Annotated in this window: 221 protein-coding genes, 5 tRNA genes, 8 pseudogenes and 2 other annotated features (2 of these 236 running past the window's edge); of the genes and pseudogenes, 153 read left to right on the plus strand and 81 right to left on the minus strand. The window is 61.9% G+C overall.

Translation table 11 applies throughout. The features are described 5' to 3' along the window. From VDQ28_RS12415 to VDQ28_RS12610, 40 genes are all read left to right on the plus strand, one after another. A protein-coding gene (locus tag VDQ28_RS12415; protein ID WP_323036233.1) for a hypothetical protein crosses the window boundary here: on the plus strand, positions 1-115 show its end. It extends 401 nt beyond the left edge of the window; only the last 115 of its 516 coding nucleotides appear in the window; its start codon lies beyond the left edge, outside the window; its stop codon occupies positions 113-115. Then, positions 112-456 (plus strand): DUF2730 family protein, encoded by a 345-nt coding sequence (locus VDQ28_RS12420; RefSeq protein WP_323036234.1) that lies wholly within the window; start codon positions 112-114, stop codon positions 454-456. The genes VDQ28_RS12415 and VDQ28_RS12420 overlap by 4 nt, the downstream gene beginning before the upstream one ends. 3 nt (positions 457-459) lie before the next feature. Next, positions 460-759, plus strand: a complete 300-nt coding sequence (locus tag VDQ28_RS12425; protein ID WP_323036235.1) for a hypothetical protein — start codon at positions 460-462, stop codon at positions 757-759. Between the two features lies 1 nt (position 760). Then, positions 761-1,357, plus strand: a complete 597-nt coding sequence (locus VDQ28_RS12430; protein ID WP_323036236.1) for a DUF3486 family protein — start codon at positions 761-763, stop codon at positions 1,355-1,357. Continuing rightward, complete coding sequence (locus VDQ28_RS12435) at positions 1,354-1,602, plus strand: cyclic nucleotide-binding protein (protein WP_323036237.1); 249 nt, start codon at positions 1,354-1,356, stop codon at positions 1,600-1,602. Before VDQ28_RS12430 ends, VDQ28_RS12435 begins: the two co-directional genes overlap by 4 nt. Next, complete coding sequence (locus VDQ28_RS12440; RefSeq protein ID WP_323036238.1) at positions 1,599-1,787, plus strand: hypothetical protein; 189 nt, start codon at positions 1,599-1,601, stop codon at positions 1,785-1,787. The genes VDQ28_RS12435 and VDQ28_RS12440 overlap by 4 nt, the downstream gene beginning before the upstream one ends. Continuing rightward, the gene (locus tag VDQ28_RS12445) at positions 1,787-2,062 is read left to right on the plus strand and encodes a hypothetical protein (protein WP_323036239.1); all 276 of its coding nucleotides are present in this window, start codon (positions 1,787-1,789) and stop codon (positions 2,060-2,062) included. The genes VDQ28_RS12440 and VDQ28_RS12445 overlap by 1 nt, the downstream gene beginning before the upstream one ends. 150 nt (positions 2,063-2,212) lie before the next feature. Then, entirely contained in the window at positions 2,213-3,892 is a 1,680-nt protein-coding gene (locus VDQ28_RS12450; protein WP_323036240.1) for a terminase large subunit domain-containing protein, read from the plus strand. Then, a complete protein-coding gene (locus VDQ28_RS12455) occupies positions 3,892-5,466 on the plus strand; it encodes a DUF935 domain-containing protein (protein ID WP_323036241.1) in 1,575 nt (524 codons plus the stop codon). Before VDQ28_RS12450 ends, VDQ28_RS12455 begins: the two co-directional genes overlap by 1 nt. Continuing rightward, positions 5,459-6,868: an ADP-ribosyltransferase domain-containing protein gene (locus VDQ28_RS12460; protein ID WP_323036242.1), complete on the plus strand. Its 1,410-nt coding sequence runs from the start codon at positions 5,459-5,461 to the stop codon at positions 6,866-6,868. The genes VDQ28_RS12455 and VDQ28_RS12460 overlap by 8 nt, the downstream gene beginning before the upstream one ends. After that, positions 6,865-7,122 (plus strand): hypothetical protein, encoded by a 258-nt coding sequence (locus tag VDQ28_RS12465; protein WP_323036243.1) that lies wholly within the window; start codon positions 6,865-6,867, stop codon positions 7,120-7,122. The genes VDQ28_RS12460 and VDQ28_RS12465 overlap by 4 nt, the downstream gene beginning before the upstream one ends. Then, entirely contained in the window at positions 7,119-7,655 is a 537-nt protein-coding gene (locus VDQ28_RS12470) for a phage virion morphogenesis protein (protein WP_323036244.1), read from the plus strand. Before VDQ28_RS12465 ends, VDQ28_RS12470 begins: the two co-directional genes overlap by 4 nt. A 175-nt stretch (positions 7,656-7,830) precedes the next feature. Further along, the gene (locus VDQ28_RS12475) at positions 7,831-8,922 is read left to right on the plus strand and encodes a phage protease (RefSeq protein ID WP_323036245.1); all 1,092 of its coding nucleotides are present in this window, start codon (positions 7,831-7,833) and stop codon (positions 8,920-8,922) included. Further along, complete coding sequence (locus tag VDQ28_RS12480; protein ID WP_323036246.1) at positions 8,922-9,359, plus strand: hypothetical protein; 438 nt, start codon at positions 8,922-8,924, stop codon at positions 9,357-9,359. The genes VDQ28_RS12475 and VDQ28_RS12480 overlap by 1 nt, the downstream gene beginning before the upstream one ends. A gap of 21 nt (positions 9,360-9,380) precedes the next feature. Beyond that, complete coding sequence (locus VDQ28_RS12485; RefSeq protein WP_323036247.1) at positions 9,381-10,280, plus strand: Mu-like prophage major head subunit gpT family protein; 900 nt, start codon at positions 9,381-9,383, stop codon at positions 10,278-10,280. 3 nt (positions 10,281-10,283) lie between these two features. Beyond that, positions 10,284-10,661, plus strand: a complete 378-nt coding sequence (locus tag VDQ28_RS12490) for a hypothetical protein (protein WP_323036248.1) — start codon at positions 10,284-10,286, stop codon at positions 10,659-10,661. Positions 10,662-10,792: 131 nt separating this feature from the next. Beyond that, complete coding sequence (locus VDQ28_RS12495) at positions 10,793-11,221, plus strand: DUF1320 domain-containing protein (RefSeq protein WP_323036249.1); 429 nt, start codon at positions 10,793-10,795, stop codon at positions 11,219-11,221. Further along, the gene (locus tag VDQ28_RS12500; RefSeq protein WP_323036250.1) at positions 11,221-11,655 is read left to right on the plus strand and encodes a hypothetical protein; all 435 of its coding nucleotides are present in this window, start codon (positions 11,221-11,223) and stop codon (positions 11,653-11,655) included. The genes VDQ28_RS12495 and VDQ28_RS12500 overlap by 1 nt, the downstream gene beginning before the upstream one ends. Beyond that, entirely contained in the window at positions 11,652-11,801 is a 150-nt protein-coding gene (locus VDQ28_RS12505) for a hypothetical protein (protein ID WP_323036251.1), read from the plus strand. The genes VDQ28_RS12500 and VDQ28_RS12505 overlap by 4 nt, the downstream gene beginning before the upstream one ends. Beyond that, on the plus strand, positions 11,802-12,737 hold the full coding sequence (locus tag VDQ28_RS12510; protein WP_323036252.1) for a phage tail tube protein: 936 nt from the start codon (positions 11,802-11,804) through the stop codon (positions 12,735-12,737). A gap of 12 nt (positions 12,738-12,749) precedes the next feature. Then, positions 12,750-13,067: a hypothetical protein gene (locus VDQ28_RS12515; RefSeq protein WP_323036253.1), complete on the plus strand. Its 318-nt coding sequence runs from the start codon at positions 12,750-12,752 to the stop codon at positions 13,065-13,067. After that, positions 13,016-13,414 carry a DUF1799 domain-containing protein gene (locus VDQ28_RS12520; protein ID WP_323036254.1) on the plus strand — a complete coding sequence of 133 codons (399 nt, stop codon included), beginning with the start codon at positions 13,016-13,018 and terminating at the stop codon, positions 13,412-13,414. The genes VDQ28_RS12515 and VDQ28_RS12520 overlap by 52 nt, the downstream gene beginning before the upstream one ends. 191 nt (positions 13,415-13,605) lie before the next feature. Beyond that, on the plus strand, positions 13,606-14,127 hold the full coding sequence (locus VDQ28_RS12525; RefSeq protein WP_323036255.1) for a phage tail length tape measure family protein: 522 nt from the start codon (positions 13,606-13,608) through the stop codon (positions 14,125-14,127). Between the two features lie 70 nt (positions 14,128-14,197). After that, a complete protein-coding gene (locus VDQ28_RS12530) occupies positions 14,198-15,949 on the plus strand; it encodes a hypothetical protein (RefSeq protein WP_323036256.1) in 1,752 nt (583 codons plus the stop codon). Continuing rightward, positions 15,946-16,452: a hypothetical protein gene (locus VDQ28_RS12535; RefSeq protein ID WP_323036257.1), complete on the plus strand. Its 507-nt coding sequence runs from the start codon at positions 15,946-15,948 to the stop codon at positions 16,450-16,452. The genes VDQ28_RS12530 and VDQ28_RS12535 overlap by 4 nt, the downstream gene beginning before the upstream one ends. Continuing rightward, positions 16,335-17,578, plus strand: a protein-coding gene (locus tag VDQ28_RS12540) for an IS3 family transposase (RefSeq protein WP_416349375.1) whose coding sequence is annotated in 2 segments (ribosomal slippage) — positions 16,335-16,638 and positions 16,638-17,578 — 1,245 coding nt in all. Because the reading frame shifts where the segments join, the coding sequence is not laid out codon by codon here. Before VDQ28_RS12535 ends, VDQ28_RS12540 begins: the two co-directional genes overlap by 118 nt. Beyond that, positions 16,631-16,747 (plus strand) — a sequence feature (AL1L pseudoknot). It overlaps the preceding gene by 117 nt. A gap of 187 nt (positions 17,579-17,765) precedes the next feature. Next, positions 17,766-18,227, plus strand: a complete 462-nt coding sequence (locus tag VDQ28_RS12545) for a hypothetical protein (RefSeq protein ID WP_323036259.1) — start codon at positions 17,766-17,768, stop codon at positions 18,225-18,227. After that, entirely contained in the window at positions 18,224-18,670 is a 447-nt protein-coding gene (locus VDQ28_RS12550; protein ID WP_323036260.1) for an NlpC/P60 family protein, read from the plus strand. The genes VDQ28_RS12545 and VDQ28_RS12550 overlap by 4 nt, the downstream gene beginning before the upstream one ends. Then, a complete protein-coding gene (locus VDQ28_RS12555; protein ID WP_323036261.1) occupies positions 18,667-20,247 on the plus strand; it encodes a hypothetical protein in 1,581 nt (526 codons plus the stop codon). The genes VDQ28_RS12550 and VDQ28_RS12555 overlap by 4 nt, the downstream gene beginning before the upstream one ends. After that, positions 20,216-20,977 carry a hypothetical protein gene (locus VDQ28_RS12560; RefSeq protein WP_323036262.1) on the plus strand — a complete coding sequence of 254 codons (762 nt, stop codon included), beginning with the start codon at positions 20,216-20,218 and terminating at the stop codon, positions 20,975-20,977. The genes VDQ28_RS12555 and VDQ28_RS12560 overlap by 32 nt, the downstream gene beginning before the upstream one ends. Positions 20,978-21,096: 119 nt before the next feature. Then, positions 21,097-21,984 (plus strand): hypothetical protein, encoded by an 888-nt coding sequence (locus tag VDQ28_RS12565; protein ID WP_323036263.1) that lies wholly within the window; start codon positions 21,097-21,099, stop codon positions 21,982-21,984. Positions 21,985-22,000: 16 nt separating this feature from the next. Next, a complete protein-coding gene (locus tag VDQ28_RS12570; RefSeq protein ID WP_323036264.1) occupies positions 22,001-23,419 on the plus strand; it encodes a glycerophosphodiester phosphodiesterase in 1,419 nt (472 codons plus the stop codon). Next, positions 23,416-24,216: a hypothetical protein gene (locus tag VDQ28_RS12575; protein ID WP_323036265.1), complete on the plus strand. Its 801-nt coding sequence runs from the start codon at positions 23,416-23,418 to the stop codon at positions 24,214-24,216. Before VDQ28_RS12570 ends, VDQ28_RS12575 begins: the two co-directional genes overlap by 4 nt. A 207-nt stretch (positions 24,217-24,423) precedes the next feature. After that, complete coding sequence (locus VDQ28_RS12580) at positions 24,424-26,514, plus strand: ATP-binding protein (RefSeq protein ID WP_323036266.1); 2,091 nt, start codon at positions 24,424-24,426, stop codon at positions 26,512-26,514. A gap of 261 nt (positions 26,515-26,775) precedes the next feature. Beyond that, positions 26,776-27,279, plus strand: a complete 504-nt coding sequence (locus tag VDQ28_RS12585) for a YbjN domain-containing protein (RefSeq protein WP_323036267.1) — start codon at positions 26,776-26,778, stop codon at positions 27,277-27,279. Between the two features lie 30 nt (positions 27,280-27,309). Beyond that, positions 27,310-28,122 (plus strand): pyrroline-5-carboxylate reductase, encoded by an 813-nt coding sequence (gene proC, locus VDQ28_RS12590; protein ID WP_323036268.1) that lies wholly within the window; start codon positions 27,310-27,312, stop codon positions 28,120-28,122. After that, positions 28,119-28,454, plus strand: coding sequence for a tRNA-binding protein (locus VDQ28_RS12595; protein ID WP_323036269.1), 336 nt, complete (start codon positions 28,119-28,121; stop codon positions 28,452-28,454). The genes proC and VDQ28_RS12595 overlap by 4 nt, the downstream gene beginning before the upstream one ends. Continuing rightward, positions 28,454-29,410, plus strand: a complete 957-nt coding sequence (locus VDQ28_RS12600; RefSeq protein ID WP_323036270.1) for a D-glycerate dehydrogenase — start codon at positions 28,454-28,456, stop codon at positions 29,408-29,410. Before VDQ28_RS12595 ends, VDQ28_RS12600 begins: the two co-directional genes overlap by 1 nt. 80 nt (positions 29,411-29,490) lie before the next feature. Continuing rightward, positions 29,491-29,844, plus strand: a complete 354-nt coding sequence (locus VDQ28_RS12605) for a hypothetical protein (protein WP_323036271.1) — start codon at positions 29,491-29,493, stop codon at positions 29,842-29,844. A 367-nt stretch (positions 29,845-30,211) separates the two neighbouring features. Continuing rightward, positions 30,212-30,649: an MmcB family DNA repair protein gene (locus tag VDQ28_RS12610; protein ID WP_323036272.1), complete on the plus strand. Its 438-nt coding sequence runs from the start codon at positions 30,212-30,214 to the stop codon at positions 30,647-30,649. A 56-nt stretch (positions 30,650-30,705) separates the two neighbouring features. Here the strand turns inward: VDQ28_RS12610 and VDQ28_RS12615 are convergent, their stop codons facing one another. Next, the gene (locus tag VDQ28_RS12615) at positions 30,706-31,134 is read right to left on the minus strand and encodes a cytochrome C (protein ID WP_323036273.1); all 429 of its coding nucleotides are present in this window, start codon (positions 31,132-31,134) and stop codon (positions 30,706-30,708) included. Between the two features lie 124 nt (positions 31,135-31,258). Further along, the gene (locus VDQ28_RS12620; RefSeq protein WP_323038119.1) at positions 31,259-32,044 is read right to left on the minus strand and encodes an ABC transporter permease; all 786 of its coding nucleotides are present in this window, start codon (positions 32,042-32,044) and stop codon (positions 31,259-31,261) included. Between the two features lie 196 nt (positions 32,045-32,240). On the opposite strand from VDQ28_RS12620, the gene VDQ28_RS12625 reads away from it, so the two are divergent. Then, positions 32,241-32,900: a GcrA family cell cycle regulator gene (locus tag VDQ28_RS12625; protein ID WP_323036274.1), complete on the plus strand. Its 660-nt coding sequence runs from the start codon at positions 32,241-32,243 to the stop codon at positions 32,898-32,900. A 146-nt stretch (positions 32,901-33,046) separates the two neighbouring features. On the opposite strand, the gene VDQ28_RS12630 is transcribed toward VDQ28_RS12625, so the two are convergent. From VDQ28_RS12630 to fabI, 3 genes are read right to left on the minus strand one after another with little or no spacing between them, the layout of a single operon-like run. Continuing rightward, on the minus strand, positions 33,047-34,666 hold the full coding sequence (locus VDQ28_RS12630) for an MBL fold metallo-hydrolase (RefSeq protein WP_323036275.1): 1,620 nt from the start codon (positions 34,664-34,666) through the stop codon (positions 33,047-33,049). A gap of 5 nt (positions 34,667-34,671) precedes the next feature. Continuing rightward, a complete protein-coding gene (gene gpt, locus VDQ28_RS12635; protein WP_323036276.1) occupies positions 34,672-35,178 on the minus strand; it encodes a xanthine phosphoribosyltransferase in 507 nt (168 codons plus the stop codon). Between the two features lie 3 nt (positions 35,179-35,181). Beyond that, positions 35,182-36,012, minus strand: coding sequence for an enoyl-ACP reductase FabI (gene fabI, locus VDQ28_RS12640; protein ID WP_323036277.1), 831 nt, complete (start codon positions 36,010-36,012; stop codon positions 35,182-35,184). 130 nt (positions 36,013-36,142) lie between these two features. Between fabI and pdxH the strand changes: the two genes are divergently transcribed. From pdxH to VDQ28_RS12660, 4 genes are all read left to right on the plus strand, one after another. After that, entirely contained in the window at positions 36,143-36,766 is a 624-nt protein-coding gene (gene pdxH, locus VDQ28_RS12645; RefSeq protein ID WP_323036278.1) for a pyridoxamine 5'-phosphate oxidase, read from the plus strand. A 96-nt stretch (positions 36,767-36,862) separates the two neighbouring features. Next, a complete protein-coding gene (locus VDQ28_RS12650; protein WP_323036279.1) occupies positions 36,863-37,393 on the plus strand; it encodes a cold shock domain-containing protein in 531 nt (176 codons plus the stop codon). A 21-nt stretch (positions 37,394-37,414) separates the two neighbouring features. After that, the gene (locus VDQ28_RS12655) at positions 37,415-37,909 is read left to right on the plus strand and encodes a DUF192 domain-containing protein (RefSeq protein ID WP_323036280.1); all 495 of its coding nucleotides are present in this window, start codon (positions 37,415-37,417) and stop codon (positions 37,907-37,909) included. Between the two features lie 51 nt (positions 37,910-37,960). Then, positions 37,961-38,037: transfer RNA gene (locus VDQ28_RS12660), tRNA-Pro, on the plus strand. 60 nt (positions 38,038-38,097) lie between these two features. Here VDQ28_RS12660 and VDQ28_RS12665 read toward each other — a convergent pair. Then, positions 38,098-38,916: a DMT family transporter gene (locus VDQ28_RS12665; RefSeq protein ID WP_323036281.1), complete on the minus strand. Its 819-nt coding sequence runs from the start codon at positions 38,914-38,916 to the stop codon at positions 38,098-38,100. Position 38,917: 1 nt separating this feature from the next. Next, positions 38,918-40,042: an aminotransferase class V-fold PLP-dependent enzyme gene (locus tag VDQ28_RS12670; RefSeq protein WP_323036282.1), complete on the minus strand. Its 1,125-nt coding sequence runs from the start codon at positions 40,040-40,042 to the stop codon at positions 38,918-38,920. 279 nt (positions 40,043-40,321) lie between these two features. Here VDQ28_RS12670 and VDQ28_RS12675 point away from each other — a divergent pair. Then, positions 40,322-40,395, plus strand: a tRNA-Gly gene (locus tag VDQ28_RS12675). Between the two features lie 38 nt (positions 40,396-40,433). Here VDQ28_RS12675 and VDQ28_RS12680 read toward each other — a convergent pair. From VDQ28_RS12680 to VDQ28_RS12690, 3 genes are read right to left on the minus strand one after another with little or no spacing between them, the layout of a single operon-like run. Next, entirely contained in the window at positions 40,434-41,639 is a 1,206-nt protein-coding gene (locus VDQ28_RS12680; RefSeq protein WP_323036283.1) for an NnrS family protein, read from the minus strand. 20 nt (positions 41,640-41,659) lie between these two features. Further along, on the minus strand, positions 41,660-41,941 hold the full coding sequence (locus tag VDQ28_RS12685) for a DUF6522 family protein (protein WP_323036284.1): 282 nt from the start codon (positions 41,939-41,941) through the stop codon (positions 41,660-41,662). Further along, positions 41,938-42,174 (minus strand): hexameric tyrosine-coordinated heme protein, encoded by a 237-nt coding sequence (locus tag VDQ28_RS12690; protein ID WP_323036285.1) that lies wholly within the window; start codon positions 42,172-42,174, stop codon positions 41,938-41,940. The genes VDQ28_RS12685 and VDQ28_RS12690 overlap by 4 nt, the downstream gene beginning before the upstream one ends. A gap of 656 nt (positions 42,175-42,830) precedes the next feature. Between VDQ28_RS12690 and VDQ28_RS12700 the strand changes: the two genes are divergently transcribed. From VDQ28_RS12700 to VDQ28_RS12740, 9 genes are all read left to right on the plus strand, one after another. Continuing rightward, complete coding sequence (locus VDQ28_RS12700) at positions 42,831-43,265, plus strand: hypothetical protein (protein ID WP_323036286.1); 435 nt, start codon at positions 42,831-42,833, stop codon at positions 43,263-43,265. Further along, positions 43,265-44,431, plus strand: coding sequence for a hypothetical protein (locus VDQ28_RS12705; protein ID WP_323036287.1), 1,167 nt, complete (start codon positions 43,265-43,267; stop codon positions 44,429-44,431). The genes VDQ28_RS12700 and VDQ28_RS12705 overlap by 1 nt, the downstream gene beginning before the upstream one ends. Before the next feature lie 216 nt (positions 44,432-44,647). Further along, a complete protein-coding gene (gene recA, locus VDQ28_RS12710) occupies positions 44,648-45,718 on the plus strand; it encodes a recombinase RecA (RefSeq protein WP_323036288.1) in 1,071 nt (356 codons plus the stop codon). Beyond that, the gene (locus tag VDQ28_RS12715) at positions 45,708-46,283 is read left to right on the plus strand and encodes a hypothetical protein (protein WP_416349376.1); all 576 of its coding nucleotides are present in this window, start codon (positions 45,708-45,710) and stop codon (positions 46,281-46,283) included. Before recA ends, VDQ28_RS12715 begins: the two co-directional genes overlap by 11 nt. Positions 46,284-46,397: 114 nt before the next feature. After that, entirely contained in the window at positions 46,398-49,049 is a 2,652-nt protein-coding gene (gene alaS / locus VDQ28_RS12720) for an alanine--tRNA ligase (RefSeq protein ID WP_323036289.1), read from the plus strand. 2 nt (positions 49,050-49,051) lie between these two features. Continuing rightward, on the plus strand, positions 49,052-49,354 hold the full coding sequence (locus tag VDQ28_RS12725) for a DUF1330 domain-containing protein (protein ID WP_323036290.1): 303 nt from the start codon (positions 49,052-49,054) through the stop codon (positions 49,352-49,354). 245 nt (positions 49,355-49,599) lie between these two features. Continuing rightward, complete coding sequence (locus VDQ28_RS12730; protein ID WP_323036291.1) at positions 49,600-50,394, plus strand: class II glutamine amidotransferase; 795 nt, start codon at positions 49,600-49,602, stop codon at positions 50,392-50,394. After that, the gene (locus VDQ28_RS12735; RefSeq protein ID WP_323036292.1) at positions 50,391-51,311 is read left to right on the plus strand and encodes a fatty acid desaturase; all 921 of its coding nucleotides are present in this window, start codon (positions 50,391-50,393) and stop codon (positions 51,309-51,311) included. The genes VDQ28_RS12730 and VDQ28_RS12735 overlap by 4 nt, the downstream gene beginning before the upstream one ends. Positions 51,312-51,383: 72 nt before the next feature. Beyond that, positions 51,384-53,747, plus strand: coding sequence for an ATP-dependent helicase (locus tag VDQ28_RS12740; protein ID WP_416349377.1), 2,364 nt, complete (start codon positions 51,384-51,386; stop codon positions 53,745-53,747). Positions 53,748-54,158: 411 nt separating this feature from the next. Here VDQ28_RS12740 and VDQ28_RS12745 read toward each other — a convergent pair whose 3' ends face one another. After that, positions 54,159-54,383, minus strand: a complete 225-nt coding sequence (locus tag VDQ28_RS12745) for a DUF1127 domain-containing protein (RefSeq protein WP_323036293.1) — start codon at positions 54,381-54,383, stop codon at positions 54,159-54,161. A 309-nt stretch (positions 54,384-54,692) separates the two neighbouring features. Between VDQ28_RS12745 and VDQ28_RS12750 the strand changes: the two genes are divergently transcribed. From VDQ28_RS12750 to mraY, 8 genes and pseudogenes are all read left to right on the plus strand, one after another. Then, positions 54,693-55,802 (plus strand): Mrp/NBP35 family ATP-binding protein, encoded by a 1,110-nt coding sequence (locus tag VDQ28_RS12750; RefSeq protein ID WP_323036294.1) that lies wholly within the window; start codon positions 54,693-54,695, stop codon positions 55,800-55,802. Between the two features lie 717 nt (positions 55,803-56,519). Beyond that, the gene (gene mraZ / locus VDQ28_RS12755; protein WP_323036295.1) at positions 56,520-57,023 is read left to right on the plus strand and encodes a division/cell wall cluster transcriptional repressor MraZ; all 504 of its coding nucleotides are present in this window, start codon (positions 56,520-56,522) and stop codon (positions 57,021-57,023) included. Positions 57,024-57,034: 11 nt separating this feature from the next. Then, a complete protein-coding gene (gene rsmH, locus VDQ28_RS12760; RefSeq protein WP_323036296.1) occupies positions 57,035-58,027 on the plus strand; it encodes a 16S rRNA (cytosine(1402)-N(4))-methyltransferase RsmH in 993 nt (330 codons plus the stop codon). After that, the gene (ftsL, locus tag VDQ28_RS12765) at positions 58,027-58,341 is read left to right on the plus strand and encodes a cell division protein FtsL (protein ID WP_323036297.1); all 315 of its coding nucleotides are present in this window, start codon (positions 58,027-58,029) and stop codon (positions 58,339-58,341) included. The genes rsmH and ftsL overlap by 1 nt, the downstream gene beginning before the upstream one ends. Continuing rightward, positions 58,338-60,112, plus strand: a pseudogene (locus tag VDQ28_RS12770) (peptidoglycan D,D-transpeptidase FtsI family protein). The gene ftsL and the pseudogene VDQ28_RS12770 overlap by 4 nt, the downstream one beginning before the upstream one ends. Positions 60,113-60,144: 32 nt before the next feature. Continuing rightward, positions 60,145-61,620, plus strand: coding sequence for a UDP-N-acetylmuramoyl-L-alanyl-D-glutamate--2,6-diaminopimelate ligase (locus tag VDQ28_RS12775; RefSeq protein WP_323036298.1), 1,476 nt, complete (start codon positions 60,145-60,147; stop codon positions 61,618-61,620). Position 61,621: 1 nt separating this feature from the next. Beyond that, positions 61,622-63,025, plus strand: coding sequence for a UDP-N-acetylmuramoyl-tripeptide--D-alanyl-D-alanine ligase (locus VDQ28_RS12780; RefSeq protein ID WP_323036299.1), 1,404 nt, complete (start codon positions 61,622-61,624; stop codon positions 63,023-63,025). A gap of 3 nt (positions 63,026-63,028) precedes the next feature. Continuing rightward, the gene (mraY, locus tag VDQ28_RS12785) at positions 63,029-64,114 is read left to right on the plus strand and encodes a phospho-N-acetylmuramoyl-pentapeptide-transferase (protein WP_323036300.1); all 1,086 of its coding nucleotides are present in this window, start codon (positions 63,029-63,031) and stop codon (positions 64,112-64,114) included. 25 nt (positions 64,115-64,139) lie between these two features. On the opposite strand, the gene VDQ28_RS12790 is transcribed toward mraY, so the two are convergent. The 3 genes from VDQ28_RS12790 to mnmA all read right to left on the minus strand — a co-directional run bounded on the left by VDQ28_RS12790 (position 64,140) and on the right by mnmA (position 67,624). Next, a complete protein-coding gene (locus tag VDQ28_RS12790) occupies positions 64,140-65,492 on the minus strand; it encodes a PAS domain S-box protein (RefSeq protein ID WP_323036301.1) in 1,353 nt (450 codons plus the stop codon). Continuing rightward, the gene (locus VDQ28_RS12795; protein WP_323036302.1) at positions 65,489-66,295 is read right to left on the minus strand and encodes an alpha/beta hydrolase; all 807 of its coding nucleotides are present in this window, start codon (positions 66,293-66,295) and stop codon (positions 65,489-65,491) included. The genes VDQ28_RS12790 and VDQ28_RS12795 overlap by 4 nt, the downstream gene beginning before the upstream one ends. 189 nt (positions 66,296-66,484) lie before the next feature. Further along, positions 66,485-67,624: a tRNA 2-thiouridine(34) synthase MnmA gene (gene mnmA / locus VDQ28_RS12800; RefSeq protein WP_323036303.1), complete on the minus strand. Its 1,140-nt coding sequence runs from the start codon at positions 67,622-67,624 to the stop codon at positions 66,485-66,487. A gap of 151 nt (positions 67,625-67,775) precedes the next feature. Between mnmA and VDQ28_RS12805 the strand changes: the two genes are divergently transcribed. The 5 genes from VDQ28_RS12805 to VDQ28_RS12825 all read left to right on the plus strand — a co-directional run bounded on the left by VDQ28_RS12805 (position 67,776) and on the right by VDQ28_RS12825 (position 73,465). Continuing rightward, a complete protein-coding gene (locus VDQ28_RS12805) occupies positions 67,776-68,054 on the plus strand; it encodes a DUF1153 domain-containing protein (RefSeq protein ID WP_323036304.1) in 279 nt (92 codons plus the stop codon). A 93-nt stretch (positions 68,055-68,147) separates the two neighbouring features. Then, positions 68,148-68,861, plus strand: coding sequence for a response regulator transcription factor CtrA (ctrA, locus tag VDQ28_RS12810; RefSeq protein WP_323036305.1), 714 nt, complete (start codon positions 68,148-68,150; stop codon positions 68,859-68,861). A gap of 60 nt (positions 68,862-68,921) precedes the next feature. After that, positions 68,922-71,162, plus strand: coding sequence for an NAD-dependent DNA ligase LigA (gene ligA, locus VDQ28_RS12815; RefSeq protein WP_323036306.1), 2,241 nt, complete (start codon positions 68,922-68,924; stop codon positions 71,160-71,162). Next, positions 71,159-73,249 (plus strand): ATP-dependent DNA helicase RecG, encoded by a 2,091-nt coding sequence (gene recG, locus VDQ28_RS12820; RefSeq protein ID WP_323038122.1) that lies wholly within the window; start codon positions 71,159-71,161, stop codon positions 73,247-73,249. Before ligA ends, recG begins: the two co-directional genes overlap by 4 nt. 87 nt (positions 73,250-73,336) lie before the next feature. Continuing rightward, the gene (locus VDQ28_RS12825) at positions 73,337-73,465 is read left to right on the plus strand and encodes a hypothetical protein (RefSeq protein ID WP_323036307.1); all 129 of its coding nucleotides are present in this window, start codon (positions 73,337-73,339) and stop codon (positions 73,463-73,465) included. Positions 73,466-73,613: 148 nt separating this feature from the next. Here the strand turns inward: VDQ28_RS12825 and VDQ28_RS12830 are convergent, their stop codons facing one another. After that, complete coding sequence (locus VDQ28_RS12830; protein ID WP_323036308.1) at positions 73,614-74,054, minus strand: iron-sulfur cluster assembly scaffold protein; 441 nt, start codon at positions 74,052-74,054, stop codon at positions 73,614-73,616. Between the two features lie 35 nt (positions 74,055-74,089). On the opposite strand from VDQ28_RS12830, the gene hisI reads away from it, so the two are divergent. Continuing rightward, a complete protein-coding gene (hisI, locus tag VDQ28_RS12835) occupies positions 74,090-74,452 on the plus strand; it encodes a phosphoribosyl-AMP cyclohydrolase (protein WP_323036309.1) in 363 nt (120 codons plus the stop codon). Between the two features lie 13 nt (positions 74,453-74,465). Here hisI and gluQRS read toward each other — a convergent pair whose 3' ends face one another. The 3 genes and pseudogenes from gluQRS to gyrA form a co-directional block, all read right to left on the minus strand. Beyond that, the gene (gene gluQRS, locus VDQ28_RS12840; protein ID WP_323036310.1) at positions 74,466-75,308 is read right to left on the minus strand and encodes a tRNA glutamyl-Q(34) synthetase GluQRS; all 843 of its coding nucleotides are present in this window, start codon (positions 75,306-75,308) and stop codon (positions 74,466-74,468) included. Beyond that, positions 75,296-76,627: a methylenetetrahydrofolate--tRNA-(uracil(54)-C(5))-methyltransferase (FADH(2)-oxidizing) TrmFO gene (gene trmFO / locus VDQ28_RS12845; RefSeq protein WP_323036311.1), complete on the minus strand. Its 1,332-nt coding sequence runs from the start codon at positions 76,625-76,627 to the stop codon at positions 75,296-75,298. Before trmFO ends, gluQRS begins: the two co-directional genes overlap by 13 nt. 81 nt (positions 76,628-76,708) lie before the next feature. Continuing rightward, positions 76,709-79,484 (minus strand): annotated as a pseudogene (gene gyrA / locus VDQ28_RS12850) (DNA gyrase subunit A). Positions 79,485-79,690: 206 nt separating this feature from the next. On the opposite strand from gyrA, the gene VDQ28_RS12855 reads away from it, so the two are divergent. The 3 genes from VDQ28_RS12855 (at position 79,691) to VDQ28_RS12865 (ending at position 81,286) form a co-directional block, all read left to right on the plus strand. Then, positions 79,691-80,296: a rhodanese-like domain-containing protein gene (locus VDQ28_RS12855; protein ID WP_323036312.1), complete on the plus strand. Its 606-nt coding sequence runs from the start codon at positions 79,691-79,693 to the stop codon at positions 80,294-80,296. A gap of 168 nt (positions 80,297-80,464) precedes the next feature. Further along, positions 80,465-80,866 (plus strand): universal stress protein, encoded by a 402-nt coding sequence (locus VDQ28_RS12860; RefSeq protein ID WP_323036313.1) that lies wholly within the window; start codon positions 80,465-80,467, stop codon positions 80,864-80,866. 33 nt (positions 80,867-80,899) lie between these two features. Beyond that, positions 80,900-81,286 (plus strand): hypothetical protein, encoded by a 387-nt coding sequence (locus tag VDQ28_RS12865; protein ID WP_323036314.1) that lies wholly within the window; start codon positions 80,900-80,902, stop codon positions 81,284-81,286. Here the strand turns inward: VDQ28_RS12865 and VDQ28_RS12870 are convergent. Together VDQ28_RS12870 and uvrB are read right to left on the minus strand one after the other, a co-directional pair. Next, positions 81,283-81,777, minus strand: coding sequence for a YdcF family protein (locus VDQ28_RS12870; RefSeq protein ID WP_323036315.1), 495 nt, complete (start codon positions 81,775-81,777; stop codon positions 81,283-81,285). The genes VDQ28_RS12865 and VDQ28_RS12870 overlap by 4 nt on opposite strands. Positions 81,778-81,925: 148 nt before the next feature. Then, positions 81,926-84,109 (minus strand): excinuclease ABC subunit UvrB, encoded by a 2,184-nt coding sequence (gene uvrB / locus VDQ28_RS12875; RefSeq protein WP_416349378.1) that lies wholly within the window; start codon positions 84,107-84,109, stop codon positions 81,926-81,928. A gap of 197 nt (positions 84,110-84,306) precedes the next feature. Between uvrB and VDQ28_RS12880 the strand changes: the two genes are divergently transcribed. After that, positions 84,307-84,618, plus strand: coding sequence for an ETC complex I subunit (locus VDQ28_RS12880; protein WP_323036317.1), 312 nt, complete (start codon positions 84,307-84,309; stop codon positions 84,616-84,618). 185 nt (positions 84,619-84,803) lie between these two features. Here the strand turns inward: VDQ28_RS12880 and VDQ28_RS12885 are convergent. Beyond that, positions 84,804-84,878, minus strand: a tRNA-Gly gene (locus tag VDQ28_RS12885). A 177-nt stretch (positions 84,879-85,055) separates the two neighbouring features. After that, positions 85,056-85,130, minus strand: a tRNA-Gly gene (locus VDQ28_RS12890). A 275-nt stretch (positions 85,131-85,405) separates the two neighbouring features. Here VDQ28_RS12890 and VDQ28_RS12895 point away from each other — a divergent pair. Both VDQ28_RS12895 and VDQ28_RS12900 read left to right on the plus strand, forming a co-directional pair. Then, the gene (locus VDQ28_RS12895; protein ID WP_323036318.1) at positions 85,406-85,642 is read left to right on the plus strand and encodes a hypothetical protein; all 237 of its coding nucleotides are present in this window, start codon (positions 85,406-85,408) and stop codon (positions 85,640-85,642) included. A gap of 133 nt (positions 85,643-85,775) precedes the next feature. Further along, positions 85,776-86,300, plus strand: coding sequence for a PhnA domain-containing protein (locus tag VDQ28_RS12900; RefSeq protein WP_323036319.1), 525 nt, complete (start codon positions 85,776-85,778; stop codon positions 86,298-86,300). Positions 86,301-86,409: 109 nt separating this feature from the next. Here VDQ28_RS12900 and VDQ28_RS12905 read toward each other — a convergent pair whose 3' ends face one another. From VDQ28_RS12905 to VDQ28_RS12920, 4 genes are all read right to left on the minus strand, one after another. Continuing rightward, entirely contained in the window at positions 86,410-89,853 is a 3,444-nt protein-coding gene (locus VDQ28_RS12905; protein ID WP_323036320.1) for a pyruvate carboxylase, read from the minus strand. Positions 89,854-89,956: 103 nt separating this feature from the next. Beyond that, positions 89,957-90,367 carry a hypothetical protein gene (locus tag VDQ28_RS12910; RefSeq protein WP_323036321.1) on the minus strand — a complete coding sequence of 137 codons (411 nt, stop codon included), beginning with the start codon at positions 90,365-90,367 and terminating at the stop codon, positions 89,957-89,959. 200 nt (positions 90,368-90,567) lie between these two features. After that, positions 90,568-92,388: a translational GTPase TypA gene (gene typA / locus VDQ28_RS12915; RefSeq protein ID WP_323036322.1), complete on the minus strand. Its 1,821-nt coding sequence runs from the start codon at positions 92,386-92,388 to the stop codon at positions 90,568-90,570. A 110-nt stretch (positions 92,389-92,498) separates the two neighbouring features. Beyond that, positions 92,499-92,828 (minus strand): SMR family transporter, encoded by a 330-nt coding sequence (locus VDQ28_RS12920; RefSeq protein ID WP_323036323.1) that lies wholly within the window; start codon positions 92,826-92,828, stop codon positions 92,499-92,501. 415 nt (positions 92,829-93,243) lie between these two features. Between VDQ28_RS12920 and VDQ28_RS12925 the strand changes: the two are divergent. From VDQ28_RS12925 to VDQ28_RS12945, 5 genes and pseudogenes are all read left to right on the plus strand, one after another. Then, positions 93,244-95,446: pseudogene (locus VDQ28_RS12925) on the plus strand (NADP-dependent isocitrate dehydrogenase). 95 nt (positions 95,447-95,541) lie between these two features. Next, positions 95,542-96,027: a hypothetical protein gene (locus VDQ28_RS12930; RefSeq protein WP_323036324.1), complete on the plus strand. Its 486-nt coding sequence runs from the start codon at positions 95,542-95,544 to the stop codon at positions 96,025-96,027. A gap of 113 nt (positions 96,028-96,140) precedes the next feature. Further along, positions 96,141-97,220, plus strand: a complete 1,080-nt coding sequence (gene rsgA, locus VDQ28_RS12935) for a ribosome small subunit-dependent GTPase A (RefSeq protein ID WP_323036325.1) — start codon at positions 96,141-96,143, stop codon at positions 97,218-97,220. Positions 97,221-97,388: 168 nt separating this feature from the next. Further along, positions 97,389-98,840 carry an IMP dehydrogenase gene (gene guaB / locus VDQ28_RS12940; protein ID WP_323036326.1) on the plus strand — a complete coding sequence of 484 codons (1,452 nt, stop codon included), beginning with the start codon at positions 97,389-97,391 and terminating at the stop codon, positions 98,838-98,840. 80 nt (positions 98,841-98,920) lie between these two features. Continuing rightward, complete coding sequence (locus VDQ28_RS12945) at positions 98,921-99,208, plus strand: DUF4389 domain-containing protein (RefSeq protein WP_323036327.1); 288 nt, start codon at positions 98,921-98,923, stop codon at positions 99,206-99,208. A gap of 11 nt (positions 99,209-99,219) precedes the next feature. Here the strand turns inward: VDQ28_RS12945 and VDQ28_RS12950 are convergent, their stop codons facing one another. The 5 genes from VDQ28_RS12950 to VDQ28_RS12970 form a co-directional block, all read right to left on the minus strand. Further along, entirely contained in the window at positions 99,220-99,954 is a 735-nt protein-coding gene (locus VDQ28_RS12950; protein ID WP_323036328.1) for a sulfotransferase, read from the minus strand. A 17-nt stretch (positions 99,955-99,971) separates the two neighbouring features. Beyond that, positions 99,972-101,807 (minus strand): M3 family oligoendopeptidase, encoded by a 1,836-nt coding sequence (locus tag VDQ28_RS12955; protein ID WP_323036329.1) that lies wholly within the window; start codon positions 101,805-101,807, stop codon positions 99,972-99,974. Between the two features lie 165 nt (positions 101,808-101,972). Continuing rightward, positions 101,973-102,929 carry a hypothetical protein gene (locus VDQ28_RS12960; RefSeq protein WP_323036330.1) on the minus strand — a complete coding sequence of 319 codons (957 nt, stop codon included), beginning with the start codon at positions 102,927-102,929 and terminating at the stop codon, positions 101,973-101,975. Positions 102,930-103,049: 120 nt separating this feature from the next. Further along, entirely contained in the window at positions 103,050-104,090 is a 1,041-nt protein-coding gene (gene bmt / locus VDQ28_RS12965) for a betaine--homocysteine S-methyltransferase (protein ID WP_323036331.1), read from the minus strand. Between the two features lie 141 nt (positions 104,091-104,231). Further along, positions 104,232-104,546: a DUF1476 domain-containing protein gene (locus tag VDQ28_RS12970; protein ID WP_323036332.1), complete on the minus strand. Its 315-nt coding sequence runs from the start codon at positions 104,544-104,546 to the stop codon at positions 104,232-104,234. Between the two features lie 224 nt (positions 104,547-104,770). On the opposite strand from VDQ28_RS12970, the gene purC reads away from it, so the two are divergent. From purC to ppsA, 5 genes are all read left to right on the plus strand, one after another. Continuing rightward, complete coding sequence (gene purC / locus VDQ28_RS12975; RefSeq protein ID WP_323036333.1) at positions 104,771-105,532, plus strand: phosphoribosylaminoimidazolesuccinocarboxamide synthase; 762 nt, start codon at positions 104,771-104,773, stop codon at positions 105,530-105,532. Between the two features lie 10 nt (positions 105,533-105,542). After that, positions 105,543-105,785 (plus strand): phosphoribosylformylglycinamidine synthase subunit PurS, encoded by a 243-nt coding sequence (purS, locus tag VDQ28_RS12980; protein ID WP_323036334.1) that lies wholly within the window; start codon positions 105,543-105,545, stop codon positions 105,783-105,785. A gap of 209 nt (positions 105,786-105,994) precedes the next feature. After that, a complete protein-coding gene (locus tag VDQ28_RS12985) occupies positions 105,995-106,423 on the plus strand; it encodes a peptidylprolyl isomerase (RefSeq protein ID WP_323036335.1) in 429 nt (142 codons plus the stop codon). Between the two features lie 97 nt (positions 106,424-106,520). Then, positions 106,521-107,108 (plus strand): thymidine kinase, encoded by a 588-nt coding sequence (locus tag VDQ28_RS12990; RefSeq protein ID WP_323036336.1) that lies wholly within the window; start codon positions 106,521-106,523, stop codon positions 107,106-107,108. A gap of 99 nt (positions 107,109-107,207) precedes the next feature. Further along, entirely contained in the window at positions 107,208-109,610 is a 2,403-nt protein-coding gene (ppsA, locus tag VDQ28_RS12995; protein ID WP_323036337.1) for a phosphoenolpyruvate synthase, read from the plus strand. Positions 109,611-109,691: 81 nt separating this feature from the next. Here the strand turns inward: ppsA and VDQ28_RS13000 are convergent, their stop codons facing one another. Continuing rightward, on the minus strand, positions 109,692-111,155 hold the full coding sequence (locus VDQ28_RS13000) for a replicative DNA helicase (RefSeq protein WP_416349426.1): 1,464 nt from the start codon (positions 111,153-111,155) through the stop codon (positions 109,692-109,694). 158 nt (positions 111,156-111,313) lie between these two features. Beyond that, positions 111,314-111,988, minus strand: coding sequence for an orotate phosphoribosyltransferase (locus VDQ28_RS13005; protein ID WP_323036339.1), 675 nt, complete (start codon positions 111,986-111,988; stop codon positions 111,314-111,316). Between the two features lie 158 nt (positions 111,989-112,146). On the opposite strand from VDQ28_RS13005, the gene VDQ28_RS13010 reads away from it, so the two are divergent. Both VDQ28_RS13010 and VDQ28_RS13015 read left to right on the plus strand, forming a co-directional pair. Beyond that, positions 112,147-112,353: a heavy-metal-associated domain-containing protein gene (locus tag VDQ28_RS13010; protein WP_323036340.1), complete on the plus strand. Its 207-nt coding sequence runs from the start codon at positions 112,147-112,149 to the stop codon at positions 112,351-112,353. A gap of 5 nt (positions 112,354-112,358) precedes the next feature. Further along, positions 112,359-113,570, plus strand: coding sequence for a DUF2254 domain-containing protein (locus tag VDQ28_RS13015; RefSeq protein WP_323036341.1), 1,212 nt, complete (start codon positions 112,359-112,361; stop codon positions 113,568-113,570). A gap of 15 nt (positions 113,571-113,585) precedes the next feature. Here the strand turns inward: VDQ28_RS13015 and VDQ28_RS13020 are convergent, their stop codons facing one another. Further along, positions 113,586-114,365, minus strand: a complete 780-nt coding sequence (locus VDQ28_RS13020) for a DUF1194 domain-containing protein (RefSeq protein ID WP_323036342.1) — start codon at positions 114,363-114,365, stop codon at positions 113,586-113,588. Next, positions 114,362-114,766, minus strand: a complete 405-nt coding sequence (locus tag VDQ28_RS13025) for a VOC family protein (RefSeq protein ID WP_323038123.1) — start codon at positions 114,764-114,766, stop codon at positions 114,362-114,364. Before VDQ28_RS13025 ends, VDQ28_RS13020 begins: the two co-directional genes overlap by 4 nt. 105 nt (positions 114,767-114,871) lie before the next feature. Between VDQ28_RS13025 and thyX the strand changes: the two genes are divergently transcribed. Together thyX and VDQ28_RS13035 are read left to right on the plus strand one after the other, a co-directional pair. After that, positions 114,872-115,777 carry an FAD-dependent thymidylate synthase gene (gene thyX, locus VDQ28_RS13030; protein WP_323036343.1) on the plus strand — a complete coding sequence of 302 codons (906 nt, stop codon included), beginning with the start codon at positions 114,872-114,874 and terminating at the stop codon, positions 115,775-115,777. Positions 115,778-116,014: 237 nt separating this feature from the next. After that, positions 116,015-117,214 carry a hypothetical protein gene (locus tag VDQ28_RS13035; RefSeq protein ID WP_323036344.1) on the plus strand — a complete coding sequence of 400 codons (1,200 nt, stop codon included), beginning with the start codon at positions 116,015-116,017 and terminating at the stop codon, positions 117,212-117,214. A gap of 239 nt (positions 117,215-117,453) precedes the next feature. Here VDQ28_RS13035 and VDQ28_RS13040 read toward each other — a convergent pair whose 3' ends face one another. After that, complete coding sequence (locus tag VDQ28_RS13040; RefSeq protein WP_323036345.1) at positions 117,454-117,765, minus strand: hypothetical protein; 312 nt, start codon at positions 117,763-117,765, stop codon at positions 117,454-117,456. A 776-nt stretch (positions 117,766-118,541) separates the two neighbouring features. On the opposite strand from VDQ28_RS13040, the gene VDQ28_RS13045 reads away from it, so the two are divergent. The 7 genes and pseudogenes from VDQ28_RS13045 to VDQ28_RS13070 all read left to right on the plus strand — a co-directional run bounded on the left by VDQ28_RS13045 (position 118,542) and on the right by VDQ28_RS13070 (position 122,700). Next, positions 118,542-118,631: transfer RNA gene (locus VDQ28_RS13045), tRNA-Ser, on the plus strand. A 146-nt stretch (positions 118,632-118,777) separates the two neighbouring features. Beyond that, positions 118,778-119,044, plus strand: a pseudogene (locus VDQ28_RS22600) (integrase arm-type DNA-binding domain-containing protein); the annotation flags it as partial. Further along, the gene (locus tag VDQ28_RS22605) at positions 119,024-119,275 is read left to right on the plus strand and encodes a phage integrase central domain-containing protein (protein WP_416349427.1); all 252 of its coding nucleotides are present in this window, start codon (positions 119,024-119,026) and stop codon (positions 119,273-119,275) included. The pseudogene VDQ28_RS22600 and the gene VDQ28_RS22605, both read left to right, overlap by 21 nt. Before the next feature lie 48 nt (positions 119,276-119,323). Further along, positions 119,324-119,500: pseudogene (locus VDQ28_RS13055) on the plus strand (IS3 family transposase); the annotation flags it as partial. Positions 119,501-119,879: 379 nt separating this feature from the next. Next, a complete protein-coding gene (dctP, locus tag VDQ28_RS13060) occupies positions 119,880-120,770 on the plus strand; it encodes a TRAP transporter substrate-binding protein DctP (protein WP_323036347.1) in 891 nt (296 codons plus the stop codon). Between the two features lie 102 nt (positions 120,771-120,872). Next, complete coding sequence (locus tag VDQ28_RS13065; protein WP_323036348.1) at positions 120,873-121,394, plus strand: TRAP transporter small permease; 522 nt, start codon at positions 120,873-120,875, stop codon at positions 121,392-121,394. A 133-nt stretch (positions 121,395-121,527) separates the two neighbouring features. Beyond that, positions 121,528-122,700 (plus strand): TRAP transporter large permease, encoded by a 1,173-nt coding sequence (locus tag VDQ28_RS13070; RefSeq protein WP_323036349.1) that lies wholly within the window; start codon positions 121,528-121,530, stop codon positions 122,698-122,700. An 86-nt stretch (positions 122,701-122,786) separates the two neighbouring features. Here VDQ28_RS13070 and VDQ28_RS13075 read toward each other — a convergent pair whose 3' ends face one another. Together VDQ28_RS13075 and VDQ28_RS13080 are read right to left on the minus strand one after the other, a co-directional pair. After that, positions 122,787-123,461: a nitroreductase gene (locus tag VDQ28_RS13075; protein WP_323036350.1), complete on the minus strand. Its 675-nt coding sequence runs from the start codon at positions 123,459-123,461 to the stop codon at positions 122,787-122,789. A gap of 252 nt (positions 123,462-123,713) precedes the next feature. After that, entirely contained in the window at positions 123,714-124,223 is a 510-nt protein-coding gene (locus VDQ28_RS13080) for a MarR family winged helix-turn-helix transcriptional regulator (RefSeq protein WP_323036351.1), read from the minus strand. Positions 124,224-124,413: 190 nt separating this feature from the next. Here VDQ28_RS13080 and VDQ28_RS13085 point away from each other — a divergent pair, with 190 nt between their 5' ends. The 11 genes from VDQ28_RS13085 to VDQ28_RS13135 all read left to right on the plus strand — a co-directional run bounded on the left by VDQ28_RS13085 (position 124,414) and on the right by VDQ28_RS13135 (position 137,936). After that, positions 124,414-126,486, plus strand: coding sequence for a hydantoinase/oxoprolinase family protein (locus VDQ28_RS13085; RefSeq protein WP_323036352.1), 2,073 nt, complete (start codon positions 124,414-124,416; stop codon positions 126,484-126,486). Continuing rightward, positions 126,483-128,177: a hydantoinase B/oxoprolinase family protein gene (locus tag VDQ28_RS13090; protein ID WP_323036353.1), complete on the plus strand. Its 1,695-nt coding sequence runs from the start codon at positions 126,483-126,485 to the stop codon at positions 128,175-128,177. The genes VDQ28_RS13085 and VDQ28_RS13090 overlap by 4 nt, the downstream gene beginning before the upstream one ends. A gap of 2 nt (positions 128,178-128,179) precedes the next feature. Next, entirely contained in the window at positions 128,180-129,217 is a 1,038-nt protein-coding gene (locus tag VDQ28_RS13095) for a TIGR03617 family F420-dependent LLM class oxidoreductase (RefSeq protein ID WP_323036354.1), read from the plus strand. Next, the gene (locus tag VDQ28_RS13100; protein ID WP_323036355.1) at positions 129,210-130,715 is read left to right on the plus strand and encodes a class I adenylate-forming enzyme family protein; all 1,506 of its coding nucleotides are present in this window, start codon (positions 129,210-129,212) and stop codon (positions 130,713-130,715) included. Before VDQ28_RS13095 ends, VDQ28_RS13100 begins: the two co-directional genes overlap by 8 nt. A gap of 1 nt (position 130,716) precedes the next feature. After that, entirely contained in the window at positions 130,717-131,157 is a 441-nt protein-coding gene (locus VDQ28_RS13105; protein ID WP_323036356.1) for a PaaI family thioesterase, read from the plus strand. Positions 131,158-131,174: 17 nt separating this feature from the next. Next, on the plus strand, positions 131,175-131,864 hold the full coding sequence (gene npdG / locus VDQ28_RS13110) for an NADPH-dependent F420 reductase (RefSeq protein ID WP_323036357.1): 690 nt from the start codon (positions 131,175-131,177) through the stop codon (positions 131,862-131,864). Between the two features lie 12 nt (positions 131,865-131,876). Further along, a complete protein-coding gene (gene cofE / locus VDQ28_RS13115; RefSeq protein WP_323036358.1) occupies positions 131,877-132,656 on the plus strand; it encodes a coenzyme F420-0:L-glutamate ligase in 780 nt (259 codons plus the stop codon). Then, a complete protein-coding gene (gene cofD / locus VDQ28_RS13120; protein WP_323036359.1) occupies positions 132,653-133,600 on the plus strand; it encodes a 2-phospho-L-lactate transferase in 948 nt (315 codons plus the stop codon). The genes cofE and cofD overlap by 4 nt, the downstream gene beginning before the upstream one ends. Next, complete coding sequence (gene cofC / locus VDQ28_RS13125; RefSeq protein WP_323036360.1) at positions 133,597-134,265, plus strand: 2-phospho-L-lactate guanylyltransferase; 669 nt, start codon at positions 133,597-133,599, stop codon at positions 134,263-134,265. Before cofD ends, cofC begins: the two co-directional genes overlap by 4 nt. Further along, the gene (cofH, locus tag VDQ28_RS13130) at positions 134,262-136,616 is read left to right on the plus strand and encodes a 5-amino-6-(D-ribitylamino)uracil--L-tyrosine 4-hydroxyphenyl transferase CofH (RefSeq protein WP_323036361.1); all 2,355 of its coding nucleotides are present in this window, start codon (positions 134,262-134,264) and stop codon (positions 136,614-136,616) included. Before cofC ends, cofH begins: the two co-directional genes overlap by 4 nt. Before the next feature lie 111 nt (positions 136,617-136,727). Beyond that, positions 136,728-137,936, plus strand: coding sequence for an acetyl-CoA C-acetyltransferase (locus VDQ28_RS13135; RefSeq protein ID WP_323036362.1), 1,209 nt, complete (start codon positions 136,728-136,730; stop codon positions 137,934-137,936). Positions 137,937-137,996: 60 nt separating this feature from the next. On the opposite strand, the gene VDQ28_RS13140 is transcribed toward VDQ28_RS13135, so the two are convergent. Next, entirely contained in the window at positions 137,997-138,929 is a 933-nt protein-coding gene (locus VDQ28_RS13140) for a GlxA family transcriptional regulator (protein WP_323036363.1), read from the minus strand. Positions 138,930-139,041: 112 nt separating this feature from the next. On the opposite strand from VDQ28_RS13140, the gene VDQ28_RS13145 reads away from it, so the two are divergent. The 4 genes from VDQ28_RS13145 to VDQ28_RS13160 are packed head-to-tail and all read left to right on the plus strand — an operon-like array spanning position 139,042 to position 144,045. After that, complete coding sequence (locus VDQ28_RS13145; protein WP_323036364.1) at positions 139,042-140,292, plus strand: sarcosine oxidase subunit beta family protein; 1,251 nt, start codon at positions 139,042-139,044, stop codon at positions 140,290-140,292. Between the two features lie 15 nt (positions 140,293-140,307). Further along, the gene (locus VDQ28_RS13150) at positions 140,308-140,592 is read left to right on the plus strand and encodes a sarcosine oxidase subunit delta (protein ID WP_323036365.1); all 285 of its coding nucleotides are present in this window, start codon (positions 140,308-140,310) and stop codon (positions 140,590-140,592) included. Further along, complete coding sequence (locus VDQ28_RS13155; protein ID WP_323036366.1) at positions 140,589-143,492, plus strand: sarcosine oxidase subunit alpha family protein; 2,904 nt, start codon at positions 140,589-140,591, stop codon at positions 143,490-143,492. The genes VDQ28_RS13150 and VDQ28_RS13155 overlap by 4 nt, the downstream gene beginning before the upstream one ends. Continuing rightward, positions 143,485-144,045, plus strand: a complete 561-nt coding sequence (locus VDQ28_RS13160) for a sarcosine oxidase subunit gamma (protein ID WP_323036367.1) — start codon at positions 143,485-143,487, stop codon at positions 144,043-144,045. The genes VDQ28_RS13155 and VDQ28_RS13160 overlap by 8 nt, the downstream gene beginning before the upstream one ends. Here the strand turns inward: VDQ28_RS13160 and VDQ28_RS13165 are convergent. Further along, entirely contained in the window at positions 144,038-144,502 is a 465-nt protein-coding gene (locus VDQ28_RS13165; protein WP_323036368.1) for a hypothetical protein, read from the minus strand. The two genes, VDQ28_RS13160 and VDQ28_RS13165, sit on opposite strands and share 8 nt — an antisense overlap. Before the next feature lie 48 nt (positions 144,503-144,550). Then, positions 144,551-144,853, minus strand: coding sequence for a hypothetical protein (locus VDQ28_RS13170; protein WP_323036369.1), 303 nt, complete (start codon positions 144,851-144,853; stop codon positions 144,551-144,553). Between VDQ28_RS13170 and VDQ28_RS22610 the strand changes: the two are divergent. After that, positions 144,782-144,997 (plus strand): annotated as a pseudogene (locus VDQ28_RS22610) (helix-turn-helix domain-containing protein); the annotation flags it as partial. The gene VDQ28_RS13170 and the pseudogene VDQ28_RS22610 overlap by 72 nt on opposite strands. A 90-nt stretch (positions 144,998-145,087) precedes the next feature. On the opposite strand, the gene VDQ28_RS13175 reads toward VDQ28_RS22610, so the two are convergent. Next, entirely contained in the window at positions 145,088-145,996 is a 909-nt protein-coding gene (locus VDQ28_RS13175) for a LysR substrate-binding domain-containing protein (protein ID WP_323036370.1), read from the minus strand. Between the two features lie 205 nt (positions 145,997-146,201). Between VDQ28_RS13175 and VDQ28_RS13180 the strand changes: the two genes are divergently transcribed. The 7 genes and pseudogenes from VDQ28_RS13180 (at position 146,202) to VDQ28_RS13210 (ending at position 152,754) form a co-directional block, all read left to right on the plus strand. Further along, complete coding sequence (locus VDQ28_RS13180; RefSeq protein ID WP_323036371.1) at positions 146,202-147,632, plus strand: hypothetical protein; 1,431 nt, start codon at positions 146,202-146,204, stop codon at positions 147,630-147,632. Between the two features lie 57 nt (positions 147,633-147,689). Continuing rightward, positions 147,690-148,028 (plus strand): ferredoxin FdxA, encoded by a 339-nt coding sequence (fdxA, locus tag VDQ28_RS13185; protein WP_323036372.1) that lies wholly within the window; start codon positions 147,690-147,692, stop codon positions 148,026-148,028. A gap of 1 nt (position 148,029) precedes the next feature. Beyond that, positions 148,030-149,343 carry an aspartate aminotransferase family protein gene (locus VDQ28_RS13190; RefSeq protein ID WP_323036373.1) on the plus strand — a complete coding sequence of 438 codons (1,314 nt, stop codon included), beginning with the start codon at positions 148,030-148,032 and terminating at the stop codon, positions 149,341-149,343. 21 nt (positions 149,344-149,364) lie between these two features. Continuing rightward, entirely contained in the window at positions 149,365-150,087 is a 723-nt protein-coding gene (locus VDQ28_RS13195) for a 3-oxoacid CoA-transferase subunit A (RefSeq protein WP_323036374.1), read from the plus strand. Then, positions 150,084-150,761 carry a 3-oxoacid CoA-transferase subunit B gene (locus tag VDQ28_RS13200; RefSeq protein ID WP_323036375.1) on the plus strand — a complete coding sequence of 226 codons (678 nt, stop codon included), beginning with the start codon at positions 150,084-150,086 and terminating at the stop codon, positions 150,759-150,761. The genes VDQ28_RS13195 and VDQ28_RS13200 overlap by 4 nt, the downstream gene beginning before the upstream one ends. 190 nt (positions 150,762-150,951) lie before the next feature. Then, a complete protein-coding gene (locus VDQ28_RS13205; protein WP_323036376.1) occupies positions 150,952-151,596 on the plus strand; it encodes a transposase in 645 nt (214 codons plus the stop codon). A 421-nt stretch (positions 151,597-152,017) separates the two neighbouring features. After that, positions 152,018-152,754, plus strand: a pseudogene (locus VDQ28_RS13210) (IS5 family transposase). 301 nt (positions 152,755-153,055) lie between these two features. On the opposite strand, the pseudogene VDQ28_RS13215 reads toward VDQ28_RS13210, so the two are convergent. The 5 genes and pseudogenes from VDQ28_RS13215 to VDQ28_RS13235 all read right to left on the minus strand — a co-directional run. Further along, a pseudogene (locus tag VDQ28_RS13215) lies at positions 153,056-153,760 on the minus strand (IS3 family transposase); the annotation flags it as partial. A 105-nt stretch (positions 153,761-153,865) separates the two neighbouring features. Next, positions 153,866-155,109, minus strand: a protein-coding gene (locus VDQ28_RS13220; RefSeq protein ID WP_416349379.1) for an IS3 family transposase whose coding sequence is annotated in 2 segments (ribosomal slippage) — positions 153,866-154,806 and positions 154,806-155,109 — 1,245 coding nt in all. Because the reading frame shifts where the segments join, the coding sequence is not laid out codon by codon here. Next, positions 154,697-154,813: a sequence feature (AL1L pseudoknot), on the minus strand. It overlaps the preceding gene by 117 nt. Next, positions 154,992-155,408, minus strand: a complete 417-nt coding sequence (locus VDQ28_RS22615; protein ID WP_416349380.1) for a transposase — start codon at positions 155,406-155,408, stop codon at positions 154,992-154,994. Before VDQ28_RS22615 ends, VDQ28_RS13220 begins: the two co-directional genes overlap by 118 nt. Positions 155,409-155,833: 425 nt before the next feature. Then, positions 155,834-157,471, minus strand: coding sequence for a sulfatase-like hydrolase/transferase (locus VDQ28_RS13230; protein WP_323036378.1), 1,638 nt, complete (start codon positions 157,469-157,471; stop codon positions 155,834-155,836). A gap of 159 nt (positions 157,472-157,630) precedes the next feature. Then, positions 157,631-157,891 (minus strand): hypothetical protein, encoded by a 261-nt coding sequence (locus VDQ28_RS13235; RefSeq protein WP_323036379.1) that lies wholly within the window; start codon positions 157,889-157,891, stop codon positions 157,631-157,633. Positions 157,892-158,073: 182 nt separating this feature from the next. Between VDQ28_RS13235 and VDQ28_RS13240 the strand changes: the two genes are divergently transcribed. Both VDQ28_RS13240 and VDQ28_RS13245 read left to right on the plus strand, forming a co-directional pair. Then, complete coding sequence (locus VDQ28_RS13240; protein WP_323036380.1) at positions 158,074-159,042, plus strand: GSCFA domain-containing protein; 969 nt, start codon at positions 158,074-158,076, stop codon at positions 159,040-159,042. Further along, on the plus strand, positions 159,042-159,731 hold the full coding sequence (locus tag VDQ28_RS13245) for a hypothetical protein (protein ID WP_323036381.1): 690 nt from the start codon (positions 159,042-159,044) through the stop codon (positions 159,729-159,731). Before VDQ28_RS13240 ends, VDQ28_RS13245 begins: the two co-directional genes overlap by 1 nt. A gap of 395 nt (positions 159,732-160,126) precedes the next feature. Here VDQ28_RS13245 and VDQ28_RS13250 read toward each other — a convergent pair whose 3' ends face one another. Next, positions 160,127-160,705 carry a cupin domain-containing protein gene (locus VDQ28_RS13250; RefSeq protein ID WP_323036382.1) on the minus strand — a complete coding sequence of 193 codons (579 nt, stop codon included), beginning with the start codon at positions 160,703-160,705 and terminating at the stop codon, positions 160,127-160,129. Between the two features lie 126 nt (positions 160,706-160,831). Here VDQ28_RS13250 and gabT point away from each other — a divergent pair, with 126 nt between their 5' ends. After that, entirely contained in the window at positions 160,832-162,127 is a 1,296-nt protein-coding gene (gene gabT, locus VDQ28_RS13255) for a 4-aminobutyrate--2-oxoglutarate transaminase (RefSeq protein WP_323036383.1), read from the plus strand. A 118-nt stretch (positions 162,128-162,245) separates the two neighbouring features. Next, the gene (locus VDQ28_RS13260) at positions 162,246-163,682 is read left to right on the plus strand and encodes an aldehyde dehydrogenase family protein (RefSeq protein WP_323036384.1); all 1,437 of its coding nucleotides are present in this window, start codon (positions 162,246-162,248) and stop codon (positions 163,680-163,682) included. A gap of 120 nt (positions 163,683-163,802) precedes the next feature. Here the strand turns inward: VDQ28_RS13260 and VDQ28_RS13265 are convergent, their stop codons facing one another. Then, a complete protein-coding gene (locus VDQ28_RS13265) occupies positions 163,803-164,780 on the minus strand; it encodes a helix-turn-helix domain-containing protein (RefSeq protein WP_323036385.1) in 978 nt (325 codons plus the stop codon). 250 nt (positions 164,781-165,030) lie between these two features. Here VDQ28_RS13265 and VDQ28_RS13270 point away from each other — a divergent pair, with 250 nt between their 5' ends. Next, on the plus strand, positions 165,031-166,782 hold the full coding sequence (locus tag VDQ28_RS13270; RefSeq protein ID WP_323036386.1) for a hydantoinase B/oxoprolinase family protein: 1,752 nt from the start codon (positions 165,031-165,033) through the stop codon (positions 166,780-166,782). Between the two features lie 23 nt (positions 166,783-166,805). Then, the gene (locus VDQ28_RS13275; RefSeq protein ID WP_323036387.1) at positions 166,806-168,887 is read left to right on the plus strand and encodes a hydantoinase/oxoprolinase family protein; all 2,082 of its coding nucleotides are present in this window, start codon (positions 166,806-166,808) and stop codon (positions 168,885-168,887) included. Positions 168,888-168,999: 112 nt separating this feature from the next. Here the strand turns inward: VDQ28_RS13275 and VDQ28_RS13280 are convergent, their stop codons facing one another. From VDQ28_RS13280 to buk, 3 genes are read right to left on the minus strand one after another with little or no spacing between them, the layout of a single operon-like run. Beyond that, on the minus strand, positions 169,000-169,875 hold the full coding sequence (locus VDQ28_RS13280; protein WP_323036388.1) for a 3-hydroxybutyryl-CoA dehydrogenase: 876 nt from the start codon (positions 169,873-169,875) through the stop codon (positions 169,000-169,002). After that, positions 169,872-170,798: a phosphate acyltransferase gene (locus VDQ28_RS13285; protein ID WP_323036389.1), complete on the minus strand. Its 927-nt coding sequence runs from the start codon at positions 170,796-170,798 to the stop codon at positions 169,872-169,874. Before VDQ28_RS13285 ends, VDQ28_RS13280 begins: the two co-directional genes overlap by 4 nt. After that, the gene (buk, locus tag VDQ28_RS13290) at positions 170,798-171,661 is read right to left on the minus strand and encodes a butyrate kinase (protein ID WP_323036390.1); all 864 of its coding nucleotides are present in this window, start codon (positions 171,659-171,661) and stop codon (positions 170,798-170,800) included. Before buk ends, VDQ28_RS13285 begins: the two co-directional genes overlap by 1 nt. Between buk and VDQ28_RS13295 the strand changes: the two genes are divergently transcribed. Further along, positions 171,633-171,968 carry a hypothetical protein gene (locus VDQ28_RS13295; protein ID WP_323036391.1) on the plus strand — a complete coding sequence of 112 codons (336 nt, stop codon included), beginning with the start codon at positions 171,633-171,635 and terminating at the stop codon, positions 171,966-171,968. The two genes, buk and VDQ28_RS13295, sit on opposite strands and share 29 nt — an antisense overlap. Before the next feature lie 31 nt (positions 171,969-171,999). Here the strand turns inward: VDQ28_RS13295 and VDQ28_RS13300 are convergent, their stop codons facing one another. Beyond that, positions 172,000-173,208: an acyl-CoA dehydrogenase gene (locus tag VDQ28_RS13300; protein WP_323036392.1), complete on the minus strand. Its 1,209-nt coding sequence runs from the start codon at positions 173,206-173,208 to the stop codon at positions 172,000-172,002. Positions 173,209-173,300: 92 nt separating this feature from the next. Between VDQ28_RS13300 and VDQ28_RS13305 the strand changes: the two genes are divergently transcribed. From VDQ28_RS13305 to VDQ28_RS13365, 13 genes are all read left to right on the plus strand, one after another. Further along, positions 173,301-174,218 carry a LysR family transcriptional regulator gene (locus VDQ28_RS13305; protein WP_323036393.1) on the plus strand — a complete coding sequence of 306 codons (918 nt, stop codon included), beginning with the start codon at positions 173,301-173,303 and terminating at the stop codon, positions 174,216-174,218. A gap of 632 nt (positions 174,219-174,850) precedes the next feature. Next, complete coding sequence (locus tag VDQ28_RS13310; RefSeq protein WP_323038124.1) at positions 174,851-175,543, plus strand: ABC transporter ATP-binding protein; 693 nt, start codon at positions 174,851-174,853, stop codon at positions 175,541-175,543. Further along, entirely contained in the window at positions 175,543-176,268 is a 726-nt protein-coding gene (locus tag VDQ28_RS13315; RefSeq protein WP_323036394.1) for an ABC transporter ATP-binding protein, read from the plus strand. Before VDQ28_RS13310 ends, VDQ28_RS13315 begins: the two co-directional genes overlap by 1 nt. Then, positions 176,265-176,612, plus strand: coding sequence for an ABC transporter permease subunit (locus VDQ28_RS13320; RefSeq protein WP_323036395.1), 348 nt, complete (start codon positions 176,265-176,267; stop codon positions 176,610-176,612). Before VDQ28_RS13315 ends, VDQ28_RS13320 begins: the two co-directional genes overlap by 4 nt. Beyond that, positions 176,612-177,172, plus strand: coding sequence for a branched-chain amino acid ABC transporter permease (locus VDQ28_RS13325; RefSeq protein ID WP_323036396.1), 561 nt, complete (start codon positions 176,612-176,614; stop codon positions 177,170-177,172). Before VDQ28_RS13320 ends, VDQ28_RS13325 begins: the two co-directional genes overlap by 1 nt. Before the next feature lie 4 nt (positions 177,173-177,176). After that, positions 177,177-178,226, plus strand: coding sequence for a branched-chain amino acid ABC transporter permease (locus VDQ28_RS13330; RefSeq protein ID WP_323036397.1), 1,050 nt, complete (start codon positions 177,177-177,179; stop codon positions 178,224-178,226). A 35-nt stretch (positions 178,227-178,261) separates the two neighbouring features. Beyond that, a complete protein-coding gene (locus VDQ28_RS13335; RefSeq protein WP_323036398.1) occupies positions 178,262-179,446 on the plus strand; it encodes an ABC transporter substrate-binding protein in 1,185 nt (394 codons plus the stop codon). Between the two features lie 155 nt (positions 179,447-179,601). Next, the gene (locus VDQ28_RS13340; RefSeq protein ID WP_323036399.1) at positions 179,602-180,966 is read left to right on the plus strand and encodes an amidase family protein; all 1,365 of its coding nucleotides are present in this window, start codon (positions 179,602-179,604) and stop codon (positions 180,964-180,966) included. Between the two features lie 12 nt (positions 180,967-180,978). Then, a complete protein-coding gene (locus VDQ28_RS13345) occupies positions 180,979-181,881 on the plus strand; it encodes a polysaccharide deacetylase (protein WP_323036400.1) in 903 nt (300 codons plus the stop codon). Between the two features lie 53 nt (positions 181,882-181,934). Further along, positions 181,935-182,228, plus strand: a complete 294-nt coding sequence (locus VDQ28_RS13350; protein ID WP_323036401.1) for a hypothetical protein — start codon at positions 181,935-181,937, stop codon at positions 182,226-182,228. Beyond that, complete coding sequence (locus VDQ28_RS13355) at positions 182,228-183,178, plus strand: CobW family GTP-binding protein (RefSeq protein WP_323036402.1); 951 nt, start codon at positions 182,228-182,230, stop codon at positions 183,176-183,178. The genes VDQ28_RS13350 and VDQ28_RS13355 overlap by 1 nt, the downstream gene beginning before the upstream one ends. A 95-nt stretch (positions 183,179-183,273) precedes the next feature. Continuing rightward, positions 183,274-184,467, plus strand: a complete 1,194-nt coding sequence (locus tag VDQ28_RS13360) for an ABC transporter substrate-binding protein (protein WP_323036403.1) — start codon at positions 183,274-183,276, stop codon at positions 184,465-184,467. Between the two features lie 44 nt (positions 184,468-184,511). Further along, positions 184,512-185,462 (plus strand): GntR family transcriptional regulator, encoded by a 951-nt coding sequence (locus VDQ28_RS13365; RefSeq protein ID WP_323036404.1) that lies wholly within the window; start codon positions 184,512-184,514, stop codon positions 185,460-185,462. A 129-nt stretch (positions 185,463-185,591) separates the two neighbouring features. On the opposite strand, the gene VDQ28_RS13370 is transcribed toward VDQ28_RS13365, so the two are convergent. The 3 genes from VDQ28_RS13370 to VDQ28_RS13380 form a co-directional block, all read right to left on the minus strand. Continuing rightward, positions 185,592-186,344: an SDR family NAD(P)-dependent oxidoreductase gene (locus VDQ28_RS13370; protein WP_323036405.1), complete on the minus strand. Its 753-nt coding sequence runs from the start codon at positions 186,342-186,344 to the stop codon at positions 185,592-185,594. 12 nt (positions 186,345-186,356) lie between these two features. Beyond that, on the minus strand, positions 186,357-187,103 hold the full coding sequence (fabG, locus tag VDQ28_RS13375; RefSeq protein ID WP_323036406.1) for a 3-oxoacyl-ACP reductase FabG: 747 nt from the start codon (positions 187,101-187,103) through the stop codon (positions 186,357-186,359). A 342-nt stretch (positions 187,104-187,445) separates the two neighbouring features. Continuing rightward, on the minus strand, positions 187,446-188,135 hold the full coding sequence (locus VDQ28_RS13380; RefSeq protein ID WP_323036407.1) for a GntR family transcriptional regulator: 690 nt from the start codon (positions 188,133-188,135) through the stop codon (positions 187,446-187,448). Positions 188,136-188,328: 193 nt separating this feature from the next. On the opposite strand from VDQ28_RS13380, the gene VDQ28_RS13385 reads away from it, so the two are divergent. Continuing rightward, a complete protein-coding gene (locus tag VDQ28_RS13385) occupies positions 188,329-189,753 on the plus strand; it encodes an NCS1 family nucleobase:cation symporter-1 (protein ID WP_323036408.1) in 1,425 nt (474 codons plus the stop codon). A 174-nt stretch (positions 189,754-189,927) separates the two neighbouring features. Here the strand turns inward: VDQ28_RS13385 and VDQ28_RS13390 are convergent, their stop codons facing one another. After that, positions 189,928-190,440, minus strand: coding sequence for a GNAT family N-acetyltransferase (locus VDQ28_RS13390; RefSeq protein WP_323036409.1), 513 nt, complete (start codon positions 190,438-190,440; stop codon positions 189,928-189,930). A 95-nt stretch (positions 190,441-190,535) separates the two neighbouring features. On the opposite strand from VDQ28_RS13390, the gene VDQ28_RS13395 reads away from it, so the two are divergent. From VDQ28_RS13395 to VDQ28_RS13410, 4 genes are all read left to right on the plus strand, one after another. Then, complete coding sequence (locus tag VDQ28_RS13395; protein WP_323036410.1) at positions 190,536-190,877, plus strand: hypothetical protein; 342 nt, start codon at positions 190,536-190,538, stop codon at positions 190,875-190,877. A gap of 247 nt (positions 190,878-191,124) precedes the next feature. Beyond that, entirely contained in the window at positions 191,125-192,420 is a 1,296-nt protein-coding gene (locus VDQ28_RS13400) for an SDR family oxidoreductase (RefSeq protein WP_323036411.1), read from the plus strand. Continuing rightward, positions 192,417-192,884 (plus strand): DUF2269 domain-containing protein, encoded by a 468-nt coding sequence (locus VDQ28_RS13405; protein WP_323036412.1) that lies wholly within the window; start codon positions 192,417-192,419, stop codon positions 192,882-192,884. The genes VDQ28_RS13400 and VDQ28_RS13405 overlap by 4 nt, the downstream gene beginning before the upstream one ends. 207 nt (positions 192,885-193,091) lie before the next feature. Next, positions 193,092-193,616: a hypothetical protein gene (locus VDQ28_RS13410; RefSeq protein ID WP_323036413.1), complete on the plus strand. Its 525-nt coding sequence runs from the start codon at positions 193,092-193,094 to the stop codon at positions 193,614-193,616. A 631-nt stretch (positions 193,617-194,247) separates the two neighbouring features. Here VDQ28_RS13410 and VDQ28_RS13415 read toward each other — a convergent pair. From VDQ28_RS13415 to VDQ28_RS13450, 8 genes are all read right to left on the minus strand, one after another. Further along, a complete protein-coding gene (locus VDQ28_RS13415; RefSeq protein ID WP_323036414.1) occupies positions 194,248-194,676 on the minus strand; it encodes a hypothetical protein in 429 nt (142 codons plus the stop codon). Between the two features lie 377 nt (positions 194,677-195,053). Next, a complete protein-coding gene (gene tehB / locus VDQ28_RS13420) occupies positions 195,054-195,617 on the minus strand; it encodes a tellurite resistance methyltransferase TehB (protein ID WP_323036415.1) in 564 nt (187 codons plus the stop codon). A 269-nt stretch (positions 195,618-195,886) separates the two neighbouring features. Continuing rightward, positions 195,887-196,498, minus strand: a complete 612-nt coding sequence (locus tag VDQ28_RS13425) for a hypothetical protein (RefSeq protein ID WP_323036416.1) — start codon at positions 196,496-196,498, stop codon at positions 195,887-195,889. 4 nt (positions 196,499-196,502) lie between these two features. Beyond that, a complete protein-coding gene (locus VDQ28_RS13430) occupies positions 196,503-196,823 on the minus strand; it encodes a DUF202 domain-containing protein (protein ID WP_323036417.1) in 321 nt (106 codons plus the stop codon). A 10-nt stretch (positions 196,824-196,833) separates the two neighbouring features. Continuing rightward, complete coding sequence (gene mprF / locus VDQ28_RS13435) at positions 196,834-198,885, minus strand: bifunctional lysylphosphatidylglycerol flippase/synthetase MprF (RefSeq protein ID WP_323038125.1); 2,052 nt, start codon at positions 198,883-198,885, stop codon at positions 196,834-196,836. Positions 198,886-198,903: 18 nt separating this feature from the next. Then, positions 198,904-199,422 carry a hypothetical protein gene (locus tag VDQ28_RS13440; RefSeq protein WP_323036418.1) on the minus strand — a complete coding sequence of 173 codons (519 nt, stop codon included), beginning with the start codon at positions 199,420-199,422 and terminating at the stop codon, positions 198,904-198,906. Next, positions 199,409-200,110, minus strand: coding sequence for a DUF1003 domain-containing protein (locus VDQ28_RS13445; RefSeq protein WP_323036419.1), 702 nt, complete (start codon positions 200,108-200,110; stop codon positions 199,409-199,411). The genes VDQ28_RS13440 and VDQ28_RS13445 overlap by 14 nt, the downstream gene beginning before the upstream one ends. Then, the gene (locus VDQ28_RS13450; RefSeq protein ID WP_323036420.1) at positions 200,107-200,667 is read right to left on the minus strand and encodes an HdeD family acid-resistance protein; all 561 of its coding nucleotides are present in this window, start codon (positions 200,665-200,667) and stop codon (positions 200,107-200,109) included. The genes VDQ28_RS13445 and VDQ28_RS13450 overlap by 4 nt, the downstream gene beginning before the upstream one ends. A gap of 224 nt (positions 200,668-200,891) precedes the next feature. Between VDQ28_RS13450 and VDQ28_RS13455 the strand changes: the two genes are divergently transcribed. From VDQ28_RS13455 to VDQ28_RS13465, 3 genes are all read left to right on the plus strand, one after another. Further along, entirely contained in the window at positions 200,892-201,569 is a 678-nt protein-coding gene (locus VDQ28_RS13455) for a response regulator transcription factor (RefSeq protein WP_323036421.1), read from the plus strand. Next, the gene (locus VDQ28_RS13460; protein WP_323036422.1) at positions 201,556-202,917 is read left to right on the plus strand and encodes a HAMP domain-containing sensor histidine kinase; all 1,362 of its coding nucleotides are present in this window, start codon (positions 201,556-201,558) and stop codon (positions 202,915-202,917) included. The genes VDQ28_RS13455 and VDQ28_RS13460 overlap by 14 nt, the downstream gene beginning before the upstream one ends. A 124-nt stretch (positions 202,918-203,041) precedes the next feature. After that, complete coding sequence (locus VDQ28_RS13465; RefSeq protein ID WP_323036423.1) at positions 203,042-203,683, plus strand: YfdX family protein; 642 nt, start codon at positions 203,042-203,044, stop codon at positions 203,681-203,683. A 69-nt stretch (positions 203,684-203,752) separates the two neighbouring features. Here VDQ28_RS13465 and VDQ28_RS13470 read toward each other — a convergent pair whose 3' ends face one another. From VDQ28_RS13470 to VDQ28_RS13545, 16 genes are all read right to left on the minus strand, one after another. Beyond that, entirely contained in the window at positions 203,753-205,288 is a 1,536-nt protein-coding gene (locus VDQ28_RS13470) for a DHA2 family efflux MFS transporter permease subunit (RefSeq protein ID WP_323036424.1), read from the minus strand. Beyond that, positions 205,285-206,289 carry an HlyD family secretion protein gene (locus tag VDQ28_RS13475; RefSeq protein ID WP_323036425.1) on the minus strand — a complete coding sequence of 335 codons (1,005 nt, stop codon included), beginning with the start codon at positions 206,287-206,289 and terminating at the stop codon, positions 205,285-205,287. Before VDQ28_RS13475 ends, VDQ28_RS13470 begins: the two co-directional genes overlap by 4 nt. Before the next feature lie 24 nt (positions 206,290-206,313). Next, positions 206,314-206,832, minus strand: coding sequence for a DUF1269 domain-containing protein (locus tag VDQ28_RS13480; protein WP_323036426.1), 519 nt, complete (start codon positions 206,830-206,832; stop codon positions 206,314-206,316). A gap of 66 nt (positions 206,833-206,898) precedes the next feature. Next, complete coding sequence (locus tag VDQ28_RS13485) at positions 206,899-207,681, minus strand: 3-hydroxybutyrate dehydrogenase (protein ID WP_323036427.1); 783 nt, start codon at positions 207,679-207,681, stop codon at positions 206,899-206,901. A gap of 34 nt (positions 207,682-207,715) precedes the next feature. Next, positions 207,716-208,078, minus strand: coding sequence for an STAS/SEC14 domain-containing protein (locus VDQ28_RS13490; RefSeq protein WP_323036428.1), 363 nt, complete (start codon positions 208,076-208,078; stop codon positions 207,716-207,718). A gap of 34 nt (positions 208,079-208,112) precedes the next feature. Further along, complete coding sequence (locus VDQ28_RS13495) at positions 208,113-208,850, minus strand: acetoacetate decarboxylase (RefSeq protein WP_323036429.1); 738 nt, start codon at positions 208,848-208,850, stop codon at positions 208,113-208,115. Continuing rightward, entirely contained in the window at positions 208,847-209,962 is a 1,116-nt protein-coding gene (locus VDQ28_RS13500; protein WP_323036430.1) for a DUF3734 domain-containing protein, read from the minus strand. Before VDQ28_RS13500 ends, VDQ28_RS13495 begins: the two co-directional genes overlap by 4 nt. Before the next feature lie 162 nt (positions 209,963-210,124). Next, on the minus strand, positions 210,125-211,486 hold the full coding sequence (locus VDQ28_RS13505; protein WP_323036431.1) for a HAMP domain-containing sensor histidine kinase: 1,362 nt from the start codon (positions 211,484-211,486) through the stop codon (positions 210,125-210,127). After that, positions 211,486-212,160 (minus strand): response regulator transcription factor, encoded by a 675-nt coding sequence (locus VDQ28_RS13510; protein WP_323036432.1) that lies wholly within the window; start codon positions 212,158-212,160, stop codon positions 211,486-211,488. Before VDQ28_RS13510 ends, VDQ28_RS13505 begins: the two co-directional genes overlap by 1 nt. A 67-nt stretch (positions 212,161-212,227) precedes the next feature. Beyond that, positions 212,228-212,584 carry a hypothetical protein gene (locus VDQ28_RS13515; RefSeq protein ID WP_323036433.1) on the minus strand — a complete coding sequence of 119 codons (357 nt, stop codon included), beginning with the start codon at positions 212,582-212,584 and terminating at the stop codon, positions 212,228-212,230. A gap of 208 nt (positions 212,585-212,792) precedes the next feature. After that, on the minus strand, positions 212,793-212,993 hold the full coding sequence (locus VDQ28_RS13520; protein ID WP_323036434.1) for a hypothetical protein: 201 nt from the start codon (positions 212,991-212,993) through the stop codon (positions 212,793-212,795). A gap of 139 nt (positions 212,994-213,132) precedes the next feature. Then, positions 213,133-213,885: a hypothetical protein gene (locus VDQ28_RS13525; protein ID WP_323036435.1), complete on the minus strand. Its 753-nt coding sequence runs from the start codon at positions 213,883-213,885 to the stop codon at positions 213,133-213,135. A gap of 106 nt (positions 213,886-213,991) precedes the next feature. After that, positions 213,992-214,768 carry a hypothetical protein gene (locus VDQ28_RS13530; RefSeq protein WP_323036436.1) on the minus strand — a complete coding sequence of 259 codons (777 nt, stop codon included), beginning with the start codon at positions 214,766-214,768 and terminating at the stop codon, positions 213,992-213,994. Positions 214,769-214,772: 4 nt separating this feature from the next. Beyond that, positions 214,773-215,432: a hypothetical protein gene (locus tag VDQ28_RS13535; protein ID WP_323036437.1), complete on the minus strand. Its 660-nt coding sequence runs from the start codon at positions 215,430-215,432 to the stop codon at positions 214,773-214,775. Positions 215,433-215,566: 134 nt separating this feature from the next. Next, on the minus strand, positions 215,567-217,423 hold the full coding sequence (locus VDQ28_RS13540) for a phosphatase PAP2 family protein (RefSeq protein ID WP_416349428.1): 1,857 nt from the start codon (positions 217,421-217,423) through the stop codon (positions 215,567-215,569). Then, entirely contained in the window at positions 217,306-219,180 is a 1,875-nt protein-coding gene (locus tag VDQ28_RS13545; protein WP_323036438.1) for a lysylphosphatidylglycerol synthase domain-containing protein, read from the minus strand. The genes VDQ28_RS13540 and VDQ28_RS13545 overlap by 118 nt, the downstream gene beginning before the upstream one ends. A 458-nt stretch (positions 219,181-219,638) precedes the next feature. Here VDQ28_RS13545 and VDQ28_RS13550 point away from each other — a divergent pair, with 458 nt between their 5' ends. The 6 genes from VDQ28_RS13550 to VDQ28_RS13575 all read left to right on the plus strand — a co-directional run. Further along, complete coding sequence (locus VDQ28_RS13550; RefSeq protein ID WP_323036439.1) at positions 219,639-220,940, plus strand: amidohydrolase family protein; 1,302 nt, start codon at positions 219,639-219,641, stop codon at positions 220,938-220,940. 88 nt (positions 220,941-221,028) lie between these two features. Continuing rightward, the gene (locus tag VDQ28_RS13555; protein WP_323036440.1) at positions 221,029-221,961 is read left to right on the plus strand and encodes a BMP family protein; all 933 of its coding nucleotides are present in this window, start codon (positions 221,029-221,031) and stop codon (positions 221,959-221,961) included. 12 nt (positions 221,962-221,973) lie between these two features. Further along, complete coding sequence (locus tag VDQ28_RS13560) at positions 221,974-223,332, plus strand: amidase (protein ID WP_323036441.1); 1,359 nt, start codon at positions 221,974-221,976, stop codon at positions 223,330-223,332. Next, entirely contained in the window at positions 223,329-224,849 is a 1,521-nt protein-coding gene (locus tag VDQ28_RS13565; RefSeq protein ID WP_323036442.1) for an ABC transporter ATP-binding protein, read from the plus strand. Before VDQ28_RS13560 ends, VDQ28_RS13565 begins: the two co-directional genes overlap by 4 nt. Then, positions 224,839-225,882, plus strand: a complete 1,044-nt coding sequence (locus VDQ28_RS13570) for an ABC transporter permease (RefSeq protein ID WP_323036443.1) — start codon at positions 224,839-224,841, stop codon at positions 225,880-225,882. Before VDQ28_RS13565 ends, VDQ28_RS13570 begins: the two co-directional genes overlap by 11 nt. Beyond that, positions 225,882-226,729 carry the 5' portion of an ABC transporter permease gene (locus VDQ28_RS13575; protein ID WP_416349429.1) on the plus strand. The gene runs 91 nt beyond the window's last position, so the window shows 848 of its 939 coding nt (coding positions 1-848); its start codon is at positions 225,882-225,884; the stop codon falls past the right edge of the window. Before VDQ28_RS13570 ends, VDQ28_RS13575 begins: the two co-directional genes overlap by 1 nt.

Here is a 226,729-nt window from a genome sequence, read left to right on the forward strand (position 1 = left end):
GCCGCAACCCGATCTGGCCATGCTGTTCTCGCTGACCGGCGTGTATATGGCGCTGTATATGGGTGGGCACACGATCAAGGAGTGGGCACGGTTGCGCACGGGCGGTGCCCATTGACCGAGACCCTGACACTTTCTCCGCTCATCGCCTGGATTGGCGCGCTGTCGTTGCTCCTGAATTTTGGGCTGTCGGTCTACAGTCTGCTGGTTTCCGGTTCGCGGGCTAACAAGACCCGGCTCGATGGTCACGAAGAGCGCATCGTCGAACATGATGCGCGTCTGGGTGGCATCGAGCAGTCGTTGAGGTTTACGCCTGGCAAGGATGACATCCACGGATTGCAACTCGCGCTCGCCCGCATGGAGGGCCAGATCGGTGTGCTCGGGCAGCGTCTGGCCCCTGTCGCCGCCATCGCCGAGCGCATGCAGGAACTGATGATCGAGCAATCGAAGAGGCAATAATTCATGGACATGGACCAACTGATCCGCGAACAAGCGCGGCTGATCATTCTCAAAACGCTCGCTGCGCAAATCGACGAGACCTTGAACAGCGACATGATGATCCCCGAATTGCGCCGGTTCGGTATCCGCAAGGATCGTGCCTGGGTGCATGACGAACTGGCGTGGCTGCGCGAGATGGCCGCGGTCACCACGGTGCACGCCGGATCCATTCTGGTCGCGACCCTGACCGAAAAAGGTGGCCGCCACCTTGCGCGAGAAATCGCCATTGAGGGCGTGCAGCGCCCGTCGCGGCCGGGGGCCTGAGATGGCAAGCCCTCTTCGCGGTCGCGGTCGCCTGTCATCCATCGAACTGATGCCGTCCGAGTGTGACGGCATCATCGCTTGGGCCGCGCAAGAGCTGTCCGATCGGGACCGCACCCAGACCGACATCTATGCCGAGTTTGTCGAACGCTGCGAAGCGATCATGGCGGAATACCGCGGCGAGTTGGAGTTCACGATCCCGGCGTTCTCGTCGTTCAACCGTTATGCCGTGCGCATGGCCAAGCTCACGCGCCGCCTCGATCAGACCCGCACCATCGTCGCCACGCTGGCCGAGAAGTTCGATCCCGCCGATGCCGATAATCTGACGATCATGGCCGCTGAAACGGTCAAGGCCTTGGTCCTCAACATGCTGGCCGAGGCGGATGAAGACACGATTGACGCCAAGAGCGTGATGCAACTGGCCGCCGCCTTTAAGCAGGCGGTGCAGGCGCAGAGCATCTCGTCGGACCGTCGCCGCAAGGTCGAGGCCGATTTCGCGTCGAAGGTTGAGGACGCTGTCCAAACCGTCGCCCGCGCCAAAGGCATCACGGCTGAAACAGCTGAAGCCATCAAAGAGCAAATTCTGGGAGTGAGCGCATGACCAAGAAAATCGACGGATTGCCCGTACATGGGTATCAGCCACAGAATCCAAAGAACGTCGCTCTGGTGAACGCGATGAAAGAACACGAGGAGTCTTTACTTCGGGTTCTAGACAGCCTTGCCGCCGATGGTGCGGATCCGCGCTGGCTTGCGATTGGCCGGACCCAAATCGAGCAAGGGTTTATGGCCGTGAACCGCTCGATCTTCAAACCGTCCCGCGTTGGCCTTCCGGGAGATGGGACATGAACGACGCAGCCAGCGGTGCACTGATCTTAGTCGGCAACGCCCATTTCCAAGACGCCCGGTGGTGGACCCTTGTCGCCGCATGGTTGTTTGGAAAGCACCAGCGTTTGCAACACCTCGGCTACAATGCACGGATCTCGTTCTGGCGTGGCACGCCATACTTGCTGACGTTCAACGAGGTAGAGTGATGGCCAGCCCGGCACAAGTCGCCAATGATATGCAACTGCGCGCGACGTTCTGGACGAAGCACGACAAGGATGTTGCCCACGCCTGCCAAGATGCCGCCCATGTGATCCGGGCGTATCTCGACGGACCGGCGCCAGATGGGCGCACAGTTGGCGGTGTACTGACGCGGCTGTATCGGCTGGAGGGGGGAGCTTATAACCCTGAACTGGCAAACAGCCTCGCCCGAGCAGCGGGCACGATCACCGCCTTGAGAAAGGAGGTCAACGATGCCCCGTAAGAATGCGCGCCCCGCTGCACGGAAGCTTCAGCGGAAACTCTCGGCGCGGTTGGCAAAAAAAGCGGTGTCCAAACGCCGACTACAGCCCTATTTAGCCCAGCCTCGCTTTGGCGATGCCGCGATCGTGGGCGCGATCTTGGGTTGCACAAAATGACCACCGCCACGGGAATGCCCGTCACCGAGGCGGATTGGGTGCGCCAGCGGCGCGAAGCGACCGAAGCAATGCCCAAGGTGCTGGCCGCCGTGGGCCTGCCCAAGGTCCTGCTGCCCTATCAGGCACGCGCTGTGTCGATGCTCGACAGCGTGCGCGATTGCTCGGCCCTGTTCATCGAGAAAAGCCGCCGCATAGGCCTGACGTGGGGGCTGGCCGCCTATGCCGTGCTGCGCGCTGGTCGCCAGCGCACCGCGGGCGGCATGGACGTGATGTATATCTCGTATTCGCGCGAGATGACCCGAGAGTTCATTGACGCCTGCGCGATGTGGGCGCGCGCCTTCTCGATTGCCGCCGGAGCTGCGGAAGAATGCCTGTTCGACCAGGGCGACGAAGAAGGCGACAAGTCCATCCAGGCGTTTCGCATCCGGTTCGCATCCGGCTTTGAGGTGCTGGCGCTATCGTCTGCCCCGCGTGGGTTGCGCGGCAAGCAAGGCGTGGTGATTGTTGACGAGGCCGCATTCGTGGACAATCTGGCCGAGCTGATTAAAGCGGCGATGGCGTTCTTGATGTGGGGCGGACAGGTGGTCATTTGCTCGACGCATGACGGCGTCGATAATCCGTTCAACGAGACCATTCAGGACATCTTGGCCGGGCGCGTGCCATACCGGCACATGCGGATCGATTTTGATCAGGCGCTGCAAGAAGGCCTCTATCAGCGGATCAGTTTGGTCAAAGGCGAAGAGTGGACGCCAGAGGGCGAAGCCGAATGGCGCCAGAAAATCGTCTCGTTCTACGGTGACGGCGCGGACGAGGAATTGTTCTGCGTGCCCTCTGCGAGCTCGGGTGCTTGGTTGCCGGGCCCGCTGATCGAAGCCCGGATGACCGCCGATGCCCCGTTGCTGAGACTGGAGCTGCCATCTGACTATATGCAACGCCCTGAGGCTGATCAAAAAGCCTTGCTGGACCCGTTCATGGAAGAGCTTGCCGAGGCCATTGCCGGTCTGGATATGGCACCGCAGTTTGCCTTCGGGTTCGACTTTGGCCGCGTGGCCGACCTTTCAGTGGTGTCCTTGCTGGCAATTGAAGCGCGCCTGAAACGCCGTGAGGCACTCGCACTCGAGATGCGCAATGTTCCGGGCAAAGAGCAAAAGCGGATCGTTGGCGACATTCTCGAGCATGTTCAGCAAAGCCTCGTCGGCGCGGCCTTCGACGCTACCGGCATGGGCTGGACCGTGGCGGAGGACATGGGCCGCAAATTTGGGCTGCGTGAAGAGGATGACGGTGCGGGCCTCGTCTGGGCGATCAAGTTTTCCGAGGAATGGTATCGGCTGCAAATGCCACCACTTAAAACGGCATTCGAAGATGATCTGATCGCACTGATCCCCGATGCCGAGCACCTGTCGGACCTGCGCATGATGCGGCTGATCCGCGGCATCCCGCGCGTTCCGCCACATCGCGAGGGAGGAAAGGGAAAACGCCGCCACGGCGACTACGCCATTGCCTTGGCGCTCGCGCATTTTGCCAGCCGCATGCGATGGGCGGAATTCGGATATCGCCCAGTGCAGGCCTCACATGAGTCCGCTCACGGTGAGATGACCATGACGGCAGAAGAAGACACGGTGCGGGGCTGGTGGAAGCCGCCCCTTGGCACCGGATTGCGAGGAGGCATAGTCTGATGGACCGCGAACCCGTTTTACTCGACCGATGGGGTCGCCCCATGGTCCGTGCCCAGCTGACCACCGAAGTTGCAGCCGCTACGGTGGGCGGAGTGCGCTCGCCGCTTTCCGGCTATCCGGCCGATGGGCTCAACCCGCTGCGCCTGGCGCATATCCTGCGCGAAGCGGATCAGGGCGATCCGGTGCGGTATCTGGAATTGGCAGAGACGATCGAAGAGCGCGATCCGCATTATCTGGGGGTCTTGTCGACCCGAAAGCGCTCGGTCAGTCAGATCGACATCACCGTTGAAGCCGCCAGCGACGACCCCAAGGATACGGCCATTGCCGACATGATCCGCGATTGGCTCAAGCGTGACGAATTGGCTGAGGAGTTGTTCGACATTCTCGATGCGATCGGCAAGGGATACTCGTTCACCGAGATCCTGTGGGACACTTCAGAAGGGCAATGGTCGCCCAAGCAGCTGGAATGGCGCGACCCGCGTTGGTTCCGCTTTGCGCAAAAAGACTTGGCAACGCCGATGATGCTGGATGACCAAGGCCAGCCAGTGCCGCTGCCGGGTGGCAAGTTCATCATGTCCGTGATGCGCGCCAAATCCGGCTTGGCCTTGCGGTCCGGCCTTGCCCGTGTCGCGGCTTGGGGCTGGATGTTCAAAGCCTTTACGCAGCGCGATTGGGCGATCTTTGCGCAGACCTACGGCCAACCCCTACGGCTTGGAAAGTGGGGACAAGGAGCGTCCGAAGAGGACAAATCAACCTTGTTCAACGCGGTTGCCAATATTGCTGGCGATTGCGCGGCGATCATCCCCGAGAGCATGTCGATCGAGTTTGTGGAAACCAAATCGGTGGGCGCATCCTCGGATCTCTATGAGCGCCGCGCGGAGTGGCTGGACCGCCAGATCTCGAAGGCCGTTCTGGGGCAGACCACGACCACCGACGCGATCTCTGGCGGGCATGCGGTATCAAAAGAGCATCGCGAGGTGCAGGCCGACATCGAGCGCGCCGACGCCATCGCCCTGACCGCGATCCTCAACCGTGATCTGATCCGGCCATGGGTGCAGCTCGAATTCGGGCCACAAAAGCGCTACCCGCGCCTCGTGATCGCGCGGCCTGAAGCCGAAGATTTGCAACTGTTGTCCGACAGTCTTCAGAAGCTGGTTCCATTGGGTCTGCAGGTCGAGGAAAGCGAAGTGCGCGATCGCTTCGGCTTTGCCGATCCAAAACCCGGCGCGCGCATCCTCGGTCAGACAAGTTTGCCTGCCGCGGGTTACAATCCGGCACGTGAGAAGCCTATCAGCCTCAATGCCGAACAGGCCAAAGCTCAGAATGATCCCGAACCTGTCGCGCAGCTTCTGGCGCAATCCTTGGCGGCAGCAGCGCAGCCCGCGGTGGCTGGCATGATCGACACGATCGAGGCGATGCTCGATGCCGCCGGATCGCTTGAAGAATTCCGAGAGTTGCTCAACGCGGCTTGGCCGCAGATTGACGCCAGTGGCCTGTCCGAGAGGCTGGCCGAGGGGTTGATTGCCGCCGATCTCGCAGGCCGCGTTGCCGTGCTGGATGAGACCGATGACTGACGCCGCCTTGCGCGCAATCCTGCGGCGTCCCTTTGCCGAACAGGTTGCGGCGTTTCGCCTTCGGCTGGGCAATCTGGTGCCAACAAGCCGTTGGGATGATCTGTGGCAGGTGCAGCATGACCGGGCTTTCATGGTTGCCGGTGCCACCAAAGCCGACCTGCTGGCGGATCTGGGGCGTGCTGTGGATCGCGCAATTTCCGAGGGTACGGGGCTCGATGCCTTTCGCCACGATTTCCGCGAGATTGTCACGCGGCATGGCTGGCACGGCTGGACCGGTGAGGGCACTGAGGCGGGTGAGGCCTGGCGCACAAAGGTCATCTACCGCACCAACATGCGCACCAGCTACATGGCCGGCCGGCACGCACAGCTCGTCGCGGGGAATTTCAAATATTGGGTTTACCTGCACTCAGGGGCCGAGCATCCGCGCCTGCAGCACCTGGCGTGGAATGGCATCGCCCTGCCGCCGGAACACTCGTTCTGGCAAGTGGCATATCCGCCGAATGGCTGGGGCTGCGGTTGCGAAGTTTTCGGCACCAATTCAGAAGCCGGGGTGCGCCGTCTGGGTGGTGACCCTGACAAGGTGCTGCCCGATGGCTGGGACCGGATCGACCCAAAGACCGGCACGCCGCAAGGCATCGACAAGGGCTGGGCCTATGCGCCGGGTGCGAGTGCCACCGCGAACATCAGGCGGGCGATTGACGCCAAGCTCGACAGATTGCCGCCCGCCATAGCCAGTGACTTGCGCGCCACGACTGCGCGCCGCGCGGCGGCCAGATCCGATGGCGACGCCGAGATACTCAAGGCAATCGAGCACCTGAACGAATATGCCACGGTTTACCCCATTGCCGATCTGCGCCTCGCCGTGCGCGCCGACAGGATCGCGGCGCTCACCGAAGTCGAGCAATTGGCCTTGCGGGCGTATTCCTCGCCGGGCCTCTATCAGCCGCTCAATGCCCGGATGCGCGGCGGCGACGATCCATTCGGCGAGAGCCTGGACGTGTTCGGCAGAGCGGTGTCGCAGGCCCTGAGCAAACTGCCCGCCCATCGCGGGCGGGTCTATCGCGGGATTGAAGACAGTGCAGACCTTCAGCGAAAGTTCGAGGCGATGCGACCTGGGGAGGTTGTGAAGTTCCGTGCGTTCACCAGTGCCAGCGAGACGATTGAGACAACCCTCGCTGGGGATATCCTGCTGGAAATCGAAAGCCTGTCAGGGCGCACCATCAGTCGCGCTTCGGTCATGCCGCAAGAGCTGGAGGTCTTGTTTGATCGCGGGCGGGTGTTCGAAGTTGTTTCGATTGGCGAGACCCGACACTGGGGCTATGCTGCGCTGAAGGTTGTCTTGCGCGAAATCATCAGTGCGGGCAGCCGTGCCGTCGTATTGATGTCGGAGGTCGCGCGATGAAACCACCGCTTTACTTTGGGTCCCACATCACCCGTTGGGCGAATCTCGGGTTTGACTCGGAGGCCGCGCAGATCCGGCATCAACAGTTTCGATCCGCGTTGGATGCCGCTGAAACCGGGACGCAGGCGATGGGGGTGATCCGCCGCTATGTGCAAACCGAGCGTGAGTCGATCCTTGCCTCGGGCGTGCCCGACACCGACCCGGATATCTGGCGCGTCGATGTCATGCCCAAATATATCGAGTGGCAGCAATGATCACGCTCGATATCAAGGACGCGGACGTCACGGCCGCCCTCGACCGATTGGCGCGGGCGATTACTGATATGACGCCGACTATGGGCGAGATCGAGCAATATTGGTTGAAATCCACCAAGCAACGCATGCGTGAGGGCAAGAGCCCGGATGGATCCAGCTTTGCGCCACGCTCCGAGGCAACACTGGCCAACTATGCCCGCAAAGGGCTGACCCCCGGCGCACACCCGCTCTGGCTCAGCGGCGACATGCGTGAGAACCAGATCCATTCCGCGTCCGGGTCCGACTATGTCGAGATCGGTTCCTCGGCGATCCAGGCGGCGGTGATGCAGTTCGGGGCGGAAGCGGGGGCTTTCGGTGCGCGGATGGGCAAGACAAAACCATCTGAAAAGCGCAAGTCGAGCCAAGCCTATTTCTTCTCAATCCCGTGGGGCAACATTCCGGCACGTCCGTTCCTTGGCATGGCCGAAGCGGACAAAACGGCCATCGAAGAGATCGTTGGCGAGTGGCTGACGCGGGTTGCAGGGTCGCCATGAGACGGAATACCCGCAAAGAGCGCCGTTAAAGGGTCTTTTAAAGGCCTTGCTTGGCTTTGATGGCCCGTTTACCGTGAAAGGGTGCCAAGCCGCCCAGTGGGCTGATTTGGCGGAGTGCACTGCCCGCAAGCCGTTGTGACTATTTGGCACGGGGCGCCTGCGCGATTGTCGGGCCATGACAAACGCTCCTCATATTGCCCTGATGCAGGCCATGACGCTTCCCGCCACGGATGTTGCGGCCGAGTGGGTGCATCTCTTGCCCGCCGGTCAGATCACCACCAAGGACGGCCGTGGTCCGTACCGCGTGGCGGACGCGGCGGCGTTGATCGCCACCAGCCTGCACCAGAACCCCAAGCTGCCCATCGACGAAAACCATGCCATCGACACGGCGGCAAAGCGCGGCGAACCATCGCCCGCTTGCGGCCATATTGTCGAGCTGCAGACACGCGACACCGGCATCTGGGGCCGCGTTGAATGGAACAGCAAAGGCAAGTCGCTGATTGCCGAGCGCGCCTACCTTGGGATTTCGCCAGCCATTGTCCATGACGACTCGGGCCGCGTGCTTTCGCTTTTGAGCGCCTCTTTGACGAACCGTCCCAATCTTCGCGGCCTGACCGCACTTCACCAGGAGAACGACATGACCCTGCTGCAACGGCTGGCCGAATTGCTCGGCCTTGATGCCAACACCACCGATGATGCGCTGGTTGCCCGCGTGACCGCGATGTCCAGGCAAGCCGCGTCCAAGGATGTGGGTAAGGATGGGGGCGACACCGACAAGGCGGTCGCCCTGCAATCGCAGATCGCGCAAATCGGCACCGCATTGGGTCTTGCCGATGGCGGAACGGCAGACGCTGTTCTGGCCGCCGCGCGCGCGAAAGCGGCCGGCGGCAATGACACCATCGTCGCGTTGCAGGCTGAGTTGAGCCAAGTCACCACCCAACTCAACGCGCTCACCGACGGGGCTGCGCGCGGGCGCGCCGAGCAATTTGTTGACGGCGAAGTCCGCAAGGGTCGCGTCGGCGTCCGTCCTTTGCGCGACCATTACATCTCGATGCACATGGTCGACCCGGCCCGCGTGGAAAAAGAAATCGCCGCGCTGCCTATCCTTGGTACATCGGGTGCACTGAGTGCACCGCCCGCGACCGCGCCCGATGGGCAAGTTGCCCTGCAATCCGAACAGCGCGAGGCCATGCGGCTGAGCGGGTTTGATCCCAAGGCCTATGCCGCCGTGCTGGCCGATGAACGCAACCAAGGGGAGGCCCTCTGATGGCCGCACTATCGTCTGACCGCAATACGCCGCTGTCGTCCGGGGACCTGCGCTCTGGCGCCGTCGCCGCATCGCAGCTGATTTACGCCGGGGCCATCGTGATGCGCAACGCCGCCGGTTTCCTGGTCAAAGGATCCACCGCGACGGGCTTGATCGGGGTCTGCTGCGCCGAGCACCGTGCCGACAATGCCTCCGGCTCCGCTGGCGACATGCAACTCCGCTATCGTCCCGGGGTCTATCAGTTCGCAAACTCCGCCTCGACCGACGAAATCACTGCCGCCGATATCGGCGCTCTTTGCTACGTCGTCGATGATCAAACCGTCGCCAAGACTGCGGCCACCGCAACGCGTTCGCCTGCGGGGTTCGTCGAGGACGTCGATGAGCAAGGCGTTTGGGTGCGCTTCGACGCTGCGCTGACCCGCACCGCCATCCTGTGACGCCAACAAGGAATCTGATCAATGCTCGTTAATGCCGCAAATCTTGACGCCTTGCGCGTCGGCTACAAAGCCACCTTTCAAGGTGCGCTCGACCAAGCCCCTTCTCAACACGCGCGTGTCGCAACAGTCGTCTCTGCTTCGACCAAAGAGCAGAAATACGGCTGGCTTGGGAAGATCCCCAATGTGCGCGAATGGCTGGGGCCCCGTGCCATCCAGAACCTGTCGCAGCACGACTATTCGATCAAAGAAAAGGCGTGGGAACTGACCATCGCGGTCGACAAGGATGATATCGAAACCGATAACCTCGGGATCTATACGCCGCTGTTCGCCGAAATGGGCTTGTCGGCGGGGTCGAAGTGGGACCAGCTTTCCTTTGGTCTTCTGAAGAACGGCTTCTCGACTGAATGCTACGATGGGCAGAACTTCTTCGACACCGATCACCCGGTTCTCGATGAAGACGGCAAACCGCAATCCGTGTCGAACTCCGGCGGCGGCTCAGGCACGTCGTGGTTCTTGATGGACACGTCGCGTGCCCTCAAGCCGATCATCTTGCAAAAGCGGCGCGACTTTACCTTTTCGTCGATGACTGACCTGACCAGCCCGAACGTGTTCATGAACAAGGAATTCATCTACGGCACGGACGCACGCGCCAATGTGGGGTTTGGCTTCTGGCAGTTCGCCTATGGCTCGAAGCAGACCTTCGACGCGGCGGCCTATGGTACGGCGCGCAGTGCGCTGTCGGGGATGAAGGGCGACTTTGGCCGCCCGCTCGGCCTGATGCCCAACCTGCTGGTCGTGCCGCCCGCACTGGAAAGCGCCGCACGCAAGGTCCTCAACAGCGAGTTTGGCAGCGGTGGTGAGACCAACGAATGGAAAGGCACGGCGAGTTGCTGGTTGTGCCTTGGTTGGCGTGAGGGTTGATCCATGGATGACCTGACACTCATCAAGGGCATCGGCGCAACCAGCGCCAAGCTGCTGGCCGGAGATGGCCTGGCAAGCTTCGCTGCATTGGCCGCGCTCGATCCCGCCGATCCGCCACAAGTCGACGGGCTGCGCAGCCCTGACTGGGCGGCATGGATCGCCGACGCTGCACTGCGTGTTGCGCCGACGACCGAGGCGGAGAACGCGCCTGGTGGGTTGATTGTCGTCACCGGGCCCAAGCGTGGCCGCTGGCGCGCGGGGTACCATTTTGGGCCCGAGCCGGTAACGCTCAAGCTTGACGAGCTCACCGAGGATGAGTGCGCCGCCATCGGCAAAGACCCCATGCTGACAACCTCGATCCAGTCGCCCCCCGACAGATGATCGAGCCGGTGCGGCGGCTGGATGGCAGCCCGGCCGCCGTATCACCTTATCCCCAGTCGGGAGACTGGCGGGCAAGCCGCACCTTAAGGCAAGCAGTTGAGCGAATAAGTCCCCAGATTTTCGAGGTAGCCGTGACCTATGCCACGCTTCAGGGATTAACCGACCGTTACGGCGCCGAGATGATCGAGCGCCTGACGGATCGCGCGGATCCCCCCGCCGAGGCCATCGACACCAGCGTCGTCGATCGCGCTTTGCTCGACACTGATGGCGTGATCGACGGCTATCTGCGCGCACGGTATCTGACGCCTCTGCCCGAAGTGCCGGCACAGGTTGCGGATGTCGCCTTGTCGATTGCGATCTGGAAACTGCACCGCTGGTCGCCAGATGAGAAAATCGCCGAGGATTACCGTGATGCTCTGCGGACCCTGCGCGAGATTGCCGCCGGCACCATCATCCTGACGGTGGCGACATCGGCACCATCGGCCACCGGAGGCACCGGCGCGCGGCTGACCGATCGCGAACGCCCGCTGACCGCGGCGAACCTCAAGGGGTTCATCTGATGTTGGACGCCGCCATCGCCCGGATCGGTGCCCGCGTCAGCGCGCTGACAGGTCGGCTTCACGGCGCTGCCGACTTCGCGCGGCTGATGGCATCAAATGACATCCGCAGCATGCAAAGCGGGGCCTATGTCCTGTCGATGTCTCTGCGCGGCGGGCAAGCGCGCGCCGCAACCGGGGCCTTTATCCAGGACGTCGAAGAGGGTCTGTCCGTGGTTCTGGTCCAGCGCAGTGAGGATCCGCGCGCGCTGCGGGCTCTGGATACGATTGACGCACAGCGTGACGCCGTGATCGCGGCGCTGCTCGGCTGGGTTCCCGCCGGCGCACCGGGCCCGATGCGTCTGGTGCAGGGCCGGATGCTGAATGTCGGCGCGGGCCTTTTGGTGTTCCAGATCGATTTCGCCGTTTCAACACAACTGAGGATCAACCCGTCATGACCCGCAAATCCAAACCAACGCCAAGCTTACTTCTCGTCACCTCGCCAACTAAAGGCGGCAGCTACCTGCGTCAACCCGACGGCACGCTCGTTCCTGTGGCCACGCCGGAACCGATGCCCGCATCCCCGACTGAAAAGGAGGCTTGAATGCCCATTTACTGGTCCGAAAAAGTCCTGCTTGTCGCTCTGGAAAGCACCTATGGCACTGCGCCGACCTTGTTGGCGGCAGATGCAATCCTGGCCTCGGACATCCGGTTGACGCCGATGGAAGGTCAGGACCTGAGCCGCAATCTCGAGCGCCCGTTCATGGGCGCACAATCGACGATCCCGGTCGATGTTCATGCCAAGCTTGCCTTCAAGACCGAGCTGCTCGCCTCTGGCACGGCCGGCACGCCGCCGGTGATTGGCAAGCTGATGCGGGCTTGTGGGTGTGCAGAGGTCGTCACCGCAAACACGTCGGTTGCCTACAATCCGGTCAGCCGTGGGCATGAGAGCGCGGCCCTGCACTTGTGGATCGGCGATACCCGCTACGCGCTGACCGGCATTCGCGGCACTGCCACAATTCGTGTCAACGCCAGCGGCATTCCAATGGTCGAATTCGAATTGACCGGATTGTTTGTCATGCCGACCGAGGCTACGCCTGTTGTGCCCGATCTGGATGCTCAACTTGATGCCGAGGTCCTGGCCGCCACGACCGCAAACACGCCGACCTTCACCATCAATTCGGTGGCAATGGTGATGCGCAGTTTTGCGCTGGCGATGGGCAACCAGGTCGAGCCTCGATTTCTGGTGGGGTCGGATAGCGTCATGATCACCGGGCGGACCGATACGATTGAAACAACCGTTGAAGCAAAGTCGCTTAGCGCCTTCAACCCCTTCGCCCTTGCCAAAGCGTCGACACCGCTTCCAGTGAGCCTGGTCCACGGGACCGCCGCCGGAAAGATCATCACCCTGTCCGTGCCCACCGCACAAATGCAGCGTCTTTCAGGCCTTGAGGAACAGCAGGGCATCAAGGAGTGGCCGCTCAAGCTCGCACCGTTGCCCAATGCTGGGAACGACCAGTGGACCCTGACCTTTACCTGATGGAGTGAGCCGATGCTCAAGATTACCCAAAACCCCGAATTCACCCAAAAGGTGAAAGTCCGCGTTCCCGTCGATGGCGGTTTTTCCGAGCAGGAGTTCAGCGCGCGATTCCGTGTTGTGCCCTGGTCCGAGTTGACCGCCATCGAAACTGACCCCGCCGAGCAGCTGCGTCGTGTCTGGGTGGGCTGGGACGGCATTGTCGACGACGACAACTCTCCGATCGAGTTTTCTGACGCTGCCCGCGACAGACTGATCGAAATCTTGTTCATCCGCACGCCGTGCCTGCGCACCTATGTCGACGCGGTGGCCGGTGCCAAACGGGGAAACTGACCGAGGCAGGGCGGCGTTGGGCGCGCGGCGACCTTGCCGAGGGACACCGTGATGAAGTCGCCGAGGATGCAAGACGCTGGGGGCTAAGCCACGTTCCCGGTCGCCATGCCACCCAAGCCGACGGGCTCTGGCCGGATCACATCGAGGCCATGCAGGCGTTTCTGGCGGTCGCCGGGCAATGGCGCAGCGTCGCCTTTCCCAACGGGGCCTTGCTCTGGTCTGGCCTCGACTACGCCGCCGCTGCCGCCGCCTTTGCGCTGTCTGGTCTCAATCCGTCACCCAGCGTTTGGGAACAAGTCCGGCAAATCGAGTCCGGCGCCATAGAGGAGCTAAATCGTGTCCGCTGACTTACGTGTGAGTATGCTTCTGACCGCGCAAGGCGAACAGGCCCGGCGCGAGTTGGAGGCAACAAAAAAAGCAGCGAAGGATCTTGGCACGGCGGGTGGCGCGGTTGGAACCCAGTGGTCGAACGCAGGCACGCAGATTTCTCGAACTGGCGCGGCCTGCCGCTGCCAGTGTTGTTCCAATGACGGCAGGTATGAACCGTCTCGCGACGGCGACTGGTGCCAATGTCATGCAAACCGCCAACCTCGCGGCCCAATTCAATGACATTGGCGTCATGATGGCGGCGGGGCAGAACCCGCTGCAATTGGCTTTGCAGCAAGGCACCCAGATCAACCAGGTTTTTGCCCGCATGGGCAGCGTCAGGCAGGTTGTCGGGAGCATCGGCGCGGCGTTTGCACAGATCATCAACCCGATGTCCCTGGCAACCATCGGCATTATTGCTTTTGGGGCGATGGGCGTTCAATGGCTTTTGTCGCTGCGCGAAGAGGTCGTTTCGGTTGAAGATGCTCTGGCCGATCTGAAGAGCGCCGTTGACGAGTTGGAAGCCGCTTCGCGTTTGGCTTCTCCCCGTGGCCTCGTAGAACTCGAGCGGCAATACGGAAATGTAACAGCCTCTGTCCTACGACTTGCCGCCGCAGAAGAGCGTGCGGCTCGTAGCCGCGCCGATGGCCCAGCTTCGAGCTTTTCAATCCTCCCAATCCGCGCTGGCAGGTGACCCTGTCAGCGACGGTTTCGGAGGCACCGATAGTTCGGGTGCGATCCTTGAGTTGAGGGGCAGCCTTGGGTTGCTTCGCGAAGATGCGGCAGGGGCATATCGCGAGCTCAGACGTATTGGTGATATTCAAGACCCGGCAGAACTGGCCGATGTTTACGAACAACTGATCGGGTCGATCGAACGCGCGGTCGCCGAAAACGGCGCGCTGAACGAAACACAGGAAGCCTACCGCCAAGGACTAATAGAAGCACAAAAGCTCGCACTCCGCCTTGTTGCGATTGATGAAAATCGGGGCCAATGGGATAACGCCCGCGCGCAAGACATGTTGGCCGAGTTGGGGATCCAACAGGCGATCAACGAGCACGGCGAAGACAGCCGCCAGGTGACTGTGCTGCGCGCCGCCGCAGAGCGCGACGCGTTTGACGAGACCCTGCGCACCCTCGATATTTCCGACGAGTTGAGGGACGAGTTGAGCGCGGCGTGGGATGCCGCCAAAGGGCTTGGGGCCACCGACATGGCCAGCGCGGTGGCCCGCGCAAGAACCGAAGCCACGGCGATGGCCGATGAGATCACGCGCGCTCTGGGCGCGGTACAGGCCCTGGCGCAATCGAGCGTGACGTCGCTTGATGACGCTCGGATCCGCTCGCAATACACGGACCCGGTCGATCAGGCCTATCAGTTGAGCCTCGCTCGTGTCCGGCGTGCCCAGGCACCCGTGCGCGAGAATGCAGCCATGGACCCGATCGTCCTTGCCGGACTCGATGCACAGGCCGAGGCCATCGCGCGCAACGAAGCCGAGGCCGTGCGCCTGACCGAAGCGCAGCGCGCGCTGGCTAGCGGCAGTCGCAATGCTGGCCGGGCATCCGATCAGCATCGAGACGCGGTCTCTGACCTCATCGCCGAGTTGAACGACGAGATCGCAATCCTGCGCGAGGCCGACCCGGTCCAACAGGAAATGCTGCGCCACCGTGAGGTCCTGGCGAGTGCCACCGCCGCCGAGCGGGCGCAAGTCGAAGAACTGATCCGCACGCGTATCGACGAAAACGCCGTGCTCGAGGAAAACCAACGCCAGATGGAAGCCGCGCGCGATCTGGGAAATGATGTATTGCGCGGCATTATCAGCGATCTGCGCGAGGGTGCGTCGGCTGGAGATATCCTGGCCAACGCGCTCGACAAAATTCTCGACAAGCTGCTGGACATGAGCACGACCAGCCTCACGGACGCACTGTTTGGCAACAGCACAGGCGGCGGTGGCGGGTTCTTGAGCAGTCTGCTGAACTCGCTGTTCGGGATCAAGCCACACGCGATGGGCGACGTGGTTGGTTCTCCCACGCTCTTTGCGTACGGCGACAAACCCGGCCAATTGGGCGTCATGGGCGAGGCTGGACCTGAGGCAATCATGCCGCTGACCCATGCTGGCGGGTCTGGTGTCGGGGCGATGCTGGATGGGCGCGAGGTCACACTCGGCTTGACCCGGCTTTCCTCGGGCAAGTTGGGGGTTTCAATCCCATCGAACCTGACGGCCACGCCGTTTGCCCAGGGCGGGTCGTTTGGTTTCGTGCCGTCTGCACCGGCCGGTTCCGGCGGGCAACCTGCAAACATCTCATCCCCCGTCATCCAGCTGCAACCGGTGTTGGTGAACAACACCAGTCGCCAGGTCGACCTTGATGTCGAGGAAACCACCGATGCTCGCGGCCAGCGTCAGCAGCGGTTCATCATCTCGGATCTGGTCGGTGACGGGCTCGCAACACCGGGTGGCAAGGCGGCGAGGACCATGCAAAGCCGCTACAACACCCGTCCTTCTGCACGGAGGCGGTCATGATCGGGACCTGGCCAGACACCTTGCCGAGGCCAGACCGCGATAGCTGGCAGATGACCTCGCAGGATGCACGCCGCAAGTCGCAGCCGGATGCTGGCCCGCCGCGCTATCGCCGCCGGTTTTCTTCGGCAGCGCGGTTGGTGACTCTGTCGGTGATTTTGACCCGCGACGGCAAGGCAATCTTTGACACCTTCTTCCATGATGACTGCGCCGACGGGTCGCTGCTGTTCACGATGCCGGATCCCACCACTGAGGGTTGGCCCCTGCTGGCCTCCGACGGCACACCGATCCTGACCGATGATGGCCAGCCGATCCTGCTGGGTGGTCAATGGCTGTGTGAACCGCCCCGGGTTTACCGGAGGGCAAAACTCTCGGAGAATTGCCCGTTATGGAACATGCACAAAAGAAGAAGACTTCGAAGCCGTATTCACCCGAGTTCCGCGAACGCGCGGTGCGGCTGGCGATGGAACACCGCGATGATTATCAAAGCGAAGCTGCAGCGCTGACAGCGATCGCGGGCAAATTGGGCTGTTCGCCGGACAGTCTTCGCGTTTGGATGCGACAGGTCCAGCGCGATGGCGGCGAGCGGCCGGGACCTACCGGCGTCGAGATTGCGCGGATCAAAGAGCTTGAACGCGAGAACCGGGAATTGCGGCAGGCGAACGAGATCCTGCGCAAAGCTTCAGCGTATTTTGCCCAGGCGGAGCTCGACCGCCCGTTTCGCAAATAATTGATTTCATTGAGGAAAGCCGAGAGGCATTCGGGGTCGAGCCGATCTGCAGGGCGCTGCAGTTTGCCCCATCCACCTATTATGACCGACGTGCCATTGCACGTGATCCTGACCGGGCTTCAGCCCGGGCCAAGTCTGATGCCGCCTTGAGCCTCAAGATCGATGCGGCCTGGGATGCGAACCGCAAACTCTATGGCGCGCGGAAAGTCTGGCATGTCTTGCGACGGCAGGGTGAATACGCTGCCAGATGCACGGTGGAGCGGCTGATGCGCCGTCTGGGCCTCAGGGGCGTGGTTCGCGGCAAAAAGGTCATCACAACCAACCCTGACGCATCGCTGCCATGCCCCGATGACAAGGTGAACCGTCTCTTCATGGCAGATCGGCCGAACAAGCTGTGGGTTTCAGACTTCACTTACGTGCCCACATGGTCGGGGACGGTCTATGTTGCCTTCGTGATTGATGTATTTGCCCGACGGATCGTGGGGTGGCGCACCTCAACTTCGATGAAGACGCAGTTCGTGCTCGATGCGCTGGATCAAGCAATCTGGCAAAGAAAGACTCCAGATAACAAGAGCTTGGTGCATCACTCGGATCGAGGATCCCAATATCTGTCGATCAAATACACCGAACGCCTAGCCGAGGCGGAGATCGATCTCTCTGTCGGGACAGTCGGTGACGCCTATGACAACGCACTGGCCGAGTGCGTCATCGGCCTCTTCAAAACGGAGGTAATCAACCAGATCGGGCCTTGGAAATCAATGCGCGAGGTTGAATGGGAAACCCTGAAATGGGTCGATTGGTATAACAACCGCCGCCTACTCGGCCCTATCGGATACATCCCGCCCGCAGAAGCAGAGGAGGCGTTCTATGCAAACCTGAACACACTCGATATGGTCGCCTAGTCGTTGAACAAATCACCCTCCGGTAAACCCGGGGCGGTTCAGTGTGCGTGGGGTGATCAAGTGCCGATTGAGACAATCTTCGGCCAGGTCGAATTCAAGAAAACCTTCAGCATTGTGGTGATGCCATGAGACGCCTGTCACTCAACGCCCGCCTTGCCCAAGACGCCCCGCATTCGCCGCGATCGAGATGGCGCTGATCCTGATCGAACACCCTGAGCTTGAGGCCCCGATCCGGCTGTCGACCGACAACACCGAACGCCTATCCACGGATCCGCTGATGTATGGCACGCGGTCAAGCTGGCGCGGCAGCAACCCGGTGACAGAGCCGTTCCTTTGGATCATCGCCTCGGCTGTACTGCCTGGTGACGCCGAAGATGCGCCGGCCAGCGCCCAGATCGCGTTGGAGAACCTTGACGCCGAGATGGTGCAACTGGTGCGCTCGTTTACCGATCCGGCCACTATCAGCCTTGCCGTGGTCCTGGCCGAAACGCCCGACCTGATCGAAGCAGAGTGGACCGGTCTGCAGCTGGTGTCTGCGGACATCACGGCGGGCGAGATCGTCCTATCGATCAGCCGCGACGAGGTCGAGCTTGAGCCTTTTCCGCCGGGCCGCATGACGCGGCTCAATTTTCCGGGGTTGCACGCATGAGCTGGTCAAATCGTTACGTCGGTCTTCCTTTTGCCGAATTCGGCCGCGACCGTGCGGGCTGCGATTGCTGGGGGCTGGCCTGCATCATTTACCGCGAAGAGATGAACATCGCGCTGCCGGAGTATGTGGGCGCGTATTCCTCGGCTGACGAGCACAGTGAGATCGCTGCGCTGATTTCCGGGGCCGCGACCTCGCCCCTCTGGGTGCCGGTCGCGGGAACCGCGATGGCCTTTGACATCGCCGTATTCCGGCGCGGGAGGTTCTCGACGCATCTGGGGATCGTGATCCACCACGGCATCATGATCCACATGGCAGGTGAGGATCAGTCCAAGGTCCAAGGCTATACGGATGGCCCCTACAAGCACCGGTTTGCCGGTCATTTTCGGCATGCTTCAAAAGCCCTTGAACGCCCCGTTCAACTGATTTCCGAGGCGGCGCGATGACCGGTATCCCAGTCCTCGCGGCTCCAGCCATTGATCCGGGCAGTGCTCGCATTGAAATGACCTTGCCCGAAGGTCTGACGGTGGCCGAGATCGTCGCCGCCACACTTCCCGGGGCGACACCCGCGGACCTCTCTCTCGTGCGCATTACACTGATCAGCGCGCAAGGGTCTGCCGTGATCCTGCCCGAGCACTGGCATGCCGTGAAGCCGCGGCCCGGCATCCGGGTGGTGATCCGTCTGATCCCAGGCAAGGACGCTCTGCGCTCGATCCTGCAGATCGTAGTTGCGATTGCGGCGATTGTCTTCGCGCCATATCTGGCCGGCCTGTTCAGCATAACCAGTGCGACAGGCATCGCACTGGTTGGCACAGGCCTCAACCTGCTTGGCAATCTGTTGATCAATGCCCTGATCCCGCCAGCCAGACCTGACGATGAGCGGCGTAACAGCTACAGCATCAGTGGTTGGCGTAATCGCCTCGATCCGGATGGTGCCGTACCGGTGGTTTTGGGCCAGATCCGCTATGCCCCGCCGTTTGCGGCACGCACTTACACCGAGGTGGTCGGTGATTTGCAATATATCCGCACGATTTTCACCTTTGGTGAAGGTCCGGTCGATCTGACGGATTTCCGCATCGGGGATACCTCGATTGCCGAGTATGACGAGATCGAGCTTGAAGTGCGGCAAGGCGTGGTTGGTGATCCACCGGTCAGCCTCTATCCGCGCCAGATTGTCGAAGAAAACATCGGCCTTGAACTCACCAGGCCTTTGCCTCGTGATGATTCTGGAGAGGTTATCAAGAACGATCCAGCCGAGGAAATACCGGTGGTGCGGACAACCGGCACCGATGCATCAGGCACCTCTGTCATTCTGGCCTTTCCCGCCGGGCTGATCCGTTTTGATGACAAGGGTCGCGAAAAGCAGACTACGGTTTCGATCCGCATCGAGCAGCGGCTTGTGCAAGCTGATGAATGGCAGTTTGTCACCACGCTTGATATTTCTGCCAAGAAAATCGAGGGCTTCTTTCGCCAGCATTCATGGTCGTTTCCGTCGCGCTGCCGCTGGCAGGTGCGCTTGACCATGATGACTGACGAGGTCGACGACAGCAAGACCCAGAACCGCACGGTCTGGGCTGGTCTGCAGACACTGCTGGCGGAGTATCCATTGGCGTATCACCGGTCGCTGGCACTCGTTGCTCTACGGATCAAAGCTACACACCAGCTTTCGGGCGCACTCGACAATTTCAGCGCGCTCGCCAAGCGCATTTGTCTCGATTGGGATTATACCTCCGAAACGTGGATTGAACGGGCCACCTCGAACCCGGCCTCGTTGTACCGATTTGTGCTGCAATGCCCGGCCAATCCGAAACCGGCGGGTGCGGACGAGATCGACCTCGCGCAACTGGCCGACTGGCATGATTTCTGTCGCGTGAAAGGGCTGCACTACAACCGGGTACAGGATCAGGCGGGCACGACATTGCGCGAGGTTTTGACCGAAGTGGCCGCCGCCAGGCGCGTCACCCCGCCACGACGGCCTGAAATGGGGTGTGGTGATAGATCGCCCGGCGGCGCTGATCGTTGATCACGTCAATCCGCGCAACAGCTGGAATTTTTCCGTGCGGCGCGCTTATGTCGAACGCCCGCATGCGTGGATTTGCAAGTTCCAGGACGAGGACAACGACTTCAAAGAGGCGCAGCGCGTCATCCGTCGGCCCGGTTATGCCGGAGAAATCACGCTGACTGAAACCCTCGAGCAGCCAGGCCTGACCAACGCCGCGGTTGTCTACCGCGAGGGCCTGCGTCGGTTTCTGGAGGCCAGCCATCGCCCGGACGTTTATGAGGCCACCCAAGAGGGGGCGGTCCGGGTTGCGACGCGTGGCGATACCGTCATGCTGAGCCACGATGTGCTGTCGCAGACCCAATGGGCTGGTCGCGTGACGTCGGTATCCGGCAATCTGGTCGAGCTGGACGAGACCGTTTCGATGCAAGCGGGCGGATCCTATGCGCTGCGGTTTCGTCACTTTGCCGATGCCGAAGATACGATTGGCACCTCGATCATTCGCCCGGTGCAAACGACGCCCGGTGACACCAACCTGTTGACCCTGACCGGCACCGGATCGCTGCCGGTCGCCGGGGAGATCGCACATTTTGGTGATTTGGAAACGGATAGCTTCCAGGTGGTTGTCAGCCATATCGAGGCCACCGACGACCAGTGCCAGATCATTCGCGCCGTGGATGCGGCCCCGATGATCGACATATTGACGGATGCCGCGAAATCCCGGAATGGTCCAGCCGGGTTGGTGAGGAAATAGACGAAACCCTGCTTCAGCCGCCGACCCCCCGATTTGGCTCGGTGACATCCGGGCCCTCTGCGACCCTATTGGGCGGGTATCAGATTGACTATACACTCGAACCGGGCCGCAGCTCCATTGTGACTGCATCTTTCCGTATTGGTCATCGGCTGGGCACTTCGGGCGATTGGACCGAAGTTCTGATCCCCGCCGCCAATGGGGGCGGATCGATCCAGGGATATGTCAACGCCGACACCGTGCATCTGCGCGCTCAAGCCGTGTCCTTTGCCGGTGTGGCCGGACCCTGGACTGATCCGGTGACAATTGTTGTGGGGGCGGATGATGCACCGATCCCAGAGGCCCTCGACCCGGAAACAATCATCATCACAACGCTGCTGGGCGGTGCGCTGATCCAACTCGCAACCGGATCGGACCCGAACACAACGCAGATCCAGATTTATCGCTCGACCTCGGCAACTCTCGATCGAGAAACCGATGCGACAGGGTCGCCGTATGCAGTCTCGCCTATGCAGAGTTTCAGTGCCGTGCTGGGCGACGCCACCCGCACCAACCTGGTTGACGGCGGCGCGATGGAGACGCCGGCCACCTGGACGCTTGACACGGGCTGGGCCATTGCGGTCGGCACAGCCACCCACACCCCTGGCACGGCAGACGAGATTTCCCAGCAATTCTCGACAGAGGTCGGCAAGTGGTATCGCTTGGGATTTGACGTCTCGGGGCGCAGTGCTGGTTCTGTCACGCCGCGCTTGACTGGGGGTTCGGACCGGCCTGGCACCGCCATTTCAGCGGATGGCATCTATAACGATCGCATTCAGGCAGTCACCGGCAATGACACGTTCGGCTTCTTTGCCGCCACGGACTTCGACGGATCGATCGATAACGTTGTCGCCTATCTCGAAACCACGGCCTGCCTTGCGCAGGGCACACATCACATCTGGATCGAGCCACAAAATGCCGACGGCGTGCCCGGTCCGCTTGTGGGGCCAATAGAAATCACCATAGTTTAATGGAAGGAAGGTCGCGATGACCGCAGGAGTCACAACCCTTAACATCAACTCCTCGTTTATGCTCGACGAGGTTCTTGGCAACCGCGCCGGGAATACTGTCAAAGTTCCAACAACCCAGTTGGCAGCTCAGCTCGGGCTCGAGATCACGCAGATTAATTACGAGACGCTCGCCCTTTTGTCTGCCGACCTCTCGGACGAGGGCACGCGCGCGGCGGTTTGGGGCGATCCCGTCGAGGCCAATCGTGGGCTCTACAAAAAGACCTCCGAAGGTTGGGTGTGGTATGGTGATCTACCGATCAGCGCTATTGCGACGGCGCGGCTCGACGCCCTGAACGGGCGCGTTGTCAGCGAGGCGTCACGCGCGATGGCCGCCGAGGGTGAACTTTCCAACATCACAGCGGACTTACAATCGCAACTCGACGCGTTGTCAGCAGGCTCGCGGCAACGTGGCCTCTGGGACGCCTCTGCGGGTTCGTTTCCATCATCCTCGGTTCAGGCGGGCGACCGCTGGGACGTGTCGGTTCCAGGCACTGTGGACGGTCAGGTGTTTGTAATTGGCGACCAATTGTTGGCGCTGATCAACACGCCCAGCACCTCGACATTTGCCGCAAATTGGGCGCATGTGCCCACGGCAAGCGTGGTCGCGCCGATCATCGCAGAGAGTGCTGCGAACGCGGTCAGCCGCGCGGTCACAAGCTTCATTAAGGCGGCACCGGAACTTGAGGTGATTGCACATCGCGGTTTCGCCTATGACGCGCCTGAGAACACGCTGCTGGCGATTGAATACGCCATTGCCCGTGGCGCTCGGAGCATCGAATTCGATATTTCGATGAGTGCTGACGGCACACCTTGGCTGCACCATGACAGCACGGTTGACCGCGTGACGGATGGCACGGGTACGTTTACCGCGATAGATGATGAAGAACTCGGCGCGCTGCGGATTGATAGCAGCATGAACCCGCCGTGGGACATGGGCCTGACACCGCTTATCGACGTGCTGCCGGTTCTGGCCCGCGCGGGCGTGCGGGTCTACCCAGAGCTCAAAAACCTGCGCAACATCGACGATGTGGACACCATTGTCGCGCTGTTTCAGTCGGCGGGTCTTTCGGCGCAGGTCCACTACGGCAAAACAGGCGCAACCGCTGATCTGGTGCGTGTGCGGAGCTTGGATGAAGCCTGCGCTCTGACATATTTCGCGACCACTGCGGACGCAACGTTCTGGTCGAATATCAGCATTGTGTCCGCACTCGGTCGAGCCGAGGCGGGGGTCTATTTCCCAAATATAACAAACAGCGTGGTGTCCGATCTCGCCAATATTGGCGTGGGCATTCTGGGCTGGACGCCGAACAAGCCTGACCAAGTGGCGGCGCTGCGCGCGGCGGGATGCCATCGCGTGATGGCCGATTATTTTCTCAAGACGGAGCAAACCCAATGACACAAATCGCACTGGGCAGCGGCTGGGCCAATTGGGTCGCAATAGGATCAGCGAGCGTACTTGACGGCGTCATGACAGCCACATCGACTGTTGGTGTTTCATCGCGTCAGTCATTTGAGGTCGCCGCACATCCCGGCGAAACATATGAATTCCGCTGCTGGGCGCGGATCACAGACGGATTATTGATCGGCAACGGCGCACTGGCAATCGACCACTACGATGCGATACCAGGCAACGACCCGCTTGTTAGGAGTGTGACAGAGCCAATCGTGTCGGATGCGTGGCGTGAATATGTGCTGCGCTACACCGTGCCTCTGGGTGCAACGCCCGATGCCTACATTCGGTTCTCGGCGGGGGTTTTTACGGGCGGGGCTGGTACGTGTCAGTTTACCTGGCCATCAGTGCAGTGTATCGGCGGACATCGCGGCACCCTGCGCGTGGTGGCTGCGGGGCTCATCGGATGCAGCAATGGATCGTGGAGTATTGTCGGCTCCTACATTGCTTCGGGCATCCGTTCACTGTCCTATGCGAATTCGGCACTCACGCTAACGGTCGACCGCGTCCCTCTGGGTGTGGACGGTGCCTATCCCCTAGGTCATGTCACCAAAACCCGTAACGGCAATGCCGCCTGGCGCAGACTGATCCCGACAATCGGCAGCTACGCTGCTCCAGTCGGCGCGCGAGACGGCACAGTTGTGGTCGAATTTACCGACCCATCTACCGGCCTCAAGGCAGACGCCGTCGCCGCAATTGGCACGGGCGACGGGTTTTTCAATCTGACATTATGGACGCTCTGAGGAACACGCCTGCTTGTGTTCGCACAACGAACCTGAGGCCATCGATGACAACAAAAACCCTTGCCCAGGCGGCGCGCGCGACAATGCGCGTCGAGCTGGCGAAGCTGCCCGCTCGCGGGTTGGTATGGGCTGTTGTCGACGGGCTCATAGTTTGCCGGTCCTTACGTCCTGTCAGACCGTGGTCGTACAGCTAGGGAGTGACTCTCGATGCGATTTCAGCAAACTGCACCATTGACCAGAGAGGGGAGTGGTGTTTTGCCTAATTTGATTCCAGACATCGAAAATCGGGTGCGAAAGCTGCCCAAACCCGCAACTTACTCTCAAGCACTGCAGCCGTTGTTTGAGGCTGTCAGCAATGCACTCTATGCCATCGAGGATCGTGAAGCCGTTGAGGCAGGTCACAGCGGACAGGTCAAAATTGATATCTATCACCTGTCCGACCCCTCAAAATTTCGCGTCGAAATCGCGGATAACGGGATCGGACTGGACAGCGATCGATACAAGGCTTTCCAAACCATCGACACGGACTTTAAAAGAAAGCGGGGCGGAAAGGGTGTTGGGCGCCTCTTTTGGCTAGACGCATTCGAGCACATACGCGTGGAAAGCGCCTACCTCGAAGGTGATGAGTTGAAGCAGCGATGCTTCTCTTTTGCTTTGTGCAACGAAGAGCAAATCGTAGAGCTTGAGCTCGTCGACGGTTACGATGGTCGAAAGGAAGTGGGTACCACGATTGTCTGCGAAGGCCTTCGAGGCGCGAGCTACCAAAAAGCCTTTCCGAAGCAGAGGGATACATTCCTACGCTATTTCAGCGCACATTTCATCGCTGATTTTCTGGTAGGTGGTGGCGCAAGCGTCCATGTGAATTTGGATGGAGATTTTACGAGCTACCCTGAGGCTGTTGCTGACCTTGTAGTTGACGGGGACCTGAAAACCGGCGCGTTCGAGATAGAAGACTACGGCACGTTTTCCATCGATGGGTTCGCGTGCGAGAAAGAGGCGAGCACAGGGCTCGACGGTAATCATCAGCTCCATTTGCTTGCAAACGGTCGCACCGTCGAGACGCGGAAGGTAGACGGCCTAATGGGCTTGGCCACTGTGTCTGCAAACGGTCGAGATGATCTTTTGTTCCACGGCTGCGTTTCGAGCGAATATTTAGACGAACGGGTGAACGAGGGTCGCACTGCTTTTAACCTTCCTGAAAGCATCCTAAAAGAAATATCTCGCAAGTGCGTCGAGCATATTCGGGTGACAGTCTTGGCTGACCAGATGGAAGGTTACATCGCGAAACGGCGCAGCAATTATGACGAGTTTGTCTCCCGTCATCCCATCTATGGTTTCGAGGACCCTGAAGTGCAACTTGATCGGGTTCCCTTCAATGCTCAAACGCCCGAGCAGTTTGCTACGGGGCTGGTGAAATACCAGATTCGGCGCGATGAAGACCGGCAAAATGCTATTGAAGATGTCATTACCCTGTTGAACAGCGGCGACGACGTGACCGAAAGCTTTGCAACACAGCTCCAGGCCGCCGTCGAAGGAGTTCAGTCCTCCGAGCAACTGGCTCTCGCGCAGCATGTTGTTCGCAGAAAGCTCGTCTTGGACCTCATGGGGAAGCTCCTTAACCGAGTGCGCATTCGTGATGGTAAGCACGACGATTTCCATCTGGAGAAAACGCTGCACTCCTTTATCGTACCAATGTACGTCATGGGAAATGATGCCGCGGAAAAACGCCCCCGCGCGCACGATCTCTGGATCTTAGACGAGCGGCTGGCGTTCACTAGAGCGTTCTCATCAGACAAACGATTCGATGCACTTATGAAGAGCTCGGACAATCACGATCGCTCTGACTTGGTCGTGTGGGATTTTGCCAGCGGTCTCGGGGTAATTGACCCTTACAGGAATGACGCCGCCGTTGATACGAGCCAACCGCTCGACAAGGTGATGATTGTCGAATTCAAAAAACCGGGTCGAACACACTATGGACCCGAAGACCAGATCCACTTCCAGATCACAAAGTACATTGATGAACTGCGCGGTGGCGAGATCGAAGGCTTCGAGCGTCAGCGGATTCGCATCTCTCCAGACTGCGTTTTCTACTGCTATGTGGTCGCAGACATTGAGGGGGATTTGAAGCGGCAACTTTCAACCTGGTCGAAATCCGCAAATGGCCAAGGTCGCTTTATGCCCCTTCAAGGGGATGTTAACGGCTCCATTGAAGTTATTCAGTGGCAGGACCTTGTGAACGATGCATGGGCACGCAACGAGGCTACGCTGTACGCAGCGAGGCTACAGAGAGGGTAGTCCATGGGCATGGGTCAAGGATAGGCGGAAGAATGCTCTCGCTGCAACTATCGCTGTCAAACTCTGCAGTATTCGCTGGCGAGCTACAAAGGGGCGGCCAGAATAGACGGGTTGTCCACAGGAAATTCCTCTTTACAGGGTTTCTGTTTTACCCCACCATATCTAGTAAGAGCGGTGAGTATACACCGCCGGACCTTGCTAGCACCCGCAGCCTATTGTGGGATCGGCAAATGTTGAGGCTAAAGCAGAAAGTGCCAGGACATGACCCTGTCCCAGGACTATACCCTGACCGATGAGATCCACCCGATCGACATCGTCGAAACGCTGGCCGAACATCACGCGTGGGAGTTCGACCGCGTGGGCGACGATCAGATTGCCATGGCGGTCGAAGGCCAATGGCGCAGCTATTCCCTGACGCTGGCGTGGTCCGGCTCGGATGAAACGCTTCGGCTGATTTGCACCTTCGAGATGGAACCGCCCGAGGCCCGCCTGGGCGAGCTCTATGAAACGCTCAATCTGAGCAACGATATGGTGTGGGGTGGCGGCTTTACCTATTGGGCGCAGCAGCGTCTGATGGTCTGGCGCTATGGCTTGTTGCTTTCGGGCGGACAGATGGCCGCGCCCGAGCAGATCGACCAGATGATCCAATCCGCCGTCGCCGCCTGTGAGCGCTTTTACCCGGCGTTTCAACTGGTGGCCTGGGCGGATCATGCGCCCGAGGACGCGATGAAACTCGCCATTGCACAGGCCTACGGGCGCGCCTAACCTGCCCCCCGGTTTGACAGGGGGGCGATCATGGATCTGAGCGAATTGAACAATGCCGGGCTGGTGCTTTTGGGCTGCGGCAAGATGGGGTCCGCCCTGTTGCAAGGCTGGCTCCAGAACGGGCTTGAGGCGGCTTCGGTCACGGTGTTGGAGCCCAACCCCTCGGATTGGTTGCGCGGTACCGGGGTCCATCTGAACACCGCCTTGCCCGCGCGTCCGGCGATGGCGGTGCTGGCGGTGAAGCCGCAAATGATGGGCGACGCGCTGCCCGCATTGCAGGCGCTGGGCGGCGGCGCGACGGTGTTTGTTTCGATCGCAGCGGGGACGTCTTTGGCGACAATCGAGCGCGTTCTGGGCGCGGGCACGCCCGTCGTGCGCGCCATGCCCAACACGCCCGCCGCCGTGGGTCGCGGCATTACTGCCTTGATCGGCAATGATTTTGTGCCCGTCGCGGCGTTGGATCTGGCCCGGGCCTTGATGGCCGCCGTGGGCCAGACGGTCATGCTCACCTCCGAGGCGCAAATGGACGCGGTGACGGCGGTGTCCGGCTCTGGCCCGGCCTATGTGTTCCACCTGATCGAAACCATGACCGCGGCGGGCGTCGCCCAAGGCTTGCCCGAGGAGATGGCCTTGCAACTGGCCAAGGCGACGGTGGCCGGAGCAGGGGCGCTGGCCGAGGCGGCCGCGGAAAGCCCCGCGCAACTGCGGGTCAACGTCACCTCCCCCAACGGCACCACCGCGGCGGCGCTGGGCGTGTTGATGAACCCCGAGACCGGATTCCCGGCCTTGCTGCCGCGTGCGATCAAGGCCGCGGCAGAGCGCTCACGGGAGTTGGGCCAATGACGATTTCCTTTGACGACTTCCTGAAGGTCGATATCCGCGTCGGCACCGTCACCGCCGTCGAGGATTTCCCCGAGGCGCGCAAGCCCGCCTGGAAACTGACCGTCGATTTCGGGCCGGAAATCGGCGTGAAGCGCTCCAGCGCGCAGATCACCACCCATTACCGCGCCAAGGATTTGCTGGGGCGGCAGGTGCTGGGCGTGGTGAATTTCCCGCCCCGCCAGATCGGGCCGTTCATGTCCGAAGTTCTCATTCTGGGTCTGCATGACGCGGGCGAGGCGGTCGTGGTCATCGGCCCGGAGCGCAAAGTGCCCAACGGCCAGAGGATGTGCTGATGAAGCTGTTCATCTCGCGGCCCTTGCCCGAGCCCGTGCTTGTTGCCGCGCGGGCCGCGTTCGACGTGACGGTGCGCGCCTCGAACGCGCCGTTGACCGCGGCCGAGATGCACGAGGCGCTGATGGGGTATGATGTGGTGCTGCCGACCCTGGGCGATCTGTTCAAAGCGCCGGTCTTTGCCGCGTGCCCGGCCCCGCGCGCCAAAATGCTGGCGAATTTCGGTGTCGGCTACAACCATATTGATGTCGCCGCGGCCAAGGCGGCCGGATTGCAGGTGTCGAACACGCCCGGCGCGGTGACCGATGCGACCGCCGATATCGCCATGACGCTGATCTTGATGAGCGCGCGCCGGGCCTCGGAGGGCGAGCGGATGCTGCGCGCCGGGCAGTGGCAGGGCTGGCATCCGACGCAGATGCTGGGGATGCATCTGGGCGGCAAGACGCTGGGCATTGTCGGCATGGGGCGGATCGGGCAGGCGATTGCGAGACGCGCACATTTCGGCTTTGGCATGGCGATCCGCTATCATGCCCGCACCGAACGCACGATCGACGGCCTGCCGGATGCATGCGGCACGACCGATCTTCATACGCTTCTGGCGCAATCGGATGTGGTGGTGATCGCCGTGCCTGCGACGCCGGAAACCCATCATCTGATCGACGCCGCCGCGCTGCGCGCGATGCAACCCCACGCGCATCTGATCAACATTGCGCGCGGTGATATCGTGGCCGAGAAGGCCATGATCGCGGCGCTTGAGCAGGGGCAGATCGCCGGGGCGGGCCTTGATGTCTACGAATTTGAACCCAAGGTGCCGCCCGCGCTGATCGCGCTGGAAAACGTGGTCTTGCTGCCGCATCTGGGCACTGCCGCCTTGGAGGTGCGCACCCAGATGGGCCTGATGGCGGTCGAGAATGCGGTGGCGTTCAAGCTTGGCAAAACCCCGCCAAACCGTGTCTGAGGCGCGGCGGCTGCGGCGATGTCGCCTCTGGAAATTCCGCCCGGCTGCCGCTATCTTGATCTTAACCCAAGGAGCGCCCCATGACCCATGATGCCCCCGATCATTTCGAGCCCACGCCAGAGGGTCTGCCAAAGCTGGTCAAGCTGTACTTTGTGCAGGTGGCGATTGGCTTTGCGCTGTCGGCGGTGTTCGTGGCCCTCTTGCTGGGCTTCAACGTCGCCAACCTGCGCGGCCTGATGATGTCCACGCAAGGCGGCTATATCGCGGCGGGGCTGTTGTTCTTCTTTAACGGTCTGGTCTTTGCCGGCGTGCAATTCGCGATCACCATCATGCGGATGGCCGCGCCCGAGGACAAAGGTCCGCGCGGTGGACGCCGCGCGCCACAGGCCACAAACACACCCGTGCGGGTGCGTGCGGCCGCTGGGCGGCACTGAGAAGAAAAGTGGCGGGCCCGCAGCAGCCGTTTCGGGCGTGAATTTCCCGAGAGCCTGTTTTAACAGGTGGGCGCCAGATACCAAGGCCAGGACCCTGGAAGAGCCAGCTCCCTCGGAAGTGCTTATCGGCCACTGGAAAAGGGCCGTCCACGAGAAGAGCAGAACCCGCCACCGCTCAAGATAGGCCCGCCGCGCGCGCCATTCAAGAGGTGTTCCGAGGATGAGATCGCATCGGGCCAAATTCGGCCTTGCGCGGGCGTTTGTTCCCTGTTTATTCTCATGGGGCGGCATCGGGGTGATGCCCCGTGCCGGCGTTTGATTGCGGGCATGGTTTGTCAGCAGGCACGATATCGAACACGAGGCGCGTTTGGATACCCAAGGCACATTGCAAGCCGGTCAGCGACTGGCGCGCGGCGTTTGCCGCCTGCTGCGCAGCCATGATTTCGCGACACTCGACGAGGTCACACCCATCGCCGGCCTGCGTGTCGACGTGATGGGCCTGGGACCAAAGGGCGAGATCTGGGTGGTTGAATGCAAGTCGTGCCGGGCGGATTTCACCTCGGACCACAAATGGCAGGGCTATCTCGACTGGTGCGACCGCTTCTTTTGGGCCGTTCCTGCCGAGTTCCCAACCGAAATCCTGCCAGCGGAAACCGGATTGATTGTTGCCGATGACTATTTTGGCGATGTCATCACCATGGCACCCCTGCAGCCGCTCGCCGCGGCGCGCCGCAAGGTGCTGACGGTGAAATTCGCGCGCATGGCGGCCCTGCGCCATCATGCCATGCGCGACCCGCGGCCTTGAACAAAGGCAAACGCCCCACCAGAATGGCGGGGCGGATGTTGTCGAGGCGATCGGCCTTATTCAGCGGGCGCAAGGCTTTCCAGATAGGCGTACATATCTTCAGCCCCCGAACGCAGACGGAAGTTCATGGCCGAGCGCACGCTATCGTCGTCCAAATGGTGGCGCAGGAATTCGGTCGTATCTGTCATGTATTCGACAAACAGTTCTTCGGTCCAAACCGCACCGGTCGCACCATAGCGGGCCAACGGTTCGCTGTAGTTGAAGTCTTCGACCGACGCCACGGCGCGGCCAGCAACGCCATACAGATTCGGGCCGGTGCGTCCGCCACGCTGGATGACAGTACCATCATCAGCGGTAATCCCGTGGCAGCTGCGGCATCCACGCCAATCCCGCTCACCGGCGGCAGCGTCACCGGCGAAGGCGGTGGTTGCCGAAAAGCCCATCGTCAAGGCGGTCAATGCGGAAAGAGCGACTGTTTTCATCATGTTGCAAACTCTCTGTTTATGCGGGAATGCTGCGTCCCACGGATAGATATATCCAGCATGTCAGATCATTTTATGTTGTTTTCGAGGGATGGTCCAGAGAATGCAGCGATTTGTCACAGGCTGTTCAGGGTTTCAGGCGATATCCGCGCTTCAACCAGACCCAGGACAGAAGGCACAACGCCAGCGTAGTCCCCAGAGTGACGGTCAGCCCCAGCACCGGATCGCTGTCGGACCGGCCAAGATAGCCATAACGCGCGCCGTCGATCAGATAGAAGATCGGGTTGGCGTGGCTGATGGCGCGCATCAACGGGGGCAGGGCCTCGAGTGTGTAGAACGTGCCCGACAGAAAGGACAGCGGCGTCACCACGAAATTGGTGATGGCGGCAATCTGGTCGAATTTTTGCGACAGGATGCCCGCGGCAATGCCCAGAGCGCCCAACATGCAGGATCCGATCAGCAAGATCACAAAAAGCCAGAGCGGGTTCGCGGGCCAAAGGCCAAGCGCCAGACCGGTGCCAAGAATGATCACCACGGCCACCAGCAGGCCACGCGCCACGCCACCGGCCAGAAAACCCACCACCAGTTCCGCAGGGGACAGCGGTGGCATCAGCGTATCGACGATATTGCCCATCACCTTGGCCCCGACAATCGACGAGGCGGTATTGGCAAAGGCATTCTGGATGACCGACATCATCATGATGCCCGGCGCGAGAAAGGCAATGAAGGGCACGCCCATCACCGGACCGCGGGTGGCGCCCAAGGCCAGCGTGAACACCGCCAGAAACAAACCGGCAGTGACCAGGGGGGCGGCCACGGTTTGCTGCCAGACGGCCATGAAACGGCGGGTCTCGCGCGCGGCGAGGGTCCACAGACCCAACCAGTTGACCCGGCCAAATCGGCGCGCCCCCATCGCCTGATGCGGCGCGCCGACCTGCCGCAGAGAGGTGCCGTCGGGGGCGGGTTGATGGGTCACGGTCATGCGGACTTCTCCATGCTGGGCATTGCCTTCGGTGCGCACCGCTTGTATCTCAGCGTGTCCCCGATACAATAGGGGGAAATGACACACAGGGTCCGATTGGCGGACCCCTTCTTGCGGAGCACCAAGCATGTCCTGGACCGACGATCGGGTCGAATTGCTCAAAACCATGTGGGCCGAAGGCAAATCGGCCTCGCAGATCGCCAAGGAATTGGGGTCTGTCACGCGCAATGCCGTGATCGGCAAAGTACACCGGCTTGGTTTGTCGAGCCGAGGAACCGACAGTTCCGGCAAGGCCGAGGTGAAAGCCGCCGCCGAGGCTCCGGCGGCTGCCGCCCCTGCCAAGGCCGAAGCCCCCGCGCCAAAGCCTGCGCCGAAAGCACCCGAGGCAGAACCGGCCGCGCCCGAGCCCGCGCCCGCGCCGCAGGCCGCAGCGCCCGTGTCGACCCGAGAGCCAGCCCCCGCCGCACCGACGCCGCCGCCCGCGAATGTCACAGTGATTACCGGGCGTCGCCCGATCGTTCCGGCAGGGCAACCCCTGCCGCCTCAACCCTCGGCCAATGAGATTTCCGCGGAAACACTGGCCAGCGTGCGCGAAGTCGAGAAGACCGCGAAAAAGCTGCATCTGATGGAATTGACCGAGCGCACCTGCAAATGGCCGATCGGCGACCCGGCGACGGAAGAATTCTGGTTCTGTGGATTGCCGTCGGTTGCGGGAAAGCCCTATTGCGAGGCGCATGTCTCGGTGGCATTCCAGCCGATGCAAAGCCGCCGCGACCGTCGCCGTTGAGCCTTGTGTTGTTAAACTGAGCCGCGATGCGCGGCAGGTTTCCTGAGCGCCGCCTTCGGGCGGCGCGTGTGTTGAGGGCTCTGCCCTCGCCGCCGTTGGCGGCTCACCCGGGATATTTGGAGAACGAAGACGTGCCGGGTGGTGTGTCAGCCGCCGTGAGTTTCCGACCAGTCATCAAGCGCGCGGCGCACGGCGCGGATCAGCACGTTGCGCGATTTTTCGTCGGTTGTGGTGCTGAGTGATTCGTTCAGGTCGAGGAACAGTTTCGACACGTCATTGTGCCAATCCAGCCGGCCAACCTGTTCCGGGCGGATGCGGGGCTCTGCGGCTTGGGTATTGGCGCGCGGCCCGGCAGGGGTAAGGTCGAAGCCTTCGTCCAGAACCGGGCGCAGCACCGGGGTCTCGGCGAGGCGTGGCGCGATGCGGGCGGCGAGGGCTTCCATCGGGGGTTCTTCGCCATGGGTGAGAAACAAGGCGCCGGAGATCGGGCCTCGGGCGGCGATCCAGGCGTCGAGTTCGGGACCGTCGGCATGGCCCGAGTAAAGGTCAATGCTGCGCAAGCGGGCCCGGACATCGTAGGTATCCCCCTGAATCCGCACGATTCTTGCGCCATCTTGCAAGATGCGACCCAGCGTGCCGTTGGCCTGATAGCCGACGAACAGCACCGTCGCGGCATCCTGCCAGAGCCAGCGTTTCAGTCGATGCCGGATGCGACCCGCTTCGCACATGCCTGACGCGGCGATGATGATGTGGAAGCCGGTCACATAGTCCAGCGCCTTGCTGTCCTCGACGTCATGCGTGAAGTTGAGTTGCGGCGCGTGGAGGGCGCGGTCGAAGGCGGGGCCGTTCTCAAGCGACCTGCTGTGACGGTGAAACACCTCGGTGGCGCGCGAGGCCATCGGGCTGTCCACATAGATCGGAATTTCGGGCAGGTCGCCGTCCGCCATCAGGCGGGTCAGGTCGGAGATCAGCTCTTGGGCGCGCTCGACCGCAAAGGAGGGGATCAGCAGGACTCCATCGGGGCGCATGGCGGCCTTGACCTCGTCGCGCAAGAGGAGGCGGCGCATGTCAACCGAGGCGGACGGGCGGTCGGTGCCGCCATAGGTGCTTTCGCAGATCAGATAATCGACACCCGAGGGTCCCTCGGGGTCTGGATGCAGCAGCTTGTAGGCGGGGCCGATATCGCCGGAAAACAGCACGCGCATCGGTGTGTGATGGCCGGGGATCATCACCTCGAGTTCGACCGAGGCCGAGCCCAGCATATGCCCCGCATTCCACAGCCGGGCCTGAACGCCGGGCAGGACGGTGAACCAGTCGCCATATCCGTGCCCGCGCATCTGGTTCAGGCAGCGTTTGACGTCGTTGTCATCATAGATCGGCGTGATATCTTGGTCTTGCCAGCGCGCACGGCGTCGGTTGAGATGCCTGACCTCCATCGCCTGGATATGGGCGCTGTCGGGCAGCATCACGCCCGCCAGATCCGCGGTTGCGGCGGTGGCGTGAATCACGCCGTCAAAACCGTCATGCACCAGTTTGGGCAACAGGCCCGAATGGTCGATATGGGCGTGGGTCAGGAGCACGGCGTCAATGGCGGAAGGTTTGAACGGAAAGGGCCGGTAATTCAGTTCTTTCTCGGTCTTCGAACCCTGGAACATGCCGCAGTCAATCAAGATGGTTCCGCTGGCTGTCTCAAGCCTGTGGCAAGATCCCGTCACCGCGCGCGCCGCGCCGTGAAAGGTCAGGCGTGGGAAAACCGGTTCGGCCATCCGGATCAATCCGTTCCGCGGAAGGGCTCAACGTATTGCAGCGCCATGTCCCATGGAAAGAAGATCCAGGTGTCCTGGCTGACCTCGGTGATATAGGTTTCCACCAGTGGCTTGCCTTTGGGCTTGGCGTAGACCGTCGCGAAATGCGCTTTGGGATAGAGCGACCGGACCAGTTCCAGGGTTTTTCCGGTGTCCACCAGATCATCGACGATCAACACGCCTTCGCCGCCATTTTCGATGATGTCAGGGTTCGGTGCCTTGAGCACATGCGCCTCGCGCTGCGTCTGTTTGTCGTAGCTTTTCACCGAGACAGTATCGACCACCCGGATATCCAACTCGCGCGCCACGATCATCGCCGGCGCCATGCCGCCGCGGGTAATGGCGACAACGGCGCGCCAGTTGCCATCATCGGGCCCGCGACCCTGCAAGCGCCACGCCAGGGCGCGCGCATCGCGGTGCAGTTGGTCCCAGCTGACATGAAAGCCGCGTTCATGGGGAAGGCGATCGGTCATGGGTTACTCCTTGGCGCCGGGTTGATGAGTGACGGTGGCGATATCCGGCGCGTCGACGGCCTTCATGCCGACGACATGATAGCCTGCGTCAACGTGCAGGTTTTCGCCCGTGGTGCCGCTGCCAAGGTCGGACAGCAGATAGACGGCGGCCTTGCCGACTTCCTCTTGCGTCACGTTGCGGCGCAGCGGCGAGTTCAACTCGTTCCACTTCATGATGTAGCGGAAATCGCCAATGCCGCTGGCGGCCAGCGTCTTGATCGGCCCGGCGGAAATGGCATTCACGCGAATGCCGTCCTTGCCCAGATCCTCGGCGATGTATTTCACCGAGGCCTCCAGCGCGGCTTTGGCCACGCCCATCACGTTGTAATGCGGCATCACCTGCTCGGCACCGTAATAGGTCATCGTCAGCATGCTGCCACCCTTCGGCATCATGGCGGCGGCGCGCTGGGCGACGGCGGTGAAGGAATAGACCGAAATGTCCATCGTCATCATGAAATTGGCGTGCGAGGTGTCGACATAGCGACCGCGCAGCTCGTTTTTGTCCGAGAAGCCAATGGCGTGGACGATAAAGTCGATCTCGCTCCACAGGTCCTTGAGGCCCGCGAACAGGCTGTCGACCGAGGCCATGTCGGCCACGTCACATTCGAACAGGTGCGGTGTGCCAAGGCGCTCGGCCAGGGGCAGCACGCGCTTTTTCAACGCCTCGCCCTGATAGCTGAACGCCAGTTCCGCGCCATGCGACGCCAGCGCCTGCGCAATGCCCCAGGCGATGGACTTGTCGTTGGCGAGTCCCATGATCAGGCCTCGTTTGCCCTCCATTAGTCCTGCTGACATCGTGCTCTCCGGAATTCATGAAATCTGTCTCAAGCATTAGGCCAAAGGTTACAGCGCATCAAGGGTGTGCGCTCTTGCAAGATACCGGGAAAACTTGCGAGGGTGTGGCGTGACAGTTGAGGGGGACCCCATGACCAGTTCCGCAGACGCGCAGCAGCGCACCGGGATTTTTGCCGGCGACGATCCGTTTGCCATTGCCCGCTCTTGGCTTGCCGAAGCGGACGCGAGTGAACCCAACGACCCGAATGCCATAGCGCTGGCGACGGTGGATGCCGACGGCCTGCCCAATGTGCGCATGGTGTTGTTGAAAGAGATCGAAGACGCCGCGTTCGTTTTCTACACGAATTACAACAGCGCCAAGGGGCAGGAGATCGCGCAGTCGGGCAAGGCGGCGTTTGTGATGCACTGGAAATCGCTGCGTCGGCAGGTTCGGGTGCGCGGCGTGGTCACCCGCGAGGACGGCCCGCAAGCCGATGCCTATTATGCCTCGAGGTCGCTGCAATCCCGGCTTGGCGCATGGGCGTCGGACCAGTCAAAACCATTGACGTCGCGTGGATCGCTCATGGCGGAGGTCGCGAAACTGGGTCTGAAACATGGAACAAATCCGCCAAGACCGCCATTTTGGGGCGGTTTTCGGATTGTACCACTGGAAATCGAGTTTTGGGCCGATGGCGCGTTCCGATTGCATGACCGTTTCCGCTTTCAGCGACGCGGAACCGGTGACCCGTGGCAAATAGCCCGCCTGAACCCGTGAAATTGGCGCTTCGTGAATTGTAACCGGGTGGGAAATGGTGCAAAATGCAACGAAGCAAACCGCCAAGGTTGATTTCGAATTGGGTTGGGACAGTCAATGGTCGAGATGGAACGGTGCATGCCACGCATTCGTGGAAGTATTAAATGGTTTGATCCTGCAAAGGGATTTGGCTTCATTGTCTCTGACTCTGGCGGCCCGGACATTTTGCTTCACGTCAATGCATTGCGCAACTTCGGGCAGAGTTCTGTCTGTGATCGGGCGGGGATCGTCGTATCGGTTCAGGAGACCCAGCGCGGCCTGCAGGCGGTGGAGGTGTTCGAGGTCACGCCACCCGCCGGCGAGAACGACAGCGATCCGATGGGGCTGGCTCTCTATTCCGCGGATGCGTCGCACCTGCCGCTGGAACCGGCCCGGGTGAAATGGTTCGACAAGGTCAAGGGCTTTGGCTTTGCCAACATCTTCGGTCGGCCGGAAGATGTGTTCATTCACATGGAAGTGTTGCGCAAATCCGGCTTTGCAGAGCTACAACCGGGTGAAGCCGTGGGCTTGCGAATCAGCGATGGTGAGCGGGGCCGCATGGCTGTGGCCATCGCGTCGTGGGAAGCGGCGCTGAACAAGAACACCTAAGTCCTGAGGGAAAACACCGCTATGATGCGCAAGATCTGGGCCAGCGGCGTGTTGGTATTCGGGCTGTTGTTGTCGGGGGCTTCGGGGGTTTCGGGGGCGGCGGCTGAATCCTGCGCCGAAAACCGGGTCACCCTGCGCGGCCCCAGTGGGCAGGCGTCCTTCGCGGTCGAAATCGCCGATACGGATGCAGAACGCGCAACCGGCTTGATGCACCGCGCGGCGATGCCGCGCTTCTCGGGGATGTTGTTTGTCTTCGAGGCGCCGCAGCGCGCTGTTTTCTGGATGGAAAACACGCTGATTCCGCTCGATATGCTGTTTCTCGATGACGCGGGCGTCGTGCAAAGGCTTCATCGCAACGCGATTCCCCTGGATCGCACGGGTATCGATGGCGGTGACGGAATTCGCTATGTGCTGGAAATCAATGGCGGAATGTCGGATGTTTTGGGTCTCGATGTGGGCGCAGAGCTGCGTCATCCAGTGATTGATCAGGAAACGGCAGCCTGGCCCTGCAACTAAGTGATAGTTTGCCCTTTTCAGCGCCGGAAGCATGGGCTATGAGGCGCAAGTCGGGGCGTGGCGCAGCTTGGTAGCGCGACGGTTTTGGGTACCGTAGGTCGTAGGTTCGAATCCTATCGCCCCGACCATTTCAAGCAAATCTGGGTCTCCGGCCATGTGGTGCAGCGCATTTTGCTGCGTTGTGTGCGTTATCGCCGCGCGGGAAACACGGCCATTGCCACGCCGGCCAAGACCACGGCACAGGCCAACGCAGCCGTTGTGCTCAGGGTTTCGCCCAGCAGAATGACGCCCGCAACAATGGCGATCACCGGAACCGTGAGTTGCACCACTGCCGCCCGCGCCGCGCCCAATTGTGGCAGCACCGCATACCAGACTGCATAGCCCAGCCCCGATGTCAGCGCCCCTGACGCGACCGCCAGCGCCAATCCGGTGGTGCTGGGCGCACCCCAGCCAAAGGGCAGCGTCGCGGCCCCGACAATCGGCACCGCCAGCAGGAAATTTGCCGCCGTGGCGCACACCGGATGCGTGGCTTTGCGACCCGCGAGCGAGTAGAGGCCCCAACCCAGGGCCGCGCCCCCCATCAACAGCGCCGGAAGAAGCGCGGGCGCACCCTCGGACCCTGGCCACAACAGCACGCCCAAACCGACCAGCGCCACAGCCGCCCCGGCAAAGCGGCGCAGGGGTGGGCGCTCTGCGCCGATCACCGCGCCGGTCAACATGGTCAATTGTACGCCCGCAAACAAGATCAGCGCGCCAATGCCCGCGTCGATCGCCAGATAGGCCAGCGAGAACCCCACCAGATAGAGCGACAGCGCCAACGCCGGGCCAAGATTGGCCCATGTCGGGCGCGCTTGGGCCAAGACGGCCAACACGACGGCCCCGGCGCAGACGCGGATCAAGGCAAACGGCATGGCGCCGATTTCCCCCGTGCCAACGGCCGCGCGGTTCAGCAAGGAATTGGCGGCAAAGGCCACCATCACCAAAACCGTCGCGAGCAACAGCCGCATTTCAGGCCACGGCGTCGAGTGCGGCCTCCAACCGCGCCAGCGTTCCGGGCACGTCCTTGAGCTTGTCCAGGCCGAACAGTCCGATGCGGAAGGTCTTGAACGCCGGTCCCTCGTCGATCATCAGGGGCACGCCCGCCGCGATCTGGAACCCGGCCTTGGCAAAGGCGGAGCCGTTTTGCAGGTCGGCGCGGTCGGTGAAGCACACGATGACACCCGGTGCGCCGAACCCCTCGGCGGCAATGGGTTTGTGGCCTTTGCGGGCCAACAACGCGCGCGCCGAGTCGCCCAGCTCGAATTGCGCGGCGCGTGCCGCCTCGAACCCCATGTCGCGCGTTTCTAACATCGCATCGCGAAAACCGACCAGCGCGTCGGTTGGCATCGTGGCGTGATAGGCATGGCCGCCGTCCTCATAGGCTTTCATGATCGCACGCCATTTCTTCAGGTCCAGCGCAAAGCTGTCCGAGGTGGTCGCCTCCAGCCGTTCCTCGGCGCGCGGCCCCATGACCACGATCCCCGCCGAGGGCGAGGCGCTCCAGCCTTTTTGCGGGGCCGAGATCAGCACATCGACGCCCAGATCGGCCATATCGACCCAGGCACAGCCCGAGGCAATACAATCGAGCACCATCAGTGCGCCCACCTCATGCGCGGCCTCGGCCATGGCCCTGATATAGTCGTCCGGCAGGATCAACCCGGCCGCCGTTTCCACATGCGGCGCAAAGACCGCACTGGGCTGGACCTCGCGGATCTTGGCGGTGACCTCACGGATCGGGGCCGGGGCAAAGGGCTCGGTGGCGCCGTTGCCGGTGGCGCGCGCCTTCATCACCGTTTCGCCGTCGGGCATCTGGCCCGCGCCGAAAATTGCGCTCCAGCGGAAGCTGAACAACCCGTTGCGGACCACCAGCACGTCGCCACGGCCGAACTGGCGCGCGACGGATTCCATCGCATAGGTGCCGCCACCGGGGATCAGCGCGACAGAGGTGCCGTTATACACCTCTTTCAGCAAGCCCGACACGTCGCGCATGACCTGCTGGAACCGGGCCGACATATGGTTGAGCGAGCGGTCGGTAAAAACCACCGAGAATTCATCAAGCCCGCCGGGGTCGATGTGATCATGCAATGCGGTCATGGGGTGTCTCCTGTTCCGGTTTCGGTCAACCTATTGCGCTGTCCTGTCGGGTGCAACGGGGATGGAGATCGCGCCGGGCGCATTCCGGCCAACGGCCACGATTCCGGCACGAATCGTTGCCGGCTGCCAAACCACACGCGCAGGTGCGGTGGTTCGGATCGGTGCATCGGCTGACCCATGACGGTTTTCAGCGGGTTCAGGATTCGACCGACGTGGCGGGCTTTCCTGGCGCAGACACTTGACGCCGGAAAGCCCATGACTTAGCTAACAATCCGTAGCGCGGGCGTTGTGTAATGGTAAGACCTCAGCCTTCCAAGCTGATGACGCGGGTTCGATTCCCGCCGCCCGCTCCACTCTCCGAACATCGCGATCTGACCATGCCGCGCTCCTTTTAGCGCCGGGCAGGTCTCGGCTTCAAAAGGCATGGCCCGTAGGCAATGGCAAAGCCGAGGAACGCCGCGATCCACAGGGTTCCGGCCAGCATATAAAGCGCCATCGCCTGCCCATCCCAGATCGCCGCCGCGAGCCGGGCCAGCACCGAGCCGACCAGAAACACATAGATCGCCAGCGTTCCGCCACCCGCATGAAGGCTTTGGCCGGTGTGTCCCAAAGTGGCGCGGGTCATCATCGCCAGGGTCATCAGACCAAAGGCCCCGGCCATCCACAGATGCTGCGTGGCGATGGCCGGAAAGATATCAGGCCGCAAAATCGCCAACCCCGCCAAAATCGCGCCGAGCGGCACAAATGCATAGCCCAGATGGAGCACCCAAAGCAGCGCCTCGGCTCCGGTCTGAAGCCCCTGCCAGCGCAGCAAGCGAACCGTGTGCAGCATGCCGATGATCAGCAGCGCGCCGCCCGCAATCATATGGGCGGGTGCGATGATCCAGCTCAGCAAGGCCAGACCGGTGGCCCACAGGACGACCTTGTCAAAGACCTGCATCGGCGGAACGGGCAGGCGTTCGGCCTTGCGCTGCGCCAGCCAGTTGCGGGTAAAGGACGGAACCACGCGGCCACCAATGACACAGATCATCATGATGACGGCCGCGACGCCGATCCTCAGGCCGATCCCCTGTGCGGCGATATCGCCGCGTGCGGCGTCGATGTGGAACAGCAGATTTGCCAGTGCATAGACCGCCAGAAGCGCCACGACGACAAGGTTGCGCCAGTTCTTGCCGGCAAAGATCTCGCGCAGGATGACGCCGCCGAGCGCGATGGGAAAGGCAAGGTCAATGACCTCGGCGACCCCGAGCGGCCAGAGCGCGGAGGTGGCGATTGCGATGCGTCCTGCCACCCAGATCGAGAACAGCGCCGCGAGGTTCCAGCCGACGACCGGCAGGCGCCCGGTCCAGTTGGGGACGGCGGTCAGCAAGAACCCGGCGATGATCGCGCTGAGGTAGCCGAACAGGAATTCATGCGCGTGCCAGGAGACCGGTTCAAACCGGGTTGGCAGCGTGAACGTGCCGGCCAGCAGAAAAATCCACACCAGCATGGCAAGGGCAGCCCAGACGGCGCCAAACAGGAAGAACGGGCGGAAGCCGAAAGAGAACACCGCCGGGCCCTTCCATTGGCGACTGAGTTCGGACGTTGTTTGGGTCATCGGGGCACCTTGGGGTTGGCTCAGCGTGTTTGCGGGGTGGTGGTGGGGCGGGCGCGGGCGGGAAAGCGTGTTCGATTGAGGACGTGTCCCGCCTGATCGACCACAAATCGGACGGTCTGATCGCGGTAGTGAAAGGTCAGGCGGGAACGGCCCGCATCGTCATCGACGCCGGCTTCGCAGATCGAGGTGATCTGTTCGGTGCGCAGCAGCGGTTGGATGTCTTCGGGGTTCAGATTGAAGGCTTCGGCAAGCAGGGTCGCGTCGATGACAAACCCGTCTTGATTGACCTCGACCCGGGTCATGACGCGGTGTCTTTCCAGTATCCGTTGGCGGCGGCGACGGTGGCGAAATTGGTGGCAACGACCTGGCTGGAGGCGATCAGGGCGTCGAAATTCTCGGCGTATTCGGGGCGCAGTTTCTCGCGGATCGCGGCGTCTGGTTGGGTCAATTTGACGGCGACGCGGCTGAGTTTGACGGCCAGATCGTAGCCTTCTTGCGGGGTTTTCGTGATCAGGGAGGGGAGCCAGACAGTCATGGATCGGTCCTTTCAAATGCGCGGGATGGACGGGGTGGGTCAGAAAATGCGCCCTTGAGAACTACGCCTCGAAGGCGGGCGTTTCCAGTGGCGGCGCTTGAAATAGTTTAGGTTTTTGATGTGGGCGGAAAATCGCCTCGATTGGCGGGGGCTGAGGGCCTCTCGGGTCCGATTTCCCGCGGGGGACGGCTTTTGTCCCACGGGGGGACAGGTTTGACAGTGAGGAAAATCAATAGGTTGACTTGCGGCGTTAACCAGCGCTTAGGGATTTCCCACGGCTTTGGGCCATCGCCCCGGGCGGATGAAACCACGTCCGAGAATGCAACCGCCGAACCCGCCCGCAAACCCGCGACAAATCGCGCATCATGCGGGGCGGCCCCTGAGAGCACCGTCACGCGACGGGTAGCGGCGGGCCGCGAACCCGTGCCATGCTGCACCCTGCCGCGCGCGTCTGTTTGCGTGGGCGTCGAAATCAGGCCATGGATTTACGCGATGACGGAGCACTTGATAGACCTGCCGCAGACCCTGTCGTTTCGGCTTGATGGCAAAACGGCCCTGATGACCGGGGCGGGCAGCAGCATCGGGCTGGGCTGCGCAGTGGCCTTGGCTGGCGGGCCAAATTTGACAGGCGTGGTTTTGACAGGCGTGGTTTTGAGATGAGATTTGTATTGGCCTTTGTCACGGCGGTTGGCGTCATCATCACCCTTGGCGGGCTGATTGCGGGCGAGCGTTTGGGTTATGCCGCCCCGGTCACGGCCATCGCGGGCTTTTTCCTGTGGCGCAATCTGCGCGACCCAGAGGTGGGCCGAAAACAGGGCCTGCGGGCGCAGGTGACGTTTTTCTATGAGGCGGGCGACGGGGTGACCGGGTTTGGCACCTTTGGCCGCGTCAAATCCCATAAAGGTGTGTGGCATGTCGCGCTGGATCGCCCGCCCGAGCGCGGAGATTTCACCATGCACGGGGTTGCGCAGCGCGGCTGGGTCTGGCTGGATCAGGCAGGGCTGCCGCAGCGGGTGCGGATCAACTACGGCACAACGTGGAAATCCTGGCCGGTGCTAAGCGCCGCAGTCGAGAGCCATAGGGGGGTGTGATGGTGGGAACGCAAGGCTTGGCAAAGGCGGCGCGGCACCGTGTTTTCGCGCTGATCGCGGCGGTTGCCAGTGTGACCGGGCAGGGGGCCTTGGCGCAAATGTGGCAGAGCCGCACCAGCGACAACGGATCGCTGGTTTTTGGCGCTGCATCGCTGTCGGACCATGCCTTGTCCTTTGCCTGTACTGCACCCTCCGCGCAGGGATTGCCCCTGATACAAACCGGAAGCCACGAAAGCCACCGGTCCGATCCATTCGAGATGTATATCGGTTTCCTCGACAGCCTGTTCGTGTGGGCGCCACCGTATCAGCAGCACAACGTCGTTCTGCGCGTTGGAAATACCGGCTTCGTCTTGCCCGGGTTCGACCTGAACGAGTTGCAGGGAACGGCGGTCAGTCTGCCCATGACGCATGACCTTGTGCAGGCGCTTTATGGTGCAACATCGCTGGAACTGGTGACGCCTCAAGGTGTTGTTCACAGGTTTCCTGTTGCCGGCCTTGGCGCGGCGCTTCAACCGGCGATGCGTTTCTGTGTAGACCGCTGGGCCGAGATGGGGCACCGGATTCCGGCGGCGTTGAACCGAACGCCGCCCGTGGTCGAGGCCCCCGTTTCGCCGCAACCAAATACGCCGAGTGCCGGGATTCCGCGGTTTTTCCTGCCGGTGGGTGCGGTGCCGACTCCGCCCGGTCTTGGCGCGTTGCCGCAAGGTGTTCGGCCGATGCCACTGCCGGGATCGGCCTCTCCGGTTATTCCACGGTTCAACACGGCCCCGGTCGCGGCGCATTCCATTGCCACATTGCCACCGGTGATCCCGCAGTATGTTCGCGAGATGTGCGGCGGCGCGGCGCGCATCGAGGACTCCGCCTTGCGTCATGCGCAGGATTTTGATGGCGACGGCGTGTCGGATTATGTGATTCATTATACCGGCGTTTATTGCCAACCCGACAACAGGCGCGGCTTTTGCGGCGCGGCCAATTGCTCGATCGAGGTGTTCCTGTCCAGTCGGAACTATGCGCGCCCCTTTTCGTTTCTGGGCCTCGACGTGAACGCGGGGCAGGCGGCAGACGGGCGCTGGGGCTTGCATTTATCCGGCACGCCGTTCATCTGCGCCGACGGGTTCTGCGATGGTCTCTGGGTGTGGAATGGCCAGACCTTTGCGCAAAACTAGGGGTTGATGCGGGCCGTTCGGCCCCGGGTTTGGCGCAATGGGGCGCCGAGATTTGGCGATCCGGCATCAAGGGTTTCTTAACCAATTGTGCGAAAAGATGCGGTGGTGAAAACTTCGCTTGAATTGTTCCTGCTTTGTCCCCATAAAGAGTGGAACACTTCAGGAACAAACCATGCATTGCTGCCCCGGTGGGGCTATGAAATAAGAGGTCAACCCATGGCAACTGCGAGCCTTCTCGATATGACCGACAAACGTACCGCCGACAAACAAAAGGCGCTTGATTCCGCGCTTGCCCAGATCGAACGTCAGTTCGGCAAGGGCTCCATCATGCGCCTGGGGGGCGACAATCCGTTCCCCGAGATCGAGGCCACGTCCACCGGTTCGCTGGGCCTGGATATCGCCCTGGGGATCGGCGGCTTGCCCAAGGGGCGGATCATCGAAATCTATGGTCCAGAGAGTTCCGGCAAGACCACGTTGACACTGCATGTCATTGCAGAAGAACAGAAAAAAGGCGGTATCTGCGCCTTTGTCGATGCCGAGCACGCGCTGGATCCGCAATATGCCAAGAAATTGGGCGTCAATCTGGATGAGCTGTTGATCAGCCAGCCGGATACCGGCGAACAGGGGTTGGAAATTGTCGATACGCTGGTGCGGTCGGGCGCGGTCAGCCTTGTGGTGGTCGATTCGGTCGCGGCGCTGACGCCGAAATCGGAACTCGAAGGCGACATGGGTGATTCGAGCATGGGGGTACATGCCCGCCTGATGAGTCAGGCGATGCGCAAACTCACCGGCTCGATCAGCCGCTCGAACACCATGGTGATCTTCATCAACCAGATCCGCATGAAGATCGGCGTGATGTTCGGCTCGCCCGAGACCACCACCGGCGGCAACGCGTTGAAATTCTATTCCTCCGTGCGCCTGGACATTCGCCGCATTGGATCGGTCAAGGATCGCGATGAAATCGTCGGCAACGCAACCCGCGTCAAAGTCGTGAAAAACAAGGTTGCACCGCCGTTCAAGCAGGTCGAATTCGATATCATGTATGGCGAGGGTATCTCGAAAACCGGCGAATTGCTGGATATCGGGGTCAAGGCTGGCGTGGTCGAAAAGTCGGGGTCGTGGTATTCCTATGGCGATGAACGGATCGGTCAGGGGCGCGAAAACGCAAAGATCTATCTGAAAAGCAATCCGTCAACGGCGCTGGAGATCGAAGACAAGATCCGCGCGGCAAACGGGTTGGATTTTCAGATGTCGCATGAGGACAGCACCGAGGTGCTTGACGAGTGAGGCCGCGGTGACTCAGGCGACAGCCACAGAACTCATGGCGGCGATCCCGCATATCCTGGCCGCCCCCAAATCCGGGGCGGCCATCGAGATGCTGTGCCATCGCCCGGCGTATAACCAGCGCGCCTTCGTGGACCGGTTGCGCGTGACCCGCGCGCAGGGCATCCCGGGCGAGCGGTGGGAAACCAGCCCCTGGCTGCGATTGGCGGATGGGTCGGGCCATCCCGGGATCCAGATCTCGATCCTGCAAAAGCGGGTGCTGGACTTGGTATGGCGTGATCGTGAGACGGTTTTGCACCCCGGCGATACCTTTATTGCCGATATGGATCTGTCCGAGGAAAACCTGCCGGTCGGGCAGGTGTTGCAGGTCGGCGAGGTCGTGTTGCGGGTGTCGGATGTGTTCAACGAGGCCTGCGTGAAGTGGAAAGCGCGCTATGGTGCGGCGGCCAAGGACTGGGTCACGGCTCCGGGCCATCCGAAACTGCGCCTGCGCGGCGTCTTGTGCAGCATCGAGCGGGATGGCGCGTTGCGCAATGGCGATCTGGTGACCAAGATCGGCGCGATCTGAACGCGGCGCGACGCGTGTCCTGTGGACAGGCCCCCGTCGAGCGGATAAAACCCGCCCCGACTGCCCCACGACAGATTGGCTGGGGCCGAAAGCGCTTCAGGAAAGACAAAGCCCATGGCCAGCCTAAACGATATCCGTTCAACGTTTCTTGAGTATTTTCGCGGTCAGGGCCACGCTGTCGTTGACAGCTCGCCCCTGGTGCCGCGCAATGACCCGACATTGATGTTCACCAACTCGGGCATGGTGCAGTTCAAGAACGTGTTCACCGGGCTGGAGCACCGCGACTATACGCGCGCGACAACCTCGCAGAAATGCGTGCGCGCGGGCGGCAAACACAACGACCTGGACAACGTGGGCTACACCGCGCGCCATCATACATTCTTTGAAATGCTGGGAAATTTCAGCTTTGGCGATTATTTCAAATCCGACGCGATCCCCTTTGCCTGGGAACTTCTGACCCGGGAATTCGACATCCCCAAGGAACGCCTGCTGGTGACGGTCTATCACACCGACGATGAAGCGGCGCAAATGTGGAAGAAAGTCGCCGGGCTGACGGATGACCGGATCATTCGCATCCCGACCGATGACAATTTCTGGCGCATGGGGCCGACCGGGCCTTGTGGCCCCTGCACCGAGATCTTTTTTGACCACGGCGACAAGATCTGGGGCGGCCCTCCGGGTTCCAAGGATGAGGATGGCGACCGGTTCATCGAAATCTGGAACCTCGTGTTCATGCAAAATGAACAGTTGGACGATGGCCGCCTGATCGACCTGCCGAACCAGTCGATCGACACCGGCATGGGGCTGGAGCGGATCGGCGCGCTGTTGCAGGGCAAGCACGACAATTACGACACCGATCTGATGCGCGGCCTGATCGAGGCCTCGGCCAATACCACCGATGGCGACCCCGACGGGCCGGGCAAGATGCACCACCGGGTGATCGCGGATCACCTGCGCTCGACCTCGTTCCTTATCGCCGACGGGGTGATGCCGTCGAACGAGGGGCGCGGCTATGTGCTGCGCCGGATCATGCGCCGGGCCATGCGGCACGCGCATATGCTGGGCGCGCAGGATCCGGTGATGTATCGGTTGGTGCCGGCGCTGGTGCGGTCGATGGGCGGCCATTACACCGAGCTGAAACAGGCGGAATCGCTGATCACCGAGACGCTGAAGCTGGAGGAATCGCGGTTCCGTCAGACGCTGGATCGCGGGTTGAAGCTGCTCGACACCGAGTTGACGAAGCTGCCCGAAGGCGCGACCCTGCCGGGCGACGCGGCGTTCCGGCTCTATGATACCTTTGGTTTCCCGCTGGATCTGACGCAGGATGCGCTGCGCGAAATGGGACGCGCGGTCGACACGGCGGGTTTCGAGGCGGCGATGGCCGAGCAAAAAGCCAAGGCGCGGGCCTCGTGGTCTGGCTCGGGCGAGGCGGCCAATCTGGCGGTCTGGTTCGAGCTGGCCGACAAGCACGGCGGCACCGAATTCCTGGGCTACGACACCGAAACCGCCGAGGCGCAGGTTCTGGCGCTGGTGGTCGATGGGAAGGTTGTTCCAGAGGCAACGGGCGAGGTGCAGATCGTTGTCAACCAGACACCGTTTTATGCGGAATCGGGCGGTCAGGTCGGCGACACGGGCTATGTGCGCTGGGACGGCGGCGAAGCGGTGGTGCGGGACACCAAGAAGATGAACGGCGTGTTCGTGCATCTGGCGACGGCGACGGGGGCGGCGCTGAAACCGGGCATGGCGGTCAAGCTGGAGGTGGCGCATGATCGCCGCCGGGCAATCCGCGCCAACCACTCGGCCACGCACCTGCTGCACGAAGCGCTGCGGCGGTGCCTTGGCGATCATGTCGCGCAGCGCGGATCGTTGAATGCGCCGGATCGGTTGCGCTTTGATTTCAGCCATCCAAAGGGCGTCGAGGCCGGGGAATTGGCGACGGTCGAGGCCGAGGTCAACGCCTTCATCCGCCAGAACGCGCCGGTGCAAACCCGGATCATGACGCCCGATGATGCGCGCGCCATCGGGGCGCAGGCGTTGTTCGGCGAGAAATATGGCGATGAGGTGCGGGTCGTGTCGATGGGCACGCTGGCCGGGTCGGGCAAGGGCAGCGACGCCAACACCTATTCACTGGAATTGTGCGGTGGCACGCATGTGATGCGCACCGGGGATATCGGCGCCTTTGTCCTGCTGGGCGATTCCGCGTCCTCATCGGGCGTGCGCCGCATCGAGGCGCTGACCGGCGAGGCCGCGCTGGCGCATTTGCGGCTGCAAGATGCGCGTCTCGTTGAGGTGGCGACGGTTCTGAAATCGCCGATTGCCGAGGTTGTCGAGCGGGTCAAATCGCTCTCCGAGGAGCGCCGCGCCTTGGTGAATGAGGTGGCGCAGCTCAAGCGCGATCTGGCGATGGGCGGGAGCGCCGGGGCGGGCGTCGAGGCGCGCGATATCCAGGGCGTGAAGATGATTTCGCAGGTGCTGACAGGCGTTTCCGGCAAGGATCTGCCGGCAATGGTGGACGCGCTGAAGGAAAAGCTCGGGTCCGGCGTGGTCTTGTTGATCGCCGACACGGGCGCGAAACCGGCGGTTGCGGCGGGGGTCACGGCGGATCTGGTGGCGCGGCTGTCGGCGGTTGATGTGCTGCGCGCGGCGGTTGCGGCGCTGGGTGGCAAGGGCGGCGGCGGTCGCCCGGACCTGGCGCAGGGCGGCGGCGTGGATATTTCGGCGGCGGATGCGGCCATCACAGCGGCCGAGGCCGTAGTCGGAGGATAAAAATGCCAAAAGCTCTGTGGATTGCCCATGTCGAGGTCACGGACCCCGAAGCCTACGGGCGCTATGCCGCGCTGGCGACGGCGGCGATTGCGAAAAATGGCGGCAAATTCATCGCCCGCGGTGCGCGCTATGTAACGCTGGAAGGCGCCGACCGGCCGCGGCATGTGGTGGCGGTGTTTCCGTCGCTGGAGGCGGGTGAGGCGTGTTATCACTCGCCTGACTATCAGGCGGCACTGGATCATGCGCGCGGGGCCTCGGTGCGCGACCTGGTGGTTGTCGAATTGCTGGATGACGCGGATTTGTGAGGGGTAGGGCCCAGGTCGGCACGTTTTTTTGACCCGATTTTCCGAAAATTGGTGTAGATTGCCGCGCACAAGACCATCGAGGGACGGATGATTGATCACAGGACGCGTATCTTGCGCGCGCACGCTTTGCGTTTGGCGGGCGATTTGCGGCCCTTCTTCATGTCCTGTTATCTTTTTGACCGGAAACTGACGTGAGCCGGGTCAACCACCGGCGTCGCGTGCGATCTGAAAAACGGGGACACTGAATGTGCCGTTGGGCAGCCTATATCGGGGAACCGATTTTTCTTGAGGATATCGTCAGCCGCCCGGGCCATTCGCTGATCCGGCAAAGCCATTGCGCCACGCAATGCGCCAGCGCGATCAACGCCGACGGGTTTGGCATTGCCTGGTATGGCGAGCGGCCTGAGCCGGGGCTGTATCGCGATATCTATCCGGCCTGGTCGGACCCCAATCTGCGGGCCCTGACGGCGCAGGTGCGCTCTGGCCTGTTTCTGGCGCATGTGCGGGCCTCGACCGGCACCGCGACCAGTCGCAACAACTGCCACCCGTTTGTCGTCGGGCGCTGGACTTTCATGCACAACGGCCAGATCGGCGGCTATGAGACGTTTCGCCGGGACGCGGATATGCTGATCCCCGAAGCCCTGTACCCCCATCGCAAGGGCGCGACCGACAGCGAGGCCTTGTTTCTGGTGGCGTTGGCCGAGGGGTTGGACAGCGATCCGCAAGGCGCGTTGGAGCGCGCGGTGACACGGCTGGTGTCGCTCAGTCTGGCCAAGGGCGCCGCGCCGCATCTGCGGTTGACGGCGGCGTTTACCGACGGCGAGACGCTTTATGCGGTGCGCGCCGCCAGCGATGATGTGGCACCATCGCTGTGGCACCGTTGGTCCGAAAGCCGGGGCGGGCGCGCGGTTGTATCTGAGCCTCTGGAGGCCGACGAAGACGGATGGGAGGCCATTCCACAGGGATCGTTCTGCATCTTCCGGGGGGACACGGTCGAAATTCACCCGTTCCTGCCCCTCGCCTTGCGCGACGCGGCGTGACCCGGGCAGGCAATGCAAACCGCGCTCGCGCCGTGACGCATGTCGAGTTTCTGTCCACCCTTCCCGCCGAGACGCGGGCATCGCTGATCGCGCGCTCTGCCGCGCGCGGGCTGTGGCATCTGGCAGGGCACGCTGGCGCGATTGTGCTGACCGGGGGGCTGATTGCCTCCGGGGTTCCGGGCTGGTGGCTGTTGCTGCCGGTGCAGGGCGCGCTGCTGGTGTTCTTGTTCACGCTGGAGCATGAGTGCACGCACCGCACGCCATTTGCTTCGGATGACCTGTGCGACCGGGTGGGGCAGGTCTGCGGATTTGTGCTGATCAACCCGTTCCTGTGGTTTCGCTATTTCCATCTGGCGCATCACCGATTCACCAATCTTGAAGGGCAGGACCCGGAATTGGCGGGGCCCAAGCCGCAAACCCGTGCGCACTGGGCGTGGCATGTGTCGGGCCTGCCGCTGTGGGGTGCGTCGATCAGAACGGTGTTTCGCCTGGCGTTTGGCCGTGAGCACGACACTTATGTGCCGCAGCGCGCGCGCGCCAAGGTGACCCGCGAGGCGCGGGGCATGGTGCTGCTCTATGCCGCCGCCGGGCTGTCGCTGTGGTGGTCGGATGTCCTGCTCTGGGTCTGGATCGTGCCGGTGCTCATGGGGCAACCGCTGCTGCGGCTTTATTTGCTGGCTGAGCATGGCGATTGCCCGCATGTCGTTGATATGTTTGCCAATACCAGAACGACTTTCACCACGGCGCTGGTTCGGTTCCTGGCGTGGAACATGCCGTATCACGTTGAACACCATGTTTTCCCGAACGTGCCGTTCCACAATCTGCCCCGCTTGCACGGCCTGATCCGCGATCATTTGCAGGTCACGTCTGACGGATATGTCGCCTTTACCCGTGAATATCTGGCGCGGAGACGGTAGAGCGGGGCAACAGTCAAGGCTTGCGCGCGCGGCTCAAGACGGGCATGACAGGAACAAGTGGGGAACAACGGCATGAGCGATCAGAATTCGGGCCCAAGCTTGTCGCAACTGGCCATGGCGGGGGCCGTGTCACAGACGCAGGGGCGCTATCTCGACGGATTGAACGCCGCGCAACGCGACGCTGTCGAGGCGTTGGAGGGGCCGGTCTTGATGCTGGCGGGGGCTGGCACCGGCAAGACCCGCGCGCTGACCGCACGAATCGCGCATTTGATCGCCACGGGCACCGCGCGTCCTCATGAAATCCTGGCGGTGACCTTTACCAACAAGGCCGCGCGCGAGATGAAATACCGGATCGGCCAGCAGATGGGCGATACGGTCGAGGGCATGAAATGGCTGGGCACCTTCCATTCGATCGGGGTCAAGCTTCTGCGCCGTCATGCGGAATTGGTGGGGCTGAAGTCGAACTTTTCCATTCTCGACACGGATGATCAGTTGCGGTTGCTCAAGCAGCTGATCCGCGCCCAGAATATTGATGAAAAACGCTGGCCCGCGCGCGCCTTGGCCGGGTTGATCGACGGCTGGAAAAACCGCGCCTGGCGGCCCGAGGCGGTGCCCGCCTCCGAGGTCGGCGCATTCAGCAACCGCGGGACCGAGCTTTATGCGGCGTATCAGGACCGGTTGCGCACGCTGAACGCCTGCGATTTCGGCGATCTCTTGCTGCATGTGGTCACGATTTTTCAGCAAAACCCGGATGTGCTGGCGCAATATCAACGCTGGCTGCGCTTTATCCTGGTGGACGAGTATCAAGATACCAACGTCGCGCAATATCTGCTGCTGCGGCTTTTGGCGCAGCGCCATTCAAATATTTGCTGCGTCGGTGATGATGATCAGTCGATCTATGGTTGGCGCGGCGCCGAGGTGGGCAATATCCTGCGGTTCGAGCGCGATTTTCCCGGGGCCAAGGTCATCAAGCTGGAGCAGAATTACCGCTCGACGCCGCATATTCTGGCGGCGGCCTCGGGGGTGATCGCGGGCAATCAGGGGCGGCTGGGCAAGACCCTGTGGACCGAGTTGACCGAGGGCGAAAAGCTGCGTCTGATCGGCCACTGGGACGGTGAGGACGAGGCGCGCTGGATCGGCGATGAGATCGAGGCGCTGGAGCGCGGCGCGCGCGGCATGGCGCCGCAGTCGTCCAATGGCATGGCGATTCTGGTGCGCGCCAGCCATCAGATGCGCGCGTTCGAGGATCGGTTTCTGACCATCGGCTTGCCCTATCGGGTGATCGGCGGCCCGCGGTTCTATGAACGCCTGGAGATCCGCGATGCGATGGCCTATTTCCGGCTGGCGGTGACGCCGACCGACGATCTGGCGTTCGAGCGGGTGGTGAACAACCCCAAGCGCGGGCTGGGCGACAAAGCGGTGCAGACCATTCAACGCTGCGCGCGCGAAAACGACGCGTCGCTGTTGCAAGGCGCGGCGATTGTGCTGCGCGACGGGCTGTTGGGTGGGCGCGGTGCGTCGGCGCTGCGGGCGTTCATCGAGGATATGGCGCGCTGGCACGATGCGGTCAAAGCCGGTCAGGATCATATCGCGCTGGCCGAACGGATGCTGGACGACTCGGGCTACACCGCCATGTGGCAGGCGCAAAAGACGCCCGAGGCCGAGGGGCGGCTGGAGAACCTCAAGGAATTGATCAAGGCGCTGGAGAATTTCGACAACCTGCAAGGGTTTCTGGAGCATGTCGCACTGATCATGGACAATGCGACCGAGGACACGACGGAAAAAGTCACCATCATGACGCTGCACGCGGCCAAGGGGTTGGAGTTTCCGGTGGTATTCCTGCCGGGCTGGGAGGACGGGCTGTTCCCCAGTCAACGCAGTCTGGACGAACAGGGGGTCAAGGGCCTCGAGGAGGAGCGGCGGCTGGCTTATGTCGGCATCACCCGCGCCGAGGAGTTGTGCGTGATCTCGTTTGCCGCCAATCGGCGGGTGTTCGGGCAGTGGCAAAACCAGTTGCCGAGCCGCTTCATTGATGAATTGCCGCCCGAGCATGTCGATGTGCTGACGCCGCCGGGCCTTTATGGCGGCGGGTTCGGCGCGGCGGGCATGGCACGCAAACCGGTGTCCGAGGCCGCGTTGGACGAGGACTCGCTGGAAAGCCGCGCGGCCAAGGCGGATGTTTACAACGCGCCGGGCTGGAAACGGATGCAATCGCGCAGCCGCGATACCATCTCGACAACGCCGAAACGCGCAGCCGCGCAATCCGAGACGCATTTTTCCGCCGGCGAGCGGGTGTTCCACCAGAAATTCGGCACCGGCACCGTGGTGGCGGTCGATGGGGATAAACTGGCGGTGGCGTTTGATCAGGCGGGCGAAAAGCACATTGTGGCGCGGTTCGTGCTGCCGGCCGATGGTATGGATGACGTGCCGTTCTGAACGATCGCGACCAGACCCAATAAAAAGGCGCGACCGCCGGGGAGAGATCGGCAGTCGCGCTATCGGCGAGATCGGGGGAGGACCGATCATCGCGTCCTGGTGAGGTGCCAAAACACCTGCAATTTCGGGATGCGGCAACCTGTGAGGATTGCCGCACCAACACGGGGTGCCTTGGCGGCAAGACCGGACACCCGCGTCCTGGTTGGGGCTGTAGGCCCCGAATTCGGGGCGCGGTTGCCAGGGAGGAGGAGAGGCAACCGCGCCGGAGTTGGTGTCGGCTCAAGGGAGGAGCGAGCCGCAGCAACGATGTGGAACGACCGCCGGGAGGAGAAGAGCGGCAGTTCCGTTCACGATCAGCCCAAGGGAGGAGAGGGCCGTCGATCTGGTCACGAGCCCAGGGGCCCGGAATTCTTACAGGTCGTCACGACCATAGGCGGCTTCGTAAGCGATCCGCGAAATCATGTTGCGATTGATGCCGATGTCGGCCAATTCGTGGCTGCTCAGGGCTGCCAACTCGCGGCAGGTCTGCGTGTAGACCCGCGACCGATTCCATGCGGTGCGCAACGACGATGCTGCGGCAATGATTTGTCCAAAGAAGCCTGAAACGCCGTGCGATGTTGCGGAAGCGTAAGCCATGGTGTTCTCTCTTTCTTCATCAGCCAGCGGGGTTTGTGTCTTTCCGTCCCCGTGACACATAGATGGACCAAATGCTGCACTTGCACAATACCTGACAGTGGCAATGCTGCTATGCAGCGCAAGCATGGCGACGTAGCGTCAACTTTTCTGGGTTTTCAGGAGCTTCGACGACGGGGCTTCCGTGGCAGGGCGTTGGGTGGCTGCAATCGACGGGCGTTTCGGGCTCATATTCGCACCGGCAGGCCTTGTTTACAGCGCGAACCTGAACAGGTTAGGTGCAGCACAGCGACAGTTCAGGAGAAACCGACGATGTCTTCGACCCCACCCCCGACCTCTGGGCCAACCCGCGAGGAAATTCTGGCGGCCTTGGCAACAATCGCGGTGCCACAGGGCGGAACCCTGGTCAGCAAGGACATGATCCGCGCGCTGGTGGTTGATCATGGCAATGTGCGGTTTGTGATCGAGGCCGAATCCCCCGACGCGGCGAAGGCCATGGCGTCGGTGCGCGAGGCGGCCGAGGCCGCGGTCAAGGCCTTGCCGGGCGTGGAGCGGGTGAGTGCGGCAATGACCGCGCATGGACCCGCCGCCAAAGCGGCAAAACCTGCGGCGCCGACCGGCGAGGCACCGTCGCTGAAAATCGGCGGCCACCCAAAGCCCGGACCGTCGAAAGTGCCCGGAGTGCAGCGCATCATCGCGGTAGGGTCGGGCAAGGGCGGGGTCGGCAAATCCACGGTTTCGGCCAATCTGGCGGTGGCACTGGCGCGCGAAGGCTGGCGTGTGGGCTTGGTCGATGCCGATATCTATGGCCCGAGCCAGGGGCGCATGATGGGGGTCAGCAAACGGCCCTCATCGCCCGATGGCAAGACCATCATCCCGCCTGAAGCGCATGGCATTCGCATGATCTCGCTGGGCTTGATGATGCCCGACGACGAAGCGGTGATCTGGCGCGGCCCGATGCTGATGGGCGCGTTGCAACAGTTGATGACGCAAGTCGCCTGGGGTGAACTGGATGTGCTGATCGTCGATATGCCGCCGGGCACGGGCGATGTTCAACTGACGCTGTGCCAGAAATTCGATCTGACGGGCGCGATTGTCGTCTCGACGCCGCAGGATGTGGCGATGCTGGATGCGCGCAAGGCGCTGGCGGCGTTTGCGACGCTGAAAACGCCGGTTCTGGGCCTGATCGAGAATATGTCGACCTATATCTGCCCCAAATGCGGCCATGAGGCGCATATCTTTGGCGATGGCGGCGTGCAGCGGGAGGCCGAAAAGCAGGGTCTGCCATTCCTCGGCTCGCTGCCGCTGGATGTCGAGGTGCGCCTGTCGGGCGACGGCGGGGTTCCGGTCGCGGCGACGGATAGCCCGGCGGGGGCGGCGTATCGGGTCATGGCCCGGCATTTGATCAAGACATTGGCCTGAACGGGCGTCAACGGCACCGATACCACGGGACGGGCAGGAAACAGACACCGGGGGCGGCTTGCCCCCGGTGTTTTGCGTTTCGGCACGGGTTGCGATGGGCGGCGTCTGGGAATTCATGGGCCCGCCGGGAAATCCTGGCCCGAGTTTGGGAATGCATGGGCACTGTCGGATTACGGTGGAATCTTTCTTGTGGATAACTCCGATTCGCGCCGAGATAACAGTTGCGTGTTGCGGGATGACCACAGAATCCGGTGAGTGCGCCAAAACTCCGGGAAATCTCGGCCCAAGACCAATCCGCGCTATCTAGTGGAATGTCAGGCATTTGGACGCAAGATTTAGTAAATAAGCGCCGTCAAACGCAGGATTTTGACGAGAATCGACCCCTGGCGCCGGTGAAAAAGACGCGCGATCCCACGAAAGGACATTGTGTGCCATGAATTCCCATGCCATTACTGAGTCACGGAAGAGCGGAACAACAAAAACAAACTGAAGGCAGCTTCATACAGGCAACCCGCGATACCGACGTAAGAGATCCGACGCGCAGGAGAGCAGCACCACATCCCCCCCCCCATGGTGATCTGTGCAGTTGGACGACCCAGCGATGGGACAGAAGGGCGGCGGTTTAGACAGTGGCAGCAGTCTAAACCGCCGTTTCCTATTTCAGGGCGGCCCGGTTCAGAAACCCTCCGTGGTCGCATAGCATAAAGGCGCAGAGCAGTGGCGCGCAGATTTCGCGGCGAAAGCGAACAGACGGTAGACAGCAAGGGCAGGGTATCCGTACCCGCCCTGTTTCGCCGTGTGATCGAGGCCTGCGATCCCGAATGGACCGAGGGTCTGCGCCCGGAACTGGTCATTGTGTACGGCTCCGAAAAACGAAATCATCTTGAATGCTACACCATCGAGGCCATCGAGGAAATCGATCGTCGCATCGATCGCATGAAAAAAGGCTCGATCGAGCGGCGGATGTTGGAGCGGCTCTATCACGGCCACTCCATGCCGGCCCAGATTGTCGAGGATGGCCGCATCGTCTTGCCGCAAAAGCTGCGCAAGAAGCTGGACCTCGAGGACAAGGCGTTCTTCATTGCCTCGGGCGACCATTTCCAGATCTGGAAGCCGTCGACCTATGAAGAAACCGAAATGGCCAAGGTTGACGCCTGGCTTGATGCGCAGGATGAGGATTTCGACCCCTCGTCGCTGCTGCCTGATTTGCCCGCAGAGTGACGGAAAGGCCCATGCCCCCTGAGTCACCCGACGCCCCTCATATCCCGGTCCTTCTGGACACCATTCTCAGGGCGGTCGCGCCGGTCGAGGGGGTCTGGCTGGATGGCACGCTGGGGGCCGGTGGCTATACGCGCGGATTTCTGGATGCCGGCGCGGCCCGGGTGATCGGCGTGGATCGCGACCCTTTGGCGCTGAGCATGGCGGCGGATTGGGGGGCGGTCTTTGGCGACCGGCTGACGCTGGTGCAGGGCAATTTCTCGCAGCTTGATGCCTATTCCGACGACTTGCTGGACGGCGTGGTGCTGGATCTGGGCGTGTCGTCAATGCAGTTGGATCAGGCCGATCGCGGCTTTTCCTTTGCCAAGGACGGCCCGCTGGACATGCGCATGAGCCAGGATGGCCCGTCGGCGGCGGATCTGGTGAACTCGGCCACGGAAAGCGAGTTGGCGGATATCCTGTATCATTACGGCGAGGAACGGGCCTCGCGGCGTATCGCGCGGGCGATTGTCGCGGCCCGTGCCGAGGCGCCGATCGAGACCACGCTGCGGCTGACCGATCTGGTGACCTCGTGCCTGCCCCGCGCCAAACCCGGCCAGAGCCACCCGGCGACGCGCAGCTTTCAGGCGCTGCGCATTGCGGTGAACACCGAGTTCCACGAATTGATCGACGGGTTGGAGGCCGCCGAGCGCGCGCTGAAGCCCGGCGGATTGTTGGTGGTTGTCAGCTTCCATTCGTTGGAAGACAGAATTGTAAAACGTTTCATGCAGTTGCGTGCGGGGCGTGCGGGGCAGGGAAGCCGTCATGCGCCACAGATCGAGCAAGAGGCCGACCGGTTCACGCTGATCACCCGCAAGGCGATTGCGGCGGATGACGCGGAATGCGCGGCCAATCCTCGCGCGCGGTCGGCGCTGCTGCGGATTGCGCGGCGAACCGATGCGCCCGCCGGTCCGGTGGATCGCACGGCGGTCGGATTGCCCAAACTTGCCATGATGGGAGAGCGGTGATGCGCGGGGTGTTCTACGTCCTTTCGGCTTTCGCGGTGATCGGGCTGGCGATCTGGGCCTATGACCAGAATGACCGCACGCAACGGGCGATGAAATCGGTACGGGAGTTGCGCCGCGAAATTCACAATCTGAACGAGGCGCTGGGTGTGCAGCACGCGGAATGGGCCTATTTGAACCGCCCCGAACGGCTTCGGGCGCTGGTCGATATGAACGCCATGCGTCTGGGCCTGGTGCCGCTGACCGGTGCGCAGTTTGGCCGGATTGACGAAATTGCCTACCCCATGCTTCTTGCGAGAACGGAGGGCGACCTGTGATCCGCATCCCCCTACGGCCGTTGGCCCGCATTCTGGAAGCGCGCGTGCAGGGCGAAAACCCGCAATTGATCGAGCGCGAAAACATCCGGCTGCGCACCGAACAGGCCCGCGATGCTGGCCGTCGGCGCGCCGAGTGGCGGTTGCTGTTTCTGGCGGTGGTTTTCTTTGCCGGTTATGCCGTGATCGGCGCCCGCATGGGGCTGCTGGCGGCGCCCCCGTGGTCGAAAGCGAGCCTTATCAAGGCGAGCAGATCGCCGATGCCCGCGCCGATATTGTGGACCGCAACGGCCGGATCCTGGCGACCAATCTGGTGACCAATTCGCTCTATGCCGAGACGCGGTACATGGTGGATGGCGTGCGCGCGGCGCAGCAATTGGCGCAGATTTTCCCGGATCTTGAGGAGGATCGCCTGCGCGCGAGCCTGACAGACCCGAACCGGCGCTTTGTCTGGATTCGCACCCGTTTGTCGCCCGAACAGGCGCAGGCGGTGCATGATATCGGCGAACCCGGCCTGCTGCTGGGCCCGCGCGAGATGCGGCTTTATCCCAATGGTCGTCTGGCGTCGCATATTCTGGGCGGCGCGGGCTACGGTCAGCAGGGCGTGACCGCGGCCGAGATCATCGGCACGGCGGGCGTCGAACACCGGATGAATACGCGGCTGCGCGACCCGGATCTGGCGGATATCCCGCTGTCGCTGTCGCTCGATCTGGGGGTGCAAGGCGTGGTCGAGGAGGTGCTGAACAGCGGCATCACCATGCTGAATGCGCGCGCCGGATCGACCATCATCATGGATGCAAACACCGGCGAGATCGTCGCGATGGCATCCTTGCCGGACTTCGATCCCAATGATCGGCCAGCCCCGCCGCTCGAGGGCGACCCCGCCGATCATCCGCTGTTCAACCACGCGGTGCAAGGCGTGTATGAATTGGGTTCGGTGATGAAAGCCTTTGCCGTGGCGCAGGCGCTGGATCTTGGTCTTGTCACACCGCCCACCATGGTCGACACGCGCGGCCCCATGCGCATTGCCGGGTTCAGCATCCGCGATTTCCACGACTATGGCGCGCGCATGTCGGTCACGGATGTCTTTGTGCGCTCGTCCAATATAGGCACGGCGCGCCTGGCGCAGATGATTGGCCCCGAGCGCCAGCGCAACTTCCTGCAACGGTTCGGCTTTCTGGAACCCTTGTCGCTCGAGCTTTCCGAGGTCGCGCGGGTGATCCCGCAATTCCCCACCCGCTGGACAGAATTGTCTGCCATGACAATCAGTTACGGGCATGGGTTGGCGATCAGCCCGGTGCATCTGGCGGCGGGGTATGCGTCGTTGGTGAACGGCGGGTTGCGCGTGGTGCCGACCATCATGCGCCGCCCGGACAGCATCCCGGGCGAGCGTCTGATCTCGGAGGAGACCTCGGACACGATGCGGGCGTTGATGCGGGCGGTCGTGACGCGCGGCACGGCCTCGATGGGCGAGGTCGAGGGCTATGCGGTGGGCGGCAAGACCGGCACCGCCGACAAGCCAAACCCGCAGGGCGGCTACTACGAGGATCGGGTGGTCGCGACCTTTGCCGGGGCGTTTCCGATGACCGACCCGCGCTATGTGATCATCGTGACGATGGACGAGCCGACCGAAACCTCGGGCACCGAGGCGCGCCGGACGGCGGGTTGGACCGTGGTTCCGGTTGCCGCCGAAATGGTGCGCCGGATTGCGCCGATGATGGGAATTCGCCCCGAATCCGCAGCAGAGATTGAAGCGGCCTTCGTGCTGCGCTAGGCCACACGCAGCGCAGTGTCGGGGGAAACGGTATGGCAAACAGCAAAATCTTGGGTGAACTGGGTCTGACGGCGCAAAATGGCCGTGCGCAGACGCGGATATCCGCCATTGTGCTGGACAGTCGGCAGGTCAAGCCCGGCAGTCTGTTCGCGGCGCTGCCCGGCAGCCTGATGCACGGCGCGGAATTCGTCGATCCAGCCTTGCGCATGGGCGCGAGCGCCATTCTGACCGACCGCGAAGGCGCCAAAATCGCCGCCGAGGCCCTGGCCCGCCATCCAGAGGCGGCGTTGATCGTGGCCGAGGATGCGCGTGAGGCCCTGGCCATGGCGGCGGCGCTGTGGTTTGGCGCGCAGCCGGAAACGATGGTGGCGGTGACGGGGACGAATGGCAAAACCTCGGTCGCCAGTTTCACGCGGCAATTGTGGACCTCGCTGGGTCACGCGGCGATCAATATCGGCACCACCGGCGTCGAGGGCGCCTGGGAGACACCACTGTCGCACACGACGCCCGATTCCGTGACGTTGCAGGCCCTGCTGGCCGAGGCCGCCGCCGAGGGCGTGACCCATGCCGCGATGGAGGCCAGCTCGCACGGGTTGGATCAGCGCCGCCTCGAGGGGGTGCGCTTGCAGGCCGCCGGGTTCACCAATCTGTCGCAGGATCACCTCGATTATCATGCCTCGATGGAGGCGTATTTTCAGGCCAAGGCCGGGCTTTTTCAACGGCTTCTGCCCGAGGATGGCGTGGCGGTGATCAACACCGATGACGAATGGGGCGCGCGGCTGGCGGGCATGGTCTCGCAGCGGGTGATCCGCGTGGGCCAGCGCAGCGATTGCGACCTGCGCATACTGGCGCAACGCTATTCGGCGCAGGGGCAAGAGTTGCGCTTTGCGCTCAAGGGGCAAGCGCATCATGTCCACCTGCCGCTGGTCGGCGGGTTTCAGGCCTGGAATGCGCTGGTCGCGCTGGGGCTGGTGGTGGCGACCGGGGCGGACGCCGCCGATGCCGTTGCGGCGATGGAGCGGTTGCAGGGGGTCAAAGGCCGGATGCAACTGGCCGCCACCCGGGACAATGGCGCGCCGGTCTTTGTGGATTACGCGCATACGCCGGCGGCTGTCGAGACCGCGCTGCAAGCCCTGCGGCCGCATGTGATGGGGCGGCTGATCGTCGTTCTGGGGGCCGGGGGCGACCGTGACAAAACCAAGCGGCCGCTGATGGGCAAAGCCGCGGCGGAAAACGCGGATGTTGTTTTTGTGACAGACGACAACCCGAGATCCGAGGTTCCAGCCGTTATTCGTGCAGAAATATTGAAAGCCTGCCCCGAGGCCACCGAAGTCGGTGACCGTGCCGAGGCGATCCTGCGCGGGGTGGATGCGCTGGAACCGGGCGACGCGTTGTTGATCGCCGGCAAGGGCCACGAGACCGGTCAAACCATCGCCGGGACGGTCTATCCGTTTGATGACCTTGAGCAAGCCAGCGTGGCCGTGGCGGCGCTGGACGGAAGGCTGTGAGATGAGCGTCTTGTGGAGCCATGGCGACGCGGCCGCGGCGACCGGCGGGCAGGTGACCGCGCCGTTCAACGCCGCTGGCCTGTCGATCGACACCCGCAGCTTGCAGCCCGGCGACCTGTTTGTGGCGCTGAAGGCGGCGCGCGACGGGCATGATTTCGTGGCGCAGGCCTTTGCCAAGGGTGCGGCGGCGGCGCTGGTCGATCATGTCCCTCAGGGTGTGACCGGGCCGTGTCTGGTGGTCAAGGATGTGTTGCAGGGGCTTGTCGATCTGGGTGCGGCGGGGCGTGCGCGGAGCAAGGCGCGGGTGATCGGCGTCACCGGCTCGGTGGGCAAGACCTCGACCAAGGAGATGCTGCGCGACATGTTCGACGCCTTCGGCTCGGTGCACGCCGCCGAGGCGAGTTTCAACAACCATTGGGGCGTGCCGATCACCTTGGCGCGACTGCCGCAGGACGCCGATTTCGCCGTGATCGAGATCGGCATGAACCACCCCGGCGAGATCGCGCCGCTGGCCGCCCTGACGCGCCCGCATGTGGCGATGATCACCACCGTTGCCCCCGCGCATCTGGAGGCGTTTGCCGATATCGACGCCATCGCCCATGAGAAAGCCGCGATTTTCAGCGGCTTGGAGCCGGGCGGCACGGCGGTTTACAACGCCGATCTGCCGACCAGCGCGATTCTCGCCAAGGCGGCGGGACCAAAGGCGCTGAGTTTCGGTACAGCGGGCGATCTGCGGCTGAAATCCATGCGGGTCACGCCCTCGGCCTTGGTGGTTGAGGCGCAATGCGGTGCGGCGACCTATCTGATGCGTCTGGCCGATGCGGGCGCACATTTTGGCATGAACGCGCTGGGTTGCCTTGCCGTGGCGCAGGCGCTGGATCTGGATCTGGCCCTGGCGGCGCAGGCTTTGGGCCGTTGGCGCCCGCCCTCGGGGCGCGGGCGGCGCGAAACCGTGTTGCTGGACCCGGCGACGGATGAGCGGCTGACGCTGATTGACGATGCGTTCAACGCCAACCCGGCCTCGATGAGCGCCGCCATTGATGTGCTGGCAGCGACCACGCCCGGCGCGAAAGGCCGCCGCATCGCCATTCTGGGCGATATGCTGGAGCTTGGCCCTGATGAAGTGGCGCTGCACCGGGGGATTGCGGCGCATCCGGCGCTGGCCTCGGTGACGCTGGTGCATTGCGTCGGGCCGCGTATGCGCGCGCTTTATGATGTTTTGCCGCCCCGGATGCAGGGAAAATACGTTGAAACGGCCGATGAACTGGGCGCAAAAGCTCATGGGTTGGTGCGGCCGGGCGACGTTGTGCTGGTGAAGGGGTCGAAAGGCAGTTATGTGTCGCGCGTGGTCGACGCTCTGCGCCATTTGGGCCACCCTTTGCCTGATGATCCAAATGGAGAGTAGCGGATGTTGTATTGGCTGACTGAATTTTCCGAATCGATCAGCGCCTTCAACCTGTTTCGCTACATCACCGTGCGGGCCGGAGCCGCGTTTTTCACGGCGCTGGTGTTCGGCTTCCTGTTTGGCAAACCGCTGATCAATTTCCTGCGCCGTCGTCAGGGCAAGGGCCAGCCGATCCGCGAGGATGGGCCGGAATCGCATCTGTTGACGAAAAAAGGCACGCCGACGATGGGCGGGCTGCTGATCCTGTCGGCGCTGACCTTTTCGACCTTGATGTGGGCGCGGTTGGACAATGGCTATGTCTGGATCGTCCTGGGCGTCACCTGGGGCTTTGGCGCGATCGGGTTTGCCGATGACTATGCCAAGGTCTCGAAATCCAATCACAAGGGGGTTTCCGGGCGGGTCCGGCTGGGCCTGGGGTTTGCGATTGCGCTGGTGGCTGCGGTCGCGGCGATGTATTTGCACCCCGAGGAGCTTTCAGGCCGGTTGGCCTTCCCGATTTTCAAGGAATACCTGCTGAATTTAAGCTGGTTGTTCATCCCCTTTGCGATGATCGTGATCGTCGGCTCGGCGAATGCGGTGAACCTGACCGACGGGTTGGACGGGCTGGCGATCATGCCGGTGATGATCGCGTCGGGCACGCTGGGGGTGATTGCCTATGCGGTGGGGCGGGTCGATTTCACCGCCTATCTAGAGGTTCACTATGTCCCCGGCGCCGGAGAATTGCTGATCTTCACCGCGGCGCTGGCCGGCGGTGGTCTGGGGTTCCTGTGGTACAACGCGCCACCTGCGGCGGTGTTCATGGGCGACACCGGGTCACTGGCGCTGGGCGGCGCGCTGGGCGCAATCGCCGTTGTGACCAAGCACGAGATCGTTTTGGCGATTGTCGGCGGCTTGTTTGTCGTCGAGGCGCTGAGCGTGATCATCCAGGTGGTCTATTTCAAACGCACCGGGAAACGGGTGTTTCTGATGGCCCCGATTCACCATCATTTCGAGAAAAAGGGCTGGGCGGAGCCGCAGATCGTGATCCGGTTCTGGATCATCTCGCTGGTGCTGGCGCTGATCGGGCTGGCGACGCTGAAGATCCGTTGAGGGCGGCAGGTTGGGGCGTCGCCCCTTACGGTGTCACCTGATCCAGCGGCGCGCGCAAGGTCCAGCGAAACCCGTCCGGGGCATAGTCATGCCGGGTTTCGCCCGAGGTCGTGCCTTCAAGGATCGGGCCGGTGACCTGATAGCCAAACCCCTCGCGCCGGGGCGGGGCAACCGGCGGCCCGTCGGTTTCAAGCCAGGAGATTTCCAGCGCCGGGTCGGGGCCATGTGTGATCTGCCAGGTCAGGGTGACCTTGCCGCAATCCTGCGACAGCGCGCCATATTTGGCGGCGTTGGTGGCCAGTTCAAAAAAGGCCATCCCGATCGCCTGTGACACCGATTCCTGCAACTGGACAGGGGGGCCGCCGAGGCTGATCTGGGCGTCATTCGGGTCGAGCAAATGCGCAACCTGAGCGCGGGCGAGGGTCTCCAGGTCGATGTCTTTGCCACGACTGCGGATCAGCACATCCTGATTCGAGCTCAGGCTGGCCAGACGTTTGTTGAAACCCGCAAGGAATTCGTCGCCCTGATACAGACGCCCGGTTTGCTGCGCGATCACCTGCACCACCGAGAGCAGGTTCTTGGAGCGGTGGTTGATCTCGCGCAGCAAGGTCTGGATCTGCGCCTCGGTTGCCTTGCGCGCGCTGATATCGCTATAGACGACCACAAAACCCGAATAGCCTTGTGATTTATCATGGACCGCCGCGATGCTGCGCTCGACCTGAAGCCGGGTGCCGGTTTTGTGCAGGCGTTCGGCTTCGCTCCGGATTATCTCGCCCGCCGCCACGCGGCGCAGATCGCCGGGCACGCTGTCGACGTCTTCGGGCGGGATCACAAGCTGATCGAACCGTTCACCAAGGGCCTCGGCTTCGGTGAAGCCAAACAGCCGTTCCGCCGCCGGGTTCCAGGCGAGGATCTGGCGGTCGGAATTCACCGAGACGATGGCATAGGGCGAGGATCGCACGAGGCTTTTGTATTCGTCGCTTTCGCGCCGCCTGGCGACGAGCTCCAGCTCGAAGGCGTGGCGCTGCTGGTTTTGAAAGAGGCAGATGTGGGCGCTGACCATCTGCCCGTCCACAAAGGTGGCGCGGCCGTTCAGGAACACGCCAAACCGCGTGCCGTCGCGGCGTTCCAGATCCATGGAAATCTCCTGGAACTGGCCCTCCATCAGCAACAGCGGGCGCAGGTGGGTCTCAAAATAGATCCGACCCGCGCGCGACAGAATGTCGACAAAGCGCAGCGTCTCGGGCGCGTCGTTTTCCAGCCCCAGCCAGTCCCGCAATGTCGCATTGACCTGTTGAATCCGGCGGACGCCGTCCAGCACCGCCAGCCCGCAGGGCCACAGGTCGGCGTCTGCCGCAAGGCCGGGCGCGCCACTCATGCGGCGGCCTGCGGGCGCAGGAAATCCATCAGCGCCTGTGTGGTTTCCTTCGGATAGCTCATGTGTGGGCAATGGCCGGTGCAGTCCAGAACCACAAGCTCGGCGTTTTGCATGTTGTCCGTCAGCCACGTCCAGACCGACGGCGGCACCAGAACGTCGTCCTGGCATTGCAGCATCAAGGTCGGCTGGGTGATCGCTTTCACGTCTTCGCGGTGGTCATACAAGAAGGTCACGCGGGCGAATGTCTTGGCGATATCCGGGTGGGTGCGGCAAAAGCTTTCGGTCAATGCATCGCCAAGTGCGGGTTGCGCTGGCACCCCCATGATCTGCGGCGCCATATCGCGCGCCCAGCCCAGATAATTCACGTCAAGAATATCCAGCAAACCGTGCAGATCGGCCAGATCAAAGCCGCCAGCATAATCGCCATCGTTGCGGTAACTGGGCGAGGGGCAGACCATGGCAAGCCGCGCAATCAGATCGGGGCGGCGCTTGGCGGCCAGCCCGATGATCATGGCGCTGACCGAATGGCCGACCACGATCACATCCTGCAGCCGCAGCTCTTCGAGGATTGCGATCAGGTCATCGGCATAGCCGTTCAGCGACCCATAGCGGTCGGGGCAATAGTGCTCTATCGCCGATTTTCCGTATCCCATCAGGTCATAGGTGATGACTTGAAAATCCGCCTCGAAGGCGGGGGACACTTTGCTCCACATGCTGCTGTCGCAGCCGTAACCATGCAGAAAGACGATGGGTTTCGTGCCGGAGCCGGTGATGTTGACCGCGCACTGTTTTGTTATCGTCACCGCTTCCCCCCTCGCGTCGTGGCCTTTCATCATCGACAATACCGCAGGATCGACGCAAGGGAAATCAGTCCGTGTGCGCCTCGCGACATATTCAGAGAGAACGATCACGCGTGGCGTTTTTCGCGCGGCCACGGTGCGGCCACGGTGCGGCCACGGTGCGGCCACGGTGCGGCTGCGGTGGGTGGCGCGTCAATACCCGCGCCAGATCCAGCCGCCGCCATACACCCGGCTTCCTTCGGGTGCGTAGAATACACAGGCCTGACCGGGGCTGACGCCCTCCTCGGCGGTCAGCAATTCGACATCCGCCGTCGTCGGGCCGGTGGGGCGCAAGATCGCCTCGGCCGGGGGCTTGGTCGAGCGAATGCGCACCCGCATCGGCCATTCGGCCTGACTGTCAAACGGCGCGTCGCCCAGCCAGTTGATTTCGCGCACCGGGACGATCTTGGTCGAGAGCGCCTCTTTCGGGCCGACGACGACCTGGCGCTTTTCCGGATCGAGCTTGACCACATAAAGCGGGTCCGCCAGGCCGCCGATGCCCAACCCGCGCCGTTGGCCGATCGTATAGTGGATCACGCCATGATGCGTGCCCAGAACCGTGCCATTCGTGTCAACAATATCGCCGGGGTCCGCTGCGCCGGGGCGCAATTTCTCGATCACCGCCGCGTAATTGCCGTTCGGCACAAAGCAGATATCCTGGCTGTCGGGTTTGTCGGCCACCGCGAGGCCATATTTCTGCGCCAAGGCGCGCGTCTCGGCCTTGGAGGTCAGATGCCCCAGCGGAAAGCGCAGATATGCCAGTTGATCGGGCTTGGTCGAGAACAGGAAATACGACTGATCGCGCGCCTCATCCGCCGCCATGTGCAATTCGGCACCATGCGCGCCCTCGGCGCGCTGGATGTAATGCCCGGTGGCCATGCAATCGGCCTCGAGGTCGCGGGCGGTTTCCAGCAGGTCCTTGAATTTCACGCGCTCGTTGCAGCGAATGCAGGGCACGGGGGTGGCGCCGGCCAGATAAGCATCGGCGAAATCGTCGATCACCGCCTCCTTGAAGGCGTTTTCATAGTCCAGAACATAATGCGGAAAGCCCAGGGTTTCGGCCACGCGCCGCGCGTCATGGATATCGCGCCCGGCACAACAGGCACCCGCCTTGGCCAGCGCGGCCCCGTGATCGTACAACTGCAAGGTCACGCCGATCACGTCATAGCCCTGCGTTTTCAACTCGGCGGCCACCACCGAGCTGTCAACGCCGCCCGACATGGCAACGACAACCCGCGTGTCCGCGGGGGATTTGGCAAAGCCTAGCGAGTTCACGCCCAGTTCGCGCGCCATGAGTGTCCCCTTGGTTCCGGTGGAAAACAGCAGTTAGCGCGAAATATAGGAAAATGCGAGACACTCTCAACCCCTGCCGCGCCGATGCTTCAACCTGTCTTTAAGGCTGTCTTGTCACCCTCTGCCTCGGGATGAAGGAAAGGGCGACACTATGTTTCTGAAACGAATTGACGGGCCGCGCGCCGTGACGCTGCCGGATGGCACGGTTTTGTCACGGGCAGACATGCCTCCGGCCAGCACAAGGCGCTGGGTTGCCAGCCGCAAAGCGGTTGTCGTGCGCGCGGTAGAGTTCGGGTTGATCGCCCGCGCCGACGCGCTGGAGCGCTACGGTTTGAGCGAAGAAGAGTTTGAATCCTGGGAACGTGCGGTTTCCACGCACGGGGTTGATGCCTTGAAAGTCACAGCCTTGCAAAGATATAGACAACTTTAACGGTAGTGTGTTTAAATGGTCATCGCGGTAACCGGGCATTAACGATTGTTGTCCAGTGTTGGCACATACCAAGGTTAATGCGGAGTTTCAGCTATGCGCGTCCTACTCGTCGAAGACGATCCAACCACCTCTCGCAGCATTGAACTGATGCTGTCGCATGCGAATTTCAACGTTTATTGCACAGATCTCGGCCAGGAGGCCGTCGAATTGGGCAAATTGTACGATTATGATCTGATTCTGTTGGATCTCAATCTTCCGGACATGGCGGGGCTTGAAGTGCTGCGCCAGATCCGTTTGGCGCGAATCAATACGCCGATACTGATCCTCACGGGTGAAGACAGCACCGATATCAAACTCAAAGGGTTTGGATCGGGTGCTGACGACTATATGACCAAGCCGTTTCACCGTGATGAATTGGTGGCCCGCATTCACGCGATCATCCGGCGAAGCCAGGGTCACGCGCAATCGGTCATCAATACCGGGCTTATCTCTGTCAATCTCGACGCCAAAACCGTCGACGTGGACGGTGGCGCGGTGCATCTGACGGGTAAAGAATACCAGATGCTTGAACTGTTGAGCCTGCGAAAAGGCACCACACTGACCAAAGAGATGTTCCTCAACCACCTCTATGGCGGCATGGATGAGCCCGAGTTGAAAATCATCGACGTGTTCATCTGCAAGCTTCGCAAGAAACTGGCCGAGGCAACGGGCGGCGACAACTACATCGAGACGGTCTGGGGGCGCGGCTATGTGCTGCGCGATCCGGTCAAGGCCGTGAGCCGTGAAACGCGCGCCATCAGCGCATGAAGTCTGGAAATCTTGCCCGCGCCGCCCTATCACTGCGGTGAGCGCGCGCGGGGGACGGAAATGCTGCACGATCGGCCAATTGAAAGCTTGACCGAAGAGGAAGCCAAGGCGGAACTGGCGCATCTGGCACAAGCGCTTGCGCAGTCCGACCGTGCCTATCATCAGGATGACGCGCCTGTTCTTTCTGACGCAGAATATGACGCGCTCAAGCGCCGCAACGCGGCAATCGAGCAACGCTTCGCGCATTTGAAACGCGGCGACAGCCCAAGCGAAAAAGTCGGTGCCAGCCCATCCGAGGGGTTCGGCAAGATCAGCCATGTCGTGCGGATGCTGTCTTTGTCAAATGCGTTCACACACGAGGACGTCGCGGATTTCGACACCCGCATTCGGCGCTATCTTGGCCTGACCAACGACGCCTCCCTGATCTATACGGCCGAACCGAAGATTGACGGTCTCTCGCTATCCTTGCGCTACGAACTGGGCCACCTGGTCTCGGCCGCGACGCGTGGCGATGGCGAAACCGGCGAAGATGTCACCGCCAATGCCCGAACGATCACCGACATCCCGCAAACCCTTGTTGATGCACCAGAAATCCTGGAGGTCCGGGGTGAGGTTTACATGGCGCATGCGGATTTCGCGGCCCTGAATGCATCCGGGGACCGCGTGTTCGCCAACCCCCGAAACGCGGCGGCCGGCTCGATGCGACAACTCGACCCGGAAATCACCCGCACCCGGCCGCTCCGATTTTTTGCCTATGCCTGGGGCGCGCTGTCGCAGCCGCTCGCGCAAACGCAATGGGGTTGCTTGCAGCGTTTCAAGGAACTGGGGTTCAAGGTGAACGCGCTTACGCAGCGGTGCGACTCGGTTGATGCGCTGATTGCGCAGTACCAACGCATCGAAGCGGCCAGACCTGACCTCGGGTATGACATCGACGGCGTGGTTTACAAGATTGACGATCTGTCCCTGCAAGAGCGCCTGGGATTCCGGGCGAACACGCCGCGATGGGCCATTGCCCACAAGTTTTCGGCGGAAACCGCGTGGACCCGGCTCGAGGCCATCGACATTCAGGTGGGGCGGACCGGCGCGCTCAGTCCGGTCGCGCGACTGGCGCCGGTGAACGTGGGCGGAGTGCTGGTTTCCAACGCAACGCTGCACAATGAGGATTATATCGCCGGGCGCGACAGCCACGGCGCGCCGATCCGCGAGGGGCGTGACATCCGGGTTGGCGATTGGGTGCAGATTTACCGCGCGGGCGATGTGATTCCCAAAATCGCCGATGTCGATCTTGCCCGCCGCCCTGCCGAAACGCAGCCCTTCAAATTTCCTGACCGCTGTCCAGACTGCGGCTCGACGGCGCTTCGCGAGCCCGGGGATAGCGTCTACCGGTGCACAGGTGGGTTGATCTGCCCCGCACAAGCCATTGAGAAATTGAAGCATTTCGTGAGCCGAGGGGCCTTTGACATCGAGGGGCTGGGCGCAAAGCAGATCGAGATGTTTTATGCCGATGACCAACTCCCGATCCGCGAGCCTGCGGATATCTTCACGCTTTCGAAACGGGATGCTGTCAACCTGACCAAACTGAAACATCGCGATGGTTTTGGCGAAAAAAGCGCGGCAAAGCTCTTTGACGCGATTGAAGAACGGCGGTGCATTCCCCTGGCGCAGCTCTTGTTTGGCTTGGGTATTCAACATCTTGGCGAAGTCGCCTCGATGGATTTGGCAAAGCATTTCCGATCCTGGGATCGATTGGCCACGGTTGTCGATCTGGCCCGTTCGGCGGCGCATCATCATGCCTTGGCCAATGACGCCGAGGTTCAGGAACGCGCCTCCGCCGCGGCCGAAGGGCGACGCGCGACGATCAAGAAAGCGCGCGACGCCGTCTGGCGTGATGCCGAGGTTCCGGCTGCCTCCCTTGAGGCATGGAACGAGATCCTCGGCATTGACGGTCTGGGCGCGGTCTTGGCAATGTCTCTGGTGACGACCTTCGCGCAACCCAAAGAGCGCGCCTCGATAGATCGCTTGATCGCGGAATTGCAAGAGATCGTGCCACCGGAAAACAGCGTCCGGCAGAGCGCGATCATGGGAAAAACGGTGGTTTTCACGGGAACCTTGACGCGGATGACGCGAGCCGAGGCGAAATCGCGCGCAGAATCCTTGGGCGCGAAGGTCGCCGGGTCGGTATCCTCCAAGACCGATATCTTGGTCGCCGGGGAGGGGGCAGGCTCGAAGGCCACGAAAGCGGCGGCGCTCGGCGTGGACGTTCTTGACGAGGACGCTTGGCTGGCCTTGATCGCCGGATGACCGGCCGCCCCGAAATCTTGTTTCCGCTGTTCGGTGACCTTGAGGGGCTCGATGGAATTGGCCCTAAAACGGCCAAGAATTTCAGCGGCTTGAACGTTCTTTCGCCGCGGGATCTGCTGTTTTTGCTGCCGCATTCGATCATTGATCGGCAAATCCGCCGCAGTGTTCGCGAGGTTCTGCCGCCCGAAGTGGCGACGGTCGAGGTCGACGTGGGCCTCCATCTGCCGCCGCGGCAACGCGGGCGACCATATCGCGTGCTTGTCAAAGACGCAGAGCAAGAGTTTCAGCTGATTTTCTTTCACGCCCGCGCGGAGTATTTGCAGAAAATTCTTCCGACCGGGCAGCGGCGAATGGTGTCCGGTCGGATTGAGGTCTTTGATTCGATCTATCAAATGGCCCATCCGGATCATGTCCTGCGGGTCGATGAGATCGACCAGCTGCCCAGGTTTGAACCGGTTTATCCACTGACCGCCGGCGTTACGCAGAAAATGGTGAAGCGCGCCGTAACCTCGGCCTGTGCCCGCGTGCCAGATCTGGGTGAGTGGATTGATCCCGAACTGAAAAAAAGGAAGGGCTGGCCAAGTTGGAAAGAGGCGGTTCTCAAGGCGCATGACCCGTCTGCCGCCGAGGATCTGTCGCCCGCACACCCCGCCCGCCAGCGTTTGGCCTATGATGAGCTGATGGCGCATCAATTGACCCTGGCGATGGCGCGCGCAGAGCGTCGGCGTTCGGCAGGGGCGGCAACCCGCGGCGATGGGCACCTCGTTCAGCGTGTGCTGGCGCAATTGCCCTATGCCGCGACCGGGGCGCAGACGCGCGCGATAGGTGAAATCGTGGCGGATATGGCGGCTCCGCACAAGATGAACCGCTTGCTGCAAGGTGATGTGGGCTCGGGGAAAACCCTGGTCGCAATGGCCGCATTGCTGACTGCGGTCGAGGCGGGTGGGCAAGGTGCGTTGATGGCACCCACGGAAATTCTGGCGCGACAGCACCTTGAGAGCCTTGCACCGATGGCGGAGGCGGCGGGGATCAAGATCGCGCTGTTGACCGGGCGCGACAAAGGCCGTGACCGCCAAGCCAAACTGAGCGATCTCGCGCAGGGACGCACCGATGTTCTGATCGGCACCCATGCCATATTCCAGCGCGATGTCACCTATGCGGACCTGCGCTTGGCGGTGATCGACGAGCAGCACCGGTTTGGCGTGGCGCAACGCATGGCGCTGGGCGAAAAAGGGGCGACGGTGGACAGTCTGGTCATGACCGCGACGCCGATCCCGCGCAGTCTGGCGCTTTCGCAATACGGCGATATGGATGTGTCGTTGCTTGATGAGAAGCCTCCCGGCCGGAAGCCCATTGCCACGTCCCTGGCGTCGATCGAGCGGATGGGCGAAGTCGTGGCGCATTTGCAGCACGCGGTTCGCGATGGACGCCAGGCCTATTGGGTTTGTCCGTTGGTCGAGGAGAGCGAGACCGTCAACCTGACGGCGGCACAATCGCGGTTCGACCATTTGCGCGCCATCCTCGGTGAGGGGGTGGTCGGACTGGTGCATGGTCAATTGTCCAGCACCGAAAAAGACGCGGCGATGGTCCGGTTCGTGTCTGGCGAGACCCGGGTTCTGGTCGCGACGACGGTGATAGAGGTCGGCGTGAATGTGCCCAACGCAACGATCATGGTGATCGAAGGCGCCGAGAGTTTCGGGCTGGCCCAGTTACACCAGCTTCGCGGGCGCGTGGGCCGTGGTTCCGACGCCTCGACCTGTCTGCTTCTTTTTGAGCCTCCCTTGGGGGAAACCGCGACGCGCCGCCTCAAACTGATGCGCGATACCGAAGACGGCTTTCGCATCAGCGAAGAGGATCTCGCAATACGCGGCGCGGGTGATGTGATCGGCACCGCGCAATCAGGCCTCCCGCGGTTTCGGCTTGCGGATCTGGAGCGGCAGGCCGGGTTGATGGAAATCGCACAGAGTGATGCGCGCAAGCTTTTGGCCGATGACCCGACCCTGACGTCAGCACGAGGGCAGGCAGCGCAAACACTGCTTTGGTTGATGGAGCAAGACAAGGCGATTCGCCTGATTCATGTGGGGTAGCGTTTTCTTCACTTAATGTTCGCTAATGTTCTTGCAATGTTCTCACAAATATGAGAACAAAAGGTTAACAACCTTGGAGGTCAAGACATGCGCCGGATCCTTCGTTCCATGACCAAAACCCGCGATGATCGCGTTGTGCTGTTCACCGATGCCTTGGGGGCATTCGCACTTTTCGTGCTGGCCTATGCGGCGCTGCACTTGCCGCTAATGACTTGATTTTCTTCGGTTTGTAAGGTTTCTGCCCACTGCCTTGCGGTCTGGAGGGCTGCCACTGTCCCGGCATCCCGACCATACCAGACACGCCACTTGCCGCCGCATCATGAATGCGGCGGTTTTTTTTAACGCGTTATTCAGGGTTTCGTGGTCAAGTCTCAGCGTGTCGCGCCGCCTCGGCGGCCGCCTGTATTGCCAACAAAACAGAGGCGTGGCGATTCTTGAAATCGCGTGCCGGAAGGAGAATTTCAAACCCCTCGAAGGGGGCGTCGGGTGTGTCACCGTCGGATTTCAGCATCGCCGCCAGTTGCGCGGCCGCGCGCTCGAGTTCTGCCGTGGTGCGGCCCAACACGGATTGGCCCAGAATTGCCGCTGCCGCTTGTCCCAAGGCACAGGCTTTCACGTCTTGTGCAAACCGTGTGACCTTGCCGTCAACCATGTCCAGATCGACCGTGACGGTTGATCCGCACAACGGCGAGCGCTTTTTCACCGTTGCTTGCGGGTCCTCCAGGCGACCCAGATGCGGAATATCCGCCGCCAAGGCAAGGATTCGCGTGGAATATAGCTTGATCAGATCGGCAGTATCGGACACTTCAGACGCTCCTTGACTGACAAAGGATATAGCTCATGTCGTTCGATCCGCAATCCCTCCGCTATAACGAGGACGGTTTGATCCCCGCAATTGCCCAGGACAGGGCGTCTGGCGAGGTGTTGATGATGGCGTGGATGAACGCCGAATCCGTTGCCCGCAGCCTTGAAACCGGCCGGGTCACCTACTGGTCGCGCTCGCGGCAAGCGTTTTGGGTCAAGGGCGAGAGTTCGGGCCACAGTCAGATTCTGGTGGATTTTCGATATGATTGTGACCGCGACTGCGTGTTGGTTGTGGTCGATCAGACCGGGCCTGCCTGCCATACCAACCGCAGGTCGTGCTTTTACACCGCAGTCCGGGCGGGGGAGGTGGTCGAGTTGATGGCACCGGAGCAGAGTTAAGCCCGGACCGGCCTCAGAGCGCCAGGGATTCGCGCAGCGCTTCGGGCGTCAGCCCGTCGTCGCGATACAAGGACAAGGCGCGGGCCGCATCGCGTTTGGCGAGCCGTTTGCCCTGCGTATCGCGGATCAAGCGATGATGATGATACTCGGGTGTTGGCAAATCCAGAAGGCGCTGCAAGACCGTATGAATTGCGGTGGCCTCGAACAAATCGACGCCGCGCACAACCAGCGAGATGTCTTGTGCGGCGTCATCGACACTCACCGCCAGATGATACGAAGTTCCGATATCGCGCCGCGCGAGAACGACATCGCCCACATGAGTCGTTAACCATTCGGGTGTATAGATGTGCGAACCGGTGTGGAGCGGGCCGGTTTCGACAAAGGTCACGCTGCCGATCAAGGCGGTTGCGCGGGCCATATTCAGGCGAATTGCGGCGCCCTCGGGGTCGCGCTGTTGATGGCGGCAAGTGCCGGGGTAAATCGGTCCGTCAGGGCCGGTCGGCGCGGTGCCTTCCTGCGGCGCGGACAAGGCGGCGCGAATATCGCCGCGCGTACAGGTGCAGCCATAGGTGACACCCAGCGCGTTCAACTGCGCCAAGGCGGACGCATAGGCGGCGCGCCGTTCGCTCTGGCGCATCACGGGGAGGGGCCAGTCCAGGCCAAGCCAGTGCAAGTCGTCGTAGATCTGCGCCTCGAAGGCCGGGCGACAGCGCGGTGTGTCGATGTCCTCGATGCGCAGCAAGAACTGGCCATTCTGCGACCGGGCAAGATCATAAGCCGTCAGGGCCGAGAAGGCATGACCCAGATGCAGCGGGCCGGTGGGCGAGGGGGCAAAACGGGTGATCAGCCCAGCCACGCGGTGAAGTTCTGCTTGGCGCGGTCGGTATAGGCTTTGTAGCGGTCCTTGCGGCCACGCCGCCCGCCTTTGGCGTCAATCGGCGGGAAAAGTCCGAAATTGACGTTCATCGGCTGAAAGGTTTTGGCGTCAGCGTCGCCCGTGATATGCGCGATCAACGCGCCCATTGCGGTTTCGCGTGGCGGTGCACAGAGCGGCCTGCCAAGGATTTCCGCCGCCGCCAACCGCCCGGCAACCAACCCCATCGCTGCGGATTCGACATAGCCCTCGACCCCGGTGATCTGCCCGGCAAATCGCAAATTCGGCTGCGATTTCAATCGCATCTGCGTGTCAAGCAAGGTCGGGGAATTCAGGAATGTGTTGCGATGAATGCCCCCCAAACGCGCGAACCCGGCATTTTCAAGCCCGGGGATCATGCGGAAAACCTCGGTTTGGGCACCGTGTTTCATCTTGGTCTGAAAACCGACGATGTTGAACAGGGTTCCCAACGCATTGTCGCGGCGCAACTGCACGACAGCATGGGCTTTCTGGTCGGGATTGTGCGGATTGGTCAGGCCAATCGGCTTCATCGGGCCAAAGCGCAACGTCTCGCGACCGCGTTCGGCCATCACTTCAATGGGCAGACAGCCGTCGAAATAGCCCGCGGTTTCGCCCTCGTGGAATTCGGCTTTGGGCGCGGCAAGAATGGCGTCGATGAACGCCTCGTATTGGTCGCGGTCCATCGCGCAGTTCAGATAGGCTTTGCGCTCGGCCTCGGTGTCGCCTTTGTCATAGCGCGACTGGAACCAGGCTTTGGATTGGTCAATCGTGTCGAAATGCACGATCGGCGCGATGGCGTCGAAAAAAGCCAGCGCTTCGGTGCCGGTTTCCGCACGGATCGCCTGTGCCAGCGCGTCCGAGGTCAGCGGTCCGGTGGCGAAAATCCAGTGCCCATCCCGGGGCAGTTGCGTGATCTCGTCCTCCTCGAAGCTGATCAGCGGATGGGCGCGCAAGCGGGCGGTTACGGCCTCGGAAAACGCGTCGCGGTCCACGGCGAGGGCCCCGCCGGCGGGCAGGGAATGCGCATCGGCCATGGCGATGAGCAAGCCATCGGCGGCGCGCATTTCCCAATGCAGGAGGCCGACGGCATTTTGCTCGTCATCATCCGAGCGGAAGGAATTGGAGCAGACCATCTCGGCGTAATTGCCGGTTTGATGCGCGAATGTGCCGATTTTGGGTCGCATTTCGTGCAACACGACGCGGACGCCCGCCTGTGCGGCTTGCCATGCGGCCTCGGATCCGGCCATGCCGCCGCCGACGATATGAAGTGTGTGTGTCATGGGGATGATGTAGCGATGGGCGGCGCCAAAGAAAAGGGGCTGCCGCTGACCGCCCCGATAAACCTGTGATCGGCGCCGGGGTTATTCTGGCGCGGTGTCGATCACGGCGGTGTTGTTCGTGGTCTCTGCGTCTGCGGCCTTGTCCGCGACGTCGTCGGCCTCGGATTCGGCCACGCGCGCCACCGACACGACAACCTCACCCTTGCCGGTGTTGAACACCCGCACGCCGCCCGCCGAGCGCGACCGGAAGCTGATTTGATCAACCGGCACGCGGATCGACTGGCCGGTCGAGGTGGCCAGCATGATCTGATCCCCCTCGACGACCGGGAAAGAGGCAATCAGATCGCCGCCGCGCATCGCCCGGTCCATTGCCATGACGCCCTGGCCACCACGCCCGCGCACCGGGTAATCATGCGAGGACGACAATTTGCCCGCGCCGCCCGAGGTGATCGTCAGGATCAGATCCTCGGCGGCGGCCATCTGTGCATAGCGTTCGGCGCTGAGATACCCGGCCTCGACGGTGTCGTCCTCGTCGGTGTCCACCTCGACCTCGTCAACCGACCCGGCCAACAGGCGGCGTTGCTTGAGATACGCGGCGCGGTCTTGTGGGTCCGCGGTGAAGTGGCGGATCACGGCCATCGACACGACGCGATCTGCCTTGCCCAGTCGAATGCCGCGCACGCCGGTCGAATCACGGCCCTTGAAGACCCGGACATCGGTGGACGGGAAGCGAATCGCGCGGCCTTGCGCGGTCAACAGCATGACGTCGTCATTGGCGTCGGCGATCCGGGCATTCACCAATTCGACGCCCTCGGGCAATTTCATCGCGATCTTGCCGTTGCGCATGACATTCGTGAAGTCCGACAAGGCGTTGCGGCGCACATCCCCTGGCCGAGGTGGCAAAGACGATCTGCAGATCGTCCCATTCTTCCTCGGGCGCATCGACCGGCATCAGGGCGGCGATCGACACGCCGGTCGGGATTGGCAGGATATTCACCATCGCTTTGCCGCGTGCGTTGCGCCCGGCCAGCGGCAAGCGCCAGCATTTGAGTTTGTAAACCATGCCATCGGTGGTGAAGAACAACAGATGCGTGTGCGTGTTCGCGACGAACAATGTGGTGACGACGTCATCTTCTTTGGTCGACATCGACGACAGGCCCTTGCCGCCCCGGTTCTGTGCCCGGAAATCGGCCAAAGGCGTGCGCTTGATATAGCCGCCCGAGGTGATCGTCACGACCATATCCTCGCGTTCGATCAGATCCTCGTCGTCCATGTCACCGGCCCAGTCGATGATCTCGGTGCGGCGGGGGACGGCGAAGGCGGTGCGCACTTCGTCCAGCTCGTCGGTGATGATCGCCATGATGCGGGTGCGCGAACGCAGAATATCAAGGTAATCCTTGATCTTGCCCGCCAGTTCTTCCAGCTCGTCGGTGACTTCCTTGACGCCCAGAGCCGTCAGCCGTTGCAGGCGCAGTTCCAGAATGGCGCGGGCCTGGATTTCGGACAGGTTATAGGTGCCGTCGTCGTTCAGCGTGTGGCTGGGGTCGTCGATCAGGCGAATATAGGCTGCGATATCCGCCGCGGGCCAGCGCCGGGTGATCAGTTTTTCGCGGGCGTCGGCCGGGTCGCTGGAGCTGCGAATGGTCGCCACGACTTCATCGACATTCGACACGGCCACGGCCAAACCACACAGGACATGGCTGCGCTCGCGGGCCTTGTTCAACTCGAACGCGGTGCGCCGGGTCACGACCTCTTCGCGGAAGGCAATGAAATTGGTCAGAAAGTCGCGCAGCATCAACTGTTCAGGCCGTCCGCCGTTCAGCGCCAGCATGTTGCAGCCGAAATAGACCTGCATCGGCGTGAAGCGGAACAACTGGTTCAGCACCACCTCGGGCGTGGCATCGCGCTTGAGCTCGATGACCACGCGCACGCCGATCCGGTCGGATTCGTCGGCAACATGGCTGATCCCCTCGATACGCTTGTCGCGCACCGCCTCGGCGATTTTCTCCACCATGGTGGATTTGTTCACCTGATACGGGATTTCATCAATGATGATGGCGAAACGGTCCTTGCGCAGCTCCTCGACATGGGTTTTCGCCCGGATGATCACCGAGCCACGCCCCTCAAGATAGGCTTTGCGCGCGCCCGCCCGCCCCATGATCTGCCCGCCGGTCGGAAAATCCGGGGCCGGAATAAAGTGCATCAACTGTTCCGAGGTCAGATCGGGGTTTTCGATCAGCGCCTTGGTGGCGTCGATCACTTCGCCCAGATTGTGCGGCGGAATATTGGTGGCCATACCCACCGCGATGCCACCCGCCCCATTGACCAGCATATTCGGGAAACGCGCCGGCAGAACCGTGGGTTCGCGGTCTTTGCCGTCGTAATTGTCCTGAAAATCAACGGTGTCCTTGTCGATATCCGCCAGCAAAAAGTTGGCCGGCTTGTCCATGCGCACTTCGGTATAGCGCATCGCCGCCGCATTATCGCCGTCCATCGAGCCGAAATTGCCCTGACCATCCAACAGCTTGAGCGACATCGAGAACGGCTGTGCCATCCGCACCAGTGCGTCATAGATCGCGCTGTCGCCGTGCGGGTGGAATTTGCCCATCACATCGCCGACCGGACGCGCCGATTTGCGATAGGATTTGTCATGCGTGTTGTTGGTCTCGTGCATCGCATAGAGAATGCGCCGGTGCACCGGTTTCAACCCGTCCCGCAGGTCCGGAATCGCGCGGCTGACGATCACGCTCATCGCGTAATCGAGGTAGGCCGTGCGCATCTCGTCAACGATTGAAACCACCGGTTGGCTGGGTTTCATGTCGCTGGGTTCAATCGGGGTATCGGTCTCGTCGGTCATAGGCTGTTCACCGGGGGCCTCACTGGCGCAATCCACAAGATTTTGTTGCCCGTGTTATAGCCGAACCCTACCGGCAGGTGCAATGGCGGCATGTCCTTCGGCGCCTTCGGATCGTCGCAAAGCGCATGGTTGACATGTGGGGGCGGTCCCTATGTCATGGGGGGTGCGATCTGCCGTCAATTTTCGTCCCCTGACAGGAGTTTATCATGGCCCGCTTAACCCTCGCCTCGGCGCTCTTTGCCTTTGTCGCGCCCGTTTTGACGACTACCGCCTTTGCCGAGCCAGTGAATATCACCGCCGATGTCGCCTCGGTGACCGTTGTCACGGATACCGGAACCGCCGAGATCAGCCGCATTCAAGACAATGACAACGTCGTTTCGGGTGAATGGGCGCGCACCTCGCGGCCGTGTCCGATCTTTTGCATTCAGCCGATGACCCCCGCCGAGGGCGTTACCACGGTTGGCGAACTGGAGGTTCTGGCCGCGCTTCAGGACCCGAACACGATCGTTGTCGATAGCCGCGTCGAGTCCGATTATCGCGGCGGCACGATCCCGGGTGCGGTGCACATCCCCTACACGCAAATGGCCGACCGGTTGACCGAGGTTGGCTGCGAGCTCGATTTCGACGGGTTCATCTGCGATGAGGCGCGTCCGGTCTTGCTGTTTTGCAACGGCCCGTGGTGCGGCCAATCGCCAACGGCGATCCGCCGGATCATCGAGGCCGGATATCCGGCCGACCGGATTTCGTACTACCGAGGCGGCATGCAGGTCTGGCGAATGCTGGGTCTGACCGTCACCGAGCCCCGAAATTAAGGCGCAAGCCGCTAAAATCCAAGGTCAGGCCCCGCGGCGTCGGGGCCTTTTTTCGTCCGGGGCAAGCCGCCGAGTCTGAAACCGCGGGCACGCGTCCGGCCACTGACTTGTATCAAGGTTACCATCACCATGCCGTGTTATTCTCGGCGTGAAGAAAGGGAGGCTTCTATGTATCACAACATCCTCGTTCCCGTCGCCTATGAACCGGGTTTCGACACCAAGCGCGAATTGGCCACAGCCAGGGCGCTGCAAGCGGCGGGTGGCCGTATCACCCTGCTTCACGTCATGGATCCTGTGCCTTTTTTCGCCATCAGCTACATGCCCGAAGGCTGGCGAGAAGAGCTGATCGCCGCCATCAAGGCCGATCTGAGCGCGCAATCGGCGGATTTGCCCGGCGCCGGTGTTGAGGTCGTCGAGGGCGACGCAGGCCGCGCAATCCTCGATTGGGCCAACGCCGAAGGGGCAGATTGTATCGTTATGGCATCACATCGCTCCGATCCGGGGCTGTTTGGGTCGACGGCGTCTTGGGTCGCACGCCATGCGCCCTGCGCGGTCCATCTCATCCGCTGAACGTTAAAACCTGATAAACAAGGAGGTGTCTAAATGCGTAAACTTTTAGCCATTGGGCTTGCATTCATGGTGGCCGCGGCGCCGCTCAGCGCGCAGTCGTTTCTGGGGTCGTATTCCGCATGGATCGGCCCGCAGGATCTGAACAACTCGCGCGGCGTGCGGTTGTGGGAGCCGTCGCAAATCATCCGGCAGGACCGCGCCAATTTTCACCGTTTCAACCGGCGCGATTCGGGGGATGGCGGGGATCCGTGGTTCGCCAACGCCAACGCCCGCGCCTCGTTGGAGCGCGCCGTGGCCCGCATTGCCTTCACGCCTTATCAGCGCGATCTGATCGTGCAGGGCGGGACATGGGTGCAACTGGATATCTATGGCTGGAATGGTCAGCAGATCACCAGTGTGAACATGCAGATCTGGCGTTAACGAATACGCAGCAGCGTCGCGATCACGGCAAACGCCTCGCGTCCGCTGTGCGTCAGCCATTGCCGTGGGCCGACCGCCGTGGCCCGCGGCGTCGAGACGTCAGCCGGCAATCCCACCTGCCAGGCGATCAGCCGGGCGCGTGGTTTGTGATAGGGGTCGGTTACGATCACCACGGCTGAGGGCTTGAGATCCTTCAAGATCGACACCGCATTTTCGAGATTTTCGCGCGTCGTGGTTGACCGGGACTCCGACACCAGTGACGTCGGCGGGATCCCGGCGTCGCGGCAGATTTCAAGGACCACGTCGGCTTCGCTGGGTGGGTGTTTGCCGATGCCGCCACAGGCCAGAATCAGGTCGACCGCGCCAGCTTTGTACAAGGCTATGGCATGCTGCGCGCGTCTTTGGAGTGTCGGTGAAGGGCGCCCATCAGGCCAAACCGCGGCCCCCAGAACCACCGCGACCCGCGGGCCGTTTTCGCTCAAGGCAAGCATTGTTTTTCCGATGTCGCGCGGTCACCAAAGCCCGGGTTTTGCCATAATGTATGACATTCAGCCCATTGCCGGGCTGTTGGCTGAAATAATGTCTGGCATTTAATGTCATACAATAGCGTCAAGAACAAAGTAATTACCAATCAATATCTTATCGCTTACTTCTCTTGCGGGCTGGTGACCCTGCCTTACCACCCGTTGAACGGCCTCGCGATTTGACGGCCTCACCCACCGCGTTTTCTACGGCGGATTGACGTGCCAGAGGATCGTCCGCGATGGCCAGCTCGACCGCTTCCAGACGCTTGACCTCATCACGCAAGCGCGCGGCTTCCTCGAATTCCAGGTTCTCGGCGGCTTTGCGCATTTCGGTTCGCAAGGCCTCAAGATGCGCGGCGAGGTTGGCGCCAATCATGGGGGCGTCAAGTGTCGCGGTTACACGGCTTTGATCCGTATCGCCCTGCCAGAGCCCCGCAAGGATATCCTCGACGTTTTTCTTCACCGTCGTCGGCGTGATCCCGTGTTCGATGTTATAGGCCAATTGCTTTGCCCGGCGGCGCTCGGTCTCATTGATCGCGCGCTGCATCGACCCGGTGATCTTGTCGGCATACATGATCACCCGGCCCTCGGCGTTGCGCGCGGCGCGGCCGATGGTCTGCACCAAGGACGTTTCCGAGCGCAGGAAGCCTTCCTTGTCGGCATCCAGAATCGCGACCAAGCCACATTCCGGAATGTCCAACCCCTCGCGCAACAGGTTGATGCCGATCAGCACGTCAAACGCGCCGAGGCGCAGGTCACGCAGGATTTCAATGCGCTCGATGGTGTCGATATCCGAGTGCATGTAGCGCACGCGGATGCCCTGTTCATGCAGATATTCGGTCAGATCCTCGGCCATGCGCTTGGTCAGGGTGGTGACCAGAACGCGCATCCCGTCCTGCGCGACGCGGCGAATTTCATCGAGCAGGTCATCAACCTGCATACTGACCGGGCGGATCTCGATCTTGGGGTCCAGAAGGCCGGTCGGGCGGATGATCTGCTCGGCAAAGACACCGCCCGCCTGCTCGAGTTCCCAGGCCGAGGGGGTGGCGGACACGAACACGGATTGCGGGCGCATCGCATCCCACTCCTCGAATTTGAGCGGGCGGTTGTCCATGCAGGACGGCAGCCGGAACCCGTATTCCGCCAGCACCGATTTGCGCCGAAAGTCGCCCTTGTACATGCCGCCGATTTGCGGCACGCTGACGTGGCTTTCGTCGGCAAAGACAATCGCGTTGTCGGGGATGAACTCGAACAGGGTGGGCGGCGGCTCACCCGGCGCGCGCCCGGTCAGATAGCGCGAGTAATTCTCGATCCCGTTGCACACGCCGGTGGCTTCCAGCATCTCAAGGTCGAAATTGCAGCGCTGCTCCAGTCGCTGGGCCTCCAGCAATTTGCCCTCGGCATTCATCCGTTTCAATGTCAAAAACAGCTCTTCCTTGATGCCTTTGATGGCCTGCTGCATGGTCGGACGCGGGGTCACATAATGGCTGTTCGCGTAGATGCGGATTTTGTCAAAACTGTCAGTTTTCCGACCTGTGAGCGGGTCGAATTCGGTAATTGCCTCCAATTCCTCGCCAAAAAACGACAATCGCCAGGCGCGGTCATCCAGGTGTGCGGGCCAGACCTCGACCACGTCGCCGCGCACGCGAAACGCGCCGCGGGTGAAGGCGGCGTCGTTGCGGCGGTATTGTTGCGCGACCAATTCGGCGATGATCTTGCGTTGATCATAGAGATCACCCACCACCAGATCCTGTGCCATGGCGGAGTAAGTCTCGACGCTGCCGATGCCGTAAATGCAACTGACCGAGGCGACGATGATCACGTCATCGCGCTCCAGAAGCGCGCGCGTAGCCGAGTGGCGCATCCGGTCGATGGCCTCGTTTATCTGGCTTTCCTTCTCGATATAGGTGTCCGAGCGCGCGACATAGGCTTCGGGCTGGTAATAGTCGTAATAGGACACGAAATATTCGACGGCGTTCTCGGGGAAAAACCCCTTGAACTCGCCATAAAGCTGGGCGGCGAGGGTCTTGTTCGGGGCCAGGATGATCGCCGGGCGCTGGGTGTGTTCGATGATCTTGGCCATCGTGAAGGTCTTGCCGGTGCCCGTTGCGCCCAGCAGAACCTGATTGTGCTCGCCGTCCTTCAAGCCTTTGACCAATTCCTCGATCGCCTTGGGTTGATCGCCGGGCTGGAAGGGCGTGTGCAACACAAACGCCTTGCCCCCCTCAAGCTTCTTGCGCTCAGGGGTTTGCATCATCGGCATCTCGGACAGAACGTCGGGGCGGTTGTTGTGCATCAAACTCTCCGGGAAACGCAGGGCGCGCGCGTGCCTCTACAATTGTGCCTATTTTGTTCTTGTTCAAGAGCAAGCTGTCATTCACTGTGACGATGTGCCACGGACGGTTTCGCAACGTGATCTGATAGCGGCGCGGCGCTTTGCGCTTGTCAGCGCGTCGGGTATTGGGGATAAAGCCCCACGCTTATCGGAGGTTTGCCATGCGCGCCCGTATCTATCGCCCCGCCCGCAATGCCATGCAATCTGGCACGGCTCGCACCAAGCAATGGGTGCTCGAATTCACGCCGGGCGAGTCCCGCGTGCAGGATCCGTTGATGGGGTGGACCGGATCAGGCGACACGCAAACGCAGGTCAAGCTGCGGTTTTCGACGCTGGCCAAGGCAGAAGCCTATGCCAAGGCGCAGAATCTGGAATATAACGTCTCGCAGCCCAAGGTGCGCGCGGCGGTTATTCGTGCCAACGGATATGCCGAGAATTTCGCGACCAATCGCAAACAGGTCTGGACGCATTGACCGCATCCCATTGACCGCATCCCATTGACCGCATCCCATTGACTGGCGACCAACCAACCGGGCATCTTGCCCGGTTTTTTCTTGCCCTGCGCGGATAGATCCGCGCCCTTGCCGCGCGCCGCTTGCAACGCAGAAAGGCCGCCCGAAGGCGGCCTTTGTCTGTGTCACCCCGGGGTGTGGTGACTTGGAGCGGGCGATGAGATTCGAACTCACGACCCTAACCTTGGCAAGGTTATGCTCTACCCCTGAGCTACGCCCGCTCTATGGTCGCGACCTAACATCTGACGCGGGCGGCTGCAAGAGTCCGTCGCGCAGTTTTTCCGGGTCATCCAGCGGCGCAGGGCCACGATTCCGCCGCTTGTCATTGGGGATCTCCGGGCCTTCAGAGCGGCATTGCGGGCCATAAAAAAGACGGCCCGAAGGCCGTCTGCTTTTATTGGAGCGGGCGATGAGATTCGAACTCACGACCCTAACCTTGGCAAGGTTATGCTCTACCCCTGAGCTACGCCCGCACTCCGTGAGGGGTGATTAGGCCAAGGTCGCCCTGCCTGCAAGGGGGAAAAATGCCGTCCTCTGATTTTTATCACCTGCAGGGCGGGTGACCTGCGCTGAAAACGCAGCGGCGCAAAGACCCGAACCCACAACGATCACGGCGTTGTGAGACGCGGGGTTCCAACGCATTTTTCCTCTGGAAAAGCGCCATGATTTGGCGCACTTACCGCCGCGAAGCCAGAGGTGGCTTCGACTGCGGTCGTTGTGACCGTAACTTGTCTTTTTGGAGACTGAAATGAACAAACTCGTCCTGACCCTTGCTGCCGCAACCGCTTTCGCAGCGCTTCCTGTTTATGCAGAGACCGCGCTGACCGACGCGAATGCCGATGGGGTCTATTCCTATGAGGAACTGCTGGTGTCTTACCCAGACCTGAGCCAGGCTGACTTTGACGCGGCTGACGCCGATCAGAGCGGTGCTCTGGACGCCGACGAAATCGCGGCTGCCAAAGAAGCAGGCCAGTTGCCAGCATAAGTCTGCAACGCTGCAAGTTCCGATACCTCGGGCCGCCCTTTCGATGCGTCGAAAGGGCGGTTTTGTTTTGCCTGTGTTGCGTTTCATGGCGCTCCGGCCTATGGCAAACGCTGTCTGTGACCCCGAGGATGCCATGCCCAACACTGATCTGCTTGCCCGCGCCGCGGGCGTCTGCGAATTCTGCGGTGCCGCCGAGGGTCTGACCGCCCATGCGCAGCCCCCCGCCGACCCCGTTCTGCTGTGCCCGGTCTGCCGGGGCGAGGCCGACGCGCGCGCGCAAGGCCATTGGCAGTGCTTGCAAGGGGCGGCCTGGTCGGCGGAACCGGCGGTGCAATACGCGGTCTGGCGCACGCTTGGGACCTTGGCAGACCCGTGGGCGGCCGACCTGCGCGAGACGATGATCCTGTCGGATGAGGCGCAGGTCTGGGCCGATACCCCCGCTGCGCTGGAGCACCGTGATTCGAACGGTGTGCTGTTGGCGATGGGCGATTCGGTGGTTCTGGTCAAGGATCTGCCGGTCAAGGGCGGCGGCTTCACCGCCAAGCGCGGCACGGTGGTGCGGGGCATTTCCTTGGTGGCCGACAATGCCAGCCACATCGAGGGCCGCGTCGAGGGGCAGCGCATCGTGATCCTGACGGAATTCGTGAAACGGCGCTGAGCGCGCAACAACCGGAGCTCGCCCACCGCCCTTCAGGCTTCATCTTGCTGTAAATACTCAAAAAAAACCCGCCGATGCCGCCGGCGGCTGTCGTCTGCGGACTTGGTGGCTATTCCAACTCTATCAGCAGGTCCTTGGCGTCAATCTGCGCGCCCGGTTGCACATGCACCGCCTTGATCACCGCCGTGCGGTCGGCGTGCAGGCCGGTTTCCATCTTCATCGCCTCGATGGTCAACAGCAGATCTCCGGCCTTCACCTTCTTTCCGACGCTGACCGCAATCGAGGCCACGGACCCCGGCATCGGCGCGCCGATATGGTCGGGGTTGTTCATGTCGGCCTTGGGCCGCGCGGCGACGCTGGCCTTGACCTTGCGATTCGGCACCCGGATCGTGCGCGGCTGGCCGTTGAGTTCAAAGAACACTTTGACGTCACCATCATCCTGCGTGTCGCCCGTCGTGATCAGGCGGATTTCCAGCGTCTTGCCGGGGTCGATCTCGGCCGAGACCTCCTCGCCTTCCTCCATCCCGTAAAAGAAATTCCACGTCGGCAGGGTGCGCACCGGCCCGTATTGACGATGACGCCCCATGTAATCGAGGAACACCTTGGGATACATCAGATAGCCGTTCAGGTCCTCGTCATCGATCGAGTACCCATCCAGCAACCCCGAGACTTCGGCCCGCGTGGCCTCCAGATCAACCGGTTTCAGGTTTTTGCCCGGGCGCTCGACCGACGGCGCCTCTCCCTTGAGCACCTTGGCGCTGATCCCGGCGGGCCAACCCCCCTCGGGTTGTCCCAGATTGCCCTTGAGCATATCGACCACCGATTCCGGGAACGACATATCCTTGTCCGGATCCTCGACATCGGCGCGGCTCAGACCCTGCGTGACCATCATCAGCGCCATGTCTCCGACCACTTTGGACGAGGGCGTCACCTTGACGATATCCCCGAAAATCTGGTTGGCGTCGGCATAGGCCTGCGCCACCTCGTGCCAGCGTTCCTCCAGCCCCAGACTGCGGGCTTGTGCCTTGAGGTTGGTGAATTGCCCGCCCGGCATCTCGTGCAGATAGACCTCGGAACTGGGGGCTTGTTGCCCGGTCTCGAAGGCCATGTAATGCGCGCGCACCTGCTCCCAATAGTCGGAAATCTGCCGGACCGCGCCCATGTCCAGCCCGGTGTCGCGCTCGGTGTGGCGCAGCGCCTCGACGACCGAGCCCAGCGTCGGCTGACTGGTGTTGCCGCTCAGCGCATCCATCGCCGCATCCACGGCATCCACCCCGGCATCCGAGGCCGCCAGAATCGTGCTGATCGCCGCCCCCGAGGTGTCATGCGTGTGGAAATGGATCGGCAGGTCCACCGCGTCCTTGAGCGCACTGAACAACACCCGCGCCGCCGGGGCCTTGAGCACGCCCGCCATGTCCTTGACGCCCAGAATATGCGCGCCCGAAGCCTCCAACTCGCGCGCCATCTTGACGTAATAGCGTACCGTGTATTTGTGCTGCGCCGGGTCCAGCAGATCGCCGGTGTAGCAGATCGTGCCCTCGCAAATCCGCCCGGTCTCGATCACCGCGTCCATCGCCACGCGCATGTTTTCGACCCAGTTCAGACTGTCGAACACCCGGAACACATCGACCCCGGTCTCGGCCGCGCGCGCCACGAAGGCCTGCACCACGTTGTCGGGGTAGTTGGTATAGCCAACCCCGTTCGAGGCGCGCAGCAGCATCTGCGTCAGGATGTTCGGCATCGCGGCGCGCAGGTCGCGCAGGCGCTGCCAGGGGCATTCCTGCAAGAAGCGATAGGCCACATCAAAAGTCGCGCCGCCCCAGCATTCCATCGAGAACAGCGTCGGCAGATTGGTCGCATAGGCCGGTGCCACGCGAATCATGTCAAGCGAGCGCATCCGTGTGGCCAGCAGCGATTGGTGGGCATCGCGCATGGTGGTGTCGGTGATCAGCACTCGCTTTTGGTCCTTCATCCACGACGCGACACCCTTTGCGCCCTGCGCCTCCAGCAGCGTCTTGGTGCCCGCAGGCGGGGCCTCGACGACGCGTTTGGGCGGCGTCGGCATCCGGGGTTGCGCCTCGGGCTTTGGCCGACCCGCGGTTTCCGGGTGGCCGTTGACCGTGATGTCCGCCAGATACAGCAGGATTTTCGTCGCCCGGTCGCGGCGCTTCTTGAAGGTGAACAGATCGGGCGTGGTGTCGATGAATTTCGTGGTTGCCTGATCGGCCAGAAATACCGGATGTTTCAGCAGGTTCTCGACAAAGGCGATGTTGGTGCTGACGCCCCGGATGCGGAATTCGCGCAACGCCCGGTCCATGCGCGCGATGGCCTCGGTCGGGGTTGGCGCCCAGGCCGTCACCTTGACCAGCAGGCTGTCGTAATAGCGGGTGATCACCCCGCCCGCATAGGCCGTGCCGCCATCCAGTCGAATGCCCATGCCCGTGGCGCTGCGATAGGCGGTCAGGCGGCCATAATCGGGAATGAAATTGTTCAGCGGATCCTCGGTGGTGACGCGGCATTGCAGCGCGTGACCCGACAGCGTGACATCGGCCTGGCTTGGCGTGCCCGTGGCCTCGGCCAGCGTCGCGCCCTCGGCGATGCGGATCTGCGCCTTGACGATGTCGATGCCGGTGACTTCCTCGGTCACCGTATGCTCGACCTGCACGCGCGGATTGACCTCGATGAAATAGAAGGCATCGCTGTCCATATCCATCAGGAATTCGACGGTGCCCGCGTTCTGATAGCCCACCGCGCGGCCGATCTTCAGCGCCAGTTCGCAGACTTCGGCGCGCTGGGCGTCGGTCAGATAGGGGGCCGGGGCACGCTCGACAACCTTCTGGTTGCGCCGCTGCACGGTGCAGTCGCGCTCATAGAGATGGTACAGGTTGCCATGCGTATCGCCCAGCAGCTGCACCTCGACATGGCGCGCGCGCTGGATCATCTTTTCCAGAAACCCCTCGCCGTTGCCAAAGGCGGCTTCCGCCTCGCGGCGCCCCTCGCGCACCCGGGTTTCCAACTCCTCGGGCGTCAGGATCGCCCGCATCCCGCGCCCGCCGCCGCCGTGGCTGGCCTTGAGCATCAACGGATAGCCCACCGCCTCGGCCATGGCGCGGATCTCGTCCATGTCATCGCCCAGCACCTCGGTCGCGGGGATCACCGGCACCCCGGCCTCGATCGCCACATGGCGCGCACTGGCCTTGTCGCCAAGCGCGCGCATCGTGTCGGCGCGCGGCCCGATAAAGACGATACCCGCGGCGACACAGGCGTCGATCAACTCCGGGTTTTCCGACAGCAACCCATAGCCCGGATGGATCGCATCCGCGCCGGATTGCTTGGCGATGCGGATGATCTCGGGGATCGACAGATAGGCCGCCACCGGCCCCAGACCCTCGCCGATCCGATAGGCCTCGTCGGCCTTGAACCGATGCAGGCCCAGCTTGTCCTCCTCGGCATAGACGGCAACGGTTTTCTTGCCCAACTCATTGGCCGCGCGCATCACCCGAATGGCGATTTCTCCCCGGTTGGCGATCAGGATCTTGGTGAAGTCGGCCATGTCGGGTCCTCCGGGGGAACGGTGATGAAACGTGGCCAATTTCTGCAGTGCGGCGCGCAAATTGCAAGGATTTGTTGGGCGCTAACGCAAGAAACCCTCGGAATTACTTGATCAGCGCCTGTCCGTCGCGATCATAGAGCTGCGTGACCATGCATTCGATCAGAAATGGCCGCTCGGACCGGTCGCAAACCGTCTCGCCCACCGACCGGGCAATCGCCTCGCTCGGCAGGCCGCAGATCACCTCGTGCCAATGAATCCCTTCTTGGTGCTGCACGAAGACATCCACCGAAAACCCCGCAGGCTGGCACCAATTGGTTTGCAGACAATCCTCGGCCATGGCCCCACCCTCGACGCATTGCGCGGTGGCGCGGGCAAAGGCCTCGGCGGCGGTCGCACCAAGCGCCATGCCCGAGGCTTGTTCGGGCGCCTGCACAAAGGCAATGCCAAGCGGGCCATCCTGCGCCAGGGCAGGCATTGGCGCGGCAAGGATGAGGGCGAGGATGAAACTGCGCATAACCGTCTCCTGATGGGGCCAACCACCAGCCTAACGCAGTGCGCCCGATCCGCCAAATACGAATTGCGTGACGCCTGCCGCGCCCCGGCGGGTGCGGAAATCCGCCTGACCTGCCGACATCATCTTGCCAAAAATACTCAAAAGAAATCGGCCGGCCCCGCAGCGGGACCGGCCGAGATTCACGACCCGAGGGAAACCCCTCAGCCTGCGGTTTTTGCCGCGCGCTTGCGCTCATGCGGGTCCAGGTGGCGTTTGCGCAGGCGGATCGACTTGGGCGTCACTTCGACCAATTCGTCGGTGTCGATATAGGCAATCGCCTGTTCCAGAGACATCAGGACCGGCGGCGTCAGGCGCACCGCCTCATCGGTGCCCGACGCGCGCACGTTGGTCAGCTTCTTGCCCTTGAGCGGGTTGACCTCGAGATCATTGTCGCGGCTGTGCTCGCCGATGATCATGCCGGTGTACAACTGCTCCTGCGGGCCGATGAACATCTTGCCGCGATCCTCGAGGTTCCACAGCGCATAGGCCACCGAAACCCCGGTCTCCATCGAGATCAGCACGCCCTGACGACGCCCCTGAATCGGGCCTTTATAGGGGGCCCATTCGTGGAACACCCGGTTCAACACGCCCGAGCCGCGCGTGTCGGTCATGAACTCGCCGTGGTAGCCGATCAACCCGCGCGAGGGCACATGCGCGATGATCCGCGTCTTGCCGACACCGGCGGGTTTCATCTCGACCAGATCGCCTTTGCGCGGGCCGGTCAGTTTTTCGATCACCGTGCCGGTGTATTCGTCATCCACGTCGATGGTGACTTCCTCGATGGGCTCCAGGCGTTCCTTGCCCTCGTCGCGGAAAATCACCTGCGGGCGGCTGATCGACAGCTCGAACCCCTCGCGGCGCATGTTCTCGATCAACACGCCCATCTGCAATTCGCCGCGGCCCGATACGACAAAGGCGTCGCCGCCCGGCGTGTCCTCGATCTTGATGGCGACGTTTGATTCGGCTTCTTTGTGCAGGCGCTCGCGGATCACGCGGCTTTGCACCTTGGAGCCATCCTTGCCCGCCAGCGGGCTGTCGTTGATGCCGAAGGTGACGCTGATGGTGGGCGGGTCAATGGGTTGTGCGGGCAGGGCGGTGTCAATCGACAAGGCGCACAAAGTGTCGGCCACGGTGGCCTTGGTCATGCCGGCAATGGTCACGATGTCCCCGGCAATGGCCTCGTCGATGGGTTGCTGGCCCAAACCGCGAAACGCCAGGATTTTCGAGACGCGGAATTGCTCGATCCGCTCGCCGGTGCGCGAGAGGGCCTTGATCGTCTCGCCAACCGTCAGCGTGCCGGTTTCGACGCGCCCGGTCAGAATGCGGCCCAGAAACGGGTCGGCGGACAGGGTGGTGGCCAGCATCGAGAACGGATCATCCTTCTGCGCAAGCTGCTTGGGCGCGGGGACATGGCTGAGCACCAGATCGAACAGCGCTTCCATGTTTTCGCGCGGGCCGTCCAGATCGGTATCGCACCAGCCATTGATGCCCGAGGCATAGAGCACCGGGAAATCGAGCTGTTCGTCATCGGCGCCAAGATTCGCGAACAGGTCGAACACTTCGTTCAACGCGCGATCGGGCTCGGCGGCGGGTTTGTCGACCTTGTTCAGGATGACGATCGGCCGCAGACCCAGCGCCAGCGCCTTGGCGGTCACGAATTTGGTTTGCGGCATCGGCCCTTCGGCGGCATCGACCAGCAGGCAAACCCCGTCGACCATGCTCAGGATGCGCTCGACCTCGCCGCCGAAATCGGCGTGACCGGGCGTGTCGACGATGTTGATACGCGAGCCTTTCCATTCGACCGAGGTGGCTTTGGCGAGGATGGTGATCCCGCGCTCGCGCTCGATGTCGTTCGAGTCCATGACCCGTTCGGTGGTGGCCTGCCCGACGCGGTAAGTGCCCGACTGCTTGAGTAGCTCGTCCACCAGCGTTGTCTTGCCGTGGTCAACGTGCGCGATGATCGCGATATTGCGAAGGTCCATGATATGTTTTCCCGTTCCGTTGCGGGCGCGATAGAGGAAAACGCGAGGATATGCCAGTGCAGACCGTGTCAAGACGTCGCGTTGTGGTCAAACAAACGGTTCTGACGGGTTCAATGCGGCGTCGCGCTGGAAAACAGGTTGATCACCAGGATCCCGGCGATGATCAGGCACAGGCCCAGAACCGCCGGCAGATCGAGCCTCTGGTTGAACACCACAAAGCCGATCACCGCGATCAGGCAGATCCCGACCCCAGACCAGACCGCATAGGCGATGCCCACCGGAATGGAGCGCAACACCAGCGCCAGGAGCCAGAACGACACCGCATAGGCGACAATGGTCAGCGTCGAGGGCCAGAGCCGCGAGAACCCGTCGCTGGCCTTGAGCGCGGTGGTGCCGATGGTTTCAAAAAGAATGGCGATAGTCAGCAGGAGCCAGGGCATGGAAACGGTCCGATCGCGGGAAGGTCTGCCGCCTGTGTGTCAGGTTCGCGGGCGGCGGGGAAGGGGGGACGGGAGGAAAGAGGGAAAGGGGGGGGGGGAGCGTGCCTCAGGGCCATCGAGGCCCTTCGGCCCGCCGGGAGGTTTCACCTCCCACGGCGCTGGCGCGCCTCCCACCAGGATATTTCTGGAACAAAGACGCAGGTGCGCAAGAAAGCGCGGGGGTGTGTGATGGGGCGGGTTTGGGAAAGATTGTTTAACTGTATACCATTGCACACAATTGACTTGGGGGGTGATTCTCGATAGAGGACAGAGCGATCCAATGGGGCAGCGGCGAGGGCCTTCCTGCTCTGAATTCCCTGTATTACGGCACCGGGTTTCGAATGCTGGCCGGTGATGTCGATTACGCTCGCAAAGGATGCTGACCATGGCACAGACCCCTGACATTATTTACACCAAAGTCGATGAGGCCCCCGAGCTGGCGCGCGCCTCGCTCGAGCCGATCATCCGCGCCTTTGCGGCGCCTGCCGGGATCAGCATCGAGACCCGCGACATTTCGCTGGCCGGTCGTATTCTGGCGGTTTTCCCGGATTTTCTGACACCCGAGCAGCGCATCAGCGATGATCTGGCGGCCCTGGGCGAGTTGGTGAAAACGCCGGATGCGAATGTCATCAAACTGCCGAACATTTCCGCCTCGATGCCTCAATTGGAGAGTGCGATCAAGGAATTGCAAGGGCAGGGCTATGCGCTGCCCGAGTATCCGCGCCCCCGCGACCGACGCCGAGCGTGACATCAAGGCGCGTTATGATTCGGTCAAGGGCTCGGCGGTGAACCCGGTTCTGCGCGAAGGCAACTCGGATCGGCGTTCGGCCAAGGCGGTGAAGGAATACGCCAAGGCCAATCCGCACCGGATGGGCAAATGGACCTCTGCGTCCAAGACCCATGTGGCGTCGATGGCGGGCAATGATTTCTACGCCAATGAGAAATCCACAACCATCACCGCTGCCCAGGCCGGGGGCGCGAAAATCACCTTTACCGGTGCGGATGGTGCCGAGCGCGTGTTGAAAGACGGGCTGAAATACATCGAGGGCGAGGTGGTTGACGCGACTTTCCTCTCGGTGGCTGCGCTGCGCAAATATATCGCCGCCGAGATTGCCGCGACCGAGCCGGGCGTGTTGTTCTCGGTGCACCTCAAGGCGACGATGATGAAAGTGTCGGACCCGATCCTGTTCGGCCATTTCGTCAGCGTTTATCTGGACGATTTCATCGCCAAACACGGCGCGGCGCTGGACAAATTGGGCTGGAACCCGAATTCGGGCCTTGGCGATCTGGAGGCCCGTATCGCCGGCAACGCCACGCTGGAGGCCGACCTCAAGGCCGCCATGGCCGCGCGTCCGCCGCTTTATATGGTGAATTCGGACAAGGGGATCACCAACCTGCATGTCTCGTCGGATGTGATCATCGACGCGTCGATGCCGGCGATCATCAAGGCGGGCGGCAAGGGTTGGGGCCCGGATGGCGCTGAGGCTGACACGAAATGCTGCATCCCTGACAATTGCTATGCAGGGGTCTATGACGAGACGGTCAAGTATTTCAAGGAGACCGGCACGCTGGACGTGACGACCTGTGGCGCGGTGTCGAACGTCGGCTTGATGGCGCAAAAGGCCGAGGAATACGGCAGCCACCCGACCACTTTCGAGGCCCCCGCCGATGGTACGATCCGCATCGTGCTGGCCTCGGGCGCGGTGTTGCACGAGCACGCCGTTGCAAAGGGTGACATCTGGCGCTCGTCGACCGCCAAGAAAGCGCCGATCCTCGACTGGATCAAGCTGGGCATTTCGCGCTTCAAGGCGACCGGCGCGGGCGCGTTCTGGCTCGATGCCAAGCGCGCGCATGACGCGGAACTGATCAAATACGTCAAGCCCGCGCTGAAAGCCGCCGGCATCGACATTCCGATCATGGACCCGCGCGCCGCGACCCGGTTCAGCTTCGAGACCATGCGCGCCGGCAAGGATTGCGTGACCATCACCGGCAACGTGCTGCGCGACTACCTGACCGACCTGTTCCCGATTCTGGAACTGGGCACCTCGGCCAAGATGCTGTCCATCGTCAAGCTGATGCAGGGCGGCGGCATGTTTGAAACCGGCGCGGGCGGCTCGGCCCCCAAGCATGTGCAGCAGCTGGTCGAAGAAAACCACCTGCGTTGGGACAGCCTTGGCGAATTCTGCGCGCTGGGCGAAAGCTTCAATTTCCTCGCCGAGGAAAAGGGCCGCGCCAAGGCTGCGGTCTTGGGCAAGGCGGTGGATGTGGCGACGCAAAAGCTGTTGGAGCATGGCAATTCACCGCAATACAAGGTGGGCCAGAACGACAACCGGACCTCGCATTACTGGTTCGCGCGCTACTGGGCCGAGGCGTTGGCGGCTCAAGGTGACGACGCGGAGTTGGCGGCGCATTTCGCACCGGTCGCGGCCGCGCTGGCCGGGAATGAGGCCAAGATCATTGCCGAGTTGCAAGCGGCAGAGGGCGCGCCGGTGGATCTGGGCGGCTACTATCATGCCGACCCGGCCAAGGTTGCCGCGGTGATGCGCCCCTCGGCCACGCTGAACGCGATCATCGGCTGAGACCCGCACAACACGATGACGAAAAGCGGCCCCGAACGGGCCGCTTTTTGCGTTTACAGCCGCGTCAAGGGCGGGGCATTGCATGACCCATCGCCTTGGTCAAACTGCAGGCGCGGCGCGAGGTTCACGCTCAAAACTCGGATTGCGAAACGGCTGTCAACCCGGTTGTGCCGGATATTCAGCGACATCGACACGCCGCCCATACCGGACGCGAAGCGGCATTTCGCGAAAACCCGACTGTGCGCCGTTTTCACGATATCCTCTCCACACCGGCCCGGATTTCTTCCAGCGACGGCAAGAACCGGCGCATGTTCAAGGTCAAGTCCTACCGCTGTGTGATCCGCTCCAACGCCGCACAAACGGCTGTTTTATCGGCATTTCTCAAAGCCACCCCGCAGGTGACGACTGCCGCCCCCTCGTATCTTGATCCGGGCAAACATATTCCGCGCCATCGCGCTGTTGCGGGACATCAAACGCCCGGTCACCCGGCTGACACATCGGATCGCGTTTCGCGTGATGATGAGTGGTGGCTGGCTGCACGCTTTGCGCAAAGCCCGGATCATGCGCGCCCGACAAGATAACCGGCGGGCCAAGGGCTTGCGTATCTTTCCTGAAGCACAGGCGGCGCGGATCGTTTATACTTTGTCCGCGCGACCGGCACAGGACCCTGAGTCGCAGTTAACAGTAGGCGGGAATGACCGAACAGACGACGCCCGAGGGCACCCAACAGCCATCCGTGACTCTGCGTGAGTTGGGCTGGAAACCGTTTTTCCAACATCAACTGGCGGTCGATGAGGCTTACATCGGCCTGCGCCCCGCCCGCGTCACGGCGGTGCGGCGCTCTGGCCTGCAAGTGCTGGGGCCGGGCGTCGACACGGCCCTGCCACCCTTTATCGACGCCGAGGGCGGCGATAGCGCCAACGCAACGATTGGCGATTGGCTGCTGTTGGACCCCGAACTGCCCACCGCGCGGCATATGCTGGAGCGTTTCAGCCTGTTCAAACGGCGCGCACCGGGCACCGGCCGCGAGGTGCAGCTGATTGCCGCCAATGTCGATACGGTGTTCATCGTCACCTCGTGCAGCCAGGATTTCAACATCGCCCGGCTGGAACGTTACCTGACCCTTGCGCGCCAGGCCGAGGTCACGCCGGTGATCGTGCTCACCAAGCCCGATCTGGCCGACGATCCCGAGTCCTATGTCGAACAGGCGCAGGCCCTCGACCGCGCGCTCTGCGTCGAATTGGTGAATGCAACGCAAGAGGCGGGCGTGCAGCGTCTGCTGCCGTGGTGCGGGCGCGGGCAGACGGTGGTGTTTGTCGGCTCGTCCGGGGTCGGCAAATCGACACTGGTGAAAACCCTGACCGGGCAGCAACAGATCGTCACACAAGCGATCCGCGAAGATGACGCCAAGGGCCGGCACACCACCTCGAGCCGCGAGTTGTACCAGCTGGAGAGCGGCGCCTGGCTGGTCGATACGCCGGGCATGCGGGAACTGGCCTTGTCCGACGTCAAGGAGGGGCTCGACGTGGTTTTCGCCGACCTCTCGGACCTGTCGCAACACTGTCGGTTCAGCGATTGCGCACACGAGGCCGAACCGGGCTGCGCCGTCAAAGAGGCCATCGAACGCGGCGAAATCGACGCCGCCCGCGTGCAGCGTTGGAAGAAACTGGTGGCCGAGGACGCGTTCAACGGGCAAAGCCTCGTGGAACGCCGCGCGCAAAGCCGGGCACTGGGCAAAATGATCAAGACCGCGATCAAGGGCAAAAGGCGTTAGCGGCATCCATCGGGGGTAGGGTGTGTGCTTGCACGCACCGAACCTCGGGCCTGCCCGCGCAATCTTGGCGCGCGAACCACAATCTGTCGTGTTGCCTCTTTTCTTTTCCCCTATCCCATGAGATAGGGCCGTGCCAAGCGACAACTCCCTCACTCACAGGAGCATTCCATGCGTATTCGCGAGGCCCTTACCTTTGACGACGTCCTTTTGGTCCCGGCAGCCTCCTCGGTCATGCCGTCCACGGCGGATGTCTCGACCTTCGTCACCCAGTCGATCCGGCTGAACATTCCGCTGCTGTCCTCGGCAATGGATACCGTCACCGAGGCCCGCATGGCGATCGCAATGGCGCAGGTCGGGGGCATGGGGGTGATCCATCGCAATTTCGGCGTCGAGGAACAGGCCAACGAAGTGCGCCGCGTGAAGCGTTTCGAATCCGGCATTGTCTTCAACCCGATCACACTGCGGCCCGATCAGACGCTGGCCGACGCGCAGACCCTGGCCGCGCAGTACAACGTCACCGGCTTTCCGGTTGTCAGCGAGGACGGCCGCGTTGTCGGCATCATCACCAACCGGGATATGCGGTTCGTCAGCAACCCGCAAACCCCGGTCCACGCCATGATGACGAACGACAATCTGGCGGTGATGCGCGAACCCGCCGACCGCGAAGAAGCCCGCAGCCTGATGCACGCGCGCCGGATCGAAAAGCTCCTGGTGGTTGACGCGCAGGGCGCGTTGACCGGGCTCCTGACGCTGAAGGATACCGAAAAGGCGGTGCTGAACCCGATGGCCTGCAAGGACGATCTGGGGCGGCTGCGGGTTGCGGCGGCATCGTCGGTGGGCGACGCGGGCTTCGAGCGCTCCGTGGCGCTGATCGAGGCCGGAGTGGACCTGTTGGTGATCGACACGGCGCATGGCCACTCGATTTCCGTGGCCGAGGCCGTGGCGCGCGTCAAAGCCTTCTCGAGCAGCGTTCAGGTCATGGCGGGCAATGTCGCGACCGGCGACGCCACACGGGCCTTGATTGACGCGGGCGCGGATGCGGTCAAGGTCGGCATCGGGCCGGGCAGCATCTGCACCACGCGCATCGTCGCCGGGGTTGGGGTGCCGCAACTGACGGCGATCATGGACAGCGCCGAGGCCGCGGGCGACATCCCGGTGATCGCCGATGGCGGCATCAAATTCTCGGGCGACTTCGCCAAGGCCATCGCGGCCGGGGCGTCCTGCGCGATGGTCGGCAGCGCGATTGCCGGCACCGAGGAAGCCCCCGGCGAGGTGATCCTGTTCCAGGGCCGCAGCTATAAATCCTACCGCGGCATGGGCAGCCTGGGCGCCATGGCGCGCGGCTCAGCGGATCGCTATTTCCAGAAAGACGCAGCCTCGGACAAACTGGTGCCCGAAGGCATCGAGGGTCAGGTGCCCTACAAAGGCCCGGTCGGCGGCGTGATCCATCAAATGGTCGGCGGTTTGCGCGCGGCGATGGGATACACCGGCAACGGCACGGTCGCAGACATGCGCAAATCTTGCAATTTCGTGCGCATCACCGGCGCGGGGCTCAAGGAAAGCCATGTGCATGACGTTCAGATCACGCGGGAAAGCCCGAATTACCGGATGGGCGACTGATCTTCGCGCAGAGATCACTTGCTGGACACCGGTCGCTGCGGCAAAGTCACGCGGACCTGTTTCAAGTTTGAAGGCCCACCATGAGCCCGCTAGACGACGATGATGATGGATTCGAGCCCGGCCCCCGCGAGTTGTGGCCGCGGATCTTGTGGATTGTTGTGATCACCATGCTGATCAGCGTTGCACAATCCATCCTGTTTGTCGTGGCAACGCTGCAAGTGTTGATCATGATTGCCAACAAAGGACATCCCAACGAAGAGTTGGGGGATTTCGGCAGTATGGTCGGGGCATGGGTGGCGAAGGCCGCACGGTATCAATCCGCGGCCAGCGATGAGAAGCCCTGGCCCTGGACGCCGATGGGGTCGTAACCTGCGGGGGGTTAAACTGTCGTTGGCAATTCCGCGTCCAACCACTGCCCGCGCCCGGTTTCATTGAAATACCGCGCCAGAATTTCCGGGTTTTCAAAGCGGTCGATGATCCGGTTTTGCCCCTGTTTCACCAATGGCGAGGCCAGATCAGGCTGCGGCGTGACGCCTAGAAAATCCTGAACACGCTGGCGGAAATCAGGCGCGAACAACCCTGCATAGCTGACCATCAACATTGGATTGTCCAATGTTTTCAGCCACGCACGCAGTAGAAAATCCTCGTTCACCAAGCGGTTGCACTCGGACGCTGTCCAAAATGGTGCGGCCTCGATCTTGGGGGCGACGGGGGCGGCGTTGGTTGCCGTCCATTGTCCGGTTTTCGCCACCTGACGGCCCGAGGCGAATTGCGCCAGCTTGTTCTCGCGATACACGTAGATCAGTTTCAGCGTCGGGCGTTGGGGCACAAATTGCGCGAAAAGGGCCGGGTGGTGTTGAAACAGCACCTTCGCCCCCAACATGCGCCCGCCGACGTGCATCCCTTCACCCGCCAGCATCCGTTCCATGAACCCGACCGGATCACGGTCGCGGGCGATCACGGCGTCAAGGCCGGCGGTCTTGGTGCCGTTGTCGTCGATCTGCCACGGGTCGAACAATTCGCCACGGCAATGCAGTTGCGCATGCGCATTCAGCAGCGTTTGCAGATACGTCGTGCCGCTGCGCGGCTGGCCGATGATCAGGAAGTTGTCCATGCGAAGACCTCCGACGTTCAGTCTTCCATCGCTTCGAGTTCGTCGATGAAGCCTTCGATCATGCTCAGGCCTTTGTCCCAGAACGCCGGGTCGGAGGCGTCGAGGCCGAAGGGGGCCAGCAGATCCTTGTGATGTTTCGAACCGCCTGCGGACAGCATGTCGAAGTATTTATCTTCAAATCCCTCGGGTTGGTCGCGGTAGACAGCATAAAGCGCATTCACCAGCCCGTCGCCGAAGGCATAGGCGTAGACGTAGAAGGGCGAGTGGACAAAATGCGGGACATAGGACCAGAAGGTCTCGTAGCCATCCATGAAGGTGAACACCGGCCCGAGGCTTTCGGCCTGCACTGACATCCACAGGGCGTTGATGTCATCGGGGGTCAGCTCGCCCTCGGCCCGTGCGGCGTGCAGTTTGCATTCAAAATCATAGAACGCGATCTGGCGCACAACCGTGTTGATCATGTCCTCGACCTTTCCGGCCAGCAGGGTCTTGCGTTCGGCCGGGGATTTCGCGTTCGTCAAAAGGCGCTGAAACGTCAGCATTTCGCCAAACACCGAGGCGGTCTCGGCCAAGGTCAGTGGCGTCGCCGACAAAAGCTCGCCTTGTCCGGCGGCCAGCCGTTGATGCACGCCGTGGCCCAATTCATGGGCCAGCGTCATCACGTCGCGCGGTTTGCCGAGGTAGTTCAGCATCACATAGGGATGCACGGTGCTGACCGTCGGATGCGCGAAGGCACCCGGCGCCTTGCCCGGCTTCACGCCGGCGTCGATCCAGCCCGCGTCAAAGAAGGGCTCGGCCAATTCGGCCATTTTCGGCGAGAATTCGGCATAGGCGCTCATCACCGTTTGGCGTGCCTGATCCCAGCCGATGGTCTTGGGCGGGTCGATTGGCAGCGGTGCGTTGCGGTCCCAGACTTCAAGTTCCTCAAGGCCCAACCACTTGGCTTTCAGCGCATAGTAACGGTGGCTCAGGCGCGGATAGGCGGCAACAACCGCGTTGCGCAGGGCTTCGACGACTTCGGGTTCGACGTGGTTCGACAGGTGGCGACCATGTTGCGGGGTTGGCATCTTGCGCCAGCGGTCGTGGATTTCCTTGTCTTTGGCCAGCGTATTGTGCACCCGCGAGAACAGGCGGATGTTGGCGTCGAACACTTTGGCCAGCGCGCGCGCCGCGGCCTCGCGGCGGGGGCGTGAAGGGTCGGTCAGCAGGTTCAGCGTGGCTTCCAGCGACATCGGGTCATCTTCGCCCTCGACGGTGAACGACAGCCCGGCCATCGTCTCGTCGAACAGACGGTTCCACGCCGAGGCGCCGACCATCGACTGATCGTGCAGGAATCGCTCCAACTCGTCCGACAATTGATGCGGCCGCATGGCGCGCATCCGCTCGATCACCGGGCGATAGCGGTTCAACTCGGCGTTGGCGGACAGCAGCGCCTCCAGTGGTGCGTCGTCGATGCGGTTGAATTCGAGGCTGAAGAACACCAGCGGCGTGGTGGCGACGGTCACGCGTTCCTGCGCGTCGGCCATGAATTTGGCGCGCTCGGAATCGGTGGTGTTCTGGTAATACCGCAGCCCGGCATAGGACATCAAACGCCCCGCGGTGATGTCGATGTTTTCGTAGGTCTGGATGCAGGCCAGCAATCCGGCGGCATCCAGCGTGGTCAACTTGCCCTCATAGGTCGCCGAAAATTCGGCGCAGGCCTGATCCAGCCAGTCGAAATCGCGCGCCACTTCGGGGGCGTCGGGCGCGGTGTAGAGATCGGACAGGTCCCATTCCGGAAGGTCGCCCAGAGACGTCCGCGCGGGTTCGGTATCGAAATGTCGAAGGTCGGTCAGGGCGGGAAGTCGGAACATAGATCATCTCTCCAAGCGGGTTCAGAGGGATGTAGTCAAAGGCTTGACGCCTGACAACCCGACTCGGGCGTGGCGCAAGGGTCGGCCCGGCAAATGAGCCCCGGGCGTGTTTTCAGGGGCGCGCCGTGCCGCCGGCGGGCGCGTTGCCGCCCGAGCCGCGCAGGATCAACCGTAGTCGGGCGCACTGCGATCGACCGTTGGCGGGGCATCATAGCGGTCCACGGTCTCGCGTTCGTTATAGCGGTCCACCGTGGGGCTTGGCTGGACTCGATCGACCGGGTAGTCCCGGGTGCCTGATGAATGGTTGCTGATATAGTCGTCGCGCAGCTTGCGGAAGGCCTCCTCTGCCAGTGCGATGGCGCGGCTGTCGCTGCCATTTGCAAGCGCCGCTTGATAGGCCAGGTACATGTAATCAACCGCGCGCTGCATTTCCATGCGATCGCCGGATTGGGACGCGCTGGTATATTTTTCGTAGATGTCGTCAATCAACTGCGTGAATGCCTCCGGGTCGTAGCGGCGGAATTCGTCGGTCAGGTTGCGCGCTTCTTCGTCGGCGAAGGCCATCAGTTCATAGCGTTCGCGCCCGTCATCGACCCCGCCACCGCTGCCCGATCCGCCACTTCCGGATCCGCATGCACCACCACTGACCACGCCGGTGATGGCAGCCTTCAGGTCGTCGAAGGATTGCACGTCGCCTGACAGGGCGAGGCGGCGACGTTCGAGTTCCTGCGCTGCGAGATAGGCGTAATCGAGGATTTCGTTGACATAGGCTTCGGGTTCGCCAGCCTCGTGCAGGATGTTGGTCTTTTCAACGATCTCGGCATAGATTTGGCGGATCTCGTCATCGCTCATGGTTGCGAATTGTTCGTTGACCCGGATTGCGACGGCTTCGTTGTCGCCGGTCAGGATTTGCAATGCATAGGCAGGGGCGTCTTCGCAGACCACGGCAACCTCGGTGTCGTTGAGCCTCGCGCTCATCGTGTCGCTCAGGCTGTCCGCGCCGCCGCGAAGGATGGCGGTCGCGCCAAGGCCGATGCCGACGGTCGCCGCTGCCAGAACCACCCATTCGACGGTGACACCGCCGGACTCCTGCCTCAGAAATCTCCGAATACGCGTTTGCATCGTAGCGCCCCATTCGTCACAAAAAAGAACCAACTTTGAGACGAATAGAACCCAAACCGGGCGAATCTGGGGCAGGGCGGTGGCGGAACTGTGAAAGCGCCGCCGATACGCCGCGTCGGCTCAGGTCCGGCGGCGGCCCCGGCGGGCGCGGCCGTGGTCGTGGGTGGGGTCGCCGCAGCCGCTGGGTTCGGTGCCGTCGGAGTCGGATGAGAACGGGCCCAGAGCGGTGGTGATCTGCTCCAATGTCGGACGCTCGCCGCGCGGCCGGGTGTCGAGTGCCTCACGCATGGCGCGCAGGTGTTCGGGCATGGTGCCGCAGCAGCCGCCAATGATAGTCGCCCCGCAATCGCGGGCCAGAACGGCATAGTCGCCCATCAGCGCCGGTGTGCCATCGTAACGGATCGCGCCATCGACGAATTTCGGGATGCCGGCGTTGCCTTTGGCGACAATCGGCATCTCGGGGCCCGCCGAGGCCATGCCCAGAATGGTGCGCAACAGATCCGACGCGCCGGTGCCACAATTCGCGCCCAACGCGTTGGGCGGGGTGGCCAGTTTGCTCGCCTGTTTCACGAAATCCGCCGAGGTGACGCCCATCATCGTGCGCCCGGCCGTGTCAAAGCTCATGGTTCCGACCCAGGGCATTCCGGCGCGCGCGCAGGCTTCGGCCGCCGCCCGATATTCTTCGAGCGCCGAGATGGTCTCGACCCAAAGGATATCCGCGCCGCCCTCTTTGAGACCCTCGGCCTGTTCGTGGAACATCTCGACGGCAACCGCATGGGACATCGTGCCAATCGGCTCGAAAATATCGCCGGTCGGCCCCATCGACCCCGCAACCAGCACCTTGCGCCCGGCCTTGTCCGCCACCGCGCGGCCAATCTCGGCCCCGATCCGGTTCAAGTCCCGCACCCGGCCCTGCGCCTGATGCAGCTTGAGTCGGCTGGCGTTGCCGCCAAAGGTGTTGGTCAGGAACAGGTCAGAACCCGCCTCGACCGCATCGGTATAAAGCTTGGTGATCCGGTCCGGGTGATCGACGTTCCAAAACTCGGGCGCATCGCCCGAACTGAGCCCCATGTTGAACAGATTGGTTCCCGTGGCGCCATCGGCCATCAGAAAACCACGTTCTTCCAGAAGGGCGGACAGGGGATTGGTCGATGGGGGCATTGAGAACCTCGGAACTGAAAAACGCACCGCGAAACACGGTGCGTTTTGTCAATGACACATCCCGCGTCGCGCTGCAATTGGACGGCTTTCACAACCGCAAGGAGCTGCGCCTTTGTCTGACGGGCACCGACCGAGGCGCGATCAGCCCTCGTTCATCAGTTTGGTCTGCGCCTCGACCAGCAAGGCCGCCATCTTGGCGCGGATGGTGGCCTCGTCGGCCTTGCCGTGCAGATCCTTGACCAGCTTGCGGATCACGTCCTCATGGCCTTCCTCCTCGAAATCAGCCTTGATGACTTCCAGTTCATAGGCCGCCACGTCGTCGCCGGTCTTGCCCAGCAATCCGGCCGCCCAGGTGCCCACCGCCCTGTTGCGGCGCGAGATCGCCTTGAACGCCATTTCAGCGTCATGGGCGAATTTGTTTTCAAAAGCGTTTTCGCGTTCGTCAAAAGTGCTCATGGTCGGGGCCTCGTGTCTTGGTGCAAGAGATGCGTTTCCCCTCCAGATATGGGGGGAACGGGGGCGGGCTGCAAGCCTTGTTTATGCACCTTGCCACGACAGTCCTCAAGAACCGGACCCGCAAATCGGGTCTCGCGCTTGCGGCACTGCACGGCATGGCGTATAGGCTGCGCAGAATGCAGCTGCCCGCGGATCGTTTGCGGGCCTTCGGGGAATCACCAGTCATGGCACGACGCACCAAGGTCTACGAGGGCAAAGCAAAGATTCTGTATGAGGGTCCCGAGCCGGGCACCTATGTGCAGTATTTCAAGGATGATACCACCGCCGGGGACGGGGCCAAGATGGCGCTGATCGAAGGCAAGGGCGTGTTGAACAACCGCCTGTCCGAATATTTCATGAATGGCCTCAACGAAATCGGCGTGCCGACGCATTTCATTCGTCGTCTGAACATGCGCGAACAGCTGGTGCGCGCTGTCGAGGTGATTCCGCTGGAAGTTGTGGTGCGCAACGTCGCCGCCGGGTCGATCTCCAAACGGTTGGGGATCGAGGAGGGCACGCCTCTGCCGCGCCCGATCGTGGAATTCTACTACAAGAACGACGCGCTGCACGACCCGATGGTCAGCGAGGACCATATTCTGGCGTTCGGCTGGGCCACGCATCAGGATCTGGATGAAATCGTCGCGCTGGCGCTCAGGGTCAATGATTTCATCTCGGGCGTGATGATGGGCGTCGGCATCAAGCTGATCGACTTCAAGATCGAGATCGGCCGCATCTTCGAGGGCGATTTTCAGCGGCTGGTGGTGGCCGATGAGATCAGCCCGGACAGCTGCCGGCTGTGGGATGTGAAAACCGGGGAAAAGCTGGACAAGGATGTGTTCCGCCGCGATTTGGGCAACCTGTCCGAGGCCTATACCGAGGTGGCGCGGCGGCTGGGCGTGATGCCGGCCAGCGCGACGCCGATTGTCAAACCAACACTGATGAATTGAGGGTGTGCCGATGAAAGCGCGCGTGCATGTGATGCTCAAGACCGGCGTTCTGGACCCCCAGGGCGAGGCCGTGCGCCGGGCGCTGGGGTCTTTGGGATTCGACGGCGTCGAGGGCGTGCGTCAGGGCAAAGTGATCGAACTCGACCTCGCCGAAACCGACCGCAGCAAAGCGGAAGCGGCGGTCAGATCGATGTGCGACAAGCTCCTGGCGAATACCGTGATCGAGCGCTACGACATCGACCTGACCGACTGAGGCCTTGAAATCGGGCGTAGGGTGTGTGCTTGCACGCACCATACCTCAACGCCAAGCCAAGGTGCGTGCAAGCACACACCCTACGATCCGTTGCACCTTTTGTCGGCGCATGGGTTTTCCCCCGGCAAAAACCGCGTTACGTTGTCGCTTCATTGGAGCGGCGCATCGATGTCCGCCTCCGCCATTCATTCCGATTTCGAGGAAAATCCATGACTCAGGCCAAGGCGGGTGACACCGTTCAGATTCATTATACCGGCACCCTGTCGGACGGCAGCGTGTTTGACAGTTCCGAGGGCCGCGATCCGCTCAGCTTCACGCTGGGCTCGGGGCAGATCATTCCGGGCCTGGACGCCGCCATTGATGGCATGGCCGTCGGCGAGCAAAAGACCGTCACCATCCCGGCGGATCAAGCCTATGGCGCGCATAATCCCGACGCCGTGCAGGCCATTCCGCGCGACCAGATCCCGCCGGAAATCCCGGTTGCGGCCGGCACGCAATTGCAGATGCAGACCCCGGACGGTCGCGCGGTTCCGGTTGTCGTGGCCGGTGCCACCGATGAGCATGTGATGATCGACGCCAACCACCCCCTGGCCGGCAAAGACCTGACCTTTGCGGTCAACATCGTGTCGGTCGGCTGAACACACGGATCAGGGGTGGACGCGACAACACGCGCCCACCCCCAGACCCTTGCGTTTTCCGGTTTGCGCGCGCGATCAGTCGCGCTAAACCACCCGCATGGCCAAGCTCTATTTTCACTATTCCACCATGAATGCCGGCAAGTCGACGATCTTGCTGCAAGCCTCGCACAATTACGGCGAGCGCGGCATGCAGACCTATCTGATCACCGCGCAATTCGACAATCGGGCGGGCGAGGGGCGGATTGCCTCGCGCATCGGCATCGGTGACCCGGCTGATACCTTTGCCCCCGGCGAGGATATGTTCGCCAAGATCAAGGCCCGGCTCGATCAAGGCCCCTGCGCCTGCGTGTTTATCGACGAGGCGCAATTCCTGTCGCACGTGCAGGTCTGGCAACTCGCCCGCGTGGTGGATGACCTGCGCGTGCCGATCATGTGCTACGGTCTGCGCGTCGATTTCCGGGGCGAATTGTTCCCCGGTTCCGCCGCTCTCCTCGCCTGGGCCGATGAAATGCGCGAGGTGCGCACCATTTGCCATTGCGGCAAGAAGGCCACGATGGTGGTGCGTCTGGGACCGGATGGCAAAGCCCTGCGCGACGGCGCTCAGGTGCAGATCGGCGGCAACGAGACCTATGTTTCGCTCTGCCGCCGCCATTGGCGCGACGCAACCGGCGACACCCCGACCTGACACCACACCGCCCCGGAAAAGTGCGCGCCTTTGACGTCCATCAACGCGCATTGTGTCGAAAGCGCGCAGACTGCGACCCAGCAAAGGGGAGTCGTCGTCATGTCAGAAGATATCCTGTGGTTCGAAACCCTGCGGCGCGAGGATGGCGCGCGGGTGGGCGGCAAGAATTCCAGCCTGGGCGAAATGGTTCAGGCCCTGGCGGGGCAGGGGATCGCCGTCCCGCCCGGTTTTGCCACCACCGCCGACGCCTTCCGGCGCTATCTGGCCCATAACGATCTGGAGGCGGTCATCGCCGATCATCTGGCGCGGCTCGACGATGGCCGCCAAACCCTGCAGGAAACCGGCGCCCTGATCCGCAAGGCGATCATCGCCGGGGAATGGCCCCCCCGGATGCAAGCCGCGCTGCTTGCAGCCTATGCCGACCTTGGCGCGCGCAGCGGCGACGGCGAGCCGTCGGTTGCCGTGCGCTCATCCGCCACCGCCGAGGACCTGCCCGAAGCCAGTTTCGCCGGGCAGCAGGAAACCTTCCTGAACGTGCGTGGCCCGCATGCCCTGCTGGCCGCGTGCCGCCGCTGCTACGCCTCGCTTTATACCGACCGCGCCATCACCTATCGCCGCTTGCATGGCTTCGACCATCAGGCCGTGGCGCTGTCGATCGGCGTGCAACGCATGGTGCGCTCCGATCTCGGCGGCGCGGGGGTGATGTTCTCGATTGATACCGAAACCGGCTTTGACAAAGTGGTGCTGATCAACGCCGCCTGGGGGCTTGGCGAGACGGTCGTGCAAGGCGCGGTCAGCCCCGATGAATATCAGGTGTTCAAGCCCCTGCTGGCCGAGGCCTCGCTGTCGCCCATCGTGGAGAAACGCCTTGGCGCCAAGGAAATCAAGATGATCTACGCGGGCACCGACAGCGGCGAGACCAAGACCCTGCCAACCGCCAAAGCCGAGCGCGCGCGCTTTGTCCTCTCCGAGCCCGAGATCCTGAAACTGGCACAAATGGCCGTCACCATCGAGGCCCATTACGGCCAGCCGATGGATATGGAATGGGCCCGCGACGGACTCACCGGCGATCTGTGGATCGTGCAGGCGCGGCCGGAAACCGTGCAATCGCGGGCGGGCGCGGCCGTGCTGCGGTCGTTCGATGTCGGCGCCCATGGCGCGCCGCTGACGCATGGCCTCGCGGTTGGGCAAGCGGCCATCAGCGCGCCGGTCTGCCTGATTGAAAGCCCCAAAGACATGGACCGCTTTGTCGATGGCGCGGTGCTGGTCACCCCCACCACCGACCCCGACTGGCTGCCGATCATGAAACGCGCCGCCGCCATTGTCACCGACCACGGCGGGCGCACCAGCCACGCCGCCATTGTCAGCCGTGAACTTGGCCTTCCTGCCATTGTCGGCTGCTCGGATGCGACGCATGTGCTGCATGACGGACAACTGGTCACGGTGGTCTGCGCCGGGGGCGATGAGGGCGTGGTCTATGATGGCGCCGCCGAGATCACCGAAACACGGATCGACCCCGGACACGCCCCCAAAACCCGCACCAAAGTCATGCTGAACATGGCCAACCCGGCGGCGGCCTTCCGCTGGTGGCGGCTGAACGCCGATGGCGTGGGCCTCGCGCGGATGGAGTTTGTGATCACAAGCACGATCAAGGTGCATCCACTGGCGCTGACCCGGTTCGACCAGATCACCGACCCGGACACGCGCGCCCAGATCGAGGCCCTCACCCGCGGTTCCCCCTCCAAGCCCGCGTATTTCATCGACAAACTCGCGCGCGGGTTGGCGAAAATCGCGGCGCTGGTCTGGCCAAAGCCGGTGATCGTGCGCATGAGTGATTTCAAGACCAACGAATATGCGGGGCTCTTGGGCGGCGCGCAATTCGAACCCACGGAAGAAAACCCGATGATCGGCTTTCGCGGCGCCTCTCGCTACCCGTCACCCGAATATGCTGACGGGTTTGCACTGGAATGCGCCGCCATCGCCAAATTGCGCGGCGCGATGGGCTTTGCCAATGTCATCCTCATGGTCCCTTTTTGCCGCACCCTGGCCGAGGCCGATGCCGTGCTCGCCGAAATGGCGCGTCACGGCTTGGCGCGCGGCAAGGATGGCCTGGAAATCCACGTCATGGCCGAGATCCCGTCCAACGTGATCCTCGCGCAGGATTTCGCCACACGGTTCGACGGGTTTTCCATTGGCTCCAATGACTTGACCCAACTCACCCTGGGCGTGGATCGCGACTCCGAACGCCTCGCCCCGGTGTTCTCCGAGCGCGACCCGGCGGTGTTGTGGATGATCCGAACGCTGATCGACAAAGCCCGCGCGGCCGGCAAGCATGTGGGCCTTTGCGGCCAGGCCCCCTCGAATGACCCCGAGTTCGCGCAGATTCTCGTCGCCGCCGGGATCGACAGCATCAGCGTCACCCCCGATGCCTATATGGCGGTCAAACGCAATGTCGCCGCCGCCGAGCAACCAGAGCCTGACACCGCCCGATCCCGACACTGAACGCGCCCAACATCATCTTGCCAAAAATACTCTGGGGGGTGAGGCCGCAGGCCGAGGGGGGCAAAGCCCCCCAAACACGCCTCAATAGTCAGAGCCACCGCCCGACTGCCAGGGCTGCACCAAATTGCCGAACCGGGTGAACTGCCCCTCGAACGACAGGCCCACGGTGCCAATTGGCCCGTGGCGCTGCTTGCCGATCACCACCTCGGCCTTGCCGTGCAGCATTTCCATTCGGTCCTGCCACTTGGCCATTTCATCCAGCTTGTCATCCGAGGGCTTCTCGCGCTCGACATAATATTCCTCGCGGAACACGAACATCACCACATCCGCATCCTGCTCGATCGAGCCGGATTCGCGCAGATCGCTCAGCTGCGGGCGCTTGTCCTCGCGGCTTTCCACCGCGCGGCTGAGCTGTGACAGGGCGATCACCGGAATATGCAATTCCTTGGCGATGGCTTTCAGGCCCTGCGTGATCTCGGACACCTCCTGCACCCGGCTCTCCTTGGACGAGCCGCGCAGCAGTTGCAGATAGTCCACCATCAGCACATCCAGCCCATGCGTGCGCTTGAGGCGACGCGCGCGGGCGGCGACCTGTGAAATCGGCAGCGCCGGCGTGTCGTCGATGAACAGCGGGCAGGCCTCCAGTGATTTCGCGGCCTCGACGAAACGGCGGAACTCCTGCTCGGTCATGTCGCCGCGCCGGATCTGTTCGGACGGCACTTCCGAGGCCTCGGACAGGATGCGCGCGGCCAATTGTTCGGCCGACATCTCGAGGCTGTAGAACCCCACCACCCCGCCGTTCACCGTGCCTTCGGTGCCGTCGCTCTTGATGCCGCGTTTATAGGCCTTGGCGATGTTGAACGCGATATTCGTCGCCAGAGAGGTTTTGCCCATCGACGGACGCCCCGCCAGAATGATCAGGTCCGAGGGGTGCAATCCGCCCAGTTTCTTGTCCAGATCGACCAACCCCGTCGAGATCCCGGCCAGACCACCGTCGCGTTGATAGGCGGTGTTGGCGCTGTTCACCGCGTCGGTGACAGCGCGCAGGAAGGACTGGAAACCACGCTCGGCGACGCCTTGCTCGCCCAGTTTATAGAGCCGCTGCTCGGCCTCGACGATCTGTTCGCGGGGCTCCGACGAGACCTCGACCAGCGCCGCCTTGGCCGAAATATCGCGGCCCAACTGGATCAGATCGCGCCGCACCGCCAGATCATAGATCATCTGCGCATAATCACGCGCGGCATACGAGGCAATCGCCGCCCCCGCGATCCGCGCCAGATACGACGGCCCGCCCAACTCCTTGAGGCCCTCGTCATCCTCCATGAACGCCTTGATCGTCACCGGCGAGGCCAGCGCGTTTTTCTGAATCCGCGCGGCGGCGATGTCGAAAATCCGCCGGTGCACCGGTTCGAAGAAATGCTCCGAGCGCACCAGCGACGACACCCGGTCATAGACGTCATTATTCGTCAGGATCGCGCCCAACAATTGCTGCTCGGCCTCGATATTGCTGGGAAGAACGTCGGTGTCTTGGCTCATGTCGGGCATGTTGGGGCGGATCACGGTGACTTCGGTCATGGGGGAAACTCCTGCTGACCGCTTATGCCAAACCCACCGCGCGCGGGCAACGTCGGCGGCGGGAATAACGGTGGATCATTCTGTGGACAACCGGCAAGCCCCTGACGGTGCAGGGAAAGAAAACGCGTTTACGCGCCGGGGGCTGTCCAGGCCCGCGGATTGCGCAGGAACACCTCGACAGAATCCAGGGTTTCCGTGTCGAAATCGCCGTTGCGGCGCGCCTCGGTCAGCACATCCCACCAGGTGCACAAATAATGCAACGCCACGCCATGATCACCAAGCCGTTGTTCTGTCTCGGGAAAAATCCCGTAATAGAAAATCACCGCGGTATGCGCGCAGCTTGCCCCGGTCTCGCGGATCGCATCGACAAAGCTCAACTTCGAGCCGCCATCCGTCGTCAGATCCTCGACCAGCAACACGCGCTGGCCCTCGGTCATCACGCCCTCGATGCGGGCGTTGCGGCCATATCCCTTGGGTTTCTTGCGCACATAGGTCATCGGCAGGGCCATGCGCTCGGCGACCAAAGCAGCAAACGGAATGCCCGCCGTCTCACCGCCCGCGATGTTGTCGAACGCTTCGAACCCGGCGGCGGCCATGACCTTGGCGGTCAGGAAATCCATCAAGGTCGCGCGGATGCGCGGGTAGGAAATCAGCTTGCGGCAGTCGATATAGGTCGGCGCCTTGTTGCCGCTGGCGTGGGTGAAGGGCTCGCGCGCGTTGAAATGCACAGCACCGATATCCAGCAACATGCGGGCGGTCAGGCGCGCCATCACGGCGGGGTCGATATGGGTGGTGGGGATCATCGCGGCCTCCTGCGGGTTGCACGCGCGCGGCATAGCGCCTTTGCCCCTGCATGACAACCGACCGTGATGGTCGCGTGACTGGGTTCCGGTGGCTGTAAGGCTTGACAGCCCGGGCCTCGCAGCGTTTCGTCAAGGCGAACCCAGACCCGGAGCCCCCTATGACCGCCCCCATCATCCTCGCTGTTCCCGACATGAGCTGTGGCCATTGCCGCGCCAGCATCACCAAGGCGCTCGCGCCGTTGGGCGTTGATCCGGCATTCGATATGGAGACCCGCCGCGTGACCATCACCGCCGATATCGCCGCCGACACGGCCATCGCGGCGCTCGACAAGATCGGTTTTGATGCGACGCAAGTCACTGACTAAACAGCATGTTCCGAAAACTCGTCGCCCTGAAACGACTGGCGAAACAGCTTTGGGTCCGCGTGGCCCTGTTTGCCGTTCTGGCCATCGTCTCGGTGCTGTTTTCGCATCTTGCCGCCGGATTGGTGCCCGACGAGGTCGCCGCGCGCATTGGCCCCGACGCGGTGACGCCGATCCTGTCGATCCTCGCCTCGTCGATGCTGGCGGTGTCCACGTTTTCGCTGGCCACGATGGTCTCGGCGCATTTTTCCGCTGCCGGCAGCACCACGCCGCGCGTGATGCGGCTGTTGACGGCTGATTCGACCACGCAGACCGTTCTGGCGATCTTTATCGGCGCTTTCGTCTTTGCGCTGACCGCACTGATCCTGTTTTACGCGGGCTATGACAGCGGTGCGGCCTTGGTCTTGGGTGTCACCTTGTGGGTGACCGGGGCGGTGGTGCTGGCGCTGATCCGCTGGATCGCCCATTTGACCGCGCTGGGCACCATGGGCGACGTGCTGCAACGCACGGAAACGACAGCGAAAAATTCTTTGACCAATCACCGTCGGCGGCCCGCGCTGGGGGCGCAGAGTCTCGGCGCCGATATCATCATGCCCGATGATGCAAAGACGCTGCGATCGCCGAAATCCGGGGTGTTGCAAATGATCGACGTGGCCGGGCTGGCGCGCTGTTCAACGACGCCGGTCTTTGTGTTGCGACGGCCCGGGCAGGTCGTGCTGCACGGCGCGCCGCTGGCGCAATTCTCCGGCGACGTCAGCGCCGAGGCGCTGCTGTCGTGCTTTGTGATCGGCGAGTCCCGCACCTTCGAGCAAGACCCGGCGTTTGCCATGACCGTCTTGTCAGAGGTGGCGTTGCGCGCCCTGTCGCCGGCCGTCAACGACCCCGGCACGGCAATTGACGTGATCTCGCGACTCGAGCGTCTGTTGTGGGATTGGGCGCACGGTGATGGGCCCGACTCCGTGTCCTATCCCTTGGTCTATGTTCCCGTCCTGTGCGCCGAGGATCTGGTCAATGCGAGTTTTGACGCCATCGCCCGCGATGGTGCCGCGCTTTACGAGGTGTGCGCGCATTTGCTCGACGCCCTGAACGCGCTGGCGCAATCCGAGGAAGCGGATCTGGCCGTGGCGGCGCAGGCTTTGGCGCATCGCGCGCGGGCGCATGCGCAACAGGCCATGCGCCTCGAAGACGATGTGCTGCGTTTGCCGCCAGCGCGCGAGTGATGCGCGGCGGAATTGTCAGCGCCGCTCGTGCTGCGGCGGGGTGTTCGCGTTGAGCGTGCCCATCAATGGCGGCATCAATTCACGCAACAGCTTGCGCCGCATGGCCTGTGCGAAATCCTCAAAACCATCGGCGATCATCACAAACGCCCCCGGCCCCTGGATCACCCGGTCCCGATACCAGGTGCTCAGCCGGTCATAGATCCGTTCGTGATCCAGCGGCAGGTCGCCGCCAATCGCCAGGGCATTCACCGTCACCCCCGGCAGGCGCGTCGTGTCTGGCCCATCATTCGACGGGCCGTCCCCCGCCAGATCCAGCGTTTGCGCGTCACAGGCAAGGGCCGGGGGCTGGGCCAGCAAGCGACCACCCGCCGCCACCGCCGCGCCAACCCCCGTGCGGCCACCCCAGGTGCCCAGCGGGTCGCCATTCGGCCGGGCAAACCCGGCGACCCGGTCGGCGAACACCGCCAGGTCCTGCGGCGTCTGCATTCTGTGCCAATACGCGGCAATGGCTTGCTCGCGCGCACCGGCCCAGACATAGGCCACCAGCGTTACAGGCGCACCGACAAAGATCGCCGCTTGCACTTGCGGGTCTCGCAAGGCATCCGCCGTGCCCTGCATCATCAACCGGTACTCGCGCTGATCGACCGAGGCCGAAACATCAAACCCCAGTGCCAGCGCCAGCCGACACTGCGCCTTCGCTGGCCCCGCGAGCAGCGCCAACCCCAGCGCAAGCGTCGAGAGACTCCGGATCGCCTGCGTCCACCATGCCGCCGGGCCCTCGAGCGGTCGCCTCACCAATGCCCCGTATTGCCCATCGACGCCCAAGGCTCCGCCTTCGGCAACGCCTCACCCGCCTGCAACAACTCCACCGAGATATTGTCCGGGCTGCGCACAAACGCCATCCGCCCGTCGCGCGGCGGCCGGTTGATCACCACGCCATTGTCCATCAAATGCTGACAGACCGCGTAAATATCCTCCACCTCATAGGCCAGATGCCCGAAATGCCGCCCGTCGGCTGGCAACCCGTCATCGCCATCCCAGTTATACGTCAGCTCCACCGGGCATTCCGGCTGCCCCGGGGGAGCCATGAAGATCAGACTGAAGCGCCCGGCCTCGCTGTCATGGCGCCGGGTCTCTTGCAGCCCCAGCAACCGATAAAACGCCATAGACGTTTCCAGATCCTTAACGCGAACCATCGTATGCAGGTATTTCACGGGGTCTCTTTCCTTGTTCAAATGCGGCTGGCTGTTGTAAGTCGATGGTAACGCAATTTTCGCACTCTTCAACCGAAGGCCTCCGCCATGCCCTTGACGCCCGAACAACAAGCCGAAATCGCCGAACAGCGTGCCACGCCCCGCATGACCCTGCGCGCCGTCGCCGAGGGGATGGAGAAGCACCTCTACACCGCGCAGCCCGTGCTGGACCACGGCTTCGTGCGCGCCATCGACTATATGGGCGACGACAGCGCCATCGTGCAGGCCGCCCGCGTCAGCTACGGGGCAGGGACCAAACATGTGCAAAACGACGAAGGCCTGATCCGTTACCTCATGCGCCACTGGCACTCGACACCCTTCGAGATGTGCGAAGTCAAACTCCACGTCAAACTGCCCGTGTTCGTCGCCCGCCAGTGGATCCGCCACCGCACCGCCAACGTCAACGAATACTCCGCCCGCTATTCGATCCTCGACCGCGAGTTCTACATTCCCGAACCCGCCCAACTCGCCGCGCAATCCGTGGTCAACAACCAGGGCCGCGGCGAGGTCCTGCAAGGCGAGGAAGCCGCCCGCGTGCTGGCCCTGCTGAAATCCGACGCCGCGCAAATGTACGACAATTACGAATCCATGCTCTCACAGGACGGCCAACAAGGCCTCGCCCGCGAATTGGCCCGCATGAACCTGCCGATGAACATCTATACCCAGTGGTACTGGAAAACCGACCTGCACAACCTGTTCCACTTCCTGCGCCTGCGCGCCGACGCCCACGCCCAATTTGAGATCCGCGTCTACGCCGAGGCGATTGCCAAGATGACCGCCGACTGGGTGCCCCTCGCCTATGCGGCCTTCGAGGATTACCGGATGGGCGGCACAACCCTCTCGTCAAAGGCGATTGACGTGCTGAAGCGGATGCTTAAAGGTGAGCAAGTAACCCGCGAGACCTCCGGCATGAGTATTGGAGAGTGGCGGGAGTTTCAGGGGGTTTGGGGGTGAGTATTTTCGCAACAGAGTTTCCAGTCTCTAGTGCCATTACCAGTTCGAATTTTGTCGCAGCCGCGATAGCATGGATTTCGCGGCATTCGTAAAAGTGAAGTTCTAGAGAACTTTGAAGGAAAAGAGCAGTACGATGATGACTTTTACTTAGAAGCATTATCTGGCGAAACGTTGCAGTTTAAGTCATACGCAGATGATACTATATCAGCGATTGGCGTTAGGCACGAGATGCCTGATGTGAGCGGCCGCGTATGGAGAACTGAATGTGTTATCTCCCATCGCCCATTGGGTTCTTTCCTGCGTGTTCGCGGCCAGTGCGTTCTTAATGATGTATCAGCCGAAGTAATGATGCCAAAGAAACCATTTTTTATCACTCAAGCGATTGATGACGGATGGGGAGGGGGCGATGGAGAATTTGATGTCAGTGACTCCCCATATTACCTAGAAGAATCCTCAATAGATCTCGCTGGACGCATCGTTGCTGGAGAGCAGAAATGCCTAATTCCCTGCGTCTACATTTCGCGTGGGAATGATGATTCCTTACCGCTTGATGCTGACGTATTGGCAAGAAAACTTGCTGGCTTGGCGCACGTGATCGTAGAGCCGAGCAGAAAATTTTCTTTCCAATTGATGGAACATTCTTTCCGCCGCAATCCATACGGCGGTGCCATCGGAATTTTTCTTCATGGACGCGGAGAAATGGTTCGGCTTTACGCGAATGGCACTCAGGGTGCGCAGACCGTAAGGATTAGCGAAGTAATTAGTGGGGTAGTTGAACTTAGCTCAAAGCGATCAGCAAAAAATGGATTGGAGTGGCAGACACTTCAAGAACTTCAGGGCCGATCGTTGCGGCAGCGAGTATCTGAGAATGTGTCAGAAGATTTGTCTTCGTACATCGATGAGTTTGATAAAGAGGTTGTGGCGAAAGACGAGCGAATCAGAAACCTTGAAGAGCTTGTCGAGTTAGCGAACTCAACCACCGAAGTTGTGCTTAGATCTTCTTCTGACCTACTTCCAGTCGAACTATCAGACGCTTTGGGCCCACAACTCTATGATGGTGAATTTTCTGACCGCTTGAGATTGTTTTTGCAAAGGTGTTCGCAAGAAAAAGCTGACGGAGTGGATGAAAGGACTCAAATTTTGATATGCAAGATTTTGGAAAAATCTTCATATACCGGACGCGCTGTTTCTCTGGTCAGTCAGATAAAGTCTGCAGGGAAAGATGGAAATCAAATGTCGAATAGTTTGGGTAGCATTTTGTCTGGTTTCGGATACTCTAAGACAACAGACGGTAAGCACATTAAATTTGAGCCACCGGGGAATTTATTTGGTCTGCCAACAGAGATACTGCCCTCCACGCCCAGTGACTCGCAAAGGGGCGGCAAAAACAAATCCCAAGATATAATTAGGAATATGGGTTTGAATTACTTTAAGTAAAAGATTTCACGGGATTCATGATTGCGTTTTGAGCAGGCGAGGAGGATGAGTGATGGTTGCGCGCACTTTACGGGAGGGGGGGCGGTGCTAACTTGATAACGGTCCATCGCGTGGCGGATCGCTCAATCCGTCTCTCTCAGGGTTGCCCTATAAAGACTGCCTATAATTGTCCCAACCCAGCGTGTCGCGGAGGGGAGGCTACCAAAACCTTCGCCGCCTGACACACCCAAGCCGCGCAATCACGGCGTGCCAGTGCCCGCCGCATCCGCATTAGCCCCTGTGTCGTGGTCGGAAAAGCCGGTCGGCGTGCCTTCGTCTTCCGGGTCCGTGGCCGCCCCGTCGTCTCGATCCAGCGCGCCTGCCCAGCGGCCCCTGCATCCCGGGCCACCGTCATCGGCGTCCGCGTGGCACGGTTGGCGGCGGCCAGCGCCTGCCGTGTTGCCCGCCGCGCCGCCCCTCGGACGGCTGTCGACCGAACACCGCGCCGCCACCAAGGATGCGCGCGTCTTGGTGTCACGGTCGAACAAAGCCCCTTTTGCGCGGCGTCTCACCGGTCATCGCTTCAGTCGGGCGCTTGCCGAAAACGGCGGGTGGCGTCGGAATTTGCGGGTGTTGTGGCCCCTGACTTGTTTCATGTCAGCCCGCAAGCCCCAGGCCGGCGATCGAGCGCGTGGATGGGGCGCAGGCGCTAGGCGCGCTGATGGTGCGTGCAAGCACGCACCCTACGATCCGACGCGCCGCTGGTTTGCGCGATCTTGGCCGCCCACTGCGACACAGCCGTGACGCCGCATTGAGGCGGGGCGACAGCCGTTCCGCCCTGTGTCGCGATCCCGCGCAAGGCCAAGGCCCGCAACCCCGCCGTCGCCAATCGCCCAAGGCTCTGCAACTGTCGCCCCGGCGGCAAAGGCGGGCGGGTAACCGACTGGCAAGTGCTCAGGCCCGTCTTGGCGCTCGGGGTTTTTGGCGGCACGGCAAGGCCCTCACCGCCTTGCGCCGAGGGCAACCGGCACCGCCAAGCCCCTCGACCCTCACCACGCGGGACCGGGGCAGGGCGGGGCGTGACCCCGAGCGCCCTTGGCCCGGCCCCTCAAACCCAAACCCCCGCGACAATTCTCCCACCCGCCGCCGTCCCAGACCGCGCTTGTCCCACAGCCAAACCCCCGCGCAAACCTTACCACCTGGTTAATGCTGCAAGCTAACCCCTTGAATTTCCACACCCCACCCTTTGTCCCCCCGCGGGACACCCCCTCACCACCCGAAAAACCAATTCCCCCTCTTGCACCCACCCAAAACACCCGCTAAATCCCCCCCCCACGATCCCCAGCGCGGAGAGGTGCCGGAGTGGTCGAACGGGGCGGTCTCGAAAACCGTTGAGGGTGAAAGCCTTCCCAGGGTTCGAATCCCTGTCTCTCCGCCATATTACCTTTTTCGCTGATTTGAGTGGGTCGCCTTGGGTGGCCTTTTTGCTCTATTTTGTTGGGAATTTCTGCGCTTTTGCTTTGTTCTGGATTTCTTTCGATTGCGTCGACATGCTTTCCTTGGGTGGTATGGAAAGTGGTATGAATGATTGCCATAGTTGGCAAGCTGACCAAGAAGCTGGTGGACAATCTGGGCGCTGGGCGGCACGGCGACGGCGGCGGTCTGTATCTTGTCGTTGACCCATCGGGCGCGCGCCGCCGGAGCGTTCGAGTGGTCGTCAAAGGACAGAAGAACGCCAAGGGCGCACCGCTACGCACCGACTTTGGTTTGGGCGGTGCGGACGTGGTGACGCTCAACCAAGCGCGGGACCGGGCGCTGGAATATCGGCGGATGGCCAAGCAGGGGTTCAACCCTCGTTTCAACGCCAGCCGCGAGATCCCCAGCTTTGAGGAGGTCGCCCGTCAGGTCCACATCGACCGGATGCCAACGTGGAAAAACGCCAAGCATGGCGCGCAATGGATCAACACTTTGCGCGACTACGCGTTCCCGAAGATCGGGCGGATGCCCATCGGAAATATCCCGCCAGCCGAGGCTGAACAGAACTTCTATGCACAGCGCGGCATGCTCGATATGGTCGCGTGAAATGAAGCTAAAGGTCTCCGGTGAAACCGGGGCGATTCAGTGAGAGGGGCCAAGCATCGCCACATCTGGCCCGTCAGCTGGATGTGCGATGTGCTGGAGGTCTCGCATTCCGGTTTCCACGCCTGGCTCAACCGCCCGACCAGCACCCGCGAGATCCAGGACGCCAAGCTCGTCACGGCGATCGAGACGAGCTTCAAGGCCAGCGACCGGACCTACGGTGGCAGAGGCTTTTCTGACACGGTCAACTTGAGACAGCCTAGGCGGAAGTCAGGGGCACAGGATACGATTCCGGTGCTTGGTTCGATGGCAGCAACGGGGAACTGACCGCTAAGTCCCGCGGTGTCTTTCCAACATCCCTTGAAAATATAGAGCGATTACAACCAAGTAAGGAGGAAAAAAATGATTCGACAGAATAAGGCGTATACTACATAATATTCTCACCCGCCGCTGAGCGCCATCAGTCTTGACGGGGCCAAGCTCTGAGACAGAGCGCCAGGTGAACAAACAGGGAGAACGCAGAAATGAACTCGCTCAAGAAGATCATTACCGCGGCCACATTGAGTGTGGTTGCCTCGACGACGGCCGGTTGCGCGAAGAATTTCGGATGCTGACGGGGTGGGGATCAAACCATTCCGGCGTCGTGCACATGGCCTATGCCTACAACGAAATGGTCCACCAGATGTCGAATGGCGAGATCACCATCACGCCCAGCGGACCTGAAGTCGTGCCTGCGGGCCAGCAGTTGCAGCCCGTTGCCGACGGGGTCTTTGACCTTTTGTATACACATGGCCTGTATCACACGGGTGAGACCGGCATCGGCGCGGCGCTGGATGCGGTGAACGGCGATGTCGAACGCCGCCGCGAAACCGGGATCTGGGATTGGGTTGACCAGCATTATCAAGAGACCCAGGGCGTCAAGTTGCTGTCCATTCCGACGGCGACCACGGGTTTCCGGTTTTTCCTTACCGAGCCGATGGATCCCACCAACCGCCTTTCTGGCATGACGATCCGTGCGCTGCCGTCGTATAACACGATCGTGAGATCGCTGGGTGCCACGCCCGTCGTGATCCCCTTTGGCGAACTCTACTCGGCGGCCGAGCGCGGTGTCATCGACGGCCTGGTTTGGACTGCGGTCGGTGCGGTCGGCTTCAATTATCACGAAGTCGCCCCCTACCTGGCCGAACCGACCTTTGGCACCGTTTCCTATCTGATCATGATGAACCTCGATCGCTGGAACGGTCTGGATGAGGCGACCCAGAACCTTCTCCTCGAGGCTGGTCATCAACTCGAGCTGAACTCGGTCGGGGCATTCAACCAACTGCTCGCAGAAGAAAACGCGGCGATGATCGCCGCCGGTGCGCAAATGACCTCGATTGGCTACACGGCCGAAGAAGCGAATGCGCTGTTTGCACAGGGTGCGATGGAAGTGGCGGTTCAGGGCTCGGGCGCCGTTGGCGAGGCCTTCCGCGACTTTGTCCGCGCACAAGGCATGTAAGGTCAGAATGAATGATGCCTGGCAGCCACGCGCTGCCAGGCATCACGTCACCATTCGGTGAGGCTCATGCCCTCACTCAACGCAGCGAAAAGTGAGAGTCCGATGAAACTCCTGGCCACCTCGCTGGCAAAACTCATTGAGTTGTTGACGCATCTGTCAACCATACTGGCCGGCATAGGTCTGGCGATGATCGTTGGATCGTATGTCTTTGAAGTTGTCATGCGTTACATCTTCGCATCGCCGACATCCTGGGCGAGCGATTTCGTGTCTTACGCGCTTTGCGCAATCGTGTTCCTGGCTTTGCCGCAAGTCACCAAGGACAAATCGCATGTTGCGGTCACGATCATTGTCGATGTCATGCCGAAATCCGTCGCCAATGCGGCCCATGTCGTTGTCAGTCTGCTGGGGTTCGCGTGCCTGTCCTACTCGGCCTGGGTCAGCTTGAAGGAAAACATCCGGCAATACACGCGGGGCATCACCACCCTGGCGATCGACCCGGTCCCGTTGTGGTGGGTGTCGTCGTTCATCACCTTTGGGCTGCTGCTGAGCGCCCTTTATTTCCTGGTGTATCTGTCGCCCCGACACCGCGTCAGCGGCTTTGAACTCTTGGGAAAGGCTGAATGATGCCCTGGTATGAATCGCTCCTCATCGGACTGTCGATCCTGTTCTTCTTCTTCATGATCGGTGCCCCGATCTTCCTCGCGTTCCTGGCGGCAATCCTGATCGGGGTGTATTTCGTCATTGGGCCGGTTTTCCGATGTTCGCCAATTCGCTGCTGGATACCACGACAACTACATCGCTCGCTTCGATTCCGCTGTTCGTGCTGATGGGCGAGTTGCTGTTCCGGTCCGGCACGATGGACGTTCTGTTCGACTCGATCGACAAGCTGGTCGGCCGGGTCAAGGGCCGTCAGTATGTGCTGGTGGTTTCGCTTTCGGCCGTGTTCGGCGCCTTGTCGGGCGTCGCGATGGCGGTCGCCGCGATGCTGGGACGGGCGATCATGCCCGGCATGCAGACGCGGGGGTATGACCGTGATATTGCTGCAGGTCTGATCATCGGCGGTGCGAGCCTGGCGCCGATCATCCCACCCAGCCTGCTTGCGGTCATCGTCGGGTCATTGGCAAGCGTGTCGATTGCCAAGCTGCTGATCGCAGGCATTGTGCCGGGCCTGATGATCAGCGTCATCTTTCTGATTTACGTGTTCGTGCGCATCGCAATCAATCCGGGCCTTGCGCCGGCGAATGTGGTCGGTGAACGCGGCGATGTGACCCCGCGCGACAAGCTGATCGCAGTCATCCGCACTCTGCCTTTCCTGATCGTGATGTTCTCTGTCATGGGGTTCATCATGTTGGGCGTCGCCACGCCGTCGGAATCTGCGGCGACCGGTGTTGTCGGCTCGCTGCTGACTGCCGCGATCTACCGAAAGCTTTCCGTGCGTATGATCTGGGAGTCGCTGATTGCGTCGGTGACGGTGTCGGCCATGATCCTGATCATCATGGCGATGTCCAAGATGTTCACCCAGTTGCTGGCCTTTACCGGGGCCGCCAGTCAGATGGTAAGCGTGGTCGCCAACCTGGGGTATTCGCCGATCGTGATGCTGCTTCTGATGATGGCGGTGCCGTTCGTGTTGTGCATGTTCATTGACACGATTGCCGTCATCTTGCTGACGATCCCGATCTATCAACCTGTCGTCGCCGCCCTGGGGTTCGACCCGGTCTGGTTCTGGCTGCTGTTCTTGATCAACATCACGCTGGGCGCCGTCACGCCGCCGTTTGGCTATACGCTGTTTGCCTTCAAGGCGGTGGTGCCCGAGATGAGCATCAGCGATGTCTATCGCGCGTCCTGGCCGTTTGTCGGTCTGTTCATATTGGGTATGGCGCTGATCATCGTCTTTCCGGGCATCGCAACCTGGCTGCCCGGTTTCCTCTGACATGGGAAAGCACGGAAAACGAAAGGGGCTGCCCATGTGGGCAGCCCCTTTTGACTAGTTATCCCTTTGCCCGGACGACGCCGCGTTTATCCGACAAACGTCACCACATTGTCAGAGTCGGCGCGCTCGGTTCTGAAACCGTTGGCCGGATGATCCAAGTCCTCATAGCCAAAGGAAATCGCCGTCTGGATCCGGCGATTGGCCGGGATCTGGAAATACTGGCGTATCGCCGGGGCGTAGCCGGTCACCGAGGCCTGGACGACGCTGGCGATGCCCTTGGCCCGCGCCACCAGCGAGAACAACGCGATGAACCCACCGCAATCCATCGCACCATAGGGGCCTAAATCTGCATCCGAGGTGATGATGGCCACATGTGGCGCACCGAAGAAGCGGAAATTCTGCATCATTTGCTCGGCGCGCCGAGCCTTGTCGTCGCGGGCAATGCCGACAGCTTCATACAGTTGGTAACCGCATACGCGCCGGCGGTCCTGGTATTCGCCCGTGTATTGGAGGGGCCATGCGAAATCTGGTTCCATCTGCGTCGTTTCCGCTGCCTTGGTCAGCATCTCGGCAAAGGCCCTGGTCTCGGCGCCGCGGGTCACAATGACCTTCCAAGGCTGTGCATTGCACCACGTTGGTGCGCGCGACGCGGTTGCGACGATGTCCCGAATGTCCTGTTCGCTGACTTCGGTCTCAAGGTAACCGCGGCAACTGTATCGTTCATTGATGATCTTTGAGAAGATCGCGAAATCGTCAGACATCCGTTGGTCCTCGTTCCTGGGTTCGGCGCCGAATCCTTGCAGGGCGGAACGCCGCGCCGAAAAATGGTAGTGCACTACCTTTTAGCAGTTGGCACGTACCTGTGTCCATCTTGGATTTCGTGTCTTCGCGCAAAAACTGACCAAGCGTCGATCCGGGGGCAAGGCCCGTACCGGGCAGTCCGGTCACGGAGCAGCGGCGAACAAAATTGTCCTGCACTTCCGGATCAGTCAAAATCCAGCGGATGCCAAGCGCTATTCGGAGAGCGTAACGTCATCATTTGATGACTCAAGCAAGGGCCGCCAGGGCGCGCGGCTGTTGTGATCGTTGGCGTCGATCAGCTTTCCGGCAAGCGCCATGAATTGATGGTATTCCTCATCGCTTAGCGGTTCGACGAACCGGAACTGCGCCTTGATCATACCGGGCTGCACCGCCTTGACCATCTCTCGGCCCGCTTCGGTGATCTTGGCCATCTTGGTCCGCTTGTCCGACGGGTTGCTGGGCCTTTCCAGAAGACCGCGACCAGCGAGTCGCCGGATGACATCGGCCGCCGTGTTCCGGTCCACGCCGACCAGCGCCGCGACCGTCACCTGATCGCGAACCGCGCCGTCGGCCAGAACGGTAAGCACCCCGAATTGCACTGGCGTAAGATCGTATTTCGCGCTTTCCTCGAGAAAGAGACCGACATGAATCTGATGCAGTCGCCGGATGAGGTGCCCCGGCCGATCCGCGAGGTTTTCAAACATGTCAATGCTTTGCTTCATGGTGTGCAGCTGTCTCCAATGGTCAGGCCGGCATATCTATTAGCAGGGTACGACCCAATCGACCAGAGCCCACAACCTGGACTGGTTGGCGCCGCCCGTGCCGATAGGGCGCATGCGTCGAATCTCTTTGACAGGCCGATAATTCGTAGTATGCTACGGAAATTATCGGATCGACCATTGGGAGTGGCGCATGACTTGGACAATCGGGGTGGATGTCGGCGGTACATTCACGGATTTTTACGCAGCGAATGACAGGGCTGACAAAATCCACGTGTACAAGACGTCTTCAACACCGGCAAATCCGGCCGACGCGATCTTGAACGGCCTTGATGCCATGTGTGAGAAATTCGGCATCCCCAAGGATGCGATCACGCGAGTCTCGCATGGAACGACGGTTGGCACCAACGCGCTGATCCAGCGCACCGGCAGCCGGGTTGCGCTGGTCACCACCAAGGGCTTTCGCGACCTGCTGGAAATCGGCCGCCAGACCCGTCCGCTCATGTACGATCTTCAGGTTGACCATCCCACGCCGCTGGTGGATCGTGAGCACCGGATCGAGCTGAACGAACGGATCGGTGCGCAGGGGGAAATCGTCCGCGCACCCAGCGCAGACGACATCGACGCGGCCATCGAAGAAGTGATCGCGGCCGGGGCCGCCGCCTGCGCCATCGGCTTTCTTTTTTCCTTTCGCAACGATGCCCATGAACAGGAATTCGCCCAGGCCCTGCGCAAGCGCGCGCCTGACATCGCGATTTCCGTCTCTTCTGAAGTGCAGCCAGAGTTCCGCGAATACGAGCGTCTCTCGACCACCGTGCTGAACGCCTATCTGCAACCGGTCATGTGGCATTACCTTGAAACCCTGGAGGCCGGGATCGCCGAGCGCGCGCCCAACGCGACGCTGGGCATCAACCAGTCCAGCGGCGGACTGATGTCCGCCCGGCGCGCGCGCGATTTCCCGGTGCGCACGGCGCTGTCCGGCCCGGCCGCAGGGGCGGTGGGCGCGGGCCACGCGGCGCGCCAGACCGGTCGGCGCAACATCATCACGCTGGACATGGGCGGAACCAGTGCCGATGTCGCGTTGATCCGCGACTATAACGTCGATCTGGCCTTTGACCGCGATGTTGCCGGGTTCCCCATCCGGATGCCTTGCGTCGATGTTGAAACAGTTGGCGCGGGCGGTGGTTCCATCGCCTGGTTCGACCGCGACGGACTGCTCAAGGTCGGGCCGAAAAGCGCTGGCGCCTTCCCTGGCCCCGCCTGCTACGGCAAGGGCGGCAAGGAGCCAACGACCACCGACGCCAACCTGTTGCTGGGGCGCCTGTCGCCGCGCGGCCTCTTGGATGGCGACATGGGGCTGGACGCCGAACTGTCGCGCCAGGTCTATCAGCCGATCGCCGACCGGCTGGGGTTCACGCCCGAAAAAACCGCGCATGGGGTGCTTGGCATCGTGGTTGCGAACATGGTGCGCACGATCCGCACGATCTCGGTTGAACGCGGGCACGATCCGCGGGACTTCGTGCTGATGCCCTTTGGTGGCGCGGGCCCGCTGCATGCCCGCGACGTGGCCGTCAGCTTGGGCATGAAAGAGATGATCGTGCCGGCCGCGCCGGGCATCGTCTGCGCACAGGGCCTGCTGGTGTCGGACCTGAAGGAAGACTTTGTCGTCAGCCGCCGCATCGCGTTGGACAAGGCCGGAGTCGAGCAACTGCGCGACACGCTGCAAGAGCTGGACGCCCGCGCGCAGACCTGGTTCGCCGCCGAAAAGGCGCCGAAATCGGGCCGCCGTCTGCAGCTGGTCGTTGATGCGCGCTATGTCGGCCAGAACTTTGAACTGGCGGTCCCGGTGACCGACGGCGTCACGCTGTCGGGCCGCGACGTGCCGGACGCCGCTGCGCTGAAGGCCGCATTCTGCGCCGCGCATGATCAGGCCTATGGCTATGCCAGCGAAACCGACCCGATCGAGATCGTCAACATTCGCCTGTCCGCCAGCGCCAGGCTGCACCGGTTCGAGGATCGCGCCGCGCCCGACGGCAAATCCGGCGAGCCCCAGCCGCGCAACACCCGCCAAGTGTATTTCAACGCCGAGGCCCCTGTCGAAACGCGCATCTACAATCGCGCCGACATGCGCCCCGGGCAAAGAATCAAGGGGCCGGCCATCCTGGAACAGATGGACACCACGACCCCTGTCTACCCTGGTGACGTCGCGGAAATGACGGCCGACGGTCATCTGATTATCAGCATCAACCCGAAGGACGTCGCATGATCATGCCAGCCGCAGACCTCGACCCGATCCGTCTTGAGATTATCGCCAACGGCCTGCGCTCGATTGCCGACGAGTGCTTTGTGGCCCTGATGCGGTCGGCCTATTCGACCAACATCAAGGAGCGCAAGGACCACTCTATCGCCATCGTCGACCGCAAGGGCCGGCTGGTGGTGCAGGCGGATCTGACGCTGCCCATTCACATCGCGTCGATGAGCGGCCTGATGAAATGCGTGCTGGAGAAATTCGGCAACGACATCCAAGAAGGCGACATCTTCGTCGCCAACGACCCGCACACCGCGGGGGGCACCCATCTGCCCGACATCAACTATGCCATGCCGATCTTCATCGACGGTGCGATCGCGGCCTTTGTCTGCAACATCGCGCACCACGCCGATATCGGCGGCATGGTCCCCGGTTCGATGGCGGGCGGGATGAGCGAAATCTACCAGGAAGGCCTGCGCATTCCGGTGGTCCGGCTGTTCAACCGGGGTGTCCTGCAAAAGGACATCATGGACATCCTGCTGCTGAACGTGCGCGTGCCCGACGAACGCCAGGGCGACCACAACGCGCAGATCGCATCCTGTCGCCTGGGCGAGCGCCGGTTCAAGGAGGTGGTCAAGGTGCATGGTCTGGCCAATGTCCTGACCGCCTTTGACGAGATCATCAGCCGCACCAACCAGCGCATGAAGGATGCCATCGCCCGAATCCCGGACGGTGTCTATGAATTCAACGACTTCATGGATTCGGACGGGCTGGAGACCTTCGATATCCCGATCTGCCTGAAACTGACCGTCAAGGGCGACCGCATCCACCTCGACTTTGCTGGCACCAGCCCGCAGGTGCCCGGCAACATCAACACCACGCTGAACGCCGTGCAGGCCAGCGTGAACTATGCCCTGATCGGCGCACTGGACAGTGAAATGCCCTCGAACCAGGGGGTTCTGGATGCCGTGGACATCAGCTGCGAGCCCGGCACGATCCTGAACTGCGTGTTCCCGGCCCCGGTTGCGGCGCGTGCCCATGCCTGCCAGCGGGTGATCGACGTGGTACTGGGTGCGCTCTCCAAGGCGATCCCGGACAAGGTGATCGCGGCAGCGAACGGCGCCAACACCACCGCCGTGTTTTCGGGTGTCGATCCGCGCACCGGCAAGCCCTATCTCTATTTCGAAACCATCGGCGGCGGCATGGGCGCCCGCGCCACCAAGGACGGCAAGGACGGCGTCCAGGTGGGGATCACCAACACCTCGAACCTGCCGGTGGAGTCGATCGAGCAGGAATACCCGCTGCGCGTCGAGGAATACGGCTTCGTCGAGAACTCGGGCGGCGCGGGGAAATTCCGGGGTGGGCTGGGCCTGCGCCGCGTGCTGACACCGGTGGACCATGAATGCGTCTTCAACGGTGCGGGCGAGCGGTTCCGCTATCAGCCCTGGGGCCTGTTCGGTGGCCAGCCCGGCGCATCCGGCCAGTTCCTGATCGAGGACGCCAAGGGCAAGCGCCGCTTGGCCGACAAGCCGAACAAGGTGGATGTCAAGTTGGGCACCCGGATCACCGTGGAAACGCCCGGCGCCGGTGGCTACGGGCAACCGTCAGAGCGCTCTGACGAGTTGCTGGGCCTCGATTCCGCCAGCGGCAAGTATTCGCAGGATTTCATGCAGAAAAACTACGCAACGACCAGTGTGGGAGGTCAATAATCATGCGCGTCTATTCGATGGTACGACCCAAGAAACTGTCGCTGATCCCAGACGCGATGGCCCGTGCGGAACGGCTTGGTTATGACGGAACGACCCTGCTGGAACTGACGGTTCCGCCGACCCTGTCGGCAGCGGCGGGCGCGATGGTGACCAAGGACATCAAGATGATGTCGGGCGTGTTCGTCGCCTTTCCGCGCAGCCCGATGGCAACCGCCTATGACGCCTGGTCGCTCAACGAACTCAGCGGTGGACGGTTTCAATTGGGGATCGGATCGCAGATCAAGGCGCATCTGACGCGCCGTTTCGGGATGGATTTCCAGCCCCCGATCCGCCGCATGAAGGATTACATCGGCGCGCTGCACGCCATCTGGGATTGCTGGCAGAACGGCACCAAGCTGGATTATGACGGCGAATACTACAAGCACAACCTGATGATCCCTTATTACAACCCGGGCCCGCTGGCGACCGGCAAGCCGGAAATCCACCTGGCGGCGATCAACAAGCTGATGTGCCGGTTGTGCGGCGAGGTTGCGGACGGTCACTTGCCGGGCGATCCGATCACCTGGAAATGGCACGAGGAGGTCATGCTGCCCAACCTGGAAATCGGGTTGGAGCGGTCCTGCCGGACGCTGAAGGACCTGGATCTGGGCGGCTACGGTTTCATCGGCTGTGCCACCTCCACCGAAGGGCTGGACCGCATGGCCAAGGGCCTGAAAGAGCGCGTGGCGCTCTACGCCTCGACGCCGGAATACGCCGAGATGCTGGAAATGTTCGGCTGGAGCGTCAACCAGGAGGACTTTGCCAACCTCTCGCGGCAGAACAAATGGGCGGAGATGGGCAACCTGGTGTCGGACGAGATGCTCGAGGCCTATGCCATCATCACCACGCCCGAAGACCTGCCCTCGGCCTTGGCCAAACGCTATGGCGGCAAGGTGGACCGCATCCAGATCGACGAGACCTGGTTCGACGGTCTGACCGACGATCAGGTCGCGGATCTGGTCACCAAGATCAAGAAAATCCCAGGTTACAACAATGGCTGAGGTCTATCTCAAGAACGCCAGCACGCGGGACTTCGCCGCCGAGGAATGGGACAGGCTTTGCGCCCGCGATCCCGCCTCGCTGGCGGTGGCCGAGATCGACCGCGAGATCACGGTTGGCGATCTGATCCACAAGGCGCGGATGCGGGCGGGCCAGTTCATTGCGCAGGGTGCCGAACCCGGGTCGCGTGTGATCATCGCGCGGCCCAATGTGATCGAATTCGTCATCGACTACCTGGCCGTGCGCCTGTGCGGCGCGGTGCTGGTCAACCTGCCCTGGTCGGCGGGAACCAGCATCACCGAACTGGCCGATATTCTGGATGCCAAGGTCGTCGTCCTGACCGAGCATCTGGTGGGCGACAATCCGTTGTTCGACCAGCTGGGCGCGCGGCGCTTCCGCGAGAACGAGGCAGCGCCCATCGGACCAGAGCGCCCCATCCGGTGCCTGGGCGATGAACTGGCTTGGCTGGCCTGCACCTCGGGCACCACTGGAACGCCCAAGGCAGCAATGCACACCGGCGCAACCTGGCAGCGTCAGACCGAGATGTTTGCCACGCATTTCGGCCTGACCAAGGACGACCCGATCCTGGTGTCGTCGCCGGTCGGCCATGCCGTGTCGCTGCTGTTCGGCGTGCGTTTTTCCCTGCTTCTGAATTCGCCGATGGTGCTTGTGTCGCGCTGGAATATCGACACCGCCGTCACGCTGATCGACCGCTACAAATGCACCTTCACGGTGGCGCCAACGCCGTTCCTGATCGACATGGTGGCCTATGCCGAAAAACACGGCAACCAGCGCATCAAGACCTTGAAATTCTTCCCCTCGGCAGGGGCTCCGGTGCCGCGCACGCTGGTCCGCCGCGCCTTGGAGGCGATGCCAGGCTGTCAGGTCTGGTCCTATTTCGGAACTTCCGAAGCGGGCGCCGTGACCGCCGTGCCGCTGGACGCCGACCTTGACAAGCGGCTGGACACCGATGGCATCGCCACGCCCGGCACCAAGACCCGGGTGATCGACGGCGAATTGCAGATTCATAGCCCGGAACAGATGATGAAGGGTTATTGGAGCGGCGATCCCAAGGGTCGGCTGCACGCTGATGGCTGGTATCAAACCGGTGACGCCTGTGAGCAACGCGAAGACGGCTATATCAAGATGGTTGGCCGGGCGCAGGATATCATCCTGCGGGGCGGCGAGAACATCTCGCCGCTGGAAATCGAGAATGCGTTGCTGAGCCATTCCGCCGTCGAAGACGTGGCGATTATCGGTTATCCAGATGATCGCCTCGGGTCCCGTTTGGCCGCAGTGGTCGTCAAGGCCGGTGAGGTGACGCTGACCGACCTGCGCAACCATTGCCAGGGCATCGGCCTAGACAAGGCAAAATGGCCGGAGTTCCTGACCTGCATCGACAAGATCCCGCTGTCGGCAATTGGCAAGGTGCAGCGCGGGGTTCTGGAAGATCACGTCTGGAACCTGATCAAATCCAAGCGCGCCGAAAGCGCATCCTGACATGAACACGGGCCAGACACATCTGACGGTCGCCGACATTCAGGAACATATCGGTCGTTCCCGCTATCACCAGTTGTTTCGGCCCGAAGTGCTAGGCCTTGACCACGACGCCATGACGCTGACGCTGCGCGTGTCGATGTGCGCTGAATTCGAACGCCAGCCGGGCACCGGGCAATGGCATGGGGGCGTTCTGGCGTCACTGGTGGATATCGCCGGCTGCTACGCGCTGATGCTGGTGGCCGGTGGGCCGATGCTGACGCTGAATTTCAGCACCGATTTTCTGCGCCTGGCCAGCTCGCCGCATCTCTGCGCCGTCGCCACCGTCCGGCGCGTCGGCCGGACTGTCGGCTTTGTCGATGTCGACATCACCGACGACGCCGGCGCAACGGTTGTGACAGGTCGCGCCTGCTATGCCATCCGTCCTGACAAGACACCAACGTGATACAGAAAGGCGACGACATGACCGAGTATTCCAGCAAGATGAAGATCGCGATCATCGGTGGCACCGGGTCCCTGGGGGCGGGGCTGGCCCTGCGCTGGGCGCGCGCCGGGCACAGCGTGACCATTGGGTCGCGGGATGGCGCGCGCGCCGCCGACCGCGCCGCCGAGCTTTCGGCACAGGCCGGGGCCGACATTTCGGGCCGGGAAAACGCCGCCGCCGCCGCCTGGGGCGATCTGGTGGTCATGGCGGTGCCTTATGCCAGCCACGCCGCGACGCTGGACAGCATCAAGGCGCATCTGGCGGGAAAGATCCTGGTCGATGTGACCGTTCCACTGGTGCCGCCAAAGGTGCGCGTCGTGCAACTGCCTGAAGGCGGGTCGATCGCCAAGGCCGTGCAACAGCAACTTGGCGACGGTGTGCGCGTGGTCTCGGCGTTTCAGAATGTTGCCGCCGCGCACCTGAACGACCTGACCCACAGCATCGATTGCGACGTGCTCGTTTGCGGCAATGACAAGGTCGCGCGCGAGACCGTCATCGCGCTGGCCAGGGACGCCGACATGAAGGCTTGGCATGCGGGCCGGATCGACAATTCCGCTGTTGCCGAAGCCCTGACGTCCGTGCTGATCTTCATCAACGGCACCTACAAGATCGACGGCGCCGGGATCAGGGTCGTGGGTGAAGCGCACGCCGAAGACGCTCAGGGATAGGCAGGGAATCACATGTCCAGTCAGATCACACTTGCTGCGTTGAAGGACTTGCCGCTTGTTCAGGCAGGGGACAATCTGGGTGATCTGATTTCCGATGGCCTGCAGCGCGCAGGGATCACGTTGCTGGATGCCGACATCCTGGTTGTGGCGCAAAAGATCGTGTCCAAGGCCGAGCGGCGGATGGTTGACCTGAACACTGTCACGCCCGGACCCGCCGCGCGCCAACTTGCCGCCGAGATCCACAAGGATCCCCGACTGGTCGAGGTGATCCTGTCCGAGAGCAAGAGCGTCATCCGCAAGAAACCCGGCATCCTGATCGTCGAGCACCGGCGCGGCTGGATCATGGCCAATGCCGGGGTCGATGCCTCGAACGTCGCCAGCGGAACGAACGAGGAGAACGTGCTGCTGCTGCCGGAAGACCCCGAGAAAAGCGCAGCCGGGTTGAAGGCCGCGCTGGATCGGCGTCATGGCTGCCGCTGTGGCGTGGTGATCGCCGACAGTTTTGGGCGTTCCTGGCGCCTGGGCACGACCGGCGTGGCAATCGGCGCCGCCGGTATCCCCAGCATCTGGGACCGGCGCGGCGAGACCGATCTGTTCGGGCGCGCGTTGCAGGTGACACAACAGGCGATCGCCGACGAACTCGCTTGCGCAGCCTCGCTGCTGCAAGGTGGGGCTGCCGAGGGTCGCCCGGTGGTTCATCTGCGTGGCCTCGATTTCGAGGGCAGCGCCACCGCCGTCGCTCGGCCTGCGTCTGATCTAATCCGCGACATATCAGAGGATTTGTTTCGATGACAGGCCCGGTTCTTACCTTGTCAGGCGGCGTCGGCGGGGCAAAGCTGGTCTTTGGCCTGGCCCAGGTGGTTGCCGGGGACGATCTGATCGTCGCTTGCAACACCGGGGATGACTTTGACCACCTGGGGCTGCGCGTTTGCCCGGATATCGACTCGGTCCTGTATGCACTGGCCGGGCTGTCCGATCAGGTCCGGGGTTGGGGCCGTAAAGACGAAACTTGGACCTTCATGGCCGCACTCGCGGGGCTGGGCGGACCCGGCTGGTTCAACCTGGGCGACGGCGATCTGGCAACGCATGTCCTGCGAACCGATCTCTTACGCCAGGGGCGCAGCCTGGGCGACGTGACCCTGGACTTAGCCCGCAGGTTGGGCATCTCGGCACAGGTCCTGCCGATGAGCGACGACACCGTCGCGACCATCGTTCAGACCAAAACCGGCCCGCTGGCGTTTCAGACCTATTTCGTGCGCGATCAATGCGCGCCGGCGGTGACGGGTTTTGCCTTTGACGGGCTGCCCGTCGCCCGCCCGCACCCCCGCATTCTGGAGGCAATGCGCGCCGCGCCCCGCGCCATCGTGATCGCGCCCTCGAATCCCTATGTCAGCATCGACCCGATCCTGCACCTGCCGGGGATGCGCGACGCGCTGACTGCGGCACGGGCACCCATAGTCGCGGTGTCACCCATCGTCGGCGGCAAGGCGCTGAAGGGTCCGGCAGCCAAGATGATGCTGGAACTGGGCAGGGATGTCTCGGTTCTGGGGGTGGCCCGGCACTATCTGGGCCTGATCGACGGTCTGGTGATTGACGTGCAGGACGCCGCCTTTGCCCCGGCGATCCGCGACCTTGGGATCGCCGTGCATGTCGCGCAAACCGTGATGACCGATGCCGAAAGCCGCGCGGCCCTGGCCCGGGCGACACTGGATTTTGCAGCCGGGATCGAGCGATGACTAATGTGTTGATCCCCGTCAAGGACCTGTCGCGGGCCAAGGGGCGCCTGCAGGGACTGCTGAGCCCCGACGAACGCGCGGGGCTGGCGCTGGCGATGCTGCGTGACGTGCTGACGACGCTTCGCTCTGGCGATCTGGGCGAGATCTGGATCGTGGCGCATGACAACAGCGTCTTTGACCTTGGCCGGGAATTCGGCGCGCAGGCTATCCGAGAGAGCGTTTCGCAGGGCTATAACAACGGTGTCGCGGCTGGGTTGCAGGCGGTGGACGCGCGGCGTCCGGTGATGGTGCTGCCCGCCGATCTGCCGTTCTTGCACGCGCAGGACGTCGCGCGCCTGTCCGCGCCGCGCGCCGTGGATGCGCCGTTCATCGGCATCGTGCCTGACCGCCACAATCGCGGAACGAACGGCCTGTTGCTGTCGCGCCCGGATCTGATCGCCCCTGCCTTTGGGCACAACAGCTTTTTCAAACACAAGGCGGCAGCCGCCCGGGCCGGAGTGACGGCAAAAGTGTTCCCGCTGAACAGCATGGCCGTCGATATCGACTGCGCCGAAGACCTGTTCACCCTGGCCCGCTCTGACCAGCCTGGCGCTGCAGTGCGTTTCCTCCAGGCGCTAATGGCGCAACGGCCACTTGTAGAAAACCTGTCGATGGGTGTCGCATGACCTATGTTCCAAAGAACCTCGAACTCCGCGTCGGAGTAACAGACACTGAGGCCGCATCGCTGCTGGACGTTCCGCTGCACTTATTGATGGCGCGTGCCCAGGCACTGCGCGATCAGGGCCACGGGCGGCTGATCAGCTATTCCCGCAAGGTGTTCATCCCGCTGACTGAACTCTGCCGCGACGTGTGTCACTATTGCACCTTTGCCAAGTCGCCGCGACGGATTGCGGCGCCCTATCTGACGCCCGAACAGGTGTTGGAGATCGCCCGCGCGGGTCAGGCGGCGGGCTGCAAGGAGGCGCTGTTCACCCTGGGCGACAAGCCGGAACTGCGGTATCGCGCCGCGCGCGAGGCCCTGGACCGGATGGGATACCAGAGCACGCTGCACTACCTGGCGGCGATGGCCGAACTGGTGATCCGCGAAACCGGGCTGCTGCCGCATCTCAACCCCGGCGTGATGACCCGCGACGAGATGGCGATGCTGCGCCCGGTTGCGGTGTCGATGGGCATCATGCTGGAAACCGTCTCGGCGCGGCTGGGGGAAAAGGGGAACTGCCACGCCGGGTCGCCTGACAAGGACCCGCGCGTCCGGCTGGAAACGCTGCGCGGTGCGGGCGAGCTCAAGATCCCGTTCACCTCGGGCATCCTGATCGGCATCGGCGAAACCCGGGCCGAGCGGATCGACAGCCTGCTGGCGCTGCGTCGTCTGCACCAGGAGTACGGGCATCTACAGGAAATCATCATCCAGAATTTCCGCGCCAAGCCGGATACGCGGATGGCAAACTGGCCAGAACCCGATCTGGCCGATCTGCAATGGACCATCGCTGTCGCGCGGCTGATCTTTGGCCCCGCCATGTCGATCCAGGCTCCGCCCAACCTGTCGCGGGGTGGCGATGGGCTGATTGCGGCCGGGATCAACGACTGGGGCGGCGTCTCGCCGGTCACGCCGGACCATGTGAACCCCGAGGCGCCCTGGCCGCATCTGGACCAACTGGCCGCCGATACCGCCCGCTGCGGCAAGATCCTGGTCGAACGGCTGGGCATCTACCCGGCCTTTGCCCATCAGAAAAACGCCTGGCTGGACAAGGCCTTGCGCAAGCCGGTGCTGGATCGGATCGACGCCGACGGTCTGGCGCGGACCGACCCCTGGGTTCCCGGCAGCGCCGGTCAGGCCCTGCCCAACCTGCCAGCTTCGCCCGTCGTCGTGCCGGACCTGACCCTGTCGCGCATCCTGTCGGACGCGGACAGGGGCGAAATCCTGCGCGAAGCCGATGTCTGCCGCATGCTGGCCGCCCGCGATGGCGAGGTGCACGAGGTGATGCAGGCCGCCGACGCGGTGCGCAAACGGGTCAGCGGCGAGACCGTCAGCTATGTCGTCACGCGCAACATCAACTACACCAACATCTGCTATTTCAAGTGCAAGTTCTGCGCGTTCTCCAAGGGCAAGATGAGCGAGAACCTGCGTGGCCGCCCCTATAATCTGGGTGCCGACGTGGTGGTGCAGCGCGCCCGCGAAGCCTGGGAAAGGGGCGCCGTCGAAGTCTGTTTGCAAGGCGGGATTCACCCCGACTACACCGGCCAGACCTATCTGGACATCCTGCGCGCGATCAAGTCGGACCTTCCGGACATGCATGTCCACGCATTCTCGCCGCTCGAGGTGCATCAGGGCGCCGCAACGCTGGGCATTCCGGTGCCGGATTTCGTCGCGCGTCTGATCGACGAAGGCCTGGGCAGCCTGCCGGGCACCGCCGCCGAGATTCTCGATGACGAGGTGCGGCGTGATTTGTGCCCGGACAAGATCACCACCGCGCAATGGTTCGAGGTGATAAACGCCGCCCATACCCAGGGGCTGCGGACGACGGCGACGATCATGTTCGGCCACATCGACCGCCCGGTGCACTGGGCGCGGCACCTGTTGCGGTTGCGCGACCAGCAGATGCGGACCGGCGGGTTTACCGAACTGGTGCCGCTGCCATTTGTGCACATGGAATCGCCAATCTACCTGAAGGGCGACTCGCGCAAGGGGCCGACCTGGCGCGAATCCGTCCTGCTCCATGCGGTCGCTCGGCTGGCGCTGAACCCGCACATTCCCAACATCCAGGCGTCCTGGGTCAAACTGGGCCCCGATGGCGTGGCCGCCTGTCTTGCAGCGGGGGTGAACGACATCGGCGGCACCTTGATGGATGAAACCATCACCCGTTCGGCGGGCGCGTCGCATGGCCAGGAGATGTCCCCGTCCGCGATGGAGGCCTTGCTGGCGCGGGTCGGACGGCCGGCGCGGCAGCGCACCACCCTGTATCAAGATGCATCCTTGGATCGCCGCGCGGCATCCTTTGCGGCGTCTCCTGCCTGAGCAAAGGCGGCGAACCGGCGTCGATCCGTCCGTAGCCCTCAAACCTCCCACCTCCTCTCCTACTGGACAAGGCGAGCAGCCTTGCAACATCCTGCTGAAAGGAAGAACGCCATGCGCGACGCCGTGATCTGTGAACCGCTGCGCACGCCGGTCGGCGGCTATGGTGGAACCTTTCGGGACCTGCCAGCCGCCGATCTGGCCGCGCTGGTGATCCGGGAATTGGTCAACCGCACCGGCCTGCGGAGCGAGGACATCGACGATGTCATCCTCGGACAATGCTATCCCAATGCCGAGGCCCCCGCGATCGGGCGCGTGGCGGCGCTTGATGCCGGGCTTGATATCTCGGTGCCCGGTGTCCAGATCGACCGGCGCTGCGGGTCCGGCCTGCAGGCCGTGATCGACGCGGCGATGCGGGTCCAGACCGGCGCCGCCGACCTGATCATCGCTGGCGGCGCTGAATCGATGAGTCAAGCCGAATATTATACTTTGGGGGCGCGTTGGGGCCTCGGGGGGCGCGACGCCGGTTTTCATTGCCGGATCGGGCGCGGGCGCGTGACCTCGGGCGGCAAGGCTTATCCGATCCGCGGCGGCATGCTGGAAACTGCCGAGAACCTGCGACGCGATTTTGCGATCAGCCGCAGTGAACAAGATGCCTTTGCCGTCGCCTCGCACGCCAAGGCCGTGGCGGCGACCGCCGCAGGTAAGTTCAGCGATGAAATCGTGCCGGTCACCGTGAAGACCCGCAGGGGCATGGTCCGGTGGACCACCGACGAACACATCCGCCAGGAAGCGACGCTGGAAAGCCTGTCGACCCTGCGCCCCATCTTGGGCCGAGACGACCCCGAAGCGACGGTGACCGCGGGCAATGCCAGCGGGCAGAACGATGCCGCTGCCGCCTGCATCGTCACCACACGCCTTAGGGCCGAGTCGATGGGGCTTAAGCCCCTTGGCCGGCTGGTCAGCTGGGGAGTGGCCGGGGTCGGGCCCGAACGCATGGGCATCGGCCCGGTGCCCGCGGTGTCCCGTGCGCTGGCCAAGGCCGAACTGACACTTGCGGACATGGACCTGATCGAGCTGAACGAGGCCTTTGCCACCCAGGCCATCGCCTGCCTGCGGTGGTGGGATCTGGCTGTCGATGACGCGCGGCTCAATGTCAACGGCTCTGGCATTTCGCTGGGTCACCCGGTGGGCGCGACCGGCGCGCGCATCATCGCCACCATGCTGCGCGAAATGGATCGCCGCGGCGCGCGCTACGGACTCGAGACCATGTGCATCGGTGGCGGGCAAGGGCTGGCGGCGGTGTTTGAACGCGTTGAGTGACGTGGCCCCGCCCTGTGGCCTCTGACCAGCGTCAAAGCCCACGCAGCGCCCACGCCGGGGTCAGGCGCGACTGGCCGAGGGCAGAACGCCATATCGCGCGCGATAGGCCGCGGTGAAGTGCGACGAACTGGCGAACCCGGTCGCCAGCGCAATCTGGGTAACGCTTAGCGCCGAGCTGCGCAGCAAGTTTGCCGCGCAGTCCAGCCGCAGGTTCCGGTAATAGCCCATCACCGTTTCATCCGTGGCGCGCACAAAGACGCGGTTCAGCTGCCGTTCCGACAGCCCGGCGATCTGCGCCAGATCCGGTAGCGACAGCGGCACGGCAATATGCGTTTCCATCGCCTGCACCACCTGCACGATTGCCGCATTCGCCGGTCCGACATTCCTTGGCGCTGCGCGACGCTGCGCCCGCGTGGCCTCGCGGATGTCGGTGTGCAGGCACCAATCGCCGACCTTGCGCACGAACTCCGGGCCATGATCCTGCCCGATCAACGCAAGGGTCATGTCCAGCGCCGCCGCGCCGCCGCCGTAGGTGATCAAGCGGCGATCGCGGGTGAACAGGGTGCGTTCCAGCATCAGGTCTGGATAGGCTTCGAGCAGCGCCGGCGCGTGTTCCCAATGCACGGTCATCCGGTGCCCGGTCACGATACCGGCCTTGGCCAGGATCACCGGCCCGCCCGATACGCCGCAGATGCACACACCCTTGCGAAACATCTGCTCGATCCAGTGCAGCGTCTTTTGGTCGCTGAAATTCTCAGGCCGCCCGCCAGCAATGACGAACAGAGAGCCAAGTTCCAGATCGTTTGTCATCAAGTGAGAAATCCGCGCCATCGCCGGGCCGGAACTGGCAACGGGCGTCAGGTCGCGGCCGATGGTCACGATGTCATACAGCTTTTTCCGGCTCAGCAGATTGGCGCTGCGAAACGGGTCGACGACGCTGGCCAGCGACAACAGAGAAAAGCCTTCGATCGGCAGAATTCCGATGGTTTGCACGTCCGGTCCCTGTGATGACGGCTGTCCGGAACATGATGTTTAATGTCCTTTTCCTGGTATGTCGAACACCATTTTGGCCGCAGAACAGAGCCATGCAATCGAGGTTCATGAAATGCGTTACTCCGCACTGCGTCTGCTCAAGGAAGGTCTGACTGGCAACAAGGGCTGGGTCCCTGTGTGGCGCGAACCCGAGCCCAGGCCCGACTATGATGTCGTCATTGTCGGCGGTGGCGGGCACGGCCTGTCCACGGCCTATTATCTGGCCAAGGAGTTCGGCATCACCAATGTCGCCGTCCTGGAAAAGGGCTGGATCGGATCGGGCAATGTCGGCCGCAACACGACGATCATACGCTCGAACTATTTCCTTGAGGGGAACCAGCCCTTTTACGAGTTCAGCCTGAAACTGTGGGAAGGGCTGGAGCAGGATTTCAACTATAACGCGATGATCAGCCAGCGTGGCGCGTTGTATCTGATCCACTCGGATGCCCAGCGCGATGTCTACGCCCGGCGTGGCAATTCCATGCGGCTGTCGGGAGCGGATTCGCATCTTCTGGATCGTGCCGCAGTGCAGCAGATGTGTCCGTTCCTCGATTTCGACAACGCGCGCTTTCCGATCCAGGGCGGCTTGTGGCAGCCGCGCGCGGGCACGGCCCGCCATGACGCGGTGGCCTGGGGCTATGCGCGCGGGGCCGATGCGCGCGGCGTCGACATCATCCAGAATTGCGAGGTTACGGGCTTTGACATCGCGGGCGGTGTCTGCCGGGGTGTGCAGACCACGCGCGGGCCGATCCGCGCGCGCAAGGTCGCGGTCTGCGTCGCGGGCTCGTCCAGCCGCGTGATGGCCAAGGCCGGGATGCGGCTGCCCATCGAAAGCCATGTGTTGCAGGCCTTTGTCACCGAGGGGCTGAAGCCGACCATTCCGGGCGTCATCGCCTATGGCGCCGGCCATTTCTACATCAGCCAGTCCGACAAGGGCGGGCTGGTGTTCGGCGGCGATATCGACGGCTACAACACCTATGCCCAGCGCGGCAACCTGCCCGCCGTCGAGGACGCCTGCGAGGGTGGCATGGCCCTGATGCCGATGATCGGCCGCGCGCGCCTGCTGCGCATGTGGGGCGGGTTGGTGGACATGTCGATGGACGGCTCACCCTTTATCGACAAGACGCATATCGGCGGACTCTATTTCAACGGTGGCTGGTGTTACGGCGGGTTCAAGGCGACGCCGGCGTCCGGCTATTGCTACGCCCATCTCCTTGCCACCGATCGCCCCCATGAGACCGCGCACGCCTACCGGCTAGACCGGTTCCGGACGGGCGCGATCATCGACGAAAAGGGCCAGGGCAACCAGCCCAACCTGCACTGAGAACAAGAGCAAACCATGATCATTCACCATCCCCTGCTTGGCCCCCGCGATTCCGCCGAATTCGTCAACCGAGGCGACGCCAGCCAAATCGACCGCCCCGACGGCTTCACCGCCAGCCTCGAGGCGATGCACGACTACGCCTATCTGCGCGACAATCCGGCGGGCGAGCTGCGCGAGCTGTGGTATCACGAACAAGGCGACCGGTCCTGGCTGGTGGTCACCCGCAACACCCTGACCCATGCGATCACCTCGGTCGAACTGGCCCGTGACGTGGCGCGCCGCAAAGGACGATCGAAATGACCCAGAGCAACCGCATCTCCGGCGGACGGATCGACCGGTCGCAGACGTTGTCCTTCAGCTGGAACGGCAAGGCGCTGACCGGCCACAAGGGTGACACGCTGGCCTCGGCGCTGCTGGCCAATGGCCAGCGGCTGGTGGGCCGTTCGTTCAAATATCACCGCCCGCGCGGCATCTTCAGCGCCGGGTCCGAAGAGCCCAGCGCCCTGGTGCAATTGCGCAAGGGCGCCGCGCAGGAACCCAACACCCGCGCCACCACCATCGAACTGTTCGACGGTCTGGCCGCGACCAGCCAGAACCACCGCGGGCCACTGGAGCGCGACCTGATGGCGGTGACAGACCTGCTGTCGCCCTTTCTGACGGCGGGGTTCTATTACAAGACCTTCATGTGGCCCCGGGCGTTCTGGGAGAAACTCTATGAACCCGTCATCCGCGCCTCGGCGGGACTCGGCCGGTTGTCGATGCAGGAAGACCCGGACAGCTACGACCACGGCTATCTGCATTGCGACTTGCTGATCATCGGAGCCGGTCCTGCCGGTCTGTCGGGCGCCTTGGCAGCCGGGCGCGCCGGGTTGCGGGTGATCCTGGCCGACGAGGATTTCACGCTGGGCGGGCGGCTGAATGCCGAAACGCATGAGGTCGCCGGACAGCCGGGTGCCGATTGGGCGGCGGCGGCTGCTGCCGAACTGGCCACGATGCCCAACGTGCGGATTCTGCCACGCACCACTGTCTTTGGCGCGTTCGATCACGGCATCTTCGGTGCGCTGGAGCGCAAGACCGATCACCTCGCCGCTTCGGGCGGCAAGCCCCGCCAGGTGCATTGGCGCGTCTATAGCAAGCGGTCGCTGCTCTGCGCGGGCGCAACCGAACGCTCCATCGCCTTTGGCAACAACGACCGGCCGGGGATCATGCTGGCGGGTGCCGTGCGCAGCTATGTCAACCGGTTCGGGGTCGCCCCGGGCCGGAAGGTGGCGGTGTTCACCAACAACGATGACGGATTGCGCACCGCCCGGGACCTGAGCGCAAAGGGCATCGAGGTGATCCGTGTCCTCGACACCCGCGAGGGTGGTCGGGTCGTCGATACCGCCGGGCGGCTCGGATTGCGCAGCCTGACGCTGAGCAACGGGCAGCGGATCGAGGCCGATTGCCTGGCTGTGTCGGGCGGGTGGTCACCGAATGTGCATCTGACCAGCCACCAGGGCGGGCGGCCGGTCTGGCGTGACGACCTGGCCTGTTTCGTACCGGGCGATCAATTGCCCCCCGGAATGACCGTTGCCGGCGCCGCGAATGGCACCGTGACGCTGGCCGCCGTCCTGGCGCAGGGCCACGCGGCGGGCAAGTCCATCGCCGCCGATCTGGGCGCAACCGGCGCCGCCGGAGATGCGGCCAGTGCCTCGGACGAGGCCAGTGCGGTCACCGCCTTCTGGCAGGTCGCCGAAAGCCGGAAACGCGCCTGGGTGGATCTGCAGAATGACGTGACCACCAAGGACATCCGGCTCAGCCATAAGGAAGGGTTTCGCGCGGTCGAGCACCTGAAACGCTATACCACGCTGGGCATGGCAACGGATCAGGGCAAGACAGCCAATGTCCTGGGCCTGGCGATCATGGCCGAAGCCTCGGGCAAGTCGATCCCGGACACCGGCACCACGGTGTTTCGCCCGCCCTACAGCCCGGTGGCGATCGGTGCCCTGGCGGGGCGGGCCCGCGCCAAGGAGTTCCGCCCCTACCGTCTGACGCCCTCGCATCGCTGGGCGCAGGAAAACGGCGCGGAGTTCGTGGAATCCGGGGCCTGGCTGCGCGCCCGCTGGTTCAAGCGCCCGGGCGAAGCGGGATGGCGCGACAGCGTGGATCGCGAGGTCACCATGACCCGGCGCTCGGTTGGCATCTGTGACGTCAGCACGCTGGGCAAGATCGACATCCAGGGCCGGGACGCCGCCGAATTCCTGAACCGGGTCTATGCCAACGCATTCGCCAAACTGCCCGTAGGCCGGGTCCGCTATGGGTTGATGCTGCGCGAGGACGGATTCGTCTATGACGACGGGACGACGGCGCGACTGTCCGAAACCCATTTCGTGATGACCACGACGACCGCCAACGCCGCGCTGGTGTTCCGCAACCTGGAATTCGCCCGCCAGTGCCTGTGGCCGGATCTGGATGTGCACCTGATTTCCGTCACCGACGGATGGGCGCAATACGCCGTCGCCGGGCCGAACAGCCGCGCGCTGCTTTCCAAGGTCGTCGATGACCTCGACCTGTCGAACGATGCCTTCCCCTTCATGGCTTGCGCCGACTGCAAGGTCTTTGGTGGCACCCCCGCCCGCCTGTTCCGCATCTCGTTTTCCGGCGAATTGGCCTATGAGATCGCCGTTCCGGCACGCTATGGCGATGCGATGATCCGGGCGCTGACGACGGTGGGTGAAGACTTCGGCGCGGTGCCCTATGGTATCGAGGCCCTGAATGTCATGCGCATCGAAAAGGGCCATGCCGCGGGCGCTGAGTTGAACGGCCAGACCACCGCGATGATGCTGGGCATGGGCGGCATGGTGTCGCGGAAGAAGGACAGCATCGGCGCGAAACTGGCCGAACGCCCGGAAATGATCCGCGACGACGGCATGCGGCTGGTCGGATTTCACCCGGTCGATCGCACCGCCCTGCTGAACGCCGGTGCGCATTTCCTGACGCCGGGCGAGCCGGCCGACATGGCGCATGATCAAGGCTGGATGACCTCGGTCGCCTGGTCGCCCGAACTGGGCCATGCCATCGGCATGGGCTTTCTGAAACGGGGTCACGAACGGATCGGTGAAACCGTCCGCGCCTACGACCCGGTGCGCGGCAAGGACACGCTGGTCCAGGTCTGCCCCACCGATCACATCGACCCCGAGGGAGGACGTCAACGTGGCTGACATCGTGCTGCATGCAACGCCCGCGACGGGCGCGGACCTGTCGATCGGACCGAACCGGATCACCGAGCGCAGCGATCTGGCGCTGGTCTCCATCGCAATTCCGCTGGGCGGTGACGAACAACTGGCCAAGGCGCTGAAAACCGGCTGGTCACTGGACATGCCCAATGCGCGGCGCAGTCGCGCGGCGCCCGGCGTGCGTGCGATCCGGACGGCACAGGACCAGCTGTTCCTGGTCTTTCCGCACGCAACCCCTGACGCGCGCAGATCCGTCGAGGGCACCTTGAACGGGGTCGGCTATACCACCGATCAATCCGACAACTGGGTGCTGCTGGAAGTCGTCGGCCCAGACACGCGCGCGGCCCTGGAACGGATCTGCCTGCTGGACCTGCATCCCGATGTGTTTGCCATCGGGGATTCCGCGCGAACCGTCATGGACCATATCGGCGCGATGATCCTGCGGTCGGGCCCGGACACATACCTGCTGATGGCCGCACGCACCTTTGCCGGGTCATTTCTGGGCGCCATCGAGACCTCGTTTGAAAACGTCATCTGACATCGCAACGCATCCTGACGACCAAGCCAACGAAAGGGATAACATCGTGATTCACGAACGACTCTGCCAGGCCTATGGTGCGATTGGCGGACGGCGGTTCGATGGCGGCGGTCCTGTCAGGCGCTTTGCGTTCGTCACGCAAGACAGCGGGACCGGGTTCATCGCCGAATCCTGCGCCGATGTGTTGCGCGCGGCGAACGACTTTCTGCAATGCACGCGGTTCGAATGGCGCATTGCCGCAGGTCTGATGGCGCTGCGCGACATCCCGGTGCCAGAACTGGCGCTGACCGCAATCGTGCTGATCGGCGGCAGTCAGAAGCCCTGGCTGCCGTCTGACCTGGAAACCCGGCTGCTGAAATCGCGCCTGCGCGGCGCGGGTCATCTGTGTGCGGTCGGCGCGGGCATCTTTCCGCCGCTTTCGGCGGGGCTGTTGAACGACCGGCAGATTTCGGTGCATCCAAATTTTCGCACCGCCGTGTCGGAACATTCCATCGCACCCGCCATTTCAGGCAACGCTGTCAGCCACGAAGGCCACCTGAGCAGCGCAACCGGCCCGGTGGCGGCCACCGCGATGATGGTGAACCTTGTTGGTCTGAACGCGGGCATCGTGGTCGAGCGCTCGCTCGAAGCGCATCTGGGCCTGCAACCCACCTGCCCGGATGCGGGTTCCGTCGAACACCAGCGCCTTTTGCACGGAGCGCAGGGAAACCCTGTCGTCGCCGAAGCCCTGCGGATCATGGCCGCGCATCTTGAGGACCGCCTGACCATCCGCCAGATCGCGGACCGGATCCCCGCGTCCCCGCGGCATCTGGAGCGCTGCTGTCAGGAGACGCTGGGCCAGTCGCCGATCCAGATCTATCGATCGTTGCAGCTTTGCCGGGCGCAGCAACTCTTGACCCAGACCGACATATCGATCACCGAAGTCTCGCTGGCCAGCGGCTTTGGGTCGCCCTCGAAAATGGCGAAATGGTATCGCCGCCGATATGGCGAACCGCCGCTGCAGGCGCGGAAGCTGGCCCTGCGCGGCCGGGGGAACGGCCCGTCATTCATAGGATGGCTCGTTGGTTTCCTCGATCATCCACTGATAGAATTTTTCGACGTTCCGGTCCTCTTGATTGATCGGCGTCACGAAATAATAGCTGTTTTCAGTCACCAGTTCGGTATCGCCGATCGCCACCAGGCGACCGTCCTGCAGGTCTTTCTCGACCAGATACTTGGGCAGCAGTCCGATTCCCAGCGACGCCTGCGCCGCCGCGATCACCATCGAGAATTGGTCGAAATATCGCCCGGTCAAATAGGGTCTGCCCTCGAACCCTACCTGCTCGAGGTAATCGTGCCAGGCCGTCGGTCGTGACGATGTGTGCAACAGCGGCGCCTGACCGGTGTCCTCGAACGACCGGATGCCATTCTTTTGAACAAAGTCGGGTGAGGCCACGGCGATCATCCGCTCGGAGAAAAACTTTCGCAAGGTCGCATTCGGCCAGTTCTGCTTGCCGAAATGAATGGCGACATCAAAGTTCTCTGCGTTCAGATCAAACTGCGTCAGGCGCGTGGAAAAGCTGATCTCGATATCCGGATTGCGCGCGAAAAAACCGGGCAGCCGGGGAATAAGCCACAGCGTTGCAAAGGTCGGTAAAATCGCCACCCGCAAGGTCGAGTTCATGTTGCCGGCGGATACCGCGCGCAGCATGATGCGGCGAATGTTTTCCAGCTCTGCGGCAAGGTCGTTGGCCAGCCGCGCCCCCGCGCGCGTCAAAAGAACTTCGCGCCCGGTCCGGCGAAACAACTGCGCGCCGACGATCTGTTCCAATTCCTTGACCTGCCGGCTTATGGCGCTTTGAGTCAGGCTCAGCTCTTCTGCCGCGAGTGTGAAACTCTGATGACGCGCGGCCGCTTCAAAACAGCGCATGGCGGAAATCGAGGGCATGTAGCGGCGTTGGGACGGGTTCATTCCAGGACCTGAAAATTGTCACCTTGCATGCCTTTATATCACGCTCCCTGCAGGATTGGCGGCAAAATATCGTGTGCGACATGAGTTTTTATCATCGGTTACTGCGTAATCATCGTTTGTCTGCCAGGGCCCTGCGCGGTGATTATTGGCCTAATCCGCAGACCCCGAATCGTCGCAGACGCCCACACAATCCAAGGAAGCTGCAATGCCGACCAAAGAGAAATATGTTCCGTCCGAAAAAGAGGCCGCGTTTCTGGCCACGATCCGGAATGGCAAATACGAACGTGACATCATCACGGGCCTGAAGAAGTTCATGGAAAAGAACGTCCCTCAGGACATGATGGGCCTCTATACCCCGGAAGAACTGGACGCCATCAAGGCCTTGGACGGAACGCCGCGCGATGTGCAGGCGCGCATGCCCGTTAAAATCACCCGCCACTATTTCGAATTGGCCAAGGGATCAAAGGCCATTCAGACGCTGGTCAAGGCGAGCCCCAAGGAAACCTATGACCTCGACGGCGCCGAGGACCCTGGCAAGCAGATGACCTACAGCCCTGTCGAGGGGCTGATCCACAAATATGAACTGGGGCTGATCTATGTCGCCTCGACCTGCTCGGCGCATTGCCGCTTCTGCTATCGCGAGGAACTGATCGCGAAAAAGGAAATCACCCGCGCCGATGGCACCGTTGCCGCCAAGGGGCTGGCGCAGATCGACGACATCGTGCCCTACATCATCGAGCACAACCGCCTGGTCGACGCGAACGGCGGCCGCCACCCCGTCACCAACCGCGAACGGCTGCGCGAAATCCTGATGTCGGGCGGCGACCCGATGGTGCTGGGCAACAAGAACATCGGTCAATGGCTGTCGGCGCTGGCCCAGGCCGGGATCGAGAACATCCGCATCGGCACCAAGGAACTGGCGTTCTTTCCAAAGCGCTTCGACGAGACGTTCTTTGAAATGCTGGACGCCTTCCACGAGGTCTATCCCGGCGTCAACTTGCGCATGATGGTGCATTTCAACCACCCGGACGAAATTCTGGTCAAGGACTTGAACGGCAATTTCATCCCGGACGCCGAAGGCGGGCTGACCTGGCACCCGGATACCAAAGCGGCCGTCCGCGAATTCCGCAGCCGGTCCTGGATCAACGTCGACAACCAGTCGCCGATCATTTCCGGGATCAACGACGATCCGGATGCGCTGCGCATCCTGCAGCGCGAGTTGAAGCGCAACGGCGTCGAGAACCACTATTTCTTCTGCGGTCGTGACATCGTCGGCCACAAGGCCTTCAACGTGCCAATCGAGCGCGCCTGGGAAATCCTGAACGAATCGCAAAAGGGCCTCTCGGGCGTCGAAACCCATGCGCGCCTGTCGATCACCCATTACAAGGGCAAGACCGAAGTCGCCGCCATCACCAAGACCCCGGTGCCGGGCGTCAAGGGCGGCGAGAACGGTGTCGTGGTGTTCAAGCTGCTGCGCTCTGCCGGTGATGCCGAAGACCGCGCGAAGGTCACCATCGTCGGCCGCAACCCCGAGGCGATCTGGTTCAGCGGCTATGACGACCGCGTCATCGTCGATGAGGCCGGACTGTATTCGATGTACGAAATCCCGACGATTTCGTCGGTCGCGGCAGAGTAACCAGAGCTGCCGACGGATCGCCAGTCCCAATCCGTCGGCACTCCAAGGAGCATATCCATGACTTACGTTGTCACAGACAATTGCATCCAGTGTAAATTCACCGATTGCGTCGCCGTCTGCCCCGTCAATTGTTTTTACGAGGGGCCGAATTTCCTCGTCATCAATCCTGACGAATGCATCGACTGTGACGCCTGCGTTCCGGTGTGCCCGGCCAAGGCAATCTACAACGAAGACGACCTTCCCGACGACAAGCGGCTCTTCCTGCAGATCAACGAGGAATTGAGCCGGGTCTGGCCACAGATCACCGACCAGAAAGATCCGCTTCCCGATGCCGCCAAATGGGACGGCGTCGCCGACAAGCTCAAACATCTCATCAGAACAACACCGGAATCCTGACATGCCCGACTATGCGAAAAGCGCGGCCCTGTATGAGCGTGCCAAAAAGGTGATGCCCGGCGGGTGCAGCCGCAACACCATCCTGCGCAAGCCGCATCCGGTCTATGCCAGGCGAGGCCACGGCTGCATTGTCACCGATATCGAGGGCGTCGACCGCATCGACTTTGCAAACAATGTCGCCTCGCTCATTCATGGGCACGCGCATCCGGTGATCGTCGAGGGCGTGAAAAGGCAACTGGACGACGGCTCGGCCTTCACGGTCGGCACCGAGATCGAGGTCGCCTATGCCGAGCAGATGGTGGCCCGGAACCCCGGTTTCGAAATGCTTCGCTTCGTGAACTCTGGAACCGAGGCGGTGATGAGCTGTCTCAAGGCCGCCCGCGCCTTTACCTCGCGCCCCAAGATCGCCAAGGTCGAGGGCTCTTATCACGGGCTCTATGACTATGCCGAAGTCAGCCAGACTGCCAGGCCTGAGAACTGGGGCAACGACGACGCGCCCCGCAGCGTTCCGGTTGCCCACGGCACCCCGCAATCGGCGCTGGATGACGTGGTGATCATCCCCTTTAACGACCCTGACCGCGCCATCGCCATTCTGGACCGGCACAAGGACACGGTCGCCGGGGTGCTGCTGGATCTGCTGCCGCACCGGATCGGCATGGTCCCCGCGTCCGAGGCCTTTGTCCAGGCGCTGAGGACCTGGACGCAAGACAACGGCGCCTTGCTGATCTTTGATGAAGTGATCACCTTCCGCACCAGTTTCTCGGGGGCGCAGCAAGCCTACACCGTCACCCCTGACCTGACCGCCATGGGCAAGATGATCGGCGGCGGCTTTCCCGTCGGTGCCCTGGCGGGCCGTGCCGATGTCCTGGACGTGATGAACCCGCTGAACGGCCCCGCGCGGTTTCCGCATTACGGCACATTCAGCGCCAACCCCATCACCATGACCGCCGGGTCGATCGCGATGTCGCTGTTCGACGAGGCGGCGGTGCAACGGCTGAATGCGCTGGGCGACAAGACCCGCGCTGGACTGGCCGAGGCGATCCGCGTGGCGGATGTTCCCGCCTGCGTCACCGGCAAAGGGTCGATGTTCCGCATTCATCTCAAGGCTGCGGCGCCCCGGTCCTATCGCGATGCCTATGTGCAGCCGGACGAACAAAGGCGCATCGCCGCGCTACTGGACCATTTCTTTGACAACTGCCTGATCCTTGTCGAGACCTGCTCGGGCTTCCTGTCAACCCCGATGAGCCAGCCTGAAATCGACCATCTCTGCCAGACCACGCTCGACGGTTTGCGCAAGATCAAGCCGCTGATGTGAGCGCAAGCAGGGTGAACCCAGATGGACAAGACAATTCCTTCCCTTGCTGCTGCCGTCGCCGAGGTGCCGGATGGCGCGGTCCTGATGATTGGCGGCTTTGGCGGCTCCGGTGCGCCGATCGAGCTGATCCATGCGCTGATTGATCGCTACCGCGCGACGGGCAGCCCGGCGAATGTGACGGTGATCAACAACAATGCCGGGAACGGAAAGATCGGCATCGGCGCGATGATCGACGCCGGCATGGTCGCAAAGATGATCTGCTCGTTTCCGCGATCTTCGGACCCGCGCGCCTTTACCGAGCGCTATATGGCGGGCCAGATTGCGCTGGAACTGGTGCCGCAGGGCACCCTGGCCGAACGCATTCGGGCGGCGGGTGCGGGTATTCCCGCGTTCTTCACGCCCGCCAGTTATGGGACGGAACTGGCCATCGGCAAGCAGGTCCAGGAATTCGACGGCAAATGCTATGTGCTCGAACGCTGGTTGAAGGCAGATTTCGCGCTGGTCAAGGGGGCCGTGGCGGACACCCACGGCAACATGACCTATCGCTTGGCGGGGCGGAACTTCAACCCGTTGATGTGCATGGCCGCCGACCGGACCATCGCCCAGGTCAGCCAAATCGTGCAGCCCGGTGACATCAATCCGGAACACGTGGTCACGCCGGGCATTTTCGTCGATGGCATCGTCGAAGTGCTTGATCCGCAACAGGAAGAAGCCCTGATCCGGGCAGGGGTGGAATACGCATGACGTGGCAGAAACTCTCGGCCAACCAGATCGCCTGGCGCGCGGCCCAGGATATCCAAGACGGCGCCTATGTTAATCTTGGCATCGGCTTTCCCGAACTGATCGCCAAATTCCAGCCTGAAGGCCGGCATATCACCTACCACACCGAAAACGGCGTACTGGGCTTTGGCAAGGCACCCGCCGAGGGTCAAGAAGACTGGGACCTCATCAATGCCGGGAAAAAGGCTGTCACGCTGACGCGCGGCGCCTCGTTCTTTCACCATGCCGACAGTTTCGCGATGGTCCGCGGTGGCCACCTGGATCTTGCCGTGCTGGGCGCCTACCAGGTGTCGCAGAATGGCGACATCGCGAACTGGCGTGTCGGATCGCGCAGCGTTCCGGCGGTGGGCGGGGCGATGGACTTGGTGCATGGCGCAAAGCGGGTCGCGGTGCTGACAGATCATATAACCAAGGAGGGCGAGCCCAAGCTGGTCGAGCGTTGCAGCTATCCGCTGACCGGCGTGGGTTGCATCACGCGGGTTTATACATCGCTTGCGGTCGTTGATATCGTTGGGGGTCGATTCATGCTTCGTGAAATAGTTAAGGGTTTGATGCAAGACGAATTGCAGTCACTAACGGGCGCAACCCTGCACGTTGACCGACCTGTGATCGATTTGACGACTCCGGGATCGACATGACTAAAGTGGCTCGGCTGCCCCAAGGTCTTCCTCTCCGCCGTCACTCTCGCCGCAACTGTCCTGTTCTGGCTTTGAGTATCAATGAGATGCTGTAACGGGGCCTGCGTCGCGACCCGCCCGTTACCGTTGCAAAATCAAGGGCAAGCTGTCGCCGTTCCCGTATCGGATCCTGGAAGAGGAGGACTGCGGGATGAGACTGTTTGTCGGATTGGATGTGTCGCTGGCGAAGACCGCGATCTGCGTGATCAGCGAGCATGGGAAGATCATGAAGGAGGCGCAGGTCGCCAGCGAACCGGAAGAATTGGTGCGTTGGATTGGCGAACAAGAGGGCACCATTGCCGCCATTGGGCTCGAGGCCGGTCCCTTGTCGCAATGGTTGCATCGCGGGCTTTCAGAGGCGGGACAACGTGTCGTGCTGATGGAAACTCGGCAGGTGAAGGGCGCTTTGAGGGCCATGCCTGGGATCGGCGCGGTTGTCGCGCTGACCCATCGATCCGCAGTTGATGACCCCGCCCGTTTCACCTCATCGAAGAAGGTCGGGCCATGGGGCGGCCTGACGCCCTCCCGCAACCAGTCCGGCGAACGTGATATCTCGGGCGGCATCACCAAGGCCGGCGACGTCAACCTGCGCCGGGCTCAGTGCCAGGCTGCGACCGTCATGATGCATCGCGGGCGTTCGACATGGCTGAGAACCTGGGCAGCGCAGGTCGCCCGCCGCCGTGGTGTCAAGCGCGCCATGGTCGCCCTGGCGCGACGTATCAGCGTGATCCTGCACCGTATGTGGGTCGATGACACCGACTTCCGGTCCGACATCGCGGTGCCTCATGCGGCCTGACGACCTGAACTCCCAACCGTTGCCTGCCTGACCGCAGGTCTTTGAGGTCCCCCAGGGACGCGGTTCCGATGATGCCCTGGTCAGGACTGTTGCCGATCCAGAGCGAGCACGCCAATGAGATGGGCACATCGGACTTGCATTGAACCAGCATCATGTTGGCGGCCACCGCGCCGACCACGGACCGAAGCATGCACCCGGGGCGATCTCAGGCGAGGGCCGAAGTGAAAGCAGAGCAGCTCAGAAAGAAACCACACAAAACCGCTCCCTGGCGGCCAGCCTCGCACGCGAAAAACCGCTTGACTGGGACGGCCTCGTTACCGAAGTCTGGACCCTAGGGCGGGTTGGCGTTTAAGGATTCCCAATTTGGTTGCTGAGTGATTCAAGGTTGCAAACATAGGAGGCAACCTTGATCCGCACAGCTTTGACCGACGTCCAATGGAAAACCATAGCCCCGCACTGTCTTGGCCGGGAATGTGACCCCGGTCGCACCGGGCCGAACCCTCGTCTTTTTGTCGAAGCGGTTCTGTGGATCGTGCGCACGGGATGCCCGTGGCGCGATCTGCCGTCTGAGTTCGGGGGCTGGAATGCGGTCTTCAAGCGGTTTCGCAGGTGGGTCAAGGCGGACGCATTCTATCGCATGTTCAGAGTGTTAGCCGAGGACTCCGACTTTGAATACGCGATGATAGATGGCACAATTGTCAAGGTCCACCGTCATGGACAGGGCGCAAAAGGGGGACTCAAAGCCAGGCCATAGGGCGTTCTCGTGGCGGCATAACCAGCAAGATCATGGCGCTGACGGATGCCTTGGGGAACCTGACCGATTTCCGGCTGCTGCCCGGACAAACTCATGATCTACGCGGCACATCGGCATTGATCGACGGGTTAACCTGTGGCCAGTTACTTGCCGACCGGGCATTCGACGCCAATTGGCTACCGGATGCGCTGACAGCCGCCGGGATCGAGGCAGTCATTCCGCCAAAATCCAACCGCCGGTTCCCGGCTGACTTCGACCGCGACACCTATAAATGGCGGCACCTGATCGAGAAATTCTTTGGAAAGCTCAAGGAATACAGGGGAATCGCAATGCGCTGCTGCAAAACCGACGCCAGCTTCAGCGCATTCATCGCCCTCGCGGCAACCGTGATCCGTTTGAAGTGAACGTCAACACGCCCTAATCCGTCAACGCGTTGGGCACCGCCGAGTAAGTCTACATGGGATTCGAACTCGCCGGACGCTTTTTTACATTTGGCTGCAAGTAAGGACCGGCTGTGGCGAGTTCATAAGGCCAAGTATACCGCTCAATCTCGATGTAGCGAATATGTCCGTTAGGCCCCGTGACAATCCACTGGACTTGTTCGTCGTTTGACGCGTCACTGTCCTTGCCGAACCACACAAACAGAGGTGGTCCTGGAATTTCGTCCAGTTTGCCGCCGTGCTAAGCTATAGCTTTGGTTTCATTTCAGGCGGCAACCTTCAGGTCCGGAGATCGTCTACCATAGGCCTCGTCAGGCGTCATGATCCCATGTGATGAGTGCGGGCGTCTTTCGTTGTCGTAGTGGATCCAGCCACCGATCCTGTCCCGGGCTTCGGAACCAGTTTCGAAGGCGTTCAAGTAGACGCATTCGTATTTGAGGGATCGCCAGAGCCGCTCGATCATCCGGTTGTCGATCCAGCGCCCCCGACCATCCATCGAGATTTTGATCTTTGCATCGCGCAGCACGTCGGTGAAATCGGTGCTGGTGAATTGCGAACCTTGATCGGTGTTGAAAGTCTCGGGGGTGCCGTATCCGGCCAGCGCTTGTTTCAAAGCCTCGACGCAGAACCCCGCGTCCATGCTGTTCGAGAGCTGCCAGCTCAGCACCTTCCGGCGATGCCAGTCCATGATAGCCACGAGATAGAGAAATCCCCGGCGCATCGGGATGTAGCTGATGTCAGCACACCAGACCTGGTTGGGCCGGGTGATGGGCAAGTCCTTCAGAAGATATGGGTATATCTTGTGCTCCGGATGCTTCTTGCTGGTCTTCGGCTCTTGGTAATTCGGCACCAACCGCATGAGCTTCATCAGCCGACGCACACGATGCCGCCCACATCTGTGGCCCTCCCGCTGCATGTGGCGGGCCATTTGTCGGGATCCATACCACGATGTCTCCAGGAACTGACGGTCCCCTCCCGGCAGATTTGGCTTTGCCAAATCGCCTGCCGGGTAATGGATGATTTCCATGAACTTCTGAACCGCCCCGGGTTTACCGGAGGGTGATTTGTTCAACGACTAGGCGACCATATCGAGTGTGTTCAGGTTTGCATAGAACGCCTCCTCTGCTTCTGCGGGCGGGATGTATCCGATAGGGCCGAGTAGGCGGCGGTTGTTATACCAATCGACCCATTTCAGGGTTTCCCATTCAACCTCGCGCATTGATTTCCAAGGCCCGATCTGGTTGATTACCTCCGTTTTGAAGAGGCCGATGACGCACTCGGCCAGTGCGTTGTCATAGGCGTCACCGACTGTCCCGACAGAGAGATCGATCTCCGCCTCGGCTAGGCGTTCGGTGTATTTGATCGACAGATATTGGGATCCTCGATCCGAGTGATGCACCAAGCTCTTGTTATCTGGAGTCTTTCTTTGCCAGATTGCTTGATCCAGCGCATCGAGCACGAACTGCGTCTTCATCGAAGTTGAGGTGCGCCACCCCACGATCCGTCGGGCAAATACATCAATCACGAAGGCAACATAGACCGTCCCCGACCATGTGGGCACGTAAGTGAAGTCTGAAACCCACAGCTTGTTCGGCCGATCTGCCATGAAGAGACGGTTCACCTTGTCATCGGGGCATGGCAGCGATGCGTCAGGGTTGGTTGTGATGACCTTTTTGCCGCGAACCACGCCCCTGAGGCCCAGACGGCGCATCAGCCGCTCCACCGTGCATCTGGCAGCGTATTCACCCTGCCGTCGCAAGACATGCCAGACTTTCCGCGCGCCATAGAGTTTGCGGTTCGCATCCCAGGCCGCATCGATCTTGAGGCTCAAGGCGGCATCAGACTTGGCCCGGGCTGAAGCCCGGTCAGGATCACGTGCAATGGCACGTCGGTCATAATAGGTGGATGGGGCAAACTGCAGCGCCCTGCAGATCGGCTCGACCCCGAATGCCTCTCGGCTTTCCTCAATGAAATCAATTATTTGCGAAACGGGCGGTCGAGCTCCGCCTGGGCAAAATACGCTGAAGCTTTGCGCAGGATCTCGTTCGCCTGCCGCAATTCCCGGTTCTCGCGTTCAAGCTCTTTGATCCGCGCAATCTCGACGCCGGTAGGTCCCGGCTGCTCGCCGCCATCGCGCTGGACCTGTCGCATCCAAACGCGAAGACTGTCCGGCGAACAGCCCAATTTGCCCGCGATCGCTGTCAGCGCTGCAGCTTCGCTTTGATAATCATCGCGGTGTTCCATCGCCAGCCGCACCGCGCGTTCGCGGAACTCGGGTGAATACGGCTTCGAAGTCTTCTTCTTTTGTGCATGTTCCATAACGGGCAATTCTCCGAGAGTTTTGCCCTCCGGTAAACCCGGGGCGGTTCATGCAGCTTTTCGACCTCTGCCGCCGATATCGTCGGCTCAGCGGTCGTCTGGCCATTGAAGGCCTGTGCCATGTTCTCAATCGCGGTCCGTTTCCAGCCACTGACCATGGTGGGATGGATGTCATACTTCTTGGCAAGCTCGGCTGTCGTCAGCTCCTCGCGGATGGCCTCCAAAGCCACATTCGCCTTGAAATCTGCCGAATAGCGCTTCCGTTTGGTCACTTCTGTGCGTTCTTCCTCAGGCGCCACAGCTTAGCACCAGGCCCGAAAGCCCGCGACCACCTCTGAATTCCTGGAACCTTTTCAGATCAACCGAACCACCTCTGTGGCGGCTGGTTTGGTCCAGATGCGCAGCGAGGGGTCGTACTGGTCCCACCGCGCGCCAAGAGCTTCGCCACGGCGACAGCCGGTCAACAGCATGAAGGTGATCGCCTGACCAGAGGTCCGTTGCGGGTGTGCGTCCAACGCGTTCCAGAAGCCGCTCGATCTCAGCCTGCGTCAGATACCGCGACCGCTTGTGCTCGGTGTTGCGCTCGACCCGCGCCGCCGGGTTCTTGTCGATCCAGCCCCATGTGATCGCGAGATTGCGCGACTGTTTGCGCGCGGCCGGGGCCTTTGTCAGGGTGCGCCTTTCCTGCGTTGCCCCGGCATCCTATCCTCGCCGACAGCCGAGATCACGCCCCCTTTGCCCTGATCAGCCTCTGCCAGGGTTCGGCCTTGCGGTTGCGGTACTTGATCGTTGCGTCCGGGGGCAAGACGGCTTCGTCCCAGATGCCGATCGTCACGCCCACGCCGCGCAGTTTCACCCGCATCGCGTCGAAGTCCGCGGGCGACAGGGTGGTGCGCTGCGATGGGCGGCGGGCCCAGGCGAAAAGCTTGGCATACATCGCGGCGACGATTTCGGTGTGGTCCGGGCTCTGGCCCAGGTCGATCAGTTCGTCGGGGTCGTTTTCCAGATCGAACAGGATCGGCGGGTCGCCCGTCTCGAAGTGTATCAGCTTCCAGCGCTTGTCGGCGATCATGAATCCGATGGCCTCATGCGCCGAGGCGCCCAGGGCCTCGGAAAAGATCGCGCCGGCGAAGTCTACCTCGCAGATGACGAAGTCTCGGTGCGGCTCCGTGGCCTGCCCGCGCAGGATCGGCAACAGGCTGTGGCCCTCCAGCACATGCGAGGCGATCTTGCCGCCCGCCACGTCAACAAAGGTCGGCGCCAGGTCGATGCTTTCCACCAAAGCGTCGCAGACCGTGCCGCGGGTCACGTCCGCCTCGGCCGAGGGATCGACGATGATCAGCGGCACCCGGGTCGAGACATCGTGGAAGAACATCTTCTCGCCCAGCCAGTGATCGCCCAAGAAATCGCCGTGATCGGCGGTCAGCACGATCAGCGTGTCCGCCATCCGGCCGGTCGCCTCTAGCCAGTCCAGCAGCACACCCAGTTGGTCGTCGCATTGCTTGACCAGGCCCATATAGGTGGGGATCACCGTGTTGCGCACCTCGGGTTTCGAGAAGGTCGAGCCGATCACCCCTGCCATCATCGTCTTTAGCACCCGATTCGCGTTCTCGTATTCGGCATTGCTGCGGACCGGGGGCAAGACATGCTCGGGCCCGTACATGCTGGCGTAGGGCTCGGGCGCGATATATGGCCAGTGGGGCTTGATGAAGGACAGATGGCAACACCAGGGCCCCTGAGCCTGTGCGATGAAGTCCATTGCCCGGCGGGTCAGATACGGGGTCTCGCTATCCTCTTCGGCGATGTTGGCGGGATGGGCCGCGTTCTTCAGGAACCAGCCAGACTGCACATTTCCCTCGCCGTCGATGGCCGAATTTGCATGGTCGTGCCATGGGTTTTCACCGGGATAGCCACGAGCATTGAGATAGGCGTTGTAATGCTGGGCGGCGGAATAATCATAGCGCCCAGCCGGCCCTTCGGGGTTCACGCCGTCGTCGCGTTCCACCACGTCGAAGCCGCATTCCGACACGCGCCGCCCGATCACCGTGTCGCGGCTGAGGCCGAGACGCTCCATCCCCTCGACATCCGGCACCATATGAGTTTTGCCAAGCAAATGACAATCCATCCCCGCCTTGCGCAGGTGGTCACCCATCGTCTGCTCGCCCACCTTCAGCGGAACGCCGTTCCAGCCGGCGCCGTGGGAATGGACGTAGCGCCCGGTGTAGGTGGACATGCGCGAGGCCCCGCAGACCGGCGCTTGCACATAAGCGCGGGTGAACCGTACGCCACGCGCCGCCAGCCGGTCCATGTTCGGCGTGTGCAGATGCGGGTGGCCATACCTTTGGTGTTTGTTGCGGGCCACAGCCGGGTCAACGGATTGAGATATGGCAATTCCATCTTGAAGTGGCGGGTTGGGTTGCCGTGTTCCAACGCCAACATTTCTCCACCACCTTGCGGCCCGCAGAACCCATCGCGTGCGCTCGCGCGTATTGGTCCGATAGGCCGGTCGCGGTGCCGTTTGTCAGGCGGCGAAGCGCCCGCCCTCGAAAATGCGGGCTTGGCCCAAGGCGGCGAGGCTTTCGCGCAAAGGTTGCACCGATCCGATGCGTCCACGCTGGAATTGGCGGGCCACTTGTTCGCGGGTGGCGGTGCCAAGGTCGGACAGGTTGGCGCGCACGGCGGCGATTTGTTCGGGTACGGCGTCGCGGGATTTGTCCTCTGCCCCTTGGTTGGCAAGGGTCAGCACTGCTGCCTGCACGTCGCGCTGATGATGGTGACCCAAGCGATTGACCGCATCGAAACGAAACGTCTATAAGTTCAGCACATGTGCCAATACACAAAAGCTTGGGATACATATGCCTTGTAAGGAGCTTATTCGCGAACCCATATAGAAAACTCCCCAATCAAAATTCCGCCTTCTGGAAAACAGCGGTTGCGCAGTCGGGTCCGTTTGGCATCTCGGGATTGTACAAAAAGAAATTTGAGATATTGGCAAGCGATTATATCGTAACTGCCGGTAGCTGTTTCGCACAACACATTGGGAACCGGCTTCAAAGTAGTGGCTTTAATTATCTGGATGTTGAGCCGTCACCTTGCCCCTTAAGTGATTCAGATAAAAAGATGCTCGGATACGGTGTTTACTCTGCTCGATATGGCAACGTCTATACGTCTCGTCAATTTGTACAACTCATCGAAAGAGCACTGGGCAAGTTCTCCCCGAAAGATCAGGACTGGGAGAATAATGGGCGCTACTTCGATGCGTTTCGTCCAACATTTCCACCTGGTGGCTATGAGACTTTGGAAGAAATGCAGTTTTCCCGAGAGTGCCACCTTGCCGCAGTCGCCAAAATGCTGAAACAAGCCGACATTTTTGTTTTCACATTTGGCCTCACAGAATCATGGGAGTCAAAAGCTGACGGAGCGGCTTACCCATTGTGCCCGGGCACTGCCGCTGGAGAGTTTTCAGAGGACTCTTACGTTTTCAAAAACTATTCAGTTGCCGACGTTTTGCAAGACATGAATAGAGCAATAGATTTGATTACGGCAATAAATCCGACCATTAAGTTTATATTCACCGTATCACCTGTACCGCTTGTTGCCACAGCGTCAGGTGATCACGTCTTGGCGGCGACCACATACTCTAAGTCGGTCCTGCGGGCAGCGGCCGGTGAACTGGCCATGGCCCTAAAGAACGTTGACTACTTTCCTTCATACGAGATTATTTCGTCTTCAATCATGCGCGGGATGTTTTTTGAACCAGACGTGAGATCGGTCGTTCCGCAAGGCGTTGATTACGTCATGACCCATTTCTTTAAACAACACCGCCCTATTAATGCACCGAAACAGGCTCAAAAAGAACCAGAAACGGCACAAATTCCCATGCACAATGACGATATTATGTGTGATGAGATTTTGCTTGAGAGGAATATCTAATGTCTACACGGCTGGTAATTACAGGAGACTCTCATTGCGTCGCGCTAAGTCAAGGCCGTAAACGCGTTGAAGAAAAAGGTGGAAGTTTGCCGCGAGATTGTATCGTTGAAGGACTCGGAAATGGCTACTACATGAACATGCCGTACTCGGAAAAGAGTAACGGGTGTGTTCGTTTCACGTATGAGGAATATGTGCGCACATTTGAGAAATTCGGCATTGGTAATATCGGCGAACGTGATGATGTCATCTTTGGTTTTTCGATGAGCCTCAACTCGCCCCCGGCATTTCGTGATCCCTTTTGGAGAGGTAATGCGCCTTGGAACTTGAGCATAGAAAAGGGCTTGAATCCTGTATTCACAGACGTACTCCCGAGTTTGTTTTTGCCCAAGTGGGTCCATATTCAAGCGTTTCTCAAACAGTGCCTAGATGTCGGGGTGCCATTTTTTGTTATTTCCGGACCGCCGCCAAAGAGATCCCATGATTGCATGAGGGATGGAACGGATCCTGATATTGTTTTGGAAGTGAACCGCCTTTATCGTAAAGTTGTTGAAAGCTGGCTAACGAAACACAACATACAGGTTGTCCATACGCCACCTGAAGTATTGGACGAGACCGGTTTTTTGGCGACCAACTACTATCATCCGCATCCAAAAGATCAACATCACGCGAACGATTTGTATGGTGAATAATATCTTGAAAGAATCGTGGATTTTTTTGAATGCCATTACCCACAAACCTCAAATTAATCGCGCAGGTTTTGTTGATTGCCTGCCGCTTTGGTCAGGGGAGTCGGGTTTGGAAACTGACGCGGCCTGATCGGTCTTGTGGTTTTTCATCAGATGGATTCTTGGGTAGGGACCGTCGCTCAGGAGCCCCGTTTGCCCATGGAAATCTTCCTCACTGCTTTCGATGACATCCCCGACCCTCGAGCGGAAAACACCTAGCGGCGGTTTGGGGCCGAACGTGACGATCCGTGGCTGCCCGGCACTTGGCGGGCCGTGCGCAAGCCCAAGCCTGACCAGGGGCCGCGCTCAATTCCAACGGGCAGAGGCCTTTGTGCGACGGGCGGCGATCACGCGGTCTGCTAGAGATACGGTGGGGTGCAGGCCGAAATGACGGTGGCGGGTCTGGCGCTGATGTTCCGAAACCGGTGCGGTTCGCGCGAATTGAACAAAAAGGAATCGCCGGCCTTGAGAACAACGACCTCGTCTCCGACGGTCACTTCGATTTCACCCGAGACGACAATTCCGCCTTCGCTGGCGACATGTTCCAGCATGTCCGCACCGGTGTCGGCACCCGGTTCATAGACCTCGTGCAAGATCTGAAGGTTGTGGAGCTTGGCGTTGCCGACCTGTTTCAGCGTGATCTTGCCTTCGGTGCCCGCCCGCTCTGAATAGAGACGCGAGGTCAGGTCGCGCAATTCGGACGGGATGAAGAATGGGCGGTCGACCTCTGGGGTCTCTGGCTCAAAAAACTCTGACATTCCAATGTTCAGGCCGCCCAATATCTTGCGCAGGGACGAGACGCTCGGGCTGCTTTTGTTGGTCTCGATCATGGAAATCTGACCGTGAGGAACGCCCGCAGCCTCGGCGAGTTGCCGTTGCGACAGGCCGTTTTGCAGTCTGACTTCTTTCAGGCGCGCGCCCACATCGAATTCGGCCATCGTGTCCTCCTTGCAGGCATTTAGACGCAAACCGCGGTCATGCTCAAGGTCCAAGAAATGTGTTGCTCAAAATAATGAGCATCTGTATTGGTAATTCCTGAGAATCAATCGGACAAGAGGACTGTCATGACAAATGCCGCTGAACTGAAAGCGCGCCGCGAGAATGCTGTTGCCAAAGGTGTTTCCACGCGCGGCATTTATGCTGTCCGTGCGCAAAATTCTGAGCTTTGGGACGCGGACGGCAAGCGATTCATCGATTTCGCCGCCGGGATCGCCGTGAACAACGCCGGCCATCGGCATCCACGGCTGATCGAGGCCGTCACCAAGCAATTGGAGGCCTTCACGCATACCTGCTTTCACGTCGCGCCCTATGAAAGCTATATTCGGTTGGCCGAGCGTCTGAACGCGGCGACCCCGGGGGATTTCGCCAAAAAGACCATGCTGGTGACAACCGGGGCTGAGGCTGTGGAAAACGCTGTGAAAATGGCGCGCGCTTTCACCGGCCGGTCCGGGGTCATCGCGTTTTCGGGCGCGTTCCATGGTCGCACGCTGTTGGGTATGGCGCTTTGCGGTAAGGTCGCGCCCTACAAGAAGGCCTTTGGCGCCATGCCGCCCGAAGTCTTTCACATTGCGTTCCCGAACGGGTATCACGGCGTCACGCCCGAGATGAGCCTGGCGCAGCTTGACCAATTGTTCAAATCCAGCATCGACCCCGACCGCGTGGCCGCGATCATTATCGAGCCCGTTCAAGGCGAGGGTGGTTTCAACATTGCCGATTTCGACTTCCTGAAAAAGCTGCGTCAGGTGGCCGATGACCATGGCATTCTGCTGATTGCCGACGAGGTTCAGTCCGGCATTGCGCGGACCGGCAAGATGTTTGCCTTTGAACATGCCGGTGTCGCCGCCGATCTGGTGACGATGGCCAAGGGGCTGGCCGGTGGCTTCCCGTTGTCGGCGGTCACCGGTCGCGCGGAGGTGGTGGATGCCGCCCCGGTTGGCGGGATTGGGGGCACCTATGCCGGCAACCCGCTGGCGGTCGCGGCGGCAAACGCGATGCTGGATATCATCGAAGACGAGGGCCTGTGCGCGCGCGCCACGGAAATCGGCGCCCGGATCACGGCACGCCTGAAATCCATCGCGGCGCAGCAGGGCATGGAGCCGATTGGCGATGTGCGCGGACTTGGGGCGATGATTGCCTTCGAACTTGTGAAGAACCGCGAAACGCGTGACCCCGATCCGGCGCTGACGCAGGCCATTGTCGCCGAGGCCGAGGCGCGCGGGCTGATCATCCTGCCCTGCGGGACACGGGCCAACGTCATCCGTTTGTTGCCGCCGTTGACGACACCGGGCGACCAGGTTGACGAGGCGCTCGATCTTCTTGAAGCCGCCATCGAGGCCGCGATCATGAAGACCTACGGCTAAGTAATATGCCAAAAACGACGTCGGGCGCTGCGAAAACAGCGCCTGACGTGACCCCACGCCTCATGCGCAGACCCGCGGCCGCGCTTCCGCGACCCCATCATTTCATCTGGAGATCGACATGACAGAGCATCGGAACCTTATTGCAGGGGACTGGGTTTCCGGCTCGGATCAGTCCGAGAATATCAACCCGTCCGATGTCTCGGACCTGATTGGTCACTATGCAAGGGCGGATGCGGCGCAGGTTGACGACGCGATCAACGCGGCCCGGAATGCCTTGGGCGGTTGGGCGAATGCCAGCCCGCAGGTTCGCGCGGACCTTCTGGATGCGGTTGGTCTGAAAATCCTCGCGCAGAAAAACGAGATCGGCCACATGCTGGCCCGCGAAGAGGGCAAGACCCTGGCCGAGGCCATTGGCGAAACCGTGCGCGCCGCGCAGATCTTTCGCTTTTTCGCCGGCGAGGCCCTGCGGGTTGCCGGAGATGCCGTGGCCTCTGTCCGGCCTGACGTTGACGTCGAGGTCACACGCGAGCCGGTCGGCGTCGTCGGTCTGATCACGCCGTGGAACTTTCCAATTGCGATCCCGGCGTGGAAAATCGCCCCGGCTCTGGCCTATGGCAATACGGTGGTGTTCAAGCCTGCGGATCTGACCCCGGGCAGCGCGCATATGTTGGCAAAGATCATCCATGACGCGGGCGCACCGCACGGCGTGTTCAATCTCGTGATGGGGCGTGGCGCGATTGTCGGGAATGCGATTGTCGCGCATCCGCTTGTGGATGCCGTGTCCTTTACGGGTTCGGTGCCCGTGGGGCGGGCGCTGGTGGTGGAGGCTGCCAAGGGGCTCAAGAAGGTTCAGGCCGAAATGGGTGGCAAGAACCCCATGGTCGTGCTGAATGATGCGGACTTGGCCGTTGCGATTCCCGTCTGTCTGAACGGGGCGTTTTTCTCGACCGGGCAACGCTGCACCGCGTCGTCGCGGCTGATCGTGGAATCGGGGATTTATGATGAGTTTGTCGAGCGCCTTGCCAAGGCCGCGTCGGCCCTGACGGTTGGCGACGCGCTGGATCCGGCAACGCAGATTGGCCCGGTCGTTTCGGCCAACCAATTGAAAAACAACCTGTCTTTTGTCGAGATCGCGCGCGCCGAAGGGGCCACGGTTCTGGGCGGAGAGACCGCCAATTGCCCGAAAGAGGGCTATTATCAGAAACCCGCGATTTTTGCCGACGCGACCAACGACATGCGATCAAGCCGCGAAGAAATCTTTGGGCCTTGCGCCAGCGTGATCAAAGCCTCCGATTACGATCACGCCCTGGCGCTGGCGAATGACACCGAATTCGGCCTGTCGTCGGGCATTTGCACAAGCAGCTTGAAAGCCGCCCGCGATTTCCGCAAACGCTCGCAAGCGGGGATGGTGATGGTCAATTTGCCGACTGCGGGTGTCGATTATCACGTCCCGTTCGGCGGGCGCAAAGGCTCGTCCTACGGCTCGCGCGAGCAGGGTCGCTATGCCGCCGAATTTTATACGACCGTGAAAACTGCCTATAGTTTTTCGGGCTGAGTGCCTGGTTGACGGCGCGGCCAGACAACGCCCCCGGTGTCTGGCCGAGGGCGCGGAACATGGCGCGCGCAAGCCCCCGCACAAACACGCCTGCGGTCAGGATTGACGCCGTTTTGCGGGTCAGGCGTCGGCCGGCGCGGTCTTGGCCAAGGGCTCGGTCCGTTTGAAATCTGTCGGCGTGACCTTGAACTTTGCCTTGAACAGGCGCGAGAACTGCGCCTGATCCGTAAATCCGAACCGATAGGCGACGTCGGCGACCGCGAGGTCGGGGCGTTCGCGCAGAAGGTTCTTTGCCGCGAGAAGCCGTTGCTCGCGGATCTGTTGGGCGACCGTGCCATTCAGATCTTTGAACAGATCATGCAGGTACCGTTTCGAAATCCCGCACGCCTCGGAAATAAAGTCCGGAGACAAATCGGGGTTTTTAAGGTTCTGATGAATTATTTTTTCGATTCTGAGCAAATGCGCGGCGCGCACGGAACTGGTTGTCGATGCGGCTGCTCCGGGTTCGCTTTTAATTGCGAGTGCAAGCAATTCCAGAAGCTGTCGCGACAGGGTTTCCCCCGCAGTGCCAATGACCGACGAGGCATGAAATTGGGTCTCTTTGACCATGGAAACAAACAAGGCACCGACGCCCTGTGTTGCATCGAATACGCGCGCACAATATTGATCTGGCTGGCGAATTCGTTCCGAAAGATCCGATTTGCAGACTTTCAGGACATACAGATCATTGGGATGGCTGTATGAAAACCGATAAGGCTCATCGCCGCGTTCGATTATAAAACCACCCGGATCACAAGAAACCTCGCGACCCAGTTGTCTGAACTCGACAGAGGACGCCAGTGGAATTGTGATCAAATAGTCTTCATGATCCGCCGACTTTATGTGCTGGCCCCGCCGCTCATATTGAACCGGCTGCGACACCAGATGCGATAGATTGGCACGGCCAATTGAGGTGGTGTCCAATTTGCCAGAAAATTCGAAGGGATTCGAGAATCGCAAGGACAACGGAAAATAGGCAGCGGCAATGGCGTTGTTCCATTGCACAGCTCTTTCTGCGGCCGCGATACCGGCCGTCGTGAACGCCTGAATCCCTCCCACGCTCTCCCTCCCTAAGAAAACGTCATTTCTGACGATAGCGCGGAATCACTCACGCAACAAATCGTTTTCTTGTGTGAGTGCACCAAAACGCAAAATCTTGTGCGCGGATCGCCAAGACCGCGAAACAAACCTGCTGCACTCTCGCCTCAACGACAAAAACCGCAGCAAGCAACAGGGTTTTGGGGACCGATGGATGCGCGACTCAGCGTGCCCGTTGCCTGTGCTTGCCGCCCAGCAAAGGAGGCCTGTCATGGCGCAAAGTAATGTAGATCCCATCACCCTTTCGGTGGTGCGAGGCGTTCTGGAAACCACGCAGCGCGAGATGACGATGGCGCTCGAACAGACGGCGCGCAGCTCGGTTTTCAACCTGGCGCACGACTATTCCACGGCGCTGTTCAATCATACGCCCGAGATGATCCTGCAGGGTCAGGACATTCCGATCCACCTGGGATCGTTGATCCCGGCGATGAAAAACGTGGCCAAGTTCTTTGAAGGGGACATCCACGAAGGCGATTTGATGCTGCACAACGACCCGGCCTATGGCGGCAGCCACATCATCGACACCTGCATGTATTATCCGGTGTTCTATGAGGGCGAACTGGTGTTCTGGACCGTGTGCAAAGGCCACCTGACCGACATCGGCGGCCCGGTGCCCGCCGGCTACAACCCGGACGCGAAAGAAATCTACGCCGAGGGCCTGCGCATCCCGCCGATCAAGCTGTGGGACAAGGGTGTTCCGCGCAACGACATCCTGAACATGCTGCTGACCAACATGCGCGCGCGCCGTGATCAGGAGGGCGATTTCAACGCCCTGATCGGTGCCTGCAAAGTCGGTGCGCGCAGCCTGGTCCGGTTGATGGACAAATACGGCAAGGAGGTTGTTCAGGAGTGCATCGAAGAGCTGCTGACCATGGCCAACAACCATATGAACAGCCTGATTGCCCAAGTGCCTGACGGCACCTATTCCGGCACCGCGGTTCTTGAGGATGCGGGCCACGGGTTCGGTGATTTCGACATCACGGCAACCGTCACGATCACCGGCGACCGCTGCCACATCGCGATCGAAAGCCCGCCGCAGGTGCCGTATTTCATCAACTCGTATGAGGGGAACAGCTATTCGGGCGTTTACCTTGGCCTGATGATGTTCGCGCAACTGCCGCCGCCCTATAACGAGGGGCTCTATCGCAACGTGACCGTGGACATGGGCAAGAAGGGGAGCCTTTGCAACGCGCAAAGCCCCGCACCGCATATGAACTGCACCACGACGCCCATGGAAACCCTGACCGACGCGGTTCGATTGGCCTTCGAGCAGGCCGCGCCAGACAAGGTTTCGGCCAGCTGGGGCCATGCCAACGGCTGCAACATTGCCGGATGGGACACGCGGCACGACGAGGAATATGTGACGATGGTGCTGGCCTCGATCATCTCGGGGGCAGGGGCTACGGCCAGCCAGGATGGCTGGCACGCCTGCGGGCCGGAGTGCTGTTTCGGGGCGCTGACCTCGGGCGATATCGAGATGCTCGAGCATTCCTATCCGATCATCATCCACGAATATGGCCTGATGGAAGATTCGGGTGGTGCCGGCAAATTCCGTGGCGGCTCGGGCACCCGTTGGGCTGTTGAACCGCTCAACCGCGATATGTCGTTGATCACCTTCGGCGAAGGCCGTCGTATTCCGGCGATGGGCGCTGCGGGGGCGAAATCGGCGATGGTGCACAAGAAGGTCGGCCGTCTGGAAATCACCCGGAATGGTGCCACTGAAATCATCACCAAGAACGTCATCGAAACCATCAAGCCCGGCGAGATCGCCGCCAACATGAACCCCGGTGGCGGCGGCTTTGGCAACGCCTTCGAGCGTTCCGTTCACCATGTGGTCGAGGATATCCGCAACGGGTTGGTCAGCATCGAGGGCGCCAAGCTCGATTACGGTGTGATCATCGCGGACCCCGAAACCCTGACCGTTGATGAAGCCGCGACCGCCAAAGCGCGCGCCGCCGCCTGATACTCAGACAAAAGGAAAACACCATGCGTAGCAAATATCGTCTGGGCATTGACGCCGGCGGCACCTTTACCGATTTCATCCTGGCGGACCGAGAGGGGGATATCCGACTGTTCAAGGTCCTCTCGACGCCGAACGATCCGACCAAAGCCATTCGCAACGGCCTTGCGCTGATCGAGGAAGAAACCGGACTTGCACCCTCCGAGGTCGTCTCGAACGCGGATCTGTGTATCAACGGCACGACCGTCGGTCTGAACGCGCTGATCACGCATAATGGCGCAAAGACCGGTCTTATCGCCACGAAAGGCCATGAGGACAGCATCGAAATCCGTCTGGGCCACAAGGAAGACGGCTATCGGTATGACCCCGACTATCCTCCGGCGACCATGCTTGTCCCGCGCCATCTGCGCAAAGGCATTCGCGAGCGAATCATCTCTGACGGGTCGGTCAAGACCCCGCTGAACGAAGAGGATGTGCGCGCGGCCTGCCGGTATTTCCTCAAGGAGGGTGTCGAATCCGTCGCCATTTCCTTTGTCTGGTCGGTGCTGCACACCGAGCATGAACAGCGCGCCGCCGAGATCGTTCGCGAGATGATGCCGGATGTGCGGTTGACGGTGGGCAGCCAGTTGTATCCGCAGGTCCGCGAGTACACCCGCACCTCGACCGCGATCGTGAACGCCTATCTGGCGCCGATCCTGTTGCGCTATGTCGAAGCAATCGACGCCTATTTCCGCGAACTGGGCAGCCAGCATCCGGTGCGCTATTTCCAGTCCAACGGCGGCCTGGCTCTGGGTAAAGTTGTGGCCGAGCAATCGGTCTACGCCATCAACTCCGGTCCCGCCTCGGCACCGCAAGCGGCGCTGGACGTGGCCGAACCCTGGGGTGACAAGAACATCATCACCTGCGACATGGGCGGGACATCGTTCGACATCACCCTGACCCGCGACGGTCTTGCCAATGTGAACAAGAACATCGACTTCTTGCGCTATCGCATCGGCATCCCGATGATTCAGGTGGAAACTCTGGGCGCGGGCGGTGGTTCGATCGGATGGATCGACTCGATGGGCCTGTTGCAGATGGGGCCGCAATCGGCGGGGTCGGAACCGGGCCCGGCCTGCTATGGCCAAGGCGGCGAGAAGCCGACCACCACCGACGCGAACCTGACCATGGGCTATCTGAGCGCCGACGGTCTGGTCGGGGGGCGTTTGCCGCTGGATGTCCAGAAGGCGCGCGCGGCGATCAAGACCCATCTGGCCGATCCCTTGGGGATTTCGGTGGAAAAGGCGGCCTATGGGATGTTCACCATTGTGAACAACAACATGGTCAACGCCATCCGCCGGGTGTCGGTGGAACGCGGCTATGATCCGCGCGACTTCGTTCTGATGGGGGCTGGCGGCGCGACCGGTGCGCATATCACCGCTTTGGCGCGGGAAATGGGCATCTCCAAAGTGCTGGTGTCGAAACTGGCCTCGGGGCTGTGTGCTTACGGCCAGATCATTTCCGACGTGAAATACAACTACATGGCCCCCGCACCGATCCGCCTCGAAGGGGCAGAGGCGGCGCGCTATCTGGATGAGTTGTTCACCGGGCTGGAAGTTCGCGGCAACGAGGATCTGTCCGGCGACGGGTTCAGCGAGGACAAGATCTCGATCCGCCGCAGCCTGGACATGCGCTATGTCGGTCAGGTCCATGAATGCACGGTCGAGATCGAGCCCTTCAAGGTCACCGAAGCCCGGCTTGCCGATATCAAGGCAGCCTTCCACGCGCGCCACAAGGAGCTCTATACCTACGACGAGCCCAACTCGGCGGTCGAGGTCGTGAACGTCGAAAGCACGATTGTCGGCTTGGTGGACAAGCCCAAGAAGATGACCATCGGCAAGGGCAACGGCGCTCATAGCGCGCTCAAAGGCACGCGCGCGATGGTGTTCGATGCGGACGGCTCCACCACGGACACGCCCGTTTATGACGGTGGCAAGATGGGCGCGGATGACGTGATCCACGGACCGGCTGTCATCGAGGAGATCACCACGACCATTGTGATCGAACCGGGCTGGACGGTGAACCTGCACAACACGGGCACCTATGTGATCACGGCAGACAAGGCTTGACGGCCAAAGACCGTAAAAGACACAGGCCCGGCAAACAGTGTTTGCCGGGCCTGTTGCGCTTTCAGTGATTTGTGTTTTGCGGAGCTTGTGCGGCGGCGTGCCGTGGTGCGCGTTACCGTGTCGGCACCGGGACGCCGCTGCGATAGTCATAAAACCCGCGGCCCGATTTGCGCCCAAGCCATCCGGCCTCGACGTATTTGACCAGAAGCGGGCAGGGGCGGTATTTCGAATCCGACAGCCCGCGATGCAGCACGTTCATGATCGCCAGACAGGTATCAAGCCCGATAAAGTCGCCCAGTTCCAGCGGCCCCATCGGATGATTTGCGCCCAGTTTCATGGAGCTATCAATCGAGGATACGCTGCCGATGCCCTCATACAGGACATAGGCGGCTTCGTTGATCATCGGCACCAGAACGCGATTCACGATGAAGGCAGGGAAGTCTTCCGAGATGGTCGGCACCTTGCCCAACCGGTCAACGACCTGCCGGATCTGCGAAAAGGTGTCCTCGTTTGTCGCGAGGCCCCGGATCAGCTCCACCAGTTTCATCACCGGAACCGGGTTCATGAAATGTATGCCCATGAAGCGTTCCGGACGATCTGTCAGACTGGCGAGACGCGTGATCGAAATCGACGACGTGTTGGTGGTCAGGATCGTGTGGGCCCCCAGATGGGGGGCGAGGGCCGCAAAAATCGCGTTCTTGATGTCTTCCCGTTCAGAGGCGGCCTCGACAATCAGATCAAGCGGCCCCAGTTCCGCAAGATCAAGGGTGGTCTTGACCCGCCCCATGATCGCGGATTTCTCGTCGGGTGACAGGGCCTGCTTGGCGACCTGCCGCTCCAGATTGCGGTCGATGCGGGTCAGGGCATCGTCAAGGCTGGTCTGGTTGATGTCGTTCAGCAGCACGTCATATCCGGCCTGGGCAAAGACCTGCGCGATCCCGTTGCCCATTTGCCCCGCGCCGACGACACCGACAGAGTGGATGGTCATTGTGCCGGTCCCACGCTGTCAAGCCCGGCGATCACCGCCTGCGCCAGAATGAGGCCCAGTCTGCGTTGCTCAACCCCGTCGGATCGCGAGTTCAGCAGCACCGGAACCGACGCCCCCAGAACAATGCTGGCGGTGCGGGCCTGGCCATGCAGTTTCCAGCTTTTGACCGTGGCATTTCCGGCTTCGATGTTGGGAAACAGGATCAGATCGGCGCGACCGGCGACCTGTGATTTGTGCAAGCCTTTTGCCTCGGCCGCCGCGCGCGAGAGCGCGACGTCATAGCCAAAGGGCCCCTCGATGCACATGCCCCCAAAGTCACCGTTGCGCGACTCTTCGGCCAGCGCCGCCGCGTCGGTTGTCGCGGGCTGTCGCGCGGACACCTTTTCCGATGCCGCGATGGCCGCAACGCGCGGGGTCGCAATCCCGAGACCCGCAAAAAGCGCCCGGCTGTTCATCAGAATCGCGCGTTTTTGCGCGAGGTCTGGCAGCGGGATGATCCCGTTGTCCGTCGCACCGAGCAGCCTGTCCAGCGATGGCATTTCGGCCAGCGTCAGGTTCGACAGGACGCTCGATTTCCGCAAGCCCAGCTCTTTGTTCACCACCGCTTTCAGGTAAGACGCACTGTTGACGCTGCCTTTGACCAGCACGTCAGCCTGTCCGTCACGCACGATGGCCACGGCTTTGGCCGCACATTCATCCGCGTCCTGCGCATCCACGATGCGTGCGATCCCGGCCAGACCGGTTGGCAGCAGCCGCTGAATTTCGGCAGCGTTTCCAATCAGATGCGCGAGGCTTATCTGATGGCTCTGCGACGCGGCCGACAGGGCGTCCAGAACGCGGCTGTCATCGGCGCCCGCAACCACCACGCGCAGCGGCGGGCGTTTGGACATCTCACGTTCCAGGTCATCAAAATTGCGGATCATCATGCGGTCCCATTCTTGAGCAGTGTTACGGGCCAGGTCATGGCCTTTTCAGAACCCGCCATGACGCGCGCCGCACCCGAGGCCAGCGCCTCGCTTTCATGGCTGCCGGGGTAGACGTGAACCGGGGCCAACGCCGCGCAACCCGCGGTCAAGGCCCCGACGACCTTGTTCGATTGGGCCATGCCGCCGGTCAGGATGATCCCGTCCGGCTCAAAGTCGAGAACCGCCCCCATCGCGCCGATCGCTTTTCGGATCTGGTACAGCATGGCCTCCCAGACCAAGCCCGCCTTGGCATCGCCCTTGGCGATCATCGCCTCGACCTGGCGCATGTCCTTGGTCCCCAGATAGGCAAAGACGCCGCCGTTGCCATAGAGCTTTTTCTTCAGCTCCGCTTCCGAGTATTTGCCGGAATAACACAGCTCGATAAGCGGCATGATCGGCAATCCGCCCGCCCGTTCGGGCGAGAAAGGGGAGTTTTCCATGCGGTTCGTGCTGTCCACGATGCGACCATTCCTGATCGCGGCGATGGAGATGCCCGCGCCCATATGGGCCACAACCGCGTTCAGGGTCTCAAGGGGCTTGCCCAGTTCCTGCGCCAGCCGCCGCCCACAAGCGCGAATGTTCAGGGCGTGAACAAAGGAAAACCGCGGGAGTTCCGGGAACCCAGACAGGCGCGCAACCTCGGGCAGTTCATCCACGGACACGGGATCAACAATAAAGGCCTCGACCTTGTGATCTTGCGCAATGGCCAGTGCCAAGGGTGCGCCAAGGTTTGACGCGTGGCGATAGACTGGCGTGTACAGCGCGAAATCGACCAAAGCCTGATTGACCGCGATGACACCCGCCGGAACCGGGCTGAGCATTCCGCCCCCGGCCGACGACGGCGGCCAGCGTCACGCCGCCAGAAATCCCGGAGAGAAAGTCCGAGATCGCCTGCGCGCGAAATTCCAACTGATCCGAGATTGCGGCAAACTCAGCCATGCGTTTTTCGTCATGCTCGATGGTCGTTTCCACGACACAACGCACATCGCCGCCGCTGGGTTCAAACAATCCCAGGCGGGTTGTTGTTGTTCCCGGATTGATGGTCAAAATCAGTTCTTTATGCGCCATCGCGCCACCTCTGGGGTCATGTCATCGTGTCAAGAATCTGGGGGCAAGACGGCGGGCTGATGGCCCGCCGTCTGATCGCTTTTTCGGGCGCTTAAAAGAACGCCTGCAGACCCGTGATGGCACGGCCAATGATCAGGGCATGAACGTCATGCGTGCCCTCATAGGTGTTCACGGTCTCCAGGTTCACCATGTGGCGCATGATCTGGAACTCTTCCGAGATACCGTTGCCGCCGTGCATGTCGCGCGACATCCGGGCGATATCCAGCGCCTTGCCGCAGTTGTTGCGCTTGATGATCGAGATCATCTCAGGGGCCGCCTGCGCCTCATCCAGCAGCCGCCCGACGCGCAGGCTTGCCTGCAGACCCAGGGAGATATCGGTCAGCATGTTGGCAAGCTTGAGCTGGTGCAATTGCGTTTGCGCCAGAGGTTTGCCAAATTGCTTGCGATCCAGCCCGTATTGCCGCGCGGCCTCCATGCAGAACTCGGCGGCGCCCAGAACGCCCCAGCTGATGCCATACCGCGCCCGGTTCAGACAGCCGAACGGTCCTTTGAGGCCCTCGACGTTGGGCAGCAGCGCGTCCTCGCCAACTTCAACGCCATCCATCACGATTTCGCCGGTGATGCTGGCCCGCAACGACAGTTTTCCGCCGATTTTCGGTGCCGAAAGCCCCTTGGTTCCCTTGTCGAGCACAAATCCGCGGATCTTGCCGCCATGGGCTTCAGACTTGGCCCAGACGACGAAGACATCGGCAATCGGGCTGTTTGAAATCCACATTTTCGAGCCAGAAAGAACGTAACCCGAGGCCGTTTTCCTGGCCGTGGTTTTCATCCCTGACGGATCGCTGCCCGCGTCGGGTTCCGTCAGGCCAAAGCAGCCAATCCATTCGCCGCTTGCCAATTTCGGCAGGTATTTCTTGCGCTGCTCCTCGGACCCGTATGCGTAGATCGGATACATGACCAGCGAGCTTTGCACCGACATCATCGACCGAAAGCCGCTGTCGACGCGCTCCACTTCACGCGCAATCAGGCCGTAAGACACATACGAGGCACCGATGCCGCCGTATTCCTCGGGGATCGTGACCCCCAGCAGGCCCATATCACCCATTTCCCGAAAGATCGCCGGGTCGGTTTCGGCATCGCGATAGGCGGCAATCGCGCGCGGCTGCAGCTTGTCCTGGGCATAGGCCTTTGCCGCGTCACGCAGCATGCGCTCTTCTTCGGTGAGTTGGGTTTCCAAGGAGAAGGGGTCTTCCCAGTTGAAACGGTTCAGGTCGGGGGCGTCTTTGGCTTTCAGGGTCATTTTGGTTTCCTCCAGATTTCGCTTTCTTTAGCGCGGTCGCCGCATTTATGATAACGATTGAAAATTCGGACTTGATGAGTATTGGGAATGTTATGGCCATTCGGCAAAACTACACACCCAGCGTTCAGGAACTCCGCGCGCTCGTCTGGTGTGGCGATCTTGGGTCGGTGTCTCGTGCGGCTGATGCGCTCAATTTGACGCAAAGTGCGGTCTCTCGATCCATTCGCTCGCTGGAGGAAAAGCTCGGCGTGCGGCTGTTTCATCGGGTGCGCAAACGGCTCAGCCTGTCCGATGCGGGCCGCGCGATGGTCCATGAATCACGCGATATTCTGGGGCGGCTTGACCGTTCCGCGACCATGGTCATGGCGTTTGGTGGCGGGGGTGACGTCCTGCGATTGGCGGTTTTGCCAACCTTTGCGACCACCTGGTTGATTCCGAAGCTGCCGGAATTTCTGACGTCTCACCCTGACATCTCTCTCGACCTTGCCTCGGCCCTTCACCCGGTGGATTTTGAGGGAAGCCCGTTTGATGCGGCGGTGCAACGGGCGGTGATGGCCAAGAAGGACACAGACGTTGTGCGTCTTCTGGACGAAACACTCATGATCGTTGCCGCGCCAGGCTTGGTTGCACCGGGGCAGGCGCTTGGGGCTGAAGATCTCGCGCAGTATCCGTTGATTCAATTGGCGACACGGCCGGAGCTTTGGAATGACTGGTTTTCCCAGGCGGGCATTGCGCGCATTGATCGGTTGCAAGGCCCCAGATTTCAACATTTCGATATGGTGATTTCGGCGGCGCAGGCCGGCATGGGACTTGCTCTGTTGCCGGATATTTTTGCGCAACCCGCCATTGCCGCGGGCGCCTTGCACCGGGTGCATGCCTTGACGCTGCAGGGGCCGACACCCTACGCCCTGATCCGCCCGAAATCGCGCGAGAAAAGCAAGGCAATGGATGCATTCGCCGTTTGGTTGCAGCGTGCGGCCGGTCAGGAATGGGGCCGTGGCCCGGCGTGATGACCGTGCCGAATGGCGCGTTTTTGCGCGCGAGGGTTGTTTGCCTGACCCGAGACTGACACCCCGCGACTCGCGTCGCGGCCTTCGCGTTGCAGGTGTCACGCCTGACGGCGCGTCTGGGCAATGCCCCCGGCAAACATGTTTTCCTCTGAGTGCACGAAAATGCAAAATCTTGTGCGCGGATCATCAAGACGCTGGGCGCCGCCGCTGTAGGGTGAGTTGAACGGCGCAAGTCGCAGCGGGCAGGTGTGGCGGGTGGCAAGCACGAGGAGCGAAAGCGCGTTTCCGCCTTCTGGTGTCTTGCGCCTTGTGTCCCGCGGAGGGGCGATTCGGGCGATCGAAACATGGGGATGCACAGCGGTTCGAGAGCGGGAGTCGCGACATGTTTCAGCGCCTCTGCGTCCTGCGATGATGCAGGATTTTTTGGAAAAAAGAGAAAATACAACGAGTTGGAAGATTTCTACTGATGGCGATCACAAAAAATAAATATATTGTTATAAAGCCATTATTGTGTATCTTCTACGAAACTGCGGAACCAGATCGGTTTGGCTGGAGCACAGAGGGCTAGGGTTGTGTCACTAGAATTGAAGGCAGTCAGTGTCGCATTCGGAGGCTTCAAAGCCCTTCAAAATGTGTCGATCACGCTGGGAGAAGGCGAAATCGTCGGGCTTATCGGCCCAAACGGGGCGGGGAAAACGACGTGCGTCAATGTGATGACCGGGTTCCAGGCGCCGACAACGGGCACGGTTGGTCTGGATGGCGAAGACATCAGCAGCCACGCCCCGTTCCGGATCCGGCGGCAGGGGTTGGCCCGCACCTTTCAGGCCGGCCGTCTGTTCACCGGGCTTGACCTGCTGGACAATCTTGCGGTCACCGGCGTGGGCCTTGGCTATTCGCGCCGTGCCTCGGAAATCGAGGCGCAGCGGCTGCTGAAATGGTTCGGGCTGGAAGGTATGGCCGGCAGCCTCGCCGCGGGTCTGCCCTATACCGATGAGCGCCGTGTCTCGATTGCGCGCTCGTTGATGTTCGAACCGAAATATCTGCTTCTGGACGAACCTGCTGCCGGCATGTCGGCCAAGGAAGCGGATGAACTGTCCAAACTCATCAAACGGATCGCCTCGGACATGGGGACGGGCGTGATCTTGATTGAGCACAACGTTGGGATGGTCCTGTCGACCTGTTCCAATGTCGTTGTCCTCGATGGCGGCAAAGTGATCGAAGAAGGCTCTCGTGATGTCATCCTGGGCAGTCATGCAGTGCGTGAGGCGTATCTCGGAGCCGATCAGGACGACATGGTCGCAAGCCACACCAAAGGGGCGAACTGATGTCGAAAATTGCGGTTCATGACCTTATCGTGAGTTTTGGAAAACTTAACGCGCTTCGCGAGGTCTCTCTCACCGTTGATGAAGGGGATCTTGTCTTCATTTCCGGCCCCAATGGTGCGGGAAAAAGCAGCCTGCTGCGCTCGATTGCGGGCGAGATCCAGCCGACCAGAGGGCGGATCGAAATTGACGGGACCATCGTCTCAGGCGCTGGCCCCGAGGTCATCGCGCGGATGGGTGTTTCGATGGTGCCCGAGGGGCGTCGCGTCTTTTCGTCCCTGACCATCGAAGAAAACCTGATGCTTGGCACCGGGATGCGCAGGGACAAGGCCGCGATTGCCGCGGATCTTGACGAGATTTACACCATCTTCCCGATCCTGCACGAGCGGCGCGCCAGTTCGGCCGGCGCCTTGTCGGGTGGGCAGCAGCAAATGCTGGTCGTTGGTCGCGCCATCATGACGAATCCGAAAATCGTGCTGGTTGACGAGCCGTCCCTGGGGTTGGCCCCGAAAATGGTCGACGAGGTCTATCAGCAACTGTGCAAGCTGCGCGAAGAGCGCGGATTGACCCTGGTGATCGTCGAGCAAAGCACCACGCGGGCGGCACGCGTAGGCGGAAAGATGATCCTGCTGAACAACGGCGAGATCGTCGGCCGGGGCCGCGTCGAGGATTTCGCGGAAAGCGATTTGATCTCTGGCGCCTATTTTGGAATGGAGAACAGCCAATGAACCTCCAACTGGTATTCGATGCGCTGTCCCTCGGGGGGATCTATGCGACAGCCGCTTTGGGCGTGGCGTTGATCTTTGGCGTCATGAAGCTGGTCAATTTTGCACAAGGCCAGTTCCTCGCGTTTTGTGTGTTTGCCCTGCTTGTTCCCTCAAGAGACGCCGTGGCCGTCCTGGGTCTCGGTGCGGCACCGGCCTATGTTCTGGTTCCGCTGGTTCTGGCAATCGGCGTCGCGCTCGCGATCTTGTCCGAGGTGCTGATCTTCCGGCGTCTGCGCAATGCTGATCCGGTCGTCTTGATGGTGGCCAGCTTTTCCTGGGCGTCGTCCTGCAAAACCTTCTGTTGATGACCTATGGCGGCAGGCCGAAAGCCATCAGCCTCTGGTCAAACCTTGGGCAACCGGTCCGGTTTCTGGGTGCCGAGGTGCCGTTGCTGCAGATCATCGTGATCGTCACCATTGTTCTGGTCCTGATCGCCTTGTCGTTGGGGCTGAAATTTACCCGCATCGGCCTTGAGATGCGCGCGGCGGCGGAAAACTTTGGCATGGCGCGGTTGCTGGGGGTGCGTGCGAACCGGGTCATCATGATGGCCTTTGGCGTCTCGGGTGCCCTGGCGGCGATGTTGGCGCTGATTTTTGTCGCGCAAACCGGGGTGGCGGATGTCCGCATGGGCGGCTCCATCGTGCTGATCGCCTTTGTCGCCACCGTGCTTGGCGGCATGGGAAGCCTGACAGGCGCTGTGCTGGCCGGGCTGCTGCTGGGCGCGATTTCAACGGTGCTGCAGGCCTATCTGCCGATTGATCTGCGGCCGTTCCGCGATGCCTTCGTCTATGCGCTCGTCATTGTTGTTCTGCTGGTCAGACCTCAAGGCCTTTTCACTCTATCCAGCGTCAGCAACAGGATCTGAGCCCATGTCAACGCATCAACTACACAAAGTCCGCTTTCTGAGCGCTGTCGCCACCCCAATCCTGCTGATCGGTTTGCTTCTGTTGGGGGCCTTGCTGATCAGTATCTTCGGTGATCGATCCCTGCAACGGACCGCCGCCGAAGGCCTGATCTATGTCACGCTGGTCGTAGGGTTCTGGATTTTTGTCGGGAATTCCGGCGTCATCAGCTTCGCGCATGCAGCCTTCGCCCTGATCGGAGCTTACGTCTCGGGTTGGCTCACCATCCGGCCGGCGATGAAAGGCACCTTGATGGAGGGTCTGCCGCAATTCCTGCTGGACGCGGAATGGCATGTCTTCCCCGCAGCGATTGCGGGCGGTATTGCCGCGATGCTGCTGGCTCTTATTTCCGGCGCCGCCATCCTCAGACTGAGCGGTATCGCCGCCTCGATTGCGACCTTCGCATTTCTGGCAATGATCAACACGATCTGGTCGAATTGGTCGAGTGTGACGGGCGGCGTTTCCACCGTGGCCGGCCTGCCGCGCTACGTCGATATCTGGGTTGCCCTGGTCTGGGCCTCGGTCGCCATTATCGCGGCCTCGGTCTATGCGCTTTCGGCGTCGGGGCTGGCTCTGCCGGCCTCACGCGAAGACGAGGTTGCCGCCCAGGCCTCGGCGGTCGACCAGTACCGCCACCGGCTGCTGTCTTATACGATCAGCGCCTTTTTCTGCGGGGTCGGGGGGGCGTTGTTTGCCCATACGCTCGGCATTCTCAACGTCGACAGCTTCTATCTGTCCATGACGTTCCTCTTGCTGGCGATGCTTGTTGTTGGCGGCATTGGCAGCCTGTCCGGTGCGGTTCTGGGGGTTATCGCAATCTCGATCTGCGTCGAACTCCTCAAGAACATGGAACACGGCGTGACGCTTTATGGATATGAGATCGCGCTGCCAGCCGGTTCCAAAGAAGTGCTGATCGGGATCATCATGATCCTGGTCCTGATATTCCGGCCATTGGGTTTGATGGCCGGGAAAGACCTTACGTTGCCCAGAAAGTGGCTCGCAAGGTTCACCAAATGAACGACCACGACTGATAAACAAGGGAGAGACCTGACATGAAATTGAAATCACTCGTCGGCTTGACGATGGCGGGGCAGCTGCTTCTTGGCGGCGCGGCCATCGCGGACGACATCACCATCGGATTTGCCATTGCACAATCCGGTTGGCTCGAGGCCTATGATACCCCTGCCATCAACGCCGCGAATATTCGGATTGCCGAAATCAACGCAGCGGGCGGCCTGCTGGGACGTCAGATCGTGACACTCACGGCGGACACGCGATCAGATCGTGCAGAATCCGCCAACGCGGCCCTGGACCTGATTGATCAGGGAATCGATATGATGATCGTGTCGTGCGATTATGACTATGGTTCGCCAGCAGCCCTGATCGCCGAGAGCGAAGGCCTGAACTCGTTCTTCCTGTGTGCGGAAGACGTCAAGGCAGGCATCCAGGGCGTCGGCCCCAACAGCTTCTCCGCGTCGGTTCTGGCAGCGGTTCAGGGGGCTTCGGTCGGTGAATGGGCCTACAATCGCCTGGACATGCGGACGGCCTATGTTCTGGCCGATACCTTCAACGAGTACAACAAAGGGATCTGCACCGGCTTTGAATGGATGATTCCGCAGCTTGAGGGCGCTGAAATCGTCGGACGTGATACGTTCCTGGCCGATGACGCGTCGATCGCGGGTCAGATCAGCCGGATTCGGGAACTGCCCGAAGAGCCTGATGCCATCATGCTGTGTTCAACCATGCCGGGCACTGCGGCGGCTGTGCGCCAGATCCGCGCGGCGGGCATCAACTCTGCGATCCTGAACGGCTCGGCTGCTGACGGTTCCTACTGGCTGGAAGCTGTCCCGAACCTGTCGAACTTCTATGTGCCTGTTCAAGGCTCGATCTATGGCGACGATCCGCGCCCGGAAGTGAACGCGTTCAACGAAACCTTCGAGGCCGCGACCGGTGGCAGCCCGTCCAGCCAATATGTCTATCCTGGCTATTTGCTGATTGATCTGTGGGCCCGCGCCGTCGAGCGCGCCGGTACGACCGACGCCGAGGCCGTGACCGCACAGCTTGAAATGATGGACAACGAGCCAACCATCTTTGGCCCGCGCACCTTCACCAACACGCTGCACCACCAGAACGCAACGCTGTACCAGATCATCGAAATCACCGACAGCGTGCCGCATCGCATTGATGAATGGCTGATCTCGAACGATATCCCGCTCGAAGTGCTGTTGGCGCAATAACTCCCAGCCCCGCGCCTGACGGCCAATGTCAGGTGCGGGGATCGGCAGGGGCTGTCATGGCCCTTGCCGGTTCCGACGCTTCCCTTTTTTTGTCCAAAAGCAATAAATGAACCGTTGATCAAAAAGTCAATATAGGGCGAACCGTGAGCAAGAGTATGGAAAGACCTGTATCAGCCGTCGGTTTGGCAGCCCGACTTGACAGTGGCAGCCTGTGCCCTGTTGACCTTGCCGAGGCCACGTTTGCGCAAATCCGATCCTCGGATCCGGCCATTTTCACGAATTTGCTCGAAGAGCGGGCGCTGTCCGAAGCCCACGCTTCAAAGCAACGCCGCAAAGCCGGCAACCCCCTCGGCCCGTGGGACGGGGTGCCGATTGCCTGGAAAGACCTCTTCGATATTGAGGGGCGCGTGACCACCGCCGGGTCGGCCGTGTTTCGCGCCAACCCGCCTGCTACGCGCGATGCCGACATGGTTGCCAATGCCAGCCGGGCCGGGCTTGTCTCGATCGGCTGTCTCAACATGACCGAGTTTGCCTATTCCGGTCTTGGCCTGAACCCCCATTTTGGCACCCCCCGGAACCCCCACGGCACGGGCCCGGCGCGCATTCCCGGCGGGTCATCCTCGGGCTGCGGTGTTGCGGTTGCGCGGGGGTTGGTGCCCTTGGCGATTGGCAGCGATACCGGCGGATCAATCCGCATTCCCGCCGCGCTGAATGGCGTGGTCGGCTTCAAAGGGTCGAGCACCGCGTTTCCCAAACGCGGCACGTTTCCGCTGTCCGAGGCGCTGGACACGTTTGGACCATTGGCCGCGGATGTTGAAAGCTGCATCATTGCGGCGGGCATTCTGAACGGGCGCGCCGCTGCGATGCCCAAGCCCACACCGATCAACACGCTGAAATTCCTGATCCCGACGAACGTCGTGTTTGACGGTGCGCAGGACGCCGTAGTGCAGAATTTCGAGGCCAGCGTTCGCGCCCTTGAACGGGCAGGGGCCCGCGTGACCCGCGCGATCTGCCCCGAGTTTGACGAGATCGGCGCTTTGTCGGCGCGCGGCTATCTGGTCGGCCCCGAGGCGCTGGATCTGCACTGGGATCTCGTGAATTCGCCCGATGCGGCGCGGATCGACCCGCGCATTCTGGCCCGTATCCTCGATGCCGGGACGATGGCGGCCCATGATCTGATTGCGCTCCAAAAGGCGCGCGCCCGGTTGGTTGCGGCAAACCGCGAAAATCTGGGCGAGCAGATCGTCCTGTTCCCCACGACGCCGATCACCGCCCCTGAACTTGAACCGCTTGAGCGCGACGACGCTCTGTATCTGCGCACCAATCGCTTGATGTTGCGCAACACATCGCTTGGCAACTTTCTGGACTGGTGCGGCGCTGCCTTGCCCAATGGCACCGATGAAAACCAGCTGCCGACCAGCCTGTTGATGTCGATGCCGGGCGGTCGCGAAAGCACCTTGCTGGCGGCGGCGCTTGCCGTCGAAAGCACCCTCTCCAACTCTCTCATCAACCGTCCATAGGAGGAACCAACCATGGCAAAAACCATCATTTGCGGCTTCGGCACTGATATCGACTCAGTGGCAGGTCAGATCGGATCATACGGCGGGGGCGACAGCCCATCCGACATCCAGCGCGGAGTCTGGGCCTCCGAGGTCGGCGTCCCGCGCCTTTTGCGGTTGTTCAAGAAATACGATATGCGCACATCGTTTTTCATTCCCGGCCACAGCATGGAAACCTTCCCGGACATCGCCAAGATGGTCGCCGATCATGGGCATGAGGTGGGGGCACACGGCTATCTGCACGAAAACCCCATCGCCATGACCCGCGCTCAGGAAGAAGCGGTGATGGAGAAATCCGTCGAGCTGATCATCAAGCTGACCGGCCAGTCGCCGCGCGGCTATGTCGCCCCGTGGTGGGAAATGTCCGCATCGACCCCCGAGATCCTTGCCAAATACGGCTTCACATATGACCATAGCCAAGGGTATCGCGACTTCCAGCCGTTCTATTCGCGCGTTGGCGACAAGTGGAACCTCATCGACTATTCCAAGACCGCGCAAGAGTGGATGCACCCGATGACGCATGGCAAGGAGATCGACCTGGTCGAGATCGGTGCCAACTGGTATATGGACGACCTGCCGCCGATGATGTTCATGAAGAACAACCCCAACAGCCACGGATTCGTCAATCCGCGCGATATCGAAGAGCTGTGGCGCGACCAGTTCGATTGGGTGTATCGCAACATGGACTATGCCGTGTATCCGTTCACCATTCACCCGGACGTGTCCGGGCGTCCGCAGGTGTTGATGATGCTCGAGCGGCTGATCGACTATATCAACGGCCATGCTGGTGTCGTCTGGATGCCGTTCGAGGATATCGCCGCAGACTTCCGCAAACGCTTTCCGTTTGACAGTGGCAAGCGGCCGGAAGTCATCTGAGAAATCGGCCTTGGCGGCACCCGTCGCCAAGGCCCCCCACAGGGAGAAAACCGATGTGTAGTGCTTGCGGAAACCCGGCCGCGCCCGGCCATTGGGCCGAAGCGGGCGCCCAGCGCGGCGGCAGCCGCCTCAGGGCCCTTTTTCATCGAACATCGGTCCTGCAACGGGTGCTGAAACCCTATGGCTTTTCGGTTCACGCCGATGGGATGATCCCGCAAATCCAGTTGACCGGGCCGGGCGGCGTCCGGGTGATGGTCAACAACATGACCGAGCTTTGGGCGGCGGTGGAGCGCCTGCAAGGGTTTCCCGTGGACCCGTTGACGCCCCGCGCGTTGTCGCCACGCTGATGCCGACGCCCCAGGACCACCGCCTCGGAATCATTCTGCTCAGTGGTTATCTGGGGTCGGGCAAGACGACGTGGTTGCGTCATGCCTTGTTTACCAAGGCCTACGGCAAGGTTCAGGTCTTTGTTCAGGAGGCCGCACAGCAGCCCATTGATGACTTGCTTCTGGACCGGGCGATGAGCGTCAAGGTCTTGACTGGCAAGGCGGGGACGGCGCAGGGCAAGGACGAGATGATCGCGGCCCTGCTCGATCTTGCCGAGGCGCGAACGGGTGGGCAAAGTGCGCGTCAACCGGACACGCTGATCATTGAGACCAGCGGACTGGCCAACCCCGCCGAGATCATCGTCGCGATTCGGGAACACCCGGTCCTCGTCTATCATTTTGCCCTGCGCGAGACGATCATCATGTCCGATGCGCTGCATTTCCGCGCAGCCCTCGAAAGCGACGTTCTGTGTCATCAGCAGATCCTTGCCGCCGACCGCGTCGTTATCTCGAAATCCGAAGACCTGCCGGCGCAAGCCCTGTCGAACCTCGTTGCAACCGTCACCAAAATCAACCCGGCCGCGTCGGTGTCGCTCTCGACCTTCGGCGTTGAGGGGCCGGTGCCACCGCTGCCGTCACCGACGCAAACCTATGACCCGGCGCGCGCCACTGCCGGACCACCAATTGCGGTGGCGTCGCTGACGATCCCCAAGGAAATCGATTGGGTCGAATTCACGGTCTGGCTTTCGGCATTGCTGCACGCCCGAGGCGACACCATCCTGCGGGTCAAAGGCGTCCTGAACACTGATGCCGGCGCGCTCTTGCTGCAATCCGTGCGCAAGGTCATGCAGCAGCCCGAAATCTTGCCGCCCGAGCAAAATGACGCGACGCACGGCGATATCGTCTTCATCGGCGAAGCTATGGACGAAGAGACATTGCGCGCATCGCTCCATCGGTTCTTGGGAAAGTAGCCCAAGGCGGCGGTTGATATCGAGAGTTGCGAGCCACATGTAAAATGATATGTGGATCACTCAAGCGAAAGGATCAGGTCGAACCGATGTGCGCCGTGGGTTCCAGACACAATGACAGACTTGTCGTCCTGGGGACGAAGGTCACGCATCTTGATTGTGTGCGCGAAGCGGCCTGTGAAGATCTGGGTTTTGACATCGAATTCCAGACGGTGGATTTCCGAAGCTGTCAGGTCACGGCGGCGCGCGATCCCGCAAGCTTCGACGTGTATGAGCAGTGCTTTCACAATCTGGACGTTGTCTGGTACTGGAACGCCCTGCAACCGATTGATCTGAAGCGCATAGAACGCTGGGATCAGGTGATCGACCTCCCCAAGACGACCAGCGCTCCGGGCCGCTGCCGGGGGGCTGGTGATGCGCCGGCAAAAAAACTCTACGTTCAGGAAAACGGCGTGCTGGGCAGCAACCCGACCGGGGAAATCAGCATGTTGCCGACCCTGTTCAACTTCGACAGCTTTTGTTTTGACGCCGATGTTTTCGGCACCAGCGACCCGTCCGAGGCAAGCTGGGGCTGGTTCCTCGATGAGCGTGTCGCGGGCCAGGTGGCCGTCGTGGACGAATCCGCCATTGGTTTTTTCGACCTTGCCTTGGCGCTTTCCGCGCAGGGTCTGATGTCCTTCAAGGACCTTGGCAACATGACGGTTCAAGAAGTCGAATGTATGTTCGATCTTCTCGGAAAGCTGGTCGCGAATGGCCATTTCAAGGCAAGCTGGGTCGATTCCGTCGATGCGCAAGTGCTGATGACCGAACAATCTGTCGCCTTGCAGAGTATCTGGACACCGGCCATGGCGGGCATCGGAAAAACCGCAAGACGCTATGTCGAAGCGGATCCGAAAGAAGGCTACCGCGCCTGGTTTGGCGGGGCGAGCCTTTCCAGCGCGCTCGATCCGGCGAAGGCCGATATGGCGTATCGATACATCAATTGGCTTCTGGACGGCAAGGCCGGGGCGGCAATGGCGCGGCAAGGCTATTATGCGCCGGTCCCCGATCAGGTCCGCCAGCATCTGACCGAGGATGAATGGCGCTATTGGTATCTTGGCGACGCGGCAGAAAGTGATATTTTCAACAACTCGAATGAACTGGCCGCCCGGGCCGGTGCCCGCCGGTCAGGCGGTCGCATGGAGGACAAGGCCGAACGCATTGCGGTTTGGAATTCGGTCATTGATGAATACAATTTCGCAACCCGCGCCTGGAATAAATTCATCCACAGTATCGGCGAGAAACCGGTTTGACTTTTGAACGAAAATCCCTGGCTGGCGTTCCGATATCGGTCCTTGTGGAGCTGGTTCTGTCAGAAAATATCGCCGAAGGGCGTCTGCCCAAGGGGCTGGTGCTTGTTGAAGGCCCGATTGCCGAGCAACTGAATGTCAGCCGCGCGCCCGTCAAAGCCGCGTTGAGCGCTCTGCACAAAAGCGGCAAAATCACGCGTTTCAAAGGTCGCGGGTATCTGGTTGGAAATTCTGCCGGAACATCGCCGATCCGCAAACGCGTCGATGAAACAATGCTGCATGTCTCGCCGCAGATGGCCGATGCGCTCTCCAAACAGGGAACATGGGAGCATTTCGTTGACGAGGTCGAGCTTGAAATCGTGTCTTGCCAGATTTTCGGGCGGTTTCAGGTGTTGGAAGAAGGCTTGAGCGACCATCTGTCGGTAAGCCGAACCGTAGCCCGGGAAATTTTGGGCCGCCTGCAGGAACGAGGGCTTGTTACAAAGAAACGCGGATCACAATGGGTGACAGGGCCGCTCACATCAGAAACGATCCGGCATATTTTCGAGATCCGCAGATTGTTGGAGCCGTCCGTCATCCTGGAAGCCCGGGAATCGTGGAATCTGGAGGATTTGCGGCAAGCTGGAGAGGCAATTTTCGGAGAAAAACATGAGCTCTGGGACGTTTTGAGTAAAAACCTCTCTGACCTCATCTTCTCCCGGTTGAACAACCCGATTTTGGAAAAGGCGATCTATAATCGCAGATCATTGCTGGATCTCTATCACCGCGGCTTGTTGCGGTTGGGATTGCCGGTTTTCAGACTACCCGCGCATAAATACTCGGAAATGCTGTTGAGCCTCGGCGATGGCAATCGGAAAGCCGCGGCAGAGCTGTTCCGGGAAATTCTGAATGCCGAAGAAGAGATGTACGTTGCCCGGATGAAAATCGTCGGCGTGCTGCAAGAGAAAGTCGTCTTTGCGCCCTATATCTATCGTGCGGATGGCGTTCCGGGCACTTAGGGTCCGGCCGGCCCTGGCATTCGAGGGGCACGCGCAACGGGGATTTTCTGCAAGCCACTAATCCTTTCAGATCAGTGGCTTGCAGGTGTGTTTTCCAAAGTATTGCGGCGGACGAAGGATCGCGCTCCGTTAGTATCGCCCGACCAGCAAGCCACCATCGACGGTAATGACCTGCCCGGTCAAATAGCGTGCGCCCTGCGAGGCCAGAAAGACAACGACATCCGCGATGTCATCCGGTTCCCCGATGCGCTTGAGTGGAATGTACGCAGCGGCGGCTTCCAAGGCTTCCGGGCCAACGGAATGTTCGACCGAGAGTGCTTGCGCGGTTCGGATATACCCAGGTGCAATGCCGTTGACCCGGATACCGTGGGCGCCCAATTCGACCGCAAGTCCGCGAACAAGCCCGACCACCCCGGATTTCGCCGCCGAATAGTGAATGTGATCATCCCAGCCATAGGCGACACCCATGATGGACGACATGCAGATCATCGAGCCCGACTTTTTGGCTTTCATGGCGGGTGCGACCGCGCGGGCCAAACGCATCATCCCTTTCAGGTCAATGTCGAATGTGTGATCCCATTTGGCATCGGTCAATTCGGACAACGGGATTTTATGCGCAATCCCGGCGTTGTTTACCAGGCAGTCAATCGCACCATATTGTTTTTCAACCAGCGCGACGACTTCATTGCAGCGTTCCGTTGATCTGACGTCCAAAGAATGAAAGTCAGCCGACCCTCCGCCAGCAACGATTTCTATTGCGACCTTGCTTCCTTCGGCTTCAAGAATATCGGTGACGATCACATGATAGCCCGCCGCCCCGAACGCAAGTGCTGTTGAGCGGCCAATGCCAATTCCAGCGCCCGTGATAAGAACCGTTTTCATCTCAAATCTCCATTACAGCATTACATCGCCACTGTTCGGGCCAAGCGTTTGGCCGACGAAGAGTTTGGCATCATCCGACGCGAGAAAGGCAACGGCAGCGGCGACGTCTTCGGGCTCGCCAAACCGGCCCAAGGGCAGTTCCTTTGATTTTGCGGCGCGCCAGTCATCGGACAGCGCCATGACCAGTTCCGTATTGATCGGCCCGGGAGCCACGGCATTGACCCGCACCCCCGATGCGCTGACTTCGCGGGCCAAGGCTTTGGTCATGCCGATGATGCCGGCTTTGGCTGCGGTATAGTGAACCAGCTCGATACCCCCGATCTGGCCCAGTTGTGACGCCAGATTCACGATCACGCCACGCTTGTTGCGCAGCATGGGCTTTATCGCGCGGTGACTGTTCAGGAAGCACCCCCGCAAGTGGATCGAGATCATCCGGTCCCAATCCGCAAGGGTCATGTCTTTAAACCAGACCTGCTGAACGATGCCCGCGTTGTTGACCAGCAGGGAACACTCACCGTAAGTTGCTTCGCAAAATGCGAAGGTTGCCTCAACATCGTCAGGATTTGAGACATCCCCGGCAAAGGCCTTGGCCTCGCCCCCCGCCGCCGTGATGTTTGCGGCAACCGCGACCGCTGCGGCTTCATTGATGTCATGGACAATGACCTTTGCCCCGTCCATGGCCAGCCTGTGTGCGATCGCCTTGCCGATCCCGGCACCTGCACCCGTCACGATTGCGATGTGGTCGTTTAATGTCGTCATCAGGACCGTCTCCCGTTCCAAGGCCCAAGGCCGTTGCGTTGGTGTCAGCACCAAGCCAAAGGGAAGCATTGCGACCTGCAAGACTGGGCATCTGACGCAATCAGTTTGGCTGATCCCCATAAAATGCATTTTGTGTCAAAGAGTCAATATCTCCTTGTCGCTCCGCGCGGACTCACGCGGTTCAAAGGGCGGTGCGGCGTGCGTTCTGGCGGAGGGCGCAGTCCTGCTCATGGCGCGTCTGCCCTTGGGAACCGTCGTAGGTCCGTCTTTTTTGATCGTGGCCCAAGCTGGCGTTGGCAGCGGTGTGGGCGCATGGGCTGACATCCGTGCCGCGCCCATGGGTCAAGCGCTCACGCCCCACCAGCGCAAGGTATTGTCCAGATGATCGCGTATCGCCCTGAGTGTCGCCTCGACATCGCGCGCCTCGAGCGCGGCGATAATGGCCAAGTGTTCGGTCATTGCCGAGACAATCCGATCCGGCAAAAACGGCCGTGTGTTCTGGATCACCGCAATTCGATCCCGGTTTTCCGCGTATAGCCGCGCGGCCAGCGTCGATCCGATCCCCACCGACAAGGCGTCGTGCAACGAAAGATCGGTCTCGATGGCGCGGACCGAGAGGCCGGGCATCGACGTGTCGGTCGCGTCATCCCGCAGGCGTTCATGCGCGTCCCGAAGTGCCGCCAGCGGGATATCGTCGCCCAACTGGATCAAACGCCTTGCGCCCTCACAATCGAACATTGATCGCAGGTCCAGACACTCGCGTGTCGTTTGGGCTCCGGCATCCATGACCATGACGCCGCGCTTGGGGATCACGATGAACAAGCCGCTGGCCTCGGCCCGCTTGACCGCATCGCGGACCGCAGCGGTAGGCATCTCAAGCTGGTCAACCAGCATCGGAATCGACAAGAAATTGCCGCTGGCCAAACGGCCGTCTCGCAACTGCGCCACCAGCGCCTGATAGGCGCGATCCGCCAAGAGATCGGGCGGCGCATTCGGAGGGCTCGCGCGGGAACTCGTGTTTGCTATTGTCATGGTTCATCACCTTAGACTTGAACTCGGCGTTTACTTTCAAGAAAATCTTGAAGGTCTTTACATGACGTTCCTACTACTCATTCAGACACCATATTGCCTAACATTTTAGATAAAACAGTAAATGACATGAGCGAAAGAGCAAACCGGCGGAAATCCGCGTTTGATCCATCATCGACCTGGGAGAGAATGGGACATGAATACGACACACACAGATTACTTGCAGGAGGGCGGTGATACGCTGAAGCCTGTCACCCGCGCCGAGAAATCCTGGGGCTGGTTCGCGATCTTCAACGTCTGGGCCAACGATATCCAATCGCTTTTCGGCTATTCGCTGGTTGCGTCGCTGTTCATTTCCTTTCATGTCAGCGGCTGGACAGCGTTTGCAGCGCTGATCACCGCCAGCCTGTTTGTCATGGTTCTGGTGAACCTGTCGGGCGCGGCGGGCGAACGTTATGGCATTCCCTATCCGGTTTTTGCGCGTGCCAGCATGGGCACCGCCGGGGCCAAGCTGCCCAGCGTCTTGCGCGCGACCGTGGCGGTGTTCTGGTATGGCGTGCAGGTCTATTTTGCCTCGACCGCCGTGGCGTTGCTGATCCACTCGATCACCGGATCGACGGGTGGGGCGGAATGGCTCGGCCTGACCTCCGTGGACTGGATCGCGTTCCTCATCGTCTGGGCCTTCCACATCGTCATCTTCTGGCGCGGCATGAACTGGGTTGAAACCTTCCTGAACATTGCCGGCCCCTTTGTTTACGCGGTGATGATCGGTCTGGTGATTGTCCTGTGGATCAAATCGGACGGACAGTTGCTCAGCGCAGCCCGCACGATCTTCGCCAGCCCGGAGGGCACATGGCTGACGGAAATCAACGGCTTCATTGCGATTGTCGGCACCATGGTGGCCTATTTCGCGGCCGTGATGATCAACTTCAGCGATTTCTCGCGCTACGCCAAGGACAAGAACGCGATGCTCAAGGGCAACTTTGCCGGGCTGCCGCTGAACATGATCCTGTTCTCGGCACTGGCGCTGTTGACCACGGCGGGTGCTGCCGTTGTTTATGGTGAAGCCATCATCAACCCGACCGAGATCGTCGAGCGTACCGACAGCGTGCTGCTGGGTGTGATCGCCGCGATCACCTTCTTCGCGGCGACGGTCGGCATCAATCTGGTGGCCAACTTCATCCCCGCCGTGAATGGCATTGCCAACCTGGCACCGTCGAAAATCAACTTCCGTATGGCGGGCCTGATCACCTCGGGTTTTGCGCTGGTTATCGGCGGCCTGTGGACCGCGTTCATCAGCAACTTCGGCATCGGCGGCTTCGTCAACACGCTTGGCGCCACGCTGGCCCCGCTCTATGGTATCCTGATCGTCGACTACTACCTGCTGCGCAAACAGGAACTGAACCGCGATGATCTCTACAATATGAACGGCGGCGCGTATCACTATGGCAATGGCTGGAACGAACACGCGCTGGTCGCATTCGGGATTTCCGCCGTGTTCTCGGTCGCGACGGTTTGGGTTCCGGTGCTTGGCCAGTTGAGCGGCTATGCCTGGGTCATCGGTGCGGTGCTTGGTGGTGTGATCTTCTACTACCGCAGCCGCGGTGCGCATCGCGCCTGAGGCGCGCAAAGACGGACCAAAAAAGGCCTCACGGTTCGTGGGGCCTTTTCCAATTGCCTCGTGCAAACCCGTTCGGGCTGTGGGTTTCCGGCGGAAACGAGGCGGCAAACTGCATCCGCCGGGCCTGAACATGCCCGAGGGTGGTTTCAGGCCAGAACCCGCCGATCAAGGGATCTACTCACCAACCTCAAAAAGGCGCGCGTTCGCCACGAGAGCGTCCGGCGCAAATCTGAAAATGGTCATCTCATCAACGCTATAGGCCCCGAGGCGTCGGTAAAACTTGATGGTCGGCGCGTTCCAGTCCAGAACGCCCCATTCCAGCATCTGGCAGTTCCGGTCCAGGGCCAGCTTGCAAAGATAGCCCATGATGATCTTTCCCAGACCCTGATGGCGCACAGGAGAGTCCATCAAGAAGCCATCAATATAAAGCCCGGAACGACCGGTAAACGCCGATGATTTCTGGCAAAAGTAGGCGAAACCGACGATCTCTCCCTTGTAGATCCCGAACACCGCCTCGCCCAGCTTTTCCTCCAGCAACCGTTTGATTTGCGGCGTCGTTGCCGTGATCTTGTCCGCCATCTTTTGATAGGCGCCAAGTTTTTTCATGTATTGCACGACAAGTTCCGCGTCGTCCGAAGACGCATGCCGGATCTGGAAATCGGGATTGGCGGTCTTGATTTTCTGCACGGTGCACTTTCCTTCAGCGCGTGTTGCACTGGGTAGATATCAACCAGGCCCTGACGGCAATCAATGGCATTCCGCCAAACACTGCCGATGTGCGGGTGATCGACGGGTTGCCGGGGCGCGCCAATCGGTCAACAGCGGCGCGTTACACCCGTGTGGTGACAAAGGCGACCCCAAGCACCGTGCGGAAAATCAAGACCGTCAAAACCCGATTTCACCGCCTTGCGCATTCATCACGCAGTCCCGAACTGTTGCGAATCCGCCCTGTCGACGCGAACCGCGGGCTTGGTCGTTTCAGCATGTTTGCCATTGCGACGAAAACGCCGGGCACTCTGAATGTGACGGGCGCATTTGCGGAGCCAAGCCACGGCACCAATCGGCGCGACCTGTCGGCCATGTTTGCGCCACTGCGTGAAAATGGAATCGGTTCAAACGCCTGATGCGCCCGTGCAACGCAAGAAACCCGTCAAAGTCACTTGCCTGAATTGAAGGTCAGTTCCCGCACGGCAATGTGTATCGGCCTTGCACGCCCTGCCGGAATACCCGCACAACAATGGCGCGGGGCCGTTGATCCATTCTGAACCATGTTCGCGTTTGCGTCGCCCACCAACCGCGCGCTTTCAATTTCCTTGGTCTTTGCGCCTTTGATCACATAGCATCCGGCGCGGGCAATCAAGGCGAACCGACATGGGCAAAGTCATCGTTCTGGGTGGATACGGGCTGATCGGTTCGGCCTGTATGATTGCCCTGAGGGACGCCGGGTTTTCCGTCACAGGCGTCGGACGATCAAAACCCAGCGCGCTCAAGGCTGACCCCTCCGCCGATTGGGTGATCCGCGACATTCCCTCGATCACCGTCGATGAGTGGCGCGGCCTGCTGTCCGGGGTTGATGTCGTTGTCAACGCCTCGGGCGCGCTGCAAGATGGGGCGCGCGACGATCTGGCGGCGATCCATGTGACGGCGCTGTCCCGTCTGGCAGAGGCCGCGGCCGGTTTACCGCTGCGCATCGTGCAGATCTCGGCGGCGGGGGTGTCCCAGGATGCCTCAACCGCGTTTTTCCGCACCAAGGCACAGGGCGACGCGATCCTCTGCGCGAGTGCCCTTGATTGGGTCATTTTGCGGCCCACCCTTGTGCTGTCCCCGGATGCCTATGGCGGCACTGCCTTGTTGCGCGCCGCAAGCGCAGTGCCGATGCTCGCGCCCCGGATCATGCCGGATGCGCAGGTTCAGACGGTCTATGTTGGCGACGTCGCGAATGCCGTCGTCGCTGCGGCGCGGGGCAGGGTGCCGTCGCGGTTGATCGCCGACCTGACCGAGCGTGGGACCCGGTCGTTTCCCGAATTGACGGATCGCGTGCGTCGCTGGCAAGGCTGGCCCGAGCCGCGCTTTCGCCCGCGCGTGCCGGGTTTCGTCGTTGCGGCGCTGGGCAAGGGTGCGGATCTGCTGGGATATCTCGGCTGGCGCTCGCCGCTGCGAACCACCGCGCTGCGCGCACTTCAAGACGGGATCGTGGGCGACCCGGACGCCTGGGAAAATGCCGGCGGCAGCCCCTGCCGATCGCTGGACGAGACATTGGCGCTGTTGCCCGCCACGCGGCAGGAGAGGCTGTTTGCCCGCGCCTATCTGGCCTTGCCGCTGGCGATTGCGACGCTGTCGCTTTTCTGGTGCCTGACCGGCCTGATCACGCTGCTGGATCCGGCGCGGGCCATGGCGATCCTGACGGCGCGCGCCGCGCCGGACTGGACCGTTGGCCCGAGCGTGATCGGCGGTGCGCTTGCCGATCTCGCGTTGGGCCTCGCGATCCTCTGGCGGCGCTGGACCAAACCCGCCGCGCTGGGCATGCTGGGTCTGTCGGGCGCCTATCTGATCGGCAGCCTCGTCGCGGCGCCGGATCTGTGGGCCGATCCGCTGGGGCCGATGGTCAAGGTCTTCCCCGGCATGGCCCTTGCCGCGATGGTCTGGCTGTTGATGGAGGAGCGATGATCTACGAGATCCTGCGTCTCCTGCATGTCCTTGGCGCGACGGTCCTGATCGGAACCGGGGCCGGGATCGCCTTTTTCATGGTGATCTCGAACCATAGCCGTGATCCGCGACTGATCGCGCATGTTGCCGGAATCGTCGTTCTGGCCGACACGCTGTTCACCGCCACGGCAGCGATTGCGCAGCCCATTACCGGGTATCTGTTGGCCCGCGAGGCTGGCTGGCCGCTGCTGAGTGGCTGGGTCGCATGGTCGCTTGTGCTGTATGTCGTTATCGGCCTGTTCTGGTTGCCGGTTGTCTGGATGCAAATCCGGTTGCGCAACCTTGCCACCGCCGCGCGCGATGCGGGCGCACCTCTGCCAGACAGCTATCACCGGCTCTACCGATGGTGGTTCGCCTTCGGGTTTCCGGCTTTTGCGGCCATCTTGGCGATCCTCTGGCTGATGCTGACCAAGCCTTTGCTCTGAAGGCGTTCAATTCGCGGGTGCGGAACCGCTGGCACCCGTCGCCATGCCGGTCTGGCGGACGGGGGCATGATCACGAAACCCGTCGTGAGGGGGCTTTGCAACTCATGCTTGCATGCGGTGACGGGCTGGCCCAAGCTCACAGGCGTTTTGCCCGCCAGCATCCGGCCGAGGTGGCCGGGTGTAGTTTTGATGGAATTGGAGAATCACATGAAATTTGGTTTATCTCTGTTTGCGGTGCTCATTCTGGCGACACCCGCTCTGGCCTTCGAAACCGAAGAGATCGGCGTGCTTGAGGCGCGCTTTGGTGACGAGAATATTTCGCAGCCGACGGTGATCGCTCGCAGCGAGAATGAGACATCGGCCACGGCATTTCTGTTTTTGGCAGGCGGGGGATTTTCGTCCTTCAGTATCGCGGGTTACAGTCTCGACAACAAGCGGCTGAGCCTGGAGCTGGACTACATGTCGGAACGGCCAGCAGTGGGCACGGTGCCGATTGGCGTGACGATCACCTATGCACCACAAGGCACCGCCCAGCACTGGACCTCCGAGGGCGCGCCGACGCCGCCCGCCATCAGCTTCACGAGGCTGGACGTCGTTGGCGAGGAAGGCCACGCGGTTGGAACCTTTGCCGCGTTGCTGTGCTATGCGGACGGCTACGGAGTCGAGGCTGATACCGCGAACTGCCGCCAAATCGACGGCCACTTTGATACACGGTTCTTTGTTGAGCAATGACGACCGGCAATCAATGCCCGAAGGAGCAGTGTATTGGATGTTCGTCCAATGCGCTGCGTATTGCCGGTTTCAGTCTGTGAATTGGCCAATGATGTGGAAAATTGTCCTGCGCCCGCTTTTGGGCAAACCTGTCAGGGCGAGGGGTTAGACTCAGCGGACGACATGGCAGCCGTCAGTCTGCATTCGCTGTCCATCAGACCAAAATTCCAGCTTTATCTACGGCCAACGGTGCAAATTGGCCGTCGGACCTTCGTTCGGGGTCGACGCCGGTATGATATGCGACTCATCTGAATTGTCATCAACCAAGACTGGACAAGTGGTCGCACCGATATCAGGCGCAATATCAGCGGCGGCGTTCCAGGCGAATGAAAGACCAAGTATTCACGCAGTGGATTTTCACACATGAGCCGTGGCCATGATGAATACCGAGTTGAAAATTGAACGCTTGTCTTATGGTTTTTGCAAGCTCCCGGATTAGTCGGGGCCACGGCCCGCCACGCCATTCATGGCGCTCGGTGGCGGCGGTTGGATCGTAAATCGCTTGGTCCTTGGACCTGTCAGCGGTGCTCCGTCTTGCCACGGCGCGCGGCATTTCATGCGCGAGGAGTTCCGGGCCTGAACACCCCAAGACCTATTCCGGGCAGCGGCGATAGAGGCGCGGATCGTCCCAGCGGGCGCGCCCGTCTGTCAGGCCCACGGCATAGGCATAGAACGCATCCGCGCTGATCCAGACGGCAATCGTGCTCTCGCCAATGATCGGAAGCCACGTTGTGCGGCCAGAGAACTCCGACAATTCATAAACAATTTCAGGGCGGTTGGGCGCTGCATACACAAGCCCATGATCGCCGTTGGCCCGCAGTTGGATGGGGTTTTTACAGGCGTCGGGGGAAACGCCATCCGCACCGTTCGCGTCGGGAATACCAGCAGCCCAGAATCCGTCAAACGGGGCCGAGACGCCGTTGGGGATATCGGCGACACCAACACGCGGGAATTCTGCGTGGGCAGCGGAGCCAAGGCTCAGTGCCAGCATAAGCGCGGGGTAGAGAAATGATCGCCGCACGGTCAGGCTCTTTCGTGTCAGTGGATATTGCGACAGGCTACGCGCAACAAAGCAGATTTCGCGTCAAACACCATCGTATATTTCAGCCCCGCGGTAAATTCGTAAAGTTCTATGGTCCTTACCGCCGTTGGCCGATCTTCGTGTCGGTGTGTGACATATAGGGTCAGCGCACACTTGAATGCACGAAAAAGGCCGACTGCTCCGAAGCCATTGCCAAATGTGACAATCGGCTTCGGTCAAGAACTGGACCGGTGGATAGGCTGCCCAAAAGCTTGGTCGATCATGCGTCAAGCGTTTCAACCGCCGCCAAGGACCCTTGCCCGCCAATGGCCTTTCCCGTCTTGCAGGGCCCTGTGCCGCGTTGTGGACGCCAGTGGCTATGCGGGTTTGCGCGCCAGCATCGTGGCAAACTGAAGCTGCGCGCCATTGTGCATGGTGCCAAGATCCTCGTTGTATTTGAGCATCTCCCAGCCCTGATAGAGCGCACTGAGCTGGCCCTCGTTCATGGTGAACGGGAACCGGACCGTGCAGGGGTAAGCGGGCGTATCCATGGCGCAGACGATCAGATTGTAACCGCCGGGCAGCGTATGCGCCTGCATGTCGGCAAGGACGGCCTCGACCCGCGCGGGGTCCAGAAACATCAGCGTCACGGTGCAGGCAATGAAGCCATAATCGGCATCCAACTTTGCCTGATTGATATCATATACGCGCGGGTCGATGTTGCCGATGCCCTCTTGCGCGACGATAGCGTGCAGCATTCGGATGGCATTGGCGATGTTGTCAACGGCGGTGACATTGAAACCCAGCTGGCTCAGGTACAGGGCATTGCGGCCATTGGAGCATCCCATGTCCAGCGCGTCACAGGGCGCGATATGCTGGCACGCGTCAACAACTTCGCTGTGGGGCGGGTTCAGGCCGTGACGGCTGTTCAGGTCTGTCATTTTGATCTCCGGAATGGGTTTGGCGTTTCGAGGCGCCAAGCAAGTCGCTGACAGGCCCGCAGCCGGATTCAAGGACTGACAGCGTGGCCAGCTTTCGCGTAGCAACTCGGGCGCATGCGGGCAAGCGGTGATCGACGCTTGCCTGCATGCGCCGAATGTCGGTGAGGGTGTCAAATCGCTGTCATTCCAGCGAAGACTGCGCCGATCCTTGGCAAAAACCGCACCCAGGCGCCTGCGTCACCGTGCGTGCGTTGCAGCACGCGCCGAAATCACCGCTCCGCGCAGGGCATCACGCGCCTGCCTTTGGGCAAATGAGACTGCCCAAGGACACCCAGACCCAGGCACAGCAGATGCGCGGTATCGGCGATCGGCTCGAACGAGATCAGCATTTTGGCACAGATTGCCAGAAGGATCACCAGCAATCCGACCCACCGATAGCGCGACTGATAGGCCAACGCGCCAAGCAGGCCGAAGCCGCCGGCCGACATGCCGACGTCAAACACCACAAGCTCGGCCTCGGTGATGGCGATTGGCATGGCAACCAGCAAAGGGAGCACGCCGAACAACACCAGCAGCGAGCCGAGAATGTCGATGGTATAGAACAGCACGATTGCGCGACAGGTGCCCTCGGTCCATTCGTAAGCCCCGATCACCACCGCCGCAAAACAGAGCTGGCGCAGGGCCATGCCAAGATCGTGCGACAGGTAGGTGCCGGTGATCAGGCGAAACGCCTCGCCGTCAACAAGGCTTTGATGGCTCAGGCCCCAGTCGGTCAGGGCGGCGGGTGGCAAGACCCCGCCCCAGGTGCCGGCCAGCCAATTGGCCAGCACCATGACGCTGAGGAAGGCCAGCGTGAACGGCAGCCGGGACAGGGTGCGCATGGCGTCAGCCGACGTGAATCGCGAAGGCGGCAAGCAGTGCGAACAGTGCTGCAACCAGCAGCATCAGCAGACCATCGGCGGGCAGCGCATCATCGTCGAGTGTTTCCGCCGCGGCGATACGGGCTCTCACATGGCGCATTCGCACGAACGCCAGTCCCACCACCAGCGCCCCCGCCGCCAGCATCAGGACTTCGGACCACAGTTGCGCAGGACCACCCCCCAATCGCGCCGCCGCAAGGCCAAAGCCGACCACCGCCATCGCCGTGCGCACCCATGACAGGAAGGTCCGCTCATTGGAGGAGTGGTCCGCGTAATTCGAAATCATAGAAGCCTCCTCATTTCATCAATCCGATAACCCCGCCCGAGATTAGCGTATTGACCTCATAGAGGATACGCGGCGCGGCAAAGCCACCGGGGCTGGCCAGATAGTTCGGCGTCCAGACCGGGTTGAATTTCTGCTTGAAGGCCCGCAGCCCCTCGAAGTGATAGAATTGCTCGCCGTGTTGATAGACAAAGCCGCCCACCCGGTTCCAGAACGAGGCCAGACGGCGGCTTTCGATGCCCGAAAACGGCGCCGCCCCCAGCGAGAACCAATGAAACCCCTGCGCCGCGCCCCAAAGCATCAGTTCGCCAAACAGCGCGTCCATGACAAACCCCGGGCCATCCGGGTCATAGCGCATCAGATCCAGCGACAACTCGTTCTTGTTGGCGCCTTGGAACAGATTGGCAAAGGCCACGATCTCTCCGGCCGGATTGCGCAACACGGCATGGTCGAAATTCGACACATAGGTTTCCTCGAACCCACCCAGCGCGAACCCCTTTTCCTCGCCTTGCTTGGAGGCCAGCCACGCATCCGACAGCCGTCGCAGGGCGGGCAGTTCGGGGGCCAGATCGGCTTTGGCGATGATGCCAAAAGCATAGCCATCCCGCGCCGCCCGGTTGCGCGCCTGACGAAAATCCTTTTTCGCCGCGCCCTCCAGCGTGAAGCTGCGCAAATCGACGCGGGCAACCTCGCCGATCTTCAGGATCGACAGACCCATGTCCAGATAGGTCGGCAGATACCGCTGCGACACGGCATAAAAGGCGCAACGTTTGCCCTCTTTGTCGGCCTTTTCGCGCAATGCCCAGATCAACGCGCGCCCGGCGGCCTCGGCGCCGACCGGCTCGCCCTTGGCGATCAGCGACGTGCCGGTATCGGCATAGGCCAGAAACGCGGTCTGGTCCTCCGCGATCAGGAACGCCTTGTCGCCACTCAAGGCGATATTGGCCTCGGTATCCTCACTGGCGGCAATCAGGGCGCGCACGCTGTCGGGAATGTCGCGGCGTTCAGTCCGTGTTGCGCGGCCGGTCATCACGGAATTGAGGGCAATCGCCAAAAGCACCAGAGCCGCGACGAAACTGGCGCGCAAGAACCGCGAAGCGTCACTGTGCAGGGCAAAATCCCACCACAGCGCATCTTGGTAGCCGATATGGCTGTAGGCAAAGAACCCGACCCAGGTGACCGCCGCCAGCAGCGCGCCGAGGCTGACGATCCACGCGGCGTTCAGGCGAAAGACCGACCCCCCCTCGACCCGGTAGAAAGCGGATCGGAACGTGCCAAGCACGCCGACGGTCAACAGCAGGCTTGCCGCCTCGCGCCAGTCGAGGCCCTTGAACAGCGACGTCAGGATGCCCACCACCATCAACGCCATGGCCAGCAACCACGCGCGGTACAGCTTGCGGTACAGGCCGCGCGACACCACGATCAGCAACAGGCCCGCGATGCTGCCCGCCAGATGCGACGCCTGAATGAACGAGACGGGGATCACGTCATTCAACATCCCAAGCCGTGCGGAATCGGCGGGCAGGTTGCCCGAGATCAACAGGATCACCCCCGCCAAAAGCGCCACACCCGAGGCCGCCACCGGCACGATGGGCCGCGCAAGCCGATAGGCCCAGGTCGCAGAGTGGCTCACGGCGTCGCGCTGGCTGACGGCCCAGGCCAGCGCCAACCCCAGAACGGCGATGGCGAAGGGCAGGATGCTGTAGATCAGGCGATACAGCAGCAGCGCCGCCAGCACATCCGAGCGCCCGGCCGCGCCAAGGCCCGCGATCAGGGTCGCCTCGAACACCCCCAACCCACCGGGCGAGTGGCTGAGAATTCCCAACGCAATCGCACCAAAATAAACGATAAAGAAGTAGGGATAACTTTGCACCAGATCGGCGGGCATCAGGACATAGAGTGTCAGCGCTGCCCCGGTGATGTCGATCACGCTGGCGAGGGTCAGGCCACTGGCCAGCCTCAGGCTGGGCAATTCAATCGCATGGCCCGCCACCGAAACCCGCCGCGCACCCCGCCACAACCACGCAAAAACCGCGACAAAGCCGACCAGCAACGCGGCCCCGATGGCTGTTTCGGTGCTGCTCTAAATCGGCAGGACCGTTGCCAACCCCTGCGGATGCACCGTCAGCAACAGGCCCAGAACCAGCAGCAACCCCAGCCAGAACGCCACCCAAGACGTGGCGATAACCGCCGCAACGCGGGTCACATCCAGACCAAGTCCGGCATAGATGCGAAACCGGACGGCGGTTCCGGTGAGATACGAGAACCCCAGCAGGTTCGAGATGGCATAGCCCGCCGCCCCCGCCAGCGCGGCAATGCGGGCCGGCACCTTGCCCTTTGCCACCGACCGCACCGCCAGCACGTCATAAAACGACAGTGCGGCAAAGCTGACGGCCGTCCATAGCAGCGCAAGGCCAAGTTCACGCCAGCTGCTGGCGGCGATGTCGGCTTTGACATCGGACCAATGCACCGCACTGGCCAGCTTGTGCAAAACGAAAATCGCGATGCCGACGATCAGCACCGAAACCGCCAGCCGCACCACCGGGTGCCCAATGATGCGGACAAGGCGCGCGACGGTGCCTTGCGGTTTAACCCCGGTCATTCAAGCGTTCCTCAAGAAGTTCGATCTGGATCTGTTGCAGTTCCGCCAGTTTGTCCCATTGTTGGGCCAATTGGTGATCCATCTTCTCGTGGAGCTGGCGGATCTCGATCTCGGCCTTCAGGTTCACGCGGTAATCGTTTTCTGCGCGCATCCGGTCTTTTGTCTCTTGGCGGCGCTGGCTCATCATGATGATCGGCGCTTGCAACGCCGCGAGGCTTGAGAGGACAAGGTTCAGCAAGATGAACGGATAGGGATCGAACGGCTGCGCCATCAGGCCCGCGATATTCACCGTGATCCAAAAAAGCAGCGTCGCCGAAAACAGGATGATGAACGTCCAGCTACCGCCGAATGTCGCAACCTTGTCGGCCATGCGTTCGCCAAAGGTTGCCGTGCTGGCATTGTCATCCAGCATGTTTTGCGAGACCAGTTCCCCCGATTTGAGGCTCTCGATGACCTGCTGGTCAAGCGCGCTCAATTCGCCGCGCTCCTTTGCCAACAGGGTCTCGACATAGGCGCCCCGATAGGTTGCCAGGTCGGCGCGGCAGATGGATTTGCCCGCCTCCCAGCCCGGATGCGCGGCGTTGATCAACTCCGAGACGCCGGGGCGCACCGAAATCCACGACCGCAGTTTTGAGGGCGGAAACGTGGCATGGCAGACGTGGCAAACCGCCTTGTGCGCAGGGGTCATTGCGGATGCCCAAGGGCTGTCCGCGACAGCATGAACATCGCGAGGCCGGTCGATAGAAAGTTCAACCCAGCCAGAAAACCCAGCACCCATGTCGAAGTCGTGGGCCATTGCACAAGGATCGAGACGCCCAGCAAGAATGCACAGGCACCACTGGCGATGACCCAGCGCCAGCGCGGGATCTGGCCGCTCAGCCGCAGGCCAAGCAGGATCGACAGCACGCCCTCGATCAAAAAGACCACGACCATCAACCCGGTCAGCAGCGCCGCACCCCGGCCCGGAAACACCACAAAGATCAGGCCCGCGATCAACACGCTGGCAAAGACCACCGCGACAATCCGCCATTCCGAATAGGCACGGAAACTCAGGGCAAAGGCGATGCCCGCGAGACCCCAAAACACCAGAAGCCACGCCACCAATTGCTCGACTATGAGCGTGGCGACGGCGGGTGCGGCGATGGCAGCCACACCCAAGCCCGCGAACAACAGCCCGACATTGCGAAAACTTGTCCCGAACCGCAGCGGCTCTTGAACGGGTCGGAGTTCAGATTGGGTATCCATGGAAATTCTGCCTTTGGGGTTGAAAAGGACGTGGCGTTGCCCCGATCTACCCGGCGCAACCGGCCCCGGCTTTTTGCGAAGTTTACAAAAATGTAAGAAATCTGCCGGTTGCGCGCAAAACCGAACCCTTAGGCACGCGGTGTCCGCCAGTCGGCGGGGCATCTGGACTGGCCAAACACCGGCGTTTGGGCCAGAGTCGAACCGTCAACCAGGATCAAGACCACATGAAAATATTGCTGGCTGAAGATGATGAAAAGGTCGCCGCGTTTATCGTGACGGGGTTGCAAGAGAACGGGCACAGCGTCGATCATGTGACGGATGGGCGCGATGCCCTGAGCTATTGCTTGTACAATGACTGCGATCTCGCCATTCTGGATCGCATGATGCCGGGCATGGATGGGCTGAATGTGGTCAAGGCCCTGCGTGCCAGCGGGGCGACATTGCCGGTGCTGATGCTGACCGCGCTGGGGGATCTCGACAACCGGGTGCAGGGGCTGCACGCGGGGGCCGATGATTATCTCGCGAAACCGTTTCACTTTTCGGAACTGCTGGCCCGCGTCGTCGCCCTGACCCGGCGCTGCCACGACACCGCCGAAATCCCCTCGCTGACGGTCCATGATCTGACGCTGGATCTGCTGACCCGCACCGCCACCCGGCAAGGCACGGTGATCGAATTGCAGGCCAAGGAATTCGCGCTGCTGGAAATCCTGATGCGCAATGCGGGCCGGGTGGTGACGCGCACCATGCTGCTGGAGCGGGTCTGGAATTTCAATTTCGAGCCCAATACCACCGTGGTGGAAACCCATATCAGCCGGTTGCGCAGCAAGATCGACAAGCCCTTTGACGTGCCCTTGCTGCACACCTTGCGCAACACCGGGTATTCCATGCATGGACCGCGCTAACATCCTGTCCGGCGGCTCGTTCCGGGCCACGTTTTATGGTGCGGTGGCCTTTCTCGGGGTGCTCGCGGTCAGCGGTATCATGGCGATCTGGCTGATCGAGGTCGGGCTGCGCGAGGACATGCGCACGCAACTGGCCACGAAGATCGACGAATTCCAGATCCACTATCAGCTCGGCGGCGAGGACGAGGTTCTGGCCGAGGCGCGCGAACAGTCGGCCCTCTATGCCGCCACACACGGGCTGCTGCTGGTCTATGACGCGCAGGGCAACCGGCTTGTCGGGCATCGGGACGTGGCGCTGGATTTCACCGGCTGGGTCACGCGCGATATCTCGGGCGGTGCCACCGGGCTGCCGCCCGAAGATTATTACCTGACCCGCGTGTCGCTGGGCGATCTGACGCTGGTGCTGGGCCGCGATTTCGTATTCCTGCACGAATTCGAGGTGGTGACGATTCAGGCGTTTCTGGTGGTTGCCGCCGTGATGACCCTGGTGCTGATGGCGCTTGGCTACTGGATCAGCCATCAGGTGCAAACCAAGCTCGATGCGATGGGCGAGACCCTGCACCGCGTGGCGCAGGGCGAGACCGAGGCCCGGCTGGCGGTGTCAGACGAGGGCGATCAGATCGACCGGATCGCCGCCGTGATGAACACCCATCTGGACACCTTGTCCGATCTGATGACCGCCACCAAGACCAGCGCCGTGGCGATTGCGCATGACCTCAAGCGCCCCCTCGCGCGGGCCTCGCTGGGGCTGGAGGCGGTGCTGAACGACCCGACATTGTCCGATCAGGCCGTCACCCGGATCGAGGAATCGCGCGCGGAACTGGCGCGGCTGAACGGGATTTTCGAATCCTTGCTGCGCATCGCACGGATCGACGCGGCAAAGGGCCAGCCTCTGCGCCAGAGTTTTGATCTGGGCGATCTGGCCGCGGAACTGGGCGAAACCTTCGAGGTGGTCGCCGAGGAAAGCGGGCAAACGCTGGTGCTCGACATCGAGACCGGCGCGAGCGTGACGATCCTTGGCGATCGGGGCATGATCGCGCAATTGATCGTCAACCTCGTGCAAAACGCGATCACCCATTGCCCGCCCGGTGCCTTTGTCACGCTGGCGGTCAGGCGCGAGCGGGCGCAGGTGGTGCTGGTGGTCGCGGACACCGGGCCGGGGATCGCCGCCGCCGACCGCGAGCATGTGTTCGATGTGTTCCATCGCGGCGATCCGACGCGCACCACCGAGGGCAACGGTCTGGGGCTGGCATTGGTCAAAAGCATCGCCGAACGCCACGGCGCGACGCTGTCGCTTGACGACAATGACCCCGGTTTGCGGGTGACGGTCAGGTTTCCCGGCAACTGATATTCCCGGCAGCTGATCGGGCGTCGCAAAATCTTTGCGTTTTTGTAAGGTCGGAAACAACTCGGGGCCAGCGCCATCCGTCACGATGGGCCGTTAACATTTGCACCTCGAAAGGAGCAACACCATGACCCGTAAAACCACTTCCCGCGCTGTTGCACTCGCCGCCGTGTTCGCGGCCCTGCCACTTGTCGCCGGGACCAGCGCCTTTGCCACGTCATCGGCCACCTATCCGACCCAGGATCACTTCCTGCAAACCGCAGATGAGGCTTTGGGCGTCGTGACCCGTGTTCGGGCGGCCCGCTTGGCCTTGTTTGATGACCACACCGATCAGGCCCGGGTTGAGCTGGAGCGTGCACTCGACATTCTGAACACCGCCGAGGCAGAACTGCCGTCGTACATGATGCGCGACTTTCCCGAAGCGGCCTCTGAATACAATTTCCTGCCGTTCGACATGTCGATGACCCTGACCGAGGACTTTCAGGCGTCCGAGGAAAACGCTCAGGCCTTGCAGCAGGCGCAAGGCTTGTTTAAATCAGCCGACCCGGATGCGGCGGTCGAGGTTCTGAAACTGGCCGAGATCGACGTGCAGGTGTCCGTCGCGATGCTGCCCTATGAAACCACGATGCAGGGGCTGAATGCGGCCATCACCGATATCACCAGTGGCGAATTCTATCGCGCGAATCTGGATATGAAAGCCATCGAGGATTCGATTCAGGTCCGGACGTTTCTGATTGATGAGGTGCCAGCGCAGGGCGTCACCGAATAAGGCCCTGAACAAACCCTGAAGGGGCGCGACCGGGCGAGGGCCTGGTCGCGCCCTTTTTTGCGCGTCCGCCTAATGTGTGGTTGGTGCGGGTTGCGCGCCGATCTTTGGGCGTTGCAGGATGAACACGACCGGCACCATCAGGAACGCCACCCAGCCAGTCAGCCAGAAGGCATCGGCGAACGCCAGCAGACTGGCTTGCTGCATCACTTGCCCGGCCAGCGTTTCCGCCGCCGCACTGGATTGAGGGTCGAGGCCCAGCGGCTGCAGATAGCTTTGCACATTCGGGTTGAAGGGCGTCAACCCAGACCCCAGCATCGCATAGTGAAACTGCATGCGGCTGGCGACCTGCCACCCGACAATGGCAATACCGATCGACGATCCCAGCGAGCGCGTCACCCCGTAAATGCCGGACGCCTCGTCTTGCCGGTCCGGCCCGATGTTCTGGAAGGCCAGCGTCGACATGGGCACAAAGAACAGGCCCATACCCAGCCCCGACACGATGCCCGGAATCGACAGATCCCAGAACCCCGCATTCAGGTTGAGCGTTCCCAGCATCAGATTGCCGGCCCCCGTCAGCCCCAGCCCGATGATCGCCAATGCGCGCGGGTCCACCAGCCGCATCAGGACGGCCCCGGTCATGACCATCGAGAACCCGGCGGCAATGCCGCGCGGCATGAACAGATAGCCCGCCTCCATCACCGGATAACCCAGCAACCCCTGCACGAACAGCGGCAGGATGGCGATGCTGCCGAACATGGCCACGCCAAACCCCATGATCGCCACCTGTGCAGCGGCAAAGCTGCGGTCCTTGAGCAGGCTGAAATCGACGATATTGGTGCTCAGGCCCCAACCGCGCACAAAGAAGAACAGGCCCGCCACCGCCGAAAGAAAGGCGGCGATCACGATCATCGGCGAGGAAAACCAGTCGCGCGTCTCGCCCTGGTCCAGCATCAGTTGCAGCGCGCCGATGGCCAGAACCATCAGCCCCAGCCCGATCCAATCCACCGAAATCTTGTGGGTTTCATCGTTTTTCAACTCGCCCGACATCATCAGCAAGGCAAACCCGGCAATCGGCAGGTTCACATAGAACACCGCTCGCCACGAGAAATATTCCGTCAGGATCGCCCCCAAGGTCGGGCCGAACACCGGGGCCACGACCACGCCCAACCCGAACAGCGCCATGGCCTGGCCGCGTTTCTCCTTGGGGAAGCTGTCGAACAGGATGGATTGCGACAGCGGGATCAGGAAGGCACCGAACAGCCCCTGTCCAAGGCGGCAGAAGACAATCATCTCGACGCTTTGCGACAGGCCGCACAGTGCCGAAAACGTCATGAAGCCGATGATGGCCGTGGTGATCAGCCGCTTGCGGCCAAGGCGTTTGACGAAAAACCCGGTCAGCGGCATGACCACCACCGAGGCCACGATATAGCTGGTCAGAATCCAGATCGTCTGGTCATTGGTGATGCCAAAGGCGGCCTTCATATGCGGCAGTGCGACGTTGACGATGGTGCTGTCCAGAACCTCCAGCACCGCCGTCAGCACCACGGCCAGAACGATCGGCCACCGCGCGGCCTGCACCATCCGGGTTGCCACCGGCGTGGTCATTGCCCAGCATCCAGCCCTGAGGTGTCCACCGTCGCCACCATACTGGCCCCGACCCGCAACTGCCGCGAGCGGTCGGCGGGGGGGGCATCCAGGGCGATCCGCACCGGAAAGCGCTGCGTGACCTTCACCCAGTTGCCCGACGCGTTCTGCGCGGGCAGCAACGAGAACACCGACCCGGACCCCGCGCCAATGCTGGCAACGGTCCCGGTCAGCGTGGTGCCGGGGTACATATCAATCGTCAGCGATACCGGCTGCCCCGGTCGGATCCGGTCGATATCGGTTTCCTTGAAGTTGCCGTCCACCCACCACGCGCCATCCTCGACCAGACTGAACAGGGGCTGACCTGCGGCCACGATCTGCCCCGGCCGCAGCGAGATATTGGACACCCAACCCGAGGCCGGGGCGCTCACCGTCGTATGCTCCAGGTTCAGGCGCGCCAGGGCCAATTGCCCCAAAGCCGCGCGAACCCCGGCGTTCTGCGCGCCGGTCGCCCCCAGCTGATCACGCGCCGCACTCAGCGCGGCATTCGCGGCGTCAACGGCGGCTTGTGCCTGATCGCGTGTCGCGGTGGCTTGGTCCAACGCGGCTTGCGACACATCGGACAGGCGGAACAATTGCTCGGTGCGGTGAAAGTCTGTCTGCTCCACAGCCAAGGCCGCCATCGCCTGCGCGACCTGCGCCTCGGCGGCGGCCACGTTCGACCCTCCGGCCCCGGCGGTCTGGGTTGCCAGATCAAACTGCGCCTGCGCAATGTCGAAGGCCGCCTGCAACGGCGCAGGGTCCAGCGTGAACAAGACATCGCCCTCGGTCACATAGGCGTTTTCCGTCGCGTTGACCGTCGCCACTTGCCCGCCCACCTGCGGCGAGATCGTCAGCAGATTGGCCTGCAAATACGCGTCGTCGGTGCTGGGGTAGGTGACGCCATGCTGCCACCAGGCATAGAGGCCGACCGCGCCCGCAAGGGCAACGATGCCAAGGCCGACAAGTTTGAGGGTCTTCATGGGCGCGGTCTTTCCTGGGGCTGATTATTCAGGATGTTTGGCACTGATCAGCGCTTCCTGCGCCCTTTCAAAATGCGCGCGCAAGTGGTTTTCGGCGTCCGCGTCCAGATTGGTGCGCAAGATCCTGCCGCCCATGGTGCCGAGCCGGTCAATGACCCGGTCCGAGGCCTCGTCGGGCAGCAGCATGAACAACGCGGCCTGTCCGGGTTGCAGGGCTTGTGACACGTCTTTCATGAACCCGTCATCAATGCCAAAATCAGTCAGCCCGCCGGTGATCGCACCAGCCCCGGCACCGGCCGCCAGACCCAGCAGCGGATTGAAAAAGATCAGCCCGGCCAGCATCCCCCAGAGTGCCCCGCTGGTGGCGCCGACGGTCCACATGTTGACCATCTGGTCCAGCTTGATGTGCCCATCTTGATCGGCACTGGCAACCACGGCGTCAGCCACCGTGACAAGATGTTCCTTGGTCATCGACAGCAGGTCCTTGCGGGCGGCATGAGCCTCGGCTGGGGTGTCGTAAGCGACAACAATGAGTTCAGACATGGATGGGTCTCCTGTGGAAAGCGGGGTAGTGTTTGGCTTGGGCGGCGCTTGCCGCGCGGCGACGGGTCAGCGCATGGCCCAGCCATGACTGACCAACAGCGATTGCCCGGTCAGCGCATTGCTGGGGAAGGCGGCGAACAGGTGTGCCACCTCGGCCACATCCTCGACGGTGGTGAATTCCTTGTCGACGGTCTCGCCCAGCATGATCTTTTCGACCACATCCTTTTCGGAAATCCCCAGGTTTTGCGCCTGCTCGGGGATCTGCTTTTCCACCAGCGGCGTGCGCACGAAACCCGGGCAGATGACGTTGGCCCGCACCCCATGCGCGGCACCTTCCTTGGCGATCACGCGGGCCAGCCCCAGCAAGCCGTGCTTGGCGGTGACATAGGCGGCCTTGAGCGGCGAGGCCTCCTTTGAGTGCACCGAGCCCATGAAGATGATCGAGCCACCGCCCGCCTTGTACATATGCGGCAGGCAGGCTTTCGAGGTCAGGAATGCGCCATCCAGATGGATCGCCAGCAGCTTTTTCCAGTCGTCGAACGGGAAGTCTTCGAGCTTGTGAACAATCTGGATGCCCGCATTCGAGACCAGCACATCAACGCGGCCCCATTTGGCAACGATTTCCGCGACACCGGCATTCACCGCCGCCTCGTCCATCACATTCATCGCCACGCCAATCGCCGCGCCGGGGCCTTTTGCGGTCAGGTCCTTGGCGGTGGCCTTGGCGGCGTCAAGGTTCAGGTCGGCAATCGCCACCCGCGCGCCATCCGCGATGTAGCGTTCCGCAATGCCGCGGCCGATGCCGCTGGCGCCGCCGGTGATGATGCAGACTTTGTCTTTGAGGGTCATTTTCTGTTCCTTTATTGTCGTTTAGACGTGGCACTCAGGCAGCCGCCCAGGCCACCGCGTCCGTCAGCTCGTTGGTATGAAAAATCTCGGTTTTCGCCGGCATGAGCGGTAAAAAGATCCGCATCGTGTTGGCGATCCAGTCGTGATTGGTCACCAGTGCGATCCGCTCGAAATCGCGCCAATGGTGCAGGCCGAACAGGGCATCATCCAGCATGGCTTTTGCTTCGAAACCCTCGAATTCCGGGCCGATGACATAGACGAAGCGGGCCTTGCCCTGCGATTTGATCTGCTCTTCGACAGCGGGGATCAGAATGGAGGTGTAGTCCTCATCCGTGACCTTTCCCACGGCCCGAAAGGCCAGCACAGTGTTTGCGGCAGTCTTGACGTGTTCCAACATGGGTTTATCCTCTGGTTATGACGGTTGATCGGCTTCAACCGAGGTAATCGTGAACCACCTCGCCCAGTCCGAGCGTCAGGTCCGATTGAATGTGAATGGCCGAGAGAACGTCGTGCACCGGCAGGTCGGCCACCGGGGCGAGCGCGTGGGCGTGCAATTCCAAGGCGGCGGGGCCCTCCCAGGCGCCTTTGACCGTCACGTCGGTCATGAAATAGCGCACCAATTCGCAAATCCGCGGCGTGCAATCGACATGCGGGATGATCTTCAACAAGAAGCTTGGGCCTTGCAGGCTTTTCAGAACGGCATCGTGATCGAGCGTCCGGTGCTTGTAGCCCATCGTCCCCGTGGCAACCCGGACCGAGCCCACGTCCAGCGTTCCGACCAGCGTATCCTTTTCAACGCGCATGGCCGGGTCGGCCATCTTTTTGGGAAAGCCCCAGATCTCTCGCCCGCTGGCAATCGGCGATTCATCGTTCAGATACATCGAATGAACATAGCCACCCTGCTGCCCGTTGAACCGGACCGGGATGACCTGACCGGATTCCGTGTAATCCCCGAACCCGGTCGAATCCGGCATGCGGATGAACTCGAACTTCACGATCGGCTCCGTCACCGCCAAAGGCTCGGGGACCACGGCGCGCAGGGCGTCCATGTCGGTGCGATAGGTGATGATCAGGAATTCCCGGTTCACAAATCGGTAGGGGCCACGCGGGTAAGACGGGTTGGTCAGCGGCATCGAGAAGGCCTTGGCGACCACATCAGCAATATTCATTCTGTTTGTCCTTCGGGTTGCGCGGTCAGGTCGAACACTTGCAAGCCGTCAGCGCCGATCTTGCGGTGTTTCCAGTGGTCGTGGTTCAGGGTGTGATGCGTGTCGGCGGCGCCAGCCTTCCAATGGGCGTTCATCGACAGACGCGAAAATTCGTAATCCTTGGCTTGGCTCTCATAGCTTTCCTTGCGGTGGATCAGATGCACCAAGGTGATCGGGCAGGCCGGGCCGGTGGCGCGCAGGAACGCCAGATCGGGATCGTCCTGCAACGCCTTGGGCAGCTTTGTGGCAAGGCGCTGAACGGCGGCGCGAATGTCGTGCAACTGCCGGTAACGGTCGGTGGTCAGGCGGGTGCGGCTGGAATAGCGGATGTCCTTTTCGCGTTGTGCGACGTCGCCCAGAGTTTTCGGCATGGCACCCCGGGCGCTGAACACGTCGACCTGGAAAATGCAGACCGGATCGCGGCCAAGATTGTCCATCACGAATTGCAGCGGCGTGTTCGACACCAGACCGCCATCCCAATAGCTGTGGCCGTCAATGGTGACCGGCCCGAACCCCGGCGGCAGCGCACCACTGGCCATGATGTGCTCAGGCCCGATGCGCATGGACTGGCTGTCGAAATAGGCAAAGTTGGCGGTTTCGATATCCACCGCACCGACCGAAAGCCGTGGCCCGCAATCGTTGAGGTAATCAAAATCCACCAGTGTTTCCAGCGTCTTGCGCAAGGGGCTGGTGTCGTAGACGCTCAGGCACGGTTCCGTGGAAAACGGCGACCATGCTGACAGCGGCTTGGGTTTGAAAAAGCCGGGCGCGCCGGTGGCCATGACGCTTGCCGCCGCGACATCGCCATACATCTGGCGTGCTTGCGGCCCGGCAAGCCAAGGGGCCGCGGGCAGGCCTGAGGTCACCTTGGTCCAGAACTCGAACAGCTTGTCATGGCGCGTTTCGGGCGGATTTCCGCAAATCAGCGCGGCATTGATCGCCCCGATCGAGATGCCTGCAACCCAATCGGGCTGCCAGTCCTGCTGCGACAGATACGCTGCCGCCCCGGCTTGATACGCCCCCAAAGCGCCGCCGCCCTGCAAGACCAAAATCCGTTGCTCTGCCTGTGCCATCAGTACCCCCTCGACCCGTGATGCGGCGATCAGGCCCCGACTCGATTTCGACTCGGCCTCGCCTCGATGGGAGTTGTTTGACTGATGCTGCGGGATTGGAGCTTGTTCGAAGCTTACTTTTTTGTAAGCCCTTGCTCCCGGGGTAACGGCGGCATCCCCCGATCAAACCCGGTCGGGAAACACGATCCGCACCGCCAGACCGGGGTGATTGTCGCCCAGCGACAGCTGTGCCCCGTGCAGTTTGCAAATCGCCGCAACCAGACTGAGGCCCAGCCCATGGCCCTCGGTCGTGCGGCTTTGTTCCAACCGGTAGAGCCTGCGCAAGACCTTGTCGCGCTCCTCCACCGGAATCCCCGGCCCGGTATCGGTGACGCACAGCACAACCTGCCCGTCTTGACGCGACAACTCCACCCGAAGGGTTGACCCAGTCGGCGTGTGGCGCACCCCGTTCTCGATCAGATTGGCAAGGACCTGCGACAAGAGATGCCGGTCGCCGGTGACCATGAAGGGCCCGGCCCCGGTCAGCGTGAGCGTCAGGCTGTAGCCTTTTTCCTCGGCGTCGGCCCCCAGAAAATCGACAACATCCTCAGCCACCCCCTGCAAATCGGTTGGCACAAACCGGTCGCGCACCGCGCCCCCTTCGATCTGCGCCAGTTGCAGCAGCGCCTGAAAGGTGTTCACGATCCGGTCGGTTTCGTGCAGCGCCTGCGCCAGCAGATCCTTTTGCCGGGCGTCAAGCGGCGTTTCCTCGGCGATTTCGGCAAGGATGACGGCCACCCGCTGAATCGGCGTTTTCAGATCATGCGCGATATCGGCCGAGACCTGACGCATCGAGGCAATCAGCGCCTCTTGCGAGGTGGCCATGGTGTTGACGGCGGCGCTGATCGCCGTCAGATCATCCCGGTCCCGCGCCGCAACCGGCACCCGCGCCGACATGGTTCCGGCGGTCAGCGCGCCAAGGGCCGCCTGAATCCGGTCGATCCGCCGCCGTGCGTTTCGCGCCGCCAGCGCGCCCGCGCCCGTCGCCAGCAGAATGGTGGGCAGCAGGCCGATCAAGACGACCGACAGGATGATCTCGCCCATGTCCAGAACCTGCTCGCGGGTGCGGGCAACGGTCAGTTGCCCACGGCCGACACGCTCGGTCCTGGCAAGATAACTGGCGGACAGGTCGTCGTGGCCCTCGTCAATCGCGCGACGGTCAAGAATGGTAAAGTCCTCGACCTGCGGGATTGCCGTGACATTGGCGATGATCGGCCCGCGATCGGGTTGATAGTGCAGGATCGTCAGTTCGGAATCCGTGATCTGCACATCCTCTTGCAGGCGGGCGATCAAGGCGGCTTGATCGTCGAGGGAGTCGTAGGCGTCAAGCGTCTGGTCGATCTCCTCCTCAAGCGTCGCCTCGAAACTGGCGCGGATCACAAGATAGGCGGTTGCAAAACTCGCCACCGACGAGAGGATGAAAATCCCCAGAAACACCGCCGTCAGACGCAGCGGCGTCGAGCGTATGGGCCACAGGCGGCGCATCACTCGGCAACGATCCGGTAGCCCGCGCCGCGCACGGTTTCGATGAGTTCGGTCGCAAACGGCTTGTCGATCTTGCGGCGCAGGCGGCTGATATGGGTATCGACCACATTGGTCATCGGGTCAAAATGAATATCCCAGACGGCCTCCATCAGCATGGTGCGGGTCTGCACCCGGCCCTTGCGGCGCAGCAGATGCTCCAGCAGCGCAAACTCGCGCGGCAACAGGTCGATGGGTTGGCCTGCCCGCGTGACCTTGCGGGTCAAGAGGTTCATGTCCAGATCGGCGGCTTTCAGAACGGTCGGCTCGTCCTGCATCTGCGGGCGACGCGCAAGGGCCGCAATCCGCGCGCTGAGTTCGCCAAAGGCAAACGGCTTGACCAGATAATCGTCGGCACCAGCGTTCAGCCCCTCGATGCGATCATCGACCCCGCCCAGCGCGGTCAGCAGCAAGACAGGCGTGCGGTTTTTCGCCCCGCGCAGCGTTTTCACCAGGCTGACGCCGTCAATCCCCGGCAACATCCGGTCAACGATCAGCACGTCATAGCTGCCGACGCTGGCGCGCACCAGACCCTCGGCCCCGTCGGCGATCAGGTCGACGGAATGCCCCTCCTGGCGCAACCCCTCGGCGATATAGGCGCCGGTTTTCTTGTCGTCTTCGATCACCAGAAGTTTCATGGCTCGCCCGTTGTCAAATAATCGGCGGAGCAATTGCCCCGCCGATAAACCGTATCAGGAGATATGGTCAGTTGCTTTCGTTTTCGTCATCATCGTCGCCATCGTCCGTATCCGCTGGCATCAGACGCACCGAGTTATCGGCCGGATTGACCAGATACTCGGCGACGCTGCCATCGGGCATGACGATCTCGACTTCATACATGCCGGCATCCGTGCCATCCTCTTCGAACTCGGCACTCATCGCCTTGCCGCCAGAGCTGGCTTCAGCGGCGCTTACCGCGGCGGTCAACGAGCCGGGGGCGGCCAGAAAGACCTGAGCCTCGGCGGGGCTGGTGTCGGCCAGGGCCATCGTGGCGGCCCCGCCCAGCAGGCCCAAAGACATCAGAGTGCTGGTTCCCAGTGCCAAAATAGTCGTGCGTTTCATAATCGTCTCCTTGGTTGTCGGGCAATCACCGTGTCGCCCTGTGTCATCAATATGGGGGGGCATAAATGCGGCTGCTTGTCCGTCAGATTACAGATTGTCCATGTTCGGATATTGAACGCCGGGACAGCCGAACACGGGAAAGGGGCGAAGAGTTTGCGCCCTTCGCCCCGTGTTGCTCCGCAGTTCCGATCTGCCGTCAGATCCGCCTTCAGACGGGCGCTTGATCCGCCTCAAACGGCGCATCCACGGCGTCCTCTTGCGCGCGGCCCTTGATCGCCAGCCTGGCCGCCACGGCCATCAAGGCTCCAATGATGACCGCCGTCGCGACGATCATCGCCCCGGCCCCGATCGCGGCGAGCCCGCCCAGCGCGATCAAAACTCCCGCGATCAACCGATACAGTTTCTTCATCTTCCGTCTCCTTTGCTTGTCTGCATCCAACGTGGGGATCCAAGATGACCACGACCCAACCGCCAGATTACAAATCATCCACAATTCGACAGTCAGCGGCATAACGCCCGCGCCACCATCGCCGCCCACCTGCATTGCCTTATGGCACGCGGCGCTGGCGCATGTTCAGGGCCACGAATCCCGCGATCAGCACAAGGCAAACCGCCGAAGCATTGTATGTGCCCAGATCCATGCCGCCGTGCGCTGCGGGTTTGGTCAGCAAATCACCAAAGGTCGCGCCAAAAGGCCGGGTGAACACAAAGGCGATCCAGAAAACCGCAACGTCGTTCAGAACCTTGGTGTAATGGGCCGCCATCACCGCGGCGATCACCGCCGTACAGACCAGCGCTCCGCCCAGAAAGCTCAGGCCAAGCCCGTCGACCATCCAGTCGCCAAACGCGGTGCCCAGCGAGTTGGAAAACAGCACCGCCGTCCAGAACAGGATTTCGACATCCTTGCGCGCGATGTTTTCGACCTTGAGGTGCCCCTCGCGGCGGTGCCAGATGAACAGGGTCACCGCAAGCCCGAGGCCCAGCACGATCGAGCCGCCGAAATAGCCAACATTCAGCGTGCGATCCATGAAGTCCGAAATCTCGGTGCCGGCGGTCGTGGTGCCGACAATGGCGGCCCAGAACAGCGCCGGGTGGTATTTTTTCGCGCGGATTTGCGCGAACAGCAAGACCGCGAGCAGTGCGCCCGTCACGAGTATCCCGACGATATAGCCAAGGTTCAGCGTCTGGGCGATGAAATCGCCGGTGGTTTCCCCCAGCGTTGTCGCGATGATCTTGATGATCCAGAAGAACAGCGTCACCTCGGCAACTTTGCTGAGGGTTTGAGTGGTAGAAGACTTCATGGTTCGGTCCCTAAGGGTGTGTTTCGCCCTGGTATGGGCGTGCGTTTCAGATTTTTTGGGGGTTGTTGGTTCGGGTGGCCGATCAAGCCCGGCCACCCGCGATATGTCACTTTGTGCGGCGCATACTCATGACGGCGATGGTTCCGGCGATGATCGCCAGAAAGGCAATGCTGGTCACCGTGGTGCCAAGGCCAAGCCCGCCGAATTCCGGAGGTTGCGCCAGGAAGTCACCGAACGACGCGCCAAGCGGGCGGGTGAAGATGTAGCACAGCCAGAACGCCCAGATCCCGTCGAGGCCAAAGGCGAAATAGCCCAGCGCCAGCGATGCGATGATCAGACCAAAGAGGATCCCCGTGGCGGCAAACCCGACGTTGAAGGCTTCGGCAATCAGGTCGCCCGACGCGGTGCCCAAGGCAAAGGTGAGCAGAATCGCGAGCCAGTAAAAGGCTTCGCGTCTGAAGGTGAACACTTCGTGGATCGACAAGGTGCGCTCCGAGGCGAACCACAGCGCGAAGGTCGCGCCAAGCGCGATGGTGAAACCGATTGCCGAGGTCAGCAGCGGAATACCCAGCGCGTCGGTCATGTTGTCGGTGATCAGCGTTCCGACAATCGACACCAGCACAACGGCGATCCAGTAATAGGTTGGCACATAGCGTTGCTGGCGAAACTGCCAGACCAGCGCCAGAATCAGGATCGACGTCATCAGCAGCGTGGTTGACGCCAGCCCAAGCCCAAGGTTCACCGCCAGAAAATCGGCGGCGGTTTCGCCCATGGTGACGGCGACCAGCTTGATCAGCCAGAACCCCGGCGTGACCAGTGGCACGCGGTTGACCCCGCCAATCGGCATGGGTTGTTTGTAATTTGTGGCAAATGTAGAGGTCATGGTTTTATCCTCGGATCAAAGACAGGGCTTGCGCCGCAAAAGCATCGGATTGCGCGTCATTGTCGGCGTTGCAGCGCTCTAACGCGCGCGATTGCAGGTCGAGCATTTCGGCGGTGGGGGTGATGGTGGCAAAGGCGTCGCGCACCTGGGTTGCCATGACCTCGCAGGGCAGCGGGTGGCCGTTGGCATCGGTCACATCAATGCCGAAGGCCTGTTGAACGCCGCCTGTTGCGGGGCTGGCTGTTGCAGGGCTGGCAACCGGGTTATCCAGCGTGGCCGACAGGGCGGCAAGGGCTGCGGTAACGCTGGCGGCATCCGGCGCGGTCGCGCGCAGGGCCGATAGTGCCGCGTCGATTGCGCCATCCGCGACGCCCCACGCCGCAGCATCCGCTTGACGCAAGGCCGTCGCGTTCTGGTCCCACAGGGTTTCCAGATCGGTGATCCGCAACTGCGCCGCCGCCAGATCGCCCGTTGCGGCGATGGTTTGGGTGTCGCGGACAATGGCTTGATAGGCCGACAGATCGCCCAGACCGGGGCTTGCCACCACAACGGCGGAGGCTGCTGTCGGACTGGGCATCCACAGGGTTTCAACCATCGTGAAGCCGGCAACGGGTACGGCGATCAAACTCGCCGACAAAAGGAAATTTCTGAAAGCTGGGTGCATGGAACTAACCTGACTGAGTGGGGGAACCCCTGCGTGTCGGGCTCCATGGTCAGGTCATAGTCAGGCGGATTGCGCTGAACCTGTCCGCAGTCTTACAGTTTTGCAAGAAACCGGGGTTTCAGGACATCAGAGTTTCAGGGAATTTCGACCACGCTGACCGCGCCGCCCGCGATTGCGCGCAAAGTCACTGTGTTCAAACCCCGCAGCCCGGCGCTGAACCGGTCTCGCGCGGCGGTGACATCATCGGTGGTGGCGGTGGCGTCGCGGGCCCGGTCATCAGGTGTCACCGCAGCCACATAGACCCGCCGCCCGCCGGTGACAAACTGCGTGCGCCAGATCCGCGCAAGCATGGGTGCGCCGTCGCTCGCCCCTGAGATCATCGCGAAATCATTGGGCATTCCGCTCCAGAACAGCGGCAGGACCATCGTGTCGGCACTGGCCTGATCGCGCACCGTGGCATAGGCCAGATCAATCAGCCGCCCCGGGGTGGGCGCCAAGGCGACGCTCCAGCCGGCCTGGGTCAGGGTTTGCTGGATGGCGGTATCGGTCGCCGCGACCAGGATGACGTTGATCGGCGCGGCCTGCGCACCGGCCAAAGTCTCGGCATCGGGGTGAAATTGCGGGTCGGACAGCAGAGCATCTGGCGCGGCAAGCACATGATCGGCCTGAAGATTGACATGGACCAGCCGCGCCTTGTCATAGCTCACAACCCGCCAACCCGCGCCGCCGACCAACAGCGCGGCGCAAAGCAACAGCACCGCCGTCTGAGTGCGCGCGCGCGGCGGCAATGAGCCGGGACGGGTCTGCAACAGCCGCCACTCCGCAACCGTGACGCCGACCATCAGCCACAACAATCCGACCAGCCAGCCGTTCAGGACATCGGACAGGTAATGCTCGATCAGCAGCAATCGGCTGGTGCCGATCACAAAACCCAGCAGGCTGGCCAGCAGGATCGCCGCAACATGGCTGAGGCGCCCGGACCGAAACAGGGCATAGGCGACCGACCCATAGAAGGCGATGGAGATCGCGGCGTGGCCGGATGGGAAGCTGCCCGAGGTTTCGACAAAATACCCAAGCTCTGGCCTTGGGCGCGCAAAGATCAACTTCAGCGCCGCCACCATCACCACATTGCCGATCACCGCCACGGCAAGGCCGGACATCAGCGACCAGCGGCGCTCGGCGGCCAGCCAGACGCAGGCGGCGATGAACAGCGCCACAATAACCCGGCTGTCGCCCAGCGCCGTCACATGGGCCGACAGCCGCAAAAGCACCGGCGACCAGAACAGATGGGCAAGCGCGGCAACATTCTGGTCAATGGCGAAAAACGGCGTGGCGAACAGGAAGTCCAGCGTGACATCCACCCAGATGAGCAGAACATAGGCAAAGGCCACCGTCAGGCAGGTCAAGGGCAGGCCGCCGAAATGGCTCCGGTCAAAACGCTGCGACAAAAACCGCATGAAGCGCGGATGCGCGGCCAGAAAGCGGGCCAGCGGGGGCCACGCCGCAACCGACAGGACCACGGCCTCGGCGACGGTCAGCACCAGCGGCAACAGGCGGAACAGGCGCAGCAGCAACCACCAGATGACCACCAGCACCAGCACCAGGATCGCGCCCAGCACCGCGTAGCGCTCCATCGTGCTGCTGAACAGCCCGATGGCCCCGCCGATCGCATAGCCAAAGGCGACATGGATCAGGGCATAGGGCACGCTGCCGATCAGGTTCCAGATCACGAAACTGCGGCGATTGATCCCCGCCAGCGCCCCGACCAGCGGCACCAGCCCCGCGATGGGCCCCAAAAACCGCCCCAGCACCAAAGCCAGCCCGCCATGACGTTCGAACAAGGCCCGCGCGCGGCCATAGGCGCGCGATTGCATCAGGCGTCCCTGACTGTGCAGCTTGGATTTTGCCAGACGCCCGGTCCAGTAACTGGCCTCTCCGCCAAGGACCGAGCCAATCGCCACGAACCACACGAGGTCAAAGAAATCGAGCAACCCGCGCTGCACGAGGATACCGCCCGCCTCGACCACCAGCGTGCCGGGGACAATGACCCCGGTGATGAAATACGCTTCAAACATCGACGCCGCGGCAATGATCCAGTAACCCAGCATCCCCAGGGATTGGATCGACGGCAGGATCTGGTCGATGGAAAAGCCCATGAGTCTATTTCCCGTTTTGCGCCCTGAAGCCCGATGAAGATGGCAAAAATCAACAAGAACCCCGACGCCAAAAGCCCAGCCCGCAGCGCGCGCGGGGTGTTTGCGCCATGGGCGATCTCGGTCCACAGGTCGTTGGAATAGGGCGTCGTCTGATGCAGGAAAAAGAAGAACGCCGTCGCCGCGATGCCCAGCGCAAACACCAGCGCGAACCAGGCCGCGCTGAACACGCCCTCGGTCAGCCTTGCGCGCTTTGTGAACCCGCCCGCGAACGGCCACAAGACAACCGCGCCCCCCAGCAGCAACCCCGCCGAGGCCCAGTCGAAGTCATTCAGCACCGCCGCGAGTGCGCCAAGGCACAGCGACAACAGCGTCAGCAGGAACGCGGCCCTGACCTGCCGCGCCAACCCCTGCGACAAGACCAGCAGCACCGCGCCGATCAGTGCCGACAACAGGGTTCCGCCCTCGATCAGCAGCGCGGCGATGAAGTCACCGTCCTCCAGCGCCTCGTTGCGGATCGAGGGCAGCAAGGACACCAGGATCAGATACACGCCAAACCCGAAGGCCAGCAGGGCCGCAACCGCAGGGGCCAGGCCGTGCAACGCCTCGACGGCCGGGCGCGACGTGGCAGAGATGCGGCCAAACCGGCGCCCCATCAGGCCCCCCGCCAGGCGCGCCTCGTTCAGCGAGACGACGACCACGCCAACCCCGAAGGGCAGCAAATAATAGATCACCCGAAACAGCACCAGCGCCGCGGCGGCGTCACTGACCGGGACCGATAGCGGCAACGTGCCCAGAACGATCGTTTCAAACACCCCGATTCCGCCGGGAACATGCGACAGAACCCCGATCATCATGGCGATCGCATAAATGGCGATAAAGGCCCCGAAATTCGGGGTGCCGACGGGCATCAGCACCCACAGTGCAAAGGATGCGGCCACGACATCGACCAACACGATGGCCATTTGCGCCGCCAGATTGCCGGGCGACGGAAGATGCAGATCAAAGCGCCAGACCTTGAGGCGGCGGTGTTTCACGGACAAAATCGCGATGCCGCTGCCCGCGACCAGGACGATCCCCAGCGCGCAGAGCCGTATGGTCGTCTCGGCAAACGGCACCAAGCCCGCGACAACATTGGGATAAATGCTCAGGGCGGCCAGCCCGACCAGGGTCAAGCCAACCCCCAGGGCCGCCGCGATATAGCCCGAGATGGTGGCCACATCGAAGGCGCTCAAGCCGAAGGCCGCGTAGATCCGATAGCGGATCGCGCCGCCGGAAATGACGCTGATCCCCACGGTATTGCCGAACGCATAGCCCAGAAATCCGCCCAAGGCGACGATCCGGTTGGGCAAGGTCTTGCCGACGAACCGCAAACCCAGTGCATCATATCCGACCAGCGCGGCATAGCCGACCGTCGTGGCGGCAACCGCCAGCATCAGGACGCCGGGCGGCGTTGCCTTGATCTGCGCCATGATTGCCGTCGGATCGACCGAGTGCATCAGATGGAAAAGCGCATAAAGTCCCAACCCGAACAGGCCGATGCCCAACAGGATTGGCAAGATGTGGCGCAGGGCAGGGGTTTTTGCAGATATCATTGACGTGAACGGCGTCCCTGTTCCGGGTTGGCGTGCACACGTCTTAGGGGGAGTCATTGGCACCTGTAAACCGCGCAGAGCGTGAAGACCTTGGTTCTTACAGATTTGTATAGTTTCAGCGCATCGCGACTGTGTTGCACAAATCGGCGGATGGCGGGGCAACATGGGCGGTCGAAGTCCCGCGCCATGGGGCGCTGCCCCAGCAGTTTGATACAGTGCATTTTTGCCTCGACGCGGGTTTGCGCATCTCCCTGGCGAGCATGCTCAAATCAGGTCATGCAGCCCCGGCAGATGCATAAAGTTTGCGCGCAGGGCATGGTGGTGTCGGGGCCGCGAAGGGCCGCGAGATCGCGCCATCAGGCGGCTCTTTACAAGCGAGAATTTTATTGAGATCGTCAGGAATTTGTGTAGCGTTGGCTTGAAATTTACCTTTTGGTAAAAACAAAGGCAGGGCGTCTATGTTGGATCTCATCGTCAGACAGGCCAATTTGCCGGACGGTCGCATGCCGATGGATCTTGCGATCCAAGGGGACAAGATCGTTGCGATTGCGCCCCGGATCGAGGCTGAGGCGTTGCAGGAAATCGACGCCACCGGACGGCTGGTTGCCCCGCCTTTTGTCGATCCGCATTTTCATATGGATGCCACGCTCAGCCTCGGCACACCCCGGCTGAACGACTCCGGCACCTTGCTCGAGGGGATCGCCCTCTGGGGCGAGCTCAAGCCGATGTTGACGCCCGAGGCCGTGATGGAACGCGCCCTGCGTTACTGCGATCTGGCGGTGTCGCAGGGGCTGTTGTCGATCCGCAGCCATGTTGACGTCTGCGATGATCGTCTGACCGCGGTCGAGGCGCTGATCGAGGTGCGCAAACGGGTGGCGCCCTATATCGACCTGCAACTCGTGGCGTTCCCGCAAGATGGTCTGTATCGGACGCCAACCGCCGAGGAAAACCTGCTGCGCGCACTCGATATGGGCGTCGATGTGGTGGGCGGCATCCCGCATTTCGAGCGCACGATGGCCGAGGGTGCGCGCTCGGTCCTGCGGTTGTGCGAGATCGCGGCAGAGCGTGGCCTGCGGCTGGATCTGCACTGCGACGAAAGCGACGACCCGATGTCGCGCCATGTGGAAACGCTGGCTGCCGAAGCGACGCGCTTGGGTCTTGGTGCGCGCGTCGTGGCCAGCCATGTCACCGCGATGCACTCGTATGACAATTATTACGCCTCGAAACTGATCCCGCTGATTGCCGAAAGCGGCATGACCGTCGTGCCGAATCCGTTGATCAACATCACGCTGCAAGGCCGCTCGGATACCTATCCCCGCCGCCGCGGCCTGACCCGCGTGCCCGAATTGCGCGCCGCCGGGGTCAACGTGGCCTTCGGTCAGGATTGCACGATGGATCCGTGGTATTCGCTGGGTTCTGCCGACATGCTTGAGGTGGCGCATATGGGTGTCCATGCCGTGCCGATGACCTCGCGCGAGGCGATGGCCTGGGCCTTTACCTCGGTCACGCAGAATGGCGCGGCGGCGATGGGTCTGCCCGACCCGACGTTGCGAGAGGGTGGACCGGCCAATATGGTGGTTCTGCAAGCGCGCGACCCGATCGAGGCGGTGCGCCTGAAAGCCACGCGACTGGCGGTCATCAAGCGCGGGAACGTGCTGTCGCGAACCCCGCCGCGGATCGCGGCGCTCGACTTGCCCGGCCGGGCTGCAACCCTCGATCCCGCCGCCTACGCGCCCACAACCTCTGAAAGACCCGACTGAACCGACCCATGATCCCTTAGCACAAAGGAAAATCCAATGAGTTCTTGCTCCAAACCGTCGTCAACTTCTGGTGGGTGCGGCTGCCACTTTGGCGCTGCCTGCCTATATCCGCCGCGCCGGCGCGCAAAACGTCACGCGCGTCGCCGGTGTTCACATGTCCCCGGTTGAGAATGCGTGGAACAGCCGCGTTCATATCGCCCTTCAAGAGGCCGCCGCAGCGGGGTTGATCGAATATGTGTTCTCGGAAGGGGTGGCCCCGACCGATTATCCGCGGGCCATGCGCGAATATGCCGAAAGCGGCGCGCAACTGATCTGGGGCGAATCCTATGCTGTCGAGCGTGAGGCCCGCGAAGTGGCTGCCGATTATGCCGACACCGCCTTCCTGATGGGGTCTTCGGCTGGCCCTCAGGGGGATAACTTTGGCGTCTTCGGCACGCGCAACCACGAGGCGGCCTATCTGGCCGGGATGCTGGGCGGCAAGATGTCGTCATCCAATGTGTTCGGCTCGGTTGGCGGCTATCCGATCCCCGAGGTCAACCTGCTGATCAACGCCTACCGCGCCGGCGTGCGCGAGGTGAACCCGGACGCGACCTTCGTCAATGGGTTCATCGGGGCCTGGTTCGACCCGGCGCGCGCCAAAGAGGCCGCGATGGCCCAGATCGACGCGGGCGCCGATATCCTGTTTGGCGAGCGGATCGGCACGGCGGATGCGGCGCAGGATCGCGGCGTCAAGGCCATCGGCTCGTTGATCGACTACACGCCGCGCTATCCGGGCACGGTCTTTGCCAACGCCATCTGGAATTTCGGCCCGACCATTGCCGCGATTGTCGCCGACATTCAGGCCGGCCAGTCGGTTGGTCGCGATTACACCGAATATGCGTTCATGGCGCATGGCGGCAATGAACTGATCTATGTGGCCGACGAAGTGCCCGCCGACGCGATTGCGCCGATGGAGGCCAAACGTGCCGCCATTCAATCGGGGGCGTGGAATGTTCCCATCGACAACGAAGAACCTGCATAGGTCGCCGCAGACGTGACGGATGCCACAGCCCTTGCCGCGGCGATTGCGGATGGTCGCACCAGCGCCCGCGCGGTGATGGAGGCCACCTTGGCGGCGTGCAAAGCCCAGGCCGCGCTGGGGGCGGTGGTTTACCATGACATGGCAATGGCCCGCGACCGGGCCATTGCCGCCGACGCTCTGCCGCAGGATCAACGCGGGCCGTTTCATGGCGTGCCGTTTCTGGCCAAGGATCTCGGCGCGGTTGCCGCGGGGCTGCCGGTTGCGGCGGGGTCTGCGGCGCTGCGGGCGAAAGCCGAACGACCACTCGCCGACGGCCAGTTGTTCGAGGCTTTCCGAAATACCGGCCTTTTGCCCTTCGGCCTGAGCGCCACGCCGCCCTTTGGCCTGGCGCTCGACAGCGCACCCGAGGGCTTGCCCGAGGCGCGCAATCCGTGGAACCCCGCGCTGACCCCCGGCGGGTCGTCGGGCGGTGCGGCGGCGGCAGTCGCCGCCGGGCTTGTGGCGATTGCCCATGCCACCGATGCCGCCGGGTCGATCCGGGTGCCGGCGGCCTGTTGCGGACTGGTTGGCCTCAAACCCTCACGCGGGGCGACCCCGGCCGGGCCGGATTTCGGCAATCATCTGATGGGCATCGCCTCGGAACTGGTGCTGGCGCGCTCGGTGCGCGATGTTGTGACCGCGTTCAACGCCGTCCACCGACCGCTGCCACCGGTCGCACAGGCGCAGCCGCCGCGCATCGGATTGGCCCTGCCCAAGCGCTGCGACGCCAGCCAAAATGCCGCCGCGCGCGCCGCCGCCGACGCCTTGGCCGACGCGGGCTGCGTGATCACGGAACTCCCGGCCCCCGATGCCTTGGGGCGTGAGGCGCAAGAGATCGCGCGGCTCATCCTGTCGGTGTCGCTGGCTGAGTGGATGACCGCGCTGCAAATCCCCGACGAGGCCCTGCCGCCGCTCGCCGCCCGTGTCGCCGCCGAGGGGCGCGCCTTGCCCGCAACCCACCTGTTCGCCACCAGCCGCCAACTGGCCAGCCTCACCGACCGCGCGTGCGCCCTGTTTGCCACGCTCGACGCCATTGTCATGCCGGTGCTGTCATCCGCGCCCCCCGCCATCGGCGCCAACGCCATGGCTCAGACCGATCCCGACGCGCATTTCGCCGGGATGGAGCGGTTCGCGCCCAATGCCGCGCTGGCCAATGTCGCCGGGCTCTGCGCGCTGGCGCTGCCGTTTGGCAGGGCGCAGGGTCTGCCGCTGGGGGTGCAACTGCTGGGTGCGCCCGGCGCGGACCTGGCTTTGTGCCAACTGGCCGCGCTGATCGAAACCCGCGCCCCGCCGCTGGTCTACCCCGGTGCCATCGCGGGGCTGCCCGCATGACTCCGGTTCTGGAACTGACCGGCATCACCAAACGCTTTGGCGCGCTGACCGCCAATGACGACGTGACGCTGACATTGGGGCAGGGCGAGATCCTGGCGCTGCTCGGCGAAAACGGCGCGGGCAAAACCACGCTGATGAACATTCTTTTCGGGCATTATGCCGCCGATGCGGGCCGCGTGCGGGTGTTTGGCGCGGAACTCCCCTCAGGCAAGCCGCGCGCCGCCATCGAGGCGGGCGTCGGCATGGTGCACCAGCATTTCACGCTGGCGGGCAATCTGACGGTGCTGGACAATGTCATGCTGGGCTCGGAATCCCTGCTGCGGTTGCGCTCGGGGCGGGCGGCGGCGCGTCAGAAGCTGATGCGGATCGCCGACCGTTTCGGCCTGCCGGTCTCGCCCGAGGCCAAGGTCAACCAGCTCTCGGTGGGCGAGCGTCAGCGGGTCGAGATCCTCAAGGCGCTGTTCCATGATGCGCGCATCCTGATCCTCGATGAACCCACCGCCGTGCTGGCCCGCCCCGAGGCGCAGCGCCTGTTCGAAACCCTGCGCGAGATGACCCGCGAGGGGCTGTCGCTGATCTTCATCAGCCACAAGCTGCACGAGGTCATGGCCGCCTCGGACCGGGTCGCGGTGCTGCGCGGCGGGCGGATGATCGCCGAGCGCAAGACCTCGGAAACCAGCGCACAGGAGCTTGCCGAACTGATGGTCGGCCGCCAGGTCAACCGTCCGGTGCGCCAGGATCAGGCCATTGGTGCGCCGGTTCTGGTTGCGCGCGACATACGCGTCGACTCCGGTGGGGCGCGGCGGCTCGATGCTGTGTCCTTCACGGTGCACGAGGGCGAGATTCTGGGCATCGTGGGCGTTTCGGGCAACGGTCAGGCGTCGTTGGGCGCGCTGTTGTCGGGGCTGACGACGCCGACCGCGGGAACGCTGACCCTGTCGGGCGCGGATATCAGCGCGCTTGGCCCGCGCGGGATGATCCGGGCGGGCACCGGGCGCGTGCCCGAAGATCGCCACGCCGAGGGCGCGGTTGGCGAGATGGCGATCTGGGAAAACGCCGTGCTCGAACGGCTCAGAGCGCCGGAATTCTCACGCTTCGGCTTTGTGCGCCAAGCCGCGTGCAAGGCGTATGCCGCTGATCTCATCGAGAAATTCGATATCCGTGGCGCAACACCCGACACCCGCGCCGGGCAACTCTCGGGCGGGAATATGCAAAAGCTGATCCTCGGGCGCTGCCTGTCGATCGGCCCGAAATTCATCCTCGCCAACCAGCCGACCCGTGGCCTTGACGAAGGGGCCATCGCGGCGGTGCATGGGCATTTGCTGGAGGCGCGACGCCGAGGCGCGGCGATCCTGCTGATCTCGGAGGAACTCGACGAGGCCGTGGCCCTGTCCGACCGCATCCAGGCGATCGTCAAAGGGCGGCTGTCGCAACCGGTTCCCGCGCATGAGGCCGATGCGCAAAAACTCGGGCTGATGATGGCCGGCGATTGGGAGGGCGACGATCATGCGGCTTGAACGGCGCGCCCATGTGCCGCTGCCCATCGTGTTCGTTGCGCCGGTGGTTGCGGTGTTTGTGGCGCTCCTGCTGGCCGCCGGGCTGATCGCGGCGGCGCAGGTGAACCCGCTGACGGCCTACGGCGAAATGCTGCGCGGCGCGCTGGGCTCGCGCCTCGCGGTCACCGAAATGCTGACCCGCGCCACGCCGCTGATCCTGACCGGGCTTGCCGCCGCCGTCGCCTTTCGCGCGCGGCTGTGGAACATCGGCGCCGAGGGGCAGTTTTTCATCGGTGCCCTGGTGACGGCCTGGGTCGGGCATTCGCTGGCTCTGCCGGGGCCGCTGGGTATCGTGGTGCTGATGCTCGTGGCCTTTGCCGCCGGGGCTGCGTTTCTGGCGGTGCCCGCGTTCTTGCGCCTGCGGTTTCAGGTGGACGAGGTCGTCACCACGTTGCTGCTCAATTTCATCGCCATCCTGTTTGTCGGTCTGATGATCGAGGGGCCGCTGCGCGATCCGCTGGCCTTTGGCTGGCCGACCTCGGTGCCGGTTGACCGCGCGTTCCGCTTGCCCGACCTGGTGCAGGGCACGCGGCTGCACATCGGGTTGCTGATCGCCATCGCGGCGGCGGGGGCGCTGTGGCTGCTGTTCTCGCGCACGGTGTTTGGCACCGAAACCCGGGCGGCCGGGTTGAATGCCTCGGCGGCGGCCTTTGCCGGGGTCTCCTTGCCGAAAACCCTGATGGGCGTCGCCCTGCTGTCTGGCGGCCTGGCCGGGTTGGCCGGCGCGGTCGAGGTCATGGGCGTCACCGCGGGCGTCACAACCACCATGTCGCCCGGCTTCGGCTATGCCGGGATCGTCGTGGCGATGCTGGCCGCGCTGCACCCCGCCGGGGTGGTCGCCTCGGCCATTTTCGTGGCGACCATTTTCGTCGGGGCCGACGCCATGAGCCGCGCGACCGGCGTGCCAAGTTTCATCGCGGATGTCATCGTCGCACTCAGCCTGCTCACGATGATCGTCGCGCTTTTGTTCACAACCTATCGGGTGCGTCGATGATGGAAGCGCTGGAACTCTTGCTGAACACCAACCTCTGGGCGGCGGTTCTGCGCATTGCGACTCCGCTGATCTTTGGCGTGCTGGGCGTGTTGCTTTGTGACCGCGCGGGCGTCTTGAACCTCGGGATCGAGGGGATCATGACGATGGGCGCAATGAGCGGCTGGCTGACCGTCTACATGGGCGGCGATCTGTGGATGGGTCTGGCGGTGGCGGCGCTGGCGGGGGGCTTGATGGGGCTGCTGCACGCCGGGTTGACCGTGCCGCTGGGCCTGTCGCAGCATGTGTCGGGGCTAGGGATCACGCTGTTTGCCTCGGCGTTGTCCTACTATCTTTATCGCCTGATTGTCGAGGTTGGCAGCCTTCCGCCGACAATCGAGCCATTCCGTCCGCTTGATATTCCGGTCCTGTCGGATCTGCCGATCCTCGGGCCGATCCTGTTCTCGCAAACGGCCCCCACCTATCTGGCGCTTTTGTCGGTGGCGGTGATGGCCTATGTTCTGGCGCGCACACCGCTGGGGATCGCCATTCGCATGACCGGGGAAAACCCCCACGCCGTCGAGGCGCAGGGTGTGAACCCGGTGCATATCCGCATTGGCGCGGTGGTTGCCGGGTCGGCCCTGATGGGCGTGGGTGGCGCATTCCTGACCACCGCCGCCTTCAACAGCTTTTTTCCTCATATGGTGCAGGGGCGCGGCTGGATTTGCATAGCACTGGTGGTTTTCGCGTCCTGGCGACCCGGCAAAGCCTTGCTGGGTGCGCTCTTGTTCGCGTTTTTCGATGCCTATCAGCTGCGCCTGCAAACCGTGATTGACGATGTGCCCTATCAACTGTTCCTGATGGCGCCCTA

Source organism: Pararhodobacter sp. (genome assembly GCF_034676545.1).
In the GTDB taxonomy this organism is placed as follows: Bacteria; Pseudomonadota; Alphaproteobacteria; order Rhodobacterales; family Rhodobacteraceae; genus Pararhodobacter.

Excerpts from the sequence above, each read along its gene's own strand:
- VDQ28_RS12425 (WP_323036235.1), top strand. The coding sequence starts at position 460 with ATGGACATGGACCAACTGATCCGCGAACAAGCGCGGCTGATCATTCTC.
- VDQ28_RS12430 (WP_323036236.1), top strand. The coding sequence starts at position 761 with ATGGCAAGCCCTCTTCGCGGTCGCGGTCGCCTGTCATCCATCGAACTG.
- VDQ28_RS12435 (WP_323036237.1), top strand. The coding sequence starts at position 1,354 with ATGACCAAGAAAATCGACGGATTGCCCGTACATGGGTATCAGCCACAG.
- VDQ28_RS12440 (WP_323036238.1), top strand. The coding sequence starts at position 1,599 with ATGAACGACGCAGCCAGCGGTGCACTGATCTTAGTCGGCAACGCCCAT.
- VDQ28_RS12445 (WP_323036239.1), top strand. The coding sequence starts at position 1,787 with ATGGCCAGCCCGGCACAAGTCGCCAATGATATGCAACTGCGCGCGACG.
- VDQ28_RS12450 (WP_323036240.1), top strand. The coding sequence starts at position 2,213 with ATGACCACCGCCACGGGAATGCCCGTCACCGAGGCGGATTGGGTGCGC.
- VDQ28_RS12455 (WP_323036241.1), top strand. The coding sequence starts at position 3,892 with ATGGACCGCGAACCCGTTTTACTCGACCGATGGGGTCGCCCCATGGTC.
- VDQ28_RS12460 (WP_323036242.1), top strand. The coding sequence starts at position 5,459 with ATGACTGACGCCGCCTTGCGCGCAATCCTGCGGCGTCCCTTTGCCGAA.
- VDQ28_RS12465 (WP_323036243.1), top strand. The coding sequence starts at position 6,865 with ATGAAACCACCGCTTTACTTTGGGTCCCACATCACCCGTTGGGCGAAT.
- VDQ28_RS12470 (WP_323036244.1), top strand. The coding sequence starts at position 7,119 with ATGATCACGCTCGATATCAAGGACGCGGACGTCACGGCCGCCCTCGAC.
- VDQ28_RS12475 (WP_323036245.1), top strand. The coding sequence starts at position 7,831 with ATGACAAACGCTCCTCATATTGCCCTGATGCAGGCCATGACGCTTCCC.
- VDQ28_RS12480 (WP_323036246.1), top strand. The coding sequence starts at position 8,922 with ATGGCCGCACTATCGTCTGACCGCAATACGCCGCTGTCGTCCGGGGAC.
- VDQ28_RS12485 (WP_323036247.1), top strand. The coding sequence starts at position 9,381 with ATGCTCGTTAATGCCGCAAATCTTGACGCCTTGCGCGTCGGCTACAAA.
- VDQ28_RS12490 (WP_323036248.1), top strand. The coding sequence starts at position 10,284 with ATGGATGACCTGACACTCATCAAGGGCATCGGCGCAACCAGCGCCAAG.
- VDQ28_RS12500 (WP_323036250.1), top strand. The coding sequence starts at position 11,221 with ATGTTGGACGCCGCCATCGCCCGGATCGGTGCCCGCGTCAGCGCGCTG.
- VDQ28_RS12505 (WP_323036251.1), top strand. The coding sequence starts at position 11,652 with ATGACCCGCAAATCCAAACCAACGCCAAGCTTACTTCTCGTCACCTCG.
- VDQ28_RS12510 (WP_323036252.1), top strand. The coding sequence starts at position 11,802 with ATGCCCATTTACTGGTCCGAAAAAGTCCTGCTTGTCGCTCTGGAAAGC.
- VDQ28_RS12515 (WP_323036253.1), top strand. The coding sequence starts at position 12,750 with ATGCTCAAGATTACCCAAAACCCCGAATTCACCCAAAAGGTGAAAGTC.
- VDQ28_RS12525 (WP_323036255.1), top strand. The coding sequence starts at position 13,606 with ATGAACCGTCTCGCGACGGCGACTGGTGCCAATGTCATGCAAACCGCC.
- VDQ28_RS12535 (WP_323036257.1), top strand. The coding sequence starts at position 15,946 with ATGATCGGGACCTGGCCAGACACCTTGCCGAGGCCAGACCGCGATAGC.
- VDQ28_RS12545 (WP_323036259.1), top strand. The coding sequence starts at position 17,766 with ATGGCGCTGATCCTGATCGAACACCCTGAGCTTGAGGCCCCGATCCGG.
- VDQ28_RS12550 (WP_323036260.1), top strand. The coding sequence starts at position 18,224 with ATGAGCTGGTCAAATCGTTACGTCGGTCTTCCTTTTGCCGAATTCGGC.
- VDQ28_RS12555 (WP_323036261.1), top strand. The coding sequence starts at position 18,667 with ATGACCGGTATCCCAGTCCTCGCGGCTCCAGCCATTGATCCGGGCAGT.
- VDQ28_RS12570 (WP_323036264.1), top strand. The coding sequence starts at position 22,001 with ATGACCGCAGGAGTCACAACCCTTAACATCAACTCCTCGTTTATGCTC.
- VDQ28_RS12575 (WP_323036265.1), top strand. The coding sequence starts at position 23,416 with ATGACACAAATCGCACTGGGCAGCGGCTGGGCCAATTGGGTCGCAATA.
- VDQ28_RS12580 (WP_323036266.1), top strand. The coding sequence starts at position 24,424 with ATGCGATTTCAGCAAACTGCACCATTGACCAGAGAGGGGAGTGGTGTT.
- VDQ28_RS12585 (WP_323036267.1), top strand. The coding sequence starts at position 26,776 with ATGACCCTGTCCCAGGACTATACCCTGACCGATGAGATCCACCCGATC.
- proC (WP_323036268.1), top strand. The coding sequence starts at position 27,310 with ATGGATCTGAGCGAATTGAACAATGCCGGGCTGGTGCTTTTGGGCTGC.
- VDQ28_RS12595 (WP_323036269.1), top strand. The coding sequence starts at position 28,119 with ATGACGATTTCCTTTGACGACTTCCTGAAGGTCGATATCCGCGTCGGC.
- VDQ28_RS12600 (WP_323036270.1), top strand. The coding sequence starts at position 28,454 with ATGAAGCTGTTCATCTCGCGGCCCTTGCCCGAGCCCGTGCTTGTTGCC.
- VDQ28_RS12605 (WP_323036271.1), top strand. The coding sequence starts at position 29,491 with ATGACCCATGATGCCCCCGATCATTTCGAGCCCACGCCAGAGGGTCTG.
- VDQ28_RS12615 (WP_323036273.1), bottom strand. The coding sequence starts at position 31,134 with ATGATGAAAACAGTCGCTCTTTCCGCATTGACCGCCTTGACGATGGGC.
- VDQ28_RS12620 (WP_323038119.1), bottom strand. The coding sequence starts at position 32,044 with ATGGGGGCGCGCCGATTTGGCCGGGTCAACTGGTTGGGTCTGTGGACC.
- VDQ28_RS12625 (WP_323036274.1), top strand. The coding sequence starts at position 32,241 with ATGTCCTGGACCGACGATCGGGTCGAATTGCTCAAAACCATGTGGGCC.
- VDQ28_RS12630 (WP_323036275.1), bottom strand. The coding sequence starts at position 34,666 with ATGGCCGAACCGGTTTTCCCACGCCTGACCTTTCACGGCGCGGCGCGC.
- gpt (WP_323036276.1), bottom strand. The coding sequence starts at position 35,178 with ATGACCGATCGCCTTCCCCATGAACGCGGCTTTCATGTCAGCTGGGAC.
- fabI (WP_323036277.1), bottom strand. The coding sequence starts at position 36,012 with ATGTCAGCAGGACTAATGGAGGGCAAACGAGGCCTGATCATGGGACTC.
- pdxH (WP_323036278.1), top strand. The coding sequence starts at position 36,143 with ATGACCAGTTCCGCAGACGCGCAGCAGCGCACCGGGATTTTTGCCGGC.
- VDQ28_RS12650 (WP_323036279.1), top strand. The coding sequence starts at position 36,863 with ATGGTCGAGATGGAACGGTGCATGCCACGCATTCGTGGAAGTATTAAA.
- VDQ28_RS12655 (WP_323036280.1), top strand. The coding sequence starts at position 37,415 with ATGATGCGCAAGATCTGGGCCAGCGGCGTGTTGGTATTCGGGCTGTTG.
- VDQ28_RS12665 (WP_323036281.1), bottom strand. The coding sequence starts at position 38,916 with ATGCGGCTGTTGCTCGCGACGGTTTTGGTGATGGTGGCCTTTGCCGCC.
- VDQ28_RS12670 (WP_323036282.1), bottom strand. The coding sequence starts at position 40,042 with ATGACCGCATTGCATGATCACATCGACCCCGGCGGGCTTGATGAATTC.
- VDQ28_RS12680 (WP_323036283.1), bottom strand. The coding sequence starts at position 41,639 with ATGACCCAAACAACGTCCGAACTCAGTCGCCAATGGAAGGGCCCGGCG.
- VDQ28_RS12685 (WP_323036284.1), bottom strand. The coding sequence starts at position 41,941 with ATGACCCGGGTCGAGGTCAATCAAGACGGGTTTGTCATCGACGCGACC.
- VDQ28_RS12690 (WP_323036285.1), bottom strand. The coding sequence starts at position 42,174 with ATGACTGTCTGGCTCCCCTCCCTGATCACGAAAACCCCGCAAGAAGGC.
- VDQ28_RS12700 (WP_323036286.1), top strand. The coding sequence starts at position 42,831 with ATGAGATTTGTATTGGCCTTTGTCACGGCGGTTGGCGTCATCATCACC.
- VDQ28_RS12705 (WP_323036287.1), top strand. The coding sequence starts at position 43,265 with ATGGTGGGAACGCAAGGCTTGGCAAAGGCGGCGCGGCACCGTGTTTTC.
- recA (WP_323036288.1), top strand. The coding sequence starts at position 44,648 with ATGGCAACTGCGAGCCTTCTCGATATGACCGACAAACGTACCGCCGAC.
- alaS (WP_323036289.1), top strand. The coding sequence starts at position 46,398 with ATGGCCAGCCTAAACGATATCCGTTCAACGTTTCTTGAGTATTTTCGC.
- VDQ28_RS12725 (WP_323036290.1), top strand. The coding sequence starts at position 49,052 with ATGCCAAAAGCTCTGTGGATTGCCCATGTCGAGGTCACGGACCCCGAA.
- VDQ28_RS12730 (WP_323036291.1), top strand. The coding sequence starts at position 49,600 with ATGTGCCGTTGGGCAGCCTATATCGGGGAACCGATTTTTCTTGAGGAT.
- VDQ28_RS12740 (WP_416349377.1), top strand. The coding sequence starts at position 51,384 with ATGAGCGATCAGAATTCGGGCCCAAGCTTGTCGCAACTGGCCATGGCG.
- VDQ28_RS12745 (WP_323036293.1), bottom strand. The coding sequence starts at position 54,383 with ATGGCTTACGCTTCCGCAACATCGCACGGCGTTTCAGGCTTCTTTGGA.
- VDQ28_RS12750 (WP_323036294.1), top strand. The coding sequence starts at position 54,693 with ATGTCTTCGACCCCACCCCCGACCTCTGGGCCAACCCGCGAGGAAATT.
- rsmH (WP_323036296.1), top strand. The coding sequence starts at position 57,035 with ATGCCCCCTGAGTCACCCGACGCCCCTCATATCCCGGTCCTTCTGGAC.
- ftsL (WP_323036297.1), top strand. The coding sequence starts at position 58,027 with ATGCGCGGGGTGTTCTACGTCCTTTCGGCTTTCGCGGTGATCGGGCTG.
- VDQ28_RS12775 (WP_323036298.1), top strand. The coding sequence starts at position 60,145 with ATGGCAAACAGCAAAATCTTGGGTGAACTGGGTCTGACGGCGCAAAAT.
- VDQ28_RS12780 (WP_323036299.1), top strand. The coding sequence starts at position 61,622 with ATGAGCGTCTTGTGGAGCCATGGCGACGCGGCCGCGGCGACCGGCGGG.
- mraY (WP_323036300.1), top strand. The coding sequence starts at position 63,029 with ATGTTGTATTGGCTGACTGAATTTTCCGAATCGATCAGCGCCTTCAAC.
- VDQ28_RS12790 (WP_323036301.1), bottom strand. The coding sequence starts at position 65,492 with ATGAGTGGCGCGCCCGGCCTTGCGGCAGACGCCGACCTGTGGCCCTGC.
- mnmA (WP_323036303.1), bottom strand. The coding sequence starts at position 67,624 with ATGGCGCGCGAACTGGGCGTGAACTCGCTAGGCTTTGCCAAATCCCCC.
- VDQ28_RS12805 (WP_323036304.1), top strand. The coding sequence starts at position 67,776 with ATGTTTCTGAAACGAATTGACGGGCCGCGCGCCGTGACGCTGCCGGAT.
- ctrA (WP_323036305.1), top strand. The coding sequence starts at position 68,148 with ATGCGCGTCCTACTCGTCGAAGACGATCCAACCACCTCTCGCAGCATT.
- ligA (WP_323036306.1), top strand. The coding sequence starts at position 68,922 with ATGCTGCACGATCGGCCAATTGAAAGCTTGACCGAAGAGGAAGCCAAG.
- recG (WP_323038122.1), top strand. The coding sequence starts at position 71,159 with ATGACCGGCCGCCCCGAAATCTTGTTTCCGCTGTTCGGTGACCTTGAG.
- VDQ28_RS12825 (WP_323036307.1), top strand. The coding sequence starts at position 73,337 with ATGCGCCGGATCCTTCGTTCCATGACCAAAACCCGCGATGATCGCGTT.
- hisI (WP_323036309.1), top strand. The coding sequence starts at position 74,090 with ATGTCGTTCGATCCGCAATCCCTCCGCTATAACGAGGACGGTTTGATC.
- trmFO (WP_323036311.1), bottom strand. The coding sequence starts at position 76,627 with ATGACACACACACTTCATATCGTCGGCGGCGGCATGGCCGGATCCGAG.
- VDQ28_RS12855 (WP_323036312.1), top strand. The coding sequence starts at position 79,691 with ATGGCCCGCTTAACCCTCGCCTCGGCGCTCTTTGCCTTTGTCGCGCCC.
- VDQ28_RS12860 (WP_323036313.1), top strand. The coding sequence starts at position 80,465 with ATGTATCACAACATCCTCGTTCCCGTCGCCTATGAACCGGGTTTCGAC.
- VDQ28_RS12865 (WP_323036314.1), top strand. The coding sequence starts at position 80,900 with ATGCGTAAACTTTTAGCCATTGGGCTTGCATTCATGGTGGCCGCGGCG.
- VDQ28_RS12870 (WP_323036315.1), bottom strand. The coding sequence starts at position 81,777 with ATGCTTGCCTTGAGCGAAAACGGCCCGCGGGTCGCGGTGGTTCTGGGG.
- VDQ28_RS12880 (WP_323036317.1), top strand. The coding sequence starts at position 84,307 with ATGCGCGCCCGTATCTATCGCCCCGCCCGCAATGCCATGCAATCTGGC.
- VDQ28_RS12895 (WP_323036318.1), top strand. The coding sequence starts at position 85,406 with ATGAACAAACTCGTCCTGACCCTTGCTGCCGCAACCGCTTTCGCAGCG.
- VDQ28_RS12900 (WP_323036319.1), top strand. The coding sequence starts at position 85,776 with ATGCCCAACACTGATCTGCTTGCCCGCGCCGCGGGCGTCTGCGAATTC.
- VDQ28_RS12905 (WP_323036320.1), bottom strand. The coding sequence starts at position 89,853 with ATGGCCGACTTCACCAAGATCCTGATCGCCAACCGGGGAGAAATCGCC.
- VDQ28_RS12910 (WP_323036321.1), bottom strand. The coding sequence starts at position 90,367 with ATGCGCAGTTTCATCCTCGCCCTCATCCTTGCCGCGCCAATGCCTGCC.
- typA (WP_323036322.1), bottom strand. The coding sequence starts at position 92,388 with ATGGACCTTCGCAATATCGCGATCATCGCGCACGTTGACCACGGCAAG.
- VDQ28_RS12920 (WP_323036323.1), bottom strand. The coding sequence starts at position 92,828 with ATGCCCTGGCTCCTGCTGACTATCGCCATTCTTTTTGAAACCATCGGC.
- rsgA (WP_323036325.1), top strand. The coding sequence starts at position 96,141 with ATGACCGAACAGACGACGCCCGAGGGCACCCAACAGCCATCCGTGACT.
- guaB (WP_323036326.1), top strand. The coding sequence starts at position 97,389 with ATGCGTATTCGCGAGGCCCTTACCTTTGACGACGTCCTTTTGGTCCCG.
- VDQ28_RS12945 (WP_323036327.1), top strand. The coding sequence starts at position 98,921 with ATGAGCCCGCTAGACGACGATGATGATGGATTCGAGCCCGGCCCCCGC.
- VDQ28_RS12950 (WP_323036328.1), bottom strand. The coding sequence starts at position 99,954 with ATGGACAACTTCCTGATCATCGGCCAGCCGCGCAGCGGCACGACGTAT.
- VDQ28_RS12955 (WP_323036329.1), bottom strand. The coding sequence starts at position 101,807 with ATGTTCCGACTTCCCGCCCTGACCGACCTTCGACATTTCGATACCGAA.
- VDQ28_RS12960 (WP_323036330.1), bottom strand. The coding sequence starts at position 102,929 with ATGCAAACGCGTATTCGGAGATTTCTGAGGCAGGAGTCCGGCGGTGTC.
- bmt (WP_323036331.1), bottom strand. The coding sequence starts at position 104,090 with ATGCCCCCATCGACCAATCCCCTGTCCGCCCTTCTGGAAGAACGTGGT.
- VDQ28_RS12970 (WP_323036332.1), bottom strand. The coding sequence starts at position 104,546 with ATGAGCACTTTTGACGAACGCGAAAACGCTTTTGAAAACAAATTCGCC.
- purC (WP_323036333.1), top strand. The coding sequence starts at position 104,771 with ATGGCACGACGCACCAAGGTCTACGAGGGCAAAGCAAAGATTCTGTAT.
- purS (WP_323036334.1), top strand. The coding sequence starts at position 105,543 with ATGAAAGCGCGCGTGCATGTGATGCTCAAGACCGGCGTTCTGGACCCC.
- VDQ28_RS12985 (WP_323036335.1), top strand. The coding sequence starts at position 105,995 with ATGACTCAGGCCAAGGCGGGTGACACCGTTCAGATTCATTATACCGGC.
- VDQ28_RS12990 (WP_323036336.1), top strand. The coding sequence starts at position 106,521 with ATGGCCAAGCTCTATTTTCACTATTCCACCATGAATGCCGGCAAGTCG.
- ppsA (WP_323036337.1), top strand. The coding sequence starts at position 107,208 with ATGTCAGAAGATATCCTGTGGTTCGAAACCCTGCGGCGCGAGGATGGC.
- VDQ28_RS13000 (WP_416349426.1), bottom strand. The coding sequence starts at position 111,155 with ATGCCCGACATGAGCCAAGACACCGACGTTCTTCCCAGCAATATCGAG.
- VDQ28_RS13005 (WP_323036339.1), bottom strand. The coding sequence starts at position 111,988 with ATGATCCCCACCACCCATATCGACCCCGCCGTGATGGCGCGCCTGACC.
- VDQ28_RS13010 (WP_323036340.1), top strand. The coding sequence starts at position 112,147 with ATGACCGCCCCCATCATCCTCGCTGTTCCCGACATGAGCTGTGGCCAT.
- VDQ28_RS13015 (WP_323036341.1), top strand. The coding sequence starts at position 112,359 with ATGTTCCGAAAACTCGTCGCCCTGAAACGACTGGCGAAACAGCTTTGG.
- VDQ28_RS13025 (WP_323038123.1), bottom strand. The coding sequence starts at position 114,766 with ATGGTTCGCGTTAAGGATCTGGAAACGTCTATGGCGTTTTATCGGTTG.
- thyX (WP_323036343.1), top strand. The coding sequence starts at position 114,872 with ATGCCCTTGACGCCCGAACAACAAGCCGAAATCGCCGAACAGCGTGCC.
- VDQ28_RS22605 (WP_416349427.1), top strand. The coding sequence starts at position 119,024 with ATGGCCAAGCAGGGGTTCAACCCTCGTTTCAACGCCAGCCGCGAGATC.
- dctP (WP_323036347.1), top strand. The coding sequence starts at position 119,880 with ATGCTGACGGGGTGGGGATCAAACCATTCCGGCGTCGTGCACATGGCC.
- VDQ28_RS13065 (WP_323036348.1), top strand. The coding sequence starts at position 120,873 with ATGAAACTCCTGGCCACCTCGCTGGCAAAACTCATTGAGTTGTTGACG.
- VDQ28_RS13070 (WP_323036349.1), top strand. The coding sequence starts at position 121,528 with ATGTTCGCCAATTCGCTGCTGGATACCACGACAACTACATCGCTCGCT.
- VDQ28_RS13075 (WP_323036350.1), bottom strand. The coding sequence starts at position 123,461 with ATGTCTGACGATTTCGCGATCTTCTCAAAGATCATCAATGAACGATAC.
- VDQ28_RS13080 (WP_323036351.1), bottom strand. The coding sequence starts at position 124,223 with ATGAAGCAAAGCATTGACATGTTTGAAAACCTCGCGGATCGGCCGGGG.
- VDQ28_RS13085 (WP_323036352.1), top strand. The coding sequence starts at position 124,414 with ATGACTTGGACAATCGGGGTGGATGTCGGCGGTACATTCACGGATTTT.
- VDQ28_RS13090 (WP_323036353.1), top strand. The coding sequence starts at position 126,483 with ATGATCATGCCAGCCGCAGACCTCGACCCGATCCGTCTTGAGATTATC.
- VDQ28_RS13095 (WP_323036354.1), top strand. The coding sequence starts at position 128,180 with ATGCGCGTCTATTCGATGGTACGACCCAAGAAACTGTCGCTGATCCCA.
- VDQ28_RS13100 (WP_323036355.1), top strand. The coding sequence starts at position 129,210 with ATGGCTGAGGTCTATCTCAAGAACGCCAGCACGCGGGACTTCGCCGCC.
- VDQ28_RS13105 (WP_323036356.1), top strand. The coding sequence starts at position 130,717 with ATGAACACGGGCCAGACACATCTGACGGTCGCCGACATTCAGGAACAT.
- npdG (WP_323036357.1), top strand. The coding sequence starts at position 131,175 with ATGACCGAGTATTCCAGCAAGATGAAGATCGCGATCATCGGTGGCACC.
- cofE (WP_323036358.1), top strand. The coding sequence starts at position 131,877 with ATGTCCAGTCAGATCACACTTGCTGCGTTGAAGGACTTGCCGCTTGTT.
- cofD (WP_323036359.1), top strand. The coding sequence starts at position 132,653 with ATGACAGGCCCGGTTCTTACCTTGTCAGGCGGCGTCGGCGGGGCAAAG.
- cofC (WP_323036360.1), top strand. The coding sequence starts at position 133,597 with ATGACTAATGTGTTGATCCCCGTCAAGGACCTGTCGCGGGCCAAGGGG.
- cofH (WP_323036361.1), top strand. The coding sequence starts at position 134,262 with ATGACCTATGTTCCAAAGAACCTCGAACTCCGCGTCGGAGTAACAGAC.
- VDQ28_RS13135 (WP_323036362.1), top strand. The coding sequence starts at position 136,728 with ATGCGCGACGCCGTGATCTGTGAACCGCTGCGCACGCCGGTCGGCGGC.
- VDQ28_RS13145 (WP_323036364.1), top strand. The coding sequence starts at position 139,042 with ATGCGTTACTCCGCACTGCGTCTGCTCAAGGAAGGTCTGACTGGCAAC.
- VDQ28_RS13150 (WP_323036365.1), top strand. The coding sequence starts at position 140,308 with ATGATCATTCACCATCCCCTGCTTGGCCCCCGCGATTCCGCCGAATTC.
- VDQ28_RS13155 (WP_323036366.1), top strand. The coding sequence starts at position 140,589 with ATGACCCAGAGCAACCGCATCTCCGGCGGACGGATCGACCGGTCGCAG.
- VDQ28_RS13165 (WP_323036368.1), bottom strand. The coding sequence starts at position 144,502 with ATGCACCGAAATCTGCCGGTCGTTCAACAGCCCCGCCGAAAGCGGCGG.
- VDQ28_RS13170 (WP_323036369.1), bottom strand. The coding sequence starts at position 144,853 with ATGCCGCGGGGACGCGGGGATCCGGTCCGCGATCTGGCGGATGGTCAG.
- VDQ28_RS13175 (WP_323036370.1), bottom strand. The coding sequence starts at position 145,996 with ATGAACCCGTCCCAACGCCGCTACATGCCCTCGATTTCCGCCATGCGC.
- VDQ28_RS13180 (WP_323036371.1), top strand. The coding sequence starts at position 146,202 with ATGCCGACCAAAGAGAAATATGTTCCGTCCGAAAAAGAGGCCGCGTTT.
- fdxA (WP_323036372.1), top strand. The coding sequence starts at position 147,690 with ATGACTTACGTTGTCACAGACAATTGCATCCAGTGTAAATTCACCGAT.
- VDQ28_RS13190 (WP_323036373.1), top strand. The coding sequence starts at position 148,030 with ATGCCCGACTATGCGAAAAGCGCGGCCCTGTATGAGCGTGCCAAAAAG.
- VDQ28_RS13195 (WP_323036374.1), top strand. The coding sequence starts at position 149,365 with ATGGACAAGACAATTCCTTCCCTTGCTGCTGCCGTCGCCGAGGTGCCG.
- VDQ28_RS13200 (WP_323036375.1), top strand. The coding sequence starts at position 150,084 with ATGACGTGGCAGAAACTCTCGGCCAACCAGATCGCCTGGCGCGCGGCC.
- VDQ28_RS13205 (WP_323036376.1), top strand. The coding sequence starts at position 150,952 with ATGAGACTGTTTGTCGGATTGGATGTGTCGCTGGCGAAGACCGCGATC.
- VDQ28_RS13245 (WP_323036381.1), top strand. The coding sequence starts at position 159,042 with ATGTCTACACGGCTGGTAATTACAGGAGACTCTCATTGCGTCGCGCTA.
- VDQ28_RS13250 (WP_323036382.1), bottom strand. The coding sequence starts at position 160,705 with ATGGCCGAATTCGATGTGGGCGCGCGCCTGAAAGAAGTCAGACTGCAA.
- gabT (WP_323036383.1), top strand. The coding sequence starts at position 160,832 with ATGACAAATGCCGCTGAACTGAAAGCGCGCCGCGAGAATGCTGTTGCC.
- VDQ28_RS13260 (WP_323036384.1), top strand. The coding sequence starts at position 162,246 with ATGACAGAGCATCGGAACCTTATTGCAGGGGACTGGGTTTCCGGCTCG.
- VDQ28_RS13270 (WP_323036386.1), top strand. The coding sequence starts at position 165,031 with ATGGCGCAAAGTAATGTAGATCCCATCACCCTTTCGGTGGTGCGAGGC.
- VDQ28_RS13275 (WP_323036387.1), top strand. The coding sequence starts at position 166,806 with ATGCGTAGCAAATATCGTCTGGGCATTGACGCCGGCGGCACCTTTACC.
- VDQ28_RS13280 (WP_323036388.1), bottom strand. The coding sequence starts at position 169,875 with ATGACCATCCACTCTGTCGGTGTCGTCGGCGCGGGGCAAATGGGCAAC.
- VDQ28_RS13285 (WP_323036389.1), bottom strand. The coding sequence starts at position 170,798 with ATGATCCGCAATTTTGATGACCTGGAACGTGAGATGTCCAAACGCCCG.
- VDQ28_RS13295 (WP_323036391.1), top strand. The coding sequence starts at position 171,633 with ATGACACCCGCCGGAACCGGGCTGAGCATTCCGCCCCCGGCCGACGAC.
- buk (WP_323036390.1), bottom strand. The coding sequence starts at position 171,661 with ATGCTCAGCCCGGTTCCGGCGGGTGTCATCGCGGTCAATCAGGCTTTG.
- VDQ28_RS13300 (WP_323036392.1), bottom strand. The coding sequence starts at position 173,208 with ATGACCCTGAAAGCCAAAGACGCCCCCGACCTGAACCGTTTCAACTGG.
- VDQ28_RS13305 (WP_323036393.1), top strand. The coding sequence starts at position 173,301 with ATGGCCATTCGGCAAAACTACACACCCAGCGTTCAGGAACTCCGCGCG.
- VDQ28_RS13315 (WP_323036394.1), top strand. The coding sequence starts at position 175,543 with ATGTCGAAAATTGCGGTTCATGACCTTATCGTGAGTTTTGGAAAACTT.
- VDQ28_RS13320 (WP_323036395.1), top strand. The coding sequence starts at position 176,265 with ATGAACCTCCAACTGGTATTCGATGCGCTGTCCCTCGGGGGGATCTAT.
- VDQ28_RS13325 (WP_323036396.1), top strand. The coding sequence starts at position 176,612 with ATGACCTATGGCGGCAGGCCGAAAGCCATCAGCCTCTGGTCAAACCTT.
- VDQ28_RS13330 (WP_323036397.1), top strand. The coding sequence starts at position 177,177 with ATGTCAACGCATCAACTACACAAAGTCCGCTTTCTGAGCGCTGTCGCC.
- VDQ28_RS13335 (WP_323036398.1), top strand. The coding sequence starts at position 178,262 with ATGAAATTGAAATCACTCGTCGGCTTGACGATGGCGGGGCAGCTGCTT.
- VDQ28_RS13340 (WP_323036399.1), top strand. The coding sequence starts at position 179,602 with ATGGAAAGACCTGTATCAGCCGTCGGTTTGGCAGCCCGACTTGACAGT.
- VDQ28_RS13345 (WP_323036400.1), top strand. The coding sequence starts at position 180,979 with ATGGCAAAAACCATCATTTGCGGCTTCGGCACTGATATCGACTCAGTG.
- VDQ28_RS13350 (WP_323036401.1), top strand. The coding sequence starts at position 181,935 with ATGTGTAGTGCTTGCGGAAACCCGGCCGCGCCCGGCCATTGGGCCGAA.
- VDQ28_RS13355 (WP_323036402.1), top strand. The coding sequence starts at position 182,228 with ATGCCGACGCCCCAGGACCACCGCCTCGGAATCATTCTGCTCAGTGGT.
- VDQ28_RS13370 (WP_323036405.1), bottom strand. The coding sequence starts at position 186,344 with ATGAAAACGGTTCTTATCACGGGCGCTGGAATTGGCATTGGCCGCTCA.
- fabG (WP_323036406.1), bottom strand. The coding sequence starts at position 187,103 with ATGACGACATTAAACGACCACATCGCAATCGTGACGGGTGCAGGTGCC.
- VDQ28_RS13380 (WP_323036407.1), bottom strand. The coding sequence starts at position 188,135 with ATGACAATAGCAAACACGAGTTCCCGCGCGAGCCCTCCGAATGCGCCG.
- VDQ28_RS13385 (WP_323036408.1), top strand. The coding sequence starts at position 188,329 with ATGAATACGACACACACAGATTACTTGCAGGAGGGCGGTGATACGCTG.
- VDQ28_RS13400 (WP_323036411.1), top strand. The coding sequence starts at position 191,125 with ATGGGCAAAGTCATCGTTCTGGGTGGATACGGGCTGATCGGTTCGGCC.
- VDQ28_RS13405 (WP_323036412.1), top strand. The coding sequence starts at position 192,417 with ATGATCTACGAGATCCTGCGTCTCCTGCATGTCCTTGGCGCGACGGTC.
- VDQ28_RS13410 (WP_323036413.1), top strand. The coding sequence starts at position 193,092 with ATGAAATTTGGTTTATCTCTGTTTGCGGTGCTCATTCTGGCGACACCC.
- tehB (WP_323036415.1), bottom strand. The coding sequence starts at position 195,617 with ATGACAGACCTGAACAGCCGTCACGGCCTGAACCCGCCCCACAGCGAA.
- VDQ28_RS13425 (WP_323036416.1), bottom strand. The coding sequence starts at position 196,498 with ATGCGCACCCTGTCCCGGCTGCCGTTCACGCTGGCCTTCCTCAGCGTC.
- VDQ28_RS13430 (WP_323036417.1), bottom strand. The coding sequence starts at position 196,823 with ATGATTTCGAATTACGCGGACCACTCCTCCAATGAGCGGACCTTCCTG.
- VDQ28_RS13440 (WP_323036418.1), bottom strand. The coding sequence starts at position 199,422 with ATGACCGGGGTTAAACCGCAAGGCACCGTCGCGCGCCTTGTCCGCATC.
- VDQ28_RS13445 (WP_323036419.1), bottom strand. The coding sequence starts at position 200,110 with ATGACCCCTGCGCACAAGGCGGTTTGCCACGTCTGCCATGCCACGTTT.
- VDQ28_RS13450 (WP_323036420.1), bottom strand. The coding sequence starts at position 200,667 with ATGGATACCCAATCTGAACTCCGACCCGTTCAAGAGCCGCTGCGGTTC.
- VDQ28_RS13455 (WP_323036421.1), top strand. The coding sequence starts at position 200,892 with ATGAAAATATTGCTGGCTGAAGATGATGAAAAGGTCGCCGCGTTTATC.
- VDQ28_RS13460 (WP_323036422.1), top strand. The coding sequence starts at position 201,556 with ATGGACCGCGCTAACATCCTGTCCGGCGGCTCGTTCCGGGCCACGTTT.
- VDQ28_RS13465 (WP_323036423.1), top strand. The coding sequence starts at position 203,042 with ATGACCCGTAAAACCACTTCCCGCGCTGTTGCACTCGCCGCCGTGTTC.
- VDQ28_RS13470 (WP_323036424.1), bottom strand. The coding sequence starts at position 205,288 with ATGACCACGCCGGTGGCAACCCGGATGGTGCAGGCCGCGCGGTGGCCG.
- VDQ28_RS13475 (WP_323036425.1), bottom strand. The coding sequence starts at position 206,289 with ATGAAGACCCTCAAACTTGTCGGCCTTGGCATCGTTGCCCTTGCGGGC.
- VDQ28_RS13480 (WP_323036426.1), bottom strand. The coding sequence starts at position 206,832 with ATGTCTGAACTCATTGTTGTCGCTTACGACACCCCAGCCGAGGCTCAT.
- VDQ28_RS13485 (WP_323036427.1), bottom strand. The coding sequence starts at position 207,681 with ATGACCCTCAAAGACAAAGTCTGCATCATCACCGGCGGCGCCAGCGGC.
- VDQ28_RS13490 (WP_323036428.1), bottom strand. The coding sequence starts at position 208,078 with ATGTTGGAACACGTCAAGACTGCCGCAAACACTGTGCTGGCCTTTCGG.
- VDQ28_RS13495 (WP_323036429.1), bottom strand. The coding sequence starts at position 208,850 with ATGAATATTGCTGATGTGGTCGCCAAGGCCTTCTCGATGCCGCTGACC.
- VDQ28_RS13500 (WP_323036430.1), bottom strand. The coding sequence starts at position 209,962 with ATGGCACAGGCAGAGCAACGGATTTTGGTCTTGCAGGGCGGCGGCGCT.
- VDQ28_RS13505 (WP_323036431.1), bottom strand. The coding sequence starts at position 211,486 with ATGCGCCGCCTGTGGCCCATACGCTCGACGCCGCTGCGTCTGACGGCG.
- VDQ28_RS13510 (WP_323036432.1), bottom strand. The coding sequence starts at position 212,160 with ATGAAACTTCTGGTGATCGAAGACGACAAGAAAACCGGCGCCTATATC.
- VDQ28_RS13515 (WP_323036433.1), bottom strand. The coding sequence starts at position 212,584 with ATGAAACGCACGACTATTTTGGCACTGGGAACCAGCACTCTGATGTCT.
- VDQ28_RS13520 (WP_323036434.1), bottom strand. The coding sequence starts at position 212,993 with ATGAAGAAACTGTATCGGTTGATCGCGGGAGTTTTGATCGCGCTGGGC.
- VDQ28_RS13525 (WP_323036435.1), bottom strand. The coding sequence starts at position 213,885 with ATGAAGTCTTCTACCACTCAAACCCTCAGCAAAGTTGCCGAGGTGACG.
- VDQ28_RS13530 (WP_323036436.1), bottom strand. The coding sequence starts at position 214,768 with ATGACCTCTACATTTGCCACAAATTACAAACAACCCATGCCGATTGGC.
- VDQ28_RS13535 (WP_323036437.1), bottom strand. The coding sequence starts at position 215,432 with ATGCACCCAGCTTTCAGAAATTTCCTTTTGTCGGCGAGTTTGATCGCC.
- VDQ28_RS13545 (WP_323036438.1), bottom strand. The coding sequence starts at position 219,180 with ATGATATCTGCAAAAACCCCTGCCCTGCGCCACATCTTGCCAATCCTG.
- VDQ28_RS13550 (WP_323036439.1), top strand. The coding sequence starts at position 219,639 with ATGTTGGATCTCATCGTCAGACAGGCCAATTTGCCGGACGGTCGCATG.
- VDQ28_RS13565 (WP_323036442.1), top strand. The coding sequence starts at position 223,329 with ATGACTCCGGTTCTGGAACTGACCGGCATCACCAAACGCTTTGGCGCG.
- VDQ28_RS13570 (WP_323036443.1), top strand. The coding sequence starts at position 224,839 with ATGCGGCTTGAACGGCGCGCCCATGTGCCGCTGCCCATCGTGTTCGTT.